Raw genomic sequence first — 229,695 nt, 5'->3', positions numbered from 1 at the left:
ATCACGGTGCGCCTTAGAGGTAAGTCCTGCCCCGTCGGGGGATCCGACATCCCCCGCAGCGGGAGAAGGGCAGTAGTGGCGAGAGCGCCGCGAACCCCTCGGCAGGCGGATGTGGGGACGAAGACCAGGTCGGCCGGGCGGGTGCGATCCACCGAGCCAAGGCGTCCTCCCGGTGGTGCGACCCCCGGGGGGACCGGGCACCGCAAGCGACAGAAGGGGGACCCGTGGACATCGTCGTCAGGGGTCGTCACACCGAAGTCGACAACCGGTTCCGCACGCACGTCGACGGCAAGCTGACCAGGATCGGGCGGCTCGACCACAAGGTCATGCGCGTCGACGTGGAGGTGTCGGAGGACCCGAGCCTGCGCGTCCCGGAGGAACGGGAACGCGTCGAGCTGACGGTCCGCTCCAAGGGACCGGTGGTGCGCGCCGAGGCGTCCGCCGAGGACCGCTACGCCGCGCTCGACCTCGCCCTGGACAAGCTGGAGGGACGCCTCCGCCGCGACGCCGAGCGCCGCAAGGCCCACCACGGCCGGGCGCGCGGCCGGTTCGCCGCCCGCCGGACGGCCGCCGACGCCGACCTGCCCGGGGCGCTCCAGCCCGGCGGCGGGGCGGGCGGCATCGCCGCGACGATGATCGCGCCGGTGGACGAGGGCGACGCGGCCCTCGCCGACGGCGGCAGGCCGAACGCGGCCACCGCCGGATCGGTCCCCGGCGAGGAACATCTCGTACCGTTCGAGATGGACGGCGACGGGCCGGTCGTCGTTCGCGAGAAGGCGCACACCGCCGAGCCGATGTGCATCGAGCAGGCCGTCACCGAGATGGAGCTGGTGGGCCATGACTTCTTCCTGTTCCGCGATCGCGACTCCGGACGTCCTTCGGTCGTCTACCGCCGCCGGGGCTGGGATTACGGCGTCATCCGCCTTGTCGAAGAGTGATGCGGCACTCGCGTCCCGTCACCGCCCGAACCGTGTCATGATCTAGAAAAGGCGTTCTCCGCAGGGCCGTGGACGCGGCGGTCCGGGGCCGGGGAGGGCGGGCGGTGCCCGCCGCCCGCGCCCGGCCCCCCGCCGCTCCCCGCCTCCCCGCGACCACGAGCAGATGAAGGGGGGAAGCGGCGTCTCCTCCAGCGCCGCGACTCAGGTGAGCGAAGAAGCCGAGGCTCGCGGCCGAACGGCGGTTCCACGGCCGTCCACGCCCCGGACCGCGCCCGAGACCGCCCGCGACCCGATCCGCGTGCTGATCGTGGACGACCACGCGCTGTTCCGGCGCGGCCTGGAGATGGTCCTGCGGGACGAACCCGACATCGAGGTCGTCGGCGAGGGCGGGGACGGCCACGAGGCGGTCGAGATGGCGGGCGACCTCACGCCCGACATCGTGCTCATGGACGTCCGGATGCCCCGCCGCAGCGGCATCGAGGCGTGCACCGCGATCAAGGACGTCGCGCCCAGCGCCAAGATCGTCATGCTGACCATCAGCGACGAGGAGGAAGACCTCTTCGAGGCGCTGAAGGCCGGGGCGAGCGGCTACCTGCTCAAGGAGATCTCGATCGACGAGGTCCCGCAGGCCGTCCGCGCGGTCCACGGCGGGCAGTCGCTGATCAGCCCGTCGATGGCGTCCAAGCTGATCACCGAGTTCGCCGCGCTGGCCAAGCGCAGCGAGGAGCGCGCCCAGCAGGTCCCCGCGCCCCGGCTGACCGAGCGGGAGATGGAGGTGCTGCGGTTGGTCGCGCGGGGCCTCGGCAACCGCGAGATCGCCCGGGAGCTGTTCATCTCCGAGAACACCGTGAAGAACCACGTCCGCAACATCCTGGAGAAGCTGCAGCTCCACTCCCGGATGGAGGCGGTCGTCTACGCGGTGCGCGAGAAGCTGCTGGAGATCACCTGACCCGGGAATGTCGGTGGCGCGACGTAGCATCGCGCCGTGGCCGTTCCCCTGCCTGAACCCGAGACCGAGCTGACCGCGTCCGAGGCGCGTCGGCTGCAGTTGCGCGCGCAGGGCCTGCTCGGCGCGGACGGGCGGCGCGGCGGCGTCCCCGCCGTGCTGAACCGGCTCGGCGCCGTCCAGCTCGACACGATCTCGGTGCTGGCGCGCTCGCACGAACTGGTGCCCTACGCGCGGCTCGGCGCCGTCGGGCGCGACGCCGTGGAGGACGCCTACTGGGGCGGCGGCCGGACGTTCGAGTACTGGGCGCACGCCGCGTCGATCCTCCCGGTCGCCGACTGGCCGTACTTCGCGTTCCGCCGCCGCGCCTACCGGGCGCGGGGCCAGCGCTGGCACCGGGTCGACAAGGCCGTGCTGGACGAGGTCCGCGTCCGGCTCGCCGCCGAGGGCCCGCTGACCACGCGCGAACTGGGCGGCGCGAAGGCGGGCGCCGACTGGTGGCAGTGGAGCGACCACAAGATCGCGATCGAGTGGCTGCTGGACACCGGCGAGGCCGTCTGCGTGGAGCGGCGCGGCTGGCGGCGCGTCTACGACCTGGCCGAACGCGCGATCCCCGCCGAGCTGCTGGCCGTCGACCCCGACGACGACGCGTGCCTGACCCGGCTCGTCCGGCACGCGGGCCGGGCGCTCGGCGTCGCGACCCGCGCGGACCTCGCCGACTACTACCGCGTCCGGGGCGAGCAGGTGACGCGGGTGATCGAGGCGACCGGGCTCGTCCCGGTGCGCGTCGCGGGCTGGCAGGCGCCCGCCTGGGCCGACCCGGACGCCCTGGCGTTCCCGCCGCGCGGACGGCACGCCACCACGCTGCTGTCCCCGTTCGACTCCCTCGTGTGGGACCGCGCCCGCGCGTCGCGCATGTTCGGGTTCGACCACCGGCTGGAGGCGTACGTCAAGAAGGCCGACCGCGTCCACGGCTACTTCGTGATGCCGCTGCTGGCGGGCGGACGGCTGATCGGCCGCGTCGACCCGGCGCGCGAGGGCCGGACGCTGGTGGCGCGCCAGGTCTCGTTCGAGCCGCACGCGGCGACCCCAGCGCGGATCGAGGAGTCGCGGGACGCCCTGAACCGGGCGCTCAGGGAAGCGGCGGACTGGGTGGGCTGCGACGACGTCCGCATCGAACGCATCGCCGACTGACGGCGGGCAGCCCACGGGCGGGAACCCCGGAGGGTCCCCGCCCGTTGGAAGGGTGTGCGCGGTCCTGAAGAGGACGGCTCAGCCGTGCGGCTGCTTCTGGGTGTCGGTGCGCGTCGGCGTCGCGATCGTCTCGCCGGCCTCGCCGCCGCGCCGCTTGGCGCTGCGGGAGCCGAAGACCGAGTAGTCGACGATCTCGGGGATCACGCGCGGCTTGTCGACCACGACGTCGGAGAAGACGTGGACGAGCCCGGCGGCGGCGATGCCGACGGCCACGATGCCGAGCCCGACGTAGAAGCCGACCCAGAACGGGCCTTTGCACAGGGAGACTCCCCCGGTGACGAAGCCCGCGAAGATGATCGTGACCGCGACCCAGGAACTGGCCCGGCCGGCGTGCGAGCCGGGAGAATCTTCGGACATGGTGCCCCCCTCATCAGGTGCCTCAATACAGCTAACCGCACACCGCCGGGGTCAAACGGCGCCCGGGGTGGATTGCGTCGCAGGGTGACCTAGACCATTCTGGGTCTCGCCTACGATGGCAATCGTACGTGTGGTGTGCGCGCCGCCCTCAGGCGGTGACCCACGATCTGCAAGGAGCCTCCTAGAGTGCCGCCAGTCATCGACAAGATCCTTCGTGCGGGCGAAGGCAAAACCCTGCGCAAGCTCAAGAAGCTCGCGGATCAGGTCAACTCGATCGAGGAGGACTTCCTCGACATGAGCGACGCCGAGCTGCGCGAGCTGACCGACCAGTACCGGGAGCGCATCGCCGACGGCGAGTCCCTGGACGAGCTGCTCCCCGAGGCGTTCGCCACCGCACGCGAGGCCGCCAAGCGGGTGCTCGGCCAGCGGCACTACGACGTCCAGATCATGGGCGGCGCCGCGCTGCACCTCGGCAACATCGCGGAGATGAAGACCGGTGAGGGCAAGACCCTGACCTGTGTGCTCCCCGCGTACCTCAACGCCCTGTCGGGCGAGGGCGTGCACGTCGTGACGGTGAACGACTACCTGGCCAAGCGCGACGCGGAGTGGATGGGCCGCGTCCACCAGTTCCTCGGCCTGGAGGTCGGCGTCATCCTCCCGCAGATGACGCCGGACGAGCGCCGCGCCGCGTACGCCGCCGACATCACCTACGGCACGAACAACGAGTTCGGCTTCGACTACCTGCGCGACAACATGGCCTGGTCGCTGGAGGAGTGCGTCCAGCGCGGCCACAACTTCGCGATCGTGGACGAGGTGGACTCCATCCTGATCGACGAGGCCCGCACCCCGTTGATCATCTCGGGTCCGGCCGAGCAGAACTCCAAGTGGTACAGCGAGTTCGCCAAGATCGTCCCGCGGCTGAAGCGCGCCGAGCTGGTCAGCACGGCCGGCCAGGTCGACGAGTACGGCCCGGGCGACTACGAGGTGAACGAGAAGAAGCGCACGGTCGGCATCACCGAGTCCGGCGTCGAGAAGGTCGAGGACTGGCTCGGCATCGACAACCTGTACGACTCGGTGAACACGCCGCTGGTGAGCTTCCTGAACAATGCCCTGAAAGCCAAAGAACTCTACAAACGCGACAAGGACTACGTCGTCATGAACGGCGAAGTGCTCATCGTGGACGAGTTCACCGGCCGAATCCTCCACGGCCGCCGCTACAACGAGGGCATGCACCAGGCCATCGAGGCCAAGGAGGGGGTGACGATCAAGGACGAGAACCAGACGCTCGCCACGATCACCCTCCAGAACTACTTCCGCATGTACGACAAGCTCTCGGGCATGACCGGCACCGCCGACACCGAGGCCGCGGAGTTCAACAAGACCTACAAGATCGGCGTCGTCCCGATCCCGACGAACAAGCCGATGGTCCGCAAGGACGTCGCCGACGTCGTCTACAAGACCGAGCAGGCCAAGTTCGAGGCCGTCGTCGACGACATCGCCGACCGGCACGAGAAGGGCCAGCCGGTCCTGGTCGGCACGACCTCGGTCGAGAAGTCCGAGCGGCTGTCGCGGATGCTGCGCCGGCGCGGCGTCCAGCACCAGGTGCTGAACGCCAAGCACCACGAGCAGGAGTCGGCGATCATCGCCGAGGCGGGCCGCAAGGGCGCCGTCACGGTCGCGACGAACATGGCGGGCCGCGGCACCGACATCATGCTCGGCGGCAACCCCGACTTCCGCGCCGACCTGGAGCTGCACCAGCGCGGCCTGTCGCCGCTGGAGACGCCCGACGAGTACGAGGCGGCGTGGCCGGAGGCGCTGGAGAAGGCTAAGGAGGCCGTGAAGGGCGAGCACGAGGAGGTCGCCGAGCTGGGCGGTCTCTACGTCCTCGCGACCGAGCGGCACGAGTCGCGGCGCATCGACAACCAGCTCCGCGGCCGGTCCGGCCGTCAGGGCGACCCGGGCGAGTCGCGCTTCTACCTGTCCCTCGAGGACGACCTGATGCGGCTGTTCAACTCCGCGCGGGTCGAGGCGCTGATGACGCGGCTGAACATTCCCGACGACGAGCCGATCGAGTCCAAGCTCGTCAGCGGCGCGATCAAGTCCGCGCAGGGCCAGGTCGAGCAGCAGAACTTCGAGATGCGCAAGAACATCCTGAAGTACGACGAGGTCATGGACCGGCAGCGCAAGGTGATCTACGCCGAGCGCCGCAAGGTCCTGGAGGGCGAGGACCTCACCGAGCAGATCTCCAACATGATCGACGAGGTCGTCAACGGGTACGTCGCGGGCGCGACGGCCGAGGGCTTCGCCGAGGAGTGGGACCTGGAGAAGCTCTGGGGCGCGTTCCGCCAGCTCTACCCGATCGCGGTGAAGATCGAGGACCTGGCCGAGGACGAGGACGACCTGTCCGGCCTGGACGCCGAGACGCTCGCCGAGCGCATCCGCGAGGACGCCCACGCGGCCTACGCCAAGCGCGAGGAGGAGCTGGGCTCGGAGGTCATGCGGGAGCTGGAGCGGCGGGTCATCCTGTCGGTCCTGGACCGCAAGTGGCGCGAGCACCTCTACGAGATGGACTACCTCCAGGAGGGCATCGGCCTGCGGGCGATGGCGCAGCGCGACCCGCTGGTGGAGTACCAGCGCGAGGGCTACGAGATGTTCAACGCCATGCTCGACGGCATCAAGGAGGAGTCGGTCGGCTACCTCTTCAACCTCGAGGTCGAGGTGGAGGAGCAGCCCGCTCCGGCGGTCGGCGCGAACCCGGTGGCGCTGACGGCGACCGCGGTGGACGCGGACGAGGCCGAGGTCGAGGAGGCCGAGGACGAGGCTCCGGTCGTCCACGCCAAGGGCCTGGAGGACCGGCACCGTCCGAAGAAGCTGGAGTACAGCGCGCCGACCGTGGACGGCGAGGGCGGCGTGGAGCTGCACAGCGAGGAGGAGCCGGACGAGTACGCCGGCGTCTCCCGCAACGACCCGTGCCCGTGCGGCTCGGGCAAGAAGTTCAAGCGCTGCCACGGCGACCCGCGCAACCGCGCCTGAGCCGGACCGACGGCCTCCCGGGGACGCCCCCGGGAGGCCGTCGGCGTTCTCAGGCGGCGCGGGCGAGGCGGCGCGCGGGGACGGTCGTCTCCAGCTGGACGCAGCGCCACCGCTCGTGCAGGAACTCCAGGCGCAGGGCGAGCGCGCGGACGTCCGTCCCGAGGCGCAGGACTGCGCCCGCTTCGGCGGCCTGCGGGGAGGGCCGCTGCACCCAGGACGTGAGCACCTGCGGCGGCGCGGCCCGTCCGGGCGGCGGGACGTGGGCGGCGAGCCGGGCGCGGATCTCGGGGAGCATGCCGCGCGCGAGCCGCGCCGGCGGGCACGCCCCGGCGAGGACGGCGGCGACGAGCGCGATGAGGGCGCGCGCGGCGGGTTCGGGCGACGGCGCGGTGCGGGCGTCCAGGAGGCGCAGCGGCGGCCGGGTCGGGACGATCCGGAGCCGTTCGGACGAAGCGTGCGCGGTCATGGGGAGCCTCCGGAAGACGAGGGCGCCGGACGTTCCGGCGCCACCTTTCAAGAGGTCAGAGCCCATGCCGTAAATACGTTCTGGCCGGATCAGGCCACGGGTTCGTCCTTCTCGCGGCCGGGCGTCGCGAAGTCGAACCGCCGGATCAGGTAGCTGAAGATCACGTAATACAGGACGAAGTAGACGATCCCGAGCCCGATGATCAGTGGCAGCCCGCGGGTGTTGTCCTTGGACGCGTTGAGCACGAGGTCGATGCACCCGGCCGAGAACCCGAACCCGAGCCGTGCCCCGGCGGCGTCCAGCAGCGCCAGCGACACGCCCGTCAGCACGACGTGGACGGCGTACAGGACGGGCGCGACGAACATGAACGCGAACTCGATCGGCTCGGTGACGCCGGTGACGAACGCCGTGAGCGCCGCCGAGATCATGAGCCCGCCGACCGCGCGCCGCCGTTCGGGCGCGGCCGTCCGCCAGATCGCGAGCGCCGCGCCGGGCAGCCCGAACATCAGGACGGGGAAGAACCCGGCCGTGAACCCGCCCGCGTGCGGGTCGCCCGCGAGGTACCGGTTGATCTCGCCGTGGACGACGCCGTCCGGGCCGTTGTACGTGCCGAACACGAACCAGATCAGCGAGTTCGGGATGTGGTGCAGCCCGAACGGCAGCAGCAGCCGGTTGACGACGCCGTAGACGCCCGCGCCGAGCGCCCCGGCGCCGGTGATCCAGTCGCCGAACGCCGTCAGCCAGCCGCCGAGGACGGGCCAGGCGAGGCCGAGGAGCACGCCGAGCACCAGCGCGCCGAGCGCGGTGACGATCGGGACGAACCGCCGTCCGCCGAAGAACGCCAGCCACGCCGGCGGCGCGACGCGGTGGTAGCGCTGGTAGAGCACGGCGGCGAGGACGCCGATGAGGATGCCGCCGAGGACGTCCGTGGGGTTCTTCGCGCCCCAGTCCACGACGGAGTGCAGGCTCCCGTCGGCGTCGGCCTGCTGGACGACGACCGTGCCGCGCAGCGAGGCCCGGTGCGAGAACATGATCTTGGAGACGCGGTCGAAGACCAGGTAGCCGACGACCGCCGCGAGCGCCGTGGACCCGTCCGCCTTGCGCGCGAAGCCGATCGCCACGCCGACCGCGAACAGCAGCGGCAAAGCCCCGAACAGCGCCTCCCCGGCGCCGCCGACGATCTCGGCGACGCGGTCCCAGCCGAGGCCGCGCGCGCCGAGCAGGTCGTCCTGGCCGAGGCGCAGCAGGATCGCGGCGGCGGGCAGGACGGCGATCGGCAGCATCAGGCTGCGGCCGATGCGCTGCAGCACGGCGAGGGCGGCCGGGCCGGGGCCCGCCGCGGTCGCGGACGTCATCGGGGGGTGTCCTCTCAGCGGGCCGGCTCAGGGGAGGCCGAGGGTGGTGCGGATCTGGTAGCGGTCGGCGCGGTAACTGGAGACGCCCAGCTCGGCGCAGACGCCGCCGGTGTAGGAGCGCCGCTGGAGCCGCAGGACGGCCCCGCCGCGCGGGATCTCCAGGTGCCGGGCCTCGTCCGCCTCGGCGAGCCCGGCGTCGATCGTCTGGTCGCCCGCGTCGAACACGAGCCCGTACACGGCCTCCAGGACGCCGTGCAGCGAGCGGTCGGCGAGCCGCCGGTCCAGGAGGTCGGGGGCGAGCGCGGCGAGGATGTGGGACCGCTCCACGGCCATCGGCTCGCCGTCGGCGGTGCGCAGCCGCTCGACGACGTGGACGGGCGTCCCCGCGGGGATGTCGAAGAGGCGCGCGAGCCGGGCGTCGGCCGGGACGGTGCGCCGGTCGAGGTCCCGCCCGCCGGGCCGCATCCCGCGCGCGAGCATGTCCTCGGTGAACGAGACGAGCCGCAGCGGCATCTCCAGCTTGGGCCGCGCGACGAACGTCCCCTTGCCCGGGACGCGGTTCAGCCGTCCCTCGCCGACGAGCAGCTCGATCGCCTGCCGGACGGTCATCCGCGACACCCGGTAGCGCGCGCACAGCTCCCGCTCGGACGGGATCGGCGCGTCCAGCGGCAGGTCGGCGCCGTCGATGAGGTTGAGCAGCAGCGCGCGGAGCTGGAAGTACTTGGGCAGCGGACTATGGGGATCAATGCTCACAGGCGGGTCCTCCCGGGAGGCAACACAACAACCCCGCCCGCCGCGCCGCAAGCCCGGCGGCCGTTCAGTCGAGGAACTCGCTGGTCAGACGGCCGGGCGTGGGAAGGTTCAGCCGGCGGATGAGCAGGGAGAAGACCACGTAGTACAGGACGAAGTACACGAGCCCGAGCCCGACGATGAGCGTCAGGTGCCGCGTGTTGTCCTTCGTCGCGTTGAGCAGCAGGTCGATGAGCCCGGCGGAGAAGCTGAACCCGAGCTGGGCGTGGACGGCCGCGAGCAGCGCCAGCGCGACGCCGGCGAGCAGGACGTGGACGGCGTAGAGCACGGGCGCGACGAACATGAACGAGAACTCGATCGGCTCGGTGATCCCGGTGAGGAACGCGGTGAGCGCGGCCGACAGCATGAGCCCGCCCACGCCGCGCCGCGTCTCGGGGGGCGCGGCGCGCCAGATCGCCAGCGCCGCGCCGGGCAGTCCGAACATCAGGACGGGGAAGAACCCGGCGAGGAGCCGTCCGGCCTGCGGGTCCCCGGCGAAGTAGCGCGGGATCTCGCCGTGGACGACGCCGTCCGGGCCGTTGTACGTCCCGAAGACGAACCAGATCAGCGAGTTCAGGATGTGGTGCAGCCCGAGCGGCAGCAGCAGCCGGTTCGCCACGCCGTAGACGCCCGCGCCGAGCGCGCCGAGCCCGGTGATCCCGTCGCCGAACCGGTCGATCCAGCCGCCGAGGACGGGCCAGCCGAGCCCGAGCGCCACGCCGAGGACGAGCCCGGCGACCGCGCCGAGGATCGGGACGAGCCGCCGGCCGGAGAAGAACGCGAGCCAGGACGGCAGCCGGACGTCCCGGAACCGGTCGTACAGCAGCGCGACGACCACGCCGATGACCAGCCCGCCGAGCACCTGGGTGGGGTTGGGGAGCCCGTAGCCGACGACGTCGTGCAGATGGCCGGTCTCGTCGCGGACGCTGAGCACCACGTCGTGCCGCAGCGACCGGGAGTGGGCGAACATCGTCTTGGACACCCGGTCGAACACCAGGTAGGACACGACGGCGGCGAGCGCGGTGGAGCCGTCCGCCCGGCGCGCGAGCCCGATCGCGACGCCGACGGCGAACAGCAGCGGCAGCGCGTCGAACAGCGCGCCGCCCGCCGCGCGGAAGACCTCGGCGACGCGGACGAGGCCGAGCCCGGACGCGCCGAGCAGGTCGTCCTGGCCGAGCCGCAGCAGCAGCCCGGCGGCGGGCAGCACGGCGATCGGGAGCATGAGGCTGCGTCCGACGCGCTGCAGGACGGCCAGGGCCGCCGTCCCGATGGAGCGCTCCACGGATCCTCCTCACCCGGTCGTCCGGTCCCTGGTGGTCCCATGCCTGGTCTAGTAGGGTTCTACTGGTCTAGTCCGGACTAGACCAGTTCCGGAGACTGAACCGGCTCGCGGACTCGGCGGCATGGAGAGCGCACACGCATGGCAGCACTGCTGATCACGGCCGACGGCATGATCGCTTCCCCCGACGGTGGTCGTACCCGGCTGCTCGCCCCGGGATTCGTCCGGGCGGCGGACGGCGTGATCACCGAGGTCGGCGAAGGACGCCCGGCCGGGGCGGACGTGTCGCTGGACGGCGGCCTGCTCGCCCCCGGCCTCGTGGACCTCCAGGTCAACGGCTTCTACGGCCACGACTTCGCCGACGCCGACGAGCGGGCCTGGCACGAGGTCGTCACGCGCCTGCCCGGAACCGGCGTGACCGCGTTCCTGCCGACGTTCATCACGGCGCCCGTCGCCGAACAGGCCGCCGCGCTCCGCCGGACACAGGACCTGCTACCGAACCTCCCGGAAACGACCGCGCGGGTACTGGGCGTCCACCTGGAAGGCCCGTTCCTGTCCCCGCGCCGCAAGGGCGCCCATAACGCGGCCCACCTCACCGACCCGACACCGGACGCGATAGCCGCGCTGCTGGAGACCGGACTCGTCCGCCTGGTGACGCTCGCCCCCGAACGGGCCGGCGCGCTGGACGCCGTACGCACGCTCACCGAGGCCGGTGTGCTCGTCAGCGTCGGGCACAGCGACGCCACCGCCGCGCAGGCCGAGGCCGCCGCCGACGCGGGCGCGCGCATGGTCACGCACCTGTTCAACGCGCAGAGCGGCCTGGACCACCGCGCGCCGGGCGTCGCCGCGCAGGCGCTGACCGACGCGCGGCTCGCCCCCGGCCTGATCCTCGACCTCGTCCACGTCGCGCCCGTCATGGCGCGGCTGGCGTTCGCGGCGGCGCCCGGCCGGATCGTGCTCGTCACCGACGCCGCGTCCGCCGCCGGGATGCCGCCCGGCCGCTACGACCTCGGCGGCGAGCCGATCGAGCTGCCCGCGCAGGGTCCGCCGCGCCGCGCCGACGGCACGATCGCCGGGTCCGCGCTGCGCCTGGACGAGGCCGTCGGGAACGCGATCGCGCTCGGGATCGACCCGGTGGCCGCCGTGGACGCCGCGTCCCGCGTCCCCGCCGACCTGATCGGCCGCCGCGACCTCGGCCGCATCGCCCCCGGCGCGCGCGCCGATCTGACCTGGCTCGGCCCGGACCACCGGGCGCGTAGGACCTGGATCGGCGGGCAGGAGCCCCGCGAAGGAGGATCATGACGACCAGCCGGATGCGCGCCGAGATCGGCGAGCAGCCCGCCGCGCTGCGCCGCACGCTGGACGCGCTGCTGCCGCGCGTCCCCGACCTCGCGGCGCTCGCCCGTGGAACGCGCCAAGTGCTGTTCATCGCGCGCGGGTCCTCCGACAACGCCGCCGTCTACGGCCGGTACCTGGCCGAGACGCGGGCCGGACGGCTCGGCACGCTCGCCGCCCCGTCCGTCGCCACCGCCTACCGGACCAAGCTGGACCTGTCGGGCGTGTTGGCCGTCGCGATCAGCCAGTCCGGCAAGACCGAGGAGATCGTCCAGACGCTGGACTGGGCGGCGGACTGCGGCGCCGCGACCGTCGCGGTCACCAACGGCGCCGGGTCGCCGCTGGCCGAGTCCGCGCAGGTCGCGCTGGTGACCGAGGCGGGCGACGAGCGGGCGGTCCCGGCGACCAAGACGTACACGACCCAGCTTGCGGCGCTGGCCGTCCTGGCGCTCGGCCTCGGCGCGGACGTCCCGCGCGACGACCTGCGCCGCGTCCCGGACGAGATCGCCGCCGTCATCGCGCGCGCCGAGGAGTCGGCGGCGCTGCCGGAGATCGTCGAGGGCCTGGCGGGCGTCCAGGGCGTCGTCGTCTCCGGGCGCGGCCTGGCGTTCGGCACCGCCCTGGAACTCGCCCTCAAGATCAAGGAGGCGTGCTATCTGCACGCGATGGGCCTGTCCTACGCCGACCTGCTGCACGGGCCGATCGCCGTCGTGGACGACCGCACGCCCGCCCTGCTCGTCGCCGCCGGGGACGGCCCCACGCTGGCCGGTACGATCGCGCTCGCCGACCGCGTCAGGGGCGCCCGCGCCCGCGCGTTCGCGGTCGGCGGCGGTATGGGGCTGGCCGCCGCGAGCGACGCGGCGCTGCCCGGGCCGGACCTGCCCGAGTGGGTCGCGCCGCTCGGGCTGATCGTCCCCGGCCAGCTCCTGGTCGAGCGCCTGGCCCGGCGGCTCGGCGTCGACCCGGACGTGCCGCGCGGGCTCAACAAGGTGACACAGACCGACTGACGGGAAAGGGTCGCGATGAGACGTCGCACGGCGGGACGGCGGGAACGCGCGGAGGCGATCGTCGCGGCGCTCGGCGGCGCCGCCAACATCGTCGCCGTCGAGCCCTGCACGACCCGGCTGCGCTCGGAGGTGCGCGACGGCGCCCGCGTGGACGAGCCGGGCCTGCGCGCGGCGGGCGCGATCGCGGTGCTGCGCAGCGGCGGCGTGGTGCAGGTCGTGGTGGGTCCGGAGGCGGACGCGCTGGCCGCCGACATCGAGGACGTCCTGGAGTAGGGGAGAGGCCATGACCCGGGTGCTGTCGCCGGTCGCGGGCCGGGCGATCGGCCTGGCCCGGGTGCCGGACGCGGTGTTCGCGCAGGCGATGGTGGGTCCCGGCACGGCCGTCGACCCCGAGCGGCGGGCGGGCCGGTCCATCGCCCCGGTCTCGGGACGCATCGTGAAATTGCACCCGCACGCGTACGTGATCGTGGACGATGAGGGCCACGGCGTTCTCGTCCATCTCGGGATCGAGACCGTCAAGCTGAAGGGACGGGGATTCGAGCCGCTGGCGGCGGAGGGCGACGAGGTGAACGCGGGGGAGCCGATCGTGGCCTGGGACCCCGTGGTGGTCGAGGCGGCCGGACGGTCCCCGATCTGCGCCGTCGTGGCCCTGGACGCCGACGGCGGCGCGCTGACCCGACTCCGTGAGGACGGACCGGTCCAACAAGGAACCGAACTGTTCACATGGACCTGATGGCGAAGTCCGCCGTGCCGTTCGTACGTTTGCGACGGGTATGACGCCGCGTGGGGGTACCACGCGGAACCGACGACGACCGATGCCTCCGGACGGCCGCACCCCGCGCCGCCCGGAGCCCGACCGAGGAGAAGACCACGTGACCGAGCGCAGAGTGAAGATCATGTCCCGGGTGGGCCTCCACGCGCGCCCGGCCGCCCTGTTCGTGCAGACGGCGGCGAAGGCCCCGATGGACGTGACCGTCGCCCTGGACGGCCGGGACCCCGTGAACGCCAAGAGCATCCTCGCGGTGCTCGGCCTCGACGCCCACCACGGCGAGGAGGTCACGCTCGCGGCGGCCGGGGACGGCGCCGAGGAACTGCTGAACACCCTGGAGAGCATCCTGTCCCAGGAGGAGCACGGCCGTGCCTGAGCCCCCCGGCTCGCTGCGCGGCACCGGCGTGAGCGCCGGTTCCGGGTGCGGGCCGGTCCGCCGGATGGTGGGCACGGTGCCGGAGCCGCCCGCCGGCGCCCGGCACGGAGGTGACGCCGCCGCGGAGGCCGCGGCGGCGCTCGCCGCGCTGGAAGGGGTCGCGGCGTCGCTGGAGGACCTGGCCGGGCACGCCCCCGACGACGCGGGCCACGACGTGCTGCACGCCCAGGCGCTGATGGCGCGCGACCCCGAGCTGGCCGCCGGCGTCCGGGCGCGGGTCGCGGTCGGCATCGCGGCGCCGCGCGCGGTGTTCGAGGCGTTCGCCGCGCACCGGGAGGCCCTCGCCGCGGCGGACGCGTACCTGGCGGCGCGCGTGGCCGACCTGGACGACGTCCGGGACCGCGCCGTCGCCGCCCTGCTGGGCGTGCCGGTGCCGGGCGTCCCGGCGTCCGACGAGCCGTTCGTGCTGGTCGCGCGGGACCTCGCGCCCGCCGACACCGCACTGCTGGACCCCGCGACGGTGGTGGCGTTCGTCACCGAGAACGGCGGGCCGACCAGCCACACCGCGATCCTGGCCCGCGCGCTCGGCGTCCCGGCGGTGGTCGCGGTTCCGGACGCCACGACGCTCGCCGACGGCGTGGTCGTCCTGGTGGACGGCACCGCGGGCACCGTCCAGATCGCGCCATCGCCGTCGGACGTCCTCGCCGCGCGGTTCCGCGACCGCACCCCGAGCCACGTGTCCGCCGCCCCCGCCGGGCCCGGCGGGACGCGCGACGGCCGCCGCGTCCCGCTGCTGGCCAACATCACCGTCCCGGGCGACCTGGCGGCGGCGCGCGCGCACGGCGCCGAGGGCGTCGGCCTGTACCGGACCGAGTTCCTGTTCCTGGACCGCGCGGACGTCCCCGGCACCGCCGAGCAGGCCGCCGCCTACGCCGAGGCGCTGGACGCGTTCCCCGACGGCGACGTGGTCGTCCGGGTGCTGGACGCGGGCGCCGACAAGCCGCTGCCCTTCCTCCCGCCGTCCGCGCCCGAGCCGAACCCGGCGCTCGGCGAGCGCGGGCTGCGGATGCTGCGCCGCCACCCCGAGATCCTGGCGGGGCAGCTCGCGGCGCTGGCGAAGGCGGGCGCGGGACGTCCCGGCCTGCGCGTGATGGCCCCGATGGTGACGGGCGCGGACGAGTCGGCGGCGTTCGCGGCGGCGTGCCGGGACGCGGGCCTGGACCGTCCCGGCGTGATGATCGAGGTCCCGGCCGCCGCGCTGCGCGCCCGCGACCTGGCCCGGACGGTCGAGTTCTTCAGCGTCGGCACCAACGACCTCGCGCAGTACGCGTGCGCGGCCGACCGGCAGTCCGGCGCGCTGTCGCGGCTGCACGACCCGTGGCAGCCCGCCCTGCTGGACCTCGTGGCGCTCGCGGCGGGCGCCGGGGTCCCGTGCGGGGTCTGCGGCGAGGGCGCGGCGGACCCGATCCTCGCGTGCGTGCTGGTGGGCCTCGGCGTCGCGTCGCTGTCGATGGCGCCGACCGCGATCCCGGCCGTCCGGGAGGAGTTGGCCGGGCACACGCTCGACCGCTGCCGCGCCGCCGCCGCTGCCGCCCGCGCGTCCCGCACGGCCGCCACGGCGCGCGCCGCCGCCCGCGCGGTCCTGGCGCGCCGCCGCTGACGTGCTACGGCGAGCTGGACGCCGCGTAGGTGAGCCCGTGCCCGATGGGCTTCCCGGCGGCCTTGACGGGCAGCTTCCCGGTCGGGCTCAGCTTCCCGGACAGGACGCGGGCGACCGCCTTCACCGACACCCCCGACGCCGAGTACGCGGCCACGGCGGCCTTCGCGCCGCCCGCGCCGTTCAGGGCGTAGGGCCGCGCCAGCGCGACGACGACCGCCGGTTTCCCACCGGCGGGAATCGCGGGACGGCCGTTGAGCACCGTCACGACGCTGACGTCCGCCATCCGCGCCGACCCGACCACCCGGACGCCCTGCGCCCGCAGCGCCGTCCGCAGCGGCCCGCTGCCCGGCCCGGTCACGAACGCGCTGCGGCGCCGCAGCGGCAGCGTCCCGCCGTCGTTGCGGACGAGCGTGATCGAGTGCTCGGCGACGGTCGTGGCGACGCGGCGGTGCGCGGCCGTCCGCATCGCGGCCTGCGCCTTGCGGGGGTCGGCCGTCTGCCCCTTGAACAGCCCGCGCCGCTCCTTGAGCCGCAGGATGCGCGTGACCGACTCGTCCAGCCGACGCTGGCTGATCGTCCCCTTCTGCACGGCCTTCAGCACCGCGTCGAACGCCTTCGGCAGGCTGGGCGGCATGAGGAGCTGGTCCGCCCCGGCCTGGATCGCGCGGACGGGCACCGACGCGTCCCCGTACTTCTCCCGCACCCCGGCCATGAGCAGCGAGTCGGTGATGATCACGCCCTGGAACCCGAGCTTGCCGCGCAGCATCCCGGTCAGTACGCCGGACGACAGCGTGGACGGCTTGCCGGAACGATCCAGCCGGGGCACGACGATGTGCGCGGACATGATCGCGTCCACCCCGGCGCCGACGGCGGCGCGGAACGGCGGCGCGTCGATCCGGTTCCACTGCGACACCGAGTGCCGGATCACCGGCAGCCCGGTGTGACTGTCGACGTTGGTGTCGCCGTGGCCGGGGAAGTGCTTGGCCGTGGCGGCGACCCCCGCGTCCTGGTACCCGGCGACCGAAGCGCCCACCAACGACGCCACGAGCTTCGGATCGGCGCCGAACGACCGTACGCCGATCACCGGGTTCCCGGGGTTGACGTTGACGTCCGCGTCCGGCGCGTAGTTCTGGTTGATCCCGACGGCCCGCAGTTCGGTCCCCGTGACCCGCGCCGCCGCCCGCGCGTCCGTCGCGCTGCGCCCGGCCCCGAGCGCCATGTTGCCGGGGAAGTCGGTGAGGAACGATGCGCGGCTGACGATGCCCTGCTCCTCGTCCACGCCGAGCAGCAGCGGCGTCCGCGCGGCCTTCTGCAGGTCGTTGGACAGCGCGGCCGTCGCGGACGGCGACTTCATGTTGCGCGGGAAGTAGATCAGTCCGCCCACGTCGTACCGGCGGACCATCGAGCGGGCGGCGGCGGGGGTGGAGAAGGCCGGGACGAACAACTGCCCGACCTTCTCCCGCAGCGACATGTCCCGCAGGTACCCGGCGATCCAGGCCGACGACGGCGTCGGCGACGCGGATGTTCCGGACATTCCATCGGACGGGTCCGCGTTACAGCCCGCCAGCGGCAGCACGACGGCCGCCGCCGCGAGCAGCGCGGCACAACGAGAGGAGCGCACCCGACCCTGCCCCCCGACATGGTCGTCCGGCGGACCGCGCCCGAGCCGTGCCCGGTCCGTGATTTCCCAGGTGACGCTAGCCGCTCGTCCCGGGCTTGTCGACGCTCACGACCCGGCGCGGCGCGGCCCCGGCACCGGGTACCCGAGCCGGCGCAGCGCCATCCCGGCCGCGCCGACCGCACCGTCCCCGGCGCTGCGCGGATCGGCGGCGAACCGATCGCGCAGGCCCGCCCGCACGGCGTCGGCGACGGGACCGTCCCGCAGCACCGACCCGTGCATGACCACCGGGGCGTACGACCCGCCGAGCGCGGGCCGGACGGCGTCGACGTCGCGCAGCAGCACGGCGGCGGCCTCCTCGGTGATCCGGCGGGCGACGTCGTCCCCGGCCGCCGCCGCGGCGGCGACGACCGGGCCGAGGCGGCCGAGCGCGGCGGGCGGCCGGCCGTAGACCTCCTTGACGATCGCCTGGGCCAGGCGCGGGTCGGGCGGCGCCGCCGGACGCGGGATGAGGACGGCCGTCCCGCCGCCCGGCCCGGTCAGGTCGCCCGCCGCGCCCGCGAGCGCGAGCGCCCGCCGGTGCCGGCCGCGGTGCCGGGGCGTCGCGAACTCGGCCACCGCGCCCGGGCCGAGCAGCGCGCGCGGCACCGACTCGGTGAGCAGCGTGGGCGAGCCGCGCCCGTCGAACGCGGCGAGCGCCGCCCGGACGGCCTCCCGGCCGAGCCAGACCGCCGAGCCCTCGTCCCCGACGAGCCAGCCGTAGCCGTCGGCGCGCTGGACGATCGCGCCGTCGTTGATGACGGCCGCGCCCGCGCCTGTGCCGGAGAACACGACGATGCCCTTTTCGGCGCTCGTCCCGGCGGCGAAGGCGACGGCGATGTCGGTGACGACGGCGGGGGAGCCCCGCAGCCCGGACGTCTGCCAGGCCCGGCGCGCGGCGGCGACGGCGGCGGGACGGCCCGCCGACCCCGCCCCGGCGATGCCGAACACACCGCCGATGACCTGGGCGGGGTCGATGGATCCGAGTGCCTCGGTGAGGGCCTCCGACAGGGCGCCCGCGGTGTCGCCCCCCGAGTTGGGGTTGGCCCCTGGACCGGTTCCCGCCCCCGCGAGGGCGCCTCCGAGTGTGAGTACGACACAGCGGGTCTTCGTGCCACCCGCGTCGATGCCGACCACGAAAGGACCGGCCAAATGGGTCAACACATGGCGACCGTAGCCTTTTCTACCGTTGACGTGACAACCAGCCAGTAAGAAAATTTCTTCCATGAGGAAACCCACCGGCATAGAGCCGGGGAGTGCAACGGGGGAGGCGAGCGCGCCCACGGGTGACGGTGTTGCCAAGGAGGCCACGCCGCTGAGCACCGTGGTGCGGGTGCGCTCTCTGCTGCCCTCGCTGCCCCCCGCCGAGCGACGAGTCGCTCAACGCGTCATCGACGACCCCGAAGGGGTCGCGAACTCGACCATCACCGAACTCGCGCAGACCTGCGGCACGTCGGAGACGACCGTCATCAGGTTCTGCCGCGCGATCGGCTTCCATGGTTACCCCGAACTGCGACTGACCCTCGCCACCGAGGCGGGCCGCGCCCAGAGCGCGAGCGGCGGACGGGTCATCGGCAGTGACATCAGCCCCGACGACTCCCTCGAACAGATCGTGGAGAAGGTCACCTTCGCCGACGCCCGCGCGGTGGAGGAGACGGCCGCCCAACTCGACATCAAGATGCTGGAACAGGTGGTGGACGCCATCGCCGGCGCGGGCCGGGTCGACGTCTACGGCGTGGGCGCGAGCGCGCACGTCGCCGCCGACTTCCAGCAGAAACTCCATCGCATCGGCCGGATGTGCAACGCCTGGTCCGATGCTCACATCATGCTGACCAGCGCCGCCGTCCTCGGACCGGGCGACGTCGCGATCGGCATCTCCCACACGGGGGCGACCGTCGAGACCATCGACGCCCTGGAGGTGGCGGCGCAGCGCGGTGTGACGACCGTCGCGCTGACCAACTTCCCGAAGTCCCCCATCGCCGAGACCGCCGACCTCGTCCTGACGACGGCGGCCCGCGAGACCACGTTCCGGTCGGGGGCGACCGCGAGCCGTCTCGCGCAGCTCACCGTGGTCGACTGCGTGTTCGTGGGCGTGGCCCAGCGCACGTTCGGCCCCACCCGCGAAGCCCTCGAAGCGACGTTCGAGGCGGTTCGCGGCCGGACCATGCGACGACCCGACCGGAGGCGCCGGTGATCGACGTCGATCTGCCCACCGAGGGCCGCAACCCGCGGACCCTCGACCTCGACACCCTGCCCACCCTCGACGTCCTGCGACTGATCAACACCGAGGACGCCACGGTGCCGATGGTGGTGGCCGCCGTGCTGCCGCAGATCGCCGAGCTGGTCGACCTCGCCGTCGTGTCCCTGCGCCGGGGCGGGCGCGTCCACTATTTCGGCGCGGGGACCTCCGGTCGGCTCGCGGTGATCGACGCCGCCGAGCTGCCCCCGACCTTCGGGATCTGGGGCCGGGTCGTCGCGCACAACGCGGGCGGCCCGGGGGCGCTCGCCAACGCCGTCTCCGACGTCGAGGACGACGCGGAGCAGGGCGCCAGAGACGCCGTGGAGGTGGCGCCCGGCGACATCGCGATCGGCATCGCGGCCAGCGGCCGGACGCCGTACGTCATCGGCGCGCTGCGCGCCGCGGCGGGCCGGGGCGCCCGCACGGCGCTGATCAGCTGCAATCCGCACGCGCCGTACGGGGAGGAGGTGGAGGTCCACATCGGGCTCGCCACCGGACCGGAGGTGATCAGCGGGTCCACCCGGATGAAGGCGGGCACGGCGACGAAGCTGGTGCTCAACGCCTTCTCGACCACGCTGATGGTCCGGCTGGGGCGCACCTATTCGAACCTGATGGTCAGCGTGAACGCGCTGAACGGAAAGCTGCGGGCCCGGCTCGTCCGCATCCTGGTCGAGGCGACCGGGATGGACGTCGCCACGTGCGAGACAGCGCTCGCCGAAGCAGGGGGGAACACCCGCGTCGCGCTGGTGGCGCTGCTCGGCGAGGTGCCCACGGCGCGGGCCACGACCGCGCTGGAGGAGGCGGACGGCGGCGTCCGCGAGGCGCTGCAGCGGCTGCGGTCCGCCTGACGTGACCGGGCCGGTTCCCGGGGCCGTGCCCTGGGGACCGGCCCGTTCGGTTCAGTACGCTTCGGTGCGTGCCTCTCAAAGCCGTCATCACCGACTGGGGCGGGGTCCTGACGTCCCCGCTGAACGACGCGATCGGGGTGTGGCTCGCCGCCGACCGCATCGACGTCCCGCGCTACAAGGACGTCATGCGCGCGTGGGTGCGCCAGGCGTACGACGGTGCCGGCACCAATCCGATCCACGGGCTGGAGGACGGCACCCTGTCCGCCGCCGAGTTCGAGCGGCTGCTGGCCGCCGAGCTGCGCACGGTGGACGGCGGCCCGGTCGCCGCCGCCGGGCTCATCGAGCGGATGTTCGCGGCGTTCCGGCCCGTCGAGCCGATGTACGACGCGCTGCGCGCCGTCCGGGCGGGCGGCCTGCACGTGGGGCTGCTGTCCAACTCGTGGGGCAACGCCTACCCGCGCCACCTGTTCGACGATGTCTTCCACGACGTCGTCATTTCGTGCGAGGTCGGTATGCGCAAGCCCGACGAGCAGATCTTCCGCCACGCGGTGGAGCGGCTCGGACTGACGCCCGCCGAGTGCGCGTTCATCGACGACATCGAGCACAACTGCCGGGCCGCCGAGGCCGTCGGGATGACCGCGATCCTGCACACCGACACGTCCGCCACGGTCGCCGTGCTGCGCGACCTCGGCGTCCCGACGGTCTAGGCTGCCGGGCGTCATGCGCGTCTTCCTGCCGTCCACACTGCCCGCGCTCGCCGCCGTCCGCGCGGCCCGCGCGGCCGGACCCGCCCCGCTCACCGCCTACGCCGTCACGCCCGCGCTGCGCGAGTGGTACGCCAGCGGTGACACCGAGGAGCTGGAGTACGCCGCGATGACGGCCGCCGCCCGCGCCTCGCTGGCCCTGCTCGCCGCCGATCCGGACGCGCCGCCGCGCCGGGTCGTCCTCGCCGCGGAGGTCCCCGACGACCAGGTCGCGGCCCTGCACGACCTGGACGAGCCCGCGCTCGTCCGGCTGTCGGCGCCCGTCCCATGGCGGCTGCTGGCGTCCGGGCACGTGGACGACGACGAGGCCGCCGCCGACGTCCGCGCCGCCGCGGCGGCCCTGGACGCGGCCCGCGCCGGCGACGACGACGCGCAGTTCACCGTGGACGGCGCCGAGGGCCACGAACTGCTCTGGTACGCCACCCAGGAACTCGCCGACCTCATCCCCTGACCAGGGGGTACCCCGCCCGGACATGCGGGTAAGGGTCCGCATATCGACGACGATGTCGGACCTCAGGGGAGCGAATGGACGCCGTCACCACCGTGCCGGTCCCGGTCAACGAGCCGGTGCAGGGCTACGCGCCGGGCAGCCCCGAACGGGCGGCCCTGGAAGCGAAGATCAAGGAACTGGCGGGCGACCGCCCCGACCTGACCATGACCATCGGCGGGGAGCGGCGGCTCGGCGGCGGGCAGCCGATCGACGTCGTCCAGCCGCACGCTCACGAGCGCGTCCTCGGCACGCTCGGCAACGCCACCGACGCCGACGTGGCCGCCGCGATCGACGCGGCCCTGGCCGCCGCCCCCGCCTGGCGGGCGCTCAGCCTGGACGACCGCGCCGCCGTGTTCCTGCGCGCCGCCGACCTGCTCGCCGGGCCGTGGCGCGCGACGCTGAACGGCGCGACGATCCTCGGGCAGTCCAAGTCCGTCCAGCAGGCGGAGATCGACTCGGCCTGCGAGCTGATCGACTTCTGGCGGTTCAACGTCGCCTACGCCCGCGCGCTGTACGAGGAGCAACCCATCTCGTCGCCGGGCACGTGGAACCGGATGGAGTACCGGCCGCTGGAGGGCTTCGTCCTCGCGATCACGCCGTTCAACTTCACCGCGATCTCCGGGAACCTGCCGACCGCGCCCGCGCTGATGGGGAACGTGGTGGTGTGGAAGCCGTCCCCGACCCAGCAGTTCGCAGCGCACTTCGTCCTCCAGGTGCTGGAAGCGGCGGGGCTGCCGCCGGGGGTCATCAACCTGGTCACGGGTGACGGGACTGCGGTCTCCAACGTCGCGCTGCGGCATCCGGAACTCGCCGGGATCCACTTCACCGGCTCCACCAACACGTTCCACCACCTGTGGCGGACGGTCGGAGAGAACATCTCGGGGTACCGCGGTTATCCCCGGCTGGTGGGAGAGACGGGCGGCAAGGACTACATCGTCGCCCACCCGTCCGCCGACCCCGACGCGCTCAAGACGATCCTGACCCGCGGGGCCTTCGAGTACCAGGGCCAGAAGTGCTCGGCGGCGTCCCGCGCGTACCTGCCGCGCTCGCTCTGGAGCCGGATCAAGGACGACTTCCTCGCCGAGGTCGAGTCGCTGACCATGGGCGACGTCGCGGCCGACCTGTCGCTGTTCATGGGCGCGGTGATCGACGAGCGGGCGTTCGCCAAGCACAGCGCGGCCATCGAGCGGGCGCGGACGTCGCCGTCCATCAAGATCCTCGTGGGCGGCGAGGTGGACGACTCCATCGGCTGGTTCGTCCGCCCGACGGTTCTGGAGGGCGACGACCCCACCGACGAGATCTTCACCACGGAGTACTTCGGGCCGATCCTCGCCCTCCGCATCTACGAGGACGCCGAATACGACCAGATGCTCCGTCAGATGGAGAACGTCGCACCGTACGGCCTGACAGGCTCGATCGTCGCCCAGAGCCGGGGTGCGATCGACCACGCGATGGAGGCGCTGCGGTTCACGGCCGGGAACTTCTACATCAACGACAAGCCGACCGGCGCGGTCGTGGGGCAGCAGCCGTTCGGCGGGGCACGGGCGTCGGGCACCAACGACAAGGCGGGATCGCCGTTCAACCTCACCCGATGGGTCAACCTCCGTGCCATCAAGGAGACGTTCGTACCGCCGACCGACTACCGCTACCCCCACATGGGCGGGTGAGCTGGAGGTTCCCGTGCAGGTTGCGGCGCGTCGGCGCACCCGCGACGATGACCCCGGTTGGATGATGACGTCCCCGGGTCGCTCCGGCCGGGGCGAGGCTGCTGGACGCGCATGGGACTTCGATGACGACGCTGGACCGGCTGGTGCTCTGGAACGTCGACCACACGCTGGTCGACGTCGGGCGGGTGACCCGCGAGGCGTACGCGGAGGCGTTCAAGGCCACGACGGGGCGTCCGCTGGTGCGGCTCGCGCCGACCGCCGGACGCACCGAATCGGAGATCATCTTCGAGACGCTGGCGTTCAACGACATCGTCACCACCGACGACAGCCTGCCCGCGTTCATGGAAGCGCTCACGGCCGCGTTCACGGCCCGCCGCGCCGACCTGCGCGCTCACGGCCGGGTGCTGGCGGGCGCGCGGGAGGCGCTGGACGCGCTGGGCCGCGAACCGTCCACCGTCCAGTCGGTGCTGACCGGGTCGATCGAGCCCGTGGCGCGGTTGAAGCTCACCGCGCTGGGTCTGTCGGGCTCGCTGGACCTGGACACCGGCGGCTACGAAACGGGCGTGTACAGCAAGGCCGCGCTGCTGGAGATCGCCCGGACCCGCGCGGGGGAGAAGTACGGCACGACGTTCGGGGAGCGGTCGACGGTGTACGTCGCGGACTCGACCCGCGACGTCCAGGCCGCGCGCATCGCCCGCACCCCGGTGGTCGCGGTCGCGACGGGCGCGGCGACGGAGGCCGAGCTGCGCGCGGCCGGGGCGGACGTGGTGCTGCCGACGCTCGCCGAGACCGGCGCCGTGATCACCGCCGTCCGGGACCTCGCCCGCTCCTGACCCCGGTTATCCACAGGTTCGATCTGTGGTTGCCCCGCCCCGCGCCCCCGCCCGATCCTGATCAGGCAGCCCGTCCACGCGCTCGAAGGGGATGACCGATGTCCGACGCCACCGCCCGGCTCTGGGAGCCGACCGACGCCGTCGTCGCGAACGCCCGCGCCACCCACTTCCAGCACTGGCTGTGGGACCGGGGGATCCTCACCGAGTCCTACGACGAGCTGTGGGCCTGGTCGGTGACCGAGATCGACGCGTTCTGGGACGCGGTCTGGCAGTACTTCCAGGTCTGCGGCACACGCGGCGACGGCCCGGTCCGCACGGGCGGCCGGATGCCGGTGGACGGGCTGCGCTGGTTCCCCGGCGCGACGCTGAACTACGCCGCGACCGCGCTGCGCCGCGCGGAGAAGCACGCGGACGAGACCGCCGTCGTGTTCCGCTCCGAGGCCGGCGGGCACGAGATCCTGACCTGGCGGGCGCTGGCGCTGCACGTGGCGGAGGTGCGGGCGGGGCTGGCGGCGCTGGGCGTCGGCGCGGGCGACCGGGTGGCGGCGTACCTGCCGAACATCCCGGAGGCACTGATCTGCTTCCTGGCGACGGCGTCACTGGGCGCGATCTGGACGTCGTGCTCCCCGGACTTCGGCTCGTCGTCCGTCATCGACCGGTTCGCCCAGATCGAACCGTCGGTGCTGATCGCGGTGGACGGCTACGCCTACAACGGCAAGCGCTTCGACCGGCTCGACACCGTCCGCGACATCGAGGCCGCGCTCCCGTCGCTGCGCGCCACGGTGCTCGTCCCGTACCTGGACCCGGCCTCCACACCCGACGGCCTGCGGACGGGAATGCGGTACGCCGACCTGCCGCGTCCGGGCCACCCGCTGGAGTTCGCGCAGGTGCCGTTCGACCATCCGCTGTGGGTGGTGTACTCGTCCGGGACGACGGGCCTGCCGAAACCGATCGTCCACGGCCACGGCGGGATCGTCCTGGAGCACCTGAAGGCGCTGTCGTTCCACCAGGACGTCGGCCCCGGCGACGTGTTCTGCTGGTACACGACGACCGGCTGGATGATGTGGAACTTCCTGGTCGGCGGGCTGCTGGTGGGGGCGACGATCGTCCTCTACGACGGCGCCCCACGGGACCTGTGGTCCCTGGCCGCTGAGGAAGGCGTCACCTACCTGGGCGTAGGAGCCCCCTACCTCCTGGCCTGCCGCAAAGAAGGCGCCCGCCCAGCCGAAACCCACGACCTCTCCCGCCTCCGAGGAGTCGGCTCAACAGGCTCCCCCCTCCCACCCGAAGGCTTCACCTGGGTCTACGAGGCCGTGGGCCGGGATCTCCTGCTCGGCTCCATGTCCGGCGGAACGGACCTGTGCACCTGCATCGTCGGCCCGAGCCCGCTGCTCCCACTGGAATCAGGCGCGATCCAATGCCGGGGCCTGGGAGCGAAGGTCGAGGCGTTCGCCCCCGACGGCGCCTCGCTGGTGGACGAGGTGGGCGAACTCGTCCTGACCGAACCGATGCCGTCGATGCCCGTTTCCTTCTGGAACGATCCCCAGGGAACGCGCTACCGGGACGCCTACTTCGACATGTTCCCCGGCGTATGGCGCCACGGCGACTGGATCAAGATCCGCCCTGATGGCTCCTGCACCATCTACGGTCGCTCGGATTCAACCTTGAACCGAGGCGGCATCCGCATGGGCACCTCCGACTTCTACCGAGTGGTCGAGGCATTCCCAGAGGTGGCCGACAGCCTGGTCATCGACACGGGCCAGTTGGGGACGGAGGGCCGCCTGCTCCTCTACATCCAGCTAGCTCCCGAAGCGGATCTGACCGAAGACCTGAAAACCCGCCTGCGCACCGAACTCCGCTCAGCGCTCTCCCCGCGCCACGTCCCCGACGAGATCATCACCGTCCCCGGCGTCCCGAGAACCCTGTCCGGCAAAAAACTGGAAGTCCCGGTCCGCAAAATCCTCCAAGGCACGCCAGTAGAAGAAGCAGCCAACAAAGACTCCCTGGCTAACCCAGAAGTCCTCACCCACTACACACCCCTCAACAACGAGCCCACCACAAAACCGCAGTAGTCGCAGACGACGCCCTAGAGCACCGCCAGCGCCAACAAGCCGGGCTCGAACGCAGCCACGTGCCGGACAGGCCTCCGTGACATCGCCGAGCGCTGGACGGCTGACGGCCGTATGACGGTTCGGGCACTCGGCTCGAGGACGTGCAAGGTGGCGTAGCACGCCCTGGCCACAGCAACCCACCCACCGCCGGAGACGCATCTCCCAGCGCAGGCGGCTCCTCGTCGGCCCGCGCGCCCGAGCCCCGGCCCGCTTCCCAGCGCGACAGCCGAGTCCCCGGACGAGGTCACGGCTCCGAAGAGAGTTCTTTCGCCGGAGGCGAGCGGTGAGCCTCGCGACGGCACTGCGCGCCGACCGGTCGAGAGACCGTCCCTCCAGTCCGCCTTGAGCCTTGCTCCACCTATCGAATTTCGATAGATTCCCATCGTAGTTCGATGGGAGGGTCGGCCATGGGAAAGTTGACAGTGCGCGCGCTGCGCGCCGTGCTCGTGGTGGTGCTCGCCGGCACCGTGTTCGTACAGGCATTGATGGTGTGGACGTTGGTCAGCGGAAACGACCCGGAGGACGGATCGCTCCCCCTGACCCCGCTGCGCGTCCTGACGATCCTGGGCATCGGGACAATCCAGGCCGCCGTGATCTGCGTATGGCGGCTGGTGACGATGGTGCGACGCGGAACCGTGTTCTCCCACGCCGCCTTCCGCTACGTGGACGTCATCATCGGCGCGATAGTGGCGGCTGCCCTCGTGTGGTTCGCGGTCACGGCCCTCAACGCGCCAGGCCAGCGGGACGACCCGGGCGTCACCGTCATCATGGGCGCTATCGGCGTGGCCATCCTGGGAGTAGCGCTCATCGTGCTAGTGCTGCGGATGCTCCTAGCCCAGGCCGTAGCGCGCGACGTCGAAGCGGCACAGATGCAGGCCGAGCTGGACGAGGTGATCTGATGCCGATCGTCGTCGACATCGACGTGATGCTGGCCAAACGAAAAATGTCCGTAGGCGAACTCGCGGACCGTGTCGGGATCACCCCCGCCAACCTGGCGGTCCTCAAGAACGGCCGCGCCAAAGCCGTGCGCTTCACGACCCTCGCCGCCCTCTGCGAGGCGCTCAAGTGCCAACCAGGCGACCTACTGCGCTGGGAGACCGAGGACGCCGCAGGCGAATGATGGTCGTCCGCGCACCGGGACCGAGCTTCGGCGGATGTGCGCGGCGGTTGCGAACCTCCCCCAGTCCGCCAGCGAGATCTACTTCGACATGGACCGGTACGTCGAGGCCGCCCATTGCGACACGCTCGCCGCCGACGCCGCCTGCGAAGCGGACTCTTACGACTCGTGGCCGTGCGCACTCGTCCGGCATGCCCATGTCGACATGTACGAGAAGCGGTTCGACAAGGCCGTCCGCTACTGGATACGGCAGGGCACGTAGCTCGTCGCGGTGACTTCCCGCTGCTCACCCGCCACTGGGCCTCGCTGGTCAGAGCACAGGCGCACGCCGGGCGCGCGGATGCCCGCGAGTGCGAACGGGCGTTGGCAGCATCCTGGTCGACCTTTCCGCGCTCGGGCCGCGAGCAGGCGAGCTGGACCGCGTCGTCGCCTTCGGCGAACAAGCGATCGACGTTGCCGAGCGAACTCGAACCTCGGGCTACCTGGGTCGAAAACTCCAAGACCTGCGCGACGACCTCACCAGAACGAACCACGAAGCCACGTTGGGCCTGGCCGGATGCAGCGCCTCGATGCAAGGAGCCGCATAAGCGAGGACGCAGGCCGCATCTTCCGCCAGGCCTGGATCGACGGCGTGCGCAGGCACTTTCCCGGCGAGCCGAAGCCCGGCTACGTCGCGCCCTGGGAGGAAACGCCCGGCTGGGAACGCGAGGCGGCCCGAGCCGTCCACGCCCAGATCGCGGAGTTCACCAGGCTGGGCGCGACGGACAAGCTGACCCGCGACCAGAAGGGCCGCTTCGTGGCCCTGTGCTGGATAGCCCAGATCCACAAGCACATCCCGAACCCAAAGCCGTCCTACGTCGCAGATTGGGACGCCCTCCCCGCGTGGCAGCGCGAGACCGACGCCGACATCTTCGAAACAATCAAACAAATCACGACCCCTAGCCACCCCGCCCCGAAACCCCAAGCCACGCAGCACCCCACCGGGAGCGAGCGTCCAGTACGTTCGCCACCAACCCAAGTCCCGCCCCCGCGAGCCGCTGGTCTCACGCTACGGCGCCACGCCGTTCAGACTTTGACGTCGCCCTGGTCACCAAGAACGGGAAAAACCGTCGAGGCCGTCTACCTCATCAACGGCGGCGATCCCGCAGACGCCGCCCCGGTGACCCCGACGTCCCGGGTCCGCGGTCACTCGCACGTCGAAACAAGCTGCGCGGGCCTGCGACGTCACCTACCAAAAGACAAACCCCCCGGTCAGAACCGAAAACGCATCGCGCACCATGGCAACCCAACGCAGCACCGCCGCCGCCAACGGACACCACGCCCGTGGCTCCAGGCACACGATCGCCCTGCTGCGAAGCCTCATAACCGCCTTGGCCGGATCCCTGTCCGGTGATCCGACCAATCTCAGTCGAAAATCCGTTCTGTTCCCTGTTCTCTATGAGAAAACCTTCTGGGATGATTTGCGGGCACGCTGCACGTCCGGCGATGAGGTCCGCCAAAAATTCGGTGATGCTTCCCGGATAATGCCACGCCATATCGTCGTTGACGATGATGATCGTCCAATCATCTGGCTTTCCTGTGGTGAGTCAGCAACACTTCGCATTATTTGCCGCCAATCCCCATCTCGTTTCGCGCAGAAGGCTCATCAAGTTATAGCGGTTACGGGGTGGATCGGGAGTCCCGGGATGGCTTGCCGGAAGCCATGCACCGATGAACAACAGTGGATACTTATCGGCAAGTTCCTTGTGATCGCACGGAAGGTCGGCACCCAGGACGCGGGCCACCTCTTGCCAGTCGACAGCCGCTGGCGGCGCGACCGGCGGTCCGATGAATTCCCCAAGCAATACAGGGAGCGTCATATTCGATATCCTGCGCGATTTTATAGGTTGAGAGTACGGACATTAATGCGGTTGTCGGGCTGGATCGCTGCCGCTGCCTCGATGCCGGGTGGTGCCGAGGGGCTGGTGCCGGTCGCGTTCGACGGCAAGACGATGAGGTGTGCCCCCTTCTGCGCTTGCACCGCGAGCGAGGCTGGGGCGGTGATCAGGGGCGTCAGTGAGCGGCACTAGTCGAAAATCTGCACCGTTTCGTCTCCCAAGTTAATACAGTCATCCGGGAAGAGGGGGCACCTTACACGCCCAGTGACGAGATCCGCCAAAAAACTCGTGATGCCGCCAAGGTCCTGCCACGCGATACGGCCGTAGACTGTGACGATAGTCCAGTCATCCGGATGACCCTCAGTGTGCCAACAACACATCGTGTTGTTCTCGGCCAACCCCCAGTACATCAGTCCGCCGGGCTCAGGGTAGGCGGCAAACGGCATTTTGCGCTCTGGCAGGTCGCGTCGACTGGTCTGTCGAGCCCGTGGGTCGTAGATTTCAAGCGCTTCGGGCTCGATATCGAGAACGAAACGACTTTGAGTGATCGCTCCCTCCTGAAGACTGGTCAGGTTGTACGGATTGCGGGGCGGTTCGGGGGTCGCGGGATGAGTTACAGGAATCCATTCATTGATGAAGAGCAGCGGATATTTGTCGGCAAGCTCCTTGTAGTCACTCGGCAGGTCGGTACCGAGAACTTGGACTACCTCCTGCCAGTCGACAGGCGCCGGCGGCGCGACCGGTGGTCCGATGAAGTCTACAAGCGATGCAGGGAGTGGCATATTTGATATACCCATCGTATTCGTGTGTCGGAAATGATGCGTCAAGTTGGCGGCCCTGTGCGCCCTGGGTAACGATACGTACCTTGTTGGGCGTGGGCTCGTCCGGACTTGGGGTGGAGTTCCCGGCTGACGTTCCACCCGATGCAGGTGTTATCGGCGTAGTGTTCGTTTCTGGGTGGAGCGGAGAGGCTGAGGGGCTCTTCATGTGACACCGCTGGAAGTCGCCGTCCGCGAGCGCGGCGGCGACGCGGCTGACGAGACCGCCGTCCGCCGGATTCCGAGGGACGAGACGGTCATGCGCGAGTAGATCGCGAAGTTCGCCAGGCTCGGCGCGACGGAAAAACTGACCCGGGACCGGAAGGGCCGCTTCGTGGCCCTGTGCTGGATGGGCCGGATCCGCATCTCGAACGCCAAGCCGTCCTACGTCGCGGACTGGGACGCGCTCTCCGTGAGCGGCAGGGCGAGACCGGCGCCGACACCGTCGAGACGATCGAACGAACCATCCCCCTGGCCGCCCCGCTCGGTGTCCTTACAAGCGGACAGTATCGAAGAACGTCATCCTGGCCCGGGGCTGGAAGCGCAGGAGAGGCTCTTGCTTTCGGCCGTCGAGGTCGGAGGTCATGAGTTCGACGGCCGCGAGGCTCTGGGCGACGTCGCGAGTCTTTAGGACGGCCGTCAGCTGAAAGACGGCCGACATGCCATGGTGGTGATATGGCGTGAGAGCGGCGTTCGCCGGTGCCGACGTTGAAGACATGGAGCTGGATCCGGGACTCGAGTTTGAGCGGGGCGAGTTCGCCATCGGCGCTCCAGCTTCCGTTGGGCGCGACGAGGCCGTAGTAGTCGGAAGTTCCCAGGACTGCGGCGTTCTCGTAGGTCCTGCCCTCCTCGGGGCTGAACCACCGTTGGTCACCGGTGGCGAACTCGTGCAACAGAAGGTCTCGGCCTGCGAGTCCGGCCAGCAGATGGGTCCAGCCGGCCGATAGCGATTGCAGCCGTACGCCGGTGCCGGACAGCTCCGGAGTGATCACGGGTGTGCCGTCGTCCGCGTCGGGGACGACGGTGATGATGCCGTTGCCGTGTTGCAGGCCGAACACCAGACGCGCGCGGTTGACTGGTCGTACCGGGGGCTGGTCGACGGCGAACTCCAACGGGCGTTCCGGCATCGCACGCTCCGAGTTCACGGGGCGGCCGGTCCGGCCGGTCAGCCGGGGTCAGGCGGGGGTTGGGTCAGGGGGCGGTCATGGCGGCTTTTGGGTGGTCGGTCGCGTGCATCTCTTCGGGGCGGATCAGGCCCTGGCGGAGGGCGGCCATGAGGGCCTGGGCTCGGTTGGCGGCGCCGAGCTTTTCGTAGAGGCGGGCCGTGTAGGTCTTGGCCGTCGAGTGGCTGAGGTGCATGGTGCGGGCGATTTCGGCGATGGAGAGGCCGTTCGTCAGCAGGGACAGGACCTCGCGTTCGCGGGCGCTGAGCAGGTCGCCGCCTCGGCGGCGGCGCAGGGCGCCTACCAGGTCGGACGCGGTGAAGGACAGGGGAGCTACTGCGGCGTGGCGGATTGCGGCCAGGAGTTCGGCTACCGGGGCGGCCTCGTCTACGAAGGCTGAGGCTCGCAGGTCCATCGCGCGGAACAGGGCTTCGTCGCCGTCCCGGGGTGCCATCACGACGATGCCTATGTCGGGGCGCACGGTGCGGAGAGCGGAGGCCAGCGTTAGGCCGTCTCCGTCGGGGAGTCGGCGCGCGATCACCACGACGGTGGGATCGCCGGACTCCAGCCAGAGGCGGCCCTCGGCGAGGCTGCCGGCCTCGCCGGCCAGTTCGATGTCGGGATGGGCCCTGACCACGTGGGCCAGGCCCAGGCGGCACAGCGTGTGCCCGTCCACGACGACGACACGGATCGTCATACGCCCTCCCAGCCGAGTGGCCGACGGAAGTGTCGGCGATGTGCGGGTCGACGGTCCGGAGGGAGCGGGTCCGGCTGACGCACCGTAGCCGACACCGAGTGGCCGTCTCCAGAGGGAGCGACGAACTTCCGTCCGTTGTCACAGCCCGTGACCTGCAACAACGCTCCCGGCGCAGAGTACATGCGAACGATGGGTGCTCAGTCAAACGACAACCGAGCGTCGCTCCGCGCGACGAAGGGCGTTCGGAAGCCGTAGCCGGATGACAAGTTCGGGGGACGCCGTGTCGTCCGTTCGGGTGACATGTCGTCTGTTCAGGTGGTTTTTTCCGCCCGATAGGCCGGTTAACGCGCCGTTCACACAATCCGATGGTTATGCCTCATAGCGACGGCCCACCCACCGATCGGCGGGGCGGACGGGCCATCTCCGCGACCCGAGAGGACCCCAGTGATCAACAACGTGCTGCTTCGGATGATCGTCGGCTTCCAAACCCACGTTACCGAGTTCCAGACCCGGGTTACCGAGCGCGACGACCGTGGCGCCACCGCCGTCGAGTACGGCCTGATCGTCGCCCTGATCTCGCTGGTGATCGTCGGCGCGTTCGCGACCCTCACCGGCAAGCTGGGCGATCTGTTCGACCGAATCGGCACCACGATCGACGGCGCGGGCTGAGCGGCGGAGAACGAGCGCGGCGGGAACGACGGCAGAGGCGAGGCGGGGACGATGCAGCGACGAGACAACCGCGACCGGGGATCGGTCGCGGTCGAGTTCGCGCTGCTCATCCCCGTCCTGCTGGTCGTCATCCTCGGCACGTTCGACCTCGGCCGGATGGTGTTCCAGAAGATGGAACTCTCCGAGGCGGCGGGGCAGGCCGCGCGAGCGGCAGCCCTCGCCGTCGGAGCCGGCCGTGATCCGCAGACCGCGGCCCGGGCGGCGGTCCTGGCCGTCTCCCCGACCGGCCTCCAGTTCACGCTGAACAACCAGTGCGCGAGCGCTGCGGCGCTGATGCGCATCACCGTGACCTGCGAGTTCAAGGGCAACCCCGCGTGGTCGGGGGTCGCGGATCGGACCCTTTCCGCGACGGCCGCCACGCCCTGCGTTCCGGAGCCGTCGTGATGACTCGGACCACGGCATTGACCCGCGTACTGGACGCCGTCCGCCGCCGTCGGCGCCGTAACCCCGGCGACCGAGGGGCGATGGCCCTCCTCGTCGCCGTGCTCCTGGCGGGCGGCATTCTGATCGGCGTCGGCGGGGTCGCCGTCGACGTCGGCCGTCTCTACCTGGAACGCGGCGAACTCCAAAATGGCGCGGACGCCGCAGCGCTCGCCGCCGCCCGGCAGTGCGCGACCGACCCGACACTCTGCCGGGTCTCCGATCTCGGCACCGTGATCGGGCAGCAGGCGAAGTCCAACGCGTCCGACGGCAAGGCCGCCGCCAAGGTGACATGCGGGCGCAAGACGCTGCCGTCGCCCGGCGCGCTCGGCCCCTGCGGCCCGGGCGCGACCAACCGCACCAAGTGCGTGGGCGACCGGCCCGCGTCCGGCAACTACGTGGAAGTCCGTACGTCGACCGTCTACCAGGACGGACGGACCGTGATCCCGCCGACGATCACGCAGCTCATCCCCGGCGCACCGAAGAAGGGCACCACGGTCGGCGCCTGTGCCCGCGCGATTTGGGGTTCCCCCCAGAAAATCCCCAAGGCGTTCCCGGTCATGATCTCCAAGTGCCTGTGGAACTGGGCGACGAGCAACGGCACCGTCTACGCCGACCCCGCCGCGCGGTCGCTCCTGAGCCTGGACTGGTCGCTGCAACGCACGCTCACCAACGACAACACGGCCTGCCCTTCGGGTGTGGCGGGCGACATGGGCCAGTACGGTCACCTCGCCCAGATCCGTTGGGCCAACGCCGCCTGCCAGGCGTCGGTGGATCTCGACTCGGTGGTCGAGGCGGCCGAGGGCACCTCCCTGCTCGCCGGAGTCTGGAAGTGGATCGGGGGCTGCAACGTCGACACCTGGCTCACGTGGCTTCTCTCGGCGCTGACCCTGTCACTGCCCCCGGTCGTTTATCTTCCGGTGTTCGACTCGGTGACGAAGTCGGGCCTCGTTTACCGCTACCACGTGGTCGGCTTCGCTCCCATCCGGCTGACCTCGTTGGCCCTCGGACTGTCGGGCGTCCGCGTTCCGCCGGTCCCCAACTGTGGCGGACTGAACCCCTTCGCCGTGTGCCTGCAGGGGTTCTTCACCCGGTCCCTGGCGCCCGGTCCCACACGCGGCGGTCAGGACTTCGGTACCGCTGCCATCTCACTGGCCGGATGAACGGCTAACTCACCACCCTGGGGGAAGTGTTGAACCGTCGTTTCGCCACCGTCGCGGCGGCACTCGTGCTCGCCGTGCTGGGCACGGCGCTGGTGCTGATGTACGTGAAGGGCGCCGACCGGCGTGCCGTCGAGGGCAAGAGGGCGGTGGACGTCCTGGTCGCGACCAAGGCCATCCCGCCGGGCGTCCTCGGCAGTCGCCTCGTCGCGGACGGCTATGCGCGGACCGAGCGGATGCCCGAGCAGAGCGTCCCGGACGACGTCCTGCACGCGGTCGGCCCCGCCGAGGCGAGCCTGGTGCTGTCGGCCGGGCTGAAGGCGGGCGAGCTGATCCGCCGGCCGCTGCTCGTGACGCCGAGCGCGTCGCAGTACTTCACCGTCCCCAAGGGCAAGCTCGCCATGACGATCGCGCTGAGCGACGCCCAGCGCGTCGCCGGTTACGTCAAGGCCGGGTCGAAGGTCGCGGTGTTCGCCGCGTACAAGCTGCTCGACTCCAAGGGCACCCCGCGCGGCGAGGCGGGCGGGGCGCGGCTGCTTATGTCCGACATCGACGTACTCTCAGTGGGACTGTCCGGCAAAAAGGACAATAAGGGCGACGAGACCACCACCCTCGTCACCCTCGCGGTCACCCAGCAGGAGGCCGAGAAGATCGTGTGGGGCACCCAGGGCGGCAAGGTCGACAACGCGCTCTACCTGGGCCTCCAGACGGACGCCTCGGAACTCGATCCGAACAGCCCCGGCGTGTCCAGCTTCGGGCTCTTCCGATAGCGCGGACGGAGCGACGACCATGCCCATCATCTGCGAACCGAGCGACCAGACCGCCCGCCGCCTCGCGGCCCCGTTCCGCGAGGACGGCCACATAGCGCTCGACCTGAAAGCCCTGCGCGCCGCCCTGGACGAGCTGCCCCACGAGCTGGTCGTCGTCCTCGGCCCCGGCGTCGACCTGCGCTCGGCGGTGCGGCTCACGGCGCTGCTGCGCGAGGAGCAGCCGACGCTCGGCGTCGTGCTCGTCCGCGACCGGCTCGACGTGGACGTGCTGGCCGAGGCGATGCGCGCGGGCGTCCGCGAGGTCGTCCCCGACCGCGACTTCCCCGCCCTGCTGGACGCGTGCAAGCGCGTCTGGGAGATCTCCTCGCGGCTGAAGTCCGCCGAGTCCGGCGCGTACCGGCAGGTCGCGGCCGAGCCGCCGGCCGGCCAGGTCGTCGTCGTGTTCGCCGGGAAGGGCGGCTGCGGCAAGTCGATGGTGTCGACCAACCTCGGCGTCGCGCTCGCGCGGCAGGGCCGCCGGGTGTGCCTGGTGGACCTCGACCTCGGGTTCGGGGACGTCGGCATCATGCTCCGCGTCGACCCGCAGCGGACGGTCGTGGACGCCGTCCCGATGGTCGGCCACATGGACCGCACCGGCGCGCACTCGATCCTGACGCCGCACGAGTCCGGCCTGCAGAGCGTCCTCGCGCCCATCGCGCCCGGCGACGCCGAGAAGGTGTCCGGACGGCTCATCACCGAACTGCTGGCCGTCCTGCGGCAGATGTTCGAGGTCGTCGTGGTCGACAGCCCGCCGCAGTTCAGCGAGCAGGTGCTGGCCGCGTTCGACGTCGCCGACACGCACGTCCTGGTCGCGAGTCCCGAGGTCACCGCGCTGAAGGGGCTGCGCGTCACGCTCGACATGCTGGACACGCTCGGCTACGCCCGGGACGCCCGCGCGGTCGTCCTCAACCGGGCCGACGCCCGCGCGGGGCTCTCGCGGTCCGACATCGACCGGGTGGTCGGCATGGCCGTCGCCGCCGAGATCCCCAACCATCCCGATGTTCCGGTCTCGATCAACCGGGGGGTGCCCCTCACGATGAGCGATCCGCGACACCCGGTCAGCCGGGCGATCGACGGGCTGATCGCCCGCACCGTGGCCGCCGGGCAGGCCGCCGTCGAACCCGAACCGTCGCGCCGGCTGCGGCGCCGCTCCCGGGCGCGCTCATGAGCACGCTCGGGGAACGGCTCGCGCGGCTCCAGGACGGCTCGACGGCGCCGGCCGCGGGCGTGTCCTCCCAGCTCGTGCAGACGTCGGGACGCCGTTCGTCGCGTCCCGTCGACCCGTACGCGGGGCTGAAGCGCCGCGTCCACCAGGCGCTGGTCGACGCGCTCGGCCCGCGCATCTACGAGGCCGACCTGAGCCCGGGCGAGCTGGAGCAGCGCGTCCGGTCCACGCTCCAGGAGATGCTGGCGCGCGAGGAGACGCCGCTCACCGCCGCCGACCGGGACCGGGTGGAGCAGGACGTCGCCGACGAGATCCTCGGCCTCGGCCCGCTGGAGCCCTACCTGAACGACCCCGAGGTCACCGAGATCATGGTGAACGGGCCGGGGCAGATCTACGTGGAGCGCGGCGGACGCCTGACGCTCGTCGGCGGCGCGTTCGCGGGCGAGGCCAGCCTGCGCCGGACGATCGAGAAGATCGTGGCGAAGGTGGGCCGCCGCATCGACGAGTCCAGCCCGATGGTCGACGCGCGCCTGCCCGACGGCAGCCGCGTCAACGCCGTCGTGCCGCCGGTCGCGATGGACGGCCCGCTGCTCACGATCCGCAAGTTCGCCGTCGACCCGCTGACGATCCAGGACCTCATCGGGTTCGGCACGCTGACGCCGCAGGTCGCCGAACTGCTCATCGCCTGCGTGCGGGGCCGAATGAACATCCTGATCAGCGGCGGCACCGGGTCGGGCAAGACGACGACGCTGAACGTCATGTCGTCGTTCATCCCGCCCGACGAGCGGATCGTCACGATCGAGGACGCCGCCGAACTCCAGCTCCGCCAGGAGCACGTGCTGCGGATGGAGGCCCGGCCGCCGAACGTGGAGGACCGGGGCGAGGTCACGATCCGCGACCTCGTCCGCAACAGCCTGCGGATGCGGCCGGACCGGATCATCGTCGGCGAGGTCCGCGACGGCGCCGCGCTCGACATGCTCCAGGCCATGAACACCGGCCACGACGGCTCGCTGACGACCGTCCACGCGAACGCGCCGCGCGAGGCGATGTCGCGGGTGGAGACGATGGTGCTGATGGCGGGCATGGAGCTGCCGATCCGGGTCGTCCGGGAACAGGTCGGCTCGGCGATCGACCTGGTCGTCCACCAGACGCGGTTCAAGGACGGGTCGCGGCGCATCACGCACGTCACCGAGGTCACCGGGCTGGAGGGCGACGTCGTCACGCTCCAGGACCTGTTCCTGTTCGACCCGCGCATCGCGGACGCCGAGGGACGGGTCGGCGCGCTGCGTCCCACCGGCCTGCGTCCACGCTTCCTCGACCGGCTGCGGGACCGGGGGATCGACGTTCCGGGCGACGTCTTCGGGCACGGGCCGTCCCCGTGGTGACGCGGCGGCTCCTCGTCGCGGGCCTGCTCGCGGTGCTCGGCGCGCTCGTCCCGGGCGTCGCGCACGCGGCCCCGGTCGCGCGCGTGGACGCCCTGACGATCTCCGGCGACCGCGCGCGGTTCCTGTTCGCGGGGACCGGGCTGCCGCCGGACGCCGAGCTGGACCCGTCCTCGCTCCGGGTGACGCTCGACGGCCGGCCGGCGTCCGCGCAGGCCGAGCCGCCCGGCGCCGCCAAGCCCGGCGGGACGGCGGCGCAGGGACGCTCGGTGATGATCGTCCTGGACACCAGCGGCTCGATGGGCGCCGCCGGGCTCGCGGCGGCCCGGCAGGGCGCGCAGCGGTTCCTCGACCGGCTCCCGGGCGACGTCGCGGCCGGTCTCGCGCTCGCGGGCACGCGCCCCGGCGACCAGGTCGTGGTGCGGCCCACCACCGACCACGCGGCGCCCGCCCGCGCGATGCGCACGCTGCGGCCCACCGGCGAGACCGACCTGTACGACGGCATCGCGGAGGCGGCGGGCGTGCTGACCGGCGTCGACCGGCGCGTCGTCGTGCTGTCGGACGGCGCCGACACCGGCAGCGCGACGTCCCTGCGGACCGTCCGCGACCGGCTCACCGCCGCGCGGGTCACCCTCGACGCGGTGGCTTTCCGCACCGCCGAGGCCGACGACGCCGCGCTGCGCGTCCTGACCGGCGCGACCGGCGGACGGCTGCTGAAGTCCGTTGACGCCGACAGCCTCGTCCGCGCGTTCGCGACCGCCGCCGACAGCTACCGGCAGAGCATGTGGGTGACGGTGCGGCTGCCGTCCGCGCGCGCCGGCACGACGCTGGACATCGCCGCGACGGCGCGGGCCGGGACGGCGACGCTGCGCGCCGCCGGGAAGGTGCGGATCCCGGCGCGTCCGGCGGCGACCGCCCCGGCGGCGGCCACCACCCCGGCCGCCGCGACCGCCGTCACGTCCGGCGCGCTGCTGCTCCCGATGCTGAGCCTCGTGTTCCTGGCGATCCTGGCGGCGGTGCTGGTCGTGCCGTACGCCCTCGCCCGGCGCGCGGACGGCGGCGTCGCGGGCCGGATCCAGCGCTACCGGGCGTCCGACGCGCCCGACACCGGCGCCGACGCGTCCAGCCCCGTCGTGCGCCGCGCGCTCGGGCTGAGCGAACGCGCCGTCGGCACCGGCGACCGCGCCGAGCGGATGGCCCGCGAGCTGCGCCGCGCGGGCCTCGGGCTGCAGCCGAACGAGTGGCTGCTCGTGCGCGTCGGCCTCGGCCTGCTGGCCGCGCTCATGCTGGCGCTCGTCACCGGGAACGTCCTGCTCGGCGTGCCGCTCGGCGCCGCGCTCGCCTGGTTCGGCACGCGGATGTACCTGTCGTCGCGGACCGCGAAACGCCTCAACGCGTTCGCCGACCAGCTCCCCGACGCGCTCCAGCTCATCGCCGGGTCGCTGCGCTCGGGCTTCACCGTCGCCCAGTCGCTGGACCGGCTCGCCGACCAGGAGCTCGACCCGCTGAGCGGCGAGATCTCCCGCGCGGTCGCGCAGACCCGGCTCGGCGTCAGCGTCGACGAGGCGCTGGAGGACGTCGCCGACCGGATGTCCTGCCGCGACCTGCGGTGGGTCGTCATGGCGATCCGCATCCAGCGCGAGGTCGGCGGCAACCTGGCCGACGTCATCGAGCAGACCGTCCAGACGATGCGCGAGCGCACCCATCTGCGGCGGCACGTGCGGGCGCTCAGCGCGGAGGGCCGCATGTCGGCCTACGTGCTGATCGCGCTGCCGATCGTGGTGGGCCTCGCCATGGCGCTGATCCGTCCGGACTACCTGGAACCGCTCTACAAGACGCCGTTCGGCATCTTCCTGCTGGTCCTCGCGATCGGCCTCGTCTGCGGCGGGTGGGTCTGGATGACCCGACTGGTGAAGGTGGTCGCCTGATGCTGCTCCTGCTCGGCATGGTGCTGCTCGCCCTGGCCGCCCTGCTCGTCCTCGGGACGTTCGGCGGACGCCGGTCCGACGCGCGGACGGCGGCGGGCGGCGTCGCGGCCATCGAACGGTCGTACGCGCCGCGCGTCGCGGGCCCCGCCGAGGTGGCCGCGCCGGAGGGGGCGTTCCTGCCCGTCTTCGCGCGGTTCGCGCTGCGCCTGTCCCGCGCCGACAAGGTGGCCCGGCTGCGCGCCCGGCTGGACGTCGCGGGCAACCCCGAGCCGTGGACGCCCGACCGATTGCTGTCGTTCAAGGGCGTCGGCCTGGTCGGCGGGGCGCTCATCGGCGTGCTGTTCGGGCTCAGCACGGGCGTGGGGCTCGGGTTCGTGTTCGTCGTGGGGCTGGCCGCGCTCGGGTTCTTCCTGCCCGACATCCTGCTCTACAACGCCGGGATCAAGCGCCAGGACCAGATCAGCCAGTCCCTGCCGGACCTGCTCGACCTGCTCGGCATCAGCGTCCAGGCCGGCCTCGGCTTCGACGCGGCGCTGACCCGGGTGGCGCTGTCGATCGAGGGGCCGCTCGGACGCGAGATGGCGCGGCTGCTGCAGGAGATGCGGCTCGGCGCGTCCCGCGAGGAGGCGCTGAAGTCGCTCGCGGACCGGACGTCGGTGGACGAGCTGCACACCTTCACGGCGGCGCTCGTCCAGGCGGCGGGCCTCGGCATCCCGGTCGGCGACATCCTGCGCGAGCAGGCGAGCGAGCTGCGCATCAAGCGGCGGCAGACGGCGGAGGAGCGGGCGCAGAAGGTGTCTGTGAAGATCACCTTCCCGGTCGTCGTGTGCATCCTGCCCGCGCTGTTCATCATCGTGATCGGCCCGGGCATCCTGTCGATGATCAGCAGCGGGGTGTTCGGCTGACGGGTGATAATGCCAGGTCCCCGGCGTGGTCGTGGACGGAGAGGTAATCCCAGGCGGGAGCGCATATTCTTCCTAGTGTGGTCTGGCCAGAGCGGGTCGCCCGGATGCGGCGGTTCACACGGGGCGGGGAGCGCGATCCCAACAAGGCGCTGCTCCTGCTGTTCGCGTTGGGCCGTCTCCAGCGCGAGGGCTACGCGCCGTTGCGGTTCCGGGACGTCGAGGAGCCGCTCGGCGCGCTGCTGATCGAGTTCGGGCCGCCCAAGCCCGCGAGCCCCGGCTACCCGTTCCACACGCTGGCCGGCGACGGCCTGTGGGAGGTCGGGACGCCGGGCGGCGGCCGGAGCCCCGGCGCGGACCCCGAGCTGCTGCGCCACGTGGACGCGGTCGGCCGCCTGGTGCCGCTGTTCGCCAAGGAGCTGCTGGCCGATCCGTCGATGTTCGTCCAGATCTGCCGGATCCTGCTGGACACCAACTTCGAGCCGAGCCTGCACGGCGACCTGTGCTCGGCCGTCGGGCTGATGCCCGAGGTCGCCGAGGCCGCGCTGCTCGCGCCGTACGTGGACGGCGCCCTGCCGCGCGCCCGCCGGGACCCGATGCTGCGGCAGAAGGTGCTGGTCGCCTACGACTGCCGGTGCGCTTTTTGCGGTTTTGAGGGCTGGATGGGCAACACCGTCGTGGGGCTGGAGCGGGTGCGGCTGCGCTGGGCCGCGTTCGACGGGCACGACGCGCTGGAGAACTCGCTGTGCCTGTGCACGTTGCACCAGCGGCTTTTCGACAAGGGCGTCCTCGGCCTCGGGCAGAGCGGGACGATCATGGTGTCGCGGCACTTCGTCGGGCTGACCGACACCGCCCGCGACCAGGTCCTCGCCCTGACGGGCCGCCGCGCCGTCGCGCCCGCCGCGGGCTTCCCCCCGCCCGACCGCCGCAACATCGACTGGCACACCCGCCAGGTCTTCCGCGGCCCCGCCCGCATCAGCGGCCCCGGCGGCGGCATCTGACGCTCCTCGCTCCGCCGGCACGTCGGCCCTGACCCGCACGACGCGGTGCGGGCTGGGCGGTTCCGGCCGCGCTGCGGCCATGCCCGGCCCGGACTTCGCCTCCGGCCGTCGCGCCGGCCCGTGACGGCGGGTCGGCGCGTCCGGTCGGCGGGCCGATGATTTCGGCGGGCGCGGACGGTCCCTAGTTCGGAAGGCGTTCCGGACCTTGGGAGTGGACATGGCCTCTGTCGTCACGTCGGCGTCGATGTCGCTGGACGGCTACATCGCCGGACTGGCCGAGAGCGGGTTCGAGCTGTTGTTCGCCTGGCACCGCAACGGCGACGTCGAGGTGCCGTCCGCCGATCCCCGCTGGTCGTTCCAGGTGACGCCCGCCAGCGCCGAGCACATCCGCGGACAGCTCGCGGAGTTCGGTGCGCTGGTGGTGGGACGGCGGCTGTTCGACCTCACCGGCGGATGGGACGGCAGCCATCCGTTCGGGGTGCCCATCTTCGTCGTGACCCACAAGGCCCCGGACGACTGGGCGCATCCGGACGCGCCGCTGACCTTCGTCACCGACGGGCTGGCGAGCGCCGTGCGACAGGCGCGGGCGGTCGCGGGAGAGCGCGCCGTCGGCGTCGCCGCGGGAGAGATGGCGCGCCAAGCGCTCGACGCAGGGCTTCTGGACGAGATCCGCGTCGATCTCGTCCCCGTGCTGCTCGGCGGCGGGACGCGCCTTGTCGGCGACCTCGCCGACCCGCCCGTCCGGCTCGGCACCCCGGTCGTGCGCGAGAGCGAGGGCGTCACGCATCTGCGGTACCGCGTCGTCCAGGCAGCGGAAGACGCGAGCGCGTGACACGCCGTCCAGCCGCCGGGGGACGCTCGGGCGTGACGCGCCGTCTAGGCGGTGGGGGAGAAGAGCCGTTCGATGAGCATCTGCCAGCTTTCGGCGAGCGGTTCGGGGGTCCGGGCGGCGCGGTGGCCGGGCTCGGCCGTCGTGACGTAGAGCAGCAGCGGGCCTTCGAGGGCGGCGGTGAGCTGGAGCGCGAGGCTGTCGAGGTCGACGGCGTCGAGGCGTCCGGCCGCGCGGGCGGCGCCCAGCAGCATCCGGATGTGGATGCCCGCGAGCGAGCGGACCCCGCCCGGGACGGGCTGCCCGAGGTCCAGCGCCGCGCGCGCGATCGCGTGGTGGTCGAGCAGGAACGCGATCCGCTCGCGGCCGAAGGCGATCAGCCGCTGGACGGGGTCGGCGCCCGGGCCGAGCGGGGGCGGGCCGGTGAGGACGCGTTGCTGGAGGGCGCGCTCGTCGTCGTCCAGCAGGGCGAGGAAGATCCCCGCGCGGGTGCCGAAGCGGCGGAACACGGTTCCCTTTCCGAGTCCGGAGCGTTCGGCGAGGCCGTCCATCGTCACGCGCTCGGCGCCGTCCTCGGCGATCATCTCGCGCGCGACCTGCAGCAACCGCGCGCGATTGCGCGCCGCGTCGGCGCGTTCGCCGCGCGCGCGGCCGAAGTACACCAGAGGACCGTCCACCCCTCCAACGTACCGCCGGGAACATAAGCGGGGTAAAGTCCGCTTAGTATCGACGAACGCTCACCCCCTGCTAAGGAGACGACCATGACCCTGTTCCGTCTGGACGCGAGCATCTTCCCCGGCGCGTCCGCCGGCGCCGAGATCGCCGACATCGTGGAGAGCCGCTGGATCGAGGCGAATCCCGGCGAGACCGTCGTGCGCCGCCATCTCGGCACCGCGCCGCTGCCCGCCGCCGCCTGGGCCGACGCCACCGTGGCCGCCGGCACCCCCGAGGCCGACCGCACCCCCGCGCAGCGCGACGCCCTCGCTCTGGCCGCTTCGCTGGCGGACGAGCTGAAGGCCGCCGACGCCGTCGTCCTGGCCGTCCCGCTTTACAACTTCGGCGTGTCCCAGCACTTCAAGACCTGGGCGGACCTGGTGATCACCGCCGCCGGGCCGACGGACCTCGTGCTGAAGGACGTCCCGACCGTCCTGGTCACCACCAAGGGCGGCGGCTACGGCCCCGGCACCCCGCGCGAGGGCTGGGACCACTCGACCCCCTACCTGCGGCGCGTCCTCGCCGACATGTGGGGCGCCGACCTGACCGTCATCGAGCGCGAACTGACCCTCGCCGCGACCAACCCGCAGCTGGAGCCGCTGCGCCCGCTGGCCGCCGAACTGCACGGCAAGGCCCTGGACGCGGCCCACGAGGCGGGCAGGGCGCTCGCCGGGAAGTGACCGGGGAATCATCGCGGGCCGCCCGTCCGTTGCCGTGACGTGAGAGACGACGCCGGCATCCTCGTCGTGGACGACCAGGCCGAAGTGCGCGACGCGCTCGCCGACGGCCTGCGCGTCGCCGGATACACCGTCCGCGCCGAGGCCGACGGCGCCGCCGCCCTGCGCGCGGTCACGGCCTGGCGGCCCGACGCGATGATCGTCGACGTGATGATGCCGGGTACCGACGGCCTCGCCGTCTGCCGCACCCTGCGGGCGCGCGGCGACCGCACCCCGGTGCTCGTGCTGACCGCGCTCGACGCCGTCAGCGACCGGATCGAGGGCCTGGACGCGGGCGCCGACGACTACCTGAGCAAACCCTTCGACCTGGGGGAACTCGTCGCCCGCGTCCGGGCCCTGCTCCGCCGCTCCCGCCCCGGCCCGGCGCTGGCGTTCGCCGACCTGACCGTCGACCCCGAGTCCCGGACGGGCCGACGCGGCGCCCGCCGGATCGAGTTCACCCTGACGGAGTGGAGCGTCCTGGAAGTCCTCCTGGAACACCCAGGCCAGATCCTGAGCAAATCCCAGATCGGCGACCGCGTCTGGGGCCTGGACTTCGGCCCGTCCTCCAACTCCCTGGAGGTCTACATCGGCTACCTGCGCCGCAAACTCGAAGCGGCCGGCGAGCCACGCCTCGTCCACACCGTGCGCGGCCTCGGCTACCGCCTGGCCGAACAATGACGCCCCAAGCGCAGAGCCCCACAACAGACCAGGCGCCGGATCGGAGGGCGGGCCGGACGACCGGGCGGGCGGCGGGTTGGGGGGTGCGGTGGCGGCGGTCGCGGCTGCGGACGCGGCTCGCCGTGACGACGGCCGGGGTGATGGCGTTGATCGTCGCGGCGTTGACGGTGGGCGTGTACGTCGCGGTTCGGCACGAGTTCGACTGGCAGCTCAACCTGACCCTGCGGCGGCAGATGGAGGCGTGGCTGGCGAGCCCGGAAGGGCGCGGGCGCATCGCCGACGTCGCCTGGACGTCGTCGGCGTCCTGTTCGCTGCACGGCACGACGACGTGCGTCCAGGTGATCCCCGCCGGGACTCCGGCCGGGACGGTCGGGAGTTCGGGCATGCCGATCACCGAGGACGCGGTCCGGATCGCGGAGAACAAGCCCGGGGACGCCTACTCCGACGTCGTCGTGCTCGGCGCGCGCGGCCGGACGCTGACCGTCCCGATCGTGGGCGGCGCCGTCCAGATCGCCGTCCAGGCGCAGACCTACGCCAACTCGATGGCGCGGCTGCGGGCGCTGCTCGGCGGGCTCGGCGCGGCCGGGATCGCGCTGGCCGCCGCCGGGGGCTGGCTGGTCGCCCGCGCCGGGCTCTCCCGCGTCGGCCGGCTCACCGAGACCGCCGAGCTGATCGCCGCGACCGGCGACCCGCACCGCCGGTCCGAGCTGCCGGTGGCGGGGGAGCCGGGGCGCGACGAGGTGGCGCGCCTCGCCGGCGCGTTCGACACCATGCTGGACGTGCTGGAACGCTCCCTGGCCGCGCGCCGCCAGCTCGTCGCCGACGCGTCGCACGAGCTGCGCACGCCGCTGACCGCGCTGCGCACCAACATCGACATCCTCGGCTTCGGCGACCGGCTCACCCCGGCGCAGCGCGACCGGGCCGTCGCGGCGCTGGACGGGCAGCTCCGCTCGATCACCGGCCTGGTCAACGACCTGGTCGAGCTGGCGCGCGGGAAGGAGCCGCCGGCGCTGCTGGAGGACGTCCGGCTGGACGAGCTGGCGCGCGCCGCCGTCGCGACGGCGCGCACCCACTGGCCGGACGTCGAGTTCGCGGTCGACACCGCGCCGACGATCGTGACCGGGGTGCCCGCCCGGCTGGCGCGGCTGGTGTCGACCGTGCTGGACAACGCGGCGAAGTTCAGCCCGGACGGCGGGACGGTCGAGGTCCGGGTCGTCCCGGGGGAGCTGACCGTCCGCGACCACGGTCCGGGGATCGCCGCCGAGGACCTGCCGCACATCTTCGACCACTTCTACCGAGCCCGCAGCGCCCGCGCCCTGCCCGGCTCGGGGCTCGGGCTGGCGATGGCCCGGCAGATCGCGGTCGCGCACGGCGCGTCCCTCGACGCGGCGAACGCGCCCGGAGGCGGAACATTGATCCGGTTGCGGATCCCCGACTAGGCGGGGTCGTCCGCCCACGTCTGGACGCGGTCCGCTTCGGCGGTCCGGCGCGGCGGCCCGACGACCGCCGCGCTGACGAGCGCCGGGACGAACCGGCAGGTCGCCGCCGCGTTCGGGACGCCGTGATGGCCGAGGATCACGCCCCGCACCAGAACCGGAACATTGTTCCGTCTCGTCAGGGCCACGAACGCGAAGTTCCCGCCCGCCGCGCGCGTGTAGCCGGTCTTCCCGGCGATCACGCCGCCCGTCCCGAGCACGGGGTCGGTCGTCGGGATGCGCCCGACCGTCCCTGGCGCCTCGAACCACGGCTGCGACGCCACCGCCAGGAAGCCCGGCAGCCGCGACACCGCGCGCAGCAGCAGGAGCTGGTCGGACGCGGTACTGACCGTCCCGGAGTCGAACCCGCTCGGATCGGTGTAGCGGGTGTCGCGCATCCCCAGCGCGCGGGCCGCCGCGTTCATCTTCGCGACGAACGCCCGCTCGCCGCCAGCGTCCCAGCGGGCGATCTCGTGCGCCAGGTTGTTCGCCGAGACGGTCAGCAGCCCCTCCAGCGCCTCCCGCTCGGTGTACTCCTGGCCGGCGCGCACCGGCACCACCGACTCCTGCCGGGCCAGGCGCTCGCCGTACCGGTCGGCCTCGGCAGCCGAGATCCTGAAGACGGGCCCGGAGCGCCCGGGCTCCAGCGGACGGCTCCGCAGAAAGACATAGGCGGTCATGAGCTTGGCGACGCTGGCGATCGGCACCGGCTCGCGCGACCCGTACACGACGGGGTCCCGCGCCCCCTCGACCTGTAGCGCCCCGCGCGCGCCGCGAGGCCAGGGCAGCCCGGCCACGGTCGCGGTCCCGCCGGACCGTTCCACCGTCCCGGCCGCCACGCCCACCAGGCCCGCCGTGATCACCGTCGCGAGGCACGCGGCCGTCGCCAGGCCCCAGCGCCGTCGTCCGTGAAGTCTCGTCATGCGCCGGACGGTAGGAACCGGCGATAAGACGAAGATGAGAGCCGGTCACCGACCCGTCACAGCGGGTAAGTGGCCCCATTTCAAGATATAGCCGAGAAGGGGACTTGCGGCAAGCCCCCCGTCGGGGTTCAGAATCGCCGGTCATGAACACTGCGAGGGCCATTCTTCTCTCGACCATCGGATCGCGCGGCGACGTCCAGCCGATCGCCGCGCTGGCGCTCAGTCTGAAAGAACTCGGGGCGGACGTCCGCGTCTGCGCGCCGCCCGACTTCCGCGCCTGGCTGGAAAGTCTCGACATTCCTTTCGTGCCGCTGGGCCCGGAAATGCGCGGCACCGCGAAAGCCCGTCCGACCGCGAAACCGACCCCGCAACAGATGCTCCGGATCGCCGAGGCGACCGTCGCCGCCCAGTTCGCCGTCCTGCCCGGCGCGGCCGAGGGCTGCGCCGCGCTCGTGGGCGGCGGCGCGCTCCAGATCGCCCTGCGCTCGGTGGCCGAATCGCGCGGGATCCCGTACGTCTACGCGGCGTACTGCCCGGTCACGCTGCCGTCCGCACACCACGCCCCGCCCGCCTGGCGCGGAGACGACCCGACCACAGGCACCCCCGAGGATCTATGGGCGGCCGACGCCCGCCGCTGGAACGCCTCGTGGGGCGTCGCGCTCAACGCGTACCGGACGTCGGCCGGGCTGCCGCCGGTCGCGGACGTGCGCGGCCACATCTTCACCGGCGCCCCGTGGCTCGCCGCCGACCCCGCGCTCGCGCCCTGGCCCGGCGACGGGAACGTCGTCCAGACTGGCGCCTGGATCCTCCCGGACGAGCGTCCGCTGCCGCCCGAGCTGGAGCAGTTCCTGGCGGCGGGCGACCCACCGGTGTACGTCGGGTTCGGGAGCGCCCGCGCGCCCGAGGGCCTGGTCGCCGCGACGGTGACGGCGGCCCGCGCGCACGGCCGCCGCACGCTCGTGCTGCGCGGCTGGGCCGAACTGCCCCCGCCGGACGACGGCCCGGACTGCCTGTCCCTCGGCGAGGTCAACCAGCAGGCCCTGTTCCCCCGCGTCGCCGCCGTCGTCCACCACGGCGGGGCGGGCACCACGACGGCGGCGGCACGCGCCGGGACGCCGCAGATCGTCGTCCCACAGCACTACGACCAGCACTACTTCGCGCGACGCGTCGAAGCCCTGGGCATAGGCGTCACGTCGTCCCCGGACGCCCTGACCGAAGCCCTCACCCACGCCGCGACCTGCGCACCCCGCGCAACCGCGTTCGCCGCCGAGATCCACCCGGGCGGCGCCCCTAGCGCCGCCCACCGCGTCCTAGCCCTCGCCGCCCGCTGAAGACTCAGCACGCCATCTCCTGCCCGCGCCAACCGGGCGCCGACGGCGCAGAGCGTCGCCCGGCGCACGCTCGCCCCCGCCGAACGCGGACGGCTCGGCGCGGCGCTCCGACCGGGTCCGCGTCGCCGGTCGCCTGCGGTCGACCCGGCTCGCCGCGCGCCGTTCCCTCGCGCCGTCCTTGGCGAACGCTGACGGCTCAGCGCGTTGCGGGCGTTCAGCGCTGGGCGATGGTGGTTCAGTGTGTGCACTCTACGTGCTGGGCCACCAGGCAGCCGGTCAGGTCGGTGCGGCCGGTGGCGTGCCAGCTGCCGCCGAACGTTTCGCGACACACCCAGTTGATCTCCAGGGAGAGTGAGGCGCACGGCGTCCAGCGGGTCTCGCGGGGTGGGGCGGCGGACGCCGGGTGCGGCGCGAGGACGGCCGCGCCGACCGCCGCCAGGACGACGGCGAGACCACGGGTCAGGTGCATGAGGATCCTCCGATCGGGACGGGATCTCAGCGTTGTCGGTCCTGCTGATGCGCCGTGCGGTTAATGCAGGCGGTCGTCGCCGTCCGGGGTCTTTTTTGTGGCGCCGGAGTCAGCCGCGCGAACTAGGAGCCTCATTCGCGCGAATGAATTGTCGTGTTCCGGCGAATGATTGACGCTTTCCGGTGGATCGTGTTTCGTTGAGTGAAGCGTCCGAACGAAATGTTCTCGGCAAGGAGGAGCCCGCGTGCATGCGCTCGTCATCGGCGGTGGTATCGCCGGTTCCGCCGCCGCCATTGCGCTGCGCTCGATCGGCGCGGACGTTACCGTCTGCGAGGCGCGGTCGGCCGCCGACCTGGACGCCGGGCTGTGGCTCGGCGTCGCGTCCAACGGGCTGAGCGCGCTGGACGTCCTCGGGCTGCGCGGAGCGACGCTGGCCGCGTCCCTGGTCGACCCCAGGACCGGGACGGCCGGACGGTCCGGATTCGCGCCCGTCCGCCGCGCCGACCTGTACCGGATCCTGCGGCGCGCGGCGCAGGAGCGCGGCGCCGTCCTGCGCCACGACAAGAAGCTGGTGGACGCCGAAGACACCGGCACCGCGAGCTTCGCCGACGGCTCGTCCCTGACGGCCGACGTCATCATCGGCTGCGACGGCGTCCATTCGCGCACCCGCTCGGTCATCGACCCCGGCGCGCCGTCCCCGCGCTACATCCCGCTGCTGAACATCGGCGGCTTCGCCGCAGGGGCGAAGGCGCCGGGCGAGCCGGCGCGGCTCCAGTTCGTGAAGGGCGGCGGTGGCTTCTTCGGCTATACGACCGCCGCCGACCGCGACGAGGTCTGGTGGTTCGCGAACCTGCCCTGGCCGACCGAACCCACGCGCACCGAACTGGCCGCGATGACCCGGGACGACCTCACCAAGCTCCTGCTGGACGCGCTCGACGGCACCCCGCCGTTCGTGAGCGACGTCATCGAACGCACGGGCCCGGGCCTGTACGCGGTGCCGACCCACGACCTGCCCGCCGTCCCGGTCTGGCGCCGGGGCCGGACGATCCTGCTCGGCGACGCGGCCCACGCGACGACCCCGACGTCCGGCCAGGGCGCGTCGATGGCCCTGGAGGACGCGGTCGTCCTCGCCAAGTGCCTGCGCGACCGCCCGTCCTGGCCCGACGCGGCGGCGCGCTACGAGGAGCTGCGCCGGGACCGCGTCCAGGCCATCGTGGCGCTCGGCGCCCGCGCGTCGGCCGCCAAACTGACCGACGCGTCCATCGAGGACGACCTCGCATGGATCCACTCCTACCGCGTCGACTGGACCACCCCGGCCTGACCCCGGGAACGCGCGGAGCCCCGCGGCGGGCCGCCGGGGAGGCGGCGCCGGGCGCGGGGCTCCAGCGAGATTACTTGGCGTACTTCGGGTACCCGAAGCCGACGACCGAGTCGACCGGACGGGTCTTGATCTTCACGGCGTTGCCGGTGTTGCCCTCGACGGTCTTGATCGTGCCGTCGTGGTTGTCCTTCACGACCATCCCGACGTGCTCGATGTTGTCGACCGACTTGGCGCCGTCCCAGGAGAAGAAGACGACCGCGCCGGGCTTGGGCGTGTGGCCCCAGCGACCGTGGTCCTCGAACCACTTGGCGTGCTGGACGGTCCAGGCGTCCTCGCCCATCTGGTCGGAGAACTGGAGCTTGTTGCCGACCCAGGACACGAACATGCTGCACCAGGAGGCGTTCTTGTAAGACCCGATCGAGCCGCCGTCGCGCTTGACGGTCTCCTTGGCCCGGTCGGTGGACATGTACCACTTCGAGAACTTGGTGGCGCCGGCGCCCTGCTCACGCTGGCCGACCTGCGACTCGGCGAGCCGGACGGCGTCCTGCGCGGTCGGGGCGTGCGCGGCCCGCTTCGGCGCGGAGGGCGCGGAAGGCGCGGCCGGCGCGGCGGCGTTGGGCTTGGCGTCGCCGGCGCGGTGCTGCGCGGCGTCGGCGGCGGACACGACGCCGGTCGGGACGTCCTTGCCCGGCGTCGGGACGGCGGCGTGCGCGGCGGCGGCGCCGGTCCCGGCGAGCACGGCCCCGGCGGCGAGAGCGCCGGTGGCGCGCAGGGCGAGGGTACGGGTCGTGGCGTTGCGAAGCTTACCGATCATGAAAGGATCGCTCCTCGGCTTCCATGACGCCTACCGGGTTAGCTGACGGGTTCGGGCGTGGAAGACGCCCTACGGTTCGTGCTCGAACCGATTCACCCCGTGATGGAACCTGTGGGTCCCCGGCTCCGCGGACATGCGGACTCGGCGTGGGGCGCGCGGTGGCGCCCGGCGGTCGATGGACGTTCTCCGGCCGAAGAAACGGCACGGAGCGGAAGATGCGCGGCAGTGGCGCGGTCTTCGCGCACGGCCCCGGAAGAGGGGCGCGTGGTTCAGGCCTCGCGTGATGCGCTCCGCTCGGGAGAACGCGGTACGGCCTGCTCGTACGGGAGAGAACACCTGACGCGGTGTTTGCATTCCCGTGGTGTCCGCCGCTTCCGCGACGGTCACGGGCTACAACACCGGACGAGATGTTGGCATTCCCGTGGGTTTCGCCGGATGAACGGCGGTCCTACGGAGAACGCATGGTCCGGGGTTGACATTCCCGTGGTGTGCGCTGCTCTCGCGGCGCGTACATGGGAGAACGCGGAGGACCGCGTTGCCATTCCCATGGGATCCCGCCGACGTCGCGGCGGATACGGGGTAGAACACCTGGGACGGTGTTGGCATTCCCGTGACCCTCCCCGCCGGTCGTGGCGAGGACCCCGTACAACAGGACCCCGGGGTCCGTCATTCCCGTGGCGGCGCGACTGCGTAGAGTGAAGAAATGATCTTGTGGAGCGCGCTACCGGGACGCCCCGTAGGCCGCGACGTCGCCGCGGCGGTAGAGGCGCCGCACGCGGCCCCCGCCGAGGGTCTCCACGCGGACGGGCTCGGGCCAGCCGCGCGGCGGACGGGACGCGTACACCGTCACGCTGCCCGGAGCCAGCCCCAGCATCCGGCCCGCCTCCGCGAGCGTGATCAGGTCGTCCGGGTCCGCAGGCGCGGAGCCGAGTCCCGCATACCAGGACAGGAAGGCGGCCTCGTCCCAGAACAGCGCCTTGCCGTGCCGCCGGACGGGCTCGGGATGCCCGTTCGCCTCCCGGTCGGCCCAGAGCTGCTTCAGTCGGTGCTTGCTGATCCCGTGGCGCGCCGCGAGATCGTCGCGCGTGACAAGGCCGGACGGGACGCCGGTGGAACGGGCCGCGTACCAGCGGTCCCATTCCCCGGCGTCCCAGACCAGGCGGCCCTCAGACGTCCCCGCGGCCTCCGGATGGCCGTTGGCCGCGCGCTCCCGGTACCACTTCTCCAGGGTGCTGCGCCCGAGGCCGTGGGCGTCCATGAGGTCGGCGCGCGTGTAGACGCGGCGCCCGTCGGGCAGGGTGTGCATCCCGCCATCATCGCCGACGGAGGCGGATCAGCCCTCCAGGGCGGTCGGGACCTTGGGCAGGCGCACCCAGGCCGGACGCACCGCGCCGACGTAGTTCCGCTTGTAGTAGCCCGTCAGCCGGGCGACGGTGACGGTGGCGCCGGTGTGCGGCGCGTGGATGAAACGACCGTTCCCCAGGTACATCCCGACGTGCCCGAGGCGGTGGAAGAACACGAGGTCGCCGGGGCGCAGGCTGCGCGTCCTGACGTGCGACCTGACCCTGCGGTACTGCGCGTAGGTGACGCGGGGGATGGAGACCCCGGCGCGCCGCCACGCCTGCTGGACGAGCCCCGAGCAGTCGAACCCGGTGCCCCCGTTCCCGCCCCAGACGTACGGGCGTCCGCGCTGCTTGAGGGCGTAGGCGACGGCTCGGCGGGCGCGCGTGTCCCACTTCGCCGTCATCGCCGCCCGTTTCTTCCGGACGGCTCGCTGGAGCAGCGCTAGCCTGCGGGCGCGCAGCACGGCGCGCGACTGCGTCCGCGACGTGCTCTGTTCGGCGACGGACGCCGCGATCGCGCGGCGCACGGTCGGCGGCGCGTCGTCGGCGAGCGCCACCGGTCCGGTCGTGAGAGCGAGCGTCACCGTGGCGGCGCCGCACGCGGCCTTCATGGGGATGGACATGGTCGTGGAACCTCCCTACATGATCATCCGCGAGAGGGTCTACCCGGACCGGCCGGGCGGGCCTTCCAGACTTCGGCGGGAAACACTCACGTCCGGGGAAAATGTCGGTACGACATGTCTGTGATGTCGTAAAGCGGCCATCGCGTGAACGGGCACGCCGCTCCGCGCGTCGCACTCGCGACAGGACCGGCCGGGCGGTGGACCGGTCCGCGCCGCACCCGGAGTTGGCGGATGAACCCGGACGAACTGCGTCCCGACGACCCTCGTGCCCTCGGCCCCTACACCCTGACCGGACGGCTCGGCGAAGGCGGCCAGGGCACCGTCTTCCTCGGCGCGGACCCCGCGGGCGCGCGGGTGGCCGTCAAGCTGCTGCGCCCGGACCTGGCCGCCGACGACCGCGCCCGGTCGCGCTTCCTGCGCGAACTCCAGGTCGCCCGGCGGGTCGCGCCGTTCTGCACCGCGCGGCTCCTGGACGCCGACGTCGACGGGCACCGCCCCTACATCGTCACCGAGTTCGTGGACGGCCCGTCGCTGCACCGGCTCGTCCAGGACGCGGGGCCGCTCGCCGGCGCGGACCTGGAGCGGATCGTCGTCGGGACGGTCACCGCGCTCGCCGCGATCCACCGGGCCGGGGTCGTGCACCGCGACTTCAAGCCGCACAACGTGCTCGTCGGGCCGGACGGCCCCCGCGTCATCGACTTCGGCATCGCCCGCGCCGTCAGCGGGGCGAGCACGCTGACCAGCCGCGTCATCGGCACGCCCGCGTACATGGCGCCCGAGCAGATCCGCAACGAGAACGTCGGGCCCGCCGCCGACGTCTTCTGCTGGGGCGCCACGATGGTCTACGCCGCGACCGGGACGGCCCCGTTCGGCGCGGACGCGGTCCACGCCGTCATCAACCGCGTCCTGAACGAGGAGCCCGACCTCGGCGGGCTCGGCGGGCCGCTGCGCGCGCTCGTCGCCGCGTGCCTCAACCGGGACCCGGCGCGGCGGCCGGACGCGGCGGCGCTGCTGGGCCGCGTCCTCGCGCGGGAGGACGCCGACGCGACCGTGCTGCTCGCGGCCGGCAGCGACCTGGCCGCCGAGACCGCCGACCTGACGCTCGGGCTCGCGCACGACCTGCCGACTCCCGTCGAGTGGGCGCGGGAGAACACCCTTCCCGCCGCGCCGGAGAGCCGGACGCCGCCGGCGCGCCCCGGCCGGCGCCGCCGCGTCGCGGTCGCGGCGGCGTCCCTGGGCGTCGCCGCCGTCGCCGGGGGCGTGTTCGCGCTCGCCCCGCACGGCGGCGCGGAGCACGACACGGCCGTCACCGCCGCCACCGCGCCGACGTCCGCGCCGCCGCCGACCGCGACGACCGCGACGTCCGCGCCGCCCACGCCCCACAAGAAGAAGAAAAAGGCCAAGAAGGACCGTCCGGGGCCGGCCGCCGACCCGCGTCCCGCCGCCGCGCCCAAGAAGAGCGCGCCGCGCAGCGCCCCCACGAAGAAGGCGGCGCCGCGCAGGACGACGAAGTCCTCGCCGCTGCCGAAGCTCCGCAAGCCGGGCTTTGAGGACAACATCCCCACTCCCGGGACCGGCTACTGACCTCCCCGCCCGGCATCCGGGGCCGGTAGGGTGCCTGGCGTAGATCCGAGCCGACCACCCCGAAGGGACGGTGTCCGTTCCGATGAAGCTTGGGGCGCTGCGTTCCGGAGACCCGGACCGGCTCGGCCCCTACGCGCTGCTCGGCCGGATCGGCGAGGGCGGCCAGGGCGCCGTCTTCCTCGGCGCCGCCGCGCCCGAGGGCGGGGAGCCGGCCGACGACGCGCCCCGCGTCGCGATCAAGCTGCTGCACGCCGACCTCATCGACGACGCCAAGGCCCGCTCCCGCTTCCTGCGCGAACTCGACGTCGCCAAGCGCGTCGCGCCGTTCTGCACCGCGCAGGTCATCGACGCGGACGTCGACGGCGACCGCCCCTACATCGTCAGCGAGTACGTCCCCGGGCCGTCGCTGAACCAGCTCGTCCGCGACGAGGGGCCGCTGGACGGCGCCGCGCTGGACCGACTCGCCGTCGGCACGGCCACCGCGCTCGCCGCGATCCACGAGGCGCAGATCGTCCACCGCGACTTCAAGCCGCACAACGTCCTCGTCGGCCCGGACGGCCCGCGCGTCATCGACTTCGGCGTCGCCCGCGCCGTCACCGGCGCCACCACGCTGACCAGCCGCGTCATCGGGACGCCCTCCTACATGGCGCCCGAGCAGATCCGCGGCGAGGAGACCGGCACGCCCGCCGACGTGTTCTGCTGGGCCGCGACGCTCGTCTACGCGGCGACCGGCGAGCCGCCGTTCGGGCAGGACTCCATCCACGCCGTGATCAACCGGGTGCTGCACGAGGACCCCGACGTCGGCGCCATGGAGGGCTCGCTGCGCGTGCTCGTCCTGGAGTGCCTGGCCAAGGAGCCCGAGCGGCGCCCGCCGTCGCGGACCCTGCTGCTGCGCCTGCTCGGCACCGACGTCCCGGCCGCGCCCGACCTCGGCGACGCGACGGCGATGCTCGCGGCGGGCAGCGTCCTCGCCGCCGGGGACGACGCCGATCCCACGGCCACCCGGGTCGCGTTCCCGGGCGTCTCGCCGGTGCCCGCGCCCGCGCGCGGCACGCTCCTGACGCGGCTGCGCCCGCCCGTCGCCGCCCTGCTGGCCCGGCGCGGCGGACGCGTCGGCCTCGCCGCCGCCGGGGTCGCGCTGGTCGCGGCCGTCGTCGTGGTCTCGGCCGTCCTCGCGCTGACGCGGCCGAAGGCGGGCAACTCCTCCACCAAGGTCAGCGACCCGAGCGCCCCGGTGTCGTCGCCGAGCGCGCCCGCGCACCAGCTCGTGGACGTCCCGCGCCGCCACGCGCCCGTCCCGACGCCGCAGGACAGCGGTCCGGAGCCGTCGGACTCGCCCACCCCGTCGGACTCGCCCACCGCGAAACCCACCAAGCCGACCCCGACGCCGACGATCACCCGCTCGTCCCCGCCGCCGACGCCGACCACCACGCCGCCGTCCGAGTCGCCCGTCCCGCCGGACCCCTCGACCGGCCCCGGCCCCGGCGGGTGAGAACTGCCCCGGCGGCGCGACGGCGGTGCGCTCCGGGGGCAGGGTTACCTGATTCGTGGGGGTTTCCCGGAGCGGGAGTGGCAGGGTAGGAACCGGCATGTTCCACGCGCGACCCCGGCGGTCGAGCGCGGAGTCGAAGATCGCTACGCTGGCGGCGTGAGCGTTCGTCACAACGACGTGGCGGGCGGTTCCCAGGGGAGTTGGCACAGGCATGAGCGGCGAGCTCGATCAGGCGAAATACGACCTGCTCCGGACCGCGGCGGAACAGTACGCCGCCGCGCTCGGCGAGCACGGGGACATCGCGGAGACCGACGGTTATCTCCGTCTCTACTACCGCCACGTCGCCCCCGAGGACCTGATCGGCCGTCCGCCCGCCGAGGTGTACGGCCCCGCGATGGCGCACCGGAACCTCGGCGCGGAACGGCCGCAGGGACGGGCCAAGGTGCGCGTCTTCAACCCGTCCGAGGAGACCGACGGGTGGGAGGAGCAGGGCCGCACCGTCGTCCAGGTCGTCACCGACGACATGCCGTTCCTCGTCGACTCGGTGTCGATGGAGGTGAGCCGGCACAAGCTCACCACGTTCCTGACCGTCCACCCGCTGCTCGGCGTCGACCGCGACGTCGCGGGCCGCCTGCGCACCTTCCGCGGCAAGCGCGACAGCGACCACGACCTGGACGAGTCCTGGATCCACGTCGAGATCGGCCGCATCTCCGACCCCGCCGCGCTGGCCGAGCTGGAGAACGACCTGCTGCGCGTCCTCAACGACGTCCGCGTCGCCTACGAGGACCAGGAGAAGATGCGCGAGCGGGCCCTCACGCTCGCCCGGGAGATCGCCGACAACCCGCCGCTGCGCGGGGACGAGGCCGACGAGGCCGTCGAGCTGCTGGACTGGCTCGCGGGCGGCCACTTCACCTTCCTCGGCTACCGGGACTACGCGCTCGCCGACGACGGGTCGGCGCTGCGGCCCGTCACCGGCACCGGGCTCGGCATCCTGCGCACCGACACGTCCGAGTCGGGGAGCTTCGCGGCGCTGCCGCCCGAGGTCCGCAAGCGCGCCACCGAGCGGCACCTGCTCGTCATCACCAAGGCCAACAGCCGGTCGACCGTCCACCGGGCCGTCTACCTCGACTACATCGGCGTCAAGAAGTTCGACGACCACGGCTCCGTCGTCGGCGAGCGGCGCTTCCTCGGCCTGTTCGCGCACGTCGCCTACAGCGAGTCGATCGCGCACGTGCCCGTCCTGAAGCGCAAGGTGGACGAGGTCCTCGACCGCACCGGCTTCACCCCCGACAGCTACGACGGCCAGGAACTGATCGAGATCCTGGAGAGCTACCCGCGCGACGAGCTGTTCCAGATCTCCCCGGACGAGCTGCTGCCCATCGCGGTCGGCGTGCTGCGGCTGCGCGAGCGCCGCCAGCTCAAGCTGTTCCTGCGCAAGGACCCCTACGGCCGGTTCATGTCGTGCATGGTCTACCTGCCGCGCGACCGGTACACGACGAAGGTGCGGCTGCGGATCCAGGAGATCCTGCGCAGCGCGTTCGAGGGCGTCTCGGTGGACTACAGCGCGAACGTGACCGAGTCCGTCCTCGCGCGGCTGCACGTCGTGGTGCGCGGCGAGCGCGGGCACCGGCTGCCCGACGTGGACGCCGAGGCGCTGGAACGGCGGCTGGCCAACGCGACCCGCTCGTGGACCGACTTCCTCGCCGACGCGATCCGCCGCGAGTGCGGCGACCAGCGCGCGCCCGAGCTGACGGCCCGGTACGGCGACGCGTTCCCCGAGGGCTACAAGGCCGACTTCACCGCCACCACCGCCGTGTCCGACCTGCGCCGCCTGGACGCGCTCGGCGCCGACGGCGACACCTCCATCGACCTGTGGGAGCCCGCGGGCGCCGACGCTGGGGCGCGGCGGCTGAAGATCTACCGGCGCGGCGAGCCGATCATCCTGTCCAACGTGCTGCCGCTGCTGCAGAACATGGGCGTCGAGGTGATCGACGAGCGGCCGTACGAGATCATGCCGCAGGGCGGGCCGCGCGCCTGGATCTACGACCTCGGCCTGCGCTACACGCCGACGCCGGGCGCCCCGCAGGACGCCGTCAAGGAGCTGTTCCAGGACGCGTTCCTCGCCCTGTGGGAGGGGCGGATCGAGAACGACGGGTTCAACGCGCTCGTCCTGCGCGTCGGCCTGGACTGGCGGCAGACGATGATCCTGCGCGCCTACGCCCTGTACCTGCGGCAGACCGGGACGTCGTTCTCCAAGCGCTACATCGAGCAGGTCCTGCTCAACAACCCCGGCATCACGCGGCTGCTCGTCCGGCTGTGGGAGAGCCGGCTGGACCCGCAGCTCGCGGGCGGCGAGATCGAGCGCAGCATCGGCATCTTCGAGGAGCTGGAAGGCCGCCTGGAGGACGTCCAGAGCCTCGACGAGGACCGCATCCTGCGCGCTTACCTCGCAATGATCCAGGCGACGCTGCGGACCAACCACTACCAGGGCAAGCCGTACCTGTCGCTGAAGTTCGACCCCGAGGGCATCCCGGACCTGCCGCTCCCGCGCCCCAAGTTCGAGATCTTCGTGTACTCGCCGAAGGTCGAGGGCGTCCACCTGCGGTTCGGGTCGGTCGCGCGCGGCGGGCTGCGCTGGTCCGACCGCCGGGAGGACTTCCGCACCGAGATCCTCGGGCTGGTCAAGGCGCAGGCGGTGAAGAACACCGTGATCGTCCCGGCGGGCGCCAAGGGCGGGTTCGTCGGCAAGCAGCTTCCCGACCCGTCCGACCGCGAGGCGTGGATGAAGGCCGGGATCGACTGCTACAAGGACTTCATCTCCGGCCTGCTGGACGTCACCGACAACCTGGTGGACGGCAAGGTCGTCCCGCCGGAGAAGGTCGTCCGGCACGACGGCGACGACACCTATCTCGTCGTCGCGGCCGACAAGGGCACCGCAACGTTCTCCGACATCGCCAACGGGCTCGCCGCCGAGTACGGCTTCTGGCTGGGCGACGCGTTCGCGTCCGGCGGGTCGGTCGGCTACGACCACAAGGCGATGGGCATCACCGCGCGCGGCGCGTGGGAGTCGGTGAAGTACCACTTCCGGGTGCTCAACCTGGACGTGCAGAAGGACGACTTCACCGTCGTCGGCATCGGCGACATGTCCGGGGACGTGTTCGGCAACGGGATGCTGCTGTCGGAGCACATCAAGCTCGTCGCCGCGTTCGACCACCGGCACGTCTTCCTCGACCCCGACCCCGACCCCGAGCGGTCGTTCGCCGAGCGCAGGCGGCTGTTCGAGATGCCCCGCAGCACCTGGGCGGACTACGACACGTCGCTGATCTCGCAGGGCGGCGGGGTGTTCCCGCGCACCGCCAAGTCGATCCGGCTGAGCCCGGAGATCCGCGCGGCGCTCGGGATCCCCGAGGGCGTCAACGCGCTCACCCCCTACGAGCTGATCCGCGCGGCGCTGCTCGCCCCGGTGGACCTGCTGTGGAACGGCGGCATCGGGACGTACGTCAAGGCGTCCACGGAGAACAACGCCGAGGTGGGGGACAAGGCCAACGACCTCGTCCGGGTGGACGGCGCGGACCTGCGCTGCCGCGTCGTCGGCGAGGGCGGCAACCTCGGCCTGACCCAGCTCGGCCGGATCGAGTTCGCCCGCAAGGGCGGCCTGGTCAACACCGACTTCATCGACAACTCGGCCGGGGTGGACACCTCCGACCACGAGGTCAACATCAAGATCCTGCTGGACCAGGTCGTCCGGGACGGTCGGCTGGAGCGCAAGCAGCGCGACGAGCTGCTCTACAGCATGACCGACGAGGTCGGCCGCCTCGTGCTGCGCGACAACTGCGCCCAGAACGTCGTCCTCGCCGCCGCGCGCGCCCAGGCCGGGTCGATGCTGCACGTCCACACCCGGATGATGCGGGCGCTGGAGCGCGACGGGCTGCTCAAGCGGCGGCTGGAGTTCCTGCCCGACGACAAGGCCCTCGCCGAGCGCCGCCAGGCGGGCCGCGGCCTCACCGGCCCCGAGTTCTCGGTGCTGCTCGCCTACGCCAAGCTGTCGCTGGACGACGATCTCATCGCCTCCGACCTGCCCGACGACCAGTACCTGGAGTCCTGGCTGGTCGACTACTTCCCGACGCCGCTGCGCGAGCGGTTCCGGCCGGAGATGGACCGGCACCCGCTGCGCCGGGAGATCATCACGACGGCGGTGGTGAACGACCTCGTCAACAACTCCGGGACGACGTTCGCGTTCCGCGTCCACGAGGAGACGGGCGCGTCGCCGTCCGACATCGCCCGCGCCTACCTCGTCGCCCGCGAGGTGTTCGACATGCCGCGGTTCTGGTCGGCGGTGGACGGCCTGTCGCACCAGGTCGAGGAGTCCGCGCAGATCGCGCTGCTGCTGGAGGCCCGCAAGCTCACCGAGCGCGGCTCCCGCTGGCTGCTGCACCACCGTCGCCCGCCGTTCGACATCCGCGCGACCGTCGACTTCTTCCTGGAGGACGCGGTCACGCTCGCCGCGCACATCCCGAAGGTGCTGACGGGCCTGGACAGCGCCGCCTACGAGGAGCGCCGCGACGCCTACCTGGCGATGGGCGTCCCGGCGGACCTGGCCGACCGCGCGGCGGTGCTCGTCCCGGCCTACAGCACGTTCGACCTGGTGTCGATCGCGCGGGACATCGACCGTCCGGTCACCGAGGTCGCCGAGGTCTACTTCACGCTCGCCAACAAGCTCCAGCTCACCCGGCTCCGCGAGCCGATCATCGCGCTGCCCCGCGACGACCGGTGGCGCTCGATGGCCCGCGCCGCGCTCCGCGACGACCTCTACCAGGCCCACGCCCAGCTCACCCGCGCCGTCCTCGGCCTGAGCGAGCCGGGAACGTCGGCGGACGAGAGCATCGCTCGCTGGAGCGAGCGCAACAGCGCCCCGATCGCCCGCGCCCAGCAGACGCTGCTGGAGATCTGGGAGAGCGACAGCTTCGACCTCGCCACCCTCTCCGTCGCCCTCGGCGCCGTCCGCACCCTCGCCACCACCAGCAGCATCGACTGACCCCGGCGACCGCGAACGCCCGAAAGACCCCGACGGGCGCCGCCCTCCGCCCAGCGCGACTGATCTCGCTGAGCGGGACGCCCGGGAGGCCCCGGCGGGCGCCGCCCTCCGCACGGCGCGACTGGCCTCGGTGAGCCGGAACGACCGGCAGAGCCCGGCGGGCGCTGCCCTTCGCGCGGTGCGGCTGACGTCGGTGAGCGGGGAGGGCTGGCAGAGCTCGGCGGGTGCGGCCCTCCGGGCGGTGCGACTGATCTAGGTGAGCGGGGACGGCCGGGAGGCCCTGGCGGGCGCGGCCTTCCGCGCGGCGCGGCTGACGTCGGCGGGCGGGGAGGGCTGGCAGAGCTCGGCGGGTGCGGCCCTCCGGGCGGCGCGGCTGACCTCGGCGGGCGGGGACGGCCGGGAGGCCCTGGCGGGCGCGGCCTTCCGCGCGGCGCGGCTGACCTCGGCGGGCGGGGACGGCCGGGAGGCCCTGGCGGGCGCGGCCCTCCGGGCGGCGCGGCTGACGTCGGCGAGCGAGAATGGCCGGAAGGCCTTGGCGGGCGCCGCCCTTCGCGCGGCGCGACTGATCTCGGTGAGCGGGGACGGCCGGGAGAGCCGGGCGGGCGCGGCCCTCCGGGCGGCGTTTGCGGGCGCCGTTCCGCCGGACGGCCGTTGCGCGGCCGACGTCAAGGCGGCGCTCGCGTTGCTCGACTAGGGCTCGGCGAGGGTGTGGGCGGTCACGGCGGCGTGCAGGACGCGCAGGTCGCGGGGGTCGCCGGCGTCCAGGCCGGTGAGCGCGGCGACGCGGCCGAGGCGGTAGTCGAGCGTGTTGCGGTGGACGTGCAGGTGCGCGGCCGTGCGGGTGCGGTTGTTGCCGTGCCGGACGAGCGCCCGGACGGTCTCCAGCAGCACCGGATGGTCGTCCAGCGGGCGCAGCTTGGCGGCGAGCCCGGCCAGGCCCCGGCCCGGGCGGGCGAGCTGGTACTCCAGCAGGACGTCCTCCAGCGCGTGGCAGCCGGGCGGCAGGCCGAGCCGCCGCGCCAGGTCGGCGATCTCGGTCGCCTCGCGGTGCGCGGCCGGGACCGCGGCGACGTTGTCGGCGCGCGCGACGGCTCCGGTCACCGGCCGGGCCAGCGACGCGCCGATCCGCGCGACCAGCCCGGGCAGTTCGGCGGTCACCGCGTCGAGCGTGCCGGACGCGGCCGGGAACAAGATCACGCCGCCCTCGCCGGTGAGCGCGCTCAGCGCGTCCGGCCGGTGCGCGCCGAGCGCCGACTGCAGGCGCCGCACGATGGCCCGCGCCGCCGTGCCGCCCGGGTCGTCCACGTCGCCCATGTCGCCGACGTCGCCTGGGCGGCCCATGCGGCCCGCGTTGCCCGCGCGGCCTGCGTTGCCTGTGGGGCCCGCTTGGCCCGCGCGGCCCGGGTGGCCTGTGAGGCCCGCGCGGCCCGCGCCGCCCGTGTGACCCGCGTCGGCTGCGCCGCCCGTGCGGCCTGTGCGGCCCACGTCGCCCGTGGGGCCCACGTCGCCCGTGCGAGCTGCGTCGCCGGTGCGGCCCGCGTCGCCTGCGCGGCCCGCGTCGCCCGTGCGACCTGCGTCGTCCGCGCGGCCCGTGCTGCCCGCGTTACCCGCGCGGCCCGTGTTGCCCGCGCGGCCCGTGTTGCCTGCGTTACCCGCGTGGCCAGCGTTGCCCGTGGGGCCCGCGTTGCCCGTGGGGCCCGCGTTGCCCGTGGGGCCCGCGTTGCCCGTGGGGCCCGCATTGCCCGTGGGGCGCGCGTTGCCCGTGGGGCCCGTGTGGCCTGTGCGGCCCGCGCCGCCCGTGTGACCCGTGCGGCCCGGGCTGCCCGCGCCGCTCGGGCCGCCTGCGCGGCCTGCGCTGCCTGGGCCGGTCGGGTTGCTCGTGGCGTTTGTGGCGGGGGCGAGTCGCACGACGAGGACGGCGTAGGCGGGGGCGAGCACGACGCCGGCGTCGTCGGCGAGGGGCGCCGCGGGCTCACCGGACAGCAGCGCCGCGACCAGCGCTCGCCGCGCCTCGCGTTCCTGGCTGTGCGCCTGCTGCCGCTCGTGCAGGTGCGCGCCCGCGACGGCCGGGACGACGTCGCGCAGGTAGCGGAGCATGTGGGTGCCGAGGGCGGAGAAGTCGTCCATCTCGTCCGGCCCGGCCTCGGCGGCGAGCAGCCGCCAGCACGTCTCCGCCGCGACGTGGTACGCCGCGAGGACGGCCTCCAGCGGCACGCCGTCGGCGGCGCGGCGGCCCGACACGTCGATGATCTCGGCGAGTTCGGCGGCGTCGGGCCCCCGGTCCTCGCGCTGGGTCCGCAGGACGAGGTCGAGGGTCCGCGCGATCGAGTCCCGGACGTCCGCGGCGAGCTGGTCGGCCGGGAGCCGCCGGTAGAAGGGGATCTCGGCGGCGCAGCGGGCGAGGACGGCGTCGGTCAGCTCGGGGAGCCGCGCCGCCAGCCGCGCGCGCAGGGAGGTTCGCGCAGTTGGCACGCCGTGATCGTGACATTGCCCAAGACGCCGGGTCAAAGATTGGCGCGAAAGCCGACAGACAGCCGCCGCCGGCTGCACCAGGATGTGCGAACGCCCAAAGGCCCCCGCCCCCCGAGGAGACCTCATGCAATCCATCGCCGGCAGACGGCTGCTCCCGCTGCTGACGGCGCTCGCCGTCGCGCTCGCCCTGCTCGTCCCGTCCACCGCGCCCGCGCGGGCGGCGGCGGGCGTGAGCTGGGACAAGCCGGGACCGTACCGCGTCACGTCGAAGACGCAGGGCGACACGACCCTCTACTACCCGGCCGACATCGCCGCGAGCCACGCCAGGCACCCCGTGATCATCTGGGGGAACGGCACGTTCGCGTGGCCGCAGATCTACGACGGCCTGCTGCGCCACTGGGCGAGCCAGGGCTTCGTCGTGGCCGCCGCGAACACCGCCTGGGCCGGCACCGGCAACGAGATGCTGGCCGGGATCGACCTGCTGACCAAAGAGAACGCCACGCCGGGCAGCCCCTTCCGGAACCGGATCGACCTCGCCCACATCGGCGCGACCGGGCACTCCCAGGGCGGCGCCGGCGCCATCAACGCGTCGCTGGACAAGCGGATCACCACCACGATCCCGATCCAGCCCGGCCCGCTGGCGGACGCCGCGAAGCTCCACGGCCCGACGCTCTACCTCGCCGGGCAGAGCGACGTCATCGTGTTCCCCGCGCTCGTCCAGTCGTTCTACGACAAGTCCGCGCAGGTCCCGGCCGTGTACGCCGAGCTGGCGGACGCGACGCACTTCACGACGCTCGGCGACGGCGGCGGCTTCCGGGGCGTCACGACGGCCTGGTTCCGCTTCCAGCTGATGGGCGACCAGCGGGCCCGCTCGCTGTTCTTCGGCGCGAACTGCGGCATCTGCTCCGGCTCGACCTGGCTGAACGTCAAGCGCAACGCCCAGGTGCTCCAGATCCCCGGCCACGCCTGAGCGTCGGCCGCCGGACGTCGGTGAGGTGCGCTGCAGCGGTCGGGAAGAGCGTCCGCACCGGCGTCCGGCGGGGTCAGGGGACGCGGGTCACATGCCCGCCGCCGCGACGGCCCTGCGGGTCTCGCCCGCGACGGTCGCGGGCCCGGTCTGGGGCAGGACCGCGAGGTACTGGATCAGGGCGACCGAGATCATCCGCGCGCGGAACCGGCGGCGCCCGGTCAGCCCCACCAGGTCGGCGGGGACGTCCAGCCGACCGGGCTTGGCCGTCCGGTACGCCTCCCGTTGCCGCATCGCGTACCAGACCAGCGCGCCGCCGTCGGACGTCCGCAGCCCGAACACCGGGCCGTCGGACGTGAACGACGTCGTGCGCCGGACGCCGCGCCGCCGCAGCGCCGCAGCGCCGGTCCGCAGGTCGGCGTAGGCGCGGGTGGTGCTCGGCCCGGCCGCGAGCCCGGTCGCGCCGGGCGCCCCGGTCCCGCGCGTCAGCAGGTCGGCGTGCAGCGCGCCCATCCGCGCCGGGGCGACGCCGTAGCCGGTCGCGGCGGGACGCACCGCCGTCGCGTAGCCGTGCGCGTCCAGCGCGACCCGGCCGAGCACGTCCGCGCCGGGCGCGGGACCGGCGGCGAGCAGCCACGGGCCGTCCGGCCGGTCCTGGACGAACAGCAGCGCGTGCCGCCGTGACGCGCCGTCCCGCGCGTCCACCGCGAACCAGCGCGGGTGGTCGTTCATCCGGGGGATGTAGTAGCGGGCGCCGCCGGACGCGGGCGGCGGGGCGATCCGCCGCGTCGCCCGGGCCAGCCGGATCGCGGCGCGGTCCATCGTGAGCTGCGTCCCGGTCTCCACGACGGCCAGGCCCGCGCCGTCCAGCGTCGCGACCGCGTGCCCCGCGATGGCCGCGTACCGCGCCATGACGCGCTCGGCCTGGGCACGGGTCAGCGCGGGATCGGTCGGCGAGCCCGGCCCGGCGGCGCAGGCGACCGCCAGCAGCGGCGCGAGCGCGGCGGCGCTGCGCAGGACGTGCCGACGCGTGGACATCGAGCCCCCGGGGGTGAGGCGGAACCGGTTCGCCCCATCATCGCAGCGTGACGACCCGGTCACACAGCGAATCTGAAATGACCGCTATCGACGCCGCAACGGGGGATTACTCGGCCTCGCGCTGCCGGAGCCAGCGGATCTCCGCCTCGATGAACTCGTCCAGGTCGCCGTCCAGCACGGCCGTGGGGTTGCCGACCTCGACGCCCGTCCGCAGGTCCTTCACGACCTGGTACGGGTGCAGGACGTAGTTGCGGATCTGCGTGCCCCAGCTGCTGGTGCCCTCGCCGCGCAGAGCGGACATCTTCTCCGCCTCCTCCTGCCGCTTGCGCTCCAGCAGCTTGGCCTGGAGGACGCCCATCGCCGTCGCCTTGTTCTGCAGCTGGCTGCGCTCGTTCTGGCAGGACACGACGATCCCGGACGGCAGGTGGGTGATCCGGACGGCCGAGTCGGTCGTGTTGACGCCCTGCCCGCCCGGCCCGGACGAGCGGTACACGTCGATGCGCAGTTCGGTCTCGTCGATGTCGACGTGGTCGCTCTGCTCGACCACCGGCACGACGTCCAGCCCGGCGAACGACGTCTGCCGCCGCGCCTGGCTGTCGAACGGGGAGATCCGCACGAGCCGGTGGGTGCCGTGCTCGCCGCGCAGCGTCCCGTACGCGTAGGGGGCCTTGACGGTGAACGTCGTCGACTTGATCCCGGCCTCTTCGGCGTAGGACGTGTCGTAGACCTCCGTCGGATAGCCGTGCCGCTCGGCCCAGCGCAGGTACATCCGCTGGAGCTGCTCGGCCCAGTCCGCCGCGTCCACGCCGCCGGCCTGCGCGTTGATCGTGACGAGCGCCTCGCGGGCGTCGTACTCGCCGGACATCAGCGTGCGCACTTCGAGCTGCTGGACGGACTTGTGCAGCCCCGACAGCTCGTCGTCGGCCTCGCGCCGGGTGTCGGCGTCGTCCATCTCCTCGGCCATCTCATAGAGCGTGGCGACGTCCTCCAGGCGCTGGCGCAGCCCCTCGACGCGGTTCAGCTCGCTCTCCAGGTACGACAGCCGGCGCGTCACCGTCTGGGCGTGCTCCTGGTCGTTCCACAGCGCCGGGTCGGCGGACTGCTCGCGCAGCTCGGCGATGTCACGGCGCATGGCGTCAAGGTCGAGCACCTGCTCGATGCCCGTGAGGGTCGAGTCGAGCTCCTTGAGCTGATCTTTAACGTCGATGCCTGCCACGCGTCCGAGCTTATCGCCGTCCCGCCACTGCCCGAGCGGCCGTACGGCGCGGGCGGGATGGCAGAATGTCCGATCGGGTCGGCGCGAGGGCCGCCGCCCCGGGCCGGGGGACGTGGCGTGATCTGGACTTCGCGGAAGCTGCCGGCGGTGCTGCTCGCCGTGCCCGTCGCGCTGTCCGGGTTGTCCGCGTGCGGCGGGGGAGACCGTCCGCGGGTCGTGCCGTCGCCGCTGCCGAAGATCCCGACGCCGACGCCCGAGCCGCTGACCCAGCAGTCCGCCGCGTCCGCGTTCCGCGCCTACATCGCCAACGACGACGTCGCCCGCGCCGCCGGGGACGAGCGCCTCGCCCTGTCGTGGGTCTCGGACGGTCAGGCCGTCCTCACCGCCGCCGAGTTCCGCCGCGCAGCCTTCGACGGCGATCCGGTGCGCCGCTACACCTACGGAACGCCGAAGCTGTGGGTGCCCAAGCTCAAGCCGGACGTCTATCCCCAGTGGTTCGTCGCGTCCGTGCCGCGCACCGTCGCCGGGCAGCCGAAGTCCACCAAGACCGCGCTGATGGCGTTCACGCGGCGCGCGGCCGGGTTCGACTGGACGCTCAGCTTCGCCACCGAGCTGCGGCCCAAGGTGAAGCCGCCGAAGGTCGTCACGGACGCCGAGGGATACGCCGTCCCGCTCGCCACGACGGACGAGTCGGTCCTCATCCGCCCCCGCGAGGTCCCCGGGATTCAGGCGACGATGGCGTCCGAGGGCCCCGACAGCGTGGCGGCCAAGGTCATGACGGCCGGGGACGTCACGACCGGCTACTACCGGCAGGCCCGGCGCGAGATCAAGAAGGCGCGGGGGAAGGGTTTCGTCCGGCAGGTCGTGTTCGTCGCGACGCCCTATCCCTACTTCGCGCTGCGGACCGAGCACGGCGCCGGGCTCGTCCTGTACTCGCTGCTGCGCACCAGCATGACCAAGACGAAGAACGCGGACGTTCCGAAGCCCGTCAAGCCGCCCATCCCCGGCGAGATCGCCCATCTGCTCGACGGGACGGTCGAGGGCGTCGAGATCGACGAGACCGAGGCCTACCAGTACGCCGCGACCGACCCGGCCAAGGCGAAGAAGGGCCACGACCAGCCCAAGGCCGACGTCATCGCCGTCAGCGGCGCGCCCGTCAAGGCGAGCACGCCGCCCGTGAAGGACTAGGCCGCGCAGCGCTGGAGGACCAGCGCCGCGAACAGCAGCGTCAGCAGCCCCGCCAGGACGAGCATCGGCGGCACCGAGAACCCGTTCCCGTGGAGTTCGGCGCGCGCCGCACGGCACGTCGGGCAGCGCCCCTCGCTCACCGGGTGCGAGCAGTATGCGCAGATCAGGTGATCGCAGCTCATCCGGCGGCCCCTCTCGACGGGAAGTTCCTGTCCCCATGAACTTTAGACTCCGATTCGCGCCATTCCGCATGAGTCGGCGGTAAAGTCCTGCGGGAACGCCTGGGGGGCGCGAGTGGCCGGGACGGTTGACGTCCGCCCGTACACTGCTCGGTGCGTCCCGGTTACCGAACCGAGACGCGCCGGAGCCCTGCCGGTGACCTGCTGGTGATGCTCGTCTCGACGCCGGTCGCCGCCGGCGGGGCCTCCAGTCCCCTAGAGTCGGGCCGTCCGTGACCGGCGCGGCCCCGGAAGCCGCAGCTCAATCCCACTGGAGGTGACCTATCGGCTCCCGCGCCGGCGGTATGATTCCGCCCCGGACACCTCGACGGGCCCGTCCGGCGGCCGAGCGGCCGTCCCGGACCGCCCGCCGAACCGACGTCCCGCCCGCCGCAGCGGCGGTCCGGGCCGACCAGGGCGCGCGCGCGTCAGCGCCGCGCGACGACCGACCGATGACGCGTCTCCTCCCGCACGAGCCCCCGCGGGTCCTTCGCAAGAATGGTGCTGAAACCGCCGTGATGCAGCCGTGATCCACTTCGACAACGTCACCAAGGTCTACAAGACCCAGAACCGGCCCGCCCTCGCGCATGTGAACGTCGCCATCGAGAAGGGCGAGTTCCTGTTCCTCGTCGGTCCGTCGGGCTCGGGCAAGTCGACGTTCCTGCGCCTCGTCCTCAAGGAGGAGCGGCCGTCGCAGGGGCACGTCCACGTGGCCGGCAAGGACCTCAGCCGGATCAGCAACTGGAAGGTCCCGCACCTGCGCCGCCGCATCGGCTGCGTCTTCCAGGACTTCCGCCTCCTGCCGAACAAGAACGTCTTCGAGAACGTCGCGTTCGCGCTGGAGGTCATCGGCAAGCCCCGCCGGTTCATCAACAAGGTCGTCCCCGAGGTCGTCGACCTGGTCGGCTTGGAGGGCAAGCAGCACCGCATGCCGCACGAGCTGTCGGGCGGCGAGCAGCAGCGCGTGGCCATCGCCCGGGCGTTCGTCAACCGGCCGATGATCCTGCTGGCCGACGAGCCCACCGGGAACATCGACCCGGCCACCTCGATCGGCATCATGAAGGTGCTCGACCGCATCAACCGGACCGGCACCACCGTCGTCATGGCCACCCACGACGCCGCGATCGTCGACGCCTTCCGCAAGCGCGTCGTCGAGCTGGAGGACGGCCGGGTCGTCCGCGACCAGTCGCGCGGCGTCTACGGCCAGGCGTACTGAGCCGAAGCACAGTCACCATCCGGACGCGGTGAGCACCGCCCCGGGAATCCAGCTCCCCGCGGGGCACAGGCGATCAAGGACAGCGAGGAATGCGCGCACAGTTCGTTCTCCAGGAGATCTGGATCGGTCTCCGCCGGAACCTCACGATGACCATCTCCCTCGTCATCACCGTCGCCATCGCAATGGCTCTGTTCGGCACCGGCCTGCTGATCCGCGGGCAGGTGAACGAGTCCAAGGACTATTGGTACGACAAGATCGAGGTCTCGGTCTTCCTGTGCGCGAAGACCAGCTCCAACCCCGCGTGCGGGAAGAAGGACGCCACCCAGCAGCAGAAGGACGAGATCAAGGCCGAGCTCACCAAGATGCCGCAGGTGTCGAAGGTCGAGTACGAGAACCGCGACCAGGCGTGGGCGCGGTTCAAGGACCGGTTCGCGTCCAACCCGGCGTTCGTGAACAGCACCCGCGCGGGCGACATCCCCGACTCCTACCGGATCCGGCTGAAGAACCCGCAGGAGTACAAGGCCGTCGTCCAGGCGCTGCTCGGCAAGGGCGGCGTGGACCAGGTGATCAACGAGCAGGAGATCCTGAAGAAGTTCTTCAAGATCCTCAACGGGCTGCAGTGGGCCGCGCTGCTCATCGCGCTGTTCCAGGTCGTCGCGGCCGTGCTGCTCGTCGGCAACACCGTCCGGCTGTCGGCGTTCAACCGGCGCCGCGAGACCGGGATCATGCGGCTCGTCGGCGCGTCCAACACCTACATCCAGATGCCCTTCATCCTGGAGGGCGCCATCGCGGGCCTGATCGGCGGCATCTTCGCCGCGATCCTGCTGATCTTCAGCAAGACGCTCCTGCTGGACCGGCTGGCCAAACAGATGTCGTTCGCCACCCAGCTCGACTGGATGCAGGTGATCATGGTGATCATCGTCTCCATCTGCTTCGGCGTCCTGCTGTGCGCGGTCGCGTCCTTCCTCACCCTGCGCCGCTACCTCCGCATCTAGGAGCGCGGCGGGCGCGCTCGGGCGAACTAGACTGACCGTCATGTCGCGGTACCCCGGTCGTGCGCTGCGCGCCGGCGCCGTCGCGGCGGCCCTGGTGTGCGCGTACGGCGCCGGGCTCGCCACCGCCGGGGACGGCGACCGCGCGGCGGGCCAGGCGGCGTCGCGGTCCCCGCTGGACGAGGCCGCCGCGTCGATCGCCGAGCGCTCCGCCGACCGCGTCACGCGCGCCGAGCTGACCGACGCCGCCGTCGCCGCCATGCTCCGCACCCTGGACGACCGCTGGGCGCGGCACTACACCGCCCGGCAGTTCGACGACGTCACGGGCCGCCTGGACGGCCGGTACAGCGGCGTCGGCGTCTGGCTCGGCGCCGCGGACGGTTCGCGGGTGCGGATCGCGAGCGTCCAGCCCGGCTCGGCCGCCGCCCGCGCCGGGGTCCGGGCGGGCGACGTCGTCGTCGCGCCCGCGGGGGACATGGCGGCGGTCGCCGCCGCGCTGCGCGGAACACCCGGCGGCACCGTGGCGTTGACCGTGGAGCGCGGGGGCCGGCGGCTGGACTTCCGGCTCGTCCGGACGACCCTGCGCGACGGCGACGTGAGCGTCTCCGACCTGCCGGGCCACGTCCGGATGATCCGCGTCGGGGCGTTCACCCGGGGCGTGGGACGCGACGTCCGCGCCGCCGTCACCGCCGATCCGGCGGCCGTGCGCGGCGGGATCGTCCTGGACCTGCGCGGCGACCCGGGCGGGCTGCTCGCTGAGGCCGTGGCCACCGCGTCGGCGTTCCTGCCCGGCGGGCTCGTCGTCACCTACGAGCAGCGCGACCGTCCGCCCCGGCCGCTGACGGTGACCGAACCCGGCGACGCGCGCACGCCGCTCGTCGTGCTGGTCGACGCCGGGACCGCGTCCGCCGCCGAGATCGTCGCCGGAGCCCTCCGCGACCGGGACCGCGCCGTGATCGTAGGATCGCGTACCTATGGAAAGGGGTCGGTCCAGGAGGCGTACCGCCTGTCGGACGGCTCGGCGATCGAGCTGACCGTCGGTCGCTACCGGACCCCGAGCGGCCGTAACCTCGACGGGACGGGCATCGAACCCGACGTGACCGTCTCCGCCGACCGACCGCCCACCGAGGCCGAGCAGCGCGCCCGCACCGTGCTGCGCGGCCTGCTCGTCACGCTGCCGAAGAAGGACCGAGGCTGAATTTCCGTGTCACGTGAGACAGGGCGCAAGCTCATCGCCCAGAACAAGCGTGCCCGCTTCGACTACCAGATCGACGAGACCTGGGAGGCGGGCCTGGTGCTCATGGGGACCGAGGTGAAGGCGCTGCGCGCGGGCCGCGCGACCCTCACCGACGGGTACGCCCACGTCATGGACGGCGAGGTGTGGCTGGAGGCCGTCCACATCCCCGAGTACACCCAGGGGACCTGGACCAACCACGCGCCGCGCCGCCGCCGCAAGCTCCTGCTGCACCGCAAGGAGATCCAGAAGATCATCGCCAAGTCGTCCGAGCCGGGCTGGACGCTGGTGCCGCTCTCCCTGTACTTCAAGGACGGCAAAGCCAAGGTCGAGATCGGCTTGGGCCGTGGTAAGAAGTCCTACGACAAACGCCAGGCGATCGCCAAGCGGGAGGCCGACCGCGAGATGGCCAAGGCTGCGGCGGCCCGGTTCAGGAGACGATGACAGGGTGTCGGGGAACAGGCGAGCACGGCTGCGCCGGCTGACCGCGGGCGCCGTCGGGGGCGCCCTGCTCATGGGCGGGCTGACGGCCTGCACCGACCCGTCGGCGATGCCGACCGTCCGCGACTTCCTCATCGCCTGGCAGGTCGGCAACTACTCGGCGGCGGCCGGGCTGACCACCGGGGCGCCCCGGACGGCGGTCGCGGCGGCGCTGTCGCAGGTCCGCACCCAGCTCGACGCGGCGTCGCTGCGGCTGGCGATCGGCGCGCGCGCCCGCGACGGGCAGGTCCAGGGCGTCTCGATCGACAAGCTGCCCGACCATCGCGCCCTCGCGCGGTTCTCGATCTCGATCGACCTCGGCGAGAGCGGCGACCCGTGGACGTACACGAGCGCGATGGACCTGCGCCAGGTCGACGGGAACTGGCGCGTCGTGTGGCAGCCGTCGATCATCAACCCCAAGCTGAAGCCCGGGCAGCGGCTCGCCGTGATCAGCGAGACGGCCGAGCGCGCGTCGATCCTGGACTCGTCCGGACGGTCGCTGCAGAAGAACGTCACCGCCGACATCTTCGGCGTCTACCCCGGCCGGCTCGCCGACCCCAAGCGGACCATCGACCAGCTCGCCGAGGCCACCCGCAAGAACGGCGGCATCACGCTGGACGTGGACCGGCTCCTCGGACGCGTCCAGTCCGCGCCGCCGAACACGTTCATGCCGCTGTTGACGCTCGTCCGGCCCACCGACAACGCTTTGATCCTGCGGCTCGCGCGGGTCGCGGGGCTCGAACGGCACACCGGCTCGGAGCCGATCGGGGCCGTGTTCGCGCCCGAGGTCGTGGGCGGGCTCGGGCCGGCGACGTCCGAGACGCTCCAGCAGGTCGGCGCGCCGTACCAGCCGGGCGACACGATCGGGACGAGCGGGCTCCAGCTCGTCCTGCAGCGGCGCCTGGCGGGGATTCCGACCGTGCGGGTGGTGGCGCAGGACCCGTCCGGGGCCAACACGCAGACGCTGGCGTCCTGGCCGAAGCCGGACGTTCCGGCCAACCATCCGCAGAGCGTCCAGACCACCCTGAACCGGAGCTTGCAGCCGCGCGCCGACAACGCCCTGTCGGACGTGGGCGCGCCCGCCTCTCTGATCGCGCTGCGGCCCAGCACGGGGGAGATCCTGGCCGTCGCGAACCGCGGCACCGGCGGGCGGAACCTCGCGATGGAGGGCAGCTACCCGCCCGGGCTCACGTTCGGGATCGTCTCGGCGGACGCGCTGCTGCACTCGGGGCTGACGCGTGACACCAAGACGGACTGCCCCGCGTCGGTGACCGTCGGGAACCGGACGTTCACCAACCGGGCGCACGGCCAGCAGTCGTTCGCGCGGAACTTCGCCAGCGGCTGCGCCACCACGATCGCCCAGCTCTCCACCCGGACGGCCCCGAACGCGTTGCAGCAGGCCGTGGAGCGCTATGGCTTCGGCAAGGACTGGGGGCTGAGCGTCCCGGCCTTCACCGGGAGCGTTCCCGTCGCCGCCGACGCCGGCGAGCGGGCCGCCGAGATGGTCGGCGAGGGCCGGGTGCGGATGAGCCCGCTCGCGATGGCCGTCGCGGCGAGCGCCGCGCAGAGCGCCACCTGGCGGCCCCCGTTCCTGCTCACCGACCCGCGCACCGCCGACGGCCCGCAGGCCCGTCCGCTGGACGTCGCGCCGACGTCGGACCTGCAGAACCTGCTGCGCCGCGCGGTCGCGTCCGGGACGGCCCGGGCCGCGAACGTCCACTCCGGCGGCAACGTGTCGGGGGTCGTCGCGGTCGTGAAGTACCAGGAGAACGGCCAGGAGAAGACGGTGTCGTGGTTCGTCGGTTCCCGTCCGGACCTGGCGTTCGCCGTCGCGGTCGAAGGCCGGGCGTCCCCGGCCAAGATCGCGGCCCGCTTCCTCACCGGGACGCGGGTGACGCCGTCGCCGACGCTGTCCAACCCGGCGACGGGCACCCCCCGCTAGCGCCCTCCCGGCCCCGCTCGCCAGATCTTGGTGATCTCTTTACGGCCCGACCGGCAACCTGCACCGCCCCTCCCGGCGTCTTCCCAGGTGGCCGGTGCAGCCGCTCGGGGGGTTGCGGCGCCGGCCACCGCTCGGGAGTCCAGAGCCTCGTCTCGGGGGAGGCTCTGCCGTCCCGGACCGGCCCGACCCTGCCGGTCGCCCCGGCGGGCGCGCTCCACCGCGCCCGCCGGGGCGCGGAATACCGTTGGCGCACGCGGCGTTCTCCCTATATCGTCAAGGAAGCGGACCCGGTCTGACCGGGCTCGTGGTTGACAACTCAACATGGGGGTGACCGGCTTCGACTTCGGTAGGTCGAGCCAGGGGAAGCGGGTCGAGGGTTGCCGTCGTGACCTCGTAAATCCTGTGACGGCAAACGAATAACTGCCAACAAGAAGCAGTCCGAGTTCGCCCTCGCCGCCTGAGCGAGGAGTGACTCTGTCAGCCCGGGAGCGTCTCCGTCCCGGGGTCTGGCATCGTAAGGAGACTCCACCTGCACACCCGGTCGCGGGGTATGTAGGGAAAACAAACAGCGGCTGAGCCCGTCGGCGACACGCCTGCGTGAGCGCCGGGGCTGAGAAAACGCCAAGCAGGCTGCACCCGGAGAAGCCCTGACTCATCACCGAAGGACGCGGGTTCGATTCCCGCCACCTCCACCACCCGAGAACCCGCCTGACCGGACAAACCCGGCAGGCGGGTTCTTTCATTCGCCCACCCATTCCACGCCGCAGAGAAGCGCTGCCGCCCGCCGGAGCGGGCGGCAGCGCTTCGCCCGTTACCGTTCGCAGACGACTCCGTCATGGTCTCGATCGGTGTACCAGTCGTACTCGGGATCGACGCCCTGACGGTACGGCCCGTACCCGGCGTCATTCGCCTCGCCGCACGTGCCGAAATGCGGATCCGTCCGCGGCTGCGGCGCAGCGACGGGCGGTGCCGGACGGCGCTTGGCCTTGACGGTCTTGGTCACGCGAACGGTCACCGTAGGACCGACCCGAACTTTCGCCTTCCCCTTCGCCGTCACTGTCTCCCGCACCGTCACCGTGGGAGACGGATCACCTGCCGCACCGATCCCAACCCCCGCGCCACAGCCGAACAACAACCCCAGCAACCCGATCCCCGCCCCTACGATGGCCGCGACCCGCATCGGCACGACTCGGGCTGGTGGACGTCCTGGTGGCGCTGGTGGCTGGTACACGGTGGCTCCCGAAGTCGACGAACGGCGAGGGGCGAATATGTGACGCCCGACCGACAAGCCCGGTTGGCCTTGTGGCCCCACTCGTTGTACGCCTTCATCAAGCGAACGTGCGAATGCGTGGAGGGGCTCCCCGCGCGCTGTCCACGAGGATGTGGTCGGTCGGGTTAATCGACAATTGGCCACCCAATGAAGCGGTCGCCATCTCGGTATACGAGGGCGATTCCCACTGACTCCAGTAGGTCGCGAAGATCCTCGTGTGGCTCGTCGGGGAGCAGGACCGCCAGCTTGGGATCTATGGGGTGGACGTGCCGGCGGTAGTCCATGAGCTGGCCAACCGCCATACGGATGTCCTTGCGTGAACTGGTGCCCTTGGCCTCGAACAGCACGTGCGCCGTGACATCGTACAAGTCAGTCAGCAGTGTCGAACTCAGCCCTTTAACCTTGATCTGAAAGCGCTTGACGTCGTGTTGCTGTTTTTCCAGGAAGCTCTGGAAAGCGGCGGTCAGCTTGGCTTCACGCCGCTCAGCTTTAGTCTTTGGGACCGCGGACCGGGCGCTAGAAGTATGGTTGTTGGTCTCCGGCTCCACCATCGCGCTGGTCGTGACGCTCGCTGGGACCGGTATCGACTTCGTCGTGTCTGCAGGCGGAATCACGTCGGCTGCGTTGAGCGGGAGGTCTTCCACCGGGCGCATTCGAAAGACGATGACCCGCCGCATGACGTTATGTCGGTTCGGTGCCTGGCGCACGACGTACGGCTGCTTGGGATCCAACTGGAACTTGCCGACGTAGCGCTGGGCTTTGGTGCCGGACGTACGCGCTACTCCTAGATGCGGGTAGTCTCGGGCCTTTCCGGCAGCCTTGAAGACAAGCAGGGCTCGTTTGTCATTCACGTGATGCAAGATCGCTCGGTTGCCGCTGCCCTTTGTTCCCTCGAAAGTCTGGTCTTCTTCGCCATGCCCGGTGTACTCGAAGATGCGACCGCCGGATTCGTCTTCCTCGGCCAACCAGCCGTCGAAGTACCCCGACTGCTCACCGGACGCGGGATCGGAGTAGATCAACACGTTTGGTGTGGTCGCGGACGGGACGATCCCGCCTTGCGGGCCGCCCCCGAACCGCTCCATCATCTCCGCCCGTGTCGTGATCGTTCCGGGCGTGAGCGGCGTGTCGGTCGTGCGCTGAATGTCTGCCACATACCGAATGTACGGGTCCACGTCGCTACTTGTGTCCACGCCAGCCAGGCTTGTCGTTCCCGAGTGGCGTTGCAACCACCGGCGAGCTTGCTACCTCGGGGTTCGTCTATAGGACGGCAGCGTCCGCCGGCTTACCTGGGCACGACGATCGAGTGTGGCTGTCCGCGTGCCGGCATGGAGCTCACCGCCTGTGGATCGTGAAGGCAGGCCTTGCGCTGTCTGCTCGTTGGGAGGGTCAGCGCACGATGTTGAAGCGGCGTGTCGAGACAGCGGCCTGGCGGATCTTGTTAGTGAAGATGGGATTGCGGGCGATTCTGTCGATTCCCTCGGTCCTGCTCCCGCGCAGGGAGGCCTTGTACTCTTTATCGAGTAGTTTCGTCATCTCTTCGAGGAGCGCGTCCGACAGATGCTCCAAGTTGATGTTCATCAGGTCGCGTTCGTTCGGCCGGCGGAGCCGGGTCAGCGTGAAGGACGCGAGGTAGGCGAGGTGGTAGCGCCAGTTCTCGGCTGTGTCGCCGAGCAGCGGATTGTCCTCTGCGTAAGTTGCTAGGAATTCGCCGATACGGAAGTGGATGTCAAGGACCAGGCGGTACAAGTCCAAGTCGTGGTCAGTCGAGAAGACCTTGTAGTAGTGCGAGTCGTCGAGCAGGTCATCATCGGATGAACTGAGGGCCGCGTGCGGTTCGCCGAGGACGAAGGCTGTGAATTCACGCGCCAGCCGTGACATGCTGACGACTTGGTCGAGAGGGAATCCGAGATTCTTGTAGTAGTTCGCGCGCCGTTCGTAGTAGTAGCCATCGCGTTGGAGGGACTCCTCCAGGTCCTTCTGGATCTGCTCGGTCGCGCGAAGTGCACCGGGCGGGAGTTCGGTCTGGCTGTTCGTGGCCCGGATGATGCTGTCGCGTGACCGGCCCGAAGTGGGCGGTACCAGGATCCGTACGAGGATGGAGCGATCGTGGTCCTGGCCGGACTCCTGGAAGTAGTTGTAGACTTCGTGGCTCGTCTGGAGCCCGTTCACAATTTGTGGATCCTTCATGACGATCTTCTTGCCTGCGATGCGTACCTCTTCAGCGACGATCGTCACGCCGTTATTGAACCACCAGAAGTCGTCCCGGTAGCTGGATCGAAGAGTCGTTCCGATGGCGGTATTGACCGCGGTGCGACCGGCATAGTCGCGAACGTTGGACTCGAAGAGTTCGAGACGAAGTGCGAAGTTCGGTGAGGTGATGAACCGGTAATATTCGTCAAGGCGGGACAGGCACACATAGCCTTCGCCGAGCGACGTGCTCATCGGTGTGTCCACGAAGGTCAGTTCCGAGACGACGACCACGCCGCGGCCGGACATCTCGCGCAGTTCGCGGGCGCCGAGGTATTCGATCTCGCACTTTGTCCCGGACGACACCTTCTCCAGTTCCCACTTGAGTCGGTTGCCCTTCGCCTGCACATTCGGATGCGGCTGTTCGGCTGACCGGGTCGCGTAAACGACGCGGATGGAAACGTCCGGGAAAGACGACGCCAGAGCCTCCAGGACGTGGAGAAACCGTCCGGTCCGTTCGAGGAGCTTCGCGTTCGTCGATTGCGCCAGCTCGGCGACGTTCCGGTCCATGTCGAGGAGGATCGGCAGGTGGAAGTGAAGCTTCTCGAACGCCGTCTCCTGGTAGCCGGCGGACGTTTTCGCCTGGAGGATGACGAGTTCGATCTTCTTGGCGCGTAGCGTCGTGTGCCGGTCGATGTCCGCCGAGACGTAGCGGTCGTCGACGAGGACCCAGATGCCGTCGATGCCGCAGTCGTGGGCCCCGTCGACGATGCCGTCCCGCAGTTCATCGACGTCCAGGTCGAGCTCCTGGAGGGCGATGCTCGCCGAGAAATAGTTGAAGAAGCTGTCGAGCTTTTGGTTCGGCGCGAGGCGGGAACGCTTGTCTTCCAGGATGCGATCGAGAAGGCGCTGGTCATTGTTGTTCGACGTCATGATCGTCCTCGCCGGGGTTGGCCGAATCCATGGAGAAGGCCGATGCTAGCTGCGAGGACGGACGCTTGTGATGGGAATAGCGTGGTTCGGATCCCGGTCGATTGGCCGTTGCCGGACAGCGCAGATTCTCACCTTTGAAATTGGCTAGCCCGCAAAGAACGATGTGGATCGTCCGGAAGATGCCGTGGGTAGCGCGGCAGCCCCGCGGGCCGATGAAACGCTATTGTCCGATCGGTTCGGCCGGGGCCCGTCAGTGGAGGTAGACGGGGACTGAGTCGACTCCGTAGACGATCGACAGTTTCCGGTAGCTGAGTTCTCGTTCCGGCACGGCCAGGTGGAGGTCGGGGTAGCGGCGGACCAGGGCGGAGAATGCGGCGCGCAGTTCCATTTTGGCCAGTTCGGCGCCGATGCAGCGGTGCATTCCCCAGCCGAACGCCAGGTGGGAGGAGGTTTCGCGCGACGGGTCGAAGGTGTTCATGTCCGCGTGCGGGCAGCCGGAGATCTTGGGGTCGCGGTTGGCGCCGGAGAGGGAGACGAGGACGACGTCGCCGCGGGCGATCTTGGTGCCGGCGATCTCGACGTCCTCGCGGGCGAAGCGCGGGAAGGCGAGCTGGACGACGCTGAGGTGGCGCAGCATCTCTTCCACGAACGGTCCAATCGCGGACTCGTCGTCCCGGATCCGGGTGAAGTGGTCGCGGTCGCGCAGCAGCATGATCGAGCCGAGCGCGAGCATGCTCGCCGTGGTCTCCAGGCCGCCGGTGAGCACGCCGTCGCAGAGGCCGGCCAGTTCGACGTCGTCGATCGCGTCGCCGTGCTGGCGGATCAGGCCGCCGATCAGGCCGTCGCCCGGGTCGTCGCGCTGCTTGCGGACGATGTCCATGAGGAACGCCATCGACTCCGAGATCGCCGCGGTCGACGCGTAGGCGCCGGCGAACAGGTCGAAACGGGCGCTGGCGAGCCGCTGGAAGTCGGCGCGGTCACCTTCGCGGACGCCGAGCAGCTCGCAGATCATCAGCATCGGGATGGGCAGCGCGAAGTGCTCCATGAGGTCGACCGGACGGCCGTCCGCGGCGGCTTCGGCCATCTCGTCGAGCTGCTGCTCCACGATCGCGGTGATGCGCGGGGTCAGGCGGCTCAGCCGGCGCATGGTGAACTCGGGCGTCAGCATCTTGCGCCGGTGCGTGTGGACGGGCGGGTCGGAGAAGCCGAGGCCGCCGGGCGTCCAGCCCTCGGGGATGTCGAGCCGGCCGGCGAGGTTCGTGATCTCGTTGCTGAACGCGGTCGGCGCGGCGAGGACGCTCTTGGCCTCCTCGTACCCCGTCACGAGCCACACGTCGAAGCTCACCGGCAGCGGAACCTTGCTGATCGGTGAGGTTTGCCGCAGCCGGTCCAGTTCGGGGACGGGATCCAGGCCGTGCCGACGCAGCGGGGTCAGCGTCGAGTCGGGGAGGAAGCGGATCGTCGCCAGGTCGAAGCCCTTCCTCCGCACCCTGGCCACGTACCGCCGCGCCACCCACGAACCGACCCGATTCCGCACATTCGCCATGATCGAAGGCTACTGATTCAGTACAGATCACCGCAGCCGGAATGTGTGACCATTCACACATTCCATCGCTCGGAGCGTGCGGTACACGGTGGTGCCCGTCCCGATGCACCCCGAGTTTACGCAGGTCAGGCGGCTCGCCGTGGCGAGTTCGGCGAACCGGTCGCGCCCGGCGCGGACGAGACGGGACGGCCGGATCCGTTTAAAGTTCTTCGGCCCGGTTTCTGACTTTCGGGGGGCTGCCCGGATGGCGCGCGACGCCCGTCCGTGCTCACGGCTCGTCGGTCGGCAGCCGGATGTCCTGGTAGCCATGATCACCGACGTAGACGACGCGGGCGCGGGACACGTCCACGTTGTACTTGGCGCCCGGCGCCGCGTCCTCGCCGACGAGGGCCAGCAGGTGCCGGGCGGCCTCCAGGACGGCCGGGTCGGCGTCCGCTCCGCTCTCCAGGAGGGCCTTGGCGAGCGGCGCCGACCAGGTGTCGGGGTCGGACTCGTGTTCGGCGAGCGCGACCTCGCCCGTCCGCCCGCCCGACAGCCGGGCGCCGACGAGGTCCTTCAGCCGGGCGTAGGAGTCGGTGACGGCGCTCGCGGCGGTGTCCTTGAGCCCGGCGGTCGCGCCGGCCGTCAGGGCGGCGACGATGATCGTCACGGGGTCCATGTGATCTCCGTTCTAGGGGTGCCAGAGTTCGCGCAGTTTTGCGACCTGGCCGTTCGTCATCGTGAGCTCGAAGCTGTAGGAGTCGGGGAAGTCCTGGCCGGCGACGAGAGAACTCAGCCGCGACAGTGACACCGTCACGACCTTCTCGGGAGATCCGCCGATGCCGGCATCGCCGAGGATCTGGTTGACGCCTATTCCGGCGCCGGGCGCGACATGGACGGTCACCGTCTTCTTGTCGGGATTCCGGTCGTAGTAGTCGTTGGACAGGTCCGATCTGAGGCCGTCGGCGATTTTCGCCTTTCTGGCGGCCTCGCCCCAGAGTTCGTCGAACGGGTCGACGGTGAGCGTGCGAGCCTTCGCGTCCACCCGGCGGATGTACACGGTGTGCTTTCCGTCCGCGAGCGGGGCCGGCGTGGTCGTGGGGGAACGCGTCGCCGGGACCGTGATGGGCTTGCCTTCCGGCGACTCCGGGACCGTGAGCTTCTTCAGCGTCGCGGTGAGTTCCGTGGGCGTGCGGGTGAACTGCGGCCGGGGCGCGCCGCCGGCGGACGCCAGCGCGGTGAGCGGCTGCCGCTCCTTGGCCGGGACCTTGTAGCCGACGAAGCGGAAATCGAGCTTGACGCCGGACTTCGCGGCCTTCTCCCGGATCCTTTTCTGGACGGCGGCTTGGTCGGACGCGCACGCGTCGGCGCCGTGCGACGTCACCACGACGATCCGGTTGAGCCGGTGCCCGCGGAACGGATAGCGGCCGGAGAAGTCGCCGATCGCGGCGAGGACCCCGCTTTCCAGCGTGCTGCGGCCGGACGCGGTGAGCGCGTGCGCCGCCGTGCCGACCTTCTGCCCGTTCTTGCGCCCGGATCCGACGAGTTCAGCGGTGTTCTTCGGATCGCCGCACGTCCCGCCGAAGCGGCGCAGGGAGAGGGCGTCGTCGTCACCGGCGTTCTGCGCCGCCGAACCGACGGCGTCGGCGACCGGGCCGAAAGAGCCGCCGGACCGAGGCGTCGACGTGTCCACGAGAAAGGCGGTCCGGTAGTCCGGAACAGAACGCAGAATGAGGAACACCGCGATGCCGATGACGAGCGCGACCACCGCGACGACCGCCGCCGCGATGCGCCACCGGGCGGATCCCGCCGTCGTCACGGCTTCCTCGTCAGGTCGGCGCGCAGCTCCCGCAGGACCCGGTTCATCGCGTTCACCTCGGCGTTGTAGGTGTCGGCGGCCTGCTTCAAGGCGCCGAGCAGCGGATCGAGCGGCCGTTTGTCCTGCGCGGCCCTGAGCAGGGCCGTGGCCGCCGCGACGACCTGCCGCTGCTGGTCGCGCAGCCGCCCGGCCCGCGTGTAGACGTCCTGGAAGCGCGCGCCCTTGGCTCGGTCGCGCAGGTCGCGGAACTGCGCGTCGGTCGCGCCGAGCGCCTTCTTCGCACGGTCGAGGGTGTTCTCGGCGACGTCGAGACGTCCGTCGACGATCGCGGCGGCGGCGTCGTTCACCTGCTTCACGGTCGGATTGAGGATGCCGACCATCTGCCCCGCGCCCCGCAGGACGGGTTCGACGTTCGCGAACCAGTTCAGCGCGTTGTTCAGTTCGGCCGCGTTCTGCACGTAGCGGGGAGCGGGCGCTTTCGCGGCCGTGGAGATCTCGTCCAAGGTCTGACGCTGGGCTTTCGGCACCTGGTAGCCGACGATCCGGAAGTCGAGGGAAAGCCCGGCCGCGCTCACCCGCTCCTGGATCTCCTGCTTGACATAGGCGAGGTCGCTGTCGCAGGCGTCCGTCCCGTGCCGCGTCACGACGATGATGCGATTGACCTGGCGGGCCTTCTGCGCGAGCGGCTGGGAGAAGTCCTCGACGGCCTGGACGATTCCGCGCACGAGCGTCGGCCGGGTGCCGGGCCGCAGTCGCGCGGCGGCGGCGTTGATCTTGTTCTGATTGCCGACGCCGAAGTCCACGAGCCGGGTCGTGTTGCCGGACGTCCCGCATTCGCCGCCGAAACTGCGCAGCGACAGGGCGTCCTTGTCGCCGGAGTTCTCGACCGTCGTTCGTAGGGACGCGGCGACGGCCGCGAGCCCGCCCGGTTCCGTGGCCGCCGAACTGTCGATGAGGAACTGCGTCCGGTAATTGGGCGCGAACGCGGGCTTGAACCAGCCGAAGTAGAGCCAGCCGCCGCCGACGACGAGGACGGCGGTCAACAGGATCACGACCAGCGCCCACACGAGCTTCGGCACTTTGATGACGAGCCTGACGACCTGGCGGCCGTAATCGCCGATGAGCGCGATGACGTTGCCCGACGCTTTGATCTGGTGCGTGCGGGGCGCATCGTCCGACTCCCGGCCGCCGGTCACGTCGATCTTTCCGGCCACCTGTCCCCCGTAGCGCGACGTCGTCCGTTGGCGGGGAGCTGACGGGTCCAGAATACGGTCGGCGCGGAGATCATCCAGAAATTCCGGAGGTTCGCCGTGCTCCTTTTTCGCACCAGGATCAGCCGAAAAAGACATTAACGTCGGCCGGAAAAGCGCGGCCGGGGGACCGGCCGCGCTCGCGCGTCAGCGGAGCAGGAGGTCGATGACGCCGGTCGTGTCCTCGTCGCCGTGGCCGTCCGCCAGACGGCGTTCCATCAGCTTCAGGTACGGCGTGATGAGTTCCGGGCTCACGCCCTGCTCCTCGGCCGTGCTCAGCAGGGTCGGGACGCCCGCCGTCTGCATCGCGAGGTTCGAGACCACGTCGAGCGTGTAGTCGCCGACGTCGAGCTGCTCGGCGGCCTTGGTGACGGACGCGGTCATCGCCGTCAGCCACCCGCTGAGCAGGGGCGCGAACGACCGCGCCGCGATCTTCTCCCGGCGGATCAGCGCGAACGCGTGCGCCACCCCGGCGAACATTCCGTACATACCGCTCAGAAGTGCGACGTCGTGGAGCGCGGCGAAGCCCGGGTCGTCCCCGACGTACGTCGTGCCCGCCGGGACGGCCAGCACGTCCCGGTGCGCCGCGAACGCGTCCTCCGGCCCGCTGTAGAAGACGTACGCGCCGGAGCCGGGCACGCCGATCATCGGCGGGACGGCCATGATCCCGCCGTCCAGGAACCGCGCGCCGCGCTCGGCGGCCCACGCGGCGCGGGCGCGGGCCTGGGCGGGCGTGCTCGTGGTCAGGTTGACGACGTCGCGGCCGGCCAGGTCGGCGCCGGACAGCGCCGCGCCGACGGACGCGTCGTCCAGCAGGCACACCACGACCAGCCGGTTCGCCGCGACGGCCGCGGCGGCGGACGGCGCGACGACGGCGCCCGCGGCGGCGAGCGGTTCGGCGCGGGCGGGCGTGCGGTTCCACACCGTCAGCGGGTGGCCGGCGGCGAGCCAGGCGCGGGCGAGCGCGGTCCCCATCGCGCCGAGTCCGAGAAGGGTGAGGGAGGGACGGATGTCGGTCATGATGGTGAGCGTGCGGGACCGCCCCGGGAGCGCTCAAGTACGCACTTCGAGGTGCGTGCGCACCCCGGGGTGAGCGACGAGGTGGGAGGCGGTGCGCATGGCGGCGAGACCCGGCGCCCATGTCTGCGGGATCGACGCGGCGATGACCGTGATCGGCGGCAAGTGGAAGGTGCTCATCCTCTGGGCGCTCCACGACGGGACGCGCCGCTTCGGCGAGCTGCGCCGCCTCGTCCCCGGCGTGACGGAGAAGGTGCTCGCGTCCCACCTGCGGGAACTGGAGAACGACGGCATCGTCCGCCGCGAGGTGCACGACGAGGTGCCACCGCGCGTCGAGTACTCGCTGACGCCGGCGGGCGTCGCCCTGAACACCGCACTGGCCCCGCTCTCCGCCTGGGGCCGCGACCACGCGATGACCGCCCCCGCCGGTCGACGGATCCATGGCGTCACGCTGATCCCACGACCGCCCGGGCGCCTGGTCGTTGTGTCGGGCTGAGCGCGCGAGTGCCCCGGTCACCTGGTCGTGGCGTTGCGTGGTACCCGTGAGTGCCCCAGTCGCCCGGTCGTGCGGTGGGGTCTGGAGTGGTGCTTCGCGTCCGGCCTCACCTCGTTCTTTTACCCGTGATCTTTGTGGGTTCGCCGCTTCCCTCCGGAGCGGGACGGTTACCTTCGGCGATCGTACGGCCACCCACCGACATTCCCGGGAGGACGATCGTGATCGCTCTGCTCGAACCCCGCGACGCCGGGCCGCTCGCCTTCGACGCGCTCGCCGACGTCCCGGACGAGACGCCGGAGTTCCCGTCCGCCGGCTGCGCGATCTGTCGCTGCGGCGCGGCGTAGGCGGGGGCGGCCGTGCGCACCGAAGCTCTCCCCGACGAGGACGACCTGCGCGCCCTGCTCGCCGAGCGGACGGCGCGCGCGGGCCGGTCCGTCGCCGTGCGGGGCGCGCGGATCGAGGTGGACGACCCGGCGTTCCGGCTCCCCGCGCAGGGTTGGAAGATCTACGTGTCCGCGCGTCCCGGGACTCTGGCCGAGACGGTCAGGCGTGCGCTTCCCGCGCTGCTCGACACGCCGTGCCGTTTCACGCTCGTCCGGGACGGCCGGACGCTCCTGAACCTCAACTCGTCAACCGGCCGTCCGGACGCGATCGGCACGGCCCTGACGGTCTGCGCGGCGCGCCCGGACGTCGTCGCGCTGGCCCGCGGTCTCGCGGAAGCTCTCGCCGGCCTCACCGCCCCGCAGGTGACCGCCGCCCGCCGCGTCCACCCGGATGCGCCCGTCTACTACCGCTTCGCCCCGTTCCGCACCGCCTACGCGCCGGCCGAGGACGGCGACTACGTCCCAGTGGTGACCGATCCGTCCGGCATGACCCATACAGCCGACGGAACCTGGCAACCGACCCCCGACCCGTTCACCGGCGTTCCGCAGCCGCGCGCGCCCAAAGGCGAAGAGATCGTGCTCGGCGGCCGGTACCGCGTCGAACGCGCCCTCACCCGCAGCCCCAAGGGCCGCGTCTACCGGACGTTCGACCTCGCCCGCGAGACCACCGCGATCGTCAAGGAGGCGCGCCCCCACATCGACGAGGACGAACAAGGCCGCGACGCCCGCGCGCGCCTGCGCAACGAGCGCTACGTGCTGGAACTGCTGCGCGACGTCGAGGGCGTCCCGCGCGTCCTGGACCACTTCCGCCACGACGAGCGCGAGTACCTGGTCGTCACCGACCTCGGCGGCCGGACGCTCGCGGCCGACGTCGCGGCGGGCGCCCGCTACACGGCGGCGGACCCGGTCGACGGCCGTGACCTGCACGAACTCGCCGTCCGCCTGCTGGCGCTGCTCGACGCGATCCACGGCCGGGGCGTCATCGCGCGCGACGTCCACCCCGCCAACGTCGTCCTCGACGCGACACGGGCCCCCGCGCTGGTCGACTTCGAGATCAGCTGCGCCGACGACCCGCCGTTCGCGGCGTGGACGCGCGGCTACAGCTCCCCGGCCCAGGAACACGCCGAAGAACCGACCCCCGAGTGCGATTACTACTCCCTGGGCGCCACCCTGTTCTACGCCGTGACGGGAGTGCCGCCCACCTGGATCCCGGACGATCCGCACAACCACGACACGTCCCGCGCGGCGGAGGTCCTGGACGGACGCGGCGGCATGGGCGGCACGATCCTCGGCCTGCTCAGCCCCGACCCGGCCGACCGGCGCGCGGCGGCGGCCCAGCTCCGCGCGGGCCGGTTCACCACCGCGCCCGCGCCCGTCCTGCACGCGGGCGAGCGGGCGCGGCGCCTGGACGCGGCGATCGAGCACGGCCTCGCGGCGGCGGCCCGGCACGCGCGCCGCCTGATGGCGGGCCGGTTCGGCGCCGGGCGCGTCCCGGGCCCGGTCAACGTCCACCGGGGCGCGGCCGGCATCGGCATGGAGCTGCTGCAGCACGACGACCGCGCCGAGACCGCCGATCTGGCCCGTGACCTGGCCTATTGGAGCGCCGGGTTCCTCGCGCTGCGCGACCGCAGGCCCGGCCTGTACACCGGCGACACCGGGACGGCGGTGTTCGTCGCGGCGACCGGGAAGGTGCTCGGCGACGACGCACTGCTCGCGCTCGCCGACGGTCTCGGCCGTCCGGACGGAACGCACCCGGGCGACGGCCAGCACGACGGGCTCGCGGGCGTCGGCCTCGGCCAGTCGTTCCTCTGGGAGATCACGAAGGACCCGTCGCGGCGCGACCTCGCCGTCCGGTGCGCCGAGCGGCTGGCGAGGACGCCGCGCCCGGACAACCTCGGCTACGCGCACGGTCTGGCGGGGATCGTCCGGTGCCTCCTGGCGGCCGGGACGGCCGAACCCGCCGTCCGCAAGGGCTGCGACGACCTCGCCGCACGCGTCCCCGACCTGGCCGACGCGTCGTTCTGCCAGGGACTGGCGGGCATCGGCGCCGTCCTCGTCCGCGTGGGAACCGACCTCGGCGAACCCGCCTACCTCGACGCCGCCCGCGCGGCGGCAGCCGCCTGCGAGCACCTGGCCCCGAACCTGCCGACGGTGTCGCAGTGCTGCGGCCTCGCGGGCGTCGGCGAACTGTTCCTCGACCTGTGGACGGCGACCGGGGACGAGGAGCACCGGCGGCAGGCCGACCGCGTCGCCGACCTCGTCCTCGCCCGCGCCGGGGGCACCCCGGACGCCCCGGTGCTGCCCGGCGGCGCGGAGTGGTCCACCGGCACGTCCGGGGTCGTCACGTTCCTGCGCCGGGTGCGCTCCGGCGGCGCGCCCCGGCTCTGGCTGGACTTGCTCTGACCAGCGCGAAAGCCCCGGTCGCCAACCGACCGGGGCCTGCGCGGCAGACGGGTCAGCCGGTGCTGCCCGCGGTGATCAACTGACGGATGTCGTCGGGCACCGAAGCGGCGACCTTGTCCATCACGCCGCCCTGGGTGGCCTCGCCGACCGTCTCGAAGACGACGCGCGCCAGGTAGGCGGCGCGGGGCTCGTCCACATGGGCGCGCTGGGCGACGCGTTCCACGAAGTCGTGGCGGTCGAAGCGCTCGCCCGTCCCGGCGCCGCCGAACACCTCGGTGCGGCGCAGGTTCTCCCCGATCTCCCGGGGGAGCTGCGCGGCCAGATGGTCGGCGACGCCCTCGGGCACGCGCTCGCCCAGCGTCTCCAGCGTGGCGCGGCACGCGGTCTCCGCCTCGCCCCGGCTGGCGAGCCGGGCACGGGCCTGCACCTGTCCGATCAGTTTGTCGTGCTGCATGGCGATACCCCGATTCCCTCTCAGCCCCGGTGCCGCTTGGACGCGGACACGCCGTACCCCGGCCGGGGCTTGGGGGACATGTCCGGGTTTTTACCCCGGTGGACGTCCTCCAGCCGCTCGGCATGGTGGTGCGGCGCGTGCTCGGGCAGCGAGTGCGTCTGCTTGGACGAGCCGGTCGTGGCGCTCCGGGCGCTCGGCGTGGAGCCCGCCGCCCGGGCGGCGCGGCCGTCCTTGCGCCGCTGCTCCTCGTTGCCCTCCATCTTCTTGCGGACCATGTGGGTCTCCTTCGCCTCTGGTCCACGCGCCCTACCCGGCGGGCCGACGGGGAAAAACACGACGTCAGCGGGTACGGGCGACCTCCGCGGCGATGGCCCGGTAGGCGGGGATGTCCTCGGCCTCGTCGATCGTGAGCAGCGTGCTCTTCACGATCACGACGTGGTTCCTGCGGTCGACGTAGATGTTCTGGCCGCCGAGCCCGGACGCGTAGAAGGCGTCGGGCCCGTCGATCCACCAGCTCAGGCCGTACTGGGGGACGTTGCCCGCCGGGGCCGTCGACAGCGCCACCCAGTCGTGCGGGACGACCTGGCGGCCGTCGACCTTGCCGTCGTCCAGCATGAGCTTGCCGAAGCGGGCGAAGTCGCGGTCCCGGGCGTAGTAGCAGCAGTAGCCGAGCGAGTTGCCGTGCGAGTCGTTGCCGATGAACGCCGTGGACGCCATTCCGGCCGGGTTCCACAGCTTCTGCTGGACGTACTTGTAGTACGGCGTGCCGGTCGCGCGGGCGAGGATGAGCGCGAGGACGGCGGTGTTCATGCTCGTGTAATTGAACTGGGTGCCCTGCGGCACGGCCTTCTTGCGTCCCTTGGCCCAGTCGAGGGTGGTGGTGAGGCCGAGGCTGACGAGGACGTGCATCGGGATGTCGTCGATGGCCTCCGTCCATTCGATGCCGGACGCCATCCGCAGCAGGTTCCGGATCGTGATGTCGCCGTAGGCGGTCTTGGCCAGTTCGGGAATGTACTTCCCGACGGTGTCGTCGATCGACTGGATCTTGCCCTCGCCGACCGCGATGCCGATCGCCACGGACGTGTAGGACTTGGCCATCGACCAGGACTGGAACAGCGAGTCCTTGTCGTATCCGGCCGCGTACCATTCCTTCACGATTTTGTCGCCGTCCAGGACGACGAGGCCCTGCGCGTTCCGGTTCAGGAAGTCCTGCAGCGTGTGGTTCTGGCCGTTGTAGCTGTAGGTGACGTTGAGGTCGCGGGGCGCCTCGGTCAGTTTCACCGGGTTCGGGGACGGGTCGAGCCGGTCGAAATTCGGCAGTTGCAGCGAGTCCAGGCCCGACGGCGCGGACGCGGCCGGCGTCGGGCTCGGGGCCTGCGCGGTCGCGGACGTGCTCGCGAGACCGAGCGTGAGGGCCGCGAGCACGGCCACGGGAAGGGGACGGCGAAGCATGGGAGGGCTCCCTGGGGGGCGGGGAAGCGAATTGACTTCACGTCAGCGGCGGAACCTGGACGCTAACGGCCTGCCGACGCGCCCCACAAGGCACCTGGGTGACAAAAATCCGCCCGGCGGGCGGCCCCGCCGGACGGGAGGTCGGCGCGCCCTCGCCGTCGGCGGACCGCCGTTAGGTCACCCTTCTGCGCGAACTCGACGGCGCATTCGGATGAGAATGGACGAGACGTGGGCGGCAGCCGCGCGGGCCGCTTCGTCGGCGTCCCCGATCTCGATCGCGGCGACGATGCGCCGGTGTTCGTCCAAGGCGATCCGCCGGTTGCGCTGGTCCGCCCAGAGCCCGGAGTTGAAAAGGTGGGCTTTCGTGTCGAGCCGGTGCAGCGCTTCGCTCAGGGTGGGGTTGCGGGCGAGATCGCGGATCGCGGTGTGGAACTCCAGGTCGTTCCGCGCGTCGATCAGGGGGTGCGGCTCGTCCTCCAGCTGGCTCGCCTGGTGGCCGATCAGCGCGCGCAGGTGGGCGACGTCCGCCTCGGTGGCCCGTTCGGTCGCCTCCCGCGCGGCGTGCTCGTCCAGGAGCCTGCGCACGGTCATGACCTGCGCGATGGTCTCCTCGTCCACGAACGCCACACGCGCGCCCGCGTTCGGAACGTGCACCGCCAGACCTTCGGCGATCAGCCGTTGCACCGCGTCGCGGACGGGGCTGCGGCTGACGTCCAGTTCACCGGCCAACGCGGGCACGCTCAACTGGGCTCCGGGCTGGAGTTCTCCAGTGAAGATCCTGTCGACGAGTTTGGTGTAGACAACATCGCCCAGCAGCACCGCGTCACCGCTGGCTTCAAGTCCGCTTTTCAACGCTGTCCTCTTCTCGGCGAGAGCCGGCCTCCGGGTGGAGGCCGGCTCTCGAACGCCGCCGTTTCGGGGCCACGTCGTCCCGCTCACATGCGCGGGCCAGCATAGTTGGCCGCAATGCGCTGCTTGAGGTAATCCAGCGCGTTGATGGGTTCGTACTTGCCCTGCGGGGTCGTGATCGTGACGTCCCGGTTGGCCTGGGCGAAGAACGGGATGGAGTAGCGGGCCCCCGCGTACTCACCCGGCTGAGGCGCGCGCACTCGATGGAAGTTCGAGAGCAGCTGATCGTCGCTCCACCGCATCAGCATGTCGCCGATGTTGCAGGTGATCGCGTCGTCGCTCGGCGGCACCGGGGTCCACTCCGGGGCTTCGAGGTCACGGCCCGGGCAGACCTGCAGCCCGCCTTGGCCCTCGCGCTGGAACAACAGGGTCAGGCAGTCGAAGTCGGTGTGCGCGCCGGCGCGCCACAGTCCGGGGGTCCCGACCGCCTCTTCCGGAAGCGCGTAGTAGTGAATCAGCCGCAGGGTCGACTGGTACTCCGAGCTGGCGGGGTCGTGCGCCGCGGAGAAGAAGTCGCGGTCGAATCCGAGCCGCTCGGCGAAGCAGGACAGCACCCGCATGGCGACCTCCCAGCAGCGGGTCTCGAAGCCGTCCATGAAGGCGCGGAAGCCGGGCAGGTCGGTCTCGTCCGGCCAGAGGCCGTCCATTCTGGGCCGGGTGATCTGGTAGCTCTCCTTCTGGTCCGGGACGCCGACCGAGGGACGCACCTGGCTGGAGAACTCCCAGCCCGCATTGTCGGTCTTGCGGAGCGGAAGCTGTTCCTTGACTCCGCGGGGCAGGTCGAAGAACTTGGCCGACCACGCGAACGCCTCGTCGATCAGGTCCTGGGGGAGTCCGTGGTCGACGAGTTGAAAGAACCCGACCTGGGTGGCGGCGGCCCACAGTTCGTCCGTGATTTCGGCACGCCGGGCTTCGAAGTCGTGCAGGCTGATCTTCGGGATGGCGGCGTCGGCGCGCTCGGTGCCGAGCTGGCCCATGCGGACCTCTTTGTTCAGTTCGTCCAGGGTGTACGGGGCCTGAGACATCGCGGGCGTTCCCTTCGTGTGACGGGGTTGAGGACGGTCGGGTCGGTCAGCTCGCGGATCTGGCCGCGGCCAGGCGCTCGGCCTCGCGCTCCACGCCGGTGGGCGCGACGCCTGCCTTCAATCCGGCCAGCTTGGCTTCGATGTGTTCGGCGACGGTGATCGTGGAGTACCCGGGCCGGTCGGTGTCGGCGCAGCCGGGCAGCGTCTCGATCGTCGCGTCGAAGTTGCCGTCGAAGAAGAACGCGGCCGAGCGCCGACGCATGATCCGCCCGTCGACGATCGGGGGGTCGACCCGGTGGATCGTCGACAGCCAGCGGTCGTTGGTCCACCGGGCCATCGCATCGCCCAGATTCACGATCAACGCGCCGTCGGCGGGCTGCACGTCGTGCCACACGCCGTCAGCGTCGAGCACCTGCAATCCCGGAACCTGATCGGCCCACAGAACCGTCAGGATTCCGAAATCGGTGTGCGCCCCCATTCCGGTCAGCTCGCCCGCGAGCGCGATCTCCCCTTCGTCGAGCGCGTAGTTGTTGAGGTTCATGATGTCGATCGAATGGTCCACCAGGTCATCGAAGTAGCCGGTCGGCAACGTGAGGCCGTCGGTGAACGCGTGCAGCAGGACCCGCGAGACCTTCCGCGCGTGGGCGAACCATTCCTCCACCCCGGCGCGGAACGCCGGGGCGACGTCGTCGGGCCACACGTTCTCGGGGTAACTCGACGCCGGCAGGTCCGGCCGTTCCGGGTACGCCGATCGGCCTGCTCCGACGGTGAACGCCTCGAAGAAATCGTTCATCTGGTTGGCATTGGCCACACCGAGGCTCATGCTCAGCGACTCGCTCTTGGGCGGGCTGTATCCACGGTTCTCGGGCCGGACGTAGCGCTTCTTCACGTCGATGGGCAGCGCGTAGAACGCGTCGAACGCGGCGGTGAGTCCGTCGATCGCGGATTTCGGCACTCCGTGACCGACGATCTGCATGAAGCCCACGGTCGAGGCGGCGTCGTCCAGTGCTCGCGCGACGGCTTCTCGTTGCTCGACCGAGCCCTGCCGGTCGATGTATGGCGAAATATCGATGGTCGGGACGTGGAGCATCTCGTCTTCCTTGCTCGACGGCGTCGGAGTTCGTGGCCGGTGCGTCAGGTCGTCAGCCGGGACAGGCCCTCGATGAGTTCTTCCTCGTCCACGCGCGTGCTCTTTCCGTCGCGGTACACGACCTCGCCGTCGACGAGGACACGATCGACGATCGCCGCGCTGCCCGCGGTGAGGATCATGGCGCCCGGGTCGCGCACGGGCAGCGTCGCGTAGTCGCGGTCGAACTGGATCACCGTGAGATCGGCCGGCGCACCGACCGAAACACCGCCCACGACCGCCGGAAGACCGAGATTTTCGTTGGCGCCACCGCACGCGATGTCGATCATCTCGGGGAAGGTGAGGATATCGGCGCGCTTGTTGGCGACCCGCTGCAAGTACGCCCCGATGCGAAACGCTTGGAACATGTCCTGGGTGTCATTGCTCGCGGCACCGTCGACGCCGAGCCCGACCTTGATTCCCCGTTCCATCATGGAAACGACGGGCGCGACGCCGCTGCCCAGCCGCATGTTGCAGACGGGGTTGTAGGCCACTGCGACACCGCGCTCCGCCAGAATGTCCTGGCCATAGGAATCAAGCTCCACGCAGTGCACGGCGAGCAGCTGTGGCCAGAGGAAGTCGGCCGCTTCGAGGAACTTGACGGCGCTCATCCCGAGGTGCTCGTGGCACATGACGTCGTCGGTAATGGTCTCCAGGAGATGGATCATCACCGGAACGGCGTGCGACTCGGCGAACGCGCGGGTGGCCGCCAAGCCCTCCTTGGTGATCGACCGGGGATTGGGCACGGCGAGCGCCGGCGAGATCCGCGAATCAGCCGTCAGTTCGATCAGGCCGGCGACGTGGGCCAAGACGTCGTCGATCGGCGACAACAGCGCGGGCTCGAAGCCCCAACGTCGGGAGGCGTCGGCCCGGTCGGCGATGCCCCGCCCGAGCACCGCGCGTATTCCCGTGTCGTTCAAACCGCGGATGACCGCTTCGTGCACCGCGGAGGACGGGGTGGGCCACATGTGCTCGACCACCGTGGTGGTTCCCGACCGCAACAGTTCCAACGACGCCGCCACGGTCGCCAGGTAGGCGCGTTCGGGCGTGATCTGGACCGTCTCGGTGCCGATCAGCCGGAGCCATTCCAGAAGGCCGGTGTTCTCGGCCATGCCGCGCATGAGCGACTGCTGGAGATGGGTGTGCGTGTTGACGAATCCGGGGATCACGTGACGCGTGACGTCGCCGCGCGAGACCGACGGATGAATGCCGGTCACGATTCCGTCGGTGATGTGGATGTCGCGATGGTCCTGCCAGCGGCCGTCCGTGAACACCGTGACGTCGGACAGGATGTCGGTCATTTTTTCCATGGAATGCCCTTCAATCGGCCCGGTTCGCGCTCAGCCCGCGTCCGCCGCCGCGAGGAAACGGGCCGCTTCCCGCTCGGCGCCCGCGGGCTTGTCGCCGGAGGCGAGGCCGGTCTTCAGTCCGGCGACCTTGGCCGCGATGTTGTCGGCGATGGTGATCGGGGGGTAGCCGGTCTCACCGTCCGCGACGGTTCCGGGCAGCGGGGTGATCAGGGCGTCGTGGTTGCCGTCGAAGAAGAACGCGGCGGAGCGGCGGCGGATGATGCGGCCGTCGACGAGCGGCGGGTTGACCCGGTGGAGGGTGGACTTCCAGCGATCGTTGGTCCACCGGGCCATCGCGTCGCCCAGGTTGATCAGGAAGGCGCCCTCGCCGGGCATGACGTCGTGCCAGGTCTCCTCGCCGGTGCCGTCGTCGCCGAGCACCTGGAGGCCGGCGACCCGGTCGGCCCACAGAACCGTCAGGATGCCGAAGTCGGTGTGCGCTCCCATGCCCATCAGCTCGCCGGCGAGTTCGACCTCGCCTTCCGGCAGGGCGTAGTTGTTCATCTTCATGGCGTCGATCGAGTGGTCCACGAGGCCGTCGAAGTAGCTGATCGGCAGGCCGAGCGCTTCCGTGCACGCCCGCAGGAGCACGCGCGACAGACTCCGCGCGGCGGCGAAGTAGAGCAGGGTGGCGCGCTGGAATCGAGGGGCCGCGTCGGGCCAGTTGTTCGGTGCGTAACTGGTCTCGGGAAGGTCGACGTCGTCGTACCAGGACGTCTCGGAACCGATGGTGTACGCCTCGTAGAAGTCGTTCATCAGGTTGGCCGGCGTGACGCCCAGACTGTTGGCCAGCGACTCCGACTTCGGCGGCGCGTATCCCCGGTTGGCGCCGGGTTCGCGGCGGTACTGCTTCTTGGTCTCCAGTTCGAGGCCGAAGAACTCGTCCAGGGCGTCCTTGAGGCCCTCGACCAGCGCGTCGTCGACGCCGTGGCCGACGACCTGGAAGAAGCCCACCTCGCGGCACGCGCGGTCGATCTCGGCGGCGACGCGCGCGCAGTCCGGGTCGGTGGCGGCGGTGGCGGACGGCGCGAGGTAGGGGGAGATGTCGATGGTCGGGACTTCGAAGGTCATGGCGACTCCTGTTCTGGTTCCGGGGGTGGCGTCGAGGAGATCGGCGGTTACCGGCGGGCGCCCGAGTTGTGCCAGCGTCCGACGAGCACGCTGGAGAGGACGGCGAAGAAGGCGAAGACGGCCACGCCGAATCCGGCGGCCAGCAGCACCGCGGCGATGAGGTCCTCGCTCCGCAACTGCGCGACGTAGTTGTTGATCAGAGTGCCGATGCCCGGATCTCCTCGGGCGAAGAACATGTCGCCGATGATCGCGCCGATGACGGCCTGGCCCGACGCGATGCGCAGGCCGGTGAGAATTGAGGGCAGCGCGGCGGGCAGTTCGAGCCGGACGAGGCGCTGGAGCCACGAGGCGCGCCCGAGGTCGAACAGTTCGTGAAGCCCGCGGTCGACGGACCGGAACCCGAAATTGGTGTTGGTGATGACGGGGAACAGGGAGATCAGCACGCAGACGAGGACCCGGGCCGACGTGCTGTACCCGACCCAGAGGCCGATCAGCGGCACGATCGCGAGGATCGGGACCACTTGGAGGAGGACGGCGTACGGATAAAGGGCGCCTTCCAGCCAGCGGGCCTGGCTCATGACGGCCCCGAGCGCGACGCCGACCGCGGTCGCGATGAGCAGGCCGAGCGAGGCGACCTTGACCGTGACGGCGAGCGCGTCGAGCATCGGTCGCAGATGGGCCGGGTCGGAGAACGAACGGCTCCAGACCTGTTGCGGCGGCGGCAGGAGGAACCGGCGGCTCGGGCTCAGCAGGAAATGGGTGGCCCCGTACCAGGCCCCCATGCCGATGGCGACGACGGCGGCGGGGATCACGAGCGCTCTGAGCGCGCGTTTCATCAGCGACCGGAGACGGCCGGCGCCGATGGCCTTGGCGAACGCCTTGAACGAACCGACAGCGGGCACGGTGGTCATCGGTCGTCCTTTCGCAGCAGGTCGGAGACCGTCTTGACGTAGTCCACGTACGCCGGGTCGAACCGGAGTTCGCGATGGCGCGGTCGGGGCAGGTCGATGGGGACCACGTCGCGGATGGTGCCGGGCCGGGCGGACATGACGACGACCCGGTCGGCGAGCAGCACGGCTTCGGAAACGGAGTGGGTCACGAAGAGAGCGGTGAAGCCGCGCCGGTCGTAGAGATCGAGCAATTGGAGTTGCATCTCTTCCCTGGTGAGTTCGTCCAGGGCTCCGAACGGCTCGTCGAGGAGCATGACGCGGGGTTCCAGCGCCAGCGCCCTCGCCAGCGAGACCCGCATGCGCATTCCGCCCGACAGGGAGCGCGGAAGTTGGTCCGCGAAGTCGGTCAGGCCGACCGCGCGGATGGCGGCGTCGACGCGTTCGCTCAGCTCGTCGTGCGGCAGTTTCGCCAGCTTGCCGAGCAGCCCCACATTGCGGCGCACCGATGCCCAGGGAAGGAGCGTCGGTTCCTGAAAGATGAAGGCGACCGACTCGGTCCCGACCGCGACGCTGCCGCCGCTCGCCCGTTCGAGTCCCGCGGCGAGCCGCAGCAGCGAGGACTTGCCGCAACCGGAGGGGCCGACGATCGCGACCAGCTCGCCGGTCCGCACGGTCAAGGTGATCTTGTGCAGCGCCAGGGTCCCGGTGCCGTACGTCAGATCCAGGTCGTGGAACGCCACCTCCACGCCGTGCGTGAGGTGGCTCGCGTCGACGTCGTGCATCGTGTCGACCAGACGCGCTGTCCGGCTCATGACGCTCCCGTCCGCTCAGGGGCGCACCCGTCGTAGCGCCTGCCTCCCATCCTGCGATTGCATGCAATGCTGCGCAAGCCCCTGCACGGTTAAGCGCTTGTTACATGCAATAGCGCGTTTGTTACAGGTGTTCGCGGGGTCTTGTGTGCTCTGTCGGCGGTCGGTCAGTGTTGCCGCCAGCGCCCGGCCCCGGGCCTTCGACCACGCAAGGAGAGTCCCCCATGTCCCGATTCCGCCCCACGGTCCGCCGGGCGGCAGCCGCGACCGGCGCGCTGCTGCTGGCCGGTCCGCTGGCCGCCTGCTCGTCCGGCGCGACGCCCGGTTCGTCCTCGACGACGAGCGGCCTGGCCCAGGCGACCGGCAAGAAGTTCCTCGGCGACGTGTGCGGCAAGAACGTCGTGGTGCAGCTGCAGTGGCAGCCCCAGGCGGACATGGGCGCGCTGTTCTCCCTGCTCGGCCCCGGGTACAAGGTCGACACCAGGACGCATTCCGTGACCGGCCCCCTGGTCGTCGACGGCAAGGACACCGGGACCCGCCTGACCTTGCGGGCGGGCGGTCCGGCGATCGGCTTCCAGTCGGTGACCTCGCAGATGTACGCCGACGACTCGATCAATCTCGGGCTCGTCCACGCGGACCAGATGATCTCGGCCTCGGGGAACCAGAAGGTCGTCGGCGTCACGCCACTGCTGACCCATTCGCCGACCATCCTGATGTGGGACCCGGCCGCTTATGGGACGTCGTTCACGATCAGCAAGCTCGCCGCCAGCGGCGCGACGGTGGTCGTCGCCAAGGATCAGGCCTTCGTCGCCTGGCTGGTGGCGAAGGGGCTGGTGCGAAAGAGCCAGATCGACACCAGCTACGCTGGCAGCCCGGCGCGTTTCGTGGCCGACCCGAAGATCATTCAGCAGGGGTACAGCGACGCGGAGCCGTACGAGTACGAGCACACCATTTCCGCGTGGAAGAAGCCGGTGTCGTACCAGCTCCTGCGCGACGCGGGCTACGACCCGTACGCGGCCGACCTGTCCGTTCGCGCCGACCGGCTCACGTCGTACGCCCCGTGTTTGAAGAAGCTGGTGCCGATCGTCCAGCAGGCGACGGCGAACTACATCACCGACCCTGCGGCGACGAACCGGCTCATCGTCAAGGTCGTCGGTTCCGACTCGTCCTACATTCCGTACACGATCGGCGAGGCCAACTACGCGGCGGCCGAACTCAAGAAGGACCGTCTCGTGGAAGCCGAGCACGGCACGGTCGGTGGATACGACAAGAACCGCACCGATGCGTTCGTCAAGGAAATGGGTCCCATCCTCGCGGCTCAGGGCAGCGCGGTTCCGAGCGGTCTGAAGGGCAGTGATCTGTTCACCACGCAGTTCATCGACCCTTCGATCGGAATGCCGTAATCGCTCGGCGACACCGATGTGGTCAGGCGCGCGGTTCCCATCGCGGATCGTCGGCGGCCCACGGGCGTCCGGCCCAGGCGTAGTCGGCGGGCGCGCCGTCGAACGCCAGGACGGGCGGGGCGCACGTGATCCGGCCCGCCTCGCCGTCCACCGTCACGGTCGGCAGGTGGGGGTTCTGTTCCGCTCGCGTCGCGCCGTCGGTGGCGAGCAGTTCGTGGCCGACGCGGGCGAGCGCGACGGACACCAGCGGGGTGCCGCCGCTCGTGCGCTGCCGGACGAGCGCCGTCATGATCGCGGCGGCCAGCAGGTGGCCGGACGTGTGGTCGAGCGCCTGCGCGGGCAGTGCGCCCGGCGTCGCGCCGTCCGCGCTCTCGGCGATCGCGATGCCGGTGGCGGCCTGGACGATGCTGTCGAAGCCGCGCCGCCGGCTCCACGGCCCGGTGGCGCCCCACGCGCTGACCTGCGCGATCACCAGGCCGGGGTGGCGGGCGGCGAGCGCGTCCGGGGCCAGTCCGAACCGGTCCAGCGCGCCGGGCCGGTAGCCGGTGACGACGACGTCCGCGTCCGCGAGCAGGCCGTGCAGGACGGCGTGGTCGCCCCGGTCGCGCAGGTCCAGCGTCGCCGAGCGCTTGCCCTGGCCGGTGTCGAGGTGCAGCCAGGCGATCTCGGGGTGCCGGGGCGGGTCGACGCGCAGCACGTCCGCGCCCGCGAACGCCAGGTCGCGGGTGGCGACCGGGCCGGCGATGACGCGCGTGAGGTCGAGGACCCGCACGCCGTGGAGCGGCAGGTCGTCAGCGCGCGCCGGAGGCCAGGGACGCGGGTCGGCGGCTCCGATCTCGGCGATCTCGACCAGCGGGCGCGCGGCCAGCGCCGCCGCCTGCGGGTGGTTGCGCCACTGCTCGGGCGTCCGGACGGCCGCGACGACCGCGCCCGCCGCCACCGCGCGTTCCTCCAGGTCGGCGGCGCTCTGGCGGGCGACGGCGGCGCGGAACTCGGCGGGCCGGACGCCCGCGGCGAGGCCGAGCAGCGACCGCAGCCGCCGGGCGTGGTGCGGGTAGTTGCCGTGCGTGCGGATCCAGCCGTCGTCCGCGCGCCAGAAGCCGGAGAGCGCCGCCCATGCCTCGCCGGGACGTCCGTCCAGCCGGAACAGGCGCTCGCTCTGGTACGACGCGGCGATTCGGTCGGCCGATAGAAATACCGGGGCGACGTCCCCGCCGAACCGCCGCGCCCGGACGACGTTGGCCGCCAGCGACGCGACCCCCACGCCGTCGGCGGCCAGCTCGCCGACCGGGAGCGCGGACGGCAGCGGGACCACGTCCTCCGGCGGCGCGATCAGGCCCAGGAGCGCCGGGTCGCCGCCGAGATCGGCCCACGCGCGCCGTGCGAACCGTCCCGTCGGCACCGTCCCGGCCTCGTCCCGCCCGGGCGGGGCCGTCTCCGGCGCGTCGGCGGACGTCATGCGGTGGTCGCTCCGGCCGGTCATGTCCCCACGTCCTTCCTCCTGCCGCGATTGGACCCATCCAATGCGCTCCATGACCGATCTACCAGGGTCCAATTCGGACGAAGTGGACTGCCCCCCGAATGTCCGAGGCGCCCGCTAGGTTCGCGGCATGACCGATCGGACCACCTTCGCGCCGCTGATCTTCTTCGAGTACGACCACAAGCCGGGCCACTACTGCCTCATGCTCAGCGACCAGCACATGGGCGGTTCGGAGGACGTCTTCGAGGAGTGCGGCCAGTACGGCAACGGGTACGGCTGGGCGGGCGTGGCCCGTTCGGCGGTGCGCGCCCGCGCGCCGGAACTCGACGGCCGGTTCGGCCTGGATCCCGAGGCCGGGATGTTCGTGGCCTATGGCGAAGATTCCGACGCGCTCAAAGCCCTGGGCGCCCTGATGCGCACCGCCTGGCACGACCGGACGGAACTCAAGGCCCTCATCGAGTCCGGCGACCCCGACTGGTTCGACTGACCCCGTCCCGCAGCCCGGCGACGTCAGCTGCCGGAGGTCAGGCCCAGCCCTTCGACGAGGAGGGTCGCGGTGCGGGCTATGACGGATTCGTCCGGGCTGCCCTTGGGGTCGTTGCGGTTGGTGTAGACGGCGATGATCACGGGGGCGTGGCCGGGGGGCGTGACGACGGCGATGTCGTTGGCCGTCCCGTAGGTCGATCCGGTGCCGGTCTTGTCGCCCACGAGCCAGTTCTTGGGCACCCCGGCGCGGATCCGGGCGTCGCCGGTGACGGTGGCGCGCAGCCAGGCGTTGAGCTGTGCCCGGTCGGGGGCGGGAAGGGCGCGGCCCACGGTGACGGACGCGAGGTCGCGTCCGATCGCGGCGGGGGTGACGGTGTCCTGGCGCTGGCCCGGTTTCCACTGGTTGAGGGCGGGTTCGGTGTGGTCCAGGCGGGAGACGGGGTCGCCCAGAGAGCGCAGGTAGCGCGTCACGCCCGCCGGGCCGCCGACCTGCTTCAGCAGGACGTTCGCGGCGGTGTTGTCGCTCTGGGTGATGGCCGCGCGGCACAGCTCGGCGGCGGTCAGGCCGTCCGCGACGTGCTGCTCGCTGACGGGGGAGTTGGGGAGCAGGTCGTCCGCCGTCCAGTGGAGGCGCCGGTGGAGCAGGCCCGGATCGCTGACGCGCGCCTTGTGGAGGACCGTCGCGGCCAGCGCGGCCTTGAAGGTGGACGCGAACGCGAACCGCTCGTCCGCGCGGTGCGCGACCACCCGGCCGGTGCCGGTGTCGAGCGCGAACGCGCCGATGCGGCCCGCGTAGGAGCGTTCGAGCGCGTCGATGCGCGCGGTGACGGACGGGACGGCGCGGACGGTCGCGGCCCGCGGAACGGCCGGCGCGGACGACCCGCCGCAGCCCGCCGCGCCGAGGGCGACGGACGCGGCGAGGACGGACGAGGCGAGGAGCGCGCGCCGGTGAAGTGATCGCTGCATGGGACGACAACAGCAGAACGGCGGCGACCGCGTCCAATACCGATATGCGTCGGGCATTCATAGCCGTTTCCGCATCGTCCCAGGTCATCGGCATAATGCGCGCGGCGGGAATGACCTCGTGGCCTTTGGGTACGGCCTTGTTCCTTCGGAGGCGACGGGGGTGGAACCATGCGACGGGACGTCCAGGTGCGGCTGGAGACGAATCATTCCAGCGGCTGCACCGTGGCGTACGTGTCCGGCGACCTGGATTTCGGGAACGCGCACGAGCTGGTGGACGAGTTCTTCCGGCTGTCCGGGACGGCGGCCGACCGTCCCACACGGGTCGTGCTCGACTTCGAGGAGGTGGGCTTCCTCGACTCGTCCGGCATCGGCGCGGTGGTGCGCCTGTGGAAGGCGCTGCGCGAGGGCGGCGGGGACCTCGGCATCGCCCACCCGCCCAGGATCTGCTGGGTGATGATGACGCGAACCGGACTCGCCCGCTACATAGCGATGGGCCAGACCGTCCACGGCGTCGCCAGCCGCCTGGCCCCGCCACGCGCACCGTCCCGCGGCAGCGCCCACCCCCGCAACGGCCGAACCGGCCCACCCGGCGAACACCGCCCCCGAGCCTCCCGAGCCCGCTGAACAACCACCCCCCGAGTATTCGACCCAGACGCACCGCCGCGCGGTACCGACCACCCGCGCGACGGGCGCCTGGCCCACTCCGCCCGACCAACACCGCGCCCACGCATCCCGAGCGCGCCGAGCCCGCCACGCCTTTCTACGCCCCTCGCGCGCGCCGCGCCTTCCTGCGCACGCCGCGCCTTCCTGCGCACGCCGCGCCTTCCTGCGCGCGCCGCGCCTTCCTGCGCGCGCCGCGCCTTCCTGCGCGCGCCGCGCCTTCCTGCGCGCGCCGCGCATCTGCGCCGCGCGCGTCTTCGCGCGGCGGCTTATGCCCGCGCGGTGTTGGGTTGCGGGTCCGTGCGCTGGCGGGGAGCGGCGAGCGTTGGGCCGGGTGTTCCGGGCGCTGTGGACGGGGTCAGGGGTGGGGGTAGGGCTTGGGGAGGCGCATGCCGCGGTCGGCCATGATCTTGCGGACGCGGTCGGGGTAGTCGGTGATGATGCCGTCGACGCCCATGTCGATCAGGGCCTCGACGGTGGCGGGGTCGTCGCACGTCCAGGGGACGACCTTCAGGCGGCGTGCGTGCGCCTCGGCGAGCATCGCGGGGCTGACGTAGAAGCGGAAGTTCGGGTCGCCGATCTTCCCGTTCTGGGGGAAGCCGTAGACCGGGGAGAGCGCCCGGACGCCGGGGATGGATGCGGCGGCCCGCACGAAGTCGCCGTCGAAGTCGTCCGCGTCGAGGCCGCCGAGCCACGGTGAGGCTCCGGGCTTGCCGACTTGCAGGAAGTCGTAGTTCGTCAGCGCCACCAGCGGCCAGGACGGCGCGAGCCGGTGCATGACCTTCAGCGCGCCCCAGTCGAACGACTGGATCGTGACCTGGTCCTCGATGCCCGAGGCGTGGATCTCCTCGAACACGCGGCGGACGAACAGCTCGCGCGGCGCCGTCTGCTCGGGCGCGCCCGCCTCGACCTTGGTCTCGATGTTCAGCGTGACCTGCTTGGCGCGGTAGGACTTGACCAGGTTCAGGACGTCCTTCAGCTCGGCCATCCGGAACCCCCGCACGACCTCCTGCTCGGGGAACCCGGGCAACTGCTGGTAGCCGCAGTCCAGCGTCTTGATCTGGGCCAGCGTGAGGTCCTTGATGTACTTGCCGACGTAGGGGTACATCGGGTCGCCCGGCGTGACGGGGCCGGTGTCACGGCACTTGACGCCGCTGATCTGCCGGTCGTGGTTGACGACGACCTTCTCGTCCCTGGTGACGTGGGCGTCCAGCTCCAGCGTGCTGACGCCGAGCCGCAGCGCCTTGGCGAATCCCGCCAGCGACTCCTCGGTGGTCAGGCCGAGCCCGCCCCGGTGGGCCTGGAGGTCGAAGTGGGTCTTCTGGGGGAGCACCGGGCGGGGCCCGCCGCCCGGGGACGCGTGCGCGACGGCGGGCGCCGCCAACAGCGCGGGCACGACGGCCAGGCCGACGAGGACACGACGCAGGGACATGGGGAACGACCTCGGCTCTCTTCGCTTCATCCGGCCCGACGAAGCTAGAGCGGCCGTCCGTCCCGCCGCGTGGCGCCGATGTGAGGGAGCCGTGAACGTTCGCGAAAGCCCGTCCGATCACGGTCCGCAGCCGAACGCCCGAAAGCCCAGCTCAGCCGGTTCAGAACGCCTCCGGAGCGTGACGTCAGATCCAGCTGTCGAACCAGATCCGCGCGTGCCAGGAGTCGTACGGAATGATCTTGGCCGCGTAGATCGGGTAGAAGTACGCGAAGTTCACCAGTACCACCAGGACGAACGCGCCCGCCGTCGCCGCGCCGACCAGCCGCCGCGCGGACGGCGACGCGAGGCGCGACGACCCGTCCGGCGCGGCCATCACACCCGGTTCGGGCGAAGGGCCGATCAGGTACCCGAAGACCAGGACGAGCGCCAGGCACATGAACGGGATCATCGGCGTCGTGTAGAAGAGGAACATCGTCCGGTGCTGGAACGCCGACGGGAACCACGACACCCAGCCCGCGCCGTAGCCGAGCAGGATCGCGCCCGCGCGCCAGTCGCGCATCCGGATCCACAGGAACAGGACGAGGACGAGCGCCAGCGCCGCCCCCCACCACAGCGCGGGCGTCCCGATGCCGAGGATCTCGCGGGAGCACCGCGCCGCCCCGCAGTTCTTCGGCTCGGTGTAGTAGAACGCTACCGGACGCTTCAGGATCGGCCAGTTCCACGGCCACGACTGGTACGGGTGCTTGGCCTCCAGCCCGGTGTGGAAGCTCAGCATCTCCTTGTTGTACTCGTACAGCCGGGGGATCGCCTCGAACGGGCGCCACAGCGGGTTGGACGACACCTCGCCCCGGCCCCACCCGCCGGACTTGAAGATCCACCCCGACCACGTCGCGAAGTACGTCACGACGCCGACGACGGCCAGCTGCACGAACGCCGGACCGGCCTCCCACCGCAGCATCCCGGCCCACGGCGCGGGCACCCCGGCGGCGCGGCGGGCGCCGACGTCCCAGATCAGCACCATGACGCCGAACGCCGCGATGTAGAACACGGCCGTCCACTTGGTGCCGAGGCCGAGCCCGAGGCAGACGCCCGCCGCGATCCGCCAGCCGTGCAGCAGGAACGGGCCGGACCGGGACGCGTGCCCCGCCTCCATCTTCGCCACGAGCCGCCGCCGCGACCGGTCCCGGTCGGCGACCAGGCACGCGAACCCCGCGAGCACCCAGAACATGACGAACACGTCGAGCAGGGCGGCGCGGCTCGTCACGAACGCCAGGCCGTCCACCGCGAGCAGCAGCCCGGCCGTGCAGCCGAGCAGCGTCGAGCCCGTCATCCGCCGCGCGACCCGGCACAGGATCAGCACCGACAGCGTCCCGACCAGCGCCGGGACGAACCGCCACCCGAACGGCGTCGCCCCGAAGATCTGCTCGCCGATCGCGATCATCCACTTGCCGAACGGGGGATGGGCGACGAACGACGGCCCGTCGGTCCAGATGTCGGCGTGCGGGTTCGCGATGAGCGCCTTGTCGGCGTCCTTGGCGGTGTTGTGCTCCCAGCCGTACCGCAGCAGGGACAGCGCGTCCTTGGCGTAGTAGGTCTCGTCGAACACGACGGCCTTCGGCTGCCCGAGCCCGGTGAAGCGCAGGACGCCCGCGAACACCATCACGAGCAGCGGGCCGAGCCAGCCGCGCAGCCCGTCCCCCGGGACGTCCGGAACGACCCAGTCGCGCAGCGTGCGGGGCCGGGGCCGGCCGAGGGGCGGGCCCTCGGCGGGTGCGTAGTCCGTCGTGGCCATTCCGACATCGTAGGGGCGCGGGCGCCGGAGCGGGCAGCGCGGCTTTGGCCTGTGGATAACCCAGCGGGGAGAATGGCCGGGTGAACGACGACACGGGAACGCTGCTGCTCGCCGCCGCGCCGATCGGACGGACGGACGACGCGTCCTCCCGCCTGCGCGCCGCCCTGGAGACCGCCCCGGTCATCGCGGCCGAGGACACCCGGCGGCTGCGGCGGCTGACCGGCGACCTCGGCGTCGCGCCCACCGGGCGGATCGTGTCGTACCACGACCAGAACGAGACGGCCCGCGCCGCCGAGCTGCTGGACGAGCTGCTCGCCGGCCGCGACGTCCTGGTGATCACCGACGCCGGAATGCCCGGCGTGTCCGATCCGGGGTACCGGCTGGTGCGGGCGGCGGTGGAGAAGGACGTCCGCGTCTCCGTGCTCCCCGGCCCGTCCGCCGTGACGACCGCGCTGATCATGTCGGGCCTGCCCACCGACCGGTTCTGCTTCGAGGGCTTCCCGCCGCGCCGGCAGGGCGAGCGGGCGCGCCGTCTCGCCGCGCTGGCCGCCGAGCCGCGCACGCTGGTGTTCTTCGAGGCCCCGCACCGGCTCGCGGCGACGCTGGCGGCGATGGCGGACGCGTTCGGCGCGGACCGTCCCGCCGCCGTCTGCCGCGAGCTGACCAAGACGTACGAGGAGGTCAGGCGCGGTCCGCTGAGCGAACTGGCGGACTGGGCGGAGGAGAACGCGCGCGGCGAGATCACGCTGGTGGTCGGCGGGGCGCGGGAGACCGGCGCCATCACCGATCCGGCGGAGCTGGCCGCCGCCGTCGCGGACCGCGAAGCCCAAGGAACACCCAGGAAAGAGGCAATTTCCGCCATCGCCAAGGAGAACGGCGTTCCGAAGCGCGTCGTCTATGACGCCGTGGTCGCCCACAAATAAACCGGACTTTTCGGGCATGTGTCCGGCCGGGCCGGTAATAACGGACCAGGGAAGGGGAGTGGCGGTCTCACAAGGGGGGTGGCGGCCGTGCGCGAGACGTGGACGAGCCACGAGGCATGGGCCTACGAGTGCCAGAGCTGCGGGAATCGTTGGCAGGAACAGTTCGACGTGGTCCACGACGGACGGGCCGCGACCGTCTACACGAGCGACGGACGGCCGTGCGTCCCACCGTGGACCGGGCACGACTGCCCGGACTGCCACAGCGGGAACCTCTACTCGGCGCCGTACCAGCGGAGCCCGGCCGTCCCGCGCTCCCGCCACGACGGCGACCCGCGGCTCATGAGCCGGCTGCGCCGCCTGCACGCCTGGTGAGCCACCTGGTCGGTCGGCGCGGCCGGGACACGCGCGACCGGACGGCCGGCGAGAACGCCATCCCGGCCGCCAGGCACGCCAGCGGCACCGCGGGCAGGACGTACCGGTAGTCGAACTCGGCCGTCGCCGCCGGGGCCAGCAGCAGTCCCGTCGCGAGCACCCACGGCAGCAGCGCGCGTCCGCCGAGCCGCCGCCACATGACGAGCAGCCCGGCGAGCCCGACGAGCAGGATCGCGCCGACCATCGTCCCGCGCAGGTAGAAGACGTCCTGGTAGCCGCGGATCACCGTGGCGAACGGCTCCACCACGCGGGTGCGGGCGCCGCCGTGCTCGTAGGCGATGGCCTCGTCGGCGGCGGTCGAGTCGCTGTCCATCCGCCAGTTGGGGAGCGTTCCGCTGCGGTTGCCGAACTCGTACTGCGCGTACGTCGCGGGGTCGGGGAAGACCGTCCGGCGCCACTGGAAGACGCGGAAGAAGTCGTGCGCGACGACGCCCAGGTAGTCGCCGGGCTGGGCGATGATCGCGCGCTTGGCGAAGTCGTTGGCGGTGGCGTTCTGCTCGGGACTGAACCGCGTCCCGGGATAGCGGTTGAGCGGGGACTTGGCGTTCCAGATGCCGTCCTGCGAGTTCGGGAGCCGGTTCTGCGGCTCGGTGCAGAGCGGCATCTCCTCGACCGGCAGATTGTCGATCTTGTGGCAGTCCGCGAACTTGTAGACGCGCGAGTACAGGAAGATCCCGTTCGACTCGGTGATCGCGAACTTGCCGCTGTCGAGCTTGTACCAGCCCATGTACGCGACGACGGGGATCGCGCACGCCAGCAGCGTCGCCACCAGCACCCGCCAGCCCGTCCGCCGGATCACCAGGTACACGAGCACGCCCAGCAGCACGGGCGCGCCCACCGATCGCGTCAGCCACGACAGGCCGATGATGAAACCGACGGCCGCGCCGAGGCGCCAGGTCGCCTTGTCCCGCCACAGCAGCGCCGTCACCGCCGCGACGACCAGGAACGCGAACTGCGTGTCCGACAGGATGAGGTGCTCCAGCTCGATCTGGTACGCGTCCAGCAGCACCGGGACGGTCGCGAGCGCCGCCCCCCACTTCGGCAGCCGGAACCGCCGCCGCAGCAGCGCGTAGATCATGACGCCCATGGCCAGCCCCATGAGGTGCTGGACGAACACCACCAGCGCGAAGCTGTGGAACGGCTTCAGGACGAGCAGCAGGAACGAGTAGCCGTCGGGCCGCAGCGGGTGCGGGTACGGCTTCATCGCGACGTGCAGGTAGTCGAAGCTGTCGTTGAAGTACATGGCCGGCGTGTAGCCGATCATCGCGTCCGCGCGCAGCAGCGCCGCGACGGTGAGGATCACGGCGAACACCGGGTGGCGGCGGACGAGCGCCCACAGCCCCGAGGCCCGCTCGCGGACGACGGCCGTCCGCTCGCGCTCGCGCGGCGCGGCCGGGGGCGCGACGGCGACGGGCGCGTCGGTGGCGTCTCCGCTGATGGCGGTGCCCTTTCCGGTGAGCGTCACCCGCTCCAACCTTTCCAGGCGGCTGTGCCCCTATGCTTGTTCCCCTGGCGTGCCGCTCGCGGTCCCCGCGAGTCCGGCCGGTGCGGCCCTCGCCCGCCGGGGGCGGGCGCCAAGACAGCGAGCGTAGTCGAAACTACCGCAGCGGGTCACAGCGGTAGCGAAGGAGATCGCGTGGAACTCTCCGTAGTGATGCCATGTCTGAACGAGGCCGAAACCGTCGCGACGTGCGTCCGCAAGACGATCGCCTTCTTCGACGAGGCCGGCATCGACGGCGAGGTGGTCATCGCCGACAACGGCAGCACCGACGGCAGCCAGAAACTGGCCCGCGAGGCGGGGGCGCGGGTCGTCCCGGTCGCCGACAAGGGCTACGGCAACGCGCTCATGGGCGGGATCCGCGCCGCGCGCGGCAAGTACGTCGCGATGGGCGACGCGGACGACTCCTACGACTTCGCGACGCTCGGACCGTTCCTGGACGACCTGCGCGACGGCGCCGACCTCGTCATGGGCAACCGGTTCCAGGGCGGCATCGCGCCCGGGGCCATGCCGCCGCTGCACCGCTACCTCGGCAACCCCGTCCTCAGCTTCGTCGGGCGGCTGTTCTTCGGCAGCAAGATCGGCGACTTCCACTGCGGGCTGCGCGCGTTCAACAAGGCGTCGATCCTGCGGCTCGGGCTCCAGACCGGCGGCATGGAGTTCGCCAGCGAGATGGTGGTGAAGGCCACGCTCGCCAAGTACGACATCCGCGAGCGTCCCACCACGCTCTCGCCGGACGGACGGTCCCGTCCGCCGCACCTCAACACCTGGCGCGACGGGTGGCGCCACCTGCGCTTCCTCATGCTGTACAGCCCGCGCTGGCTGTTCCTCATCCCCGGCCTGGTCTTCATGACGGTCGGGCTCGTCGCCGGGGTCGCGCTGTCGTTCGGGCCGGTGCGCGTCGGCAGCATCGCGTTCGACGTGGACACGCTGGTCGGCGCGGGCGCCGCGATGATCATCGGGTTCCAGGCGGTGCTGTTCGGGTTGCTCACCAAGGTGTACGCGATGGAGGAGGGGTTCCTCCCCGACGACACCCGCGTCCGGCGGCTGCTGCGGTGGTGGAGCCTGGAGCGCGGGCTCGTGTTCGGCGGGCTGCTGGCCCTGGCCGGGCTCGGCGGCCTGGTGGCGTCGCTGATGCACTGGCGCGTCCACAGCTTCGGCGAGCTGGACCCGCGGCACTCGCTGCGCATCGTCGTCCCGGCGGCGACCGCGCTGGTCATGAGCCTCCAGCAGCTGTTCGCCTCGCTGTTCGTCAGCATCCTCGGCATCCGGCGCCGCCACCCGCTCGTGGTGGACGCGGCGGAAGAGGCCGCGGACGTCGTGGACGAGGCGGCGGAGAAGGTCGCGGCCGAAGGCGCGGCCCCCGAGCCCGCGCGGGACTGAGCGCCGTCCGCTCCGCCCCCCGGGTCCGGCCGACCGGTGACACCCGCGTTACCGGTCCTTTCAGCACGTCTCGTAACGTAGTGGACACGATGGGTCCGCGAATCCGAGAACTTCCTGACTGTTTCGGCCGATCCACGGGCCGGACGATCAGTGCGTGGCACGCTGGGCCGGTCATGCTCTCGCTCCCCGTCCCGGCCCGGCCGCGCGCCCGGGGCGCCGTCCCTCCCCCGGTGGACCGCCCGTGACCCTGACGCCCTCGCCCTCCGCTCCCGTCCGCGCCGCCGAACAGGCCCCGCCCGCGCGCGGCGGCCGGTTCGCCGCGCTCGCCGCCCGCCGCCTGCCGCTCGCCCTGGTGCTCGGCTGGGTCGCGCAGGTCGCGCTGCGGGTGTGGTTCTCGCGCGGGCAGTCGATGCCGGTGGCGTCGCCGGACGAGCTGGGCTACCTGTTCTCGGCGCGCGTCCTGACGGGCGGCCCGGGCGCCGACCTGTCCTACGGGACGGTCTATCGCGGCGGCTATCCGCTGCTGCTGGCGCCCGCGTTCTGGCTCGCGCACCGGCCCGACACCGTCTACGAGATCATGCTCGTCATCAACGCGCTGGTCAGCGCGCTGATGCTGCCGCTCGGGTACCTGCTGCTGCGCCGGCTCGGGCTGACCCGCCGCCGCGCGTACGTGTTCGGGCACGTCATGGCGGTCCTTCCGGCGGTGCTGTTCTTCTCGGAGTTCGCGCTGACGGACGCGGTGCTCCCGGTCGTCACGCTCGGCTGGCTGCTGTGCGTCCACTCGTGGCTGACGGGGACGGGATCGGTACGCGCGGCGTCGTTGCAGGCGGCCGGCGCGTCGGCGCTCGCCGCGTACGCCTACGCCTGCCACACGCGCGGGGTGCTGCTGCTGGCCGCGCAGGGCGCGCTGCTGCTGGCGGCGCTGGCGCTGCGGTGGCGGCCGTGGCGGGCGCAGGCGGCCGGGCTGGCCGCGCTCGCGGCGGTGACCGGCGCGGGCATGGCGATGAACGCGCGGCTGCTGCCCGTCCTGTACCCGCACGGCGACAACAAGCTGGGGCACAACCTCGCCGTCCGGCTGACGAGCCCGGACGGCTGGGGCTGGACGCTCGGCCTCGCCACCGGCCAGCTCTGGTGCCAGCTCGCGATCACCGGCGGCATGGCCGGACTCGGGCTGCTGGCGATCGGCCGCGTCGCGGTGCGGCGGCGGACGCCCGGGCCGCTGCGCGCGGTGGCGCTGGCGCTGCTCGCGATCGTCGCGGGCGTCGCGGTGGCGACGTCGGCGGCGCTGCCGGACGAGCACCGCATCGGCAACTACGTCTACGCCCGCTATCTGGCGATGGTGCTGCCGATCCTGTTCGCGGTGGGCGTCGCGACGCTGCTGCGAAAGCCGCGCCGGAGCCTGCTGTGGCCCGCCGCCACGACCGCCCTCGCCCTGGTCGGGACGGCCGTGGTCGTGGACCGGTTCGCGGGGGACCGCCTGTCCACCTACGACTACCAGCCCTACGACTTCCCCGAGACGTCCCTGCTGACGTGGAACTGGACGGAGTTCCGGCTGTGGCCCGCCACCGTGGCCGGGCTGGCGCTGTTGGGGCTGGCGCTGCTGGCGTCCCGGCCGCGCCGCTCCGGCCCGGCGCTCGTCGCGGCGCTGTACGCGGCGCTCGGGCTGGCGATCGTCACGACGGCCCTGGACCGCATCTCCGGGCCGCTCAACCGGCAGTCCGTCGCCGTGAGCGACCTCCGCGCCGTCGTGCCGCGCGGGCAGCACCCGTCCGTGGCGATCGACTGGTCGATTCCGTGGGACGTCCGGTTGCCGCTCGGCTACCGCGTCTGGTGGACGGACATGACCGGCTACGCGGGCTGGAATTCGCCGCCGCCGACGAACGTGGGCGTGGTCTTCGCGGTCTGGGACGGCCGTCAGGCCCCCGCGACGACGTGGCGGGGCGGCGCCCCGGCGGGCTGGCGCGTCGCGGCCGTCCGCCACGGCGTCGACCCGAACGGTCCGGGCTTCGTCGCCTGGACTCACTAGCCCCGCGCGGCGCCGGCCGGGATCGCCTGGAGGCGCCCGGTCTGGTCGTCGTCGGCGGGGCGTGTCAGCGCGGGGGTGCCCAGATTTCCAGGACGTCGTCGGACGAGCGCCACAGCCGGGTCCAGCCCGCCTGGGCGGTCGGGCGCCAGCCGCCGAGGATCTGCGACTCCTGGCCGCGCCAGCGGGTGTAGAGCATCGGCGCGTCCGTCGGGGCGGGGCCGGGGGACGAGTGCGGGAAGTCCTCGATGCGTCCGTGCCACTGCACGTCGCCGCCGGGGGAGCGCGTGTAGAAGGTGAGGGTCTGCGCGAGGCGCCGGTCGGCGACCAGGACGGGCAGGTCGGTGCGTCCCCGGAGATAGCCGCGCAGTTCGGTCCACGCCGTGTCGCGCGGCAGGCTCGGCACCGTCCGCACGGCCGCCACGACGTACACCGCGCACAGCGCCGCCGCCGCGACCGCACCGGCCCGGCGGAACGACAGGGGCACGCGGCGCGCGAACAGGATCAGCGTTCCCGCGCCCCCGGCCAGCAGCGGCGGGAAGACCCCGAACCAGTACCGCAGCAGCCAGGCCCGCAGCGTGACGTGCTCGGGGTCGAGCGTCCCGGCGAACAGCGTCAGCGGGACGGCCAGGACGAAGAACCACACCAGGCACAGCGCGAGCCGCCGGTCCCGCGTGACGATCCACCCGGCGATCGTGAGGACCAGCGCGCCCACCAGGACCGTCCCGAGCGGGTTCCAGTCGTGCATCGCGCGCCAGAACGACTCGGCCGCCAGCCGCCGCGTCACGTAGTCGCGGGAGACGCCGCCGTGCTCGGCCGCCGACAGGATCCCGGCGAACGGGTCGCCCCACACCAGCGCGTTGTGGACGAGGTCGAACACCAGGATCAGCGCCATCGGGATCCCGACCGTGACGTTGCGCCGCCACGGGATCCGCAGCAGCGCCAGGTACGCCGGGATGGCGAGGAACAGGAACGCCAGGAACTCGCGGATGAGGAACGACGTTCCGAGGCACGTCCCGGCGAGCAGCAGCATCCGGGTCTGCGCGCGTCCGGTGCGGCGGCTCGCGACGATGAGCCCGGCCATCCCGATCGCGAACAGCCCCGCGCCGGGCATGTCCGGCAGCATCACGCCCATCGACCACGTGATCTCGTGCCCGTACGGGTTGGTGAGCGTGAAGAACGGGTGGACGAGCAGCAGCAGCGACGCCGCCAGCCCCGCCACGTCCCCGAACAGCGACCGCACCACCAGGTACGTACCGACGAAGAACAGACAGCCGCCGGTGAACGCGACCGTGTAATAGGCGATCGTCCCCGGGCCGAGCACCTCCTGCGCCAGCCGGGCGGGCAGGACGAGACCGATCCGCGTCACCTGGTGCGGGACCTCGGAGAACGGCCACTGGTTCAGCGGAATGTGCGGCCAGTCCCGCGCGCCGAGCCACACGTAATAAGGGTCGAAGTACAGAGGCGGCGTCTTCACGACCCACTGGGCGACGAGCGCGCACACCGCGACCAGGCCCGACAGCCCCGCGACCCGCCGCAGGCGCGGCCGGGCCGGCGTGTCCCGTTCGGATTCCGAGGGGGCCGTGGTCTGGAGCATTCCGGTTCGTCACCTCCGCGTGCCGGACGCCTTTCGTCCGTCCGGTCAGGCTATCGACGCCGGACGGTTATCCGGTGCCGATCCCCGCCTGCGGCCCTCTAACCTTGGTGACATGTCGTCGACCAGCCGCCACATTCTCACCGCGCCCGCGTGGCCGTACGCCAACGGGCCGCGCCACATCGGGCACGTCTCCGGGTTCGCCCTCCCGAGCGACATGTTCGCCCGGTACCAGCGGATGGCGGGCAACCAGGTCCTCATGGTGAGCGGCACCGACGAGCACGGCACCCCGATCCAGGTGCAGGCCGACAAGGAGGGCGTCACCGCCCGTCAGCTCGCCGATCGGTACCACGACGTCATCACCGGGGACCTGCTCGGCCTCGGCATGTCGTACGACCTGTTCACGCGCACCACGACCCGCAACCACTACGCGGTCGTGCAGGAGGTCTTCAAGGGCCTCTACGACAACGGGTACATCTTCCCGAAGACGACGATGGGCGCCATCTCGCCGTCCACCGGACGTACCCTGCCGGACCGCTACATCGAGGGCACCTGCCCGATCTGCGGCTACGACGGCGCGCGCGGCGACCAGTGCGACAACTGCGGCAACCAGCTCGATCCGGTCGACCTCATCAACCCCGTCAGCCGGATCAACGGGGAGACGCCGAAGTTCGTGGAGACCGAGCACTTCATGCTCGACCTGCCCGCGTTCACCGACGTCCTCGGCCGGTACCTGAAGGGCAAGCAGGGGCAGTGGCGGCCGAACGTCCTGAAGTTCGCCACGAACCTGCTGGACGACCTCCAGCCCCGCGCGATCTCCCGCGACCTGGACTGGGGCGTCCCGATCCCGCTGGACGGCTGGCGCGACAACCCCGCCAAGAAGCTCTACGTCTGGTTCGACGCGGTCGTCGGGTACCTGTCGGCGTCGGTGGAGTGGGCGCGGCGCAGCGGCGACCCGGACGCGTGGCGCGCCTGGTGGCAGGACCCCGAGGCCCTGTCCTACTACTTCATGGGCAAGGACAACATCGTCTTCCACGCCGAGATCTGGCCCGCGATGCTGCTCGGCTACAGCGGGCAGGGCGGCAGGGACGGGACGCCGGGGGCGCTCGGCGCGCTGAACGTCCCGACCGAGGTCGTGTCGTCGGAGTTCCTGACGATGGAGGGGCGCAAGTTCTCCTCGTCCCGGCAGGTCGTCATCTACGTGCAGGACTTCCTCGCCCGCTACGACGTGGACGCGCTGCGGTACTACATCGCCGTCGCCGGGCCGGAGAACCAGGACACCGACTTCACGTGGTCGGAGTTCGTCCGCCGCAACAACGACGAGCTGGTCGCGGCGTGGGGCAACCTCGTCAACCGGTCGGTGAACCTGGCGGCCAAGAACGTCGGCGCGATCCCCGCGGCGGGCGAGCTGACCGACGCCGACCGCGCGCTGCTGGCCCGCAGCCGCGACGCGTTCGGCCGGGTGGGCGCCGAGCTGGAGCGGTCGCGGTTCAAGAACGGGATCACCGAGGCGCTGGACGTCGTCCGGGACGCCAACCGGTACCTGTCGGACCAGGCGCCCTGGAAGCTCAAGGACGACCCCGACCGCGTCCAGTCCATCCTGCACGTCGCGCTCCAGGTGGTGGACGACGCCAAGTCCCTGCTCACGCCGTTCCTGCCGAACTCGTCGCAGAAGGTGTACGAGATGCTCGGCGGCGAGGGCGTGTGGAGCGGGATGCCGCGCCTGGAGACGGTGTCGGAGGAGGGCGGCCCGGACTACACCGTCCTCACCGGCGACTACCGCACCGAGGCGCGCTGGGAGTCGGTGCCCATCAAGCCGGGCGTTCCGCTCACCAAGCCGACGCCGCTGTTCACCAAGCTCGACCCGTCCGTCGTGGACGAGGAGCTCGCCCGCCTGGCGGACGACTCATGAGCGACGGGGCGCGGGCGTTCCCGCCGTTGCCGGACGCGCTCCCGGCGCCGGTGTTCGACAGCCACTGCCATCTGGACTTGGTCGGGCTGCCGGTGGAGGAACAGCTCGCGTCCGCCCGCGCGGTCGGGATCACGCGGCTGGTGACGATCGGCGTGGACCTGGAGTCGTCGCGGCTGTGCGCCGACACGGCCGCCACGTTCGACGACGTGTACGCGGGCGTCGCGATCCACCCCAACGACACCGCCGGGATCACCGAGGCGGTCTTGGACGAGATCGCGGCGCTGGCGGCGCTCCCGCACGTCCGGGCGGTCGGCGAGACGGGATTGGACTACTACCGCGACTCGGCCCCGAAGGACGCCCAGCACCGCTCGTTCCGCGCCCACATCGACATCGCCAAGCGCACGGGCAAGGCGCTGGTGATCCACGACCGCGAGGCGCACGACGACACGCTCGCGCTCCTGGAGCAGGAGGGCGCGCCGGACAAGGTCGTCTTCCACTGTTTCTCCGGCGACGCCGAGATGGCCCGGACGTGCGCCGATCGCGGGTACTTCATGAGCTTCGCCGGGAACGTCACGTTCAAGAACGCCGAGCCGCTGCGCGACGCCCTGCGCGCCGCGCCCCCCGAACTGCTGCTGGTCGAGACGGACGCGCCGTTCCTCACCCCGGTGCCGAGCCGGGGCAGGCCCAACGCGTCCTACCTGATCCCGCACACGCTCCGGCTGATGGCCGACGTCAAGGGCCTGGACGTCGCCGACCTCGCGGCGGCGATCGACGCGAACGGCGAACGCGTCTTCGGCCCCTGGTAGGCCGCCGGAACCGCCGTCCCGAACGCCCGATGACCGCCGGATTCGGGGGTTAAGTGGCGATCGTGGGCCCGGTGCCTCTAGTGTTCGGCGGGTCGAGACGGGCGTCCCCCGCGCCCGGCCCGCCCTCTGGAGGAACCCCATCGTGCGTCACTACCGTGCGGCCCTCGGCGCCCTGCTCGCCGTGTCCGTCCTGGCCGGGTGCGGCGACACCAAGGCGCCGCCCAAGGCCGCGGCCGTCAACGACGCGCCGCGCGCGTCCGCGCCCGTGGCGCGCGAGGTCGCCATCGTGATCGACAAGAAGAAGCAGGTCGCGAGGACCACCGGGACGACCGTCGCGCAGGTCCTCGCCGAGGCCGGCGTGAAGCTCGGCCGCTACGACCTCGTGGAGCCGGCCGCCGACCAGCCCGCCGCGCAGACGATCAAGATCACCCGGCTGATCTCCAAGCCGAAGATCAAGGTCGTGAAGACGGCGCTGCCGGTCGTGAAGAAGAAGGACAAGAAGCTCCCGCCCTTCACCCAGAAGGTGCTGCGCCAGGCCAAGCCCGGCGTGACGATCGTCAAGACGGCGTTCGCGCGGCGCGGCAAGAAGAAGGTCGAGATCGTCCTCGCCAAGAAGGTCAAGAGCAAGCCGGTCGCGCAGATCCTGGCCGTCGGGCCGCAGACCGTGCCCACCGGGTCGGTCGCGAACCTCAACTGGGCCGGGCTCGCCAAGTGCGAGTCGGGCGGCAACCCCCGCTCGGTCAACCCCGCCGGTTATTACGGGCTGTACCAGTTCTCGCTGCCGTCCTGGGCGTCGGTCGGCGGGAGCGGCAAGCCCAGCGACGCGCCCGCCGCCGAGCAGACGTACCGCGCGCAGCTCCTCTACAAGCGCGTCGGCGGACGGTGGCAGGGCCAGTGGCCGAACTGCGGACGCTTCCTGTTCTCCTGAGCTGACAGACTGGACGCGTGGGGGACATACTGCTCGGCCCGTCCGACGTCCGCGCGCTGGCCGGGGCGCTCGGCGTCCGGCCGACCAAGACGCTCGGGCAGAACTTCGTCATCGACGGCAACACGGTGCGGCGCATCGTCCGCGCCGCCGAGGTCGGCGCCGACGACGTGGTGCTGGAGGTCGGCCCGGGGCTCGGGTCGCTGACGCTCGCGCTGCTGCCCGTCGTGCGCCGCGTCGTCGCGGTGGAGATCGACCCGGCGCTCGCCGCCGCGCTGCCGGTGACGGTCGCGGCGCGCGCGCCCGGCCTCGCGGACCGGCTGGAGGTCGTCCGGGGCGACGCGCTGCGCGTCACCGACCTGCCGGGCCCGCCGCCGACCGCGCTGGTCGCGAACCTGCCGTACAACGTCGCGGTGCCCGTCGTGCTGCGGCTGCTCACGGACTTCCCGTCGCTGCGGCGGGTGCTCGTCATGGTCCAGGCCGAGGTCGCGGACCGGATGACGGCCGCTCCGGGCGGACGGGTCTACGGCGTCCCCTCGGTCAAGCTCGCCTGGTTCGGCACCGCGCGGCGGGCCGGGCCGGTCGGACGGGCCGTGTTCTGGCCCGTTCCCAACGTGGATTCCGGCCTGGTCGCGTTCACGCGCGGCGACCCGCCGCCGACCACCGCGACGCGCGCCGAGGTCTTCGCCGTCGTGGACGCCGCGTTCGCGCAACGCCGCAAGACGCTCCGCGCCGCGCTCGCGGGCTGGGCCGGGTCGCCCGCCGCCGCCGAACGGGCGCTGCGGGCGGCCGACGTCGATCCGAGCGCGCGGGGCGAAGCCCTGGACGTGACCGCCTTCGCCCGGATCGCACAGTATCGTCTCGGTGGCGCACCGGACGGGAGCAAGGCGGATGATCATGCTGAAGGGGCACAGGGCGCGGACGACCGCGCTGCTGGCGGTCGCGCTGGCCGGGACGCTTCCGGCGGCCGGGTGCGGTGACGGCGCCGGCGCCGAGCCCCGCATCACCACCACCACCCGCGCGGGCGTCGCGCCCGAGCCGCCCGCCAAGGGCGCCTATTTCGGCGTCTGGGCGGCGCCCCCGCCGCTGGACGGACGGCCCGCGCCGACCGAACCGCCCGCGTCCGCCGGGCCCCTCGCGCCCGGACGCGGCGCCACCGCGCCCGGCATGGCGCCCGTCGCGGCCCTGGAACGCGGCCTCGGCCGTCAGGTCGACATCGTGCAGCGCTACTACGGCTGGAAGGCCGACTTCCCCGCCCCCGAGGACCGCGCCGTCGCCGCCGGACCCCGCCAGCTCATGATCACCTGGAAGGGCGGGGACACCAAGGAGATCGTCTCCGGCCGCTTCGACCGGCTCATCCAGGCCCGCGCGCACGCGATCAAGGCGCTCGGCAAGCCGGTCTTCCTGCGCTGGCGGGACATGGACGCCGGCGCGCTCGCCGGCCGCGTCCACGACGCGCCGAGCTTCGTCGCCGCGTGGAAGCACGTCCGGACGATCTTCGCGGCGGAGGGCGTCGCGAACGTCGCGTGGGTGTGGTGCCCGACGGCGAACGGGTTCGCCGGGCGCAACGCGCCGTCCTACTACCCCGGCGACGACCAGGTGGACTGGATCTGCGCGGACGCCGAGCCGACCCCGTCGGCGACCTACATGGATCTCTCGGAGTCGACCAAGCTGTTCTTCGACTGGGCCAAGGACCGTCCCAAGCCCGTCATGATCGGCGAGTTCGGCGCGCCCGTCGCCTACGGGACGCGGCGCGCCGAATGGCTGCGGCGCGCGGCCGTCGTGCTGCAGAACCCGCAGGTCAAGGCCGTCCTTTACTTCGACTCCGACGAGCGGGCCGAGGAGCGCCGCGACACCCGCCGCCGGTACGCCGTGGACGGCGACGCCCGCGCGGTGTCGGCGCTGCGCGAACTGGCCACGCTCCCGTACTTCAACCCGCGGAACGTCCCGGTCACGCCCGGCCGATGACGCCGGGGGCCTAGGCTGGCGGCCGTGACCGCTGTGACCGTCCGCGCCCCGGCCAAGGTGAACCTGCGGCTCGGCGTCGGCCCCCTCCGCGACGACGGGTACCACGATCTCGTCACCGTCTTCCATGCCGTCTCGCTCAACGACGAGGTCACCGTCGTCCCCGCCGACGACCTGACGGTGACCGTCGAGGCCGTGCCCGGCGCGCGGGTCGCGCTGGACGACGTGCCGCTGGACGACCGCAACCTCGCCGTCCGCGCCGCCCGCCTCGTCGCCGCCCGCCTCGGCGTGGAGCCGCGCGTCGCGCTGCGCCTGCGCAAGGCGATCCCGGTCGCGGGCGGGATGGCCGGGGGCAGCGCGGACGCCGCCGCCGCGCTCGTCGCCTGCGCCCGCCTGTGGGACGAGCCCGGCGTCCCGATCCTCGGCCGCACCGAACTGCTGGACCTCGCCGCGCGGCTCGGCAGCGACGTCCCGTTCGCCCTCGCCGGCGGCACCGCCCTCGGCACCGGACGCGGCGAGAAACTGGCCCCGCTGCCCGCCGCCGGGACGTTCCACTGGGTCTTCGCGACCGCGTCCGGCGGCCTGTCCACCCCCGCCGTCTACGGCGAGTGCGACCGGCTGCGCGGCGCCGCCACGTTCCCCTGGCCGCCCACGACCGACGACCTGGCCGACGCCCTCGAAGCAGGCGACGCCAAGGCCCTGGCGGCGGCACTGGGCAACGACCTTCAGGACGCGGCACTCTCCCTGCGCCCGTCCCTGCGCGCCACCCTGGACGCCGGAACCCGCGCCGGCGCCCTGGCCGCCCTGGTCTCCGGCTCCGGCCCGACCTGCGCGTTCCTCGCCGAGACCGCCGACCACGCCGACGCCCTCGCCGCCGCGCTGGCCGCCGAGGACACCGTCCGGGACGCCGTCCGAGCGACCGGCCCCGCCGCCGGAGCGACAATCCAGTGACCACCGGAGGAGGCGGAACATGACACTTTTGGTGCTCCTGCTGGGACTGTTCCTCGTAGCGCTACTGGGAGGCGCGGTGGTGTTCGTGATCCTCATGGCTACACGCACCCGCACCCCACCCCCACCACCCCCCGGCACCTGGCCACCCCCCGGCCAAAACCCCTACAGCGGCCCAACCCCCTAACTCACCGCACCCCAGCACGGGGTCTTACGCAGGGCCGCTCGCCTAGCGGCTCGCGACCCGGCGGTGGTGGCCGCCACGCGCCCGTGAGGCGGCTTCCGGCCGCGCCGCGTGGTGTTCGGTTAACGGGTTGGGGGTGGGGGCGCCTAGGCTGGGGGTGTCGTGAATCTGATCAACGTGGAGAACGCCGGGAAGGCGTTCGGGCCCAAGCCTCTGTTGGACGGCGTGTCGCTCGGGCTGGACGAGGGTGACCGCATTGGTGTCGTCGGTCGTAATGGGGGCGGTAAGAGCACTCTTGTTCGGATCCTTGCTCGGGTGGACGAGCCGGACAGCGGGCGTGTCACGCATGCGCGGGGGTTGCGGCTCGGGGTGCTGACGCAACGGGACGAGTTTCCCGCAGGGGCGACCGTCCGGTCCGTGGTGATCGGGGAGCGGGCCGAGCATGAGTGGGCCGGGGACACCCGGGCGCGGGACGTTCTCGCCGGGTTGCTGCCGGGTGTGGATCTCGATGCTTCGCTCGCCGGGATGTCGGGCGGGGAGCGGCGGCGGGCGGCGCTCGCGCGGCTGCTGGTCTCCGACGTCGACCTGCTCGTGCTGGACGAGCCCACCAACCATCTCGACATCGAGGCCGTCGACTGGCTCGCGCGGCATCTGAAGGCGCGGCGTGTCGCGCTGCTCGTCGTCACGCACGACCGCTGGTTCCTGGACGAGGTCACCGACCGCACCTGGGAGGTCGTGGACGGGCGCGTCGAGCGGTACGAGGGCGGCTATTCGGCGTTCGTCCTGGCCAAGGCCGAGCGCGCCCGGATCGCCGCCGCGACCGAGACCAAGCGGCAGAACCTGCTGCGCAAGGAGCTGGCGTGGTTGCGGCGCGGTCCGCAGGCCCGCTCGTCCAAGCCCAAGTTCCGGGTGGACGCCGCGCAGGCCCTGATCGCCGACGAGCCCCCGGCGCGCGACGAGGTCGAGCTGACGAAGTTCGCCACGGCGCGGCTCGGCAAGACCGTTCTGGATCTGGAGGACGTCACCGCCCGGGTAGGGGATCGTGACCTGTTCGCGCATGTGACCTGGCGGCTCGGTCCGGGGGAGCGGGTCGGGCTCGTCGGCGTCAACGGCAGCGGCAAGAGCACGCTGCTGCGGCTCCTGGACGGCACCCTGGCGCCGAGCGCCGGACGGATCGTGCGCGGCAAGACCGTCCAGCTCGCGCACCTGTCGCAGAACCTGGAAGAACTCGATCCGGCGCGGCGCGTGCTGGAGTCGGTGGAGGAGATCCGCCGCCGCATCACGGTCGGGAAGCGCGAGTGGACGGCCAGCCAGCTCCTGGAGCGCCTCGGCTTCCCCGGCGACCGGCAGTGGACGCCCGTCGGCGACCTGTCCGGCGGGGAGCGCCGCCGCCTCCAGGTGCTGCGGCTGCTGATGGGCGAACCGAACGTCCTGCTGCTGGACGAGCCCACCAACGACCTCGACATCGAGACCCTGACCGAGCTGGAGGACCTGCTCGACGGCTGGCCCGGCACGCTCGTCGTCGTCAGCCACGACCGGTACTTCCTGGAGCGCGTCACCGACCACGTCGTGGCGCTGCTCGGCGACGGCGGCGTCGCCATGCTGCCCGGCGGCGTGGACGAGTACCTGCGCCGCCGCGCCGAAGGCCAGACGCCTGCAACGCAGCAAAAACCGCAGGCCAAGCCGGCGAGCGGCCAGGACTGGAAGGCCCGCAAGGAGCTGGACCGGCTCGAACGCCGACTCGACAAGCTCACCCGGCAGCAGGCCGAGCTGCATGAACAGCTCGCCGCGCACGCCACCGACTACGCGCGCCTCCAGGAGCTGGACGCGCAGCTCAAGGCGCTCCAGGCGGAGGCCGCCGAGGTCGAGGAGGAGTGGCTGATGCTCGCCGAGGACGTCGGCTAGTCGCCCGAGTCGAACGGGACGAGCAACGTCCGCAGCAGCCCGGCCAGCGTCTCGCGGTCGGTGCCGCTCATGACGTCCAGGATGGCGTGCTCGCGGTGCAGCAGGTCCGCGAAGGCCGCGTCCACGCGGGTGAGGCCCGCGCCGGTCAGCCGGACGAGCACGCCGCGCTTGTCGGCGGGGTCGGGATGGCGTTCGACGAGGCCCGCGGCGGCGAGCCGGTCGATGCGGTTGGTCATCGTGCCGGACGTGACGAGCGTCGCGCGCAGCAAACGTCCCGGGCTCAGCTCGTAGGGGTCGCCGGCGCGCCGCAGCGCGGTCAGGACGTCGAACTCCCACGGCTCCAGCGCGTGCGCGGCGAACACGGCGCGGCGGGCGCGGTCCAGGTGGCGGGCGAGCCGCGAGATGCGGCTGAGGACGGACAACGGCTGCACGTCGAGGTCGGGGCGCTCCTTGCCCCAGGCCTCGACCAGTCCGTCCACCTCGTCCCGCATGCGGACACCCTACCTTTCTCGATATCGAGACGTCTTTCTTGACATCAAGATATGGCCGGGGCATGCTGTTTCTTGATGTCGAGACAAGCAGCGGCCGTCTGGGACCCCGCGCGGTACGGGGCCTACTCCGCCGAACGCGGACGGCCCTTCGCCGACCTGCTCGCGCGCGTCCCCCTGGACGCCCCGCGCCGCGTCGCCGACCTCGGCTGCGGCTCCGGCGAACTCACCGCGACGCTCGCGGACCGCTGGCCGGACGCCGACATCGAAGCCCTCGACTCCTCGCCGGAGATGATCGACGCGGCCCGTCCGCACGCGTCCGCGCGAGTGCGGTTCGCGGTCGGGGACGTCCGGACGTGGCGCCCCGCGCAACCGCCCGACCTCATCGTCTCCAACGCCGTCCTGCAGTGGGTGCCCGAGCACACCGAGCTGCTGCCGCGCTGGATCGACGCCCTCGCGCCCGGCGGACGCCTCGCCTTCCAGGTGCCCGGCAACTTCGACGCGCCGAGCCACGTCCTGCTGCGCGAGCTGTGCGACGAACCCCGCTGGCGCGACCGCCTCGCGGGCACGGTCCGCCGCGACCCCGTCCTGGACCCGGACGGCTACCTGGACCTGCTCGCCCGGCACGGCTGCGCGGTGGACGCCTGGGAGACCACGTACACGCAGGTCCTCACCGGCGACGACCCCGTCCTGCGGTGGATGGAGGGGACCGCGCTGCGGCCGGTCCTCACCGCGCTCGGCCCGGAGGCGCCCGCGTTCCTGGACGTCCTCGCCGAGCGCCTCCGCACGGCCTACCCCGCCGCCCCGTACGGCACGGTCTTCCCCTTCAGGCGCGTCTTCGTCGTGGCCGGACGCGCCGGCCCCTAGGACCGGATGCCGCCCCCGTGGGAGTGACATGACTCGTTCCCCTGCGGTGTGCCTACCTCCACGGTGGGCGGCATCCCGACGACCCCGGACTCGTGACCCGAGACCGGCGACCCCTGCCGGTGGCCCTCCGGAAGAACTCCGGACGGCCACCGGCGCCGCTCACGGCTCGGCCGGGTTCCGGCGCTGCGCCTTCTCCTCGGCCTTGCGCTCCTTCTCCGCCCGCTTCTCGGCCCGCTTCTCCATCCGCTCCATCTCCTTGCGGCGACGGCGCGGATCCAGCGTCGGCTTCGGCTCCAGGCCCGACAGCCCGTTCCACGCGAGGTTCACCACGTGCGCGGCGACCTCCTCGCGGCGGGGCTTGCGGACGTCCAGCCACCACTGGCCGGTCAGCGCGACCATGCCCACGAGCATCTGGGCGTACATCGGGGCGAACTTGTCGTCGTACTCGTGCCGGTCGAGTTCCTGGGCCATGAGGTGCTCGACCTCGCCCGCGATCTCGCTGAGCAGGCTCGCGTAGCTGCCGGTGCCCGTCCCGCCGTGCGAGTCGCGCACGAGGATGCGGAACCCGTCGGGGTTCTCCTCGATGTACTCCAGCAGCGCCAGCGCCGCGCGCTCCAGCTTGCGGCGGTAGTGGATCGCCGAGGTCAGCGCCTCGGCGACGAGCCCGAGCAGCTTCTCGAACTCCCGGTCCACGACGACCGCGTACAGACCCTCCTTGCCGCCGAAGTGCTCGTACACGACGGGCTTGGAGACCCCGGCCGCGGCGGCGATCTCCTCGACCGACGTGCCGTCCAGGCCGCGCGCGGCGAAGAGCGTCCGTCCGATGTCGAGGAGCTGCTCACGGCGTTCTTTGCCGGTCATCCGCTTCCTGCGCGACCGGGGGGCGGGTTCTGTCACAGGGACAATTGTGACGCTCAAGCGGGGCGCTTCGTGCGTTTCGCCGCCACGCGCTCGGCGGTCGGCCAGCGGACGTCCCGCGCCCAGCCGGCCTTCTCGAAGGCCCAGATGACGCGCGCGCTGATGTCGATCTGCCCCGGCAGGACGCCGTGCCGCGCGGAGGTCGGGTCGCAGTGGTGGAGGTTGTGCCAGGACTCGCCGAGGGACGGGATCGCCAGCCACCACACGTTGCGGGATTTGTCGCGCACCTCGAAGTGCTCGGCGCCGAAGGTGTGGCAGATCGAGTTGATCGACCACGTCACGTGGTGGACGAGCGTGATCCGCACGAGGCCCGCCCAGAACAGCGCGGTCAGCGCGCCCTGCCAGGACCAGGTCATCAGGCCGCCGAGCAGCGCCGGGAGCAGGAACGAGACGCCGACGAGGCCGGGGAACCAGCGGTGGATGCGGGTGAGGTCGCGGTCGTCCAGCAGGTCCTTGGCGAAGCGCTGCTTGGACGTGCGGTTGGCGTTGAACAGCCAGCCGTAGTGCGCCCACGCGAGGCCCTTGGCGAGGGCCTTCCAGTCGTCGCCGAACCGCCACGGCGAGTGCGGGTCGAACTCCTTGTCGGAGTGCTTGTGGTGGCGGCGGTGGTCGGCGACCCAGGTGATGACCGGGCCTTCCATCGCGAGGCCGCCGGCCAGGGCGAGCGCGATCTTGAGCGCGCGGTTCGCCTTGAACGAGCCGTGCGTGAAGTACCGGTGGTAGCCGACGGTGATGCCCGCGGCCGAGACGAAGTAGAAGACGGCGGTCAGGACCACGTCCGACCAGCCGAGGAAGCGCCCCCACGCGAGCGGGACCGCCGCGAACAGCGCCAGGAACGGGACCGCGGTGAACACCGCGATCAGGACCTTCTCCGCCGAGCCGCGCGGCGATGGGTCGATCTCCGGCCGTGCCTCACGGCGTGGAGAGTCGACTGCGGGGGCTGTAGTCATGCGTCACCCTTTCTTGTTGTTGCTGTCGCGGGCCTACCTACGCCACCGTAACCTACGCGACCGTAGGTTGGGCAGGGCCCGGTCGATTAAAAGGTCGCGTACCCGGATTTGCGGGGACGAGACTCCCTCTTAACGAACGACGACCTCAGGACGACTCTCTCCGGACGGACTCCCATGCACCTCGCCCCCGCCGCCCGCTCCGCCCACGAATCTCCTTCGGTCGGCGAAGTGGCCTCAGCTATCGCGCGAGTGCGTTAACTGAGCGCCCGGGGACGAAGCCGGAGGCGAGTCCCCGGGCGGGAAGATCGCGAAGCGATGCAGCACTCGCACAAGGCACGGTTGCGGGGCGAGCCGCCAGGCGAGCGCCGCAGGCCGGGGCTTTTGGAATACAGCGACGTCGGCCGCCGTTACGGGATGGGCGCGCTCGAACTCCTGGACCGGCTGGAGCGCGGCGCGCACTGGGCGACCGCCGCGCGCGAGCTGTTCGACGGCGGCTCCTACGGCAACGGCGCGGCGATGCGCGTCGCGCCGCTCGGCGCCTACTTCGCCGACGACCCGGCCCGCGCCGCCGAGCAGGCCGCCCGCTCCGCCGAGGTCACGCACGCGCATCCGGAGGGGATCGCGGACGCCGTCCCGGCCGGCTGGCGCGCGGCGCACGAGCCGCTGCCCGCGTGGCTCGGGTGATTCCGAGAGGCGGACGGTGGGGGAGTCCGGGTAAAGTTGGGCGCGGCAGGACCGGGTCCGGTAGCGCGGGATGTCCGGTTTGCGGTCCGGCGTGGTGAAATTGGCATTCACGGCGGGTTTTGGTCCCGCTATTCCTGGTTCGAGTCCAGGCGCCGGAGCTGTCGGTTTTGTCCCCGTCCCGGCCCCCGCCGCACGGCGCGCGCCCGGCCGGGGCGATGCCGCCGGGTTCGGCGCCGCCGCCGGGCGGTATCCTTCGGTTGTCGGGTGAGCGTGGCTTCGGCCTGCCCTGTTCTCGCAGGTGAACACCGTTGTTCGTCCCCGAACTCCAAACAGTCCGCGATGCCGAGGAGCCTCTTCGTGAGCGCGAGCCGCCCGGCCGCCGTCATCGTCCTCGCCGCAGGTGAGGGCACCCGGATGAAGTCCCGTACCTCCAAAGTGCTCCACGAGCTGGGCGGGCGCAGCATGGTCGGCCATGTGCTGGCCGCCGCCGGCGAGCTGGAGCCCGATCGGCTCGTCGTCGTCGTCGGGCACCGCCGCGAGCAGGTCGTCGCGCACCTGGCCGAGCACGCGCCCGCCGCCGAGCCCGTCGTGCAGGAGCGGCGCGGCGGCACCGGCCACGCCGTCCGCGTCGCGCTGGAGCAGACCGGCGCCCTGTCCGGGACGGTGATCGTCACCAACGGCGACCATCCGCTGCTCACCGGCGAAGTGCTCGCCGAGCTGGTCCGGACGCACGAGACCGAGGGCAACGCGGCGACCGTCCTCACCACGCCCATGCCCGACCCCACCGGCTACGGCCGGGTGCTGCGGGACGCCGACGGCGCCGTCACCGCGATCGTCGAGCAGAAGGACGCCACCGACGAGCAGCGCGCCGTCCGCGAGATCAACGTCGGCATGTACGCGTTCGACGGCGCCCTGCTGGACGGCGCGCTCAAGCGCCTCACCACCGACAACGCGGGCGGCGAGGAGTACCTGACCGACGTCGTCGGCATCCTGCGCGGCGACGGCCACCGCGTGGGAGCGTTCCGCACCGACGACTGGGTCGGGACGCAGGGCGTCAACGACCGCGTCCAGCTCGCGCAGGCGCGCCGCCAGCTCAACGACCGGATCCTGGAGCGCCTGATGCGCGCCGGGGTCACGATCGTCGACCCCGCCTCGACCTGGATCGACGTGGGCGTCACCGCCGAGCCGGACGCGACCGTCCTGCCGAACACGCAGCTGCACGGCGCGACCCACCTCGGCGAGGGCGCGACCGTCGGCCCGAACTGCACGCTGACCGACACCCGCGTCGGCGCGGACGCCACCGTCGTCAACGCGGTCTGCGTCGGCGCCGAGATCGGGGACGAGGTCTCGGTCGGCCCGTTCGCCTACCTGCGCCCGGGCGCCCGCCTCGCGCGCGGCGCCAAGGCCGGGACGTACGTCGAGCTGAAGAACGCCGAGGTCGGCGAGAAGGCCAAGGTCCCGCACCTGTCCTACGTGGGCGACGCGGAGATCGGCGCGGGCGCGAACATCGGCGCCGGGACGATCTTCGCCAACTACGACGGCGTGAACAAGCACCGGACCGAGGTGGGCCCGGCGGCGTTCGTCGGCAGCAACTCGGTCCTGGTCGCGCCGGTGCGCGTCGGGGACGGCGCGTACACGGCGGCGGGCTCGACCGTCACCCAGGACGTTCCGCCGGGGGCGATCGGAGTCGCCCGCGGCCGGCAGCGAAATATCGAGGGGTGGGTCGGCCGCAAGCGTGCCGGCACGCCGTCCGCCACGGCGGCCGGCGCCGCCCGCGCCGAGCGGGACGGGGACGGCACATGACCGCCGTCGCCCGCCCCCGGCGGCGTCCGTTCCCCGAGGGCGGGCGCAGTGAGTCCTAAGAGGGGGAGTTGTCGCAGGTGAGTGGGATCAAGGCGAGCGGCCAGAAGCAGATGATGCTGTTCTCCGGCCGCGCCCACCCGGAGCTGGCGAAGGAGGTGGCCGCCCACCTCGACATGGAGCTGACGCCGACCTCGGCGTATGACTTCGCCAACGGTGAGACGTTCGTCCGGTTCCTGGAGTCGGTGCGCGGGTCGGACGCGTTCGTCATCCAGAGCCACACGGCTCCGATCAACCAATGGATCATGGAGCAGCTGATCATGGTGGACGCGCTGAAACGCGCGTCCGCCAAGCGGATCACCGTGGTCGCGCCGTTCTTCGGCTACGCCCGGCAGGACAAGAAGCACCGCGGGCGCGAACCGATCTCGGCCCGTCTCATGGCGGACCTGTTCAAGACGGCGGGCGCGCACCGGCTCATCACGGTCGACCTGCACACCGCGCAGATCCAGGGCTTCTTCGACGGCCCGGTGGACCACCTGTTCGCGCTGGACCTGCTGGCCGACCACTTCGAGTCGCGGCTCGACCTGTCGCAGGTGACGGTCGTCGCGCCGGACGCGGGCCGGGTGCGCGTGACCGAGCGGTGGAGCGACCGGCTGGGCGGCGCCCCGATGGCGATCATCCACAAGAAGCGCGACCCGGACGTCGCCAACGAGGTGAAGGTCTTCGACGTCGTCGGCGAGGTCGCGGGCCGCACCTGCGTCATCGTGGACGACATGATCGACACCGGCGGCACGATCGTGAAGGCCGCGGACGCGCTGTTCGAGAACGGCGCGACGAAGGTCGTCGTCGCGGCCACCCACGGCGTCCTGTCCGGGCCCGCGGTGGACCGCCTGAAGAACTCGCGGATCTCCGAGGTCGTGCTGACCAACACGCTTCCGATCCCCGAGGACAAGCAGTTCGACAAGCTGACCGTCCTGTCGATCGCCCCGCTCGTCGCCCGCGCGATCAACGAGGTCTTCAGCGACGGTTCGGTGACCAGCCTCTTCGGCGGCCACAGCTAGACCCCTCCGCTCCCCGCCCCGCTGCGCGCCCGACGGCGCGCGCGCAGCACCCTCTTCGCCACCAGCGCCCCGCGCGGGCGCCGTTCGCGCGCGCCCGGGGGTGGCGTGGGGCGGGGCGGGGATCGGTTAGACTTGTCGAATCCGCGTAGGCCCCGGGTCGCCCAGTTCGGTCCCGTGCGACGGGACGCGCACTCCCCGGGGAACGCGAACAATCTTCGAGGCGCCTGACGCGTCGAGCATGCCTGATCGAGCTCTGTCCGCAGCGGACGTCCATGCCGGACGGCCGTGGATCGCAAAAAGCAAGGAGTTTTCGCCGTGTCCGAGGTACGCATCGCCGCCGAGCCGCGCACCGAGTTCGGTAAGGGTGCCGCGCGGCGCACCCGCCGGGCCGGCAAGGTTCCCGCCGTCCTCTACGGTCATGGCACCGAGCCGCAGCACATCACGCTGCCGGGCCACGACCTCATGCTGGCGCTCAAGACGCCGAACGTGCTCCTCACCATCGAGGGCCTGGCGTCGGGCGCGGAGCTGGCCCTGCCGAAGGACGTCCAGCGCGACCCGATCAAGGGCTTCCTGGAGCACGTCGACCTGCTGCTGGTGAAGCGCGGCGAGAAGGTCGCCGTGGACATCGCGGTGAACGTCGTCGGCGAGCCGGTGTCCGGGGCGCGCATCGAGCAGCCCGTCGTGCAGATCGCGGTCGAGGCCGAGGCGACGCACATCCCCGAGTCGGTCGAGGTGTCGGCCGACGGCCTGGAGATCGGCACGCAGATCCTCGCCAAGGACGTGACGCTGCCGTCCGGCGTCCAGCTCACCGTCGACGAGGACACGCTGATCGCCCAGATCGTGGACGCGACGCTGGAGGCCGGCCCGGCCGCCGAGCCGACCGAGGAGGAGGTCGCCGCCGCCGAGGAGGCGGAGGCCGCCGAGGCCGCGGCCGAGGAGCAGGCCGCCGAGGAGACCGAGTCCGCCGGAGAGTGATCCGGCCGCGCCGCCCCCGCCGGGCGGCGCGCGCGCACGGCCCCCGCGGGCGGCAGTCCCGCGGGGGCCGTCCGCTGTCCGGCCGGGGAACGGAGGAGTGATGGCCGCTGAGCCGTGGCTGGTGGTGGGGCTCGGGAACCCGGGGCCCTCGTACGCGGGCAACCGGCACAACGCCGGGTTCCTGGTGCTGGACGTCCTCGCCGGGCGGACGGGCGGCAAGTTCAAGGCGCACAAGGCCCGCGCCGACGTCGTCGAGGGACGGCTCGGCGCCGAGCGCGTCGTGCTCGCCAAGCCGCGCTCGTGGATGAACGAGTCCGGCGGGCCGGTGAAGGCGCTGCGCGACTTCTACAAGGTGCCGGTGGGGCGGTTGATCGTCGTCCACGACGAGCTGGACATCCCCTACGGCGCGATCCGGCTGAAGCGCGGCGGCGGTGACAACGGACACAACGGCCTGCGGTCGATCACGAAGTCGCTGGGCGACCGCGAGTACCTGCGGGTGCGGTTCGGCGTGGGGCGCCCGCCGGGCCGGATGGACCCGGCGACGTTCGTCCTGCGCGACTTCTCGACCACCGAGCGCCGCGAGCTGGACCTGAACGCCGAGCGCGCGGCCGACGCCGTCGAGGCGCTGACGGCCGGCCCCCTGGAAGCCGCGCAGAACGCCTTCCACGCCACCTGACCACCGGCGACCTCACGTCCGGGCGCTGTAAGGGGCCGGGCCGAACCTGGTCACGGTGTTGCGCGGGTGTCCGGGGCGCTGCGCTCCGCGTCCGGATGCTCGCGCGGACGGCGTCATCGCGTGGGCGATTCCGGCGTTTTGCGTGGTAGACGGCTCGGTCCTCCGGCCGGGGTCAGGTGAACGCACGGCGAGCGACGGGCAAACCCGGGTTATATGGGCGATTAATTCTGGTTAGAGAAGACTGTCCTAGTCGATGGTGCGGCGACTTCGTTGTGAAATAAACCGGCCGTAAGATCCAGGCGACCGGCGGAGCGGACGTCGCATGTGAACCTCACGTGGCGTTCGGGCGTCTTCGAGGTGGATCGTGGGGCGTGGGCGCGTCAAAGGGGCTGGTGAGGCGTAGATGGCCGTCGTCGACAAGGTCGGTACCGACGTGCTCACCGCAGAGGTGCGGCGACCAACCGTGCGGCCGACAACGGCCTGGCCGGCGCGGTACCGCCGGCGCGCGATCACGCTGGACTTCGGCTCCATGCTGCTGGCGAGCGCGGTGGCGTACGTCGTCCGCTTTCCCGGGACGCCGACCGAACGCAACACCCCCTACCTCGTCTTCAGCGTCCTGCTCCCGCTCGGGTGGCTGCTGACGCTCGCGTTGTGCCGCGCCTACCAGCCGCGGTTCGTCGGGGTCGGGTACGAGGAGTTCCACCGCGTCGTCCGCGCGGGCTTCGCGCTGACGGCGACCGTCGCCATCCTGGCCTACGCGACCAAGACCGAGGTCGCGCGCGGGTACGTCGTGATCGCGTTGCCGGTCGGGACGCTGCTGGACCTGCTGATGCGGTACCGGCTGCGCAAATGGCTGCACAAGCGCCGCTGGGGCGGCGAGTGCATGCGGCGGGTCGTCGCGGTCGGCCACCTGGGGGCCCTGGCGGATCTCATCCGGCTGCTGCGCGGGAAGGCCTACCACGGCATGGACATCGTCGCGGTGTGCGTTCCGCCGGGCGAGTCCGCCGCCGGGGACGTCGAGGGCGTGCCGGTGCTCGGCGACTTCGGCGCGGCGGCGTCGGTCGTGGAGCGGGTCGGCGCGGACTCGGTGGCGGTGCTCGCCTGCCCCGAGATGGACGGGGTCGCGCTGCGGCGGCTCGCCTGGCAGCTCGAACGCGACGACGTGGAGCTGGTCGTCGCCCCGGCGCTCATGGACGTCGCCGGGCCGCGCATCTCGATCCGGCCGGTGACGGGCCTGCCGCTGCTGCACCTGGAGCACCCGGAGCTGGCGGGCGGGCGCAAGGTCCTCAAGGGCCTCGTGGACCGGACGTTCGCGCTGGCCGGTCTCGCCGTGCTCAGCCCGCTGCTGCTGTGCATCGCCGCGCTGATCAAGATCACGAGTTCGGGGCAGGTCATGTTCCGGCAGGTCCGGGTGGGACGCGACGGCGAGGAGTTCACCGTCCTGAAGTTCCGCACGATGGTCGCCGACGCCGAGACCCGCAAGCACGAGCTGCTGGCGAGCAACGAGTACGACGGCGTCCTGTTCAAGATCAAGTCCGATCCGCGGATCACGCGCGTCGGCCGGGTGCTGCGCCGCTACTCGCTGGACGAGCTGCCCCAGCTCATCAACGTGGTGCGCGGCGACATGTCGCTCGTCGGCCCGCGTCCGCCGCTGCCCGACGAGGTCGCCCGGTACGGCGGCGACGTCTACCGGCGGCTCGTGGTGAAGCCGGGCCTGACGGGGCTGTGGCAGGTCAGCGGCCGGTCCGACCTGAGCTGGGACGAGTCCGTCCGCCTCGACCTGCGCTATGTGGACAACTGGTCCCTCGCGCTCGACCTCCAGATCATGTGGAAGACGTGGTCGGCCGTGGTGCGCGGCTCGGGCGCGTACTGACGGCCAGTTGGTCGCCGCCGCCCCGGCGGCGCATTCCCTGCCTGTTCCGTGGAGAATGGGCCCGCGGGTTCGGCCGAGCCCGCGGCGGACGCGGGACGGAGCGCGGATGACGGCGCACACGACGGAGCACACGGCGGCGGACGATCACGCGCTCGCCGCGGACCTGGCCACCGAGGCGGGACGGCTGCTGCTGGCCGTCCGCAAGGAGGTGGGCCACGGCGACCCGCGCGCCCTCAAGGACACCGGCGACCTGCGCGCCCACGAGCACCTGATGGCCGCCCTCGCCGAGCGCCGTCCGGGCGACGCGGTCCTGTCGGAGGAGGGCCGCGCGTCGGCGGCGGGCAAGCGCTCACGGGGCGGCGCGGACCGGGCCCCGACGGGCAACACCCGCGACGCCGACCGTCTCGCCGCCGACCGGGTCTGGATCGTGGACCCGCTGGACGGCACCCGCGAGTACTCCGAGGAGGGCCGCGCGGACTGGGCCGTCCACGTGGCGCTCTGGGTGAAGGGCGAACTGGCCGCCGGAGCCGTCGCGCTGCCCGCGCAGGGTGTGACGTTGCGCACGGTTGTGGGCGGCGCGAAGGCGGGCGAGCAGGACCTGCGCGTCCCCGAGCCCGAGCCGGGGAGGCTGCGCATCGCGGTCAGCCGGACCCGGCCGCCGGCGTTCGTCCAGCGGCTCGCCGACGCGCTCGACCTCGACGTGACGCTCGTTCCCATCGGCTCGGCGGGCGCGAAGATCTCGGCGGTCCTGCTCGGCGAGGTCGACGCCTACGTCCACGCCGGCGGCCAGTACGAGTGGGACTCGGCCGCCCCGGCGGCGGTGGCGCTCGCGGCGGGCGCCCACGCGTCCCGGGTGGACGGGTCGCCACTGGCGTATAACCGGCCGGACCCCACTTTGCCGGATATCCTGGTGTGCCACCCCGTGTCGGCATCGACGCTGCTGACCGGCATCCGGGATGTGAGCGACGCCCTGCCGGGTTGACCCAGGAAGCCCGGCGCCCCACCGGCGCGACCGCCAGAGAGCGTGGAGAGACCCGAGACGATGCAGCGCTGCGATTATCTGCTGTCCCAGTTGGACGTCCTCGAAGCCGAATCCATCCAGATCATCCGGGAGGTGGCGGCGGAGTTCGAGCGTCCCGTGCTGCTGTTCTCCGGCGGCAAGGACAGCATCGTCATGCTGCGCCTGGCGCAGAAGGCGTTCGCGCCGGCGCCGATCCCGTTCCCGGTGATGCACGTGGACACCGGCCACAACTTCCCCGAGGTGATCGAGTACCGGGACCGGCGGGTGGCCGAGCTGGGCGTCCGGCTGGTGGTGGCGTCGGTGCAGGAGTCGATCGACAACGGCCGCGTCGTGGAGGAGACCGGACGGCGTGCGAGCCGTAACCGTCTCCAGACCACGACGCTTTTGGACGCGATCGAGGAGCACCGTTTCGACGCGGCGTTCGGTGGAGCGCGTCGGGACGAGGAGAAGGCCCGCGCCAAGGAGCGGGTGGTGTCGTTCCGGGACGAGTTCGGCCAGTGGGACCCGAAGAACCAGCGTCCCGAGCTGTGGAACCTCTACAACACGCGGATCCGGCAGGGCGAGCACGTCCGGGTGTTCCCGCTGTCGAACTGGACCGAGCTGGACATCTGGGACTACGTGCGGCGTGAGGAGCTGGAGCTTCCGTCGATCTACTTCGCGCACTCGCGGCGGGTGTTCGAGCGCGACGGGATGCTCCTGGCGGACCTGCCGTACGCCAACCGGGGCGACGACGAGCCGGTGTTCGAGGCCACCGTCCGGTACCGGACGGTCGGCGACGCGTCCTGCACCGGCGCGGTGAAGTCGTCGGCGGTGTCGCTGGACGAGGTGATCGAGGAGATCGCGGCGACCCGGATCACCGAGCGCGGCCAGACCCGCGCCGACGACCGGGCCAGTGAGGCCGCGATGGAGGACCGCAAGAAGGAGGGCTACTTCTGATGGCCGCCCCCAAGCAGATGGACATCCTGCGGTTCGCCACCGCCGGCAGCGTGGACGACGGCAAGTCCACCCTCATCGGCCGGCTGCTGTACGACTCCAAGTCGATCTTCGAGGACCAGCTCGAATCGGTGGAGCGCACCAGCGCCGACCGCGGCGAGGAGTACACCAACCTGGCGCTGCTGACCGACGGCCTGCGGGCCGAGCGCGAGCAGGGCATCACGATCGACGTGGCGTACCGGTACTTCGCGACGCCGCGCCGCAAGTTCATCATCGCCGACACCCCCGGGCACATCCAGTACACGCGGAACATGGTGACCGGCGCGTCCACGGCGGACCTGGCGATCATCCTGGTGGACGCGCGCAAGGGCATCCTGGAGCAGTCGCGCCGCCACGCCTTCCTGACGACGCTGCTGAAGGTGCCGCACCTGGTCGTCGCGGTCAACAAGATGGACCTGGTCGGCTACGAGCAGGGCACCTACGAATCCATCGTGGACGAGTTCACCGCGTTCGCCTCCAAGCTGGACGTGGCGGACCTGACGTTCATCCCGCTGTCGGCGCTGCACGGCGACAACGTGGTGGAGCGGTCGGTGAACATGCCCTGGTACGACGGGCCGTCGCTGCTGCACCACCTGGAGCACGTCCACATCGCGTCCGACCGCAACCTGATCGACGTGCGGTTCCCGGTGCAGTACGTGATCCGCCCGCACGCCTCCACCGACCCGGAGCTGCACGACTACCGCGGCTACGCGGGCCAGGTCGCGGGCGGAGTGCTCAAGCCGGGCGACGAGGTCGTCCACCTGCCGTCCGGGCTGACCACCACGATCACGCACATCGACGGCCCCGCCGGTCCGGTCGAGGAGGCGTTCGCGCCGATGTCGGTCACGCTGCGGCTGGCCGACGAGATCGACATCTCGCGCGGCGACATGATCGCCCGCCCGAACAACCGGCCCGAGGTCGCCCAGGACCTGGACGCGATGGTCTGCTGGATGACCCCCGACCGGCAGCTCACCCCGCGCATGAAGGTCGTCCTCAAGCACACGACGCGGACGGCCAAGGCGATGGTGAAGGAGCTGAACTACCGCCTGGACGTCAACACGCTGCACCGCGACGAGTCCGCGCAGAGCCTCGGCCTCAACGAGATCGGCCGCGTCTCGCTGCGCGTCACCCAGCCGCTGTTCGTGGACGACTACGCCCGCAACCGCCTCACCGGCGGCTTCATCCTCATCGACGAGGCCACCAACAACACGGTCGCCGCCGGCATGATCACCGGAGCGCGGTAGCCGCGTGGCGCGCCGGGTGCTGGTCACGGGCGGGGCGGGCTTCGTCGGCTCGCAGTACGTCCGTGACCTGGTGTCCGGGCGGTACCCGGAGTGCGCGGGCGCCCGCGTCACGGTCCTGGACGCGCTGACGTACGCGGGCAACCTCGCCAACCTCGCCCCGGTGGACGGCGGGTACGCGTTCGTGCGCGGCGACGTGGGCGACGCGGCGCTGCTCGCCGAGGTCGTCCCGGGCCACGACGCGGTGGTGAACTTCGCGGCCGAGTCCCACGTGGATCGTTCCATCGAGGACGCGTCGGCGTTCGTCCGCACCAACACCCTCGGCGTCGAGACGCTGATGCGGGCGTGCCTGGACGCGGGCGTGCCCCGGATCGTCCAGGTCTCCACCGACGAGGTCTACGGCAGCGCCGACGACGGCGCGGCCTTCGGCGAGGACGCCCCGCCGCGTCCGAGTTCCCCGTACGCGGCGGCGAAGGCGGGCGGGGACCTCGTCGCGCTCGCCTACGCCCGCACCCACGGCCTGCCGGTGTGCGTGACGCGCTGCGGCAACACCTACGGCCCGTACCAGTACCCCGAGAAGCTGATCCCGCTGTTCGTCACGAACCTGCTGGAAGGGCGTCCGGTGCCGCTCTACGGCGACGGCGGCAACGTCCGGCAGTGGACGCACGTCGAGGACCACGCGCGCGCCGTCCAGCTCGTCGCCGAACGCGGGGAGCCCGGCGCCGTCCACCACGTCGTCGGCGCGACGTCCCTGAGCAACCGCGATCTCACGGCGCGGCTGCTGGAGCTGTGCGACGCTCGTCCGGACATGGTCCGGTACGTCCCCGACCGCAAGGGCCACGACCGCCGCTACGCCCTGACCGGGACGCGGCTCGCGGCGCTCGGCTGGTCCCCCCGCGTCGCGTTCGACGACGGCCTGCCCGCGACGATCGCGTGGTACGCGGAGAACCCGCGCTGGTGGAAGCCGCTGAACGAACCGGGGCCGACGTGGTGAAACGCCCATTTCGCCGTCCGCTGTGCGGGAGAATGGCCGCGAGACCTTCCCTGAGCCCCTGAGGTAGCCGCATGTCGCCTTCAGTCGGAGTCATCCTCCCGACGCATGACCGGCCCGAACTGCTGCGCCGCGCGCTGGACTCGGTGCTCGCCCAGGAGTACGACGGCGACCTGCGCGCGGTGGTCGTCTTCGACCGCGCCGAACCTGACGCCTCGCTCGTCTCCGATCGCGTGTCGGTGCTCGCCAACACCCGCTCGCCGGGCCTGGCGGGCGCCCGCAACAGCGGCATCCTCGCCCTCGACACCGACCTCGTGGCGTTCTGCGACGACGACGACGCCTGGCTGCCGGGCAAGCTCGCCGCCCAGGTCCGGGCGCTGGAGGAGGAGCCGGACGCGGTGCTGTGCAGTTCCGGCATCCGCATCGACTTCGACGGACGCGAACTGCCGCGCCTCGCCGGGACGACGCGCGTCACCTATGACGCGCTCCTGCGCGACCGGATGATGAGCGTGCATTCGTCCACCTATGTCGCCCGGCGCGCGGCGCTGATCGACATCGGCATGGTGGACGAGTCGATCCCGGGCAGCCAGGGCGAGGACTGGGACCTGGCGCTGCGCGCCGCGCGCCGCGCGCCCGTCGTCAACGTGGACGAGCCGCTCGTCCGGGTCCTGTGGGGCCTGACCTCGTACTACGCGCAGGCGTGGGAGACCAAGGTCGCCGCGCTCGAATGGTTCCTGGAGCACTACCCCGAGATCGGCCGGATCCCGGGCGCGGCGGGCCGGGTCTACGGGCAGCTCGCGTTCGGCTGCGCGACGGTCGGCCGCCGCCGGGACGCGCTGCGCTGGTCGGTCCGCGCCCTGCGCGCCAATCCGGCCGAACGGCGCGTGCCGTTCGCGCTCGCCGTCGCGTCGGGCGCCGTGTCCGGCAAACGCGTTCTCCTCGCCCTGCACACCCGGGGCCGCGGGATCTAGTCCGGCTTCTGTCATTTGCCGTCGTTTCGTCGTCCATGCCGGTACTGTCGGCCCGTCATCTCTCGTTTCCTGGAGCCGTACCGTGGACCTCTCCCTTCGCCGTCTCGTCCTCTCCGGTTCGCTGGTACTGGCCCCGGCCCTCGGCCTCACCCCGCTGCTCGCGTCGTCGGCCGAGGCCCGCGCCGGGGTGAACCTCGACGCCATCGCCGAGGACATCATCGAGAGCGGCTACTACGTCGACGCGCACGCCCGCTACCTGCGCACCGACCGGGCCCAGGAACTGCTGCGCTCGGCGCAGGCGCGCGTCGTGCCGGTCTTCGTCGCCGTCGTCCCCGCCGGGAACGATCCGGACGCGATCATCGCCGCGCTGCCGGGCAAGCTGGAGCGCAAGGGGACCTACGCGGTGCTCGCCGGGAACAAGCTGCGGGTCAAGTCCGACACGCTGCCCGCCGCGCAGGTCAACGGGGCCTACGCCAGGTCCCTCAAGGCCTACCCCGGCAAGCCCGACCGCGCGCTCGTCGCGTTCATCCGCACCCTGCCGGTGTCCAAGTACGCGCCGCCCGCGCCCGGCAAGCCCGGCAACAACGGCAAGCCCGCACCCGAGGCCGGGACGAAGCGGACGACGCTGGCGGAGTCGCAGCCCACCGCGCCCGCCAGCGGCTACCGGCCCGCCGACCGGGACGGCGGCGGCGTGCCGCTCTACGCCATCGGCGGCGGCGTCGCCGTGGTGCTGGCGGGCGGCGGCGCGGCGTTCCTGCTGGCACGCCGCCGCCGCGCGGCGTCCCGCACCGCCGCACCGCAGCCGACCACGGTCCCGGCAGCACAGGACGGACCGCCCCCCACGCCCCCGGCAGACGGCGCCCCGAACACGCCCCCGCCGCCCGTCCCGGCCCCCGGCCCCGACACCCCCGCCGCCCCAGGCCCCGACGCACGCTAGCCGCGCACCACGACCGGACGCGCGCTAGTCGCGCGCGGCACGTGCGGACGCGCGCTTGCCGCGCACCACGTGCGGGGCACGCGCTCGTAGCGCGCGGCGCGTGCGGACGTGCGCTGGTCGCGTGGCGCGAGCCGACGCGCTGGTCGCGTGGCGCGAGCCGACGCGCTGGTCGCGTGGCGCGAGCGGACGCGGTGGTCGTGGGGCGGGTGTGGGCGGGTGCTAGTCGCGTAGGACGAGCAGGAGGTGGCGTTCGCCGACGCCCACGGTCAGGACGGGCCGTACTGTGTCGCCGTGTGTCATCACCAGCGGGCCGGGGCGGCTGCGCGAGACCTTGTTGCCTGCGGCGAGCTGTCCGCGTCCGCCCGCGCCCCACGTCAGCGGGGCGCCGTCGGTGAGGACCGCGACGCCGTACGCGTCGCCCGCGTCGATCTGCTCGACGCCCCGCAGCAGGGGGCCGTGCGCCGCGACGACGGGCACGGGGACGGTGTGGGGGCGCCAGGAGCCGTCGCCGAGCTGGCCGGCCGTGTTGGCGCCCCAGGCGACGACCGTGCCGTCCCGGAGCAGCGCGTAGTTGTGCTCGTCCGCGGCGCTGACGGCCGTGACGCCGACGAGCCGCCCGTTCCCGTGCACGCCCGCGACGACGACGGGAGTGCGCCGGTCGCGGCGCGTGCCGTCGCCGAGCTGCCCGAGGTCGTTGCGGCCCCAGGCCACGACACGGCCCTCGCGCAGCAGCGCCAGTCCGTGCTTGCCGCCCATCGCGATCCGCGTGACGCCCGTCAGCCGCGCCGCGCCGTGCGGTCCGCGCACCGGGACGGGCAGCGGCCGTGACGTGCGCGTGCCGTCGCCGACCGTCCCGTAGGCGTTCGAGCCCCACGCGACGACCTGGCCGTTCGTGCGCAGGGCCAGCTCGGTGCGCCCGTCCGCGGACACGGCCGCGACGTCGTCCAGCGGATGCTTGCCGGACGTGCCGAGCACCGTCGTGGGCGTGCGCGGCGCGGGACGCCGCCCGATGCCGCGCTGCCCGTCGGCGCCGTCGCCCCACGTGACGACCTGGCCGTTCGCGCGCAGGGCCATCGAGAAGTCCCCGTCGGCGCTGATCGCCACGGCGTCGTCGAGGACGCCGGGCCCGCCGTCGGGCGCCCGGACGGGGGCCGGGAGGGGCCGGTCGCGGACGGTCCCGTCGCCGAGCTGCCCGTGGTCGTTGGAGCCCCACGCGACGACCGTGCCGCCGTCCAGGAGCGCGAGCGAGTGCCGCCCGCCGCCCGCGACGGCCCGGACGCCCGTCAGCCGTCCCCGGCCGCCCACACCGGCCACCGGCGTCAGCGAAGGAACGGACCCGTCGGCGGGGCTGCCGAGCTGCCCGTCGGTGTTCAGGCCGCTGGCCCAGACGGTCCCGGTCGTGGCCGCAGCCACTCCGGCCGGGGGACGGGGCGTGGGCGGGGGGACTTTGGCGATGGGACGAGGCGCGCACGCCGCGGTGACGAGGACCAGGGGAAGGGTCGCCAGCGCGGCGGGGGAGCGGAGCGCCGAGATCATGCCGTGCGGACGCAGGCGAACAGATGCCGCTTGTAGTTGTCCTCGTAGGGCGGCCGGGCGTCGTCGTCGGGGCCGAGGTCCACGATCTCGTCGAACGTGGTGTTCTCGCGGAGGAACCGCGCGACGTGCGCGGGGTCCCAGCCGCGCAGCGACTCGGCGAACCACGCCTCGTTGTCCTGGCCGGTGTCGAAGAACAGGACCCGTCCGGTCGCGCGGTCGAGCAGGCGGATGAGCTCCTTCTCGTCGACCGAGCCCCGGCCCAGCACGAAGTGGTGCAGCAGGCTGAAGCACGACACGACGTCGAACGCCCCCGCGTCCCGGCCGCCGAGGAACTCGACGCAGTCGCCGGTGCTGATCGCGCCCGCGGGCAGCCCGTAGACGGCCTTGCCGAGCGGCACGGCCAGCGGGTCGCGCTCGATGCCCTCGGCCGCGAAGCCGTCGGCGGCCATCTGCGCGACGAACCAGCCGTAGCAGCTCGCCACGTCCACGTACCGGCCGCCCGTCACGCCGCGCTCGGCGAGGAACGTCCGCATCTTGGCGAGGCGGTCGGTGCACTGCCGGACGGTCGTCCACCCGTCGCGCAGCTCCGGCGCGTCGATCGGCTGGTACAGCTCGTGGGTGCCGTCGAGCCAGCTCATGCGCAGCAGCAGGTCCTGGAGCGGCGTCGTGACCGGCAGCCACTTGGCGACGACGTGCGCGCCGGTCGCCCCGCCCATCGCGGCGATCGCGAGCCGGTGGTGGCCGTCGAGGATCTGGTAGTAGTCCGAGCCGCGGACGGGCGCGACGAGGACCGGGTCCTGCGGTCCGCTCTGCTGCGGGCGCGGCCCGGCGTCCGGCGCGCTCTCGCCCCGGTACCGGGCGATGAAGGCGCGGGCCGCCGCGACGACCCCCGCCTCGTCCCCGGCGCCGAAGTAGTTCCCGCCCGCCGCGACGCAGCGCAGCCCGAGCGCGCCGTACCCGCTGGCGAGGATCTCCTCGTCGGTCAGCTCGCCGCGTTCGTCGGCGAGCCGCAGCAGGCCGACGTGCGGGCCGTCCAGGAACGGCGTCGACGGCCACAGCAGGTCGTCGGTGCGCTCGGCGAACTCGCGGGCGGTCCAGCCGCCCTGCGCCCCGACGAGCAGCCGGTCGAGCCGGACCGGCACGCGCCACGGACGGCGCAGCACGGCCGACGACACCGCGACGCGCGCGGCGGCCGGGATCGGCAGTGAACGGCCCGCGTCCACGAGCCGTCCGTACACCGGCCCGCTCGGCGCGAGCCCGCTCTTGCGCAGCACGGCGCGGGACTTGCGGCGGACCTGGTCAATTCCCGGGGACATGGATGCTCCTCGCAGATGCAGGGTCGGGAACCGCGATCGCGGTCTTCTGGCCGCCGCGTCCGGGCAGCAGAGAAGTGAAGGCGGTCAGGGCCAGCCGCTCGCGGCCGAACCAGAGAAGGACGAGATAGAGGACCGTTCCGGGCACCAGGCCCGCGAACAGCGCGCCGGCGCCGTCGCCCGCCGCGAGCCGCACGGCGAGCGGCACCGCGCCGAAGCAGGTCAGCGCCGAGCCCGCCGCCCACAGCAGCCCCGAACTCGCCGGGCTCATGCCGAGGATGCGGCGGACCTGGACGAGCGCCAGCGCCGTCCGGACGAGCAGCCCGCCGGCGCGGGCCAGCGCGGCGCCCGCGATCCCGAGCGGGGGGATGAGCAGGACGTTCAGCACGAGGTTCACGGCGAGCGCGGTGCCCTGGTTGGCGAGGCTCAGCCCGCTGCGTCCGGCCATCAGGAGCATGACGTCCCGCGCGCCGGTCGCGGTGGCGACCAGCATCGCCATCGCCAGGATCACGGTCGCGATCTCGCCGGAGCCCGCGTACCGCTCGCCGAACGACCCGACGTACACCGGGGCGCCCACGGCGATGGCCAGGTGGACGGGCCAGCACAGCGCGAGGTTCCAGGCCGCGCAGACGGCGAAGATCCGCTGGGCGCCGGCCTTGTCGTCCAGCGCCATGAGACGGCTGACGGCGGGCTGCATGACGTTCTGCACGGCCTGCGTCGCGAGCTGGCTCACCGGGATGAACCGGGTCGCGGCGGTGTAGATCGCCGCCTCCGTCGGTGAGCTGAGCGCCGCGACGAGCACGATGTCCGCCCGCTGGAACGCCGTCTGGCAGATCTGGGCGATCGACCGGGGCGCGGTGAAGCGCCAGAAGTCGCCCGCCAGCAGGCGGAACGGGACGGGCTCGGCACCGTCCCCGGCGGCCTGGACCGGGCGCCGGGCGATCCGCCGGTACCAGACGATCGCCGCCAGGAGGCACGGCAGGTAGGGCGCGACCCAGGCGAGGGCGAGCAGCGCGGCGTTCCCGGAGACCTGCGCGGCGGCGACCACGCCCGCGACCTGGAGCGCCTGCCGGACGATCTTGTCGATGAGGACGGTCGGGCGCTGCGCCCCGTGCCCCCGCGTCACCGCCAGCAGCGCGTCGTGCGCGGCGGCGATCGGCAGGAAGGCGGCCAGAACGCGCAGCATTCCGGCGACCTGGTCCGGGTCGTCGGCCCCGATGTGCCCGGCCGCCCACGGCGCCGCGAGCGCCAGGGCCAATCCGCCGGCCGCCGCCGTCGCCAGCACCGGGACGAGCGCGATCGGCACCGTCCGGCCGGCCGCGCGCCGGTCGCCGAGGGCCAGGTGCCGGGGCAGCCAGCGCAGCAGGCCGGCGTCGGTGCCGAGCCCCGCCACCGCCGACAGGATGAGGAACAGGGACGTGGCGGCGAAGAACGAGCCCGCGAGCCGCGCCGAGTACAGGTGGGCGATCACCGAGACGATCGCGATGCCCTGAACGCCCGCGAAACCCGCGCCCACGAGGTTCAGCGCGCCGCCGCGCGCCAGCTTGTTGAGGTTCGGGCCGCCGCCGGATCCGGCGTCAGGACCCGGCATGCCGGCCCGCCTTCCGCGCGGGCTTGCCGTAGCGCGGCTTCACGGGACCGGCGTCCTCGGCGGGCGCGGCGTCGTCCGGGACGTCCGGCTCGTCGGCCAGATAGGGGGTCAGGTCCTCCTGCGTCCGGGTCGCCGCGGGCTCGACCGGCTGGTCCGGCGGCTCGGCGCGCTGCTTCTCCCGGTCCGACCAGCCCGCCACCTCGCTGGCCGGGACGTCGCGGGGCTTCAGGCCGTGCGTGCGCGAACGGTCGGACACGAGCGGCAGGTCGCCCTCGGGGGTCGCCGCCGCCGCCGACAGCGTCGGTCCGGGCGGCGGCGTCGCCGAGCGGGCGCGCGACCGGCGGGGCGGACGGTCCGCGACGACCGGCGGCTCCGGGTCGGGGATCGCCCGCAGGGTCTGGGTGACGTCGGTCCCGTCCGCCGCGTCGTCGACGGGAGCGCCGGCTTCGGCGCGATCCCGCCAATGCTCGCGTTCGTCGACGGGGACGCCGTGGACGACGGGCTCCTCGTCGGCCCAGGCGTCCCGGTCGTCCGCCGGGCCGGGAAGGGGGGTCTGTGCCGCCGGTTCCTTCTTGCCGCTCCGCTTCGCGGGCCGGCCCTGGTCGGGCGGCTGCAGGAGCGCGCCGAGGACGGTGGCCCCGGCCCGCTCGGCCTCGACGTAGGCCTGCCGCAGCTCCTCGCGGGTCGTGACGTCCTGGTCCACGACGAGGACGACCGCGTCGACGAACGTGCAGATCGCCTGCGCGTCCGCGTCGTGCAGGCTCGGCGCGTTGACGACCAGGTACTCGCTGCGCCGCCGGAGCGTCTTCACGGTCTCGCGCATCCGCGGGCCGCTGAAGCGGTGCGCGGCCTCCCGCGCCCGGGCCCCGCGCGGCAGCAGGCGGAGCTGGGAGTCGGTGTGGATGAGCAGCGTCGCCGGATCCGCGCCGCCGATGAGCGTGTCCGACAGCCCCTTGCCGGGCCGGACGCCGAACAACGTCGTGATGTCGGCGTCCTCGGTGGTGGCGTCGATCATGATCGTCTTGGCGCCCGCGTAGGCCAGCGCCACCGCGAGGTTGGCGCTGGCGAGCCGCGCGCTGCCGCCGGGCGTGGCGTTGGTGACGAGCAGCGCCACCGGCGTCTGCGGGGCGGTCGCCACGACGGCGGCGCGCAGCCGCCGGTAGCCCTCGCCCGCGGGACTGCGCGGCGCGTCCACGAGGACGAGGGAGTCGCCGTCCGCGCCCGCCGGAACGGTGCTGAGCGCCCGGACGCCGAGGCCTTCGAGTCCCTCGGCGTCGCGCAGGCGCTGGTTGAACCGCTCGCGCAGCAGCATGATGACGAGCCCGAGCAGCAGCCCGCCGATGATCCCGCCGACGCCGTACATCAGCGCCCGGGTCTTGCCGGGGTCGTCCCCGGCGCCCGCCGGGGTGATGACCTGCCCGGGGTCGACCGGGGTGCTGGCGATGTCGTTGGACTGCTCGTCGATCACGCCGAGCTGGTTGGTGTAGGCGGTGATCCGCTGCCGGAGGTAGGCGCGCTGGGAGCCGCGCGCGATGGTCAGCTCCCGGTTCGCCTCGCGCAGGGCCCGCTCGACGCGCGCCGACTGCGCCTTGAGCTTGCCGAGCCGTCCGTCGACGACGGCCTGGGCGCGCTGGCGCCGGTACTCCAGGTAGGCGTCGGCGAACGCCTGCGCGCCCGCCCCGGCGTCGGCGGCGCTGTTCGCGGTGTAGGTCAGGTTGAGGACCTGGGTGTTGGCCGGCACGGCGACCGAGACGGAGCCGCCGATGTCCCGCCTGAGCCGGGCCCGGGCGATCTTGGCGACCGTGTCGGTGCTGACGAGCTGCGCCTCGGTCTCCAGGTTGATGAGGTCGTCGCCGCGGCCCTCGGGCGAGTAGGGGTTGCCGTCCAGCGGGCTGACGAGGACGGTCGCCGTCGCCTTGAACGGCTGCGGCAGGAACAGCCCCGCCGCCGCGCCGAGCGCGCCGCAGATCACGATGAGGGAGATGAGGAGGACGGCGTACCGTCGAAGCAGGGCGGGAAATTGCCCCTGCGGCTCGGCCGTCGGTTCACCTGCCACGATGGCCCCCTCTGCTGGTGCTGTCCGCGCACGTCGCCCGATAGGTCACGACTTTAGCCGCGTCTGGTGGAATAGCGGATTCATTCACGTTGACTCTCATTCGCGGGACGGCGCGGTGAGGACGAGGCCACGGGCGGGGGTCGCGGCGAGATCGAGCGCGAGGACGCCCGCCGCGACCTCGCGGTCGAGCGCCCGCCCCCGTTCGACGATGACGAGCGTGAGGTCGCTGGCGACGGCCGCGCTGATCGTGTCGGCGCCGTTGAGGTCCGGGGTGGCGATGAGCACGAGCGCCGACTCGCGGGACGCGGCGCGCAGCGCGGCGGCGAGATGCCGGTCGTCGTCGCCCCGGACGAACCGCACGGGGAACCCCAGGGGAGGCGTCACGACCTCGGCGATGTCGCGGTCGGCCCCGGCGGCGCGGACGAGCAGCACGGTCGTCGCCGATCCGCCCTCGGTGCAGAGTTCGGCGAGTTCGTGGGCGACGGCGACGGCGGTCGCCGGCGGGGCGCCCGCGACGAGGACCGTCCGCGCCTCGGCGTCGAAGATGATGTTCCGCAGCCGGCGGCAGACCTCGCGGTGGCCGCCGTCCATCGCGGCGGCCTCGACCATGATCGGCAGCCGGCTGTGCAGGCGGATGTCGGCGGGACGGCGGATCCGGCGCGGGCGGCGGGCCCGCGCCAGCGCGTACAGCACCCAGATCATGAACCCGATGCCCACGCCGTCGGCGATGGTGACGTCGCGGTCGGAGCCGTCGCGCGCGGCGGGGCGGCTCGCGGAGCGCAGCACCTCGCCCGGCTGGACGACCTTGCTGTCGAGCTGGGAGAGCTGCTTCTCCACTGTGCCGATCTGCTTGGAGATCTCCTGCCGGCGGGTGCGGGCGGTGAGGCGCGTCGGCTCGTTCTCGTCGCCGGGCAGCGCCTTGAGCTGCTTGGTGAGCAGCGTGACGTACTGCTCCAGCGCCTCGCGGTTGCGCTGCTGCACACCGCCGAGGATCTGCTGCCGGAGCGTGAGGTAGGCGTCGGCGACGGTCTCGGCCCCGCGCTGGGCCTCCGTCGGCGTCCCGCCGCGCACGGAGATCGTCAGGACGTGCGTGCCCTCCGGCACGGTCAGCCCGATGCGGGACTTGAGGTCCGCGCGGGACCGGCCGGCGAAGCCGGGGAAGGTCGCGAGCCGGCGCAGGACGTCGTCGGACCAGGCGAGCTGCGCCTCGGTGTCCATCGTGGCGTCGCGCGGGGGACGGCTGTTGTCGTCGAACGACGACCCGATCGTGAGCCCGGGATGGAGCGTGACCGGCGGGGCGAGCACGGACGTGGTGGAGATGTACCCGGGCGGTCGGCTCACGGTGACGGCCGCCCCGCCGACGAAGCCGAGCAGCAGCGCCGCGGCGAGCGTGACCTTGTGCCGCTTGAGCGCGCCGACGTACCGCGTGACGGGCACGGCGTCGGGTGCGAGCGGTGGTTCGGCCTCCACCCGGGAAGGACCGAGGCGGCGTTTCCTCATGGCGTTCCCGGAGGTCAGACCCGTCGCCAGGCCGGTTCCTCGCCGATCAGCTCGGCGAGGCGGTCGTCGTGGGGCCGGTAGTGCTCGGTGAGGCGTTCGAGGAGGTGCGGGGGCAGGGGCGAGCCCGGCCGCGCGTTGTGCCGCTCGAAGGACGGCGGGCGCCACCGGGGGAGGTCGAGGAAGTCGAGGATCCGGTCGTAGACGGCTTCGGGTTCGCTGAAGAAGTCCTCGGCGAACGTCACGAGCACCCGCTCGCGTCCGAACAGGGCGTACAGCCGCTCGATCTGCTCGGCGTACTGCCCCCGGTCGATGTAGGAGTGGTGGCGGTGGCTGTGGCTGACGTACGCGGGATCGGCCTTGATGCGCTCGACCTCGCCCGCCAGGCGCTCGGGTTCGAGGTCCAGCGCCCGCTCGAACGGCTCGGTCTCGAACCCGCGCGCCAGTTCGTGCTTGTGGGCCGAGTAGGCACGTTCCACCGGGTCGCGCAGCAGCGCGATCAGCTTGACGCCGGGCAGGTCGGCGGCGATGCGCTCGGCCGCGAGCGGGTGGTGCATGTAGTACCCGGCGGACTCGAACGCCAGCGGACGCGCCGCGCCGTCCGGGCGGCCGGCGATCGGCCGGAGGGGGAAGTGGCCGCGGTACCACCCGAGGCCGCGCGGATAGTTGACGTCGAAGTAGTGGACGCCCTTGTGGAAGTTCGGCGGGACGACGGACGGGTGCGGCGCGAGGGCGCGGAACAGCGACGTGGTCCCGCCGCGCTGCGTGCCCACCATGAGGAAGCCGGGCAGCATCCGCGCGCCCGCGGTGAGCCGGCCGGCGGTCCGGGTGGCGGCGCGGCCCGCGTCCTTGACCCACTGGGGCGCGTCGCTGCGTGAGATCACGAAGTCCTCCCGGGACCGGCGTGGAGCAGGTGGAGGAGCCGGTCGGCGTCGGCGCGCAACGGTTCGCCGATGGGCTCCTGCGCCGCGAGCAGGTAGCGGCGGCACAGTTCGAGCAGGTAGAGGTGGACGGTCGCGTCGGCGTCCGCGCCGGTCAGGCCGACCGGCGCGAGCGCGGCGTCCGCGCCGTCGGGCCAGGCCGCGTAGGCGGGACCCGGCTGGACCCGCATGGCCTCCTGGAGCCGGTAGTGCAGCAGGTCGAACCCCGCCGGGACCGGACGGGCGAACCGCTCCCAGTCCCAGAGGCGGAGGCGGCCCCGGTGCCAGGCCATGTTCCAGGGCGTCCAGTCGCCGTGCCAGGCCCCGAACTCCAGTGCGCGACCGCCGTGCGCCTTCTCGACGTCCGCGACGACCGCGGTGAACCGTTCGCGCTGGTCCGCGTCGGCGATGGCAGCCGCGTCCCCGGTCACGCTCGCCCAGAACGGGCTGTCGCGCAGCACGGCCCGTTCGGCGCCGCCGACCTCGAACAGCGCGCGCATCTCGGCGACCGGCGCGTCGCCGCGCGGCCGTCGGCCGAGCGCGCTCGTCGGCAGCGGCTCCAGGACGAGCAGGTCCATGCCCTCCCACGCGCCGTGGTGCAGGACGCGCGGGACGTGCACGCCCGCGGGCGGGTGCTCCGCCAGGTAGGCGAGTGCCGCGGCCTCGCGGGCGATGAGATCACGGGTCGTGGGATTGTCGCCCACCTTCACGAACGCCACCGGCTCACCCCCTGGAGAGAGGACGTGCAGGATCGGCTTGCGGTTGGCACGCGCGTTGCCGAGACCGATGCTGACCACGACCGGCCGTCCGAGCAGGTCGGCGAGACGGTCCTCGACGGACGGCCCGCCGCCGGTGATGCGCAGCCGGTCCCTGAGCCGCCGTTCGGGCAGCCCGGTGCGCACGGCGGTCGCGACGAGCCCGCGCGTGACGCGTTCCCGCAGGCCGAGGTCGTGGCTGTAGCGGCGCAGCGCCGTCGCCGCCGCGCGGGGCAGCCCGGCGGGGACGAGCAGGCGGGGCCGTTCGGCGTCGGGGAGGAACGCCAGCTCGCGCCGCGCCCCGGCGGACTCGCCCGGCGCGACGGCGGCGACGTGCGCTCCGGGCCACAGCGCGGCCGTGGCGCCGACCCAGGCCTGATGCGTCTCGGCGCCCATCACGCGGCCTCGGTGAGGGCGGGGCGGCGGCCGGCCCGGCGCCCGTTCTCGGTCCGGGCGTCGCGCTTCGCGCGCCACATCAGCGCGACCGCGATCATCACCGTGTACAGCGGGACCTCCACCAGGTCGTAGACGAAAAGGAAGAGCGCGCAGGCGAGCAGCACGCAGCACCCCGCGATCGAGTAGGCGCTCGTATCTCGCCAGTGCAGGGCGAAGCGGATGAGGAAGAACAGGCAGAACGCGACGGTCCCGACGATCCCGTTCGCGAAGATCAGCAGCCAGATGTGGCCCTGGGTGCCGAGCGGCGGCGGGGCGCACGCCTTGCAGCCGGGCAGGGCGCCGCCGCCGACCTGGCCGAGGTCGCCCTGGACGTCCCGGGTCGAGCCGAAGCCGACGAGCGGGGAGCCGCTGAGGGCGCTGCGGGTCGTCTCCTCGGCGAGCAGGGAGCGCCGGTTGTTGCTGTGCGGGTTGTCGATGCGGTCCTGGACGAGCCCGGGGAGCGGCGACAGCAGGACCACGATCGCGCCCGCGAGGATGGCGCCGCCCGTCCAGGCGATCAGCCGGGGCCCGCCGACCTGGACGAGTTTCGCGATGCCGAACAGCCCGATCACGCCGAGGGAGATCCACAGGCCCCGGTTCAGCGAGTACACGACCGCCCACAGCGAGGCGACGACGATGAGCCCGCCGAACACCCGCCGGATCGGCTTGGCCCGGACGATCCACGTCAGCACGAAGTACGGCAGGAAGAACGCGTACGCGGCGCCCCACGTGTTGGCGTAGGCGAAGGGGGCCATCGGACGCGGCTGCTCGAAGCCGAGGATCGTGTCGATCTCGGCCGTCTTCGGATGGACGATGCTGTGGATGAAGGAGTTGGAGCTGAGCCCGTGCGGCAGGACCAGCTCCATCGCGGACGTGAGCTGGACGCCCGGCAGGAACGAGCCGAGCAGGCCGCCCGCGGTCGTGACGACGAACATGTAGCCGAGCAGCCGGCCGATCTTCCCGCTCGGCAGCTCCCGTTCGCCGAGGTTGCCGATGTAGAGCAGGACGATCGTGAACGTCAGGTACCAGGCGAGCCGCCAGCCGAACACGAGCAGCCGGCTCGCGCCCCCGCCGGGCACGGCGCCCGGGGCGTCGGCCCACAGGACGAGCACGCCGAGCACGACCCAGGCGACGAAGAACAGCCAGACGCCGAACCCGCTCGGCGCGACGAGCCGGCCGCGCCGCCGCCACAGGACGAACGCCATCGGCACCGCCATGAGGATCGGCATGACCTGGGCGAGGCCGAGCAGCCACCAGACGGGATAGCCGAGCAGGGCCACCGTGATGGGCCAGTCGGGCTCCGCGCGCCAGGGCAGCAGCCGCGGACCCGCGGAACGGGCATCCCCCGCGACCGCTCGCATCCCGGTCACCGCCGCTCCGTTCTGAGTTTCCACGCCGACGCGGACCCGCGACGCCGGGGCCGTCGCGACGGGCCGGTTCGCGGCCGGTCGGGACGTCGCTCCGCCCGGGAAGCGTACCTCGCGTGCTGTGCTTCCGGGCGTTGGTCGGGACAAGTCCGCAGATCAGCGGAGTGGACCGTTGCCGGAAACTTGATATCGAAATGTTGACGAAAGTTCCGTGTTGCGCAGACTGCTCCGGTTACGCTTGCCCGGCGCCGGGCTCCCAGGGCGTTGTTTTGGGTGAGATTTTACTCCTTACACTTGCAGGAGGCGCTGCATGGGCAGACGCAGACTCGGAGCCCTTGTCGCGGGGGTGATCCTGGCGCTGGGACTGACGGGAGCGGCCGTCACCGCCCCGGCCCAGGCCGACCAGACGGGGGCCGAAACCGGCCAGGGCAAGGTCGTCAACGCCGACCCCGTCGACTACACGCCGCAGGTCCAGGACGGCGAGGTCAAGTCGATCGTGAAGATCGGCGGCAAGATCTACGTCGGCGGCAGCTTCACCCAGGTCAAAGAGCCGGGGGGCGGCAAGCCGATCCTGACGCGCAACCGCATGTTCGCCTTCGACGCGGCGACCGGCGCCATCGACCCGAACTTCACGCCGGACGTCGACAAGAACGAGGTCAGCGTCCTGCTGCCCGCGCCGGACGGCAACTCCCTCTACGTCGGCGGCAACTTCGGCTACATCAACGGCGTCCGCACCTTCGTGATGGCCCGGGTCAACGCGACGACGGGCGCGCCGATCACGTCGTTCCAGCCGCACTTCGACGCCCGTGTCCGCGACCTGCGCTTCGCCGGCGGCCGTTTGCTGGCGGCTGGAACGTTCTCCACCGTGGACGGCGCTCCGCGCGCGGCCCTCGCCGCGATCAACCCGCAGACCGGCGCCCGCGACGACTTCGTCGACCTCGGGATCTCCGGCACGCAGACCGGGACGGGCACCACCCAGGTCTACAAGATGGACATCACGCCGGACGGCTCCAAGCTCGTCATCATCGGCGTCTTCAACTCCGTCGGCGGCAGCCCCCGGCACCAGATCGCGATGATCGACCTGTCCGGCGCCACCGCCCAGCTCGCCAACTGGGACACGGCGCGGTACGCCGACCAGTGCTCGCAGTCGTTCGACACGTACATGCGCGACGTCGACTTCTCGCCCGACGGCTCGTTCTTCGTGGTCTCCACGACCGGCGCGTACGGCGGCACGTCCAAGCTCTGCGACTCGCAGGCCCGCTGGGAGACGGCCGCGACCGGCGCGGGCCAGCAGCCCACCTGGGTCAACTGGACCGGCGGCGACACCACGTACGCCATCGAGATCACCGACACCGCGGTCTACGCGGGCGGCCACTTCCGCTGGTCCAACAACCCGTTCGCCGGGGACTCCCCGGGCCAGGGCGCGGTCTCGCGGCGCGGCCTGGTCGCGCTCGACCCGCTGAGCGGCGTCCCCTACACGTGGAACCCGGGCCGTGATCTCGGCGTCGGCGTCTTCGACCTCCTCGCCACGAACGAGGGCCTGTGGATCGGCAGCGACACCGAGAACCAGGGCGGCGAGTACCACCCGAGGCTCGCGATGTTCCCGGTGGCGGGCGGCACCAAGGTGGCCGTGAACCAGACGGGGACGCTGCCCGGCAACGTCTACTACGGCGGCGGCACGGGCTTCCTGTTCCCGCCGAACTACCTGAAGCACCGCTCGTTCAACGGGACCACGGCCGGTTCGGAGGTCACCGACGGCACCGCCGGGTTCGACTGGCGCACCGCGCGCGGCTCGTTCATGATCAACGGTGAGCTGTTCTACGGGCTGAACGACGGCAAGTTCTACCGCCGCACGTTCGACGGCACGACGCTCGGCACGCCGACCGTCATCAACGAGGCCGACCAGCTCACGAACATGTCCACCTGGCACGGCCAGGTGCCGAACATCAACGGCATGTTCTTCGCGAAGGGCCGGGTCTACTACACGCGCGGCCAGTCCTCGCTGTACTACCGGGGCTTCACGCCGCAGAGCAACATCGTCGGCGCGCTGGAGAACGTCGCGACCGGCAACCTGCCGGCGACCAACTGGAGCCAGGTCGGCGGCATGTTCGTCGACGGCGACTACCTGTACTACGTGAACAACAACGACGGGAAGCTCTACCGGGTCGGGTTCTCCGCCGCCGGAGTGCCGACCGGCACGGCGACGGTCGTCGCCACCGGCGACTGGCGCGGACGTTCGGTCTTCCTGTACTCGGGCGTCCCGAACGAGAAGCCCACGGCGTCGTTCACGACCGACTGCGGCGCGCTCGCCTGCGCGTTCGACGGCTCCGGATCCGGCGACCCCGACGGGACCATCGCGTCGTACGCGTGGGACTTCGGCGACGGCCAGACCGGTACCGGCGCGACCGCGAACCACACCTACGCGGCGGCGGGCACGTACACCGTCAAGCTGACCGTCACCGACGACGACGGCGCGACCGCGGAGAAGTCCGACACCGTCACCGTGGCGCCGAACAGCACCGGCATCGTCTACCGGGGCGGGGACGGCGCCAACGCCAACGCCACGTCCGTCAAGGTGACGGTCCCGCCCGCCGTCGAACCCGGCGACGGTCTGCTGCTGCTGCTGACCTACAACAGCGGCGGCGTCACGATGACCCCGCCCGCCGGGTGGACCCAGGTGGACACCCAGACGGCGAGCACGGGCGCGACGTCGGTGGTGTGGAAGCGGGTCGCGGCGGCCGGCGACGCCGGGACGCAGATCACGATCCCGTTCAGCGCGATCACCAAGTCCGACCTGCGGCTGCTGGCGTACCAGGGCACCGCGACGGACGACCCGGTCGCGGCCGTCGCCAAGGCCGTGGACGGCTCGGCGGTCACCGACCACCCGTCGCCGACCGCGTCGGTCGCGGCGCCGGGGAGCTGGGTGATCTCCTACTGGGCCGACAAGTCGTCCAGCACCACCGCCTGGACGGCCCCGGCCGGCGTCGAGACCCGCGGGACGGGCATCGGCGCGGGCGGCGGACGGATCACCAGCCTCACCGTGGACAGCGGCGGCTCGGTGGCCACCGGCGGCTACGGCGGGAAGATCGCGTCCACCGACGCGGCCAGCAGGGCGCAGATGTGGACGATCGTCCTGGCGCGGAAGCCCTGATCCGCGAACCGTGACCGGATGACGGTCCCGGCCGGAGCACTCCGGCCGGGACCGCCACCGGCAGCGGGAACGACGAAGGCCCCCGGTGCGAACCGGGGGCCTTCTCCGTTGTCAGCCGTGCGACGCGGTCAGCAGAAGTCGCGCCACGCCTGCCTGCTCGGGCCGTCCAGGAGGCGGTAGTCGCCGTTGCTCCACTTCAGGTCGAAGTAGGCCACCCAGAGGGCGCGGTGCGCGGTCAGATAGGAGTTGGTGGCGCGCAGCCACTCGGCGCGCTTTGAGCCGTCGTCGCCCCGCACCACCAGGCTGCCGGTCTCGGCGACGCCGAACGGCAGCCCTTCTCCCTCGCTCGTCGCGATGACCCGCTGGTACATCGCCTCGGGCGTCTCGTAGCGGCCCTTGGAGTCGGCGAGGTTGTAGACGTCCCAGCCGAGCGTCTGGATCACGTCCTTGCCGGGGTAGTAGTCGCGCCAGTCGCGGCCCGAACGCGGGTCGAGCGTCCATCCCATGAGGACGAGCGTCGCGTGCAGCCGCGGGTTGTGCGCCTCGTCGGCGAGCGACCGCAGCCGGCGCCACGCCGCCCGGTAGTCGGCGGCGGTGAAGCTCCCGGCGGCGATGTTGTCCTCGGGCTCGTGGTAGTAGACCCAGTAGACGTCGCGGTCGCCGGGGGCCGTCGCGAACCAGCGGCGCATGGCCTCGTCGTACCGCCCCGACAGCACCGCGCGGGGGTCGAGCTTGAACGAGATGATCGCGGTGCGCTTGCCGACGTCGGGCCGTCCGGGCCAGGCCGGCGGGACGCTCGGGTAGAACAGCCGGACGCTCTCCAGCCCGCCGTAGTACTGGTCCATCCGGCTGAGCGCCTGCTGCGACGTCTCGCCGTTCTGGTAGTTCAGCGAGGCGCCGCACAGCGTCCGGGGACGTTCCCTGGACGGGTCGGGCGAGGGCGTGTCCGAGGGCGTCGGGGTCGGTGTCGGGGACGGCCCGGTGCTCGCCGACACGGCCGGCTCCGGCTCCGTCGGCGAGGGCGTCGGCGACGCGGTGGGCCCGCGCCGACCGCCGCCGAAGACGAGCAGCGGGCCGCGGTCGGCCTCCCGCGACTGGATCGAAGCGCCCGTGTTCTCTTCGGCGTTGGTGATGGCGAAGGCGTACCGGCCGGGGGCGCGCACGATGGAACCGACGTCGAAGACGGCCATGTCGCCGGTGACGGGAACGGTCGCGATCACCGGGCCCGGCACCGGACGGTTGTCCCAGGAGGTTCCGGTCTCGTCCCACCCGTCGGGCAGCGTCCGCAGCTCGACCTGCCCGGGACGGTGGTCGAACCGGTCGAACGTCACGGCGAGGCGCGCCCCGTCGGCGACGTTGGCGCTCTCGGGGACGTCGAAGGCGACGTACGCCTCGGTGTGCCACGCGGGCCACACCGAAGCGGTGATCTTGGCCGCGTCGCCGTACGTCGTCGTGGGGCGCTCCCGCACGACGTAGGTGTCGGCGACGGCCGGGACGGCGGTGACGCGCCGCGCAGCCGCCGCCCGGGCCCGCACGTCGTGCGTCCCGGGGCCGTCGCGGGCGATGGCGACGGCCCCGGCCGCGACGACCGCCGCGGTGGCGAGCGAGGCCACGGTGAACAGCGGCCGGCCGGACAGCGCCCGCCGCCGCGCGGGCGCCGCGCGGCGGGTCGGGGGGACCGGTCCGGACCGGCGCGCGTCGGGACGATGGTGGCGACCCGTCGGCGACGGGTCCCGGGGATCGCGGTTCGGCACGGACCGCCCCCCTTTCTGCGTCGGTCGCCTTCTCAGTTCATGATGTCCGTCTGGGCGAAGTCAATTCCTTGTAGTGACGGTCCTGTAACTCCGAGTCATCCGAGCGGGAACATCCCGATTCGGCCGTGGTACTCCTTGCCGAGCTGGTCGGTGTCGCTGCCGACCAGCAGGCCGTTCGGCGTCGCGACGAGCGCCTCGACGCCGTGGCCGAGCGTGCGGGTCGGGTTCCACGACAGCGGCTTGCCGGTCGTGGGGCTGAGCGCGGCGATGCCGGGCCTGGACACCGCGCCCGGTCCGGCGAAGTCGTGGCCGTACGGGTTGTTGAGCCACCGCTGGTGCCCGCCCACGTAGACGGCCACGCCGGTCACCGACGTGGACAGCAGCGTGTCGCCGCCGGTCCAGTCGACCCAGGTCGGGCTCTGCCCCGAGCCCGTCCGGTCGGTCTCCCACCGGGCGGCCGAGTCGCAGAGCTGGCTGGTGCCGTACGGGCCGCCGGTGGTGACGACGACGAAGTACGACCCGTCCGGCGAGAAGTCCATGCCGCGCATGTAGGTGTCGAACGAGCTGGTGTTGCACGGCGTCGCGTACTTCTCCGTGGCCCACGTGGTCAGCTTCGCCGGGGACGACTTGGTGTCGATCATGGCGATCTGGTAGCGGCGGAGCCCGTTGACCTTGGTGAACGTGCCGTTGATGATCAGGCGGCTGTCCGCCGGGTTGACGGCGAGACGGTAGACCTTCAGCGCGCCCTGGCGCGGGTCCGAGACCTTGAGGGTGAACGTCGGGTCGGCGGCGCCGGTGATGGCGTCCAGCCGGGCGAGGGAGGCGCGGGCCGCGCCGCCCGCCTTCGTGAACGTGCCGCCGATGTAGAGCCGCGAACCGCGGCGGACCATCGTGTAGACGCGGTAGTCCACGGCGGGCTTGAACGTCGGGACGATCCCGCCGTCGGTGGCCTTGAGCCGGACCAGCGTGCCGGTCTTCGTCGCGCCGACGTGGGTGAACGTTCCGCCGGCGTACACCGACGAGGACGTCCCGGCCTGGAGGGTGTGGACGCTGCCGTCCACCTTCGGGACGAACGCGGTGTCGATCTTACCCGTGCCCATGTCGTAGGCGAACAGGTTGTGCCGCTTGATCTTGGTGGCGGAACTCGCCTCCCGGACCTCTTCGAAGTCGCCGCCGACGATGACCTTCGTGCCGACGACGGCGATGGCGCGCACGGTCCCGTCGAGGACGTGCGGCGTGTTGTCCACCGGGTTCGCAGAGACCACGGCGGACTGTGCGATGTCGGCGTTTGCGGTGAACGTGGGGACGAGCGTGGTGGTCAGCACCGACAGTACGGTCACCGTCGCCGTGATTGAGCGCTTGCGCATGGGGGGTCTCCGGGTCGAGGGCGCGTGACCCGGCACTTTTAGCACGCTTCCGGGCTCAAGGAGTCCGGTTCGGGGGAACTGATACGGGTTGATACCCGGTCGTGTCCGAACGTATCGGTAGCGCCGCCGTTCGGCGCCCCATCGGTTCGGGGCAGCAGCACACGGCACGCGAAGACCGTCACGACGAGCAGCATGCCGCCGACCGCCCAGCCGCCGAGGACGTCCGTCACCCAGTGTTTGTTCAGGTAGGTGCGGGTGTAGCCCTCCATGAACGCCATCGTGACGATCAGGCTCCACGCCGCGCAGCGCACCGTCCGTCCGGCGCGCGTGTAGGCGAGCGCGACCAGCACCACCGTGCCGTAGATCGCCAGCGTGCGACCGCAGCCGCCGGACGGGTAGGTGCCGAGCGTCGTCGGCGGGTGGCCCCGGTTCACGACCTTCGCCAGGGCGGCGTTGTCGAACTTCTGCACCAGCACGGTCCCGCCGATGATCACGGCGGGGACCCACCACCGCTCGCGCCGGAGCACCGCGACGACGGTGAGCACGACCGCGGCCACGGCGGCCGTGCCCCGGGTCTCGGGAATGTTGCCCATCTGGCCGAGGAATCGCATCGGCTCCGCCCAGCCGTGCCGCTGGACGTCCTCGATCCAGTGGAAGACCGCCCAGTCGACCGGGTGCTCGATGCGCTGGAAGATCTCGCCGAGAACGAGCCCGACGGCCGTCAGCAGGAACACCCCGGCGCCGTACAGCGTCAGCGCGGCGCCGCCGGGTCCGAGCGTGCCGGTGAGTTGCGCCCGGGCGTCGAGCAGCGCGGGCGGAACGACGGAGCGGGCGGAAAGCGCGCGTGCGACGAGGAAGGCGCCCGCGAACACCAGCGGTGTTCCGAGCACTCCGAGCAAGATAGCGGTCAGCATTGCTGTACTTTAGCGGCACGAGGTGGGATTGACCGCTGTTCGCGAAGGTCATTTCCTCCGGTAGATCGACTTCCTGGAGTGACGGTATGGGTCAGGGCACCGTTGTCGTTGTTGTGCTCTCTCATCGCGGTTCCGAGCAGGTGGCCAGGCTCGTGGAACGCATCACCGCCGGTGCTCACTCAATGGCGGTGATTCATCACGATCCGTCGGGGGAGCCGCTTCGCCTCCGTCCCTCGTCGTCGGTGGCGCTGCTGCCGGACCCGGTGGCCTGCAGATGGGGACGGCTGTCGCTCGTCGAAGCCCAGTGGAAGGCGCTGCACTGGGTGCGCGCCAATGTCCCCGACTTCTCGTGGGTGCTGCTGGTATCGGGTCAGGATTATCCCATTCGGCCGATGACGGCCATCGAGGCGGAACTCGCGGCGTCCCCGCACGACGCTTACCTTCGCCATTTTTTCGTGGGACCGGATCCGGCCACCGACGAAATTTCGTGGCAGGGCCTCACCCGGCGGCGTTATCTGTATAAGAGGCGCCTTCCGTTCAGCCACCGTTCGGTCCCGTTGCCGATGCGGCGCCGTGATCCTTTCCGGGGGGACGTCGGCCTCTACGTCGGCGACATGTGGTTCAACCTGTCCGCCCGCGCCGTGCACGGGATGCTGGACGCCGGGCCGCTGGCCGAACGGCTGCTGCGCTACCTGCGGTTCGCCCCGATCCCGGACGAGGCGTTCGTGAGCTCGCTGGCGCTCAACGTCCGGCCGGAACTGGACGTCGCGCGCGACAGCAAGCGCTTCATCCGCTGGGGCACGCGGCAGCCGCACCCCGAACTCATCACCGCCGCGCATCTGGACGACCTGCGCTCCAGCACCGCGTTCTTCGCCCGCAAGGTCGACGCCGACCGCCACCCCGAGGTGCCGGATCTGCTGGACGCGCTCGCGGCGGAACGCCCGACCGCCGCCTCGTGACGCCGGCCGGGCTCCGCGTCGTCGGTCAGCGGGCCCGGACGCGGTGGGCGAGGACGCGCACCAGATAGGACCCGAGTTCGATCGTGTACCGCCGCCAGAGCCGGCGCGGCTCGCGCGCCAGCCGGTAGAGGAACCCGATCCGCAGCCGCAGGACCCACGTGGGGTAGTAGTCGCGGCGTTCGGCGAGGTGCTCGAAGTACGCGCCGCAGGTGATGATCACCGGGGCGGTCAGCCGGTCGCGGTACTCGGCGACGAACCGCTGCTGGAGCGGGGTGCCGAGACCCACGTGCAGGATGTCGGGCGAAGCGGCGTTGATCTCGTCGACGAGGCGTTCGGCCGTCGCGGCGGGGATGCGTCCGTGCTCGTCCGCCCAGTGGCCGTGCAGCGTCCCGGCGATCGTCAGGCCCGGGTACCACGCGCGGACGTTCGCGGCGGCGGCCTCCGCCACGCCCGGCGCGTTCCCGAAGAGGAACACCCGCCACCCCTCGGCCGCGGGCTGGCCGAACAGGTCGTCGGTCAGGTCGTCGTTCGCCATGCGGCCCGGCACCGGACGGCCGAACACCCGTGCGGCGAGCACCACGCCCCACCCGTCGGCGAGGTTGAGGTCGAAGCCGTTCATCAGGCCGCGCAGTTCGTCGTCCTTCTGCGCCTTGAGAACGTAGTCGGGGTTGGCGAACGTGATGGTCAGCGTCGTGCGCGAGGCGACCGCCTCGGCGACGAACGACCGCAGGACGGTGGCGTCCACGCGGCTGACCCGGATTCCGAGCACGTCCACCGTGTCGTGCCGCCAACGCTCGTGCCCGGGCGCTTTCATGATCTCCTAGCACGGCGGAGGGCTGGGGGGAGGCCGCCGTCCGGGGCAGAGTATCCCGAGATCAGCCGGTTCTGACGGATTCCCGCTCAGTCACGGCAACAGCGTCTTTGGCGCGGCGGCGGCCGGTCAGCCAGACGGCCGTGGCGACCGCGGCGAGGGCGACCATCGCCCACGCGAGCTGCGTCACGCCGAGGCCGAACATCTTGAGCGCCGAGACGACGAGGACGAACGCCAGGACGCGGCGGATCAGCCCGCCCGGCGCCCGGGACGAGATCTTCGAGCCGAGGTAGACGCCCGGGATCGACCCGACGAGCAGCGCGGCCGTGACCTCCATGCGGAAGTCGCCGAACAGCAGGTGGCCGAGCGCGGCGGAGAAGACCAGCGGGACGGCCTGCAGCAGGTCCGTGCCGACGAGCTGGTTGGCGCGCAGCGCCGGGTAGAGCGCGAGCAGCGCCACGATGATCAGCGAGCCGGAGCCGACCGAGGTGATCCCGACGACGAGCCCGCCGACGACGCCGACCAGCAGCGTCGGGACGGGCCGGACGACGACGGGCCCGGGGTCCGCGCCGTCCAGCTCGGCGTCCCGCTTACGGGACTGGATCCCGCGCACGACGAGCCCGGCGGCGGCCAGCAGCAGCGCGACGCCCATCGCGATCTGGATGAAGCGCTCGACGCCCGAGCCGTCCCCGAGCGCCCGCGCGACGAGGACGCCGCTGAACGCGGCGGGCACCGATCCGGCGCACAGCCACCCGACGAGCCGCAGGTCGATCGTCCCCTGCCGGTAGTGGACGAAGCTGCCGACGGGCTTCATCACGGCGGCGGCGACGAGGTCGCTGGACACGGCGGCCAGCGGGCTCACCCCGAAGAACGTGACCAGCATCGGCGTCATGAGCGCTCCGCCGCCCATGCCGGTCAGCCCGACGACGATGGCGACGAGGAACGACCCGAGGGCCATCGTCCAATCGAAGTCCATCCGTATGCCCTACCAACATGCTGGGGAACCGGCCGCCGACCAGCCTAGGCGAAACCCCCCATCCATGCCCACACCGCCCACGCTGACGGCGGCCGGGGCGTGCCGGGTCAGGGGCGGACCCAGCCGCCCTCCACGAGCAGCGCGAGGACGCGCTCCACGGCCTCGTCGGCCGTCAGCCCGGTCGTGTCCAGCGTGAGGGCCGCGTCCGCAGGCACCTCGTACGGGTCGGAGATGCCGGTGAACTCGGGGATCAGCCCCGCGCGCGCCTTGGCGTAGAGGCCCTTGCGGTCGCGCCGCTCGCACTCCTCCAGCGGCGTCGCCACATGGACGAGCAGGAAGTCGCCCACGGCCTCGACCATCGCGCGGACCTCGGCGCGCGTCGCCGCGTACGGCGCGATCGGCGCGCAGATCGCGACGCCGCCGTGCCGGGTGACCTCCGACGCGACATAACCGATCCGGCGGACGTTCAGGTCCCGGTCGGCGCGCGAGAACGTCAGCCCCGCCGACAGCAGGCGCCGGACGACGTCGCCGTCCAGCAGCGTCACGTTGCGCCCGTCCCGCTCGACCAGCGCGTCCGCGAGCCCCCGCGCGATCGTCGACTTGCCCGACCCGGACAACCCGGTGAAGAACACGGTGAGCCCGCGCAGGTGCTTGGGCGGACGGGCCACCGCGAGTTCGGCGGCGACGGCGGGCGGGGTGAACCAGTCCGGGATCGGCTCGCCCCGGTCCAGCAGCTCGCCGAGCCGTTCGGGCGTCAGCTCCGCCTGGACGTGGTCGGGGTCGATGCGCGCGACGGGCCGCCACACCTCCACGTCCGCGTCATATCCCCACGGCTCGGGCACGACGACCGGGACGGCGGTCCCCTCCACGTCCAGATCGGCCAGCAGGTGCGTCGCCCCATAGGCGGCGGCGACATGGGACCGCAGCCGCACGTCCCGCTCGGCGGGCGACCGCTCCGGCAGCGGCAGCGGGACGATCCGCGCCCCCTCCGGAAGATCGCGCCGGACGGCCAGCAGCGCCCGCACCAGCGCCTCGTCGTGCTGCCCGCCGAGCAGCGGCAGGACGAGCACCGACGCCCCCAGCCGCTCGGCCACCTGCCGGATCTGCCCGAGCTGCTTGCGGTGCAGCGGCTCGCGGGCGGCGACGGCGAGCAGCGGCCCGTCGACGGCCTCCAGCTCGTCCGGACGCCGCCGCATCCGATGGAACGGTCCGTGCGCCGGCGCGCGCAAAGCCTCGACGGGACCGGCCAGACAGTGCGCCCCCGACGTAGGGTCCTGCCACGACTCGGCAACGGTAAGCACAGCCAGCGGCACGCCCTCGGGATCCTGCAGAACGAGCTGCGCATGCCCGGCCAGCTCCGCCGGAACGGTCAGCGTGACCGGCACCGGCCACGGCGTCCCGTCCGCCAGCCGCCCGCCCGCGATCACCATCGCGGCGTCGAACGCGCCGAGGAACCCGGTGAGCGGCGCGTACACCCCCGCGAGCAGCAGTTCCAGATCGGCCAGCTCCACCGGCCCCGGGGTCCAGGCGGGCAGGTCGCGCAGCGTGTCGGGCAGGCCGGCTTCGGCGGTCACCGCAGTCTCCGTTCCCGTCCGGGCAGGCCGGACGGATCCACGTCGGTCGGGGATTCCGCAGAAAAATACCGAGCCGCCGAGGGTGTTCGCACACCCGGCCCGGCCCCGTGGGGGCACGGGCGCGGCGGCCGGGTCCCCGCGAGATCTCCCGGTGTGATCGGACAGATGCGCACTGTCTCATTCTTGCCCGTCGCGCGACCCCGATACGCCCGTCCCTGGCCGGGAGCGGACGGTCAGAGCAGGCGGGCGTAGCGGTTCTCGGGTTTGCGGATGACGAGGGAGACGTCGGTGTGGGCGGCGGTGAGGCGGCCCCGGGAGCAGGCGGCGACCGTGCGGCACAGGGCGGCGAGCGGGGCGGTGGCGGCGCCGAGGGACGTGAGGGCGTCGCGGGACGTGCGTTCTTCGGCGATGACGAGGCCGCGCATCACGCAGTACCACTGGAGGCCCTGCCGGGACGCGACGCGTTCGTAGGCGCCGGCGGGCGGCGGCGCGGTGGCGGGACGGCCGGGGAGGTGGGCGGCGAGGCCGAGCAGCCGCCGGTCCAGGAAGCCGAGCGCGCTGTCGCGGTCGCGCAGCCGCAGCAGGAGCAGGCCGCCGGGCTTGAGGGCGGCGACGAAGCGGTCCAGGACGAGTTCGGCGTGCGGGACGCGCTCGATCAGGTAGGGGGCGTGGACGATGTCGAACGCGCGCGGCGGGAGCGGGACGGTCCGCAGGTCGCCGAGGTGCCAGGCGGTGAGGTCGGCGCGGGTCCGCAGGTGGGCGCGCGCGGCGGGCGTGTCGAGGTCGATGCCGGTGACCTGGTGCTCCGCGCCGTCCGCCCGCCCGTCGAGGCGGAGCCCGGCGCCCCAGCCGCAGCCCGCCTCCAGGATGTGCAGCCGGGTCAGCGGCCGTTCGGCGGCGTACTGGCGGGCGCGTTCGGAGAACAGGTCGCCGTCGCTGTCCGATCGGAGTTCCGTCACAACCTCGCAGCGTAACCATCCGAATGCATACTGTCCGGTCTTTACTCCTTCCCAGCGCGCCTCCGACCCGGGAGCGCCGGACGGAGCCGTGCAGGACGTAGGGTGGAACGACACCGGAACCCATCGGGTTTCCGGTTTTTCGTGCTGCGTTGGCAGTACGTTTTCCGTGATTCTGGGACGATCTGGCAAAGATGACGCTTTCTGGACTGGTTGACGTCGCGTGCTCCGACCCCGGGCTGAGCCGCGCGCTGGCGGACGCCCGGACCGACCGCGAAATCGTGGCGCCCCCGGCGCTGTGGCCGGTGCTCGCGGCGGCGCTGACGCGCTCGGTGGGGGACGGGGTCGTCCTCGCCGTCACCGCGGGCGGACGCGAGGCCGAGGATCTGGCCGCCGCGCTGACGAGCCTGCTCGAACCCGGCCGCGTCGCGCACTTCCCGTCCTGGGAGACGCTGCCGCACGAGAAGCTGTCGCCCCGCTCGGACACGGTGGGCCAGCGGCTCGCGGTGCTGCGCCGCCTCGCCCGCCCCGACGCCCCCGACCTCGCCGACGACGACGAGGGCCGCGGCGGCACGCTGGACGTCGTCGTGACGCCCGTCCGCGCGGTGCTCCAGCCGATCGTCGCGGGCCTGGCCGACCTGGAGCCCGTCCGGCTGCGCGCGGGCGACGCCGCCGACCTGGACGACACCGTCCGCCGCCTCGTGGACGCCGGGTACCACCGCGTCGACCTCGTGGAGAAGCGCGGCGAGATCGCCGTGCGCGGCGGCATCCTCGACGTGTTCCCGCCCACCGAGGAGCACCCGCTGCGGGTGGAGTTCTGGGGCGACGACGTCGAGGAGATCCGCTACTTCAAGGCCGCCGACCAGCGGTCCCTGGAGGTGGCGAGAGGCGGGCTGTGGGCGCCGCCGTGCCGCGAGCTGCCGCTGACGCCGGAGGTCCGCGAGCGCGCCCGGAGCCTCGCCGACCAGCACCCGGCGCTCGCCGAGGTCCTCGGCCGCATCGCCGACGGGGACACGGTCGAGGGGATGGAGGCGTTCTCGCCCGTCCTCGCCGAGCGCATGGAACTGCTCACCGACCTGCTGCCGAAGGGCTCGGTGCTGCTGGTCTGCGAGCCCGAGCGGATCCGGACGCGCGCCGCCGAGCTCGTCCGCACGAGCCAGGAGTTCCTGGAGGCGAGCTGGGTCAACGCGGCGGCGGGCGGCGCGGTCCCGATCGACCTCGGCGCGGCGGCGTTCCGGACGCTGGAGGACGTCCAGCTCCACGACGAGTCCCTCGGCCTGCCGCGCTGGACCGCCACGACCCTCAACCCCGGCGAAGAGGCGCTGCGCCTCGACGCGCAGCCCGCCGAGGCGTACCGGGGCGACACCGGCCGCGTCATGCCCGACCTCAAGGGCTGGATGGACGGCGGCTGGCGCGTCGTGCTCGTCACGCAGGGCGCCGGCCCGGCCGGACGGCTCGCGCAGCTCATCAGCGAGGCCGGGATCGGCACGACGCTCGCCGAGGTCCACGCCGAGCCGCGCTCGTCCGTCGTGACGGTGACGACCGGGCTGCTGGAGCACGGGTTCGTCTGGACGTCGCGCAAGCTCGCCGTCCTCACCGAGACCGACCTGACGGGCCAGCGGTCGTCCACCAAGGACGCGCGGCGGATGCCGTCCCGGCGGCGCGGCGGCATCGACCCGCTCCAGCTCCAGGTGGGGGACTACGTCGTCCACGAGCAGCACGGCGTCGGCCGCTATGTCGAGATGGTGAGCCGGACGGTCCAGGGCGCCACCCGCGAGTACCTGATCCTGGAGTACGCGCGCGGCGACCGGCTGTTCGTCCCGACCGACCAGCTCGAAGAACTGACCCGCTACGTCGGCGGCGAGGCGCCCAGCCTGCACCGGCTCGGCGGCGCGGAGTGGCAGAAGGCCAAGTCGCGGGCGCGCAAGGCCGTCCGGCAGATCGCGGGCGAGCTGATCCGGCTGTACTCGGCGCGGATGGCGAGCCCCGGGCACGCGTTCTCCCCGGACACGCCGTGGCAGCGGGAGCTGGAGGACGCGTTCCCCTACACCGAGACGCCCGACCAGCTCGCCGCGATCGACGAGGTCAAGGAGGACATGGAGAAGCCCGTCCCGATGGACCGGCTGATCTGCGGCGACGTCGGCTACGGCAAGACCGAGATCGCGGTGCGGGCGGCGTTCAAGGCCGTCCAGGACGGGGCGCAGGTCGCGGTGCTCGTCCCGACGACGCTGCTCGTCCAGCAGCACCTGTCGACGTTCGCCGAGCGGTTCGGCGCGTTCCCGGTGACGGTGCGGCCGATCAGCCGGTTCCAGACCGACGCCGAGATCAACGAGACCCTGCGCGGCCTCGCCGACGGGTCGGTGGACGTCGTCGTCGGCACCCACCGCATCCTGTCGGCGCAGACGAAGTTCAAGAACCTCGGCCTGGTGATCATCGACGAGGAGCAGCGGTTCGGCGTCGAGCACAAGGAGGAGCTGAAGCGGCTCCGCACGCAGGTGGACGTGCTGGCGATGTCCGCGACGCCGATCCCGAGGACGCTGGAGATGGGCCTGACGGGCATCCGCGAGATGTCCACGATCCTGACGCCGCCCGAGGAGCGGCACCCGGTCCTGACGTTCGTCGGCCCGTACGAGGACAAGCAGATCGCCGCCGCGATCCGCCGCGAGCTGCTGCGCGAGGGGCAGGTGTTCTTCGTCCACAACCGGGTGCGCTCGATCGACCGGGTCGCGGCGAACCTCCGGCAGCTCGTGCCGGAGGCCCGGATCGGCATCGCGCACGGCCAGATGAACGAGCATGAGCTGGAAAAGGTCATGGTCGACTTCTGGGAGAAGAACTACGACGTCCTCGTCGCGACGACGATCGTGGAATCGGGCCTGGACGTACCGAACGCCAACACCCTCATCGTGGACCGCGCCGACATGTACGGGCTGTCGCAGCTCCACCAGCTCCGCGGACGCGTCGGACGCGGCCGGGAGCGCGCCTACGCCTACTTCCTGTACCCGCCCGAGGCGCCGCTGACCGAGACCGCGCACGAACGGCTCTCGACGCTGGCGCAGCACACCGAGATCGGCGCGGGCATGTACGTCGCGATGAAGGACCTGGAGATCCGGGGCGCGGGCAACATCCTCGGCGCGGAGCAGTCCGGGCACGTCGCGGGCGTGGGCTTCGACCTCTATGTCCGGATGGTCGGGGAGGCCGTCCGGGACCTCAAGGAGGGCGGCGGCGTCGCCGAGATGCCCGACACCAAGGTCGAGCTGCCGGTGGACGCGCACCTGCCGCACGAGTACGTCCCCGGCGAGCGGCTGCGGCTGGACGCCTACCGCCGCATCGCCGCGATCACCTCCGACGACGAGATCGCCGAGGTGCGCGACGAGCTGAAGGACCGGTTCGGGCCGCCGCCCGTCCCGGTGCTCAACCTGCTGGAGGTCGCGCGGTTCCGGGCGCTGGCGCGGCGCGCCGGGCTCACCGAGGTCGCGCTCCAGGGGACGTTCGTCAAGTTCGCCCCGGTGGACCTGCCCGAGTCCCGGCAGGTCAGGCTCCAGCGCCTCTACCCCAAGAGCCTGCTGAAGACCACGGCGAACACGCTGCTCGTCCCGGCGCCGAAGACCGCGCCGCTCGGCGGGCGCCCGCTGCGCGACCAGGAGCTGCTGGCGTGGGCCACGGACCTCGTCCAGGCCCTGTTTTTGGAACCCGCGCGGTCCTAGGCTGGCGCACTGACCCGAGAGGATGTGGCCTGTGAGGTTCGTGAAGTCCGCCGGCGCCGTCGTGCTCGCCGCCGGGACGCTCGCCGGGTGCGGGGGATCGCCGGTGCAGGCGGGCAGCGCCGCGATCGTCGGCGACCAGCGCATCACCATCGCGTCGCTGGACCGGGACGTCCGGGACTGGCAGCGGCAGTTCCGCGACAACGAGGTCGCGAACGCGCTGAAGGAGCAGTCGGGCGGGAGCGCGGGCGACGCCGTCCGGCAGGCGCTCGGCACGCTCGTCCGGCTCCGCGTGGCCGACCAGACGGCCCGGCGCGCGGGCGTCGCGGTCACCGAGGGCCGGACGGACGCCGTCATCGCCGGGTTCGACCGGCAGCCCGGCGGCGCCACCGCGATCACGCTCGCCAACGGGCTCCCGGCCCGTTACGCCCGGGACGTCGCGCGGTTCTTCGCGATCCGGGACCTGCTCGCCGCCCGCTCGCTGCCGCCGCGCGTGACGAGCGCGCAGCAGGTGCTCCAGGCGCGGCAGCAGGCCGAACTGGAGATCAACAGGGTCGCCGCCGGGATGCGGATCGAGATCAACCCGCGGTACGGGACGTTCGACCGCGCCCAGGGCATGATCGGGCCGGTCACGACGCGGCTGTCGGGCACCGAGAAGGGGCTCGGCTGAGCATGGCGCTGCTGCTGCTCGCGACGACCCATCGCGTCGCGCCCGGTCTGCTGACCTGGCGGGCGTGGGAGGCGCTGCGCTCGGCGGCGCGCGTCCTGGCGCGTCCGGGGCACCCGCTGCTGCCGTCCCTGGCGGACGCCGGGGTGGCGGTGGACGAGGTCGCCGACCCGTCGCCCGCCGCGCTGATCGCGTCCGCCCGCAAGGAGTCGACGCTGTGGATCGCCGCGCAGGACGGCGACGAACGCCTCCTGCGCGACGTCGGCACGCTCGTCCTGGCGGACCCGCTGGACGTCGAGGTCGTCCACGGCTCGTACGACCTGCCGGGCGCGCGGCTGCTCGATCTCGTCGCGGTGATGGACACGCTGCGCCGCGAATGCCCGTGGGACCGGGAGCAGACGCACGAATCGCTCGTCCCGTACCTGCTGGAGGAGTCCTACGAGGTCGCCGACACCGTCGCCGACGGCGACCTCGCGGCGCTGCGCGAGGAACTCGGGGACGTGCTGATGCAGGTCGCGTTCCACGCCGTCGTGGCGTCCGAGCGGACCGACGAGACGGCCTTCACGATCGACGACGTGGCGGGCGGGATCGTGGACAAGCTCGTCCGGCGGCACCCGCACGTCTTCGCCGACGTCGCGGTGTCCGGCGCGGACGAGGTCAACGCCAACTGGGAGCAGATCAAGAAGGCCGAGCGGGAGGCCAAGAGCGGCGCCGAAGCCTCCGTGCTGGACGGTGTCCCGATGGGGCAGCCCGCGCTGACGCTCGCCGCGCAGCTCCAGCGCCGCGCGGCCCGCGTCGACCTGCCCGAGCCGGACTACGCGTTCACGGCGCCGGAGTTCGGGGCGCGGCTGTTCGCGCTGGTGCGGGAGGCGCGCGCGGCCGGGCACGACCCCGAGGCGGAGCTGCGGGAGGTGGCGCGGACGTTCGCCGACCGCGTCCGCGACCACGAGCGCGATTAACCGGGCGGTCCCACCGGGTAGGGCGGGGCGGCACGTTTTTCCGCTCAGTGGATCGGGGGACCACCCATGCGAGCCATCGCCGTGTCCGAATACGGTGCCACGCCGTCCGTGACGGACCTGCCGCTGCCCGAACCGGGACCGGGCGAGATCCTGGTCAAGCTCGTCGCGGCGGGCCTGAACCCGGTGGACTGGAAGATCGCCGACGGGATGCTCAAGGACTCGGTGGACGCCGCGTTCCCGCTCGTCCTCGGCGCCGACGGGGCCGGGGTGGTCGAGTCCGTCGGCCCGGACGTCGGGCGCTTCGCCCCCGGCGACCAGATCTTCGGGCAGTTCCGCGACCTGGCGCGCGGCGGCGGCAGCTTCGCCGAGTACGCCGTGATCGACCAGGACGCGCCGCTCGCCCGGATGCCGCAGGGCCTGATCTACTCGCAGGCCGCCGGGGTGCCGCTGGCCGCGATGACCGGCTACTCGATGGTCCACGAGGCCGATCTGGACGTCGGGAAGGTCGTCCTGATCGTCGGCGCGACGGGCGGCGTCGGCCAGTTCGCGGTGCAGTTCGCCATGAACCTCGGCGCCCACGTCATCGCGACCGCGCATCCGGACATGGACGCCGAGATGCGGCGCCTCGGCGCGGCCGAGACCGTCGACTACGGCCGCGCGGACATCGGCGAGCAGGTGCTCGCCAACCACGACGGCATCGACGCGATCATCGACCTCGTGAGCGGCCCGCAGGAGGTGGACGCGCTCACCGGGCTGCTCCGGCCGGGCGGCGCGTACGTGAGTTCGATCGGCGCCGCCAACCCCGACAAGCTGGCGTCGCAGCAGCTCAGGGGCGTGAACGTCCACACGCCCGGCACGCCGGAACTGCTCGCGACGATCGCGGACATGCTCGATGCGTCCAAGATCCGGGTAGCGGTGTCGCGGGAGGTCCCGCTGGAGGACGCTCCCGCCGCGATCGCCGCCAACCGGCAGGGCGGCGCGCGCGGCAAGACCGTGATCCGCATCTGAGCCGGGGAGGACACCGTGCCCGACGTGAACGAGATCCGCGACCGCATCCGGGAGATCGACGAGACGCTGAAGGAGCTGGGCGGCGAACTGGACGGCAGCCGCGACCAGTCCGGCCACAGCGACCCGCAGGACTTCGGCGACGCCGGCCAGGACCTCCAGGCCCGCGCCGAGCGCGACAGCCAGGTCCAGACGCTCCAGGAGGAGCGGGGCCGGCTGAGCCGGGCGCTGGAGAACTTCTAGGGGAACAAACCGCCTCCCGCGCGGGTTCTCGCGCGCGAAGGGAGATTGCGGTGACCACCTACGAGGACTTCCAGCGCGCGACCCTGTTCTTCGACGCCCGGGACTACGCGACGGCGGCGCGGCTCCTGGAGCCGATCGCCGCCGCCGACCCGTCCAACCGGGCGACGGCCGAACTCCTGGCCCGCGCGTACTTCCACAGCGCGCAGCTGTCCCGCGCGGAGGCGGCGTTCCGGCGGCTGCTGGACCTCGACCCCTGCAACGGCTGGGCGTACGAGGCCCTGGCCCGCACGCTGGAGCGCCGCAACCGCGCGGCCGACGCCGTCCCGTACCGCCGGACGGCGGCGGCCCTCGGCGCAACGCCCGCCGCCGCCCAGGAAATGCACGTGACCGCGGCCGACCTCGCGTGACCCGAAGGCGCCCTCCTGCCTGTCCGGTATGGGGGCGCCTTTCCGTCGGCGGGGTATTTTCGGGCGGTCGTATGACGGGCGGGTTGCCGGGAGGTGTGGACCGTGTTATCCGCAGGTCACGGAGCTGTCATACCTCTGAGTAAGAAATGCTCCACGACCTGCGCGGCTTGTGCGTCTGGCCGGATGCGGTCAGGGGCCGGGTTGTCAAATGCGTGAGTGGATTAACGTTCTCGTTAATCACATCGCAGGCAACGGAGCGGGTGCGCGTGGTGCGGTTTCGGGTTCTCGGCGAGCGTTTCGACGTCCAGGTCGACGGCGTGTCCGTCGAAGTCCGCGATCCCGGCGCGCGCGACCTGCTGTGCGTCCTCGCGCTGCGCGACGGCGCCCGCGTGGACGCGGCGGAGCTGGACGCGCTGTTCGGCGAGCGGGCGGGCGCGGTGGTCGAGGCCGCGGGCGCCGCGCTGCCCGACGCGGTCCGGCCCGCCGACCGCGACGGCTGCCGCCTCGACCTCGGCCCCGACGGCTACGTCGACCTGCACGAGTTCCGCGACCTGGCGGGCCGGGCGCGGGCGGTGCGGTCCGACGACGCGTCCGCGTCCCTCGCCGACTACCGCGCGGCGCTCGACCTGTGGACGGGACGGCCGCCGCGCGACGTCCCCGCGAGCGTCCGGGACCCGCTGCTGGCCGAGCTGCGCCGCGTCCGCGAGGAGATCGCCGACATGCAGCTCGCCGCCGCGCGCCCGTTCGCGGTCATCGACGACGTCCGGCACTGGCTGGCGTGCGACCCGGGGCACGACCGGCTGCGCGCGGTGCTCGGCAAGGCCCTGGCCCGCGCGGGACGGCCCGGCTCGGACGCCGTCGCGACGGGCCGCGCCGCGCCCGCCCGCATTTACGACTACTTCCTCGGCGGCAAGGACAACTACGCCGTCGACCGCGACGCGGCCCGCGAGATCCTCGCGGCGGTCCCGGCGGCGGCGGACGCGGCGCGCGCGAACCGGGCGTTCGTCCGCCGGGCCGTCCGGTACATGGCGGGCGAGGGCGGGATCGGCCAGTTCCTCGACGTCGGGGCGGGGCTGCCGACGCGCGGGAACGTCCACGAGATCGCGCGGGCGGAGCGGCCGGGCGCGCGGGTCGTCTACGTGGACAACGACCCGGTGGTGCTGACGCACGGCCGCGCGATCCTGGAGGACTCCGCGCACGTCGCGGTCGTCTCCGGCGACCTGCGCGACCCGGACGCGATCTGGCGCCGCCGTCGGCTCCGCGAGCTGATCGACCCCGCCGAGCCCGTCGGCGTGCTGCTGTGCGGGGTGCTGCACTTCCTGTCCGACGCCGAGGACCCGTTCGCGCTGGTGGAGCGGCTGACGGCCGGGCTGCCGCCGGGCAGCCTGGTCGCGGTGACGCACGCGTGGTTCGGCGATCTGGAGCCCGGTGCGGCGGACCGGGCGCTCGCGGTGTACCGTCGCTCGACCGCCGAGGTGCGGCCCCGCACACCGGACGAGATCGCCCGTTTCCTCACCGGGTTCGCGCCCGTCGAGCCGGGTCTGGTCGCGGTGACGGACTGGCGGCCGGACACGGCCACCGATCGGGTCGGCTGCGTCCTCGGTGCTGTCGGACGTCGCGTCTAGGGTGTCCGACCAGTAGAACCACCGCGAACCAGACGTGCGTCGGCACCATCACACCGGTGGATTTCCAGGAACGAACGGCCGGAGAGTGTGGACGACCGATGGACGAGCGGCGGGACGAGCGGGTCGAGTGGCGGGTCGAGGGCTTCGACGAGGTGCGGGAGCTGGGCCGGGGCGCCCACGGACGGGTCGTCCTCGCACGGCACGCGACGGCCGGGACGCCGGTGGCCGTCAAGTACCTGACCGGGACCTCCCCGACCGACCTGGAGCGGCTGCGCGGTGAGGCCGTCCTGCTCGGCCGCGTCACGGACCCGCACGTCGCGCGGCTGTACCAGTTCGTGCGCGGCGACGGCGGCGCCGCGATCGTCATGGAGGCCGTGGACGGCGTGCCGCTGCGCCGCGTCCTGGACGAGCACGGCGCGCTCGGCCCCGAGGCGTCCCTGGTGGTGCTCAAGGGGTCGCTGCGGGGGCTGGCGGCGGCGCACGCGGTCGGGGTCGTCCACCGCGACTACAAGCCCGCGAACGTGATCGTCCGGGCGGACGGCCTCAGCAAGCTCATCGACTTCGGGATCGCCGCGCCCGCCGGGGAGGGCGGACGGTCCGGCACGCCGGCGTACATGCCGCCCGAGCAGTGGAAGGGGCAGCCCGCGACGTCCACCGCCGACGTGTACGCGGCGACGTGCGTGTTCTTCGAGTGCGTCACCGGGCGGCGGCCGTACCGCGCGGCGGACCGGGCCGCGCTGCGCGCCGAGCACCTGTCCGCGCCGATCCCGGTGGACGAGGTGCCCGAGCAGGTCCGGCCGCTGTTGCTGGCGGGGATGGCGAAGGACCCCGAGCAGCGTCCGGCGGGCGCGCTGCTGCTGCTGGAGGAGCTGGAGCGCGCGGCGCGCGCCGGGTACGGACGCGACTGGGAGCAGCGGGGCGTGCGGGCGCTGGCGTCCGCGGCGGCGGCGCTGGCGGTGCTGTTCCCGCTGGCCGCGAGCGCCGGAACCGCCGGCGCGGCGGGCGCCGCCGGTGCGGCGGGCGCCGGTGGCGCGGCGGCGGGCGGCGGCGCGGCGGGCGGTGGCGCGGCGGCGGCCGGGACGGGCGGCGGGATCCTCGCGACGGTCGGCGGCAAGGCCGCGCTCGCCGTCGCCGGGACGGTCCTGGTCGCGGGCGCGGCGGGCGGCGCGGTCGCCCTGTCGAACGGCGGCGGCGACGGCGCGGACCCGGCCACCGGCACCGTGAAGATCGTCGCGCAGAACGAGACGCTGAAGGATCTCCCGGTCGCCGTCCGCGCCCAGTACGCGAGCATCACCGGCTACCGCGACCCGCGCGTCCAGGAGACGCTGAACCGGGCGCTGCGCGCGCCGCTGGACTACCACATCCGCTGGATGCGCAGCGCGACGAAGACCATGCTCGCCAACGCGGAGTTCAAGTCCGAGTGCGTCGGGAACAGCACGGTGAACACGACGGCGAAGCTGGGCCTGGCGGGCCCGAAGCTGGTCTCGGCGCTCTACACCTTCGACGGCAAGACCTGCATGCCGTCCGACGGGACGCTGCCCGGCTGGGCCGTCAGCGTGGACCTGGTGACCGGCCGCGCGCTGACCGCCGCCGACATCCTGAAGCCCGAGGCGCTGACGGCGTCCGGCGTCCGGACGCTGTTCGCCCGCCTCACCGGCACCGAGCAGGGCTTCTGGGGCGCCGACGGCTGCATGGGCCAGGAACTGGCGCCGCGCGACTTCGCCCCCGCCGAGCGCGGCGACCCCACGGCCGGGCCGCCGCCGCCCGCCGCGACGGTCTTCCTCGCGCCGGACCACTTCGAGGTCAACTACTCGGTGGAGGGCAGCGCGTGCGTCCACGACACGCTGCGCGCGCCGTACGGGAAGGTCCGCGACCTGATCGCGCCCGGGATCGCGAAGCTGCTGCCGTCCTGACGGGGCGGGCGGCGCGGACGGCCGGAAACGGTCAACGCCCGATGCCGTTCCGATATCCGCGCCCCCTACGCTGCCCCGGATGGGCCATCAGGAGTTTTACACGACTCTGGCACAGGTCTATCCGGTGCTGCTGCTCGCGCTGCTCTGGGATTCGCGCTACCTGGACGGCCTGCGCGAACAGGAGCGCCGCAGCCGCGCCGAGGACCCGGTGCACGGCGTCCATTTCTGGACGAAGGGACGGGTGCGCGTCTACACGATCGTGCTCGCTTTCCTGCTCGTCTGCGGGCTCGGCGCGTGCGTGCTCGGGCTGGCCGGGCTGTTCGGCGACAGCGCCGTGCTGCGCGGGCTTCTGGCGGGCACGCTGGTCCTCGCGCTGGTGACGTTGCTGGTGCGGGTCTACGCCGAGGTGGTGCGGGCGACGCGCGCCTCGCCATGATCATGCGTTGTGCGGCGTAATACCTTTTTCTTTGTGCCGGGATGTGCTCTCGTCCCGTTCTGGACGCGCCCCCCGGCGGCATTGTTCCCACCCGTTCCGGTCACACCGACTTTACGGCTACTTTACGATCGGGCTGACGGGAACGGCCGACGGCTCCGGCCCGTCCGAGGAAGGAAAGTCCCGGCCTGCGACGGGGGTGTCCGGAGTTGACCGAGCACAGGACGCGGCGGCCGATGCCCTGCCTGCTGGTGTTCCTGCCCGGCATCGGCGGCAGCGCGCTGCGCGCGGCGGACGGCACGGTCGTCTGGGGCCTCGCCGCCGCCCGCAACCCGATCCGGGTGCCGGGCCTGCTCGTCCCGAAGGGCGCCGACCTCGCCGACCCCGGGTACCGCGACGGCATCGAGCCCTACGACCTGCTCGCCGCCCCCATCCCGACGCTGACCCGCCTCGCGGGCGCCTACACCCGGCTGCGCGCCCGGCTGGACGCGAGCTACGCGCTGGACCGGACGTCCAACTACCTGGAGTTCCCCTACGACTGGCGCCGTCCGGCCGCGTACAACGCCGAGCTGCTCGGCGACGCCGTCGAGGCCCGCCGCCGGGCCCTCGGCGCCGACGCCAAGGTGATCATCGTCGCGCACAGCATGGGCGGCCTCATCGCGCGGCACTACCTCCAGAACGACGACCGCGCCGTCCACTGCGCCCGCGTCATCACGCTCGGCACGCCGCACCGGGGCGCGGTGAAGGCGCTCGGCTACCTGGTGAACGGCGTCGAGATCAAGCACCTGCCGTTCGCGGTGCTGGCCGAGACGCTGCGCCGCGTCCCGTCGGTCTACGAGCTGCTGCCGCTGTACCCCGTCGTGGCGGACCGGCGCGCGGGCGTGCGCCCCCGGCTGCGCCGCGCGAATAACCTCGCCGCCGCGCTCGGCCTGGACGCCGACCTCGTGGAGCACGGCGCGGCGCTGCTGCGCGACCTGAACGTCGAGCACGAGTTCGCGCGGCGGCTGGACGCGGTGGCCGGGTTCGGCGCGCGCACGACGCCGCAGCAGGCCACGCTGCACAGCGTCCACGCCCGGCGCGTGCTGCGCGTGTCCGGCGGGACGGACCTGCTCGCCGCGCACGAGTCCGGCGGCGACGGCACCGTGCCCGTGGTCTCGGCGCGTCCCGGCGGGGCGGCCGGCGTGTCCATCGGGTACTCCGACCAGACGCACCAGGGCGTCGTCAGCGCGCCGGCCGCGCTCCGCATGCTCGTCCTCATGATCGACGCCGTGCTGAACGACCTGGAGCACGACCCGTTCCTCGGCGCGGCCGACCGTCCGGGCGGCGATCCGGGCGCGCCCGAACCGGCGCTGCTGGTGGACGTGGACGACTACTACCCGTCCGCCGGGCCCGTCGTGATCGGCGGCACCGCGCGGGCCTGGGGCGGCGGGCGCAAGCTCTGGGCGCGCCTCGGGACGAACGCCGCCCGTCCGGTCGCGCTCGCCGAGGACGGCGCGTTCACCGCCCACCTCGGCCCCGCCGCCCCCGGCGTCCACGCGCTGGCCCTCACCGACGACGAGAACGGCCCCGCGCTGTTCCGGGACGTGGTCGAGGTCGCATGAACGCGTGGTCCTGGTGGTCGGGGGAGCCGCAGCGCCTCGCGCCGCTCGTCCTGACGAAGTGGTTCGCCGGGAAGGCGCTGATCGCCGTCCCGGAGCGGCCCGCGGCGGCGCCGGACGCGCTCTGGCGCGTCCAGAGCCTCTACGCGAACCTGCGCGCGGAAGGCATCCTGGCCGCCCAGGAGCCGCCGTCGTTCGACGACCACTGGCAGTTCGTCCGCGACCCGGCCGCCCTCGTCCACGGCGAGCGCCGCGGCAACTGCCTGGACCTGTCGCTGATGTTCGCGGGGATGTGCGGCGCGGCGCGGCTGCGGCCGGTCATCGTGCTGCTGCGGCGTCCGCAGGGCGCGCACGCGCTCGTCGTCGTCCCGGACGAGACGGACAACGCCGCGCTGAACGCCGCCGCGCGCCCGTTCGGCGTCACCGGGATCGCGCGCGACGACGACTACGACAAGCTCGCGCTCCTCGACGCCATCGACAACAAGCGGGCGCACGCGGTCGACGTCCTCGCCGTCACCGACCCCGAGGGCGGCGCCGCGTTCGCGACCGCCCTCGCGCGGGGCCGCGCCGAGATCGCCGCCACGAGCGACGAGCGCGTCACGCTGGTCGACCCGCTGTACTACCAGCTCGCCGGCATCTTCGACCAGGAGGAACTGGACGAGGACCCGGGCGACGGCGCCGAGTTCGACGGGTCGGTGGCCAAGGTCTACAAGAACCGGTTCGTCGTCGCGCCCGAACGGTGGAACGCCTGGCACATCACGCGCGCGCTGATGCGCCCGGAGGCCGGCGGCGAGATCGCCCGCGCGTCGCTGCTCGCCGCGCTGAACGCCAAGGCGGCGCTGCGCGCGGCCGGGGTGGAGCGGCTGGACGCCGAGCGCCTGCGGACCGTCTACCTCTGGACGGTCGGCCGGGACCCCGAGTACACGTCGGCGGACGTCCTGCTGGTCGAGGCCGCGTCGGTGGACGTGGACCGGGAGATCCCGCTCGCCCTCGTCCACTTCGTCCTCGGCGTGGCCGCCGAGAACGGCACGGGCGTCCAGGACCCGGCGATCGGCGACTGGGCGGACCGGATCGGCTTCCTCCGCGCGGACGCCGAGACGTTCGCGCGCAAGTACGCCGCCGAGCTGGCCGACACCCCGCACTGGGCGCTCATCGACTTCGACGAGGAGAGCAACCGCCCCGACGGCGAGCTGGACTGGACGTCCCGGACCCTCAGCGTCACCGTCGAACCGGCCGTAGGCGACGTCCCGAGCCGCCGCTACACCTCCGAGGAGGACCTGGCGGACGCGTTCGCCGAGCTGGTCGCCGACCTGCGCCGCAAGGTGGCGAAGAACCGGCTGGTGGTCGACCTGGTGCTGCCCCGCAAGCTGCTGGACCGGCGCGTCGAGCACTGGAAGGTGATCGCGTCCTGGCCGGAGAAGCTGCCGGTCAGCGCGCTGCACGAGCCCCGGCTGCGCTGGTGGTACCACCTGCGGACGGAGGTGGGCCGCGAGGTCCAGCGCGAGCGGGAGCGGCAGGTGGGGGAGCAGGCGCCGCTGCTGGCCGTCCCCGCCGAGCACGCCGCCGACGACGGCGCGCTCCAGACCTGGCTGTACCGGGAGGAGGCCACCCGCGCGCCGTGCCTGGTCGGCGGGACGGCCGGGGACGGGTGCGACCCGCTCACCCGGATCCTCGGCCGCGGCCACGGCCACGTGCTCTGGTACGCCGACGACGAGGGCGCGTCGGCCGCCCGCGTGACCGAGATGTCCGTCCGCTGGAAGAGGCACGCGGCGCTCGGCCGGGACGACGGGCTGCCGGAGCGTCTCGTCGCGTTCCTCGCCCCCGCCGAGAAACCTTCGGTCATCTGGAACAACCTGAACGGCCGGGGAGGCGTCAGAATGGAGGACGGGGAGATCGTGCGAGGACGGCTGGAAGGCCCGGAGAAGAGGCGCGCATGAGCGGCGACGTGCCATGGCGGATCTTCACCAACTCCGGTCGGCCGCCCGCCGACGGGCGCCCGGTGGAGCTGCCGGAGGTGCCGCGCTGGCGGACGCCGAAGCCGGTGGACGGCGAGCCGTGGGAGTTCGTCCTGCCGAAGGGCCTCGACCACGTGGTGAACGCGGCGCTGCACCTGCGGCGTCCGCTCCTGCTCACCGGCCCGGCCGGGTCGGGCAAGTCGACGCTGGCGTGGCGGCTGGCGGAGGAGCTGGGGCTCGGACCGCTGCTGAAGTGGCACATCACGTCCAAGAGCGTCCGCGACGACGGGCTGTTCCAGTACGACGCGCTCGGCCGTCTGCACGAGTCGCAGCGGCAGGGCGGCGGCGATCCGAAGATCGGCGACTACGTCACGCTCGGCCCGCTCGGCACCGCGCTCGCCTCGCAGGACCGGCCGCGCGTCGTCCTCATCGACGAGATCGACAAGAGCGACCTGGACCTGCCGGGGGACCTGCTCGACGTGCTGGAGAACGGCGAGTTCACGATCCCGCCGCTGGCCCGCGTCCGCAGCGTCGAGCCGTTCCGGGTGGTCGGGAGCGACCAGAAACCGTACGATATTCCGGCGAGCGGGGTCGTGCGCCGCAAGCACTTCCCGGTCATCGTCTTCACGAGCAACCAGGAACGCACCTTCGCGCCGCCCTTCCTGCGCCGCTGCGTGCGTTTCACGATCGACAATCCCGACCGGGCGACCCTGGTGGATATCGTCAAGGCGCACCTCGGCGCCGACGCGACCGGCGACGCGGCGGTTGAGTCGTTCGCGCGGCGGCTGGAGAGCGGCGAGACGATCGCGGTCAACCAGCTCCTGGACCTGCTGCACCTGGTCACGGGGCAGGAGCTGGGCCCGGCGGCGGAGAAGGTGCTGCGCGACAACCTCACCAGCGATCTGACGGGACCGTGAACGACCGCCTGGTCCGGGCGCTCGCCGACGTCAGGCTGGCCGACGGCGAGCGGCTCAGCGTCCGGGAGATCTGCGACGTGCTGTGGCTGTGCCGCAACCCGCCGCCACCGGACGATCCCGGACCGGGCGCGGACGAGCCAGGGCGGCCCGACGTCGTCCCGCCGCCCGAGGTCCCCGACGAACCGCTGACCGGCACCGGCGGCATGGAGCCCGCCGGAGAGGCGAGCCTCTACCGTCCGGACGACCGCGCCGAGGGGACCGTGCCGGACGCCCCGTCCGCCGGCCGCGTCGCCCTGCGCACCGCGCCCGAGCTGCCGCGCGGGCTGGACATCGCCCGGTCGCTGCGCCGGTTCAAGCGCGTCACCCGGCCCGGCCCGGCGGAGATCGACATCGAGGCGAGCGTGGAGGCGATCGCCGAGGCGCGGGTGTTCACCGTCCGGACGCACCGGCCCGAGGTCCGCGTCCTGGACCTGTCGCTGGTCGTGGACGCCGGGTCGTCCATGCGCGTGTGGAGCCGGACGTTCGACGCGCTGGAGGCCGTCCTCGCGCAGGTCGGCGCGTTCCGGACCGTCACCCGGTGGGAGCTGCGGCTGCGCGGCGGGGACGTCCGGATCGCCGACGCGGGCGGCGCCGAGCACCCGCCGGGACGGCTCGCCGATCCGTCCGGGTCGCGGCTCGTGCTCGTCGCGACGGACGCGGTCGGCGACGGCTGGTACGACCGCGAAGGCTGGGAGGCCATCGGCGCGTGGGCCGCGCAGATGCCGACCGCGCTGCTCCAGATGCTCCCGCGCCGCTACTGGCCCGACACCGCGCACGGCGCGCCCGGCTACGGCGTCCAGGCCAAGCATCCGGGGGCGCCGAACTCGGCGTGCGCCGTCCGGCATCCGCCCTGGGTGGAGGACAGCAAGGACCCGCTGCTGCCCGTCGTGTCGCTGGAGGCGGGCGCGCTGCGGCGGTGGGCGGACGCCGTCGTCGCGGGCACCGGCTGGGCGGACGCGGTGCCGCTGCCGAGCCCGCCGGAGACCGCGCGGCCCGCCGTCGCGAACCGCGCGCTCACGCCGGACGAGCGGGTGCGCGCCTTCCGGCACCGGGCGTCGCCGGGGGCGCGGCGGCTGGCGGAGGTGCTGTCCGGCGCGTCCCGGCTGGACCTGCCGCTCATCGCCGCGCTGCAACGCGACCTCGTCCGCGACACCGGGCTGGAGGAGCGCGCGGAGCTGTTCGTCGGCGGGCTGCTGGAGGAGGTCGAACCGGACGTCTACGGGTTCCGGGACGGCGTCGCCGACCTGCTGCAGCATGGCGCGACGGCGTTCGAGCGGTACGACGCGCTGAACGCCGCGTACGCGCACGGCGTCCGGCAGGGCTACTGGCCGGGGACCGGCTTCGACCACATGCTCGCGCTGCTGCGCGACGACGCGGGCCTGGACCGGCTGGACCCGCGGGCGCGTCCGTTCGCGGTGTTCGCGCGCGACTTCGCCGTCCGGCTCGGGCTCATGGCCGACTCCCCGGGCCCCTCGACGGCCGAGACGGGGGGACGCGGCACCGGCCCGAACCTTCGCACCGGCCCCGACACCGGCCTCGGCACCGGCCTCGGCACCGGCCCGGACGTCGAGGCCCCGGAGGCGACCCGTCCGGAGAGCGTCCCGCCGCCCGTTCCGGTGCCGTCCGGCGCCGAGGAGCGCCTGACGCGCGAGGCGTTCCGCAGCACGCTGGACGAGCTGGTCGCCGGCCTCGGCGACACCCCGCTCACCCTGTTCGAGCTGGGCGGCTCCGGGGTCGCGGCGCACGCCGTCCGGCGCGACGGGGCGGGCACCCCGCGGCACGCGATCGAGTCGTCGCGCTGGGACGGGTCCGCCCGGACGGTCTGGCCCCCCGGCTGGTCGCCCGGCGACGGCGCGTTCGTCCTCGGCACGACCGGCGCGCCGCCCGGCCTGCTCACCGCCCTCGCCGACACGGCCCTCGGCCGCGCCGACGCGCCCGGCGACCTCGGCGCGGTCTCCCTGCGCGCGGTGATCCCGCCCCGGGTGAGCGTCGCGTCGACCGTCCGGGAGGCGATCGCCGCGTCCGCGATCACCCGGCGGTACGCGCTGGTCGTGCTGCGGCGCCATCCCGAGACGGGCGAACTCGAACTCGACCAGCTCCCGCTGTTCGAGCCCGGCGCGCGGCGCGGCGACGTCACGGGCCGGACGGTCCGCTGCGAGCCGGGCGGGCCGCGCGGTGTGGTGTTCGCGGTCGTCGCCGTCCGGGACCGGTCGCCCCGGCTCCTCCACAAGGGCACGGCGATCTTGCCGCCCGGCCGCCACACGGTGACCGCGATGTTGCGCCAGCCCGGCCGTGTCGAGTTCAAGACGCAGGACGGCCCGCTGCGTCCGGTGCCCGACGACCGGAGCTGGCGGGAACTGGTCGCGTCCGTCCCGAAGTCGTTCAACCCGCCGCCCGGCCCGGCGCACCTGGTGTGCGCGGTCGAGGTCAGCGGGCCTGCGGAGACGGTGGCGGCGCGGCTGGACGCCGCCCGGGAGGTGGCCGGCGCGCTCGCCGACGCGCTCCAGGGCCGGGCGCTGGTGTCGATGGTGACCTATGGGCGGCACACGTTCGACCGGTGGCGGAGGGACGAGCGGCCGGTGTCGGTGCCCGCGTGGTCCGTTCCGCCGTACGAGGCGATGCGGGCGCTGGACCGCGTGCGACGCGACACCGGGGGCAGAGGCGACCGATCCGCCGCGATGGTCGAGGACATGCTGCGGACGGTCGCCCGCCGCGTCACCCCGGGCCCCGGCCGTTCGGCGCTGCTGGTGGTCGGCGCGTCCCCGCCCCACCCTCCGCGCACCGACGTCCGCTCCGAGATCCTTCCGTGCCCCGAACGCATCGACTGGCGACGCGAACTCGCCCAGCTCAGCTCCCGCGGAATGCACCTGGGAGCGATCGGCGACGCCCCGTCCCAGTTCGCCGCCGAACGCATCCCCCTGGTGGCCAACCCCGAACCGCCCGCGACCGGCGCGAAGACCTACGCGACCGACGCCTGGCGCACCCTGTCCGCGGACGCCCAGACCTGGCTGGGCGCCGTGGACGCCCGCCGAGTGGTGGCCGAGTTGGGCCTGCTCCCCGCCGACCTGCTCCCTTTCCCCCTGGTGGAAACCGCCTGACGCGCCGAGCCCGGCATCCCCCCTCGGGATGCCGGGCTCGTTCGCGTGTGCGGGTCAGCCGAGTCCGTCGCGGACGGCCTTGATGAGGGCGGTGGCGTCGCCGTCGAAGTAGTCGCGGATGACGGCGTTGAGGATGGCGCGGGCGCGCGGGTTGGACTCGGGCGCGGTGCCGCCGTCGGCGGGGCCGGTGGGGTCGGGGGCGTTGCCGACCTGGAGGAGCTTGTGGATCTCGGCGGCGTGGTAGCGGCGGTGCCCGGACGGCAGTGTGATCGGGTTGAGCGTTCCGGTCTTGGCCCAGCGGGTGACGGTCTTGGGGTCGACGCGGAAGAAGCCGGCGACTTCCGCGGGGGTGTAGAGGTTCGGCTGCTGGGGCTCTTCGGCCTTGTTGGTCATGGTGATGGATTCCGGTTCTCGGGTCTCGGATTTCTGTTCTCGGGTGCCTTACAGGGCGGTGGCGTCTGGCGGACCGCCCTCCCCGACCGGTCCGCCCCGCGCCTGCTGTTCGTCCGCGCGAAGCCGCGCGGCCTTGTCGTCCTCGTGCTTCATCAGCGCTTTGAGTCGCGGAAGGTCCAGCGCGACGACGATGTAGAGCAGCCCGGCCCGCTCCTGCTGGTGGGTGAGCGGACGCCGCAGGCAGCATCTCCACGTCCCATCGAGCGTGATGTAAGGCTGCAACCACCGCCCTTCGGGCTCGCGGTACCCGGGAAGCGGCTCACGATGATCGATCCGCACGAACTGCGGACGTTTCTCGGGGTTGTTCATCGCGTCCTCCGATGGCGACCGCGCGCCATGCGGCGGACGAGCGGCATGGACAGATAGGTCATGAGAGCTGTGATCACACCAATGCCCGCCACGGACATCACAATGGCGATCTCGACCGCCGTGACGACACCTTTCGATTGGACCATATCGGCCCCTTCCCGGAAGCTATGCCCGGATTGTTCCGAGTGCCGCCTCACCTGTCGAAGTTTTTTTCCGAACGATTCCCAGAGTGGCCCTCGGCGAGGTACCTTGCCTAGGCGAAATCCTTGGCTTCACCCCCCGGAGAAACGCGGAGCGTGTGGGATGGCGAACCGACGGGAGCTGGATCCCGACCGGAACATGTACGACTGGGCAGCCTACGAACTGCTCAGACTTCGCAAGGTTCACGGAGCGTCGCACCGCGTCGTCGGTGAGATCCTGCACAAGGATCGGACGCTGTTCTCCAAGATTGAGGCCGGTGAATCCCGGCTCCAGGAGGAGGACGCCGACAGGCTTGACGAGATTTGGGAGACTGGCGGCCTCCTTGGGCGAATTATCCGATGGGCGAAGTCTCGCCACTCGTCGGAGTGGCGAAAGGAGGCAGAACGGAGCGAAGCCCACGCCGACCAGATCTGCGTCTGGGCGCCTGGCTGGGTGCCCGCACTCGCGCAGACGGAGGACTACATTCACGCGAAGCTCATCGAGAGCGGTCGGCGGAACGTGGACGCGGCCCTCAAGGAGGCTCTCCAACGCCAGGAAGCACTCAATCGGAGTCCGCGTCCGCTCGTCTGGCTCTACGTGGACCAGGACGCGCTGGAGCATCCCGTGGGCGGGCCGGTGGTCATGCGAGCGCAGCTTGCCAAGCTGTTGGAGCTTGCCGAGTCGCCCTCTTGGGCGGTTCGCGTCGTCAGCCGCAACGCGGGCGGTCACGTCGGCCGGGACGGCGGGTTCGATCTGTATACGGTGAGCGGGACCACCGTCGCCTACACCGAAGCCCTCGGGCCTGGGCGGCTGGTGATCGACGCCTCGGAGGTGGACCAGTATCAAGTATGGTTCCGCCAAATAGGCGACGTCGCTGAGAGCAGGAGCGCGTCCATCGCTCTCATGAAAGCGATCATGGAAGGATACGGATGATCCAGTGGCGCAAGTCGAGCCGTAGCGAAGGCAGCCGCAACGGCGCATGCGTTGAGCTGGCGGGCCTGTCCGGCTTTGTAGGCGTCCGTGACTCGAAGGACCCGGACGCCGGACACCTGACCCTCGCTCCCGAGACGTTCGCCGCCCTCCTGGCGCGCGTCAAGAACGCACGGGCGTAAAGCAAGCCCACCCAAGAACCCCCGGCAAGCCCCGACGAGCCGGGGGTTCCGCACCTCCACCGCCGCGCACAGGCCGTCCGGGTGTCCGAACCCGGCCGCCCCATCGGGCCGCCGCTCGGGTGAAATACTCGTATGGCGGTATTCGGCAAGGGCGGCGCCCGACGGGACTACGGGGCCGAACGGGCACGCCTCTGGAACGAGTCCTGCGAGATCTACGCGACCCTGATAGACGGCGGAAGCCTCCCCATAGAGCCCACCACCCTGTTCGTCCGCGACGACGAGGTGGTCTTCCTCCACGACTACGACATCGGCTGGCGAACCGTGGTCAGCTTCACCCCCGACGAGATCATCATGGCCCTCGGCGCCGAGCGCTACTACCAGCGCTCCGCGTACGCAGTCCAGGAGATCCGATCAGTGCTCCACGACGAACACTGGGGAGTGACGAGCTACCTGACCGACCAGCGTCTCATCATCATGAGCAGCCGAAAGAACGTCAGCCTGTGGCACAGCGACCTGATCGCCATACACGGCAACCTAGATGACGCTGGCGCACTACTCCCAGACGAATTCAACCTGGCCTACGACGGCCACCGCCCATACACGCTCCTAGGCCCGACCTCACTCCGCCTGGCCATAAGCCTGGCCTGGGCCGCAGGCGGCGCCAACGCACTGGACAACCAAGTCTTCGCCCCCGTAGCCGCAGCAGTATCAACCCCCCGCCCCTGACCCCGCCCGCCCCCACCGCCCCACCCACCCCCACCAAGCCCTGCGGCCCACCCCCAGCCCCCTGTTGCGTTACAGACCGGACGCGGGCGTTGCCACTGATCGCGACATCGTGAACGGCGGGAGCGGTGGCCGCGTCTGAGTGGTGTGGGCGAGGTGGCGCCGCGCGGCGCGCAGGGGCGTATGAAACGGGGCCTGGAGCCAGTAAGGCGGCGCTGGGCACAGGCGCGGACAAGGCGTGAGGCCAGGCCGCTGCGCGTGCGCCCGTTGGCGGCCGGATTCTGGATGCTGGCCGCAGCGGGCGCAGCAGCGCTGGCGATCTGGCTGACAACCTCCTGGCTGCTGGACGTGGCCGACGACGCCCCACCCGGCCCCGACCGAGCCAAGATCCGCGTAGACGCGGTCCGCACCGGCTTGGCCGCCGGCGCCGGAGCAGGCGCAGCAGTCGGCCTGATGCTGGCGTTCAGACGCCAACGCCACGCCGAACTGGCGACCGCCCTCGGCCAGCTCGACGCAGCCGAGCGCCGCATCACCGAGCTGTACAACGCCGCCGCCGAACAACTCGGCTCAGACAAAGCCCCCGTCCGCCTAACAGCGCTCTACACCCTGGAACGCCTGGCCAACGACAACGAGCGACACCGCCAAACAATCGTCAACATCATCTGCGCCTACCTGCGCATGCCCTACACCCCACCCCCCACCAACCTCCCCGAGGAAGAACACCGCGACAGGACACGCCGCGCCGCCGCCCGCTACCACGCCGCCCGCGACAACAGCCCCCCTCCCGCCCAACCCACCCCCCACACCCCAGACCCCCGCGAAGAACACCAAGTCCGCCTAACAGCCCAACGCCTCCTAACCACCCACCTCCAACGCACCAACCAACACCACTGGTCGAACATCTCCCTGGACCTAACCGGCGCCACCCTTATCAACTTCAACCTGGCCAACTGCGCCGTCCACGACGCCAATTTCTCCCGCGCAACCTTCTCCGGGATCGCCTGGTTCGAGGCGGCGACCTTCTCCGGGACCGCCTTGTTCAGCGATGCGACCTTCTCCGGGAACGCCTGGTTCCGCGATGCGACCTTCTCCGGGGACACCTGGTTCGGCGCGGCGATCTTCTCCGAGACCGCCTGGTTCGGCGCGGCGACCTTCTCCGAGACCGCCTTGTTCGGCGATGCGACCTTCTCCGGGGACGCCTCGTTCGGCGATGCGACCTTCTCCGGGAACGCCTGGTTCCGCGATGCGACCTTCTCCGGGAACGCCTGGTTCGGCGCGGCGAGGTTCGAAGCTGGGATCGATATGACGTCGGCCACCGTGGCGGATGCTGCCGGCGCTCATGAGCCGCCGCCGGGCTGGCAAATCGAGCCGACCGAAGGAGGCGCGGGCCGCTTCGGTCGAATTCCCGCGCCCCCGAACGGCTCCTGAGCACTGCTCCACCGGAAGGTGGTGCGGCGCTGTTCGGCCACTACAGTCGCGGCCATGGCGAGACCACTGCTGCGAGCAGTCGACGAAGCCGGACACGCCGTGGACGATCCGACCAGAGACGCCCTGCACGACCTCCTGGCCGACATGACCCTGCGCAACCGCTTCGTGATCCTGGAACGACGGGACCGAGAACCCGCAGACCAGCACTACATGCAGGCATACCTGAACGACGACATGACCTACCAGGTCGAATACCGCGAAGGCAGCGCCGACAAGCACTTCCAGGCCCACTACGCCCCAAGACCGTTCGAGATGTTCGGCCCAGGCCCGATAGCCGAAGCAATGCTCGCCTGGGCGCACGACCGCGAAGGCTGGCAAGAAGCAATGCCCTGGCACCCAAAACAGAACTAACCCCCCACCACGCCCACCCTCCGCCCACGCGCTTCGCGTGCTCGATCCTGGGCCGTGCCCGCACTCGCGCCCTTTCGCGTCGGGACGTGGCTAGCGTTCGGGGTATGCGATTCCGGTGGGACTGGCTTGAGCCCGTGGTGCGCGCGCCGTACGTGCCGACGCTCGGGCCGGTGCCCCCTGGGGCGGTCAAGGCGGAACTCTTCGACTCCGTCCTCGGCCTTGCTCGTACGGGTCGGTTTCTGCGTTTCGACAAAGACCGCCGCTGGATGGACACGAAGGACGAGTTCGTCATCCTCGATGAGGTCGTCCACACGGCGGCGGAAACCATCGTGCCCGCGCTGACCAGGTCTTCCGCGACGACGTCCACGGCCTGGTGGACTGCCCGGTCGCTGGGACGTCCGGTGCGTTCGCCGACGCTGTCGGCCCGGACGGCTTTCAATTCCTCTATCAGCGCCTCAAGGCCGGGCACCAGGACGGGCCTGTCCTCGTGACCGTCGCCGACGGCCGGATCGTCGGCGCGGTCGGGCCGCTTTCCACGGTGGCCGGGCCGGATGGGCGGACGATCCAGCAGCCCGCCTACTTCGCCGTCCACCCGGACTACCGGGGCCGCTGGGCTAGTCCTCGATCGTGATTCCCAGCGCCGATGTCAGGGCGTCCAGGAGGCCCATGGCGTCGGCGGGGGTCACGATCGCGCCGTCGAAGCTGGTGACCCCTCGCACGCCGTTGAGGTCGCAGCCGGAGAAGCGCACGGCGTTCATGGTGGCGTTGCTGAACTGGGCGACGACGAGTTTGCAGCGCTCGAACCGGACGTTGGCCAGTTCGGCGTTCTGGAAGTCGGCCTCCGACAGGTTGCAGTCGCGGAAGACGACCTCGCGCAGATGGGCGAACCGGAAGTTGGCCATGTCGGCGCGGCAGGCGTCGAACAGGACGTCGCGCAGGCCGGATTCCGGAAGGTGGAGGCCGGTCATCCGGCAGCTGGCGACGGTCGCGGCGAACATCCGGGAGTTGAACAGGCGTGCGTTCGCCAAGTCGGCCCCGGTGAACTCCACGTCGGCGAATCCCGGGCGGTGCAGCGTGACGCCTGAGAACCGCGTTTGGTCGAAGCGGCAGCGCTCAAACTCGGGGTCTTCGGCGGTCCCGGTGAGCGTCACCGGGCCGTAGGCGACCGAGAGGTACTTTCCGTCGTGCTCCACGTTCGCATCGGCGAACGTCGCCGGTGTCAGGGTCTTCGGAAGGCTCGGTGCTTTGGGTTCCCGGAGCGGGTGACCGGTGCGCATGCGGTGACCTTACAGTCGGGCCGCGTGCGTCGCGTCCGGGCGGGCGTAGGCCCATGCGTGCTGGTCGTGGTCATTTCAGGGTCAGGAACCAGCGGACGATCGCCGCGGTGCCCGCCACGTTGGAGCCCAGGTGTCGGGAGCCCTGGTAAGTCTCGGTTCCCAGGTCGATGAGGGGTACCTGCTTGCCCAGTTGAGTTCGGCACGTTGTGCTGTTGGCGTTGACGGCCTGCTCGTCGTTCCGGCTGAAGTAGAGCCGCGTCGGGGCTTTGGGCGTCCATGTGCAGGTGCCGTCCAGAACCCGCAGGGCTGCGGCGAAACGCTCGGGCGGGTTCTTGAGCAGTTGCAGTCCGTCGGGGGTGAGGAGGTCGCTGATCGTGCCCGGGGTCCCGTTGAACAGTTCCTCGCCGGTGTGGGTGCCGTCGAAGAGTTGCTCGATGGTCTCGTCGTAAGGAGCCTTGAAGACCTGTGCGGGGGAGTCGTACAGGTGGTGGAGACGGTTGAAGGCGACCAGCAGGTAGGCCGCGTACAGCGTGCCGGACTTGGGCTCGACCTCGCCGCCGAGCAGCGCCGGGATCTCGGCCGTCCGGAAGGCGTATCCGCCGCTGACGGGGGCGAGCGCGCCGAGCCGGAACCACGGGTCGGACCCGTTCTGCAGGGCCCGGCCCAGGGCGGTGGCGGCCGACGCGCCCTGGGAGAACCCGGTGACCATGACCTTGCGGTCGAGTTCGCGGCCTCGGTGACGGGTGAAGGCGCGGGCGGCCCGGAGCATGTCCACTGACGCGGTCACCTCCGACGGCACGTCCATCCAGGGGTGGACGCCCGGTCCCAGGCCGAGGCCGAGGTAGTCCGGCTCGGCGGCGGCGAAGCCCGCCGCGCCGTACGTGAGGGCGGGCGCCGGGGCGAATCCGTCGTCGGTCGTGGACGGTGCGTCGCCCTTGTAGCTGGTCGTGCCGTGGTCGAAGGAGACCGTCCGGAGCCGGTGCCGTCCGGTGCGCGGCAGGACGAACAGTCCGCTCGCCGTCGTCGGCCTGCCGTGCGCGTCGATCGTCCGGTACACGAGCCGGTAGGTGTCGACGCCGTTGCGCACCGAGTCGTGTCTGAATCCGGCGGTCGCGAGCTGTCCGGCAACCTGGCTGGACGAGAGGGTCCGCAGGTGTTCGGCCGAGACCAGCGTGCCGCGCCCGGCGGCTGCGGACGCGGGCGCGGAGGCGAGTCCGGCGCAGAGCGCTGCGGCCGTCACCACGGCGGAGGTGCGAAGGAGTGCGCGTGCCATCGGAAGGCGCCTTTCGAGCGGGTTCTGATCTCGGCGATCCTGGCCGGAGCCGGATCGACCGCGCATCGCCCCCGATGGCGATCCGCCGCACGGGACCTGAGAGGGAGGTCAGAGGTCGAGGTTGAACAGCGTTGCGGCGTTGCGGGTGGTGAACAGGGACCGGTCGTGGTCGGGGAAGACGGCGAGGAACGCGCTGATCTCGTCGCGGGTCGGGTGCTGGAACGGGTAGTCGGTGGAGAACAGCAGCCGGTCCGGAGTCGTCACCGTCAGGACGTGGCACAGTTTCGCGGCGTCGAGCATTCCGGACGACGTCACGTACACGTTCGACCGGACGTACTCGGACACGGTTCGCGGCAGCCCAGCAGCGCGCGCGAGGCCGTCGGCGCGGTCCAGCCAGAACAGCAGCAGCTCTCCCCAGTGGCCGAGGATCAGTTGCAGGTCGGGATGGCGGTCGAAGGTGCCGCGCAGGATGAGCCGCAAAGCGGCGGTGGCGGCGCCCACGTGCCAACCCCAGCCGAACGTGGCGAGGGCGAGGTCGGTCATGGCGTCGAAGCCCCGGTACAACGCGTCGCGGGTCGCGTCGGACGGGAGCTGCGGGTGCAGGAAGACCGGCTGACGCAGCCGGGCCGCCGTCGCCCACAGCTCGTCGTACGCCGGGTCGTCGAGGGTCAGCCGTCCGGCGTGGCCGTAGACCATCGTGCCGACGTGCCCGAGGGACGCGGCCCGGCGGAGTTCGTCGGCCGCCGCGTCGGGCGCGGACAGCGGCAGCGTCGACAGCGCCCGGAACCGGTCCGGGCGGCGCGCGACGGCGGCCGACGCGACGTCGTTGGCCGCGCGGCTCAGCCGGACGGCCTCGTCCGGCGGGAGCGCCTGGGTGCCGGGCGGGGTCAGGGCGATGATCGAGACGTCGATGCCCTGCTCGTCCATCGTGGCGAGCCGACCCGCGCCGAGGTCGGTGAGGCGCTGCTCGTGGTCGCCGAACCGGCTGAGGGCCAGGCTCTCGTCGCGGCCGTCGAGCGCCGCCGCCAGCTCGGGCGGCATCCAGTGTTCTTCGATCGCGATCAGCGGCGTCACCACGGCAGCGTCTCCCCTCGGTAGTCGAGGAACTGGAGCCCACCGCGGCCGCGCTGGGCGTCGATCACGCCGGCCAGGCGCGGGATGCTCTCCTCGACGGTCAGCGCGGCGTCCGGGCCGCCGAGTTCGGTGCGCACCCAGCCGGGCGCGGCGAGCAGCAGGGTGCGCGGGTCGTCGCGGTGGCGGGCGGCGTAGCTGCGCATGAGCTGGTTCAGCGCCGACTTGCTGGCGCGGTAGATCTCGAACCCGCCGCGTTCGTTGTTCGCGATGCTGCCCTGCCCGGACGACATCACGGCGATCGTCCCGTCCGGCCGCACGAGGTCCCGCAGGATTTCGACCGTGCGCATCGGGCTCAGCGCGTTGGTCGTCATGACCTGCGAGAACACGTCGGGGTCGACGTCGGCGGGCGTCTCGTAGCGCCCGTTGGTGATGCCCGCGACGACGAACAGCAGGTCGAACGCGCGGCCCGCGAGCCGGTCGCGCAGCGACTCCACCTGGGCGCGGTCGGTGATGTCGACGTGCTCGATCTCCAACTGCGGGTCGTCGGCCAGATCGTGCAGCGGGGTGCGCCGCGCGCCGCGGACGGTGGCCACGACGTGCGCACCGCGCGAAAGGTACTCCTGCGCGAGCGCGAGGCCGAGCCCGCGCGAGGCGCCGATCAGCAGGACGGTCGGGTGCGTGGTCATGGCGGTTCCTTTCGCTCATCAACTGTTGAGCGAATCTAGCACGTCGCTCAACGGCTGTAGAGTGAACGGATGGCGGAACACACCGGACGCGCCGCCAAGCGCGAAGCGACGGCGCGGCGAATCCTGGACGCGGCCCGCGCCGAGTTCGCCGAGCACGGCCTCCAGGCGACGACCGTCCGGGCCATCGCGCGCCGGGCGGGCGTCGACCCGTCGCTGGTCCTCCAGCACTACGGGTCCAAGGACAAGCTGTTCGCGCTCGCCATCAACCTCGGCACCGAATGGCCGGACGAGGACGTCGCCGCCCACCTCGCCCGCGTGCTGGACGTGCGCCTGGACGAGCCGTCACCCCAGGTCCGCGCCCTCGTCCGGTCGATGCTCACCGCGCCGGAAGCCACCTCGGCGATGAAAGCGTTCCTCGACGACCGCACGCGCAACCTCGCCGCCACGACCGACGACCCCGACGCCGACCTGCGCGCGGCCCTCACGGTCACGTCCATCCTCGGCCTGGTCGTCGCGCGGCACTTCCTGCGCCTCGACGCCCTGGCCGACATCTCCGACGAGCAGGTCGAGCGGATCGTCCGCCCCTGGGCCGGCGCGGCAATGCCCGAGACCCCCGGGAATGCGCCCGACGAGCCGTCGTGTTGACCACCGCTGACCGATCCCCAGGGAAGGCGGACCCTTGACGACCACGATGCGCGCCGTCCAACTCACCGCACCCGGGCCTGTGGAAAACCTGCGCCTGACCACGCTCCCGATCCCGCCCGAACGGGACGGCTGGGTGCGCATCCGTGTCGAGGCGTTCGGCGTCAACCGGTCGGAGCTCAAACTGCGGCTCGGCGTGAGCGTCGGCGTCACCTTCCCCCGCGTGCCCGGCATCGAGGCCGCCGGGACGGTCGACGCGGCCCCGCGCGGCAGCGGCCTGGTCCCCGGGCAACGGGTCGTCGCGATGATGGGCGACATGGGACGCACCTACGACGGCGGTTACGCCGAATACACGTCCGTGCCCCTGTCCCAGGTCATCCCCGTCGACACCGACCTGCCGTGGGAGGTGCTGGGCGCCCTGCCGGAGATGGTGCAGACGGCGTACGGCTCGCTCACCGTCGGCCTGGACCTGCGCCCGCGCCAGACCGTGCTGATCCGGGGCGGGACGTCCTCGGTCGGCCTGGCCGCCGCAGCCCTGGCGAAATGGCGCGGCGCGACGGTGCTGTCCACCACCCGGCAACCGGACCGCCTGGCGTTCCTGAAGGAGCGCGGCGTCGACCACCCGCTGCTCGACACCGGCGACGTCGCGTCCGCCGTCCGCGCGCTGTACCCCGACGGCGTCGACGCCGCCCTGGACCTCGTCGGCGCGCCGACCCTGCACGACACGCTGCGCGCGGTGCGCGTCCACGGCACGGCCTGCTTCGGCGGCAGCCTGTCCAACCAGTGGACGATCCCGGACTTCTCCCCGAACGAGTACCTGCCACGAGGCGTCCGCCTCGCGGGCTACTTCGGCGACGCCGCCGACCTGCCCCGCGCCGACTTCCAGGAGATCCTGGACGCGGTCGCGGCCGGACGGCTCACCTTCCCCGTCGACCGCGTCTACGACGGCCTGGAGCAGGTCCGGCGGGCCCACGACGACATGGAGAACGACCGCGCCACGGGCAAGCTCGTCGTCCGCGTCCGCTAAGAGGCCAGCAACCAGATCAACAGGACGACGCCGAGGACCGCCAGGACGAAGACGGCGAGGACCGTCAGGACGAGGGCCGTGTCGCTGAGAACGAAGGGCAGGCGCGGCTTGACGCCGACCGCGGCCGAGGCCCCGTACGCCGGCCGCACGGGCTCGTCCTCCGGGGGCTCGGCGGCCTCGCGCAGCGCCGGGTGGGACTCGGCGGCGGGATGCTCGGCGACCTCGCGGCGCTGCTCGTCCGTCAAATACCGGCCGCCGTACGCCGCGACCAGCAGGTCGCGCAGCACCCTGACCTGCGCGCGGTGGTCGTCGGCGTGCCGGACCGCGACCGCGTCCGCCAGGTAGTCGTGGTCGCGCAGCGCGGCGAGGACGGCCCCGGCGTCCGAGCGGCGGCGCGACAGGATCTCGGCGAGGACGCGGTCCACCGGCGCGTGCTCGTCCGGGTGCGCGGCGACCCACGCGACGAGGTCCGCCGCGTCGGCCCGCCGGACGATCTCGCGGCCGCCGCCCCCGCCCGGCCGGTCCCCGAGCAGCAGCGCCGTGTCCAGATCGGCCACCGCGTGCCGGACGATCGCCGCGACGAGATCGGCGGACGGCTCCCCGACGGAGTCCAGGATCCGCGCGACGTCGGCGTGGGTCAGCGCGGGTCCGTAGGCGAGCAGCAGGACGGCGTCGTACAGATCGGCGCGGACGTCCGACGGCACGGACCGCGCCGACAGCAGCCCGCGCGCCTCCACGACCTCCCGGTGCCGCTCGCGCGCCTCGGGATCCCACCTCACCCGGGTCTGCCGCGCCAGCCGGGGGAGCCGCTCGCGCAGCACGCCCCACCGCCGCCGGTCGATGGTGTCCGCGCAGGCGGTGAGCGCCGCGGCCACGTCCGCCGGACGGCCGTGGACGGCGTGCTCCAGCCGCAGCAGCGCCTCGTCCGCGCCGTCCCGGAACGTCAGCGGCTCGGTGCTGCCCGCCAGCGCGCGGATCACCGGCGTGAGGTCGGACGCCTCGCGCAGCAGGTCGAGGTACGCGCTCGCCGCCTCGCCGAACGGCGGCGGAGTCCTGCCGTTCAACACGACGGTGTGGAACCCGGACCGCACCGCGCCGCTGAACGACAGCCGGATGCGGTGGTCGGCCGTCCCGCTCGTCCACGTGGACGCCGACAGCGACGTCCGCATCCCGTACGGGAGCAGCGCGGCGACCGTGTCGAGGAACCGCAGCCGCGTGTCGAGCGACAGCACGGCGTCGGGGATGACGCAGACGCGCCTCCCGGTGAGCAGCAGCGCGGCCGTCGCGCGGACCTGGTCGGTGACGCGGTCGCCCAACTCCTTGGGCCGCAGCCCGGCCAGCTCGACGCTCAGCGGCGCCGACCCGTCCGGCGGGAGCGCGCGGTCGGCGAACCGCGCGTGCAGTTCCTCGTAGGAGACGGGCGTCCCGCCGAGCGCCGCGTACGGGACGCAGAACAGCCGGACCGTCGCCGTCCGGCGGCCGTAGCGGTCCTCCTCCGCCGACCACTCCTGCCGCGCGAGCGTGAGGTAGGAGCGGTCGCCCGCGCCCGCCCACGCGACCGTGACCTGCGGCAGCGCGTCGGGCGTGCCGGGGTCGTACCGGCCGATGATCTCTGCGAAGTTCTCCACGCCGAGCCGCCCGGCGCTGCACGCGAGGAGACCGTCTCGTCCCGTCTCGGGCGAGCGGCCCCACAGCGCCCACTCCACGTCGACCCGGACCGGGGGTTTCTGGGGCATGCGGCCACCTTCGGGCTACGGGCTGGCGAACTGAGGGAGCACGAGCAGGACCAGGTACACGACGATCACGATCACGATCACGCCGAAGAGAATGAGGATTCCCGCGGTGTCGCTGAAGCGCGGTTCGGGGGGCGGGCCGTTCTGCTGCGCGCCGCCCTCGTCCGGACGGGGCCCGCCGCCGGGCAGGCGCCGGCGCGCCCGCGACACGATCCCGCCGCGCGGCCGGGGCGGCGGTTTCTGCGGGACGGGCGGCGGAGGCGTGCCGGGCACCCACTGCGGCATCGTCGCCGGTTCCGGCGGCGCCGGGGCGGGCGGCGGCGGCGCGATCCGCGCGAGGATGCGCGGGCCGGTGTCCTCGCCGAGCCCGGCGTTCGCCAGCAGCGGCGTGAGGTAGCCGTCCACCAGCACGTCCCGCGCGTCCGGCCCGTCGTACAGCGCGAGCACCGCGCCGAGCAGCGCCGGGGTGACCAGGTCGGGACGGCCGCTCAGCGCCTCCTCCGCCTCGCTCCGCCCGAGCGGCCCCTTTCCGTACGCGGCGCGCAGCAGCTCGGCGAGCCGCGAGCGCTGGTCCGGCGGCGACGTGTCGAGGAACCGCGCGAAGACCGGCGCGAGGAACGCCCCGCGCCGCAGCGCCCCGGCCAGCTCCGCGCCCTGCCCGGACGACCCGCGCCGCACCAGCGCCTGATGGACGGTGTCGGCCGTCGTCCAGTCCTCGGTGCGCAGCGCGACCTCCACCAGCACGGCGTCGCCGAGGCCGTTGAGGACGTTGCGCAGCACCCCGCCGCCGATCCGCTGCCCGAGGTAGAGCTGCGCCTCCGCCTCGGCCTGCGCGCGCAGCTCGTACAGCGCGTCCAGCAGCGGCTGGTGCAGCCCGCCCGCCACCGCCTCGATGGTCTTCACCTGGCCGATGCGGATGTGCCGTCCGCACGCCAGCGGCACGAGCAGCTTGTACAGCGGACGCAGCCGCTTGGCCGGGATCCCCGCGCGCGGCGCCAGCATCCGCCGGCCGCTGATGATCTCCCAGTGGTGCGGGTCCGCGTCGCCGGGGACGCCGCTGGTGGCCTGCGCGAGCCGGGCCGTGGCGTCCTCCAGGTCGCCGGTGCCGTCCAGGGCGTCCGCGCACTCCAGCAGCAGCGCCGCCGTGGACGTGCCCGGCGCCGGCAGCGCCGCCGGAAGCTGGAGCTGGCCCTTGCCCCGGCGCAGGACGGCCAGCAGGTCCCGCAGGTCCGGCGGACGGAACCCGCGCTCGGCGGTCTCGGCCGCCATCAGCTCCAGCAGCTCGGCGTCGTGATACTGGGAGATGAGCTGCCGGTAGGCGCGGGCCAGCTCCGCCTGCTGCGGGATCGCCGCGGGACGTCCCCACTCGACCGTGTGCGCGCTGTCGCGCGGATGCCGGGTGAACGACAGCCGGATCTGGTGCTGCGCGGTGCTGCTCGTCCACGTGGACGCCGAGAACTTCGTCCGGATGCCGTACGGGAGCATCGCCGCGACCGTGTCGAGGAAGCGCAGCCGCTCGTCCAGCGGCAGCCCGCCCGCCCCGACGATCTGCACCGGCGCGCCCGTCAGCAGCAGCGCCGCCGTCTGGACGACCGTGTCGTCGATCCGGCCGACGAACGGCGACACGTCCGGCGCCGGCAGCCCGATCACCGGCGTCGCCCGGCCCGGCACCGGCAGCGCCAGCGGCGCGCACGCCCGGTACAGCGCCTCGTACGACACCGCCCGCGCCGCGAGCCGCGCGTACGGGACGGCGTACAGCCGCGTCACGACGACGTCCCGGCCGCCCGCGTCCCGCGTCGTGGACTCCTCCTCGATCGCCAGCGTGAGGTGCGCGTTCTCCCCGGACGCCGCGCGCGCCACCGTCACCTGCGGCAGCTCCTCGGGCGTCCCGGGGGAGTAGCGCTGGTTCATCTCGGCGAAGTCCTCGCGCTGGAACAGGCCGTCGCTGCACTCCAGGACCTCATAGCCCCAGCCGTGCGGCTCCTTGCCGATCAGCGCCCACTGCACGGCGGCCGACGCCGCGTCGTCGCGCGTCACCGGGCGCTCCGTCCGCGCCGGTCGGCGGCGAGACTCTGGCCGAGCCACAGCAGCGGCTCGACCACGTTGATCGGATGCACCGTCCCCCGGATCCGCACCGCCCGCGACGACTCGGCCTCGGGCAGCAGGTTCTGGTAGTCGTCCCGGTCGTAGGCGCCGATCAGCGGATCGACGTAGAACCCGATCGCGGACGTGACGAAGTACCGCACCCGCTCCGGGCGGAAGTACTGCGCGAGCGTGTTGTGGACCATCTCCGCGTTCCCCGTCGCCGACACCTCGCACAGGGTCCGGAACAACTCCTGCGCGTCCTCCGGCTCCACCTTCGGGAACCCCAGCGGATCCGCCACGTCGGAGGTGACGAGCCGCAGCTTCTCCGCCGTCTCCAGCACGCGGATCTCGTCGAACTTCGTCACGCACACCGCCAGGTAGTGCGGCAGCCGGCCGCCCGCGAACTCCGGCGAGTCCAGCATCCGGTGCGCGAGCTGCGACAGGACGCCGTGCAGGTAGTCGAACGCGTCGCCGTCCTCGAACTCCCGGACGGGGTCGAACAGGAACACGATCCCGCGGCTGTTCACCAGGTTGTCGATCAGCTCGCCGTGCGCGCCCGCGTAGCCCGAGTGCTCCTGGTTGAACAGCTCCCCGGACGGGTCGAGCAGGTCCAGGCCGATCCGCACGTCCTCCGGCGCGCGCCGCCGCAGCAACGATCGTCGGCGCTCCCGCGCCGCCCCGATCAGGTACCACCGGTACCGCTCGGTGCCGCGCGTCGCGGCGGGGAACCGGCGCTGCGTCGCGAGGGACGCCGTCAACTTGATCAGCGCGTCCGTGGACGGGCCGTTCGCGCCGACGACCTTCCAGCCGTCCTGCCGCCGGTTCATCGCGATGGTGAGCGCGGCGAGGAACGTCGTCTTCCCGCTGCCCGGCGGCCCCCACATCGCGATGTTGTGCTCGGCCGGCGGCGCGCCCCGTTCTGGTTCCATGCCCGGGTTCTCCTTCACTCGTCCGGTCGGCTGCATCACGGGCTCCCGGCCAGCGGGAACGGCAGGCGCTGCGCGGCGGCGGGCGCCAGGCCGAGGGACGCGCCGAGCCGCTGCACGTCCACCGCCGCCAGGTCGGCCGGGGCTCCGTCCGACAGGCGCAGCCACACGTCCGAGGCGTACTCGGGACGGTCGTGGATCGCGCCGAGCGCCGTCCCCGGCCGGTCCGCCAGCACGTCCACCGCCGCCGCCCAGTCGTGGCGGACGGGGCACGGCAGGATCTCCGACGGGTGGACGCGCGGCGGGAACGCGGGGCGTCCGCCGACGGCCAGCACCGCCGTCCGCGCGCCCGGCTCGGGCGGGTCGAGCCGTGCCGCGACCTCGGCGAGCACGCACTCCAGCGCCGCCGCGTGGGGATAGCCGGGGTGGGTCGTGCCCGCCAGGTTCTCCAGCTCGTCCAGCGCCTCGTCCGCCGTGCCCGCCCACAGCCGGATCTCCACCGGGGCGTCCACCGCGCGGCGCTCGAACGCGTGCGGCCCGTACGCCAGCAGCGACACGCGCAGCCGGTCGCGCAGCTCGGCCGCCGCGTGCGCGATGGTCTGGTCGGCGCGCGCCAGCCGCTCGGCGACCCGCTCCGGCGGGCCCGACACCTCGATCGCGCAGACCAGGTGCGCGGCGGTCACCGGCGGCGGCAGCCGCGCCGGGATCGCGCCGATCAGCTCGGCCCACGTCCGGTCGTCGGGGACGGGCTCGGCGGGCAGGCCGCGGAACCGCACCCGTCCCGGGCCGCCCAGTTCGGCCGTCACCGTGTACCGGCCCGGTGGGACGCGCATCGTCCGCCGCGTGACGAGCGTGTACCGACGCTCCTGCGCGGACGCCACCACGGCGAACACCGTCCCGCGCTCGTCGGCCGCCTCGCACTCCACCGCGACCGGCGCCTTCTCCCCGCGCCGCGCGCCCGTCGGGAACAGCAGCCGGCACGCCAGCTCCAGCCGTCCGTCGTCGTTGCGCTGGAGCGTGACGAGGTCGTACCAGCGGTTCAGCGGCGTGTCGGCGATGACCTCGGCGAGCAGGTCGCCGAGCCGCAGATCGCAGGTCAGGGCGGTCGCGTCTGGACGGGCGCGGCGCAGCGCGTCGAGCGCGGAGGCGTTGTGCGGGCCGTCGGGGAAGGTGTTGACGAGCAGCAGCCGCGCCGGGCCGTCGGTCTGGACGGCGCGTTCCAGCGCCCGCGCCGGGGGCACCGGGCCGTTCAGCAGCTCGTCCCACGGCAGGACCGGCCGCGACCGGCCGCGCGGCGTGCCCGCCGCGTCCCGGCGCAGGTCCCACAGGACGAGCCCCTCCGCGGCGAGGTCCGCGACGAGCAGCGCGTTCCGCTCGGTCAGGTCCGCCACGGCCCCGGCGGCGGCCTTGCGGACCTCGTCGGGTTCACTCAACGACGGCCGACCTCCCCGGCTGTGGATCATTCCGATGCGACGCGAAACCCGGCCGGCTCCTCCCTCGCGATTATCCTCCGCGGCTTCCGGGGCAAGGGCAGTGAATGGCCGGACATGGCCATCTTCCCGATCGGTCGGCAACCGATCGGGTGGCCGTCGGGCCCCCGCCGACTAGGCTGGAGATCCATGCGCCGCCCTGGCCCCGAACCGGCTTCGAGGGGGAATGAATGAAGGGCTTGCTGATCAGCCTTTCCGGGGCTCGGCCGGAGATCCTCGACAAGTGCCCCACCGAACGCGGGAAATTCGAGGGCATCGGCGGCGCGGTGCTCATCACCAGCGGGCTCGCGACGATCTCGATGTGGTTCGCGCTGTCCACGGCCGTCGGCGTGAACCCCGTCCTCGCCGTCGTTCCGGCCGTCCTGTGGGGCCTCGCGATCCTCACGCTCGACCGGTGGCTCGTCACGTCGATGCCCGCCGACGGCGCCCGCCGGTGGCGGTTCGCGCTCCCGCGCGTCGCGATGGCGCTGCTGCTCGGTTTCGTCGTGTCGACGCCGCTCGTCCTGCAGATCTTCCACGCCGAGATCAACGCGCAGATCACCGAGATCAAGCAGAACCGCGCCGACGATTTTCTGCGCACGCAGCAGAACGGCGCGCTCGGAAAACAGATCGCGAGTTTGCGGGCCCAGGTCGCGGCCCAGCAGAAAGTGATCGACTCGGGCGGCGACGTCGCGCTCGACCCGGCCACCGATCCGCGGGTGAAGTCGCTGACCGCGGAACGCGACAAGGCGCAGCAGGACGCGTCCGCCCGTTACAAGGAATGGCAGTGCCAGCTCTACGGCGGCCCGAATTGCCCGCGCAAGGGCGACGGGCCGCTCGCGCAGGCCAGCAAGCGCGCCTACGACCGCGCGCAGGCGACCGTCGCCGACCTCAACGACCAGATCGACCAGCGCAAACGGCAGCTTTCGGCCAGCGACGACGCGTCCAAGCGGTTCCGCGTCGCGCAGGCCCGCGAGGCGCTGCCGAAACTGCAGCAGCAGGTCGACACCGCGCAGCGGCGGCAGGCGGACCTGCAGCGCGCCTTCGACGCCGAGAACAGGGCAGACGGCGGGCTGCTCATCCGGCTCCAGGCGCTCAACGACGCGTCCGGCAAGGACTTCACGCTCAATTCGGCGCGGTTCCTGCTGTTCCTGCTGTTCCTGCTCATCGAGTGCCTGCCGGTGACCGTCAAGCTGATGCAGAAGCCCGGCAACTACGAGCGGATCCTCGCGATCGCCGCGCGCCGCGAGTACCGCGACGCCCGCGACAGCCTCAATCCGGTGCCCGGGCCGCGCGACGAGTCCGCCGGGACGGTCCGCGACATCTGGCTGCGCGGACGCGCCGGACCGCCGTCCGAACCCCCTGCCGAACCTGCGCCGGAGACGCCGACCGAACGGCGTCCGACGAGCGTCCAGGAGATCTGGGGCCGCGGCGGCGGCCCGGCCGTGCCCGAGCCGGGCGACCCGGGCCCGGTGAACGGCGCCACGCGCTACGACCGTCCGGCCGAGACCGACGACCACCTGTCCCCGGACGACACGGCGCTGCGCGAGATGGACGACCCCGACGACGTTCTCGCGGGGGACGGGCCCGAAACGTCCGGGCGCGTCCAGCTCTACCCCGAGAACGACGACTACTGAGCGCCTGCCCGTGGCGGAACGCGAACGCGTGCTCGGCGGCCGGTACCGGCTGCTGCGCCCGCTCGGCACGGGCGGCATGGGCAGCGTGTGGTCCGCCGAGGACCTGGTGCTCGGCCGGACCGTGGCCCTCAAGGAACTCGCCCACCACCTGAACGGCGGCCAGGACCTGGAGGCGCGCCGCGCCCGCGCCCTCCGCGAGGCCCGCGCGCTGGCCCAGGCGGTCGACCCGGCGATCGTCCAGATCTACGACGTCCTGGTAGAACGCGGCGACCCATGGCTCGTCATGCAGTACATTCCGGGCCCGTCCCTGGCCGACCTGGTGGCGTCCGGCCCACCCGACGAACGCACGGTGGCGCGCATAGGCCTGCGCGTCCTACGAGCCCTACGAGCAGCCCACGCCGCGAACGTCCTGCACCGCGACGTGAAACCCGCCAACATCCTCCTGGACGACACGGGCCGCGCCTACCTGGTCGACTTCGGCATAGCCCGCATAACCGGCGCAACAGCCCTGACAGCCGACAACACAGTCCTAGGCACCCTGGAGTTCATGGCCCCGGAACGCATCCGAGGCGACGAGATAGGCCCACCCTCAGACCTGTGGTCACTGGGAGTAACCCTCTACTTCGCCCTAGAAGGCCGCTCCCCCTTCCGAGCCTCGAACGACACGGCCGCCGCCACCATCTGGGCGATCATGAACTCCCCGGCCCCCCACCCCTCCACCCCCGGCCCACTCGCGGATGCCGTAACCCACCTCCTGGAAAAAGACCCGACCCACCGCATGCGCGCAGAACACCTGGAACGCGCCCTAAAAGAAACCCTGACCCCCACCCGCCCTCCCACCCCAACCCCACCCGCCCGCGACCGACCACCCCCCAACCCCCCGCCCCGCCCCCAACACCCCGCACCCGACCCGCCCAGCGACCCCCGCCCAGATAACCGCGATTCACCCACCCCATTCGCGCCCGGCCGCCCGGGCCGCCACGACGACAGGCGCCGCACGCTCGACCCGGGCGACGAGGCCCGCTCAGACGACCCGACCGCGCGCATCCCGCCAGAGGACGCCCGCTCAAGAGCACGCCGCCCCCAAAGCCCGGCACCCGACCCGAGCGCCGAGCCGCGCGCGGACGACCGCGACGCGCCGACCCCCTTCGGGGCATCCCGCCCGGAGCAACGCCGCGCCAGGCGCCCCGCACCCGGCGAGGGCGGCGGTCCACGCGACCGCAGCGCGGTCGACCCGTTCGCGGACGAACGCCCAGAACAGCGCCGTGACGCGGGTCCTGGACCCGGCGCGGAGCGCGGGCCGCGTCGACCCGACCGCGCCGCACCCGAGCAGTTCGGCGCCGTCCGTCCGGAGCAGCGCGGCGCCAGGCGCCCCGCACCCGGAGAGGGCGGCGGTCCGCGCGACCGCAGCGCGGGCGACCCGTTCGCGGACGAACGCCCAGAGCGGCGCGGCGACGGGCGTCGCGAGCCGGGCCAGGGTGGTGAGGCGCGCCCGGACGACCCGACCGCGCGCATCCCTCCAGAGGACGCGCGTTCAAGAGCGCGCCGGGACCGGCGGTCCGCACCCGACCCGGGCGGCGAGCCGCGCGCGGACGACTTCACCGCAGCCGACCCGTACGCGGACGCGCGCTCGGAGGGGCGCGACGATCAGGGACGCCCGCGCGGTGAAGGGCGTGGCGCGTCCGGGCCGCTCGCGGACGGGCGCCCGGAGCAGCGCCGGGACGGGTGGCGCAGGCGCGGTGTGGGGCGCGGGGACGATCTGACCGGGCGTGTTCCCCATGGGGAGCCGCGCGGGGGCGTGCCCGCGCCGGCGGCGCGCGCCGCGCCCGGGCTGGCCAGGCAGGTGCGCGAGCTGCCTCCGGAGCGCGCGGTGGAGCTGCTCGCCGGGTACGCGCCTGCGGCGATACGGGACGTCCTCACCGAGCTGGGCAGGGCGGCGGGCCCGATCCTGCTGGCGATGCCGCGCGAGGCGGCGGCGCAGACCGTGGCGTCCGCGCGCGCCCGCACCGCCGCCGCGCTCCTCGACGCGATGGCCGTGGCACCGAACCGGGCGGCACCGATCGTCCAGATCCTCTCCACCACGGTGGCGGCGCGCGCCTTCGGTTATATGACCACCCCGGCCGCCACCGCCCTGACCGCCGCCCTCCCGTCCCGCGACGCTGCCCGCATCCTCGCCGCGACCGACCTGCGCGCCGCAGCAGGCGTCCTGACAGCCCTCCCACCCGAAACGGCCGCCCTGCTGGTGGACGCCCTCCCGGTCCGCCGAGCCTGCGACATCCTCGGCTACGTCCCACCCGCGACCGTCGCCACGCTCCTGCGCGCCGCCTCCCACCCGGACCGCCTGCTCAGCGAACTCAGCGGCCCAGTCCGCACCCAGGTCCTCCGCCACCTCTGACAGCGGCCGTTCCTCCCGCGCGCCGGGCACGCCACTCACATCACCCACGCCGGTCCCACCACCCGCGCGGTGGTGTTGGAGTTGCGGGGTTTGAGTCCGGCGGTGCTTCGGAGGTGAGGGTCAGGGTTTGCGGGCTAGGCCGCACCAGTACCAGGTGGGGAGGTCGCTGCGGGTTCGGGACTCGGGGCGCCAGTCGGTGAGGCGGACCACGCCTGGGTCTACGAGGTCGAAGCCCTCGAAGAAGCGGGTGATGGCTGCGCGGTCGCGGAGGGTCATGCCGGTGTTGGCGCGGCGGTAGACGCGGGCGCCGGCGGTCGCGGCGGCGCCGTGGTCGGCGGCGGTGATGTGGGAGATCGCCAGGTGGCTGCCGGACGGGAGGGCGTCGCGGAACTCGGCCACGGTCGCCCACGGGTCTTCTGCGTCGTCCAGGCAGTGCAGGACGGAGATGAGAAGGAGGGCTACGGGTTCGTCCAGGTTGAGGACCGCTCGCAGGTCCGGGTCTGCCAGGAGCGCGGACGGGTTGCGCAGGTCGCCGGGGATGACGACCGTGCCGGGGGTCTTGCCGAGGAGGGCGCGGCCGTGGGTGAGGACCACCGGGTCGTTGTCGGCGTAGACGACCCGCGCGTCCTTGGTCTCACGGCGTGCCACCTCGTGGACGTTGCCCTGGGTGGGCAGGCCCGCGCCCACGTCCAGGAACTGGCGGACGCCCGCGTCCCGGGCCAGGTAGCGGACCACCCGGCCCAGGAACGCGCGGTTCTCGCGGGCCAGGGCGGGTGCCTGGGGGGCGCTTTTCAGGACCTCGGCGGCGGCTGCGCGGTCGGCCTCGTAGTTGTCCTTGCCGCCCAGGTAGAAGTCGTACATGCGGGCCACGTTGGGTGTGGTGACGTCGATGCCGCCGGGAACCGGTCGTTCGTCCACGGTCTTCCCTCCGCCGGGTTTTCATGATCATAGGGCGGCGGATGCGGCGTGCGGGGGCGTTTCGGTCGAGTGGCTTCTCCGGGTAGGAGTCCTGGGAGTCGGGGAGGTGCGTGGTCATGGCCGGGACGATGCAGGCGTGGGAGGTGGCGGCCCCTGCGCCGATCGAGGACGGGCCGCTGCGGCGGGTGGAGCGGCCGATCCCGGAGCCGGGCGCGGGGGAACTGCTCGTCCATGTCCGGACGTGCGGAGTGTGCCGCACCGATCTGCACGTCGCCGAGGGGGATCTGCCCGTCCACCGGGAGCACGTCGTGCCGGGGCACGAGGTCGTCGGGGAGGTCGCGGCGCTCGGCGCGGGGGCGGAGGGGTTCGCGGTCGGCGACCGGGTCGGTGTCGCGTGGCTGCGGCATACCGACGGGACGTGCCGGTTCTGCCGGCGCGGTGCGGAGAACCTGTGTCCGGACTCGCGCTACACCGGCTGGGACGCGGACGGCGGGTACGCCGAGTACACGACCGTCCCGGCCGCGTTCGCCTACCGGCTGCCGCCCGGGGTCGGGGACGTGGCGTTCGCGCCGTTGCTGTGCGCGGGGATCATCGGCTATCACGCGTTGCGCCGCGCGTCGGTGCCGCCGGGCGGGCGGCTCGGCATCTACGGGTTCGGCGGCAGCGCCCATCTGTGCGCGCAGGTCGCGCTGGCGCAGGGGACGACCGTCCACGTCCTGACGCGCGGGGAAGACGCGCGGCGGCTGGCGCTCGACCTCGGCGCCGCGTCCGCCGCCGGGCCCGCCGACGCGCCGCCCGAACCGCTGGACGGCGCGATCCTGTTCGCGCCCGCCGGGGACCTCGTGCCGGTCGCGCTACGCGCCCTGGACCGGGGCGGCGTGCTCGCGGTCGCGGGCATCCACCTCAGTGACACGCCGCCGCTCGTGTACGAGCGCGAGCTGTTCTATGAGCGGGAGCTGCGCAGCGTCACGTCCAACACCCGCGCGGACGGTCGCGAGTTCCTCGACCTCGCGGCGCGGCACGGCGTCCGCGCGACGACCGTCGAGTACCCGTTGTCGCGTGCGCAGGACGCCCTCCGCGATCTCAAGGCGGGCCGGTTCGCCGGTGCGGCCGTCCTCGTCAACGACTTCTCCTGACGCCGTCCGCCCGCCAAGCGTCACCGGCGCGCGCATGTGACGTCCGTCCGGGGGAGCGGGGCGCCGAGGAGGTGGGCGTTGACGGCCTCGTCGACGCACGGTGTGCCGTCGAAGAGGTAGACGCCGTGCCGGAACGCGTGCGCCAGCGTGACCATCCGGGAGCCGGGCAGCGCGCGCTGCAGGGCGAGCTGCCCGGGACGCGGCGCCACCGGGTCCCCGTCCGCGCCGACGATCAGGGCCGGACGGCCGGTGGTGATCCGGGTGGGCGGCTCGGCGGGACGGGACGGCCAGAACGCGCACGGCGTGACGTCCCGCGCCAGCGGCCCGTAGAGCGGTTCGGCGGCACGGTGCCGCCGGATGTCGCGGTAGTACACGGCCGGGTCGCGCGGGGCGGCGCGGTCGGCGCACTGGTTCGCGGTCAGCGCGGCGAAGCCGAACGCGGGCATGACCTCGCCGCTCTCGTAGAGGGACAGTTTCGCCTCCAGATCGGCCGTCGGGACCGCCGGGGCGCCGCGTGCCGCGTCGGCCAGGACGCGGACCTGCGCGCTGAACTCCCCGTACGCCGCGTCGGTGTCCGCCACGGTGAGCAGCAGGCCCGGGATCGTCGCCGCGTCCACCCGGTGGCGTCCGACCCGGAGCGGGCGCCGCGCGGCGGCCCGGTCGATGCGGCCGATCACCGCGAGGACCCGCGCGGGCGTCGTGCCGAGCGCGTACCGGTCGTCGCGGCGCGCCGCCCAGGCCGCCCAGTCGCGCAGCGCGGCGGCGTCGGCCGGGGCGGTCTCCCGGGTGACGGACGGCCCGTAGGCGCCGGGATCGAGCGCGCTGTCGAGGACGAGGCGCCCGACCCGCCCGGGGAACATCTGCGCGTACACCGCGCCCAGATAGCTGCCGTACGACCAGCCGAGATAGGAGATCGTCCGCTCGCCCAGCGCCGCGCGGACGGCGTCCATGTCGCGGGCGATCTCGCGGGTGGACGCGTGCGGCAGGACCGCCCGGCGCCCCGCGCAGCGGCGGGCCAGGTCGCGCGCGGTGGCCGTGCTGCGCGCGAACGCGGCGCGGTCCGGGCTCGCGAGCTGGGCGTGGCGCAGGTAGAGGCCGGTGGGCCAGTCGCAGGTCAACGGCGTGCTCGCGCCGAAGAAGCGCGGATCGATCCCGACCAGGTCGTAGCGGGCCGCGACGGCGGGCGATCCGTGTTCGGCGGCCGGCGGAAGGCCCGCGGCCAGCAGGACCACCCCGTCGCGCGACGGGCCGGGACCGCCCGTGTTGACCACCAGCGTCCCGAGGCGGTGCGCGGTGTCGGTGGCGGGACGGCGGGCCACGGCCACGGTGATCCGCGGCCCGTCCGGCCGGGCGTGGTCGAGCGGGACGCCGAGTTCGCCGCAGCGCGCCCCCACCGCCGCGAGCTGCGCCCCCGTCTCGTCGTCGGGACCGGCGCGGCAGTCGTGCCAGGCGATCGACGCGGGCGCCGCGGCCACCGGGGCGACGCCGCCCACGACGGTGACCGCCAGCGTGAACGCACCGGGACGGAACGCGCGCAGAAACCAGACCATGACCGACCAACTCCAACGCCGACGACGGACGCGGCACCCCGAGCGAGCGCCGCCCTGACATCACGGAACGCTAATCGGCGCTCGCGCTCCGCCACATCGACCGAGCGGCATAAAGCCCGTCATCCGAACGACGTCATTTCCGCTGCCGGAACGTCCACCGCGAGTCGGTCCCCGCGTACGACGAAAGGCTGACCCGGACGCCGGAAGCGCTGCGCATACACTGTTCATGCACCGCGCGGGCGGGTGCGCGGACGGTGAAGGGGCGCGATGGCGGTCGGCGGCGTGGTCGAGGAGGTCACCGAGCGCATCGCGTTCCAGATCGCCTCCGGACGGCTCAAAGCGGGCGACGGCCTGCCGTCCATCCGCAAGCTCGCCGCCGAGCACGGCGTCACGCTCTCCCGGATCCAGCAGGTGATCGAGCGGCTGACCGCCGCCGGGTTCGTGGAGCCGCGCCACGGCGTCGGCGTGATCGTCCGCGACATCCGGCTCTACGGCGGCGTCGAGACGTGGCGGTACCTGTTCCGCTTCTCCGGCACGCTCCCGGACCTGACGGTGGAGAACGTCCGCGAGATCCTGGAGCACCTGCACCTCTTCTACCAGGTCTCGTTCCGCAGGCTGGCCGACAGCCCGGCCGCCGTCGACCCGGCCCCGGCGCGCCGCGCGCTGCACCAGCTCGAACTGCTCGCCCGGACGGAGCCGGTCCGCGCGGCGGACGTCCACCAGGGCGTCCTGCAGATCCTGCGCACCGTCCACGCGTCGCTGGGCGGTCGGATCACCCTCGGCCTGCTCAACACGATGGGCGCGATGCTCGGCGAGGTCCCGGACGTCCTCGAAGCCCTCTACGCCGACCCGGCCGAGCACGTGTGGTTCTGGAACGAGATCGTCACGTCCTGGGAGACGCGCGATCCCGACCGCGCCCGCGCCGCCCTGGACGTGCTGGACGACTGGCACGGCCGGGCCCTTCAGCGGCTGCGCGACCGCCTCGCCGCCGCGTCCGCCCGTCCGTCCTGACGGTCGGCGGGCAGCGCGAGCCGCCGGACGACCGCGGACGCGAGCGCGCCCCGCCGGACGACGACCAGCCAGAGCGACGGCGCCGCGACGGCCACGCCCAGCGACCAGCCCGCCACCACGCCCGTGAACCCCGTGAACAGCCGGATCAGCAGGCTGGTGAAGACGGCCGCCGCCAGCGTCAGCAGCAGCGAACCGAACACCACGACCGCCAGTTCGACGGGCCCGGGCCCCGGACGGCCGACGGAACGCAGTCCGTCCCGGTAAGCGCGGTACAACGGCACCAGCATCGACACGACCAGAACCGTCCCGACCCCGTAGAGCGTCAGCGCGACGTCCGAACCGGCCCAGTGGACGACGTGCGCGACGAACGACCGGTCCCCCCAACGCCGGAAGTCGGCCCGGTCGGTGGACAGGACGCGTTGATACCCCGTCCCGTCCCACCCGTGAACCAGGACGAAGAACATCGCGTAATAACCGGCGACGAACTGCAACGCCGCCCAACGAACGGCACCGCGACCGATCAGCCACCGCGCGACCAGATACCCGGCGACCCCCTGGACGGTGTTCGCGGCGGTGAACGCGGCGGCCAGCCAGGCGGGCAGGGACCGCCCGCCGGCCTGCATCGTCTCCCACTCGGGAAAGCCCCACAGCAGCCAGACGCACGCGGGCGTGAACACGGCCGAGCAGTAGAGGACGACCGCCGTGAGGCGCCGGTCGCGCACGTCATGGGCGGCGGCCAGCGCGAAGCCCGCGCCGACGCCGTACGCCCAGAACACATCGACCTGAACCACTCGTCCCCCCGTCCGGCGGTCGTGGACACGGCGCGCCCCCGCTCTCCGCGGGTGAGAGCGGGGGCGGACGGCCGCCGGTTACTGCGCGGCGGCCAGCTTGATCGTGAGCGGGTTGTCCTTGCCGCCGGTGAGGAAGTTGATGACCGGCGTGTCGATGAAGCAGCCGCTCACCTCCGGCAGCTTGTAGGTGGCGGTGAGGGTGCCGCCGGTCGCGGGGTCGAACGCGCCCTTGGACGTGAGGTGCAGGTCCGCCGGCTTGGTGGTCTTGCAGTCGGGGTAGTCGAAGATCGGGATCCCGAAGTGCCCGACCTGGGTGATCTGCACGTTCACCTTCGTGGTGACGTCCACGGCGCCGTCCTTGAGCGTGCCCTTGATGTCGCCCACCTGGGTGATCTTGACCTTGGCGTGCGTGGGCAGGAAGCCGAACATGTTGAAGTCGCTGCGGGCCTCCGGCAGCGTGAACGTCCCCGAGGAGACCTCGCCCGACGCCAGGTCCGCCTGGATCTTGGCCTCGCCGGGCCCGAGCGTGAAGTCGGCGCCGAGCCCGGTGACGCTGGTCTGCGCCGTCGTCGTGAAGGTGTAGGCGGACGGGGCCGCGGCGTGGGCGGGCGCGGCGAACGCGAGCGCGCCGACGGTGGCGAGCGCGCCCAGGGCGACGCTCCGGCCGAGGTTCGTCTTCGTTGGCATGGGGGCGGCCTTCCGGGTCGAACGGTGGACAGCGCGTCCGGACGAGCAGCTGCGGTGGGCCCGTTCGCTGTCCGATCAGGTTCCCCACAGTCTGTCCATACAGTGTGCCGCACACAATATCGCTGAGTGAGTCACCTGCCAGAACGGAATTGTCACCGCGCGATAACGGAACCCGGATCAGTCCTGGTCATCGAGGTGTGAGAGCTTGTCCGGGTTGGTGACCGCGTAGATCCCGGCGACCTGATCGCCCGCCGCGGTGAGGTCGATGACCATCACGGCGAACGGCGCGTCGTGGTCGAACAGCACGGCCGACGGATCGCCGTTGACCGTCCGGTACCGGATCTCCAGGTCCGCGGGCGCCCGCCGCGCCGCGACCCCGCTGATCATCCGCGCGACCTTGTCCCGCCCGGTGACCGGGCGCAGCGCGGCGCCCTTGGCCTTGCCGCCGCCGTCGGTCCACATCGTGACGTCCGGCGCGAGCAGGTCGAGCAGCGCCGCGAGGTCGCCGCCGAGCGCCGCCGCGAGGAACCGCTCGGTCACCGCGCGCTGGAGCCGCCGGTCCGGCGCGAACCGGGGCCGCCGGGACTGGACGTGCGCCCGGGCGCGCCGCGCGAGCTGCCGGACGGCCGGGGGCGTCCGGTCCAGGATCGCCGCGATCTCCGCGTGCGGGTACCCGAACACCTCGTGCAGAACGAACACCGCCCGTTCCAGCGGCGACAGTGTCTCCAGCACGACCAGCAGCGCCATCGACACCGCCTCGACCCGGACGGCCGGGTCGTCGGACGGCTCCGTCACCACCGGCTCGGGCAGCCACGGCCCCACGTACGTCTCCCGGCGGCGGCTCACCGCCGACTGACGGGCCAGCGCCGTGTTCACCGCGATCCGCACGAGGTACGCGCGCGGGTTCTCGATCGGTTCGCCGCCCGCGCACCGCGCCGCCCACGCCAGCCACGTGTCCTGGAGGACGTCCTCGGTGTCGGCGACACCGCCCAGCAGGTTGTAGACCACCGAGAACAACAGCTCACGGTGGTCGGCGAACACCTCGGTGCCGTCCGTGCGATCGAGCATGCGGTCCTCCTGCGGTTCATCGGCTCGCCCCCTAAGAGGCGTTCCGCGCGCGGAGTGTGACATCGCGCCCGCGAATGTGACGTGCGCCGCACAGTGTCACGTTCCCCGTACCGCGACCCCTCATGGATGGCGCACGTCTTCGACCGACGAAGGGATCGCCGTGAGCGACCAACGGATCGACACCTCGATGATGTACGCCGTCCATGACGCGTTCCAGCGCGACATGGACCGGTTCGCGGACCTGGCCGAACGCGGGACGCCCCTGGACGCCCCGGACGTCGCCGCCTGCTGGACCCGTTTCACCCGGTTCCTCCACATCCACCACACCGCCGAGGACACACATCTGTGGCCCGTCCTCCAGGAACGTGTCGCGGGCGGACCGGGCGAGGCCGTCCTGGAGCGCATGGAACGCGAGCACCGCGAGCTGACCACGCTGCTCCACGACTTCCAGCACGACCCCCGGAACGCCGCCGGATGGCTCCGCACCGCGATGACGGAGCACTGCGAGCACGAAGAGGAGCAGGCGCTCCCGCTCGTCCAGACCCTCCTGACCCCGGACGAGTGGAACGCCTTCGGCGACGAGCAGCGCCGCCGGCTGGGGATCGGCGGCGCCGCGTCCTTCTTCCCGTGGCTGCTGGACGGCGCCGACGAGACCACCCGCCGCAACGTCCTCCGCCACCTGCCGCCGCCCGTCCGCGTCGTCTACCGCGCGGTGTGGCGCCCGCGGTACCTGCGCGGCCCCCGCCTGCCCGCCCTCGCCGGCGTCTGACCCGAAAGGCCCGAGACCATGCCGTCCTTCCTCGCCACCGGACGCGGCAAGCTCACGCTCGCCCTGCTGTGCGTGATCGCGTTCCTCGACTTCGCCGACGCCTCGATCGTCAACGTCGCGCTGCCCGCCATGCGCGCCGACCTCGGCTTCTCCGTCCAGAGCCTGCAGTGGGTGCCGAGCGGTTACCTGCTCACCTACGGCGGCTTCATGCTGCTCGGCGGGCGGGCCGCCGACCTGCTCGGCCGCCGTCGCGTCCTCGTCGCCGGGACGCTCCTGTTCGCCGCGTCGTCGCTGGCCGGCGGCCTCGCCCAGAACGCCGGGACGCTCGTGGGGGCGCGTCTCGTCCAGGGCGCGGGCGCCGCGCTGATGCTCCCGGCGGCGCTGTCCATCCTCACCACCGCGTTCCGGGAGGGCTCCGACCGGAACACGGCGCTCGGCGTGTGGGGCGGCGTCGCCGGGCTCGCGTCCGCCGCCGGGGTGCTGCTCGGCGGGCTGCTCACCGACGGACCCGGCTGGCGCTGGGTCATGCTCGTCAACCCGCCGGTCGGCGTGCTCGCCCTGCTCGGCGTGTTCGCGCTGATCGAGCGGGACCGGCCCGCCGCCCGGACGACCGGCTTCGACCTCCCCGGCGCCGTCCTCGTGACCGGCGCGCTGCTGCTCCTGGTGTTCACGCTGGTCAAGGCGCCGGACGTCGGCTGGGACGCGGCCCGCACCGTCGGCGGCCTCGCGGGCGCCGCCGTCCTGCTGGCGGCGTTCGTCGGCAACGAGCTGCGCGCCCGCGACCCGCTCCTGCCGCTGTCGATCTTCCGGATCCGGGGCCTCGCGGCGGCCGACACGACCCAGCTCCTCGCGATCGCCGGCTTCGTCTCGATGTTCTTTTTCCTCAGCCTTTACATGGAGAACGTGCTCGGCTTCTCGCCGTTGCAGACCGGCGCGGCGTACCTGCCGCTGTGCGCGGGCGTCGCCGTGACGGCGGGCGTCTCGTCCAAGCTCATCGCCCGCGTCGGCACCCGCCCGCTGATCGTCGGCGGGCTGCTCGTCACGGCGGCGGGCCTGTTCTGGCTGGCGCGGATCCCGGTGGACGGCTCGTACGCCGCCGACGTCCTGCCCGGCACGCTCGTCGCCTCGCTCGGGCTCGGCCCGGTGTTCGTCGCGGTCACCGCCGCCGCGAACGCGGGCGTCCCCGCCGACCGCGCCGGGCTCGCCGCCGCGCTGCTCAACGCGTCGCAGCAGGTCGGGGCCGCGCTCGGCCTCGCGATCTTCTCGGCGCTGGCGACGGCCCGCACCGGCGACCTGTTCGCGGCCGGACGCCCGGCGCCGGACGCGCTGACCGGCGGGTTCCGGCGCGCCCTGCTGGCGTGCGCGTGCTTCGTGCTCGCGGCGTCCGTCGTGGCGCTCCGGACGCGCGACACCCGCAGCGAGCACCCCGAACCGGCCGCGCCGGCGCCCGAGCCCGTCCGCTGACGGCGCGATCATTGAACGGACGGCCGCGCGGGCAGGCACCGTCCATGCGCATCAACGATCTGAACGAGGAACAGCAGCGGGTGTTCGCGGCCGTCGTGGCGCTGGAGGGCGAGGGCGCCCCGGGCTTCGTGGAGGACGTCGCCGGACGCGCCGGGATCGACCCCGACGAGGCCCGCCGCGTCGTCCACGAACTCCTCGACCCGCCGGGGCTCGTCCACGAGGTGCCGTCCACGCCCGACATGGGCCCGGAGTACCGGACCAAGCCGCACACGTAGCCGCACGCCGTGGCGCGTGCCTCAGGACGGACGTTCGGGCGGGTGGGTCGCTTGAGGGGCGGCGGTTCGGTGCGTCATAGGTCCCACCACCAGGAGATGGAGGGAAGCGGGACCGGCTCGTCGCCGGGGTCGGCGGGACGCTCGGCCCAGACGACCGGGGCGCTCGGCTCGTCCGGGTCGGGGCGGCGGGGCGTGCGCAGGCCCCACTCGGCGTTGCCGCGGATGCCGTAGGCGAGGCCGTCCAGGTAGGCGCGGCCCGCCTCGCCGAGGCCGGGCCGGGTCCGCTCGCGCAGCCGCAGGAAGCGCAGGAACACGCGGTCGCGCAGGCGCGCGGCGGTGCGGACGGCGGTCCGGACGTCGCCGCCGTTCTGGTCCAGCAGCACGGTGTAGATGTTCTGGTCGGTCCGGCCGACGTCCACTTCGCGGGCGAAGGAATGGCGGTCGTCGTCCAGCGCGGCGGTCAGGATCGCCATTTCAGTGAGGGCGCGGACGGCGGGCGCGTCCATCTCGGCGGCGGGCACCTCGGCGCCGTGCGCGATCTCCAGCATCGCGTAGGTGGGCGCGCCGCCGGCGGAATGGAGGCGCATCGTGACGTAGTCTTCGAGATCCGGCATGTGGCGGCGCGCCTGAAAGGACACCTGCCACATCACGCCGGTCAGCCAGGCGCGGTGCGCGGCGACGAACCGCTGGAACTGGACCGGCGTTCCGAGCCGCCGGAATCGCGCGCCGATATCCTGCAGCGCGACCGCGTAGGCGTCGCCGCGCGCGGCCGGGGCCGGGCATTCCAGCGCGCGCTGGACGCGGGCCGCCATCGGCACGAACTCGGCCGGGCGGATGCTGAAGTGCCCGGTGTCGCAGCGGCCGTCGTGGAAGGCGAAACCCCAGTACACCCAGAGTGCGGTGGCGAGCAGGCGGTCGTCGTCGGCGCCCGGCGCGAACCGCGCGAAGAAGTCGGCGCCGCGGCTGCCGATGATTTTCGCGCGTTCCCGCGCGTCGGCCCACAGGCCCGATTCGTCGAGCCATGCGACGGCGCGCCGTTCGACGCGCGGCGCCGCCGGATTGGTCGCCGGTTCCAAGGGGCAGTAGAGCGGCGGAAATTCGAGATCGGCCGCCGTCCGGGTCCTTTCCACGATCGACCTCCTGTCCCTGGGGGTGCGGACGGCGCGGGAGCGGGGCCGCCCGCGGACCGTCACGGTAACACTGCGTTCGGCGACCTATTTCGGGCCGGGAGATCTTTGTTGACGGAACGGCGCGAAAGAATCCGGAGAAAAGCCGTTAAACCGCACCGGCGCTCGTTTGCGGAAAGGTCGCGCGCGGGTCGGCGGAAAAGCCCGCGCCGAGGGGCGTCGCGGGCGCGGCGCCTTGCCCCGGGGTGTCATACCCCTGGCGGCGACGCGGGTTTCGTCTCGACGTCGCGCCCGGGCCGCTGCCACATGGCAGCACGGGCGGTTCCGCTGACCTGCGGACGGTCCGGACGCCTTACCACATGGTGAGAACCATGTTGAATTGGTCGGGATTGTCGGCAATACTCCCCGGCATGGCCGCACCCCGACCCGACACCCTCTGGTACACCCGCTGTCCCGTCCCCACCGCCACCGGCATCGCCGCCGACCAGAACTGGCTCGCCGCGGCGTTCGCCCCCGACGGCGTCGCCGTCCGCTCGCTCCAGGAGGAGGACGCGGGCGACCGCCGCGCCGAGCACTTCCGGCACCGGCTCGCCACGCTGATCCGCGAGGGCGGCAACGTGCCCGCGCTGTGGGCACGTTCCACCGGCGCGCCGACCCGGCTCGTCGGGCTGACGTGGATCGAGGAGCGGCAGGTCGTCGTGGCGCGGCCCGGCGCGGGCGTCCACGGCCCCGGCGACCTCAAGGGGCTGCGGCTCGCCGTCCCGCGCCGGACCATCGAGATCGACTTCTGGCGGGCGATGGCGCTGCGCGGCTTCGACGGCGCGCTGCGCCAGGCCGGGCTGACCCTCGCCGACGCCGAGCTCGTCGAGCTGGACGGCGACGTCCTGCCCGGCCAGTGGGAGGCCGAACTCGCCGCCCTGCGCGACGGCCGCGTGGACGCCGTCTACACCAAGGGCGCGGTCGCCGTGGAGACCGCCGCCCGCTACGGCGCCGAGGTCGCCATCGACCTCGACGCGCTGCCCGACCGGAGCGCCCGCGTCAACAACGGCACGCCCCGTCCGATCACGGTCGACCAGCGGCTGCTGGACGACCACCCCGACCTCGTCGTCCGGTTCCTCGCCGTGCTGCTCGGCGCGGCGGACTGGGCGCGGGACCGGCCCGCCGAGGTCGCCCGCATCCTCGGCGCCGAGACCGGCTCCGGCCCCGCCGGGGTCGCCGCCGCCTACCGGAACACCGCCGACCTGCACGCCGACCTGTCCGACGAGCGGCTCACCCTGCTCGCAGGACAGGAGGAGTTCCTGCGCCGGCACGGCTTCCACGACGCCCCGGTGGACGTGTCCGCCTGGGCCGACCCCGCGCCGCTGGCCGCCGCCCGGCGCCTCGTCCCCGACCTCCCCTTCCTCTCTCTGGAGCAGCCATGACCCGCATCCCCGCCCGCCCGACGGGCCTGATCGCCGGAGTCCTCGCCGTCCTGCTGGCCGCCGCGGGCTGCGGCGGCGCGGACGCGGCGTCCGGCGACGTGACGTTCCGCGTCCCCGATCCCGGCAACTCGGGCGTGCTCGCGCTCGGCAAGAAGGACGGCAGCCTCGCGGCAGCGCTCAAGGCCGTCCACGCCAAGATCGCCTGGACGGGCAGCAGCGGCCCGTTCGCCCCCGCCGCGCAGGAGATGAACGCCGGCGAGCTGGACGCGGCGCAGGGCTCGATCACCTCGGCCGTCGCCGCGCTCGGGCAGAAGCCCGGGTTCAAGCTGTTCGCCGCGATCGCGCCCGACCGGTTCGGGGAGGGCATCCTCGTCGGCAAGGACTCGCCGATCCGGACCGTCCGCGACCTCGTCGGCAAGAAGGTGGCCGTCAACAAGGGCGGCACGGCCGAGTACCTGCTGCTCAAGGCGCTGGAGCAGGAGAAGATCCCGGCGGACCGGGTCACGCGCGTCTACCTCAACCCCGCGCAGACCGCGCCGGTGTTCAACTCCGGCAAGGTGGACGCGTGGGCCGTCTGGGCCAACTACTCCATCCCCGAGATCGCGACGGCGGGCGCCCGGTTCCTCGTCACGGGCGGGCAGATCGGGTCGCAGAACTACTCGGTGTGGGCCGTCCGGACGGGCTTCGCCAAGGAGCACCCCGAGGTCGTCAAGGCGTTCTACCAGTACCTCCACGACGCCGGGACCAAGCAGATCCAGAACCCGACCGCCTACGTCAACGTGTTCACCAAGGCCGGGCCGCAGGCCGTGAGCGGCACCGCGCTGGCGCTCACGCTCGACAACGCCCGCAAGGGCGCCACCGCCCAGCCGATCGGCGCGACCGACCTCGCCAACTTCGCGAGCGTCGCCAAGTTCTTCGCCGACCAGAAGGTCACGCCCGCGCCGGTGGACGTGGCGCCGCACGTGCTCGACCCGACCGGGGCCGGGTCATGACCGAGGCGTCCTTCCCCGGGCTGGTCGTCCCGCGCCCGAAGCTGCCGCGTCCGCGCCGCCGCGAGGTGACGCTCGCGCTGCGGACCGCCGGGCCGCTCGCCCTGCTCGGCGGCTGGTGGCTCGCGTCGGCGACCGGCGTGCTCAGCCCGGACGTCCTCGCGTCCCCGCTGACCGTCCTGGACGCCGCCCGCGAGCTGTGGTCCGACGGCCAGCTCACCGACGCCCTGCGCGTCTCGCTCACCCGCGCCGTCCTCGGCCTGGCGTTCGGGCTCGCGGCCGGGCTGCTGCTCGGCGTCGTCACCGGATTCTGGCGGCTCGGTGAGGAACTTCTGGACTCGCCGCTGCAACTGCTGCGCGCGCTGCCGTTCCTGTCGCTCGTCCCGCTGTTCATGGTGTGGTTCGGGATCGGGGAGTCGGCGCGGATCATCCTCATCGCGGTCGCCACGACGTTCCCCATGTACGTGTCGACGGCGGGCGGCGTCCGCAACGTGGACCGGCGGCTGCTGGAGGCGATGCGCTCGTTCGGGCTCGGCGGGTGGCAGCTCGTGCGGCAGGTCGTCCTGCCGGGGGCGCTGCCGTCGCTGCTCGCCGGGTTCCGGCTGTCGATGACGCTCAGCGTGATCGCGCTCATCGCCGCCGAGGAGATCAACTCGACGTCCGGGATCGGCTACCTGATGACGCAGGCGCAGAGCTTCTCGCGGACGGACATCCTGTCGGTCTGCGTGCTCATCTACGGCATCCTCGGCATCTGCGCCGACCTGGTCGCCCGCCTGGCCGAACGCGTCTTCATGCCGTGGCGCGTCAAGGAGGCGGCCCGATGAGTGTCGCGGTGCATATTGAAGGGTTGCGGCGGACGTTCGGGACCCGTTCGGTTCTCGACGGGCTTGCGCTCGACATCCGGCGCGGCGAGTTCGTCGCGCTGCTCGGCGCCAGCGGCACGGGGAAAACAACGCTGCTCAGAATCCTCGGCGCGCTGGACCGGCCGGACGCCGGGACCGTGCTCGTCCCCGAGGCCCGGACGATCGTGTTCCAGGAGCCCCGGCTCGTCCCGTCCAAGCGCGTGCTCGGCAACGTCGTCGTCGGGCTGCCGCGCGGCGACGCGAGCCGCGAGCGCGGGCTGCGGGCGCTCGCCGAGGTGGGCCTGGCCGACCACGCCCGCGCCTGGCCGCACACGCTGTCGGGCGGCGAGGCGCAGCGGGTCGCGCTCGCGCGGGCGCTGGTCCGCGAGCCCGAGCTGCTGCTGCTGGACGAGCCGTTCGCCGCGCTCGACGCGCTGACCCGGCTGAAGATGCAGGACCTCGTCGGCGACCTCGTCCGGCGGCACCGCCCGGCCGTGCTGCTGGTCACGCACGACGTGGACGAGGCCGTCCGGCTCGCCGACCGCGTCGCCGTCCTCAAGGACGGGGACCTGGTCACCGACGAGACCGTCACCACCGACCGGCCCCGCGACGCCACCGACCCGGCGTTCACCGCGCTGCGCCGCCGGCTGCTCGCCGACCTCGGCGTCCGCGAGCCCGCACCCGTCGAGGAAGGAGCCGTCCGATGACCCGCGTCCACGTGGTGGCGCCGACGCGCGCGCCCGCGCCCGTCGCGCTGCCCGACTTCGTCACCGACGTCCGGCCGCCCGCGCGCGGCCCCGAGCACCGCGCCACCGGACGCGCCGCCGAGCTGGGCGGACTGTCCGGCGTGCTCGTCCCGTTCGACCCGGGCGGGCACGACGCGCTCGTCCTCGCGGCGGCGGTGCTGCGCGACACGCGGCGGATCGGCGTGACCGTCGAGTTCTCCGCCGCCGTCACGACGCCCGTCTACGCGGCGAAGCTGTCGGCGTCGCTCCAGCGCTACCACGCCGGACGCCTCGCGTGGTGGCTCGCCGTCGACCAGGACCCGGCCGTCGCCCGCGCGCACGGCGACGTCCTGACCGGCCCGGCCCGCTACGAGCGCGCCGACGAGTTCCTGACCATCGCGCGCGGCGTCTGGGCCGGGCGCGGCTACAGCCGGGAGGGCGCGCACTTCGCCGTCCTGGACGGCGGGCTGCCGGACTCGCGCGTGGACCGTCCGTTCCCGCGCGTCTGGCTGTCGGGGACGTCCCCGGACGCGCTCGCCCTGTCCGCCCGGCACGCCGACGTCCACGTCCTGGCGCCCGGGGACGACCCGGCGCTCGTCCCGGACGGCGTCGCGGCGGCCGTCCGGCTGCGCTTCGCCGGGGACGCCGACGCGTTCGCCGACCAGCTCCGCACGTACGAGGCGCACGGCGTGACCGAGTTCGTCGTCGACCCCGCCGACCCGGTGGCCGACGCCTACCGGCTCGCCGAACACGTCCTGCCGAGGCTCGCGAAGGAGGCGGGGAATGCCGGTTGACATCTACTGGCGCATCGCGATGGAAGGCGACGCGCCCGCGCTGCGGCTCGGCGACATCACGCGCGGCGGGTTCGGCCCGCACCGTCCGGGCGCGCTGGCGCCCGGAGCGGACGACGGGTACGGTCCGCTCGACTACATGGCCGAGGTCGCCCGCGCCACCGAGCGCGCGGGGTTCGTCGGCGGGCTGATGCCGTCGTTCCCCGAGACCGACGACCCGTGGGCCGCCGCCGCGTCGCTGGCGGGGGAGACGTCCGCCTACCGCTTCATGATCGCGTTCCAGCCCGGGTTCCTGCATCCGGTGCAGGCGGCGCGCATGTCGGCGTCGCTGCAGGCCGCGACGGGCGGACGCGTCGTCTACAACATCATCTCCGGCGGCGGCGGGCCGCAGCAGCTCTGGTGGGGCGACCGCGTGGACCACGACGACCGGTACGCCCGGACGTCGGAGTTCCTGGACGTCCTGAAAGGCGTGTGGAACGGTCCCTACGACCATGACGGCCGCTTCTACACCGTCGAAGGCGGCGCGCTGCCGCCGGAGCTGCGCGGCCAGCCGTTCCCGGAGGTCTATTTCTCCGGGTCGTCGCCCGCCGCGATCGCCGCCGCCGGCCGCCACGCCGACTACTACCTGTCGTGGCTGGAGCCGTTCGACGCGCTCGCCGAGAAGTTCGCTCAGGTCCGCGCGCACAGCGACACCCCGCCGAAGTTCGCCGTCCGCGTGGACGTCCTCGCCCGCGAGACCGAGGATGAGGCGTGGGACGAGATCCGGCGCGGCTGGGCGCGCGCGTCCGACCGCGCGTCCGGCGGGACGGAGTCGGTCGGCTGGAAGCGCGGCCGGTCGTTCACCGAGGGCGCGGGCTCGTCCTACCGCGACCTGGAGGTCCAGCCGAACGTGTGGGGCGGGTTCGACCGGCTGCGCCCCGGCCCGCTGTTCGGCCTCGTCGGCGACTACCACCAGGTCGCCGAGCGGCTGGACGAACTGGTCCGGCTCGGCGTGGACGCGTTCATCCTCGCGGGCGTCCCCCATCTCGAAGAGGCGCGGCGCGTCGGCCGCCACGTCCTGCCCCTGCTGAAAGGAAGACTGTCATGAGCCTGCGCGTCGGGTACTTCCCGCAGAACAACTCGCTGTGGGTGCTGCGGCACCGCCGCGTGCTGGAGCGCGCCGTCCCGGACGTGGAGTGGGTGGACCTGCGCGACCTGCCCGCCGGTGAGCGCCCCGCGCCGACCGAAGGGCTGCCGTCGGCGCACGGCGACCACCTGTTCGACGGCGGCTACGACTTCATCGGCACCGGCTCCACCCCGCCCGTCACGGCCCAGGCGAAGGGCCACGACATCGTGTACGTCGCGGTGTCGGGCCCGCGCGTGGAGAACGGGCGGATCGTCGTCCCGGCGTCCTCGCCCATCCAGGGCCCCGCCGACCTGAAAGGCCGCCGCGTAGCCCTGGGCCACGGCTCCTGGCAGACGACCCTTCTCCTGCTCGCGCTGGAAAAGGCCGGGCTGACCTGGCGCGACATCGAGCCCGTCGACGCCTACGGCAACGCCGCCGAACTGTTCCTGAACGGCGAGGTGGACGCCTGGGTCGGCTCCTACCCCGACCTCACCGACGTCGAGGACCGCATCGAGGTCCGCACGGTGATCGCGACCGAGGGCCTGTTCAGCCACCGCTCGCTGTGGTTCACCAGCCGCGAGTTCGCCACGACCCGCCGCGACGAGCTGGCCGCGATCATCGCAGCGCTCCAGGAGTCGGACGCGTGGATCCGCGACAACCCGCTCGACGCGGCGACCTACTTCGCCCGCGACGACGGCGAACTGCACGCCTGGGAGCACGCGATCCGCACCCGCCCCTGGGGCCTGAACCCGGTCGACGCCGACTTCGTCGCCGAACAGCAGCACGCGGCCGACCTCTTCCACGCCAACGGCCTGATCCAGCGCAGGATCACCGTCGCCGACGCCGTCCTCCCCGAGATCAACGCCCTCCTCACCCCCTGACGGACGCTCCGCGGGCCCCGCCTAGCGGTGGCGGGGCTTGCGGAGGGTGAAGCGGTCGAGTTCTTCGTAGGTCGGGGAGCCGAGGTCGGCGCCGTAGTGGGTCACGGTGATCTCGGTGTGGCCGCCGGGGGCGTGGGGCTCGTAGTCGAAGGACGCGAAGCCGTAGGGCTTCTTCAGGTCGCGGTAGGCGGACCAGGGGGCGGGTTCGGTCGTGGTCTTGGACGTGCGCTGGTGGTGCGGGTCGCCGGGGTTCACGTCGGTGATGACGACGCCGTCGTTCGGTGCGTCGAAGGCGGACCAGGGGGTGGCGGCCGAGTGTCCGCCGCCGCCGATGATCATGTGGACGGCGCCCTTGGTGGTGTCGATGACCGTTGCGTCAGTGTCTTGTGGCGCGGGGGTCAGGAGGGGGCTGCCGGGGAGGATGCCCTTCACCGGGAAGGTGCGCTCGAAGTGGTGTTCGTGGCCTGCCAGGACGAGGTCCACGCCGTAGCGGTCGAACAGGGGCAGCCATTCCTGGCGGATGCCGAGGTCCGCGCCGTTGAAGTGCGCCGAGGACATCGCGACCTGGTGCATGCAGACGATGATCCAGTCGATGTCCGGGTCGTGGGCGGCGGCGCGGAGCGTCCGTTCCAGCCATGCCTTCTGGGCGCCGTCGCTGTAACCGCGGATGTAGGGGTCGTAGCCCTTGGCGTCGTAGTCCGCGATGTGGTCGCGGCGGTACGCGCTGAACGCGCCGTCCTGGAGGCAGACGTCGTCGTTGTTCAGCGAGATGACGCGGATGGCGCCGACGGTGAACGCGTACCAGTTGCCGGCGAAGTCGCGCGTCCCGTTGCCGGGCAGCGCGAACCGCGTCTGGTACGCCAGGTAGCCCTGCGGGCCGTTGCCGACCTCGTTCTCGTGGTTGCCCGCGCACGGCATCCACGGGCGCCGGGACGCCGACCGCTGGTTGTTCGCGAAGAACGACCGCCATGTCTCCACCGGCGCGTCGCTCACGTTGGCGTAGCAGAGGTCGCCGTTGAGCAGGTGGAACAGCGGGTCGAGGCGGTCGACGGCGTCCACGATGTAGCCCGCGTTCGGCGTCGCGGGGCCGAGGCCCTGGCCGACCTTCGCGGGGATCGCCTGGTCGCCGAAGCTGGTGAACCGAAACTTGCGCGAGCGGCCGTGCGGGGCCGTCCGGAACGCGCCCGCCAGCGGCTCCGCGCCCCGGTGCTCCACCCGGTAGGTGTAGGACGAACCGGACGCCAGTCGCGGCAGTTCAGCGTGGTAGGTGAACACCCGCTCGCCCGTCAGCGCCTCGGTGTAGACGCGCTCCTCGGCGTGGACGAGCGTCCCGAGGCCGTGCCCGGGACGGCCGAGCCGCACGACGGGACGCGCGACGCGCTCCGGCGCGGCCCAGGACACCGTCATCTCGTGCGCGGCGTCCGCGCCGAACTGGAGGTGGAGCTGCTCGGGACGCGGCGCGCCGGCGGCGTCCGGGGTCGTCACGAGCGCGGCGGCGGTGCCCGGCCGGCCGAGCATCGGAGCGGCGAGGGCCGCGCCGCCCAGCCCGCGCAGTACCTGCCGGCGTCCCACACCGTGCTTTTCGGCCATGCCGCCTCCTCGGTCGTGCTCCCGCCGGAACACGATCGGCCGTCCCGGTGAGCGGCGCGTGACGAGGCGCGTCCGGTGAGGTGAACAACGTTCGGCGACGTCGCGCCCGAGTTGCGGCACGATGTTCGGATGCTGCATCTGCGGGCCATCACGCCGAAGGACCGGACGGACGAGGTCTGCCGGATCCTCGCCGACGACCCGGGCACCACGAACGTCATGGTGTTCCCGGACGCGGCGCGCCGCCCGCCCGGCGACGTCGTCATGTGCGACGTCGCGCGCGAGGCCGCCAACGACGTCATCGCCGCGCTGCGCGCCCTGGGCCTGGAACGCGACGGCTCGATCGCGCTGGAGCGCATCGACGTGTCGATCTCGGCGGCGGCCGACGCGGCGGAGGAACGGGCGCCCGGCCACGGCGACGACGCCGTCGTCTGGGAGGAACTGGACCGCCGCCTGGCCGAGGAGACCCGGCTGACCTGGTCGTTCGTCGCGTTCCTCGCGCTCGCGACCCAGCTCGCCGGGATCGCCGCGCTCATCGACTCCACGATCCTCATCGTCGGCGCGATGGTGCTCGGCCCGGAGTTCGGCGCGGTCGCGGCGGTCTCGCACGGGCTGCTGCGCGGCGACGGCCGCCGGATCCTGCGGGCGCTCGGCGTGCTCGCGGCGGGGTTCGCGGTCGCGGTGGCCGTGACGTTCGTGTGCGCGCTGGTCGCGCGCTGGACCGGGATCATCGGCCCGGACGCCCTGACCGCCGCCCGCCCGCAGACGGGCTTCGTCTACCACCCCGACCGGTGGTCGTTCATCGTCGCGGTGCTGGCGGGCGCGGCGGGCGTGCTGTCGCTGACGGCCGGGAAGTCGTCCGCGCTCGTCGGCGTGTTCATCTCGGTGACGACGGTGCCCGCCGCCGGGAACATCGCGGTCGCGGCGGCGCTGTCGCGCGACGGCGAGATCCGGGGCTCGGCGGTCCAGCTCGGCGTGAACCTGCTCGGCATGGTCCTCGCCGGGACGGCGACGCTCGCGGTCCAGAAGGCGGGCTGGTCGCTCGTCCGGCGCCGCCGCCGGAGGACGTAGGACCAAAGTCCGGCCCGCGCGCCCGATCCCGAGCGCCCCCCGCGCGGCCTACCGTCGGAGCATGGACGTTCCCGAGCACTACCAGCACGCGGTCATTCCGCACATCATGGTCGACGACGCGGCGGCGGCGATCGACTTCTACACGCGGGCGTTCGGCGCGTCCGAGCTGTTCCGGCTGGACGGCGGGCACGGCCGGATCGTCCACGCCGAGATCTCCATCGAGGGCTCGACGCTCATGCTCGGCGACCCCGAACCCCCGTTCGCGCCGCCCGGCGCGACGACGCCCGTGGCGCTGCACGTCTACGTCCCCGACGTGGACGCGCTGACGGAGCGGGCGGTGGCGGCGGGCGCCGAGCTGCTCGCGCCGCCCGCCGACATGGCCTACGGCGCCCGCCAGTCGATGCTCCGCGACCCGTTCGCCCACATCTGGATCTTCCTGACGCCGCTGGACGCCTGACACCCCGTGTTACCGTCATTCCGGACTTATCCCCTTACATCCAGGGAGTGCCGGGTGCCGGTCGACCATCTGGCGGTGCTGCTGCTCGCGGCCCTCGCGGCGGGCTGGGTGGACGCCGTCGTCGGCGGCGGCGGGCTGATCCAGCTCCCCGCGCTGCTGCTGCTCGGGCCGTCCGCGCCGGTCGCCGCGCTCGCGACGAACAAGCTCGGCTCGATCGCCGGGACGTCCTCGGCCGCCGTCGCCTACCTGCGCCGCGCCCGCCCGGACGTGCGCGTCGCGGGACCGGCCGCCCTGCTCGCGGTCGTGTGCGCGGCGGGCGGGGCGCTGTGCGCGGCGGCGATGTCGGCGGACGTGCTGAAGCCGGTCGTCCTCGCCGTCCTGCTCGGGGTCGCCGTGATCGTCGTGCTCAATCCGAAGCTCGGCCGGGAGGCGCGCGACGTGCCGCGGACGCGCCGCAGGATCGCCGCCGCCGTCGCCGTCCCGGGCGTCGCCATCGCCTTCTACGACGGGCTGGTCGGGCCTGGGACGGGAACGTTCCTCGTCCTCGCGTTCACCGCGCTGCTCGGCTCCGACTTCGTCCGCGCGTCCGCCAACGCCAAGATCATCAACACCGGCACCAACCTCGGCGCGCTGCTCGTGTTCGGCGCGCAGGGCCACATCCTGTGGGCGCTCGGGCTCGGCATGGGCGCGTGCAACATCGTCGGCGCGCAGCTCGGGGCGCGGACGGCGATCAGGCGCGGCACCGGGTTCGTCCGCGCCGTCCTGCTGTGCGTCGTGACGGCGCTCGTCCTCAAGCTCGGCGCCGAGCAGTTCGCCTAGTCCGGCACCGGCAGCGGGCGTTCCAGCGCGGTCAGCGCGAGGACGACCAGCGACGCCGTCCAGCCGAGCGGCGCCACCGCCGCCTGCCGCCCGCCCGGGTCGACCTTCTCCGGCAGCGCGCCGAGCGACGTGCGGTGGGACGCGAGCCAGCTCAACTGCGCGACGGCCGCGTCCCGCCGCCCGGACGCCGCGTCGCTCAGCGCGAACAGGGCTGTCTCGGGCGTCCACGCCACCGACGGATCGCCCGGCCACCGCTCGCCCGGCAGCACCCCGCCGTTCGGCAGCGCCTGCCGCCGCGCGGCCGTCGCGACCGCCGCCGCCACGAACGGGTCGGCGGGCGCGAACGGCGGTGCGACGAACGTCACGGACGTGTCCATCGCGCCGCCGCGCACCGGCGAGCGCGGATAGCCGAGCGGCGCGAACCGCGCGCCGATCGCGTCCGCCACCCGGTCGGCCGCCGTCCGCCACGCCGCCGCCCGGGCGGTATGACCGGTACCGGACGCGAACGCCGCCGCCGACCGCAGCCCCGCCAGCACCGGCCCGGCGACGCCGAGCGTCGGAGCCCCGGGGTCCTGCTCGGTCGCGGGGTTCCGCTCCCAGTAGTCGGCGGACGGCGGCGGCAGCCCGTCCCGGCGCAGCGACGCCGCGAGCCGGTCCGCCCCGCGCTCCACCATCGGCCACAGTTCCGTCCCGGACGGGTCAGACCGCTGGAACAGCCAGGCGGCCCACAGCATCCACCCGACCGAGTCGAGCTGCGGCGACCGGCCATCCAGCACCGGCGAGCCGTCCGGCCGGTACCGCGCGGCCCACAGCCCCGACGGCGTCTGCACGCCGGCCATGAACCGCAGGATCCGCAGCGCCTCCTGCGGATGCCCGGTGACGGTGAACGCGGCGGCGGCGAACGCCGAGTCGCGCGGCCACGCGTACCGCCACGCGCCGAACCAGGACGCCAGCGACGCGCCCTCCGCGCCCGTCAGCAGCCGAAGGTCCAGCAGCGCGCGCGACGCCATGTCGGAAAATCGCCCCGGAACGGTCCCCGACGCCAGCCACGCCCGGTCCGACCGCACCGCCGCGACGACCCCGGGGTCGGACGCGTCCAGAGTGACGGCCGTCTCTCCGCCGAACGGCACCAGCCGCACCCGCCCGTCCGCCAGCCGAACGACCGAACTGCCCGGAATGTAGGACGCGCCCGGCGCGTCCTCGGGCGGCAGCGGCACCCCCGCGTACGGCCAGCCGCCCCCGCCGACGAGCCCCGGCGACGCCCACGACGGCGTCCCGGCGTCCGGCAGGGCGCGCGCTCCGCACGTCGCCGCCAGCGCTCCGGCCAGCAGGAACGCGCCGATCCGCCGCACCCGGACGCCCCGTCGCGTCACCCGCACTCCCCTCGACCGTGCACCGGCGTTCATCGCGGGATCACCGCGACGCCGTGTAACCAAGTACACCAAACCCCGGCGAACGACACCGCCCGCCCGGGTACCGGCGAGTAGCCGCGCGCACCGCTCTACCTGGGCCGTTGTGAGATCCGGCGAGACCGCCCCCGGCGGCGCGACCACGAACGCGGGAGGACTAGGCTGCATCGACGGAGCGGACCGCAGGGTGGCGAGCCGCACGGACGCCCGTGTTCCCCACTCGAAGCGGTCATTGGCTGTCGATCCGTATAAGGACGCCTCGTGGACCTGTTCGAACATCAGGCGAAGGAACTCTTCGCCGAGTACGGGGTACCGGTGCCTACCGGCAAGGTCGCCCACACACCTCAGGAAGCCCGGGCCATCGCGGCGGAGCTGTTCGCCGCGGGTAGCTCGAAGGTCGTCGTCAAGGCCCAGGTGAAGACCGGGGGCCGCGGCAAGGCCGGCGGCGTGAAGCTCGCCGACGACGCCGACGAGGCCGAAGCGCTCGCCGGACAGATCCTCGGCATGGACATCAAGGGCCACACGGTCCACAAGGTGCTCATCGAAGAGGGCAGCGCCATCGCGCAGGAGTACTACTTCTCCTTCCTGCTCGACCGCGCGAACCGCACGTTCCTGTCCATCTGCTCGGTCGAGGGCGGCGTGGAGATCGAGGAGGTCCCGCACGACCGCCTCGCGCTCGTGCCCGTCTCCCCGCTGCACGGCGTGGACCGGGCCACCGCCCGCTCGATCGCCGAGCAGGGGCGGCTGCCCGAGGAGGCCCTGGACGGCGCCGCCGCGCTGATCGAGCGCCTGTGGGCCGTCTTCACCGACGAGGACGCGACGCTCGTCGAGGTGAACCCGCTGATCCTCACCGCCGACGGCGAGGTCAAGGCCCTCGACGGCAAGGTCTCGCTGGACGACAACGCCGCCTTCCGCCAGGAGCACGACCGGCTGGAGGACAAGGCCGCGGCCGACCCGCTGGAGGCCCGCGCCAAGGAGAAGGACCTCAACTACGTCAAGCTGGACGGCTCCGTCGGCATCATCGGCAACGGCGCCGGGCTCGTCATGTCCACGCTGGACGTCGTGTCGTACGCGGGGGAGGACCACGGCGGCCAGAAGCCGGCGAACTTCCTCGACATCGGCGGCGGCGCGTCCGCCGAGGTGATGGCCGACAGCCTGGAGATCGTCCTGTCGGACCCGGACGTGAAGTCGGTGTTCGTCAACGTCTTCGGCGGCATCACCGCCTGCGACGCCGTCGCCAACGGCATCGTCAGCGCCTACAAGCTCCTGGCCGAGCGCGGCGAGACCGTCGACCGGCCGCTCGCGGTCCGCCTCGACGGCAACAACGCCGAGCTGGGCCGCCAGATCCTGACCGACGCGGCGCTGCCCGGCGTCGAGCAGGTCGACACGATGGACGATGCGGCCGAGCGCGCCGCCGAACTCGCCGCGGCAGGTGCGTGAACATGGCCATCTGGCTCACCGAGAACAGCAAGATCATCGTTCAGGGCATCACCGGTTCGGAGGGCATGAAGCACTCCCGGCGGATGCTGGCCTCCGGCGCGCAGGTCGTCGGCGGCGTCAACGCCCGCAAGGCCGGGCAGACCGTCGACTTCGACGGCACCACCCTCCCGGTCTTCGGGACGGTCAAGGAGGCGATCGAGCGGACCGGCGCGGACGTGTCGGTCGTGTTCGTCCCGCCGAAGTTCACCAAGGACGCCGTCGTCGAGGCGATCGACGCCGAGATCCCCCTCGCCGTCGTGATCACCGAGGGCGTGCCGGTCCACGACACCGCCTACTTCTGGGCCTACGCGGTCGAGAAGGGCAACGCGACCCGGATCATCGGGCCGAACTGCCCCGGCATCGCGTCCCCCGGCAAGTCGAACGCGGGCATCATCCCCGCCGACATCACCTCGCCCGGCCGCATCGGCCTGGTGTCCAAGTCGGGCACGCTGACGTACCAGATGATGTACGAGCTGCGCGACATCGGCTTCTCCACCTGCGTCGGCATCGGCGGCGACCCGATCATCGGGACGACGCACATCGACGCGCTCCAGGCGTTCCAGGACGACCCGGAGACCGACGCGATCGTCATGATCGGCGAGATCGGCGGCGACGCCGAGGAGCGCGCCGCGGCCTACATCGAGCAGCACGTGACCAAGCCGGTCGTCGGCTACGTCGCGGGCTTCACCGCCCCCGAGGGCAAGACGATGGGCCACGCGGGCGCGATCGTCTCCGGCTCGGCGGGCACCGCCCAGGCCAAGAAGGAGGCGCTGGAGAAGGTCGGCGTGCGGGTCGGCAAGACGCCGAGCGAGACCGCCGTCCTCATGCGGGAGATCATGAACAAGCTCTGACCGAGCGCGCGAAGGACGCCCGTGCCGCCCCGGCGGCGCGGGCGTCCTTCGTTCGCCCGGGTCGGTAGGCTGGCCGCACCGATGATCGAGAACCCGACGCCGCCCGGCGACGAACCGCGCCTGGCCGCCGTCTACGGCCCGGACCGGCCGGGACTGCCGCGCGGACGCAGCAGCCTGCCCGCGTCCGTCGTGCGGGAGGAGCAGCGGCGGCGGCTGCGCGGCGCGGTGATCGCGGCGGTCGCCGAGGCCGGGTACGCGCACACGACGGTCGCGATGGTCGTCCAGCGCGCCCGCGTGTCCCGCAAGGCGTTCTACGACCACTTCGCCGGCGTCGAGGACTGCTTCCTGTCGGCGATGGCCGAGGCGCAGGAGGCGATCGTCGCCGAGGTGATGGCCCCGCCGCGCGACGCCGGGCGGCCGTCCTCGTCCCGCGAACTGCTGCGCGCCGCGCTCGGCGCGTACCTGGGGCTGTGCGCGCGGGAACCGGAGTACGCGCGCTGCATCCTCGTGGAGCTGCCCGCCGTCGGGCCGCGCGCGCTGCGCGGGCGCCTCAAGGGCTACGGGCTCGTCGCCGACGTCCTGCGCGGCTGGCGCGAGCACGCCGCGCGCAAGCACCCCGAGTGGCCGCCCGCGCCCGAGCACGCGTTCACGGCGGCGGTCGGCGCGGTCGCCGAGCTGATCCTCGTCCACGTCAGCGCGGGCCGGGCGGACGAACTGCCCGCGCTGCGCGACCCGCTCACCGAGATCCTGCTGCGGATCATGGACGCCCCGCTCCCCGCCTGACCGCGACATCCGCCACGACAAAGGCGACACGCCGGGCGACGCGCGGACCCCGGGGGCGGCCCCCTGCCAGCATGGGGCGGATGAGCGACATGACGCGGGAGCGGCGGACGGCTCCGGACCGCGCGGGGACGCAGCGCCCACTGCTCGTCACCGGCCTCGTCGGCGCGGTGTGGTGCGTCGGGATCGGGCTGGCCGTGCTCGTCACGGTCACCCTCGTCGGCTGGATCGCCGCGCCGCGCTCGGCGCTCGGCACCGGCCTGCCCGGCGTGTTCCGGACGGCCGTGACGTTCTGGCTCGTCGCCCACCACGCGGGCCTGTCGCTGCCGGACGGCCGCGTCGGGCTGCTCCCGCTCGGCGTCGTCGCGCTGCCCGGCGCGCTGCTGTACCGCTGCGGCGGCTGGATGCTGCGGACGAGCGGACGCCGCACCCGCCGGGGCGTCGTGGACGTCGCCGTCGCCCTCGCCGTCCCCTACACGCTGTTCGCCGGGCTGCTCGCGCTCGCCGCGACCAAGCCGCCGGTGCGCCCGTCGCCGTGGCAGGCGCTGCTGTGCTGCTTCACGGTCGCGCTGGTCGCGGGCGGGCTCGGGGCGGCGCGGGGGATCGTCGCGCGCCGAGGCCGCGTCCGGTCCGGGCTCGGCGCGCTGCTGCGGCTGCTGCCCGAGCGTCCGCGGTCGCTGGTCGTCGGGGTGTCCGGGGCGCTGGCGGTGCTGCTCGCGGCGGGCGCGCTGCTCGTCGGCGTCGCGCTCGCCTTCCACCTGCCCGAGGCGAACCGGCTGTACGGGGAGCTGGCGCCGGGCGTCGTCGGCGGCGTCCTGCTGCTGGTCGTGGAGCTGGCGTTCCTGCCGAACGCGATCATCTGGGGGACGTCCTACGCCGTCGGCGCCGGATTCGCCGTCGGGACGGGCACCAGCGTCTCGGTCACCGGGGTGTTCCTCGACACCGTCCCGGCGTTCCCGCCGCTCGCCGCGCTGCCCGACCCCGGCCCCGCGCCCGCCCTGTCGCTGCTGGCGCTGGCCGCGCCGTTCGCGGCGGGCGCGGTCGGCGGGGTGCTGACCGTCCGGGCGCTGCCGAGCCCGGCCGCCGAGACCGCGCCGCTGTGGGGCTTCACGACCGGCGCCCTGACCGGCCTCGTGCTGGCCGCGCTCGCCGCGCTGTCGGGCGGGCCGATGGGCGGCGGACGGCTCCGGACCGTCGGCCCCTCGCCCTGGCAGGTCGGCCTGCTCGCGGCGCTGGAGGTCGGCGTCGCGGCGGCGCTCGCGGCCTGGCTCGCCAACGGGCGCGCCCTGCGCCGCACCGGCGAGCCGAAGCCCCGCCGGCGCCGCCGCCCGCCCAGGCCGCCCCGCGACGCCGCGCCCGTCCTGCTCACCGAGCCGCTGCCGGACCCGGTCGTGCCGCTGCCCGCGCCGGAACCGGCGCCGAAGCCCGTCCCGGCCGTCCCGGACCCGCTGGAGTTCGAGGACGCCGAGCCGGTCCTGCCCGCGCGCCGCACCCGTCCCCCCGAGCCGGAGCCCGACGAGCCCCGCCCGCGCGACGACCGCACCGAGAACCGGGGCGGCGCGATCTTCGTCCTGCGCGACGAGGCCGACGACTAGAAGCCGGTGAACACCTTCGTGTCCGGCGGCAGGTCGAACTTGTCGATGATCTGCCGGGAGAACGCGTCGTCGCACGCCTTCTTGTCGGCGACGGTGTTCGCGCCGTCCAGGCACGACTGCCGGTCCGACAGCTCGGGCGCGAGGACGATCCAGCTCGTCATCGCGAACAGCCCGACCAGCACGGCGAGCGCGCCGACCACGAGGCTCGCCGACAGGCCGCGCCGCGCCGGGACCGCCGGGTCGCGGCGGGCGCGGATCTCGGTCACGATCGCCGCGATGCCGAGCACCAGCCCGAGCGGCCAGAACGGCACCGCCAGGATCAGCCCGCCGATCGCCAGCCACAGCGCCCGGCGCGACGCCGGACCGCGCCGGCCGCCGGGCGGGGGAGCCTGCGGGGCCTGGACCTCGCCGGGTCCCGCCTGGTGTGTCACGGTGTTTCCTCCTGCGTGTTCGGTGGCGGCGTCCTCCGGCCGGGGGCGGAGCGCCGTCGGGGGCGCGCGGCGGGACGGATAGGCTGCGTGCTGGCAGGCCCGCGCGACGACGCCGGGGCCGCCCGTCCCACACCTCGAAACGTCCAGCAGGGAGTCATGGTGCCCGCCCGGCTCGTCGTCCTCGTCTCCGGAGCGGGGACCAACCTACAGGCGCTGCTCGACGCGTGCGCGGATCCAGAGTACGGCGCCGAAGTGGTTGCCGTGGGCGCCGACCGCTCCGGCATCGAGGGCACCGCCCGCGGCGTCCGGGCCGGGCTGCCCGCGTTCACCCTGCGCATCCCCGACTTCCCCGACCGGGACGCCTGGGACGCCGCCCTCGCCGACGCCGTCGCCGAGCACCGGCCCGACCTCGTCGTCTCCGCCGGGTTCATGAAGATCCTCGGCGCCCGGTTCCTGGAACGGTTCGGCGGGCGCATCGTCAACACCCACCCCGCTCTGCTGCCGTCCTTCCCCGGCGCCCACGCCGTCCGGGACGCCCTGGCGTACGGCGTCAAGCTCACGGGCTGTACCGTGCACTTCGTCGACGAAGGCGTGGACACCGGACCCGTCATCGCCCAGGAGGCCGTCCCGGTCCGCTGGCATGACGACGAGGACTCCCTGCACGAACGCATCAAGCAGGTGGAGCGCCGGCTCCTGGTCGACGTCGTCGGGCGGCTCGCCCGCGACGGCTGGACCGCCGAGGGGCGGCGGGTCTCCATGAAATGCCGGACCTGCAACACGTCCGCCGCCGAAGAAGGAGAGCTGAACCGGTGACCCGGGTCGCGATCAAACGTGCGCTGATCAGCGTGTACGACAAGACGGGGCTGGAGGAGCTGGCCCGCGGCCTGCACGCCGCCGGGGTGGAGATCGTCTCCACCGGCTCCACGGCCGGGCGCATCGCCGCCGCCGGGGTGCCCGTCATGAAGGTGGAGAAGCTGACCGGCTTCCCCGAGTGCCTGGACGGACGCGTCAAGACCCTGCACCCGCGCGTCCACGCGGGCCTGCTGGCCGACCGCCGCAAGGACGACCACGTCCAGCAGCTCGACGACCTCAACGTCGAGCCGTTCGACCTCGCCGTCGTCAACCTGTACCCGTTCGCGGCGACCGTCGCGTCGGGCGCGGCGCCGGACG

204 protein-coding genes, 1 tRNA gene, 1 other RNA gene and 1 riboswitch (1 of these 207 cut by a window edge) are annotated in these 229,695 nt (G+C 72.6%); of the genes, 126 read left to right on the top strand and 80 right to left on the bottom strand.

The annotated features are described in order from the left end of the window. Window positions 1–224 precede the first annotated feature (224 nt). From hpf to GQ466_RS11205, 3 genes are all read left to right on the top strand, one after another. Window positions 225–938, top strand: coding sequence for a ribosome hibernation-promoting factor, HPF/YfiA family (gene hpf, locus GQ466_RS11215; RefSeq protein WP_161102815.1), 714 nt, complete (start codon window positions 225–227; stop codon window positions 936–938). Between the two features lie 163 nt (window positions 939–1,101). Then, window positions 1,102–1,887, top strand: a complete 786-nt coding sequence (locus GQ466_RS11210; protein ID WP_237417849.1) for a response regulator — start codon at window positions 1,102–1,104, stop codon at window positions 1,885–1,887. A gap of 36 nt (window positions 1,888–1,923) precedes the next feature. Next, on the top strand, window positions 1,924–3,078 hold the full coding sequence (locus tag GQ466_RS11205) for a winged helix-turn-helix domain-containing protein (protein ID WP_337193419.1): 1,155 nt from the start codon (window positions 1,924–1,926) through the stop codon (window positions 3,076–3,078). A 78-nt stretch (window positions 3,079–3,156) separates the two neighbouring features. Here GQ466_RS11205 and GQ466_RS11200 read toward each other — a convergent pair whose 3' ends face one another. Next, a complete protein-coding gene (locus tag GQ466_RS11200; RefSeq protein WP_161102814.1) occupies window positions 3,157–3,495 on the bottom strand; it encodes a hypothetical protein in 339 nt (112 codons plus the stop codon). Between the two features lie 186 nt (window positions 3,496–3,681). Here GQ466_RS11200 and secA point away from each other — a divergent pair, with 186 nt between their 5' ends. Beyond that, the gene (gene secA / locus GQ466_RS11195) at window positions 3,682–6,528 is read left to right on the top strand and encodes a preprotein translocase subunit SecA (RefSeq protein WP_161102813.1); all 2,847 of its coding nucleotides are present in this window, start codon (window positions 3,682–3,684) and stop codon (window positions 6,526–6,528) included. 49 nt (window positions 6,529–6,577) lie between these two features. On the opposite strand, the gene GQ466_RS11190 is transcribed toward secA, so the two are convergent. The 4 genes from GQ466_RS11190 to GQ466_RS11175 form a co-directional block, all read right to left on the bottom strand. Continuing rightward, the gene (locus GQ466_RS11190) at window positions 6,578–6,994 is read right to left on the bottom strand and encodes an Rv3235 family protein (RefSeq protein ID WP_161102812.1); all 417 of its coding nucleotides are present in this window, start codon (window positions 6,992–6,994) and stop codon (window positions 6,578–6,580) included. An 89-nt stretch (window positions 6,995–7,083) separates the two neighbouring features. Beyond that, window positions 7,084–8,349, bottom strand: coding sequence for a PTS transporter subunit EIIC (locus GQ466_RS11185; protein WP_161102811.1), 1,266 nt, complete (start codon window positions 8,347–8,349; stop codon window positions 7,084–7,086). Between the two features lie 27 nt (window positions 8,350–8,376). After that, a complete protein-coding gene (locus GQ466_RS11180) occupies window positions 8,377–9,102 on the bottom strand; it encodes a UTRA domain-containing protein (protein ID WP_161102810.1) in 726 nt (241 codons plus the stop codon). 64 nt (window positions 9,103–9,166) lie between these two features. Further along, complete coding sequence (locus tag GQ466_RS11175) at window positions 9,167–10,360, bottom strand: PTS transporter subunit EIIC (RefSeq protein WP_161103829.1); 1,194 nt, start codon at window positions 10,358–10,360, stop codon at window positions 9,167–9,169. A 198-nt stretch (window positions 10,361–10,558) separates the two neighbouring features. Here GQ466_RS11175 and nagA point away from each other — a divergent pair, with 198 nt between their 5' ends. The 6 genes from nagA to ptsP all read left to right on the top strand — a co-directional run bounded on the left by nagA (window position 10,559) and on the right by ptsP (window position 15,564). After that, window positions 10,559–11,719, top strand: a complete 1,161-nt coding sequence (nagA, locus tag GQ466_RS11170) for an N-acetylglucosamine-6-phosphate deacetylase (RefSeq protein WP_161102809.1) — start codon at window positions 10,559–10,561, stop codon at window positions 11,717–11,719. After that, window positions 11,716–12,759 carry an SIS domain-containing protein gene (locus GQ466_RS11165; protein ID WP_161102808.1) on the top strand — a complete coding sequence of 348 codons (1,044 nt, stop codon included), beginning with the start codon at window positions 11,716–11,718 and terminating at the stop codon, window positions 12,757–12,759. Before nagA ends, GQ466_RS11165 begins: the two co-directional genes overlap by 4 nt. 15 nt (window positions 12,760–12,774) lie before the next feature. Next, on the top strand, window positions 12,775–13,032 hold the full coding sequence (locus GQ466_RS11160; RefSeq protein WP_161102807.1) for a PTS sugar transporter subunit IIB: 258 nt from the start codon (window positions 12,775–12,777) through the stop codon (window positions 13,030–13,032). Between the two features lie 10 nt (window positions 13,033–13,042). After that, entirely contained in the window at window positions 13,043–13,492 is a 450-nt protein-coding gene (locus GQ466_RS11155; protein ID WP_161102806.1) for a PTS sugar transporter subunit IIA, read from the top strand. 139 nt (window positions 13,493–13,631) lie between these two features. Next, window positions 13,632–13,904 carry an HPr family phosphocarrier protein gene (locus tag GQ466_RS11150; protein ID WP_161102805.1) on the top strand — a complete coding sequence of 91 codons (273 nt, stop codon included), beginning with the start codon at window positions 13,632–13,634 and terminating at the stop codon, window positions 13,902–13,904. Next, window positions 13,897–15,564 (top strand): phosphoenolpyruvate--protein phosphotransferase, encoded by a 1,668-nt coding sequence (ptsP, locus tag GQ466_RS11145; protein ID WP_161102804.1) that lies wholly within the window; start codon window positions 13,897–13,899, stop codon window positions 15,562–15,564. Before GQ466_RS11150 ends, ptsP begins: the two co-directional genes overlap by 8 nt. A 4-nt stretch (window positions 15,565–15,568) precedes the next feature. Here ptsP and GQ466_RS11140 read toward each other — a convergent pair whose 3' ends face one another. Continuing rightward, the gene (locus tag GQ466_RS11140) at window positions 15,569–17,185 is read right to left on the bottom strand and encodes a glycoside hydrolase family 3 N-terminal domain-containing protein (protein WP_161102803.1); all 1,617 of its coding nucleotides are present in this window, start codon (window positions 17,183–17,185) and stop codon (window positions 15,569–15,571) included. 105 nt (window positions 17,186–17,290) lie between these two features. Further along, window positions 17,291–18,385 carry a BadF/BadG/BcrA/BcrD ATPase family protein gene (locus GQ466_RS11135; RefSeq protein WP_337193418.1) on the bottom strand — a complete coding sequence of 365 codons (1,095 nt, stop codon included), beginning with the start codon at window positions 18,383–18,385 and terminating at the stop codon, window positions 17,291–17,293. A gap of 160 nt (window positions 18,386–18,545) precedes the next feature. On the opposite strand from GQ466_RS11135, the gene GQ466_RS11130 reads away from it, so the two are divergent. The 11 genes from GQ466_RS11130 to GQ466_RS11080 all read left to right on the top strand — a co-directional run bounded on the left by GQ466_RS11130 (window position 18,546) and on the right by GQ466_RS11080 (window position 29,359). Continuing rightward, the gene (locus GQ466_RS11130; RefSeq protein ID WP_161103827.1) at window positions 18,546–19,415 is read left to right on the top strand and encodes an SIS domain-containing protein; all 870 of its coding nucleotides are present in this window, start codon (window positions 18,546–18,548) and stop codon (window positions 19,413–19,415) included. After that, the gene (locus GQ466_RS11125; RefSeq protein WP_161102802.1) at window positions 19,412–20,308 is read left to right on the top strand and encodes an N-acetylmuramic acid 6-phosphate etherase; all 897 of its coding nucleotides are present in this window, start codon (window positions 19,412–19,414) and stop codon (window positions 20,306–20,308) included. The genes GQ466_RS11130 and GQ466_RS11125 overlap by 4 nt, the downstream gene beginning before the upstream one ends. A 68-nt stretch (window positions 20,309–20,376) precedes the next feature. Then, the gene (locus tag GQ466_RS11120) at window positions 20,377–21,015 is read left to right on the top strand and encodes an HAD-IA family hydrolase (protein WP_161102801.1); all 639 of its coding nucleotides are present in this window, start codon (window positions 20,377–20,379) and stop codon (window positions 21,013–21,015) included. A gap of 13 nt (window positions 21,016–21,028) precedes the next feature. Continuing rightward, entirely contained in the window at window positions 21,029–21,523 is a 495-nt protein-coding gene (locus tag GQ466_RS11115; RefSeq protein WP_161102800.1) for a DUF6912 family protein, read from the top strand. Between the two features lie 74 nt (window positions 21,524–21,597). Then, complete coding sequence (pruA, locus tag GQ466_RS11110; RefSeq protein WP_161102799.1) at window positions 21,598–23,229, top strand: L-glutamate gamma-semialdehyde dehydrogenase; 1,632 nt, start codon at window positions 21,598–21,600, stop codon at window positions 23,227–23,229. Window positions 23,230–23,351: 122 nt separating this feature from the next. After that, window positions 23,352–24,062 carry an HAD family hydrolase gene (locus GQ466_RS11105; protein WP_161102798.1) on the top strand — a complete coding sequence of 237 codons (711 nt, stop codon included), beginning with the start codon at window positions 23,352–23,354 and terminating at the stop codon, window positions 24,060–24,062. Between the two features lie 98 nt (window positions 24,063–24,160). Beyond that, on the top strand, window positions 24,161–26,134 hold the full coding sequence (locus GQ466_RS11100) for an acetoacetate--CoA ligase (RefSeq protein WP_161102797.1): 1,974 nt from the start codon (window positions 24,161–24,163) through the stop codon (window positions 26,132–26,134). 461 nt (window positions 26,135–26,595) lie between these two features. Continuing rightward, window positions 26,596–27,072: a DUF2975 domain-containing protein gene (locus tag GQ466_RS11095; protein WP_202420380.1), complete on the top strand. Its 477-nt coding sequence runs from the start codon at window positions 26,596–26,598 to the stop codon at window positions 27,070–27,072. Then, on the top strand, window positions 27,072–27,293 hold the full coding sequence (locus tag GQ466_RS11090) for a helix-turn-helix domain-containing protein (RefSeq protein ID WP_161102795.1): 222 nt from the start codon (window positions 27,072–27,074) through the stop codon (window positions 27,291–27,293). Before GQ466_RS11095 ends, GQ466_RS11090 begins: the two co-directional genes overlap by 1 nt. A 34-nt stretch (window positions 27,294–27,327) precedes the next feature. After that, complete coding sequence (locus GQ466_RS11085; protein ID WP_161102794.1) at window positions 27,328–27,552, top strand: hypothetical protein; 225 nt, start codon at window positions 27,328–27,330, stop codon at window positions 27,550–27,552. 1,015 nt (window positions 27,553–28,567) lie between these two features. Beyond that, the gene (locus GQ466_RS11080; protein WP_161102793.1) at window positions 28,568–29,359 is read left to right on the top strand and encodes a hypothetical protein; all 792 of its coding nucleotides are present in this window, start codon (window positions 28,568–28,570) and stop codon (window positions 29,357–29,359) included. Here GQ466_RS11080 and GQ466_RS11075 read toward each other — a convergent pair. Together GQ466_RS11075 and GQ466_RS11070 are read right to left on the bottom strand one after the other, a co-directional pair. Then, window positions 29,356–29,949, bottom strand: a complete 594-nt coding sequence (locus GQ466_RS11075) for a hypothetical protein (protein ID WP_161102792.1) — start codon at window positions 29,947–29,949, stop codon at window positions 29,356–29,358. The two genes, GQ466_RS11080 and GQ466_RS11075, sit on opposite strands and share 4 nt — an antisense overlap. Before the next feature lie 1,227 nt (window positions 29,950–31,176). Beyond that, entirely contained in the window at window positions 31,177–31,845 is a 669-nt protein-coding gene (locus GQ466_RS11070) for a response regulator transcription factor (protein WP_161102791.1), read from the bottom strand. A gap of 444 nt (window positions 31,846–32,289) precedes the next feature. Here GQ466_RS11070 and GQ466_RS11065 point away from each other — a divergent pair, with 444 nt between their 5' ends. The 10 genes from GQ466_RS11065 (at window position 32,290) to GQ466_RS11020 (ending at window position 42,173) form a co-directional block, all read left to right on the top strand. Next, on the top strand, window positions 32,290–32,514 hold the full coding sequence (locus tag GQ466_RS11065; RefSeq protein ID WP_202420379.1) for a Flp family type IVb pilin: 225 nt from the start codon (window positions 32,290–32,292) through the stop codon (window positions 32,512–32,514). Window positions 32,515–32,565: 51 nt separating this feature from the next. Then, complete coding sequence (locus GQ466_RS11060; protein WP_161102790.1) at window positions 32,566–32,958, top strand: TadE/TadG family type IV pilus assembly protein; 393 nt, start codon at window positions 32,566–32,568, stop codon at window positions 32,956–32,958. Window positions 32,959–33,038: 80 nt separating this feature from the next. Then, the gene (locus tag GQ466_RS11055; RefSeq protein WP_202420378.1) at window positions 33,039–34,157 is read left to right on the top strand and encodes a pilus assembly protein TadG-related protein; all 1,119 of its coding nucleotides are present in this window, start codon (window positions 33,039–33,041) and stop codon (window positions 34,155–34,157) included. A gap of 26 nt (window positions 34,158–34,183) precedes the next feature. Continuing rightward, window positions 34,184–34,924, top strand: coding sequence for a Flp pilus assembly protein CpaB (gene cpaB / locus GQ466_RS11050; protein WP_161102788.1), 741 nt, complete (start codon window positions 34,184–34,186; stop codon window positions 34,922–34,924). 19 nt (window positions 34,925–34,943) lie between these two features. Then, on the top strand, window positions 34,944–36,131 hold the full coding sequence (locus tag GQ466_RS11045; RefSeq protein ID WP_161102787.1) for a CpaE/TadZ family protein: 1,188 nt from the start codon (window positions 34,944–34,946) through the stop codon (window positions 36,129–36,131). Beyond that, window positions 36,128–37,513: a TadA family conjugal transfer-associated ATPase gene (locus tag GQ466_RS11040; protein ID WP_161102786.1), complete on the top strand. Its 1,386-nt coding sequence runs from the start codon at window positions 36,128–36,130 to the stop codon at window positions 37,511–37,513. The genes GQ466_RS11045 and GQ466_RS11040 overlap by 4 nt, the downstream gene beginning before the upstream one ends. After that, the gene (locus GQ466_RS11035; RefSeq protein WP_161102785.1) at window positions 37,510–39,438 is read left to right on the top strand and encodes a type II secretion system F family protein; all 1,929 of its coding nucleotides are present in this window, start codon (window positions 37,510–37,512) and stop codon (window positions 39,436–39,438) included. The genes GQ466_RS11040 and GQ466_RS11035 overlap by 4 nt, the downstream gene beginning before the upstream one ends. Next, a complete protein-coding gene (locus GQ466_RS11030) occupies window positions 39,438–40,343 on the top strand; it encodes a type II secretion system F family protein (protein WP_161102784.1) in 906 nt (301 codons plus the stop codon). The genes GQ466_RS11035 and GQ466_RS11030 overlap by 1 nt, the downstream gene beginning before the upstream one ends. Before the next feature lie 77 nt (window positions 40,344–40,420). After that, on the top strand, window positions 40,421–41,341 hold the full coding sequence (locus GQ466_RS11025) for a phosphorothioated DNA-binding restriction endonuclease (RefSeq protein WP_161102783.1): 921 nt from the start codon (window positions 40,421–40,423) through the stop codon (window positions 41,339–41,341). Between the two features lie 217 nt (window positions 41,342–41,558). Next, window positions 41,559–42,173, top strand: coding sequence for a dihydrofolate reductase family protein (locus GQ466_RS11020; protein WP_161102782.1), 615 nt, complete (start codon window positions 41,559–41,561; stop codon window positions 42,171–42,173). 44 nt (window positions 42,174–42,217) lie between these two features. On the opposite strand, the gene GQ466_RS11015 is transcribed toward GQ466_RS11020, so the two are convergent. Then, window positions 42,218–42,847, bottom strand: a complete 630-nt coding sequence (locus tag GQ466_RS11015) for a TetR family transcriptional regulator (RefSeq protein WP_161102781.1) — start codon at window positions 42,845–42,847, stop codon at window positions 42,218–42,220. Between the two features lie 84 nt (window positions 42,848–42,931). On the opposite strand from GQ466_RS11015, the gene GQ466_RS11010 reads away from it, so the two are divergent. The 3 genes from GQ466_RS11010 to GQ466_RS11000 all read left to right on the top strand — a co-directional run bounded on the left by GQ466_RS11010 (window position 42,932) and on the right by GQ466_RS11000 (window position 45,720). Continuing rightward, complete coding sequence (locus GQ466_RS11010; RefSeq protein ID WP_161102780.1) at window positions 42,932–43,564, top strand: FMN-dependent NADH-azoreductase; 633 nt, start codon at window positions 42,932–42,934, stop codon at window positions 43,562–43,564. Between the two features lie 39 nt (window positions 43,565–43,603). After that, window positions 43,604–44,281 (top strand): response regulator, encoded by a 678-nt coding sequence (locus GQ466_RS11005; protein ID WP_161102779.1) that lies wholly within the window; start codon window positions 43,604–43,606, stop codon window positions 44,279–44,281. Window positions 44,282–44,364: 83 nt separating this feature from the next. After that, entirely contained in the window at window positions 44,365–45,720 is a 1,356-nt protein-coding gene (locus GQ466_RS11000; protein ID WP_202420377.1) for an ATP-binding protein, read from the top strand. Here GQ466_RS11000 and GQ466_RS10995 read toward each other — a convergent pair. Next, complete coding sequence (locus tag GQ466_RS10995) at window positions 45,717–46,679, bottom strand: D-alanyl-D-alanine carboxypeptidase family protein (RefSeq protein ID WP_161102777.1); 963 nt, start codon at window positions 46,677–46,679, stop codon at window positions 45,717–45,719. The two genes, GQ466_RS11000 and GQ466_RS10995, sit on opposite strands and share 4 nt — an antisense overlap. Window positions 46,680–46,822: 143 nt before the next feature. On the opposite strand from GQ466_RS10995, the gene GQ466_RS10990 reads away from it, so the two are divergent. Continuing rightward, entirely contained in the window at window positions 46,823–48,010 is a 1,188-nt protein-coding gene (locus tag GQ466_RS10990) for a glycosyltransferase (protein ID WP_161102776.1), read from the top strand. A 235-nt stretch (window positions 48,011–48,245) separates the two neighbouring features. Here the strand turns inward: GQ466_RS10990 and GQ466_RS10985 are convergent, their stop codons facing one another. After that, on the bottom strand, window positions 48,246–48,479 hold the full coding sequence (locus tag GQ466_RS10985) for a hypothetical protein (RefSeq protein WP_161102775.1): 234 nt from the start codon (window positions 48,477–48,479) through the stop codon (window positions 48,246–48,248). 244 nt (window positions 48,480–48,723) lie between these two features. Between GQ466_RS10985 and GQ466_RS10980 the strand changes: the two genes are divergently transcribed. Next, entirely contained in the window at window positions 48,724–49,800 is a 1,077-nt protein-coding gene (locus GQ466_RS10980) for an FAD-dependent monooxygenase (RefSeq protein WP_161102774.1), read from the top strand. 70 nt (window positions 49,801–49,870) lie between these two features. Here GQ466_RS10980 and GQ466_RS10975 read toward each other — a convergent pair whose 3' ends face one another. From GQ466_RS10975 to GQ466_RS10965, 3 genes are all read right to left on the bottom strand, one after another. Next, window positions 49,871–50,614: a CHAP domain-containing protein gene (locus GQ466_RS10975; RefSeq protein WP_161102773.1), complete on the bottom strand. Its 744-nt coding sequence runs from the start codon at window positions 50,612–50,614 to the stop codon at window positions 49,871–49,873. A gap of 11 nt (window positions 50,615–50,625) precedes the next feature. Next, window positions 50,626–50,771, bottom strand: a riboswitch (cyclic di-AMP (ydaO/yuaA leader). A 564-nt stretch (window positions 50,772–51,335) separates the two neighbouring features. Then, entirely contained in the window at window positions 51,336–51,920 is a 585-nt protein-coding gene (locus GQ466_RS10970) for a hypothetical protein (RefSeq protein WP_161102772.1), read from the bottom strand. A 27-nt stretch (window positions 51,921–51,947) separates the two neighbouring features. Further along, window positions 51,948–52,580: a C40 family peptidase gene (locus tag GQ466_RS10965; protein WP_202420376.1), complete on the bottom strand. Its 633-nt coding sequence runs from the start codon at window positions 52,578–52,580 to the stop codon at window positions 51,948–51,950. 231 nt (window positions 52,581–52,811) lie between these two features. Between GQ466_RS10965 and GQ466_RS30700 the strand changes: the two genes are divergently transcribed. The 4 genes from GQ466_RS30700 (at window position 52,812) to GQ466_RS10945 (ending at window position 61,385) form a co-directional block, all read left to right on the top strand. Continuing rightward, a complete protein-coding gene (locus GQ466_RS30700) occupies window positions 52,812–54,164 on the top strand; it encodes a serine/threonine-protein kinase (protein ID WP_202420375.1) in 1,353 nt (450 codons plus the stop codon). A gap of 82 nt (window positions 54,165–54,246) precedes the next feature. Continuing rightward, window positions 54,247–55,656: a serine/threonine-protein kinase gene (locus GQ466_RS10955; protein ID WP_161102771.1), complete on the top strand. Its 1,410-nt coding sequence runs from the start codon at window positions 54,247–54,249 to the stop codon at window positions 55,654–55,656. Window positions 55,657–55,867: 211 nt separating this feature from the next. Beyond that, window positions 55,868–60,691, top strand: coding sequence for an NAD-glutamate dehydrogenase (locus GQ466_RS10950; RefSeq protein WP_161102770.1), 4,824 nt, complete (start codon window positions 55,868–55,870; stop codon window positions 60,689–60,691). Window positions 60,692–60,947: 256 nt separating this feature from the next. After that, complete coding sequence (locus GQ466_RS10945) at window positions 60,948–61,385, top strand: hypothetical protein (protein WP_161102769.1); 438 nt, start codon at window positions 60,948–60,950, stop codon at window positions 61,383–61,385. Here the strand turns inward: GQ466_RS10945 and GQ466_RS32710 are convergent. Further along, window positions 61,382–63,163 (bottom strand): RsbRD N-terminal domain-containing protein, encoded by a 1,782-nt coding sequence (locus tag GQ466_RS32710; protein WP_161102768.1) that lies wholly within the window; start codon window positions 63,161–63,163, stop codon window positions 61,382–61,384. The genes GQ466_RS10945 and GQ466_RS32710 overlap by 4 nt on opposite strands. 124 nt (window positions 63,164–63,287) lie before the next feature. On the opposite strand from GQ466_RS32710, the gene GQ466_RS10935 reads away from it, so the two are divergent. Beyond that, window positions 63,288–64,133, top strand: coding sequence for a poly(ethylene terephthalate) hydrolase family protein (locus GQ466_RS10935; RefSeq protein ID WP_161102767.1), 846 nt, complete (start codon window positions 63,288–63,290; stop codon window positions 64,131–64,133). Window positions 64,134–64,220: 87 nt separating this feature from the next. Here the strand turns inward: GQ466_RS10935 and GQ466_RS10930 are convergent, their stop codons facing one another. Together GQ466_RS10930 and prfB are read right to left on the bottom strand one after the other, a co-directional pair. Next, window positions 64,221–65,168 carry a DUF8094 domain-containing protein gene (locus GQ466_RS10930; protein ID WP_161102766.1) on the bottom strand — a complete coding sequence of 316 codons (948 nt, stop codon included), beginning with the start codon at window positions 65,166–65,168 and terminating at the stop codon, window positions 64,221–64,223. A gap of 106 nt (window positions 65,169–65,274) precedes the next feature. Continuing rightward, window positions 65,275–66,384, bottom strand: a complete 1,110-nt coding sequence (gene prfB / locus GQ466_RS10925; protein WP_161102765.1) for a peptide chain release factor 2 — start codon at window positions 66,382–66,384, stop codon at window positions 65,275–65,277. Window positions 66,385–66,501: 117 nt separating this feature from the next. Here prfB and GQ466_RS10920 point away from each other — a divergent pair, with 117 nt between their 5' ends. Continuing rightward, window positions 66,502–67,572: a DUF8094 domain-containing protein gene (locus tag GQ466_RS10920; RefSeq protein ID WP_161102764.1), complete on the top strand. Its 1,071-nt coding sequence runs from the start codon at window positions 66,502–66,504 to the stop codon at window positions 67,570–67,572. Here the strand turns inward: GQ466_RS10920 and GQ466_RS10915 are convergent. Next, entirely contained in the window at window positions 67,569–67,754 is a 186-nt protein-coding gene (locus GQ466_RS10915) for a hypothetical protein (RefSeq protein WP_161102763.1), read from the bottom strand. The two genes, GQ466_RS10920 and GQ466_RS10915, sit on opposite strands and share 4 nt — an antisense overlap. Before the next feature lie 562 nt (window positions 67,755–68,316). Between GQ466_RS10915 and ftsE the strand changes: the two genes are divergently transcribed. The 6 genes from ftsE to ssrA all read left to right on the top strand — a co-directional run bounded on the left by ftsE (window position 68,317) and on the right by ssrA (window position 74,349). Continuing rightward, a complete protein-coding gene (gene ftsE / locus GQ466_RS10910) occupies window positions 68,317–69,006 on the top strand; it encodes a cell division ATP-binding protein FtsE (RefSeq protein WP_103561940.1) in 690 nt (229 codons plus the stop codon). 89 nt (window positions 69,007–69,095) lie between these two features. Next, window positions 69,096–70,001: a permease-like cell division protein FtsX gene (ftsX, locus tag GQ466_RS10905; protein WP_161102762.1), complete on the top strand. Its 906-nt coding sequence runs from the start codon at window positions 69,096–69,098 to the stop codon at window positions 69,999–70,001. A gap of 40 nt (window positions 70,002–70,041) precedes the next feature. Further along, entirely contained in the window at window positions 70,042–71,196 is a 1,155-nt protein-coding gene (locus GQ466_RS10900) for a S41 family peptidase (protein ID WP_161102761.1), read from the top strand. Between the two features lie 6 nt (window positions 71,197–71,202). Beyond that, a complete protein-coding gene (gene smpB / locus GQ466_RS10895) occupies window positions 71,203–71,676 on the top strand; it encodes an SsrA-binding protein SmpB (RefSeq protein ID WP_161102760.1) in 474 nt (157 codons plus the stop codon). 4 nt (window positions 71,677–71,680) lie between these two features. After that, the gene (locus GQ466_RS10890; protein ID WP_337193417.1) at window positions 71,681–73,654 is read left to right on the top strand and encodes a penicillin-binding transpeptidase domain-containing protein; all 1,974 of its coding nucleotides are present in this window, start codon (window positions 71,681–71,683) and stop codon (window positions 73,652–73,654) included. Between the two features lie 323 nt (window positions 73,655–73,977). Beyond that, window positions 73,978–74,349, top strand: a transfer-messenger RNA (tmRNA) gene (gene ssrA / locus GQ466_RS10885). Window positions 74,350–74,465: 116 nt separating this feature from the next. On the opposite strand, the gene GQ466_RS32705 is transcribed toward ssrA, so the two are convergent. From GQ466_RS32705 to GQ466_RS10845, 8 genes are all read right to left on the bottom strand, one after another. Beyond that, window positions 74,466–74,657 carry an excalibur calcium-binding domain-containing protein gene (locus tag GQ466_RS32705; protein WP_202420374.1) on the bottom strand — a complete coding sequence of 64 codons (192 nt, stop codon included), beginning with the start codon at window positions 74,655–74,657 and terminating at the stop codon, window positions 74,466–74,468. A gap of 392 nt (window positions 74,658–75,049) precedes the next feature. Beyond that, entirely contained in the window at window positions 75,050–76,075 is a 1,026-nt protein-coding gene (locus GQ466_RS10875) for an SRA domain-containing endonuclease (protein ID WP_161102759.1), read from the bottom strand. Window positions 76,076–76,310: 235 nt separating this feature from the next. Then, window positions 76,311–78,044, bottom strand: a complete 1,734-nt coding sequence (locus GQ466_RS10870) for an AIPR family protein (RefSeq protein WP_161102758.1) — start codon at window positions 78,042–78,044, stop codon at window positions 76,311–76,313. A gap of 250 nt (window positions 78,045–78,294) precedes the next feature. After that, window positions 78,295–79,590, bottom strand: a complete 1,296-nt coding sequence (locus GQ466_RS10865) for a cytochrome P450 (RefSeq protein ID WP_161102757.1) — start codon at window positions 79,588–79,590, stop codon at window positions 78,295–78,297. Window positions 79,591–79,858: 268 nt separating this feature from the next. Continuing rightward, window positions 79,859–80,248: a hypothetical protein gene (locus GQ466_RS10860; protein WP_161102756.1), complete on the bottom strand. Its 390-nt coding sequence runs from the start codon at window positions 80,246–80,248 to the stop codon at window positions 79,859–79,861. Between the two features lie 12 nt (window positions 80,249–80,260). After that, window positions 80,261–81,388 carry a hypothetical protein gene (locus GQ466_RS10855; protein ID WP_161102755.1) on the bottom strand — a complete coding sequence of 376 codons (1,128 nt, stop codon included), beginning with the start codon at window positions 81,386–81,388 and terminating at the stop codon, window positions 80,261–80,263. Next, the gene (locus tag GQ466_RS10850) at window positions 81,385–82,602 is read right to left on the bottom strand and encodes a vWA domain-containing protein (RefSeq protein ID WP_161102754.1); all 1,218 of its coding nucleotides are present in this window, start codon (window positions 82,600–82,602) and stop codon (window positions 81,385–81,387) included. Before GQ466_RS10850 ends, GQ466_RS10855 begins: the two co-directional genes overlap by 4 nt. A 183-nt stretch (window positions 82,603–82,785) precedes the next feature. After that, complete coding sequence (locus GQ466_RS10845; RefSeq protein WP_161102753.1) at window positions 82,786–83,658, bottom strand: NAD(P)-dependent oxidoreductase; 873 nt, start codon at window positions 83,656–83,658, stop codon at window positions 82,786–82,788. Between the two features lie 97 nt (window positions 83,659–83,755). On the opposite strand from GQ466_RS10845, the gene GQ466_RS10840 reads away from it, so the two are divergent. The 3 genes from GQ466_RS10840 (at window position 83,756) to GQ466_RS10835 (ending at window position 86,937) form a co-directional block, all read left to right on the top strand. Beyond that, window positions 83,756–84,151 carry a winged helix-turn-helix transcriptional regulator gene (locus GQ466_RS10840; protein ID WP_161102752.1) on the top strand — a complete coding sequence of 132 codons (396 nt, stop codon included), beginning with the start codon at window positions 83,756–83,758 and terminating at the stop codon, window positions 84,149–84,151. A 218-nt stretch (window positions 84,152–84,369) separates the two neighbouring features. Then, window positions 84,370–84,495, top strand: a complete 126-nt coding sequence (locus tag GQ466_RS32275; protein WP_272918049.1) for a hypothetical protein — start codon at window positions 84,370–84,372, stop codon at window positions 84,493–84,495. Between the two features lie 12 nt (window positions 84,496–84,507). Next, window positions 84,508–86,937, top strand: a complete 2,430-nt coding sequence (locus tag GQ466_RS10835) for a class III lanthionine synthetase LanKC N-terminal domain-containing protein (protein WP_161102751.1) — start codon at window positions 84,508–84,510, stop codon at window positions 86,935–86,937. A gap of 52 nt (window positions 86,938–86,989) precedes the next feature. Here the strand turns inward: GQ466_RS10835 and GQ466_RS10830 are convergent, their stop codons facing one another. The 10 genes from GQ466_RS10830 to GQ466_RS10785 all read right to left on the bottom strand — a co-directional run bounded on the left by GQ466_RS10830 (window position 86,990) and on the right by GQ466_RS10785 (window position 96,025). Then, window positions 86,990–87,391 (bottom strand): DUF2267 domain-containing protein, encoded by a 402-nt coding sequence (locus GQ466_RS10830; protein WP_161102750.1) that lies wholly within the window; start codon window positions 87,389–87,391, stop codon window positions 86,990–86,992. Window positions 87,392–87,411: 20 nt separating this feature from the next. After that, on the bottom strand, window positions 87,412–87,666 hold the full coding sequence (locus tag GQ466_RS10825) for a hypothetical protein (protein ID WP_161102749.1): 255 nt from the start codon (window positions 87,664–87,666) through the stop codon (window positions 87,412–87,414). A gap of 64 nt (window positions 87,667–87,730) precedes the next feature. Further along, entirely contained in the window at window positions 87,731–88,843 is a 1,113-nt protein-coding gene (locus GQ466_RS10820) for a serine hydrolase domain-containing protein (protein WP_161102748.1), read from the bottom strand. A 177-nt stretch (window positions 88,844–89,020) separates the two neighbouring features. Further along, window positions 89,021–89,662 (bottom strand): FCD domain-containing protein, encoded by a 642-nt coding sequence (locus GQ466_RS10815; RefSeq protein WP_161102747.1) that lies wholly within the window; start codon window positions 89,660–89,662, stop codon window positions 89,021–89,023. A 116-nt stretch (window positions 89,663–89,778) separates the two neighbouring features. Beyond that, entirely contained in the window at window positions 89,779–90,729 is a 951-nt protein-coding gene (locus GQ466_RS10810; RefSeq protein WP_237417848.1) for an isopenicillin N synthase family dioxygenase, read from the bottom strand. Between the two features lie 94 nt (window positions 90,730–90,823). Further along, complete coding sequence (locus tag GQ466_RS10805) at window positions 90,824–91,867, bottom strand: isopenicillin N synthase family dioxygenase (RefSeq protein ID WP_161102745.1); 1,044 nt, start codon at window positions 91,865–91,867, stop codon at window positions 90,824–90,826. A gap of 44 nt (window positions 91,868–91,911) precedes the next feature. Beyond that, window positions 91,912–93,204, bottom strand: coding sequence for an amidohydrolase family protein (locus GQ466_RS10800; protein ID WP_202420373.1), 1,293 nt, complete (start codon window positions 93,202–93,204; stop codon window positions 91,912–91,914). A 39-nt stretch (window positions 93,205–93,243) separates the two neighbouring features. Further along, window positions 93,244–94,323, bottom strand: a complete 1,080-nt coding sequence (locus GQ466_RS10795) for an isopenicillin N synthase family dioxygenase (protein WP_161102743.1) — start codon at window positions 94,321–94,323, stop codon at window positions 93,244–93,246. A 47-nt stretch (window positions 94,324–94,370) separates the two neighbouring features. Beyond that, window positions 94,371–95,234: an ABC transporter permease gene (locus GQ466_RS10790; RefSeq protein WP_161102742.1), complete on the bottom strand. Its 864-nt coding sequence runs from the start codon at window positions 95,232–95,234 to the stop codon at window positions 94,371–94,373. Continuing rightward, the gene (locus GQ466_RS10785) at window positions 95,231–96,025 is read right to left on the bottom strand and encodes an ABC transporter ATP-binding protein (RefSeq protein ID WP_237417847.1); all 795 of its coding nucleotides are present in this window, start codon (window positions 96,023–96,025) and stop codon (window positions 95,231–95,233) included. Before GQ466_RS10785 ends, GQ466_RS10790 begins: the two co-directional genes overlap by 4 nt. A 221-nt stretch (window positions 96,026–96,246) precedes the next feature. Here GQ466_RS10785 and GQ466_RS10780 point away from each other — a divergent pair, with 221 nt between their 5' ends. Beyond that, window positions 96,247–97,425: a nitrate ABC transporter substrate-binding protein gene (locus GQ466_RS10780; protein WP_161102741.1), complete on the top strand. Its 1,179-nt coding sequence runs from the start codon at window positions 96,247–96,249 to the stop codon at window positions 97,423–97,425. A gap of 22 nt (window positions 97,426–97,447) precedes the next feature. Here GQ466_RS10780 and GQ466_RS10775 read toward each other — a convergent pair whose 3' ends face one another. Then, window positions 97,448–98,908, bottom strand: a complete 1,461-nt coding sequence (locus tag GQ466_RS10775; RefSeq protein ID WP_202420372.1) for a CoA transferase — start codon at window positions 98,906–98,908, stop codon at window positions 97,448–97,450. 127 nt (window positions 98,909–99,035) lie between these two features. On the opposite strand from GQ466_RS10775, the gene GQ466_RS10770 reads away from it, so the two are divergent. Further along, a complete protein-coding gene (locus GQ466_RS10770) occupies window positions 99,036–99,392 on the top strand; it encodes an immunity 51 family protein (protein WP_161102740.1) in 357 nt (118 codons plus the stop codon). Between the two features lie 23 nt (window positions 99,393–99,415). Here the strand turns inward: GQ466_RS10770 and bla are convergent, their stop codons facing one another. After that, window positions 99,416–100,357, bottom strand: a complete 942-nt coding sequence (gene bla / locus GQ466_RS10765) for a class A beta-lactamase (protein ID WP_161102739.1) — start codon at window positions 100,355–100,357, stop codon at window positions 99,416–99,418. Between the two features lie 168 nt (window positions 100,358–100,525). Between bla and GQ466_RS10760 the strand changes: the two genes are divergently transcribed. Further along, on the top strand, window positions 100,526–100,981 hold the full coding sequence (locus GQ466_RS10760; RefSeq protein ID WP_161102738.1) for an STAS domain-containing protein: 456 nt from the start codon (window positions 100,526–100,528) through the stop codon (window positions 100,979–100,981). A gap of 394 nt (window positions 100,982–101,375) precedes the next feature. Here the strand turns inward: GQ466_RS10760 and GQ466_RS10755 are convergent, their stop codons facing one another. Then, window positions 101,376–102,449, bottom strand: coding sequence for a glycerophosphodiester phosphodiesterase family protein (locus tag GQ466_RS10755; protein ID WP_161102737.1), 1,074 nt, complete (start codon window positions 102,447–102,449; stop codon window positions 101,376–101,378). Window positions 102,450–102,633: 184 nt separating this feature from the next. Then, complete coding sequence (locus tag GQ466_RS10750; RefSeq protein ID WP_161102736.1) at window positions 102,634–104,241, bottom strand: dolichyl-phosphate-mannose--protein mannosyltransferase; 1,608 nt, start codon at window positions 104,239–104,241, stop codon at window positions 102,634–102,636. An 80-nt stretch (window positions 104,242–104,321) separates the two neighbouring features. Here GQ466_RS10750 and rsmI point away from each other — a divergent pair, with 80 nt between their 5' ends. Next, window positions 104,322–105,164 carry a 16S rRNA (cytidine(1402)-2'-O)-methyltransferase gene (gene rsmI / locus GQ466_RS10745; protein WP_161102735.1) on the top strand — a complete coding sequence of 281 codons (843 nt, stop codon included), beginning with the start codon at window positions 104,322–104,324 and terminating at the stop codon, window positions 105,162–105,164. Window positions 105,165–105,251: 87 nt separating this feature from the next. After that, window positions 105,252–105,536: a hypothetical protein gene (locus GQ466_RS10740; protein ID WP_161102734.1), complete on the top strand. Its 285-nt coding sequence runs from the start codon at window positions 105,252–105,254 to the stop codon at window positions 105,534–105,536. Here GQ466_RS10740 and GQ466_RS10735 read toward each other — a convergent pair. Beyond that, the gene (locus tag GQ466_RS10735) at window positions 105,502–107,061 is read right to left on the bottom strand and encodes a hypothetical protein (RefSeq protein WP_161102733.1); all 1,560 of its coding nucleotides are present in this window, start codon (window positions 107,059–107,061) and stop codon (window positions 105,502–105,504) included. The genes GQ466_RS10740 and GQ466_RS10735 overlap by 35 nt on opposite strands. 171 nt (window positions 107,062–107,232) lie before the next feature. On the opposite strand from GQ466_RS10735, the gene GQ466_RS10730 reads away from it, so the two are divergent. Next, window positions 107,233–108,477 (top strand): glycosyltransferase family 2 protein, encoded by a 1,245-nt coding sequence (locus GQ466_RS10730; RefSeq protein ID WP_337193416.1) that lies wholly within the window; start codon window positions 107,233–107,235, stop codon window positions 108,475–108,477. A 241-nt stretch (window positions 108,478–108,718) separates the two neighbouring features. Then, a complete protein-coding gene (locus tag GQ466_RS10725; protein WP_161102732.1) occupies window positions 108,719–110,503 on the top strand; it encodes a hypothetical protein in 1,785 nt (594 codons plus the stop codon). 64 nt (window positions 110,504–110,567) lie between these two features. Here the strand turns inward: GQ466_RS10725 and GQ466_RS10720 are convergent, their stop codons facing one another. Further along, window positions 110,568–112,097 carry a hypothetical protein gene (locus tag GQ466_RS10720; RefSeq protein ID WP_161102731.1) on the bottom strand — a complete coding sequence of 510 codons (1,530 nt, stop codon included), beginning with the start codon at window positions 112,095–112,097 and terminating at the stop codon, window positions 110,568–110,570. 112 nt (window positions 112,098–112,209) lie between these two features. Here GQ466_RS10720 and metG point away from each other — a divergent pair, with 112 nt between their 5' ends. From metG to GQ466_RS10685, 7 genes are all read left to right on the top strand, one after another. Then, a complete protein-coding gene (metG, locus tag GQ466_RS10715; RefSeq protein WP_161102730.1) occupies window positions 112,210–114,006 on the top strand; it encodes a methionine--tRNA ligase in 1,797 nt (598 codons plus the stop codon). Further along, window positions 114,003–114,812 carry a TatD family hydrolase gene (locus tag GQ466_RS10710; protein WP_161102729.1) on the top strand — a complete coding sequence of 270 codons (810 nt, stop codon included), beginning with the start codon at window positions 114,003–114,005 and terminating at the stop codon, window positions 114,810–114,812. Before metG ends, GQ466_RS10710 begins: the two co-directional genes overlap by 4 nt. 142 nt (window positions 114,813–114,954) lie before the next feature. Further along, window positions 114,955–115,740 carry a transglycosylase family protein gene (locus tag GQ466_RS10705; RefSeq protein WP_337193415.1) on the top strand — a complete coding sequence of 262 codons (786 nt, stop codon included), beginning with the start codon at window positions 114,955–114,957 and terminating at the stop codon, window positions 115,738–115,740. Between the two features lie 17 nt (window positions 115,741–115,757). Then, complete coding sequence (gene rsmA / locus GQ466_RS10700) at window positions 115,758–116,717, top strand: 16S rRNA (adenine(1518)-N(6)/adenine(1519)-N(6))-dimethyltransferase RsmA (RefSeq protein WP_161102728.1); 960 nt, start codon at window positions 115,758–115,760, stop codon at window positions 116,715–116,717. Continuing rightward, window positions 116,629–117,705 (top strand): glycoside hydrolase family 26 protein, encoded by a 1,077-nt coding sequence (locus GQ466_RS10695; RefSeq protein WP_161102727.1) that lies wholly within the window; start codon window positions 116,629–116,631, stop codon window positions 117,703–117,705. The genes rsmA and GQ466_RS10695 overlap by 89 nt, the downstream gene beginning before the upstream one ends. A 33-nt stretch (window positions 117,706–117,738) precedes the next feature. Beyond that, entirely contained in the window at window positions 117,739–118,653 is a 915-nt protein-coding gene (locus GQ466_RS10690; RefSeq protein WP_161103818.1) for a 4-(cytidine 5'-diphospho)-2-C-methyl-D-erythritol kinase, read from the top strand. 343 nt (window positions 118,654–118,996) lie between these two features. Then, on the top strand, window positions 118,997–120,739 hold the full coding sequence (locus GQ466_RS10685) for an ATP-binding cassette domain-containing protein (protein ID WP_161102726.1): 1,743 nt from the start codon (window positions 118,997–118,999) through the stop codon (window positions 120,737–120,739). Here the strand turns inward: GQ466_RS10685 and GQ466_RS10680 are convergent. Continuing rightward, on the bottom strand, window positions 120,736–121,230 hold the full coding sequence (locus GQ466_RS10680; protein WP_161102725.1) for a MarR family winged helix-turn-helix transcriptional regulator: 495 nt from the start codon (window positions 121,228–121,230) through the stop codon (window positions 120,736–120,738). The two genes, GQ466_RS10685 and GQ466_RS10680, sit on opposite strands and share 4 nt — an antisense overlap. Before the next feature lie 75 nt (window positions 121,231–121,305). Here GQ466_RS10680 and GQ466_RS10675 point away from each other — a divergent pair, with 75 nt between their 5' ends. Then, window positions 121,306–122,094 (top strand): trans-aconitate 2-methyltransferase, encoded by a 789-nt coding sequence (locus tag GQ466_RS10675; RefSeq protein ID WP_161102724.1) that lies wholly within the window; start codon window positions 121,306–121,308, stop codon window positions 122,092–122,094. A gap of 159 nt (window positions 122,095–122,253) precedes the next feature. Here the strand turns inward: GQ466_RS10675 and GQ466_RS10670 are convergent, their stop codons facing one another. Further along, on the bottom strand, window positions 122,254–122,955 hold the full coding sequence (locus tag GQ466_RS10670; protein WP_161102723.1) for a TetR/AcrR family transcriptional regulator: 702 nt from the start codon (window positions 122,953–122,955) through the stop codon (window positions 122,254–122,256). Between the two features lie 53 nt (window positions 122,956–123,008). Next, complete coding sequence (locus GQ466_RS10665) at window positions 123,009–123,962, bottom strand: acyl-CoA desaturase (protein ID WP_161102722.1); 954 nt, start codon at window positions 123,960–123,962, stop codon at window positions 123,009–123,011. A gap of 315 nt (window positions 123,963–124,277) precedes the next feature. On the opposite strand from GQ466_RS10665, the gene GQ466_RS32270 reads away from it, so the two are divergent. The 13 genes from GQ466_RS32270 (at window position 124,278) to GQ466_RS10600 (ending at window position 137,164) form a co-directional block, all read left to right on the top strand. Continuing rightward, on the top strand, window positions 124,278–124,646 hold the full coding sequence (locus GQ466_RS32270) for an ADP-ribosylglycohydrolase family protein (protein ID WP_202420370.1): 369 nt from the start codon (window positions 124,278–124,280) through the stop codon (window positions 124,644–124,646). 85 nt (window positions 124,647–124,731) lie between these two features. Further along, window positions 124,732–124,804 (top strand) — tRNA-Gln (locus GQ466_RS10655). Between the two features lie 199 nt (window positions 124,805–125,003). Beyond that, complete coding sequence (gene glmU, locus GQ466_RS10650; RefSeq protein ID WP_161102721.1) at window positions 125,004–126,449, top strand: bifunctional UDP-N-acetylglucosamine diphosphorylase/glucosamine-1-phosphate N-acetyltransferase GlmU; 1,446 nt, start codon at window positions 125,004–125,006, stop codon at window positions 126,447–126,449. Window positions 126,450–126,526: 77 nt separating this feature from the next. Then, on the top strand, window positions 126,527–127,507 hold the full coding sequence (locus GQ466_RS10645) for a ribose-phosphate diphosphokinase (RefSeq protein WP_161102720.1): 981 nt from the start codon (window positions 126,527–126,529) through the stop codon (window positions 127,505–127,507). 315 nt (window positions 127,508–127,822) lie between these two features. Next, complete coding sequence (locus GQ466_RS10640; protein WP_161102719.1) at window positions 127,823–128,482, top strand: 50S ribosomal protein L25/general stress protein Ctc; 660 nt, start codon at window positions 127,823–127,825, stop codon at window positions 128,480–128,482. A 100-nt stretch (window positions 128,483–128,582) separates the two neighbouring features. Then, a complete protein-coding gene (gene pth / locus GQ466_RS10635) occupies window positions 128,583–129,158 on the top strand; it encodes an aminoacyl-tRNA hydrolase (protein ID WP_161102718.1) in 576 nt (191 codons plus the stop codon). A 403-nt stretch (window positions 129,159–129,561) separates the two neighbouring features. Next, complete coding sequence (locus tag GQ466_RS10630) at window positions 129,562–131,031, top strand: sugar transferase (protein WP_161102717.1); 1,470 nt, start codon at window positions 129,562–129,564, stop codon at window positions 131,029–131,031. 106 nt (window positions 131,032–131,137) lie between these two features. Next, window positions 131,138–132,013 carry a 3'(2'),5'-bisphosphate nucleotidase CysQ gene (locus tag GQ466_RS10625; RefSeq protein ID WP_161102716.1) on the top strand — a complete coding sequence of 292 codons (876 nt, stop codon included), beginning with the start codon at window positions 131,138–131,140 and terminating at the stop codon, window positions 132,011–132,013. 60 nt (window positions 132,014–132,073) lie between these two features. Beyond that, window positions 132,074–132,988, top strand: a complete 915-nt coding sequence (cysD, locus tag GQ466_RS10620) for a sulfate adenylyltransferase subunit CysD (RefSeq protein WP_161103817.1) — start codon at window positions 132,074–132,076, stop codon at window positions 132,986–132,988. 17 nt (window positions 132,989–133,005) lie between these two features. Next, entirely contained in the window at window positions 133,006–134,268 is a 1,263-nt protein-coding gene (locus tag GQ466_RS10615; protein ID WP_161103816.1) for a sulfate adenylyltransferase subunit 1, read from the top strand. A 4-nt stretch (window positions 134,269–134,272) separates the two neighbouring features. Then, window positions 134,273–135,259 (top strand): dTDP-glucose 4,6-dehydratase, encoded by a 987-nt coding sequence (gene rfbB, locus GQ466_RS10610; protein ID WP_161102715.1) that lies wholly within the window; start codon window positions 134,273–134,275, stop codon window positions 135,257–135,259. 71 nt (window positions 135,260–135,330) lie between these two features. After that, the gene (locus GQ466_RS10605; protein WP_161102714.1) at window positions 135,331–136,227 is read left to right on the top strand and encodes a glycosyltransferase family 2 protein; all 897 of its coding nucleotides are present in this window, start codon (window positions 135,331–135,333) and stop codon (window positions 136,225–136,227) included. A gap of 82 nt (window positions 136,228–136,309) precedes the next feature. Further along, complete coding sequence (locus GQ466_RS10600; protein ID WP_161102713.1) at window positions 136,310–137,164, top strand: hypothetical protein; 855 nt, start codon at window positions 136,310–136,312, stop codon at window positions 137,162–137,164. Between the two features lie 219 nt (window positions 137,165–137,383). Here GQ466_RS10600 and GQ466_RS10595 read toward each other — a convergent pair whose 3' ends face one another. The 8 genes from GQ466_RS10595 to GQ466_RS10560 all read right to left on the bottom strand — a co-directional run bounded on the left by GQ466_RS10595 (window position 137,384) and on the right by GQ466_RS10560 (window position 148,628). Continuing rightward, a complete protein-coding gene (locus GQ466_RS10595) occupies window positions 137,384–138,700 on the bottom strand; it encodes an RCC1 domain-containing protein (RefSeq protein ID WP_161102712.1) in 1,317 nt (438 codons plus the stop codon). Then, window positions 138,697–140,016 carry a ParB N-terminal domain-containing protein gene (locus GQ466_RS10590; RefSeq protein ID WP_161102711.1) on the bottom strand — a complete coding sequence of 440 codons (1,320 nt, stop codon included), beginning with the start codon at window positions 140,014–140,016 and terminating at the stop codon, window positions 138,697–138,699. The genes GQ466_RS10595 and GQ466_RS10590 overlap by 4 nt, the downstream gene beginning before the upstream one ends. After that, window positions 140,000–141,604, bottom strand: coding sequence for a polysaccharide biosynthesis C-terminal domain-containing protein (locus GQ466_RS10585; protein WP_161102710.1), 1,605 nt, complete (start codon window positions 141,602–141,604; stop codon window positions 140,000–140,002). The genes GQ466_RS10590 and GQ466_RS10585 overlap by 17 nt, the downstream gene beginning before the upstream one ends. Next, complete coding sequence (locus GQ466_RS10580; RefSeq protein WP_161102709.1) at window positions 141,591–143,660, bottom strand: hypothetical protein; 2,070 nt, start codon at window positions 143,658–143,660, stop codon at window positions 141,591–141,593. The genes GQ466_RS10585 and GQ466_RS10580 overlap by 14 nt, the downstream gene beginning before the upstream one ends. 96 nt (window positions 143,661–143,756) lie before the next feature. Beyond that, window positions 143,757–145,160 (bottom strand): GumC domain-containing protein, encoded by a 1,404-nt coding sequence (locus GQ466_RS10575; protein ID WP_161102708.1) that lies wholly within the window; start codon window positions 145,158–145,160, stop codon window positions 143,757–143,759. A 14-nt stretch (window positions 145,161–145,174) separates the two neighbouring features. After that, complete coding sequence (locus GQ466_RS10570; protein ID WP_161102707.1) at window positions 145,175–146,041, bottom strand: sulfotransferase domain-containing protein; 867 nt, start codon at window positions 146,039–146,041, stop codon at window positions 145,175–145,177. Further along, window positions 146,038–147,228: a phosphotransferase gene (locus GQ466_RS10565; RefSeq protein WP_161102706.1), complete on the bottom strand. Its 1,191-nt coding sequence runs from the start codon at window positions 147,226–147,228 to the stop codon at window positions 146,038–146,040. Before GQ466_RS10565 ends, GQ466_RS10570 begins: the two co-directional genes overlap by 4 nt. Beyond that, complete coding sequence (locus GQ466_RS10560; protein ID WP_161103815.1) at window positions 147,228–148,628, bottom strand: hypothetical protein; 1,401 nt, start codon at window positions 148,626–148,628, stop codon at window positions 147,228–147,230. The genes GQ466_RS10565 and GQ466_RS10560 overlap by 1 nt, the downstream gene beginning before the upstream one ends. A 316-nt stretch (window positions 148,629–148,944) precedes the next feature. On the opposite strand from GQ466_RS10560, the gene GQ466_RS10555 reads away from it, so the two are divergent. Further along, complete coding sequence (locus GQ466_RS10555; protein ID WP_161102705.1) at window positions 148,945–151,785, top strand: PKD domain-containing protein; 2,841 nt, start codon at window positions 148,945–148,947, stop codon at window positions 151,783–151,785. Window positions 151,786–151,913: 128 nt separating this feature from the next. Here GQ466_RS10555 and GQ466_RS10550 read toward each other — a convergent pair whose 3' ends face one another. From GQ466_RS10550 to GQ466_RS10540, 3 genes are all read right to left on the bottom strand, one after another. Next, window positions 151,914–153,539, bottom strand: coding sequence for a CBM96 family carbohydrate-binding protein (locus tag GQ466_RS10550; protein ID WP_161102704.1), 1,626 nt, complete (start codon window positions 153,537–153,539; stop codon window positions 151,914–151,916). Between the two features lie 95 nt (window positions 153,540–153,634). Next, complete coding sequence (locus GQ466_RS10545) at window positions 153,635–154,906, bottom strand: hypothetical protein (RefSeq protein ID WP_161102703.1); 1,272 nt, start codon at window positions 154,904–154,906, stop codon at window positions 153,635–153,637. A gap of 38 nt (window positions 154,907–154,944) precedes the next feature. Further along, window positions 154,945–155,796: a phosphatase PAP2 family protein gene (locus tag GQ466_RS10540; protein ID WP_161102702.1), complete on the bottom strand. Its 852-nt coding sequence runs from the start codon at window positions 155,794–155,796 to the stop codon at window positions 154,945–154,947. 110 nt (window positions 155,797–155,906) lie between these two features. Between GQ466_RS10540 and GQ466_RS10535 the strand changes: the two genes are divergently transcribed. Next, entirely contained in the window at window positions 155,907–156,779 is an 873-nt protein-coding gene (locus GQ466_RS10535; protein ID WP_161102701.1) for a beta-1,6-N-acetylglucosaminyltransferase, read from the top strand. Between the two features lie 25 nt (window positions 156,780–156,804). Here GQ466_RS10535 and GQ466_RS10530 read toward each other — a convergent pair whose 3' ends face one another. The 4 genes from GQ466_RS10530 to GQ466_RS10515 form a co-directional block, all read right to left on the bottom strand. Next, window positions 156,805–157,593, bottom strand: coding sequence for a WecB/TagA/CpsF family glycosyltransferase (locus tag GQ466_RS10530; protein ID WP_161102700.1), 789 nt, complete (start codon window positions 157,591–157,593; stop codon window positions 156,805–156,807). Between the two features lie 61 nt (window positions 157,594–157,654). Further along, the gene (locus GQ466_RS10525) at window positions 157,655–158,566 is read right to left on the bottom strand and encodes a sulfite exporter TauE/SafE family protein (RefSeq protein ID WP_202420367.1); all 912 of its coding nucleotides are present in this window, start codon (window positions 158,564–158,566) and stop codon (window positions 157,655–157,657) included. 107 nt (window positions 158,567–158,673) lie between these two features. Continuing rightward, entirely contained in the window at window positions 158,674–160,140 is a 1,467-nt protein-coding gene (gene cysC, locus GQ466_RS10520) for an adenylyl-sulfate kinase (protein WP_161102699.1), read from the bottom strand. Window positions 160,141–160,373: 233 nt separating this feature from the next. Continuing rightward, window positions 160,374–161,099 carry a methyltransferase domain-containing protein gene (locus GQ466_RS10515; RefSeq protein WP_161102698.1) on the bottom strand — a complete coding sequence of 242 codons (726 nt, stop codon included), beginning with the start codon at window positions 161,097–161,099 and terminating at the stop codon, window positions 160,374–160,376. A gap of 191 nt (window positions 161,100–161,290) precedes the next feature. Here GQ466_RS10515 and mfd point away from each other — a divergent pair, with 191 nt between their 5' ends. From mfd to GQ466_RS10450, 13 genes are all read left to right on the top strand, one after another. Continuing rightward, on the top strand, window positions 161,291–164,800 hold the full coding sequence (gene mfd / locus GQ466_RS10510; RefSeq protein ID WP_161102697.1) for a transcription-repair coupling factor: 3,510 nt from the start codon (window positions 161,291–161,293) through the stop codon (window positions 164,798–164,800). 31 nt (window positions 164,801–164,831) lie between these two features. Further along, complete coding sequence (locus GQ466_RS10505) at window positions 164,832–165,467, top strand: SurA N-terminal domain-containing protein (protein WP_161102696.1); 636 nt, start codon at window positions 164,832–164,834, stop codon at window positions 165,465–165,467. 2 nt (window positions 165,468–165,469) lie between these two features. Then, a complete protein-coding gene (mazG, locus tag GQ466_RS10500) occupies window positions 165,470–166,423 on the top strand; it encodes a nucleoside triphosphate pyrophosphohydrolase (protein ID WP_161102695.1) in 954 nt (317 codons plus the stop codon). 66 nt (window positions 166,424–166,489) lie between these two features. After that, window positions 166,490–167,431 (top strand): NADP-dependent oxidoreductase, encoded by a 942-nt coding sequence (locus GQ466_RS10495; RefSeq protein WP_161102694.1) that lies wholly within the window; start codon window positions 166,490–166,492, stop codon window positions 167,429–167,431. Window positions 167,432–167,446: 15 nt separating this feature from the next. Beyond that, window positions 167,447–167,671, top strand: coding sequence for a hypothetical protein (locus GQ466_RS10490; RefSeq protein ID WP_161102693.1), 225 nt, complete (start codon window positions 167,447–167,449; stop codon window positions 167,669–167,671). 50 nt (window positions 167,672–167,721) lie between these two features. Further along, complete coding sequence (locus GQ466_RS10485) at window positions 167,722–168,078, top strand: tetratricopeptide repeat protein (RefSeq protein ID WP_337193414.1); 357 nt, start codon at window positions 167,722–167,724, stop codon at window positions 168,076–168,078. Between the two features lie 269 nt (window positions 168,079–168,347). Next, window positions 168,348–169,703, top strand: a complete 1,356-nt coding sequence (locus tag GQ466_RS10480; RefSeq protein WP_202420366.1) for an SAM-dependent methyltransferase — start codon at window positions 168,348–168,350, stop codon at window positions 169,701–169,703. 98 nt (window positions 169,704–169,801) lie between these two features. Then, window positions 169,802–171,616 carry a serine/threonine-protein kinase gene (locus GQ466_RS32265; RefSeq protein ID WP_161102692.1) on the top strand — a complete coding sequence of 605 codons (1,815 nt, stop codon included), beginning with the start codon at window positions 169,802–169,804 and terminating at the stop codon, window positions 171,614–171,616. 79 nt (window positions 171,617–171,695) lie between these two features. Then, a complete protein-coding gene (locus GQ466_RS10470) occupies window positions 171,696–172,052 on the top strand; it encodes a hypothetical protein (protein WP_161102691.1) in 357 nt (118 codons plus the stop codon). A 206-nt stretch (window positions 172,053–172,258) separates the two neighbouring features. Beyond that, entirely contained in the window at window positions 172,259–173,650 is a 1,392-nt protein-coding gene (locus GQ466_RS10465) for an esterase/lipase family protein (protein ID WP_161102690.1), read from the top strand. Next, the gene (locus GQ466_RS10460) at window positions 173,647–175,584 is read left to right on the top strand and encodes a hypothetical protein (protein WP_161102689.1); all 1,938 of its coding nucleotides are present in this window, start codon (window positions 173,647–173,649) and stop codon (window positions 175,582–175,584) included. The genes GQ466_RS10465 and GQ466_RS10460 overlap by 4 nt, the downstream gene beginning before the upstream one ends. Then, entirely contained in the window at window positions 175,581–176,519 is a 939-nt protein-coding gene (locus tag GQ466_RS10455) for an AAA family ATPase (RefSeq protein WP_161102688.1), read from the top strand. The genes GQ466_RS10460 and GQ466_RS10455 overlap by 4 nt, the downstream gene beginning before the upstream one ends. Continuing rightward, on the top strand, window positions 176,516–179,656 hold the full coding sequence (locus GQ466_RS10450; protein ID WP_161102687.1) for an SAV_2336 N-terminal domain-related protein: 3,141 nt from the start codon (window positions 176,516–176,518) through the stop codon (window positions 179,654–179,656). Before GQ466_RS10455 ends, GQ466_RS10450 begins: the two co-directional genes overlap by 4 nt. A 54-nt stretch (window positions 179,657–179,710) precedes the next feature. On the opposite strand, the gene GQ466_RS33235 is transcribed toward GQ466_RS10450, so the two are convergent. Together GQ466_RS33235 and GQ466_RS10440 are read right to left on the bottom strand one after the other, a co-directional pair. Continuing rightward, window positions 179,711–180,049 carry a helix-turn-helix domain-containing protein gene (locus GQ466_RS33235; RefSeq protein ID WP_161102686.1) on the bottom strand — a complete coding sequence of 113 codons (339 nt, stop codon included), beginning with the start codon at window positions 180,047–180,049 and terminating at the stop codon, window positions 179,711–179,713. Between the two features lie 48 nt (window positions 180,050–180,097). Further along, the gene (locus GQ466_RS10440) at window positions 180,098–180,418 is read right to left on the bottom strand and encodes a hypothetical protein (RefSeq protein WP_202420365.1); all 321 of its coding nucleotides are present in this window, start codon (window positions 180,416–180,418) and stop codon (window positions 180,098–180,100) included. A gap of 303 nt (window positions 180,419–180,721) precedes the next feature. Here GQ466_RS10440 and GQ466_RS10435 point away from each other — a divergent pair, with 303 nt between their 5' ends. From GQ466_RS10435 to GQ466_RS10405, 7 genes are all read left to right on the top strand, one after another. Beyond that, window positions 180,722–181,531, top strand: a complete 810-nt coding sequence (locus GQ466_RS10435) for a DUF5753 domain-containing protein (RefSeq protein ID WP_161102685.1) — start codon at window positions 180,722–180,724, stop codon at window positions 181,529–181,531. Then, window positions 181,528–181,710: a DUF397 domain-containing protein gene (locus GQ466_RS10430; protein ID WP_161102684.1), complete on the top strand. Its 183-nt coding sequence runs from the start codon at window positions 181,528–181,530 to the stop codon at window positions 181,708–181,710. The genes GQ466_RS10435 and GQ466_RS10430 overlap by 4 nt, the downstream gene beginning before the upstream one ends. 132 nt (window positions 181,711–181,842) lie before the next feature. Further along, window positions 181,843–182,436, top strand: a complete 594-nt coding sequence (locus GQ466_RS10425; RefSeq protein WP_161102683.1) for a hypothetical protein — start codon at window positions 181,843–181,845, stop codon at window positions 182,434–182,436. Window positions 182,437–182,718: 282 nt separating this feature from the next. Continuing rightward, window positions 182,719–183,861, top strand: a complete 1,143-nt coding sequence (locus tag GQ466_RS10420) for a pentapeptide repeat-containing protein (RefSeq protein ID WP_161102682.1) — start codon at window positions 182,719–182,721, stop codon at window positions 183,859–183,861. A 54-nt stretch (window positions 183,862–183,915) separates the two neighbouring features. Next, window positions 183,916–184,272: a hypothetical protein gene (locus tag GQ466_RS10415; RefSeq protein ID WP_161102681.1), complete on the top strand. Its 357-nt coding sequence runs from the start codon at window positions 183,916–183,918 to the stop codon at window positions 184,270–184,272. Window positions 184,273–184,376: 104 nt separating this feature from the next. Further along, the gene (locus tag GQ466_RS10410; protein WP_161102680.1) at window positions 184,377–184,763 is read left to right on the top strand and encodes a hypothetical protein; all 387 of its coding nucleotides are present in this window, start codon (window positions 184,377–184,379) and stop codon (window positions 184,761–184,763) included. Next, window positions 184,760–184,903, top strand: coding sequence for a GNAT family N-acetyltransferase (locus tag GQ466_RS10405; protein ID WP_161102679.1), 144 nt, complete (start codon window positions 184,760–184,762; stop codon window positions 184,901–184,903). The genes GQ466_RS10410 and GQ466_RS10405 overlap by 4 nt, the downstream gene beginning before the upstream one ends. Here GQ466_RS10405 and GQ466_RS10400 read toward each other — a convergent pair. From GQ466_RS10400 to GQ466_RS10385, 4 genes are all read right to left on the bottom strand, one after another. After that, window positions 184,887–185,549, bottom strand: a complete 663-nt coding sequence (locus tag GQ466_RS10400; RefSeq protein ID WP_161102678.1) for a pentapeptide repeat-containing protein — start codon at window positions 185,547–185,549, stop codon at window positions 184,887–184,889. The two genes, GQ466_RS10405 and GQ466_RS10400, sit on opposite strands and share 17 nt — an antisense overlap. A gap of 70 nt (window positions 185,550–185,619) precedes the next feature. Further along, the gene (locus GQ466_RS10395; RefSeq protein WP_202420364.1) at window positions 185,620–186,822 is read right to left on the bottom strand and encodes an alpha/beta hydrolase family protein; all 1,203 of its coding nucleotides are present in this window, start codon (window positions 186,820–186,822) and stop codon (window positions 185,620–185,622) included. 108 nt (window positions 186,823–186,930) lie between these two features. Further along, on the bottom strand, window positions 186,931–187,896 hold the full coding sequence (locus GQ466_RS10390; RefSeq protein WP_202420363.1) for an amidohydrolase family protein: 966 nt from the start codon (window positions 187,894–187,896) through the stop codon (window positions 186,931–186,933). Beyond that, window positions 187,893–188,582 (bottom strand): SDR family NAD(P)-dependent oxidoreductase, encoded by a 690-nt coding sequence (locus GQ466_RS10385; protein WP_161102677.1) that lies wholly within the window; start codon window positions 188,580–188,582, stop codon window positions 187,893–187,895. The genes GQ466_RS10390 and GQ466_RS10385 overlap by 4 nt, the downstream gene beginning before the upstream one ends. 69 nt (window positions 188,583–188,651) lie before the next feature. Here GQ466_RS10385 and GQ466_RS10380 point away from each other — a divergent pair, with 69 nt between their 5' ends. Both GQ466_RS10380 and GQ466_RS10375 read left to right on the top strand, forming a co-directional pair. Then, window positions 188,652–189,227 carry a TetR/AcrR family transcriptional regulator gene (locus tag GQ466_RS10380; RefSeq protein ID WP_161102676.1) on the top strand — a complete coding sequence of 192 codons (576 nt, stop codon included), beginning with the start codon at window positions 188,652–188,654 and terminating at the stop codon, window positions 189,225–189,227. Window positions 189,228–189,261: 34 nt separating this feature from the next. Beyond that, the gene (locus GQ466_RS10375; RefSeq protein WP_237417844.1) at window positions 189,262–190,251 is read left to right on the top strand and encodes a zinc-binding dehydrogenase; all 990 of its coding nucleotides are present in this window, start codon (window positions 189,262–189,264) and stop codon (window positions 190,249–190,251) included. Here GQ466_RS10375 and GQ466_RS10370 read toward each other — a convergent pair. Genes GQ466_RS10370 through GQ466_RS32260 form a run of 4 tightly spaced genes read right to left on the bottom strand, consistent with a single transcriptional unit; the run spans window position 190,248 to window position 196,428 of the window. After that, entirely contained in the window at window positions 190,248–191,987 is a 1,740-nt protein-coding gene (locus tag GQ466_RS10370; RefSeq protein ID WP_161102675.1) for a hypothetical protein, read from the bottom strand. The genes GQ466_RS10375 and GQ466_RS10370 overlap by 4 nt on opposite strands. Window positions 191,988–192,002: 15 nt before the next feature. Next, complete coding sequence (locus GQ466_RS10365; RefSeq protein WP_161102674.1) at window positions 192,003–194,021, bottom strand: hypothetical protein; 2,019 nt, start codon at window positions 194,019–194,021, stop codon at window positions 192,003–192,005. Continuing rightward, window positions 194,018–194,998, bottom strand: a complete 981-nt coding sequence (locus tag GQ466_RS10360; protein ID WP_161102673.1) for a hypothetical protein — start codon at window positions 194,996–194,998, stop codon at window positions 194,018–194,020. Before GQ466_RS10360 ends, GQ466_RS10365 begins: the two co-directional genes overlap by 4 nt. 35 nt (window positions 194,999–195,033) lie before the next feature. Further along, window positions 195,034–196,428: a hypothetical protein gene (locus tag GQ466_RS32260; RefSeq protein WP_161102672.1), complete on the bottom strand. Its 1,395-nt coding sequence runs from the start codon at window positions 196,426–196,428 to the stop codon at window positions 195,034–195,036. 227 nt (window positions 196,429–196,655) lie between these two features. On the opposite strand from GQ466_RS32260, the gene GQ466_RS10350 reads away from it, so the two are divergent. Both GQ466_RS10350 and GQ466_RS10345 read left to right on the top strand, forming a co-directional pair. After that, complete coding sequence (locus tag GQ466_RS10350) at window positions 196,656–198,101, top strand: DUF4407 domain-containing protein (protein ID WP_161102671.1); 1,446 nt, start codon at window positions 196,656–196,658, stop codon at window positions 198,099–198,101. Between the two features lie 10 nt (window positions 198,102–198,111). After that, window positions 198,112–200,496 (top strand): protein kinase domain-containing protein, encoded by a 2,385-nt coding sequence (locus tag GQ466_RS10345; RefSeq protein WP_161102670.1) that lies wholly within the window; start codon window positions 198,112–198,114, stop codon window positions 200,494–200,496. A gap of 120 nt (window positions 200,497–200,616) precedes the next feature. Here GQ466_RS10345 and GQ466_RS10340 read toward each other — a convergent pair whose 3' ends face one another. Then, complete coding sequence (locus GQ466_RS10340) at window positions 200,617–201,414, bottom strand: SAM-dependent methyltransferase (protein WP_161102669.1); 798 nt, start codon at window positions 201,412–201,414, stop codon at window positions 200,617–200,619. 116 nt (window positions 201,415–201,530) lie between these two features. On the opposite strand from GQ466_RS10340, the gene GQ466_RS10335 reads away from it, so the two are divergent. Then, window positions 201,531–202,550 carry a zinc-binding alcohol dehydrogenase family protein gene (locus tag GQ466_RS10335; RefSeq protein WP_161102668.1) on the top strand — a complete coding sequence of 340 codons (1,020 nt, stop codon included), beginning with the start codon at window positions 201,531–201,533 and terminating at the stop codon, window positions 202,548–202,550. A gap of 20 nt (window positions 202,551–202,570) precedes the next feature. Here GQ466_RS10335 and GQ466_RS10330 read toward each other — a convergent pair whose 3' ends face one another. Then, entirely contained in the window at window positions 202,571–204,100 is a 1,530-nt protein-coding gene (locus GQ466_RS10330) for an alpha/beta fold hydrolase (RefSeq protein WP_161102667.1), read from the bottom strand. Between the two features lie 267 nt (window positions 204,101–204,367). On the opposite strand from GQ466_RS10330, the gene GQ466_RS10325 reads away from it, so the two are divergent. Next, window positions 204,368–205,111, top strand: a complete 744-nt coding sequence (locus GQ466_RS10325; protein ID WP_161102666.1) for a GntR family transcriptional regulator — start codon at window positions 204,368–204,370, stop codon at window positions 205,109–205,111. Here the strand turns inward: GQ466_RS10325 and GQ466_RS10320 are convergent. From GQ466_RS10320 to sigJ, 3 genes are all read right to left on the bottom strand, one after another. After that, window positions 205,063–205,902, bottom strand: coding sequence for a hypothetical protein (locus GQ466_RS10320; RefSeq protein WP_161102665.1), 840 nt, complete (start codon window positions 205,900–205,902; stop codon window positions 205,063–205,065). The two genes, GQ466_RS10325 and GQ466_RS10320, sit on opposite strands and share 49 nt — an antisense overlap. 78 nt (window positions 205,903–205,980) lie before the next feature. Beyond that, window positions 205,981–206,589: a hypothetical protein gene (locus GQ466_RS10315; protein ID WP_161102664.1), complete on the bottom strand. Its 609-nt coding sequence runs from the start codon at window positions 206,587–206,589 to the stop codon at window positions 205,981–205,983. Window positions 206,590–206,766: 177 nt separating this feature from the next. After that, window positions 206,767–207,657 (bottom strand): RNA polymerase sigma factor SigJ, encoded by an 891-nt coding sequence (sigJ, locus tag GQ466_RS10310; protein ID WP_161102663.1) that lies wholly within the window; start codon window positions 207,655–207,657, stop codon window positions 206,767–206,769. Between the two features lie 160 nt (window positions 207,658–207,817). On the opposite strand from sigJ, the gene GQ466_RS10305 reads away from it, so the two are divergent. Genes GQ466_RS10305 through GQ466_RS10295 form a run of 3 tightly spaced genes read left to right on the top strand, consistent with a single transcriptional unit; the run spans window position 207,818 to window position 210,165 of the window. Continuing rightward, window positions 207,818–208,426 (top strand): hemerythrin domain-containing protein, encoded by a 609-nt coding sequence (locus GQ466_RS10305; protein ID WP_161102662.1) that lies wholly within the window; start codon window positions 207,818–207,820, stop codon window positions 208,424–208,426. Window positions 208,427–208,444: 18 nt separating this feature from the next. After that, complete coding sequence (locus GQ466_RS10300) at window positions 208,445–209,890, top strand: MFS transporter (RefSeq protein WP_161102661.1); 1,446 nt, start codon at window positions 208,445–208,447, stop codon at window positions 209,888–209,890. Between the two features lie 44 nt (window positions 209,891–209,934). Beyond that, window positions 209,935–210,165: a hypothetical protein gene (locus GQ466_RS10295; RefSeq protein ID WP_161102660.1), complete on the top strand. Its 231-nt coding sequence runs from the start codon at window positions 209,935–209,937 to the stop codon at window positions 210,163–210,165. Window positions 210,166–210,239: 74 nt separating this feature from the next. On the opposite strand, the gene GQ466_RS10290 is transcribed toward GQ466_RS10295, so the two are convergent. After that, window positions 210,240–211,295: a terpene synthase family protein gene (locus tag GQ466_RS10290; RefSeq protein ID WP_161102659.1), complete on the bottom strand. Its 1,056-nt coding sequence runs from the start codon at window positions 211,293–211,295 to the stop codon at window positions 210,240–210,242. Between the two features lie 407 nt (window positions 211,296–211,702). On the opposite strand from GQ466_RS10290, the gene GQ466_RS10285 reads away from it, so the two are divergent. The 7 genes from GQ466_RS10285 to GQ466_RS10255 are packed head-to-tail and all read left to right on the top strand — an operon-like array spanning window position 211,703 to window position 218,046. Then, entirely contained in the window at window positions 211,703–212,713 is a 1,011-nt protein-coding gene (locus GQ466_RS10285; protein WP_161102658.1) for an ABC transporter substrate-binding protein, read from the top strand. Then, a complete protein-coding gene (locus GQ466_RS10280) occupies window positions 212,710–213,705 on the top strand; it encodes an NrtA/SsuA/CpmA family ABC transporter substrate-binding protein (protein WP_161102657.1) in 996 nt (331 codons plus the stop codon). The genes GQ466_RS10285 and GQ466_RS10280 overlap by 4 nt, the downstream gene beginning before the upstream one ends. After that, window positions 213,702–214,526: an ABC transporter permease gene (locus GQ466_RS10275; protein WP_161102656.1), complete on the top strand. Its 825-nt coding sequence runs from the start codon at window positions 213,702–213,704 to the stop codon at window positions 214,524–214,526. Before GQ466_RS10280 ends, GQ466_RS10275 begins: the two co-directional genes overlap by 4 nt. After that, entirely contained in the window at window positions 214,523–215,251 is a 729-nt protein-coding gene (locus GQ466_RS10270; protein ID WP_161102655.1) for an ABC transporter ATP-binding protein, read from the top strand. The genes GQ466_RS10275 and GQ466_RS10270 overlap by 4 nt, the downstream gene beginning before the upstream one ends. Beyond that, a complete protein-coding gene (locus GQ466_RS10265; protein WP_161102654.1) occupies window positions 215,248–216,063 on the top strand; it encodes an LLM class flavin-dependent oxidoreductase in 816 nt (271 codons plus the stop codon). Before GQ466_RS10270 ends, GQ466_RS10265 begins: the two co-directional genes overlap by 4 nt. Continuing rightward, window positions 216,053–217,147, top strand: a complete 1,095-nt coding sequence (locus GQ466_RS10260; protein ID WP_161102653.1) for an LLM class flavin-dependent oxidoreductase — start codon at window positions 216,053–216,055, stop codon at window positions 217,145–217,147. Before GQ466_RS10265 ends, GQ466_RS10260 begins: the two co-directional genes overlap by 11 nt. Continuing rightward, complete coding sequence (locus tag GQ466_RS10255; protein WP_161102652.1) at window positions 217,144–218,046, top strand: ABC transporter substrate-binding protein; 903 nt, start codon at window positions 217,144–217,146, stop codon at window positions 218,044–218,046. The genes GQ466_RS10260 and GQ466_RS10255 overlap by 4 nt, the downstream gene beginning before the upstream one ends. A gap of 21 nt (window positions 218,047–218,067) precedes the next feature. Here GQ466_RS10255 and GQ466_RS10250 read toward each other — a convergent pair whose 3' ends face one another. Further along, window positions 218,068–219,636 (bottom strand): purple acid phosphatase family protein, encoded by a 1,569-nt coding sequence (locus GQ466_RS10250; RefSeq protein WP_161102651.1) that lies wholly within the window; start codon window positions 219,634–219,636, stop codon window positions 218,068–218,070. 129 nt (window positions 219,637–219,765) lie between these two features. On the opposite strand from GQ466_RS10250, the gene GQ466_RS10245 reads away from it, so the two are divergent. From GQ466_RS10245 to GQ466_RS10235, 3 genes are all read left to right on the top strand, one after another. Beyond that, entirely contained in the window at window positions 219,766–220,704 is a 939-nt protein-coding gene (locus GQ466_RS10245; RefSeq protein ID WP_161102650.1) for a DUF389 domain-containing protein, read from the top strand. Window positions 220,705–220,765: 61 nt separating this feature from the next. Continuing rightward, window positions 220,766–221,161, top strand: coding sequence for a VOC family protein (locus GQ466_RS10240; protein ID WP_161102649.1), 396 nt, complete (start codon window positions 220,766–220,768; stop codon window positions 221,159–221,161). A gap of 54 nt (window positions 221,162–221,215) precedes the next feature. Continuing rightward, window positions 221,216–221,980 carry a TSUP family transporter gene (locus tag GQ466_RS10235; protein WP_161102648.1) on the top strand — a complete coding sequence of 255 codons (765 nt, stop codon included), beginning with the start codon at window positions 221,216–221,218 and terminating at the stop codon, window positions 221,978–221,980. On the opposite strand, the gene GQ466_RS10230 is transcribed toward GQ466_RS10235, so the two are convergent. Further along, window positions 221,977–223,353 (bottom strand): glycoside hydrolase family 15 protein, encoded by a 1,377-nt coding sequence (locus tag GQ466_RS10230; RefSeq protein WP_337193413.1) that lies wholly within the window; start codon window positions 223,351–223,353, stop codon window positions 221,977–221,979. The genes GQ466_RS10235 and GQ466_RS10230 overlap by 4 nt on opposite strands. A gap of 297 nt (window positions 223,354–223,650) precedes the next feature. Between GQ466_RS10230 and sucC the strand changes: the two genes are divergently transcribed. The 4 genes from sucC (at window position 223,651) to GQ466_RS10210 (ending at window position 228,094) form a co-directional block, all read left to right on the top strand. Further along, the gene (gene sucC / locus GQ466_RS10225; RefSeq protein ID WP_161102646.1) at window positions 223,651–224,829 is read left to right on the top strand and encodes an ADP-forming succinate--CoA ligase subunit beta; all 1,179 of its coding nucleotides are present in this window, start codon (window positions 223,651–223,653) and stop codon (window positions 224,827–224,829) included. 2 nt (window positions 224,830–224,831) lie between these two features. After that, window positions 224,832–225,719, top strand: a complete 888-nt coding sequence (gene sucD, locus GQ466_RS10220; RefSeq protein ID WP_161102645.1) for a succinate--CoA ligase subunit alpha — start codon at window positions 224,832–224,834, stop codon at window positions 225,717–225,719. An 81-nt stretch (window positions 225,720–225,800) separates the two neighbouring features. Next, the gene (locus GQ466_RS10215; RefSeq protein WP_161102644.1) at window positions 225,801–226,502 is read left to right on the top strand and encodes a TetR/AcrR family transcriptional regulator; all 702 of its coding nucleotides are present in this window, start codon (window positions 225,801–225,803) and stop codon (window positions 226,500–226,502) included. A gap of 80 nt (window positions 226,503–226,582) precedes the next feature. Then, window positions 226,583–228,094 (top strand): cell division protein PerM, encoded by a 1,512-nt coding sequence (locus GQ466_RS10210; protein ID WP_161102643.1) that lies wholly within the window; start codon window positions 226,583–226,585, stop codon window positions 228,092–228,094. Here GQ466_RS10210 and GQ466_RS10205 read toward each other — a convergent pair. Next, window positions 228,091–228,525: a DUF456 domain-containing protein gene (locus GQ466_RS10205; protein ID WP_161102642.1), complete on the bottom strand. Its 435-nt coding sequence runs from the start codon at window positions 228,523–228,525 to the stop codon at window positions 228,091–228,093. The two genes, GQ466_RS10210 and GQ466_RS10205, sit on opposite strands and share 4 nt — an antisense overlap. A 159-nt stretch (window positions 228,526–228,684) precedes the next feature. On the opposite strand from GQ466_RS10205, the gene purN reads away from it, so the two are divergent. Both purN and purH read left to right on the top strand, forming a co-directional pair. Beyond that, window positions 228,685–229,338, top strand: coding sequence for a phosphoribosylglycinamide formyltransferase (gene purN / locus GQ466_RS10200; RefSeq protein WP_337193504.1), 654 nt, complete (start codon window positions 228,685–228,687; stop codon window positions 229,336–229,338). Further along, window positions 229,335–229,695, top strand: the start of a protein-coding gene (purH, locus tag GQ466_RS10195; protein ID WP_337193412.1) for a bifunctional phosphoribosylaminoimidazolecarboxamide formyltransferase/IMP cyclohydrolase. 1,208 nt of this gene lie beyond the right edge of the window; 361 of the gene's 1,569 nt are visible here — the first part of the coding sequence; its start codon is at window positions 229,335–229,337; its stop codon lies off the right edge, out of view. The genes purN and purH overlap by 4 nt, the downstream gene beginning before the upstream one ends.

The organism is Actinomadura rayongensis, from assembly GCF_009831215.1.
Taxonomy (GTDB): Bacteria; Actinomycetota; Actinomycetes; order Streptosporangiales; family Streptosporangiaceae; genus Spirillospora; species Spirillospora rayongensis.
Note: the sequence above shows the minus strand (reverse complement) of the source record. Positions and strands in the feature narration are given on the sequence as shown.

What these genes read in the sequence shown, in the direction of transcription:
- GQ466_RS11210 (WP_237417849.1), top strand. Translation starts at nt 1,102, where the DNA reads ATGAAGGGGGGAAGCGGCGTCTCCTCCAGCGCCGCGACTCAGGTGAGC.
- GQ466_RS11200 (WP_161102814.1), bottom strand. Translation starts at nt 3,495, where the DNA reads ATGTCCGAAGATTCTCCCGGCTCGCACGCCGGCCGGGCCAGTTCCTGG.
- GQ466_RS11190 (WP_161102812.1), bottom strand. Translation starts at nt 6,994, where the DNA reads ATGACCGCGCACGCTTCGTCCGAACGGCTCCGGATCGTCCCGACCCGG.
- GQ466_RS11185 (WP_161102811.1), bottom strand. Translation starts at nt 8,349, where the DNA reads ATGACGTCCGCGACCGCGGCGGGCCCCGGCCCGGCCGCCCTCGCCGTG.
- GQ466_RS11175 (WP_161103829.1), bottom strand. Translation starts at nt 10,360, where the DNA reads ATGCTCCCGATCGCCGTGCTGCCCGCCGCCGGGCTGCTGCTGCGGCTC.
- nagA (WP_161102809.1), top strand. Translation starts at nt 10,559, where the DNA reads ATGGCAGCACTGCTGATCACGGCCGACGGCATGATCGCTTCCCCCGAC.
- GQ466_RS11165 (WP_161102808.1), top strand. Translation starts at nt 11,716, where the DNA reads ATGACGACCAGCCGGATGCGCGCCGAGATCGGCGAGCAGCCCGCCGCG.
- GQ466_RS11160 (WP_161102807.1), top strand. Translation starts at nt 12,775, where the DNA reads ATGAGACGTCGCACGGCGGGACGGCGGGAACGCGCGGAGGCGATCGTC.
- GQ466_RS11155 (WP_161102806.1), top strand. Translation starts at nt 13,043, where the DNA reads ATGACCCGGGTGCTGTCGCCGGTCGCGGGCCGGGCGATCGGCCTGGCC.
- GQ466_RS11115 (WP_161102800.1), top strand. Translation starts at nt 21,029, where the DNA reads ATGCGCGTCTTCCTGCCGTCCACACTGCCCGCGCTCGCCGCCGTCCGC.
- pruA (WP_161102799.1), top strand. Translation starts at nt 21,598, where the DNA reads ATGGACGCCGTCACCACCGTGCCGGTCCCGGTCAACGAGCCGGTGCAG.
- GQ466_RS11105 (WP_161102798.1), top strand. Translation starts at nt 23,352, where the DNA reads ATGACGACGCTGGACCGGCTGGTGCTCTGGAACGTCGACCACACGCTG.
- GQ466_RS11100 (WP_161102797.1), top strand. Translation starts at nt 24,161, where the DNA reads ATGTCCGACGCCACCGCCCGGCTCTGGGAGCCGACCGACGCCGTCGTC.
- GQ466_RS11090 (WP_161102795.1), top strand. Translation starts at nt 27,072, where the DNA reads ATGCCGATCGTCGTCGACATCGACGTGATGCTGGCCAAACGAAAAATG.
- GQ466_RS11085 (WP_161102794.1), top strand. Translation starts at nt 27,328, where the DNA reads ATGTGCGCGGCGGTTGCGAACCTCCCCCAGTCCGCCAGCGAGATCTAC.
- GQ466_RS11080 (WP_161102793.1), top strand. Translation starts at nt 28,568, where the DNA reads ATGGCAACCCAACGCAGCACCGCCGCCGCCAACGGACACCACGCCCGT.
- GQ466_RS11075 (WP_161102792.1), bottom strand. Translation starts at nt 29,949, where the DNA reads ATGCCACTCCCTGCATCGCTTGTAGACTTCATCGGACCACCGGTCGCG.
- GQ466_RS11070 (WP_161102791.1), bottom strand. Translation starts at nt 31,845, where the DNA reads ATGACGATCCGTGTCGTCGTCGTGGACGGGCACACGCTGTGCCGCCTG.
- GQ466_RS11060 (WP_161102790.1), top strand. Translation starts at nt 32,566, where the DNA reads ATGCAGCGACGAGACAACCGCGACCGGGGATCGGTCGCGGTCGAGTTC.
- GQ466_RS11055 (WP_202420378.1), top strand. Translation starts at nt 33,039, where the DNA reads ATGGCCCTCCTCGTCGCCGTGCTCCTGGCGGGCGGCATTCTGATCGGC.
- GQ466_RS11045 (WP_161102787.1), top strand. Translation starts at nt 34,944, where the DNA reads ATGCCCATCATCTGCGAACCGAGCGACCAGACCGCCCGCCGCCTCGCG.
- GQ466_RS11040 (WP_161102786.1), top strand. Translation starts at nt 36,128, where the DNA reads ATGAGCACGCTCGGGGAACGGCTCGCGCGGCTCCAGGACGGCTCGACG.
- GQ466_RS11030 (WP_161102784.1), top strand. Translation starts at nt 39,438, where the DNA reads ATGCTGCTCCTGCTCGGCATGGTGCTGCTCGCCCTGGCCGCCCTGCTC.
- GQ466_RS11020 (WP_161102782.1), top strand. Translation starts at nt 41,559, where the DNA reads ATGGCCTCTGTCGTCACGTCGGCGTCGATGTCGCTGGACGGCTACATC.
- GQ466_RS11010 (WP_161102780.1), top strand. Translation starts at nt 42,932, where the DNA reads ATGACCCTGTTCCGTCTGGACGCGAGCATCTTCCCCGGCGCGTCCGCC.
- GQ466_RS10995 (WP_161102777.1), bottom strand. Translation starts at nt 46,679, where the DNA reads ATGACGAGACTTCACGGACGACGGCGCTGGGGCCTGGCGACGGCCGCG.
- GQ466_RS10990 (WP_161102776.1), top strand. Translation starts at nt 46,823, where the DNA reads ATGAACACTGCGAGGGCCATTCTTCTCTCGACCATCGGATCGCGCGGC.
- GQ466_RS10985 (WP_161102775.1), bottom strand. Translation starts at nt 48,479, where the DNA reads ATGCACCTGACCCGTGGTCTCGCCGTCGTCCTGGCGGCGGTCGGCGCG.
- GQ466_RS10975 (WP_161102773.1), bottom strand. Translation starts at nt 50,614, where the DNA reads ATGATCGGTAAGCTTCGCAACGCCACGACCCGTACCCTCGCCCTGCGC.
- GQ466_RS10970 (WP_161102772.1), bottom strand. Translation starts at nt 51,920, where the DNA reads ATGCACACCCTGCCCGACGGGCGCCGCGTCTACACGCGCGCCGACCTC.
- GQ466_RS10965 (WP_202420376.1), bottom strand. Translation starts at nt 52,580, where the DNA reads ATGTCCATCCCCATGAAGGCCGCGTGCGGCGCCGCCACGGTGACGCTC.
- GQ466_RS30700 (WP_202420375.1), top strand. Translation starts at nt 52,812, where the DNA reads ATGAACCCGGACGAACTGCGTCCCGACGACCCTCGTGCCCTCGGCCCC.
- GQ466_RS10955 (WP_161102771.1), top strand. Translation starts at nt 54,247, where the DNA reads ATGAAGCTTGGGGCGCTGCGTTCCGGAGACCCGGACCGGCTCGGCCCC.
- GQ466_RS10950 (WP_161102770.1), top strand. Translation starts at nt 55,868, where the DNA reads ATGAGCGGCGAGCTCGATCAGGCGAAATACGACCTGCTCCGGACCGCG.
- GQ466_RS10935 (WP_161102767.1), top strand. Translation starts at nt 63,288, where the DNA reads ATGCAATCCATCGCCGGCAGACGGCTGCTCCCGCTGCTGACGGCGCTC.
- GQ466_RS10930 (WP_161102766.1), bottom strand. Translation starts at nt 65,168, where the DNA reads ATGTCCACGCGTCGGCACGTCCTGCGCAGCGCCGCCGCGCTCGCGCCG.
- GQ466_RS10915 (WP_161102763.1), bottom strand. Translation starts at nt 67,754, where the DNA reads ATGAGCTGCGATCACCTGATCTGCGCATACTGCTCGCACCCGGTGAGC.
- ftsX (WP_161102762.1), top strand. Translation starts at nt 69,096, where the DNA reads ATGCGCGCACAGTTCGTTCTCCAGGAGATCTGGATCGGTCTCCGCCGG.
- GQ466_RS10900 (WP_161102761.1), top strand. Translation starts at nt 70,042, where the DNA reads ATGTCGCGGTACCCCGGTCGTGCGCTGCGCGCCGGCGCCGTCGCGGCG.
- GQ466_RS10870 (WP_161102758.1), bottom strand. Translation starts at nt 78,044, where the DNA reads ATGACGTCGAACAACAATGACCAGCGCCTTCTCGATCGCATCCTGGAA.
- GQ466_RS10865 (WP_161102757.1), bottom strand. Translation starts at nt 79,590, where the DNA reads ATGGCGAATGTGCGGAATCGGGTCGGTTCGTGGGTGGCGCGGCGGTAC.
- GQ466_RS10860 (WP_161102756.1), bottom strand. Translation starts at nt 80,248, where the DNA reads ATGGACCCCGTGACGATCATCGTCGCCGCCCTGACGGCCGGCGCGACC.
- GQ466_RS10845 (WP_161102753.1), bottom strand. Translation starts at nt 83,658, where the DNA reads ATGACCGACATCCGTCCCTCCCTCACCCTTCTCGGACTCGGCGCGATG.
- GQ466_RS10840 (WP_161102752.1), top strand. Translation starts at nt 83,756, where the DNA reads ATGGCGGCGAGACCCGGCGCCCATGTCTGCGGGATCGACGCGGCGATG.
- GQ466_RS10830 (WP_161102750.1), bottom strand. Translation starts at nt 87,391, where the DNA reads ATGCAGCACGACAAACTGATCGGACAGGTGCAGGCCCGTGCCCGGCTC.
- GQ466_RS10825 (WP_161102749.1), bottom strand. Translation starts at nt 87,666, where the DNA reads ATGGTCCGCAAGAAGATGGAGGGCAACGAGGAGCAGCGGCGCAAGGAC.
- GQ466_RS10820 (WP_161102748.1), bottom strand. Translation starts at nt 88,843, where the DNA reads ATGCTTCGCCGTCCCCTTCCCGTGGCCGTGCTCGCGGCCCTCACGCTC.
- GQ466_RS10810 (WP_237417848.1), bottom strand. Translation starts at nt 90,729, where the DNA reads ATGGGCCAGCTCGGCACCGAGCGCGCCGACGCCGCCATCCCGAAGATC.
- GQ466_RS10805 (WP_161102745.1), bottom strand. Translation starts at nt 91,867, where the DNA reads ATGCTCCACGTCCCGACCATCGATATTTCGCCATACATCGACCGGCAG.
- GQ466_RS10800 (WP_202420373.1), bottom strand. Translation starts at nt 93,204, where the DNA reads ATGACCGACATCCTGTCCGACGTCACGGTGTTCACGGACGGCCGCTGG.
- GQ466_RS10795 (WP_161102743.1), bottom strand. Translation starts at nt 94,323, where the DNA reads ATGACCTTCGAAGTCCCGACCATCGACATCTCCCCCTACCTCGCGCCG.
- GQ466_RS10790 (WP_161102742.1), bottom strand. Translation starts at nt 95,234, where the DNA reads ATGACCACCGTGCCCGCTGTCGGTTCGTTCAAGGCGTTCGCCAAGGCC.
- GQ466_RS10785 (WP_237417847.1), bottom strand. Translation starts at nt 96,025, where the DNA reads ATGAGCCGGACAGCGCGTCTGGTCGACACGATGCACGACGTCGACGCG.
- GQ466_RS10780 (WP_161102741.1), top strand. Translation starts at nt 96,247, where the DNA reads ATGTCCCGATTCCGCCCCACGGTCCGCCGGGCGGCAGCCGCGACCGGC.
- GQ466_RS10775 (WP_202420372.1), bottom strand. Translation starts at nt 98,908, where the DNA reads ATGACCGGCCGGAGCGACCACCGCATGACGTCCGCCGACGCGCCGGAG.
- GQ466_RS10770 (WP_161102740.1), top strand. Translation starts at nt 99,036, where the DNA reads ATGACCGATCGGACCACCTTCGCGCCGCTGATCTTCTTCGAGTACGAC.
- bla (WP_161102739.1), bottom strand. Translation starts at nt 100,357, where the DNA reads ATGCAGCGATCACTTCACCGGCGCGCGCTCCTCGCCTCGTCCGTCCTC.
- GQ466_RS10760 (WP_161102738.1), top strand. Translation starts at nt 100,526, where the DNA reads ATGCGACGGGACGTCCAGGTGCGGCTGGAGACGAATCATTCCAGCGGC.
- GQ466_RS10755 (WP_161102737.1), bottom strand. Translation starts at nt 102,449, where the DNA reads ATGTCCCTGCGTCGTGTCCTCGTCGGCCTGGCCGTCGTGCCCGCGCTG.
- GQ466_RS10750 (WP_161102736.1), bottom strand. Translation starts at nt 104,241, where the DNA reads ATGGCCACGACGGACTACGCACCCGCCGAGGGCCCGCCCCTCGGCCGG.
- GQ466_RS10720 (WP_161102731.1), bottom strand. Translation starts at nt 112,097, where the DNA reads ATGCTCCAGACCACGGCCCCCTCGGAATCCGAACGGGACACGCCGGCC.
- metG (WP_161102730.1), top strand. Translation starts at nt 112,210, where the DNA reads ATGTCGTCGACCAGCCGCCACATTCTCACCGCGCCCGCGTGGCCGTAC.
- GQ466_RS10710 (WP_161102729.1), top strand. Translation starts at nt 114,003, where the DNA reads ATGAGCGACGGGGCGCGGGCGTTCCCGCCGTTGCCGGACGCGCTCCCG.
- GQ466_RS10695 (WP_161102727.1), top strand. Translation starts at nt 116,629, where the DNA reads ATGATCATGCTGAAGGGGCACAGGGCGCGGACGACCGCGCTGCTGGCG.
- GQ466_RS10680 (WP_161102725.1), bottom strand. Translation starts at nt 121,230, where the DNA reads ATGCGGGACGAGGTGGACGGACTGGTCGAGGCCTGGGGCAAGGAGCGC.
- GQ466_RS10675 (WP_161102724.1), top strand. Translation starts at nt 121,306, where the DNA reads ATGTCGAGACAAGCAGCGGCCGTCTGGGACCCCGCGCGGTACGGGGCC.
- GQ466_RS10670 (WP_161102723.1), bottom strand. Translation starts at nt 122,955, where the DNA reads ATGACCGGCAAAGAACGCCGTGAGCAGCTCCTCGACATCGGACGGACG.
- GQ466_RS10665 (WP_161102722.1), bottom strand. Translation starts at nt 123,962, where the DNA reads ATGACTACAGCCCCCGCAGTCGACTCTCCACGCCGTGAGGCACGGCCG.
- GQ466_RS32270 (WP_202420370.1), top strand. Translation starts at nt 124,278, where the DNA reads ATGCAGCACTCGCACAAGGCACGGTTGCGGGGCGAGCCGCCAGGCGAG.
- pth (WP_161102718.1), top strand. Translation starts at nt 128,583, where the DNA reads ATGGCCGCTGAGCCGTGGCTGGTGGTGGGGCTCGGGAACCCGGGGCCC.
- GQ466_RS10630 (WP_161102717.1), top strand. Translation starts at nt 129,562, where the DNA reads ATGGCCGTCGTCGACAAGGTCGGTACCGACGTGCTCACCGCAGAGGTG.
- GQ466_RS10625 (WP_161102716.1), top strand. Translation starts at nt 131,138, where the DNA reads ATGACGGCGCACACGACGGAGCACACGGCGGCGGACGATCACGCGCTC.
- cysD (WP_161103817.1), top strand. Translation starts at nt 132,074, where the DNA reads ATGCAGCGCTGCGATTATCTGCTGTCCCAGTTGGACGTCCTCGAAGCC.
- GQ466_RS10615 (WP_161103816.1), top strand. Translation starts at nt 133,006, where the DNA reads ATGGACATCCTGCGGTTCGCCACCGCCGGCAGCGTGGACGACGGCAAG.
- GQ466_RS10605 (WP_161102714.1), top strand. Translation starts at nt 135,331, where the DNA reads ATGTCGCCTTCAGTCGGAGTCATCCTCCCGACGCATGACCGGCCCGAA.
- GQ466_RS10595 (WP_161102712.1), bottom strand. Translation starts at nt 138,700, where the DNA reads ATGATCTCGGCGCTCCGCTCCCCCGCCGCGCTGGCGACCCTTCCCCTG.
- GQ466_RS10590 (WP_161102711.1), bottom strand. Translation starts at nt 140,016, where the DNA reads ATGTCCCCGGGAATTGACCAGGTCCGCCGCAAGTCCCGCGCCGTGCTG.
- GQ466_RS10585 (WP_161102710.1), bottom strand. Translation starts at nt 141,604, where the DNA reads ATGCCGGGTCCTGACGCCGGATCCGGCGGCGGCCCGAACCTCAACAAG.
- GQ466_RS10575 (WP_161102708.1), bottom strand. Translation starts at nt 145,160, where the DNA reads ATGAGGAAACGCCGCCTCGGTCCTTCCCGGGTGGAGGCCGAACCACCG.
- GQ466_RS10565 (WP_161102706.1), bottom strand. Translation starts at nt 147,228, where the DNA reads ATGGGCGCCGAGACGCATCAGGCCTGGGTCGGCGCCACGGCCGCGCTG.
- GQ466_RS10560 (WP_161103815.1), bottom strand. Translation starts at nt 148,628, where the DNA reads ATGCGAGCGGTCGCGGGGGATGCCCGTTCCGCGGGTCCGCGGCTGCTG.
- GQ466_RS10555 (WP_161102705.1), top strand. Translation starts at nt 148,945, where the DNA reads ATGGGCAGACGCAGACTCGGAGCCCTTGTCGCGGGGGTGATCCTGGCG.
- GQ466_RS10545 (WP_161102703.1), bottom strand. Translation starts at nt 154,906, where the DNA reads ATGCGCAAGCGCTCAATCACGGCGACGGTGACCGTACTGTCGGTGCTG.
- GQ466_RS10535 (WP_161102701.1), top strand. Translation starts at nt 155,907, where the DNA reads ATGGGTCAGGGCACCGTTGTCGTTGTTGTGCTCTCTCATCGCGGTTCC.
- GQ466_RS10530 (WP_161102700.1), bottom strand. Translation starts at nt 157,593, where the DNA reads ATGAAAGCGCCCGGGCACGAGCGTTGGCGGCACGACACGGTGGACGTG.
- GQ466_RS10525 (WP_202420367.1), bottom strand. Translation starts at nt 158,566, where the DNA reads ATGGACTTCGATTGGACGATGGCCCTCGGGTCGTTCCTCGTCGCCATC.
- mfd (WP_161102697.1), top strand. Translation starts at nt 161,291, where the DNA reads ATGACGCTTTCTGGACTGGTTGACGTCGCGTGCTCCGACCCCGGGCTG.
- mazG (WP_161102695.1), top strand. Translation starts at nt 165,470, where the DNA reads ATGGCGCTGCTGCTGCTCGCGACGACCCATCGCGTCGCGCCCGGTCTG.
- GQ466_RS10495 (WP_161102694.1), top strand. Translation starts at nt 166,490, where the DNA reads ATGCGAGCCATCGCCGTGTCCGAATACGGTGCCACGCCGTCCGTGACG.
- GQ466_RS32265 (WP_161102692.1), top strand. Translation starts at nt 169,802, where the DNA reads ATGGACGAGCGGCGGGACGAGCGGGTCGAGTGGCGGGTCGAGGGCTTC.
- GQ466_RS10470 (WP_161102691.1), top strand. Translation starts at nt 171,696, where the DNA reads ATGGGCCATCAGGAGTTTTACACGACTCTGGCACAGGTCTATCCGGTG.
- GQ466_RS10460 (WP_161102689.1), top strand. Translation starts at nt 173,647, where the DNA reads ATGAACGCGTGGTCCTGGTGGTCGGGGGAGCCGCAGCGCCTCGCGCCG.
- GQ466_RS10455 (WP_161102688.1), top strand. Translation starts at nt 175,581, where the DNA reads ATGAGCGGCGACGTGCCATGGCGGATCTTCACCAACTCCGGTCGGCCG.
- GQ466_RS33235 (WP_161102686.1), bottom strand. Translation starts at nt 180,049, where the DNA reads ATGACCAACAAGGCCGAAGAGCCCCAGCAGCCGAACCTCTACACCCCC.
- GQ466_RS10440 (WP_202420365.1), bottom strand. Translation starts at nt 180,418, where the DNA reads ATGAACAACCCCGAGAAACGTCCGCAGTTCGTGCGGATCGATCATCGT.
- GQ466_RS10435 (WP_161102685.1), top strand. Translation starts at nt 180,722, where the DNA reads ATGGCGAACCGACGGGAGCTGGATCCCGACCGGAACATGTACGACTGG.
- GQ466_RS10430 (WP_161102684.1), top strand. Translation starts at nt 181,528, where the DNA reads ATGATCCAGTGGCGCAAGTCGAGCCGTAGCGAAGGCAGCCGCAACGGC.
- GQ466_RS10425 (WP_161102683.1), top strand. Translation starts at nt 181,843, where the DNA reads ATGGCGGTATTCGGCAAGGGCGGCGCCCGACGGGACTACGGGGCCGAA.
- GQ466_RS10420 (WP_161102682.1), top strand. Translation starts at nt 182,719, where the DNA reads ATGCTGGCCGCAGCGGGCGCAGCAGCGCTGGCGATCTGGCTGACAACC.
- GQ466_RS10415 (WP_161102681.1), top strand. Translation starts at nt 183,916, where the DNA reads ATGGCGAGACCACTGCTGCGAGCAGTCGACGAAGCCGGACACGCCGTG.
- GQ466_RS10410 (WP_161102680.1), top strand. Translation starts at nt 184,377, where the DNA reads ATGCGATTCCGGTGGGACTGGCTTGAGCCCGTGGTGCGCGCGCCGTAC.
- GQ466_RS10400 (WP_161102678.1), bottom strand. Translation starts at nt 185,549, where the DNA reads ATGCGCACCGGTCACCCGCTCCGGGAACCCAAAGCACCGAGCCTTCCG.
- GQ466_RS10395 (WP_202420364.1), bottom strand. Translation starts at nt 186,822, where the DNA reads ATGGCACGCGCACTCCTTCGCACCTCCGCCGTGGTGACGGCCGCAGCG.
- GQ466_RS10385 (WP_161102677.1), bottom strand. Translation starts at nt 188,582, where the DNA reads ATGACCACGCACCCGACCGTCCTGCTGATCGGCGCCTCGCGCGGGCTC.
- GQ466_RS10380 (WP_161102676.1), top strand. Translation starts at nt 188,652, where the DNA reads ATGGCGGAACACACCGGACGCGCCGCCAAGCGCGAAGCGACGGCGCGG.
- GQ466_RS10370 (WP_161102675.1), bottom strand. Translation starts at nt 191,987, where the DNA reads ATGCCCCAGAAACCCCCGGTCCGGGTCGACGTGGAGTGGGCGCTGTGG.
- GQ466_RS10360 (WP_161102673.1), bottom strand. Translation starts at nt 194,998, where the DNA reads ATGGAACCAGAACGGGGCGCGCCGCCGGCCGAGCACAACATCGCGATG.
- GQ466_RS10350 (WP_161102671.1), top strand. Translation starts at nt 196,656, where the DNA reads ATGAAGGGCTTGCTGATCAGCCTTTCCGGGGCTCGGCCGGAGATCCTC.
- GQ466_RS10335 (WP_161102668.1), top strand. Translation starts at nt 201,531, where the DNA reads ATGGCCGGGACGATGCAGGCGTGGGAGGTGGCGGCCCCTGCGCCGATC.
- GQ466_RS10330 (WP_161102667.1), bottom strand. Translation starts at nt 204,100, where the DNA reads ATGGTCTGGTTTCTGCGCGCGTTCCGTCCCGGTGCGTTCACGCTGGCG.
- GQ466_RS10325 (WP_161102666.1), top strand. Translation starts at nt 204,368, where the DNA reads ATGGCGGTCGGCGGCGTGGTCGAGGAGGTCACCGAGCGCATCGCGTTC.
- GQ466_RS10315 (WP_161102664.1), bottom strand. Translation starts at nt 206,589, where the DNA reads ATGCCAACGAAGACGAACCTCGGCCGGAGCGTCGCCCTGGGCGCGCTC.
- sigJ (WP_161102663.1), bottom strand. Translation starts at nt 207,657, where the DNA reads ATGCTCGATCGCACGGACGGCACCGAGGTGTTCGCCGACCACCGTGAG.
- GQ466_RS10300 (WP_161102661.1), top strand. Translation starts at nt 208,445, where the DNA reads ATGCCGTCCTTCCTCGCCACCGGACGCGGCAAGCTCACGCTCGCCCTG.
- GQ466_RS10295 (WP_161102660.1), top strand. Translation starts at nt 209,935, where the DNA reads ATGCGCATCAACGATCTGAACGAGGAACAGCAGCGGGTGTTCGCGGCC.
- GQ466_RS10285 (WP_161102658.1), top strand. Translation starts at nt 211,703, where the DNA reads ATGGCCGCACCCCGACCCGACACCCTCTGGTACACCCGCTGTCCCGTC.
- GQ466_RS10280 (WP_161102657.1), top strand. Translation starts at nt 212,710, where the DNA reads ATGACCCGCATCCCCGCCCGCCCGACGGGCCTGATCGCCGGAGTCCTC.
- GQ466_RS10275 (WP_161102656.1), top strand. Translation starts at nt 213,702, where the DNA reads ATGACCGAGGCGTCCTTCCCCGGGCTGGTCGTCCCGCGCCCGAAGCTG.
- GQ466_RS10270 (WP_161102655.1), top strand. Translation starts at nt 214,523, where the DNA reads ATGAGTGTCGCGGTGCATATTGAAGGGTTGCGGCGGACGTTCGGGACC.
- GQ466_RS10265 (WP_161102654.1), top strand. Translation starts at nt 215,248, where the DNA reads ATGACCCGCGTCCACGTGGTGGCGCCGACGCGCGCGCCCGCGCCCGTC.
- GQ466_RS10260 (WP_161102653.1), top strand. Translation starts at nt 216,053, where the DNA reads ATGCCGGTTGACATCTACTGGCGCATCGCGATGGAAGGCGACGCGCCC.
- GQ466_RS10255 (WP_161102652.1), top strand. Translation starts at nt 217,144, where the DNA reads ATGAGCCTGCGCGTCGGGTACTTCCCGCAGAACAACTCGCTGTGGGTG.
- GQ466_RS10250 (WP_161102651.1), bottom strand. Translation starts at nt 219,636, where the DNA reads ATGGCCGAAAAGCACGGTGTGGGACGCCGGCAGGTACTGCGCGGGCTG.
- GQ466_RS10245 (WP_161102650.1), top strand. Translation starts at nt 219,766, where the DNA reads ATGCTGCATCTGCGGGCCATCACGCCGAAGGACCGGACGGACGAGGTC.
- GQ466_RS10240 (WP_161102649.1), top strand. Translation starts at nt 220,766, where the DNA reads ATGGACGTTCCCGAGCACTACCAGCACGCGGTCATTCCGCACATCATG.
- sucD (WP_161102645.1), top strand. Translation starts at nt 224,832, where the DNA reads ATGGCCATCTGGCTCACCGAGAACAGCAAGATCATCGTTCAGGGCATC.
- GQ466_RS10215 (WP_161102644.1), top strand. Translation starts at nt 225,801, where the DNA reads ATGATCGAGAACCCGACGCCGCCCGGCGACGAACCGCGCCTGGCCGCC.
- GQ466_RS10210 (WP_161102643.1), top strand. Translation starts at nt 226,583, where the DNA reads ATGAGCGACATGACGCGGGAGCGGCGGACGGCTCCGGACCGCGCGGGG.